Origin of the sequence: Nocardia callitridis (genome assembly GCF_039543305.1) — a bacterium.
Lineage (GTDB): Bacteria > Actinomycetota > Actinomycetes > Mycobacteriales > Mycobacteriaceae > Nocardia > Nocardia callitridis.
On the sequence record NZ_BAABJM010000001.1, the window covers coordinates 1 to 230686 of the forward strand.

Below are 230686 nucleotides of genomic sequence, written 5' to 3' on the forward strand. Positions count from 1 at the left end.
GGCGTCGCTATCACAGTGTGATAGCGACGCCGTCGGCGTTTTCGGTACGAGATGTTCCCCGCCGGTCAGCGACCAGCGTTCTGGTATGCCCTCGCGGCGGCGTCCAACTCGTCCAGAGCCTTGCCGTAATCCTCGAAGTTCCCGCTGCTCAACGCGGCACGGGCCGCATCGATCTTCTTACTGAGGTCCGCGGCGGCCGCGTCCCTTGCCGCCGACGAACCGGTCGGCGGCGCGGGCCCGCCCGCCGGTGGCGTACTCCCGGACTGCGGCGGGTTGGTGCCCTGATCGGTCGGCGGCAGCGCGCCGGGGACCGGTCGGATCGCCGGATCGCCGCCCGCCGGTGTCGCCAACGCGCCCGCACCGGGCAACACCTGGTCCAACGCCTCCGCCAAGGTAGAGGCGTAACCGACCTTCACACTGCCCGCCTCGTCGCGGTAGCTCACCAGCACACGCAACAGCTGCGGGAAGGTGGCGGTGTCAGGCCCGGTATTACGTTCGTTGTAGAACGGCTCGACGTACAGGATGCCGCCGTCGGCGACCGGCAAGGTCAACAGATTGCCGTACTTGATCTTGTTCGAGTTGGACAGCAGTGTCTTCTCTTGCGAGACCTCCGGTGCGGTGGTCATCGTGTTCTGTGTCTGCTGCGGTCCCTGTGTCTGCGTATCGGTGGGCAAACGCCGGATCGTGAACTTGCCGTAGCCGTCAGGATCCGAACGCACCGAGATATAGGCCGACAGGAACTGCCGGTTGTAGCCCACCATCGCGCTGGTCAGATTGAACACCGGCTTATTGGTCTTCGGATCGCCCAACAGCACGTAGTACGGCGGCTGGTTGAAAGTGCCGCCGTCGACAGTCGGATCGCTCGGCACCGACCAGAAAGCGTTGTTGGTGAAGAACTCTCGCGGCTCGTCCACGTGGTATTTGGTCAGCATCTCGCGCTGCACCTTGAACAGATCCTCCGGGTACCGGAAGTGCGCACGCAGCTCAGGGGTGATCTCGCTCTCCGGCTTCACCACGCCGGGGAACACGCCACGCCACGCCTTCAGTACCGGGTCGCTCGTGTCTGTCTCGTACAAATCCACCGTGCCGTCGTAGGCATCGACGGTCGCCTTCACCGAGTTGCGGATGTAGCTGACTTCCTTGCGCGGCAGCACCCGACCGGTCTTCTTGTCGATACTGTCCTCGACCGCGCCGTCCAACTGGGTGGTCTGCGCGTACGGGTACTTGTCCAATGTCGTGTACGCGTCGACGATCCACTTGATCCTGCCGCCGATCACCGCGGGATAGGCATTGCGGTCCGCGGTCAACCACGGCGCCACCTTCTGCACCCTGTCGCGCGGATTGCGGTTGTAGATAATCTTGGAATCACTGCTGATCGCCGACGAGAACAAGATGTTGCGCTCGGTGTACTTCGCCGCGAACGCCAACCGGTTGAACCAGTTGCCGATCGGCACGCCGCCCTTGCCGTCATAGGTGAACTGCGCGACGTCGGAATCGTATTCGCGCGGGTTCTCCCCTTCGTCCGCGCCGACGATCGCGTAATCCGGGTCGGCCTGCGAGATGAGCTCGCCGTAGTAGACGCGCGGCTGGTCGACCTCGATGCGCTGCTTGTCCTTCGGCGTGGACAAGTCACTGGTGATGAAGATCGGGTAACCGCTGTCGCTGCTACCACCCGCCACATTCGGGTCCGAGGACTGCGGCTTGTTCACCCGGTTGGCCGGGGCGGCGACGAATCCGTTGCCGTGGGTGTAGACGGTGTGCTTGTTGATCCAGTCGGTCTGGTTGCCGCTCAACGCCGACGGCGAGAGCTCACGCGCGGCGACGATGTAATCCTGCACCGAACCGTCGAGGTTGTAGCGGTCGATGTCCAGTGCCTCGGGGAAGCCGTAGAAGTTCTTCAGCTGACGCAGCTGGGTGAACGTCGGCGACAAGATATTCGGATCCAGCAGACGCACATTGCCGATGGTCGCGGCATCACCCGGCGTTGTGGCCAGGTTCTTGCTGCTTTCGCCCTTGTAGTCCTGGTAATCGATCTTGTCGTCGGTGATCCCGTACGCATCCCTGGTGGCGGTGATATTGCGTTGGATGTACTCGCTTTCCTTCACCGCGGCGTTCGGGCGCACCGAGAACTGCTCGACGACCAGCGGCCACACCGCGCCCACCAAGATCGAGGAGAGCACCAGCAGTGCCGCAGCCATCGCGGGAACACGCAGATCGCGCAACACGATTCCGGCGAAGAACGCGAGCGCGCAGATCACCGCGATGGACAACAGGATCAGCTTCGCGGGCAGCGCGGCATTGATGTCGGTGTAGGAACCACCCATGAACGTGGGCATCTTGCGGCTGCTCGACAACAGATCGAAACGGTCGAACCAGTACGCGAGCGCCTTCAGCAACACGAATGTGCCTGCGAGGACCGCGAGTTGGATACGAGCGGGCCGGGTGAGCGTGCCCTCCCGACCACTCAGGCGCAACCCACCGAACAGGTAATGCGTGATCAGGCTGGCGAAGAAGGCGATAACGATCGCGACGAACAACCAGTTCAGCACCATGCGATAGAAGGGAAGATCGAACGCGTAGAACCCGATGTCGAGATGGAACTGCGGGTCCTGCTGACCGAACTCACCACCGTGCAGGAACAGTTGCAACGTCACCCAGTTCGACTGCGCCACCAGACCCGACAACAGGCCGAGCACCACGGGGATGCCGATCCCGAACAGTCGCAGCCTGCCCATCACCGTCGTGCGGTAACGCGCGATCGGATCATTGGGACCGGCGATCGGAACGAACACCGGGCGTGAGCGATACGCCAACAGCATCGCCAACCACACGATGAGGCCGACGATGACAGCGACCGCGACGAACAACAGCACCCTGGTGCGCAACACCGTCAGATACACATTGCGGAAACCGACCTCGCCGAACCACAACCAGTTCGTATAGGTGTCGGTCAGCCTCGGGCCGAGCAGCAACAAGGCCGCGATGACTATGGCTGTCACTAACAGCACACGGCTGCGTCGAGACAGCGAAGGTAAGCCGGTGGGGGGCCGCATGCCCACGGTGCCACTCTCCAGGGTCCGGCGGCACTCACACCGATACGTCATCCGGTTGCCTGCGCCGCAGTCCGATCTTGCTGGGTGGTCCTCACGGACCGTTGCGCCCACTCTACGGAAATCGGACACCGAGAACAGGACAGGGTTGCTCGCCGGGCATTTCGGGCACGAATCCCCACCGCCGAAATCACCATCCGGCCCACCGAACACACGGGCTCACGAACCCGAGACACCCCCGTTTGATTGGATGTCCCGGTGACCGCAGACCTGCACGCCGAACTCATCCTCGCCCGCGCCGTCCGAGAGGTGGCGGAGTTCGTCGACGCCGAGGGCTGGGCCAAACCGCCGCAGATGTTCGCACTGGTACCCACCCAGGACCTGGTCGCGGTGCAGCCGGAACTGCTCGATCAACTCGACGAGGGCGCCGAACTGACCCCGATCGCGCAGGACCTGTTCCCCGACGACATCACCGGTGGCTCGATCGCGCTGGACGAATTCCTCGCCACCACCAGCTGGCCGCCCGCCGTGCGCGGCTGCGTGCTCGCACAGGAGATCGTCGTCCTGCCGCCGGACGCCGAAGCTACCCTCGACGACGCGCTTTCCCCGCTGTTGGCCGACAAGGACGCCGCCGATGCCGCGGGAAGGGCTGCGGCACAGTCACATCCGGATCGCCGCGACGCGCGGTTGTTCGCCGCGGTACTGCGCGAGGGAACCTCGTTGGCCCTGCTGCAATTACGACCCGACGAGCAGGAAGACGACGAATCGTTCGCCGAACTCGACCTGCGCACCTATCCCAACCTGGCACCGAATGTCATCGAGGCGTTGTTCCAGACCTTGGAGAACACCCCCGAGGACTAGCTAGGAGCAGCCGACGGTCTGCCTGCCCGCATTGAGGTCGTCGAGCGACTGGAGCGCACCGGCGAGGTTGTCCACCTTCACCAGGCGCAGTCCGTCCGGCGTGCGCTGATGCGCCTCGGCGCAATTGGCGGCGGGGACGAGGAAGGTCTCGGCGCCCGCCTCGCGCGCGGCCATCATCTTGTACTGGATGCCGCCGATCGGGCCGACCTTGCCGTCCTGCTCGATGGTTCCCGTTCCCGCGATGAACTTCTCGCCGTCCAGTTCGCCCGGCGTCAACTTGTCGATCAACGCGAGACTGAACATGAGCCCCGCCGACGGTCCCCCGATATCGGCGAGATTGAACGCCACCTGCATCGGCGGGCGCGCGCCCTCGCCGGGCGTCACCCCGAGGTAGCCCTTGGCCGGGTCGTCGGGCCGCGCCCCGACGGTGACCTGGACGGTCTGTTCGGCGTCGGCACGACGCAGCCGGACCGTCAGCTCGGTGCCCGGCGCGCGGCCCGACACCGCGTCGACGACATCCTTGGGCGTGCCGACCTGGACGTCGTCGATGCTGATGATCTCGTCGCCCTCGCGCAGCACATCCTTGGCCGGTGCGTCCTCGGTGACCTTGCGCAGCTTCACCACCGTCGGCAGGTTCAGCTGGTGCAGCGCGGCCACTTCGGCGTTGCTCTCCGAATCCTGGAAGTCCTCCTGATTGGACTTGTCGATCTCCTCGCGCGACACACCGGGCGGATAGACCTCTGAACGTGGCACCAACCCGTGCCGTCCGCTGGCCCAGTAGCCGAAGGCCTCGAAGATGCTCAACTGATCGCGCACCGACACCGTCGTCATATTGAGGTGTCCCGTGGTCGGGTCGACCTCGGCGCCACGGACGTCCACCACGTCTTTGCCATCGACCGCACCGAGGGTGTTGAAGGTGGGGCCGGGGCCGAGGGCGACGAAGGGCACCGCGACCGCGCTGCCGAGCACACCGAGCACGAGCACCGGGATCAGGGCGGCCACCAGAGTGAGGATCCGACGATTCACCCGGACCACACTAATGATCATTCGCACCAGCGTGCGGGCCAGGCACGGATTCGTCATCCTGGCGCGTCCAGGAGGATTTCGCGCCGCGCGAACATCCGACCACCGCCGAGGCGCGTAGACCGGTGCTCCGCACGCGTAACGTAAAGGTCATGAGTGACCACCCCTTCGGATTCTCGAGCGGCGATGACGACGACTCACGCAAGCGTGGTGAGGAGCCGAACGACCCCGGCGCGAACAATCCGTTCGGATTCGGCACCGGCGGCCCCGGCGGCGGTGGCTTCGACCCCAACCAGCTCGGCCAGATGCTCACCTCGCTGGGGCAGATGATCAGCGGTATGGGTCAGCCTGGTTCGCAGCAAGCCGGGCCGGTGAACTACGACGTCGCCAAGCGGTTGGCCCGCCAACAACTCGGTGCCAGCATCACGCCGGTGTCCTCCGGCACCACCAAGGCCGTCACCGACGCCGCGCACCTGGCCGAACTCTGGCTCGACAGCGCGACCACCTTGCCCGCGGGCGCGAACAAGACCGTGGCATGGACCGCGAACGACTGGATCGAGGAGACGCTGACGACCTGGCAGCGGCTGTGTGATCCGGTGGCCGAGCAGATCTCCGGCATGTGGACATCCGCGCTGCCGGAGGACGCCAAGGAGTTCGCGGCGCCGATGGTCGGCATGCTCGGCCAAATGGGTGGGCTCGCGTTCGGATCGCAGCTCGGCCAAGCGCTCGGTCAACTCGCCAAGGAAGTACTGACCTCCACCGATATCGGCCTACCCCTCGGCCCGAGCGGGACCGCCGCACTGTTGCCCGAGGCGATCGCGGAGTTCAGCAAGGGGCTGGAGCAGTCCGAGAGCGAGATCATGGTGTTCCTCGCCGCGCGCGAGGCCGCCCATCAGCGACTGTTCGCGCACGTGCCGTGGCTGCGCCAGCAGGTACTCGCCGCGGTCGAGGACTACGCGCGCGGCATCAAAATGGACTTCTCCGCGATCGAGCAGGCCGCCGAGGGCATGGACCCGATGGCACTGGCCGATCCGTCGAAGCTGGAGGAGATCCTTTCGCAGGGCGCCTTCGAGCCGCAGACGACGCCGGAACAGAAGCAGGCACTCGAACGACTGGAAACGCTGTTGGCCCTGATCGAGGGCTGGGTGCAGGTCGTGGTGACCGACGCGGTCGGCGATCGGCTGCCCGGTGCGGGTGCGCTCGCCGAAACCCTGCGGCGACGCCGCGCCACCGGCGGCCCCGCGGAGCAGACCTTCGCGACCCTGGTCGGGCTCGAACTACGCCCGCGCAAACTGCGCGAGGCGGCGGCGCTGTGGCGCAGGCTCAGCACCGACGCGAGCGTCGAGGCGCGCGACGGGGTGTGGGCGCACCCCGACCTGCTGCCCGACTCGAACGACCTCGACTCCCCCGCCGGGTTCATCGACTCGGTCATCGGTGGCACCACCACCGCCTTCGACGATCCGCTCGCGCAACTCGCGGAGACCGAGGCACGCGAGAAGGCCGACCGCGAGAAGAACGATCAGGGCAAGGGCACCGAGTCCGGCCCCGACCTGGGCAAGGGCGAGCCGGACAAGGACAGCGGGACCGAATAGTCCGCGAAACGTGGTGTGCCGCCGAGCCGATCGCGTGCTCGGTCAGGCGCGATCATCGAGACCGCTGGATTGTCGATCAGATACACCGGCGGTATCGATGTCTCGATGAACATGGTCTGCCGCTTTCCCGTGGCAGCCGGTCCATTGTCGCGTCGCCCGGCGCGAGTGCGTGGTCCTGGCTGGGGCTCGGTTCACTATCGATGCGCCGTCGCCAACGCTGCACGGTGCGTGCGCTGCATATGGCAGTCCAGCGCGGCTGTATCGCTCCCGGTGCAGTTCCGACTTCGTTGAGTCGGTCGCGCGATGCGCCTACAGGTGCGCCGAACGTGGTCGCGACGATGCGTGAGCTGCTGACTCGCTGGTCTGCGGCGATCAAGTTTCCCTGCTGGGGATCAATGTAGCGTCGCATTCCGAACGCGAGGCCCTGACCTGCGCGGGGACACCACAGCGTCCCGTGACTCTGTCCTGTTGATGACGTCAAAACCTGTGGATAACCCCGGTTTTCGTCGCGGGGCGCACGGCCACCGTTGCGCATACTTTGGCCATGACGACGATCTGCCGAGGCCCGATCCTGCCGCCCCAGGTCACGATCCTGGTGCGTCCCGGCGGTGCCATCCAACTCGGTTGGCACCCCGAGGATTCCCTGGTGCTCGAGACCGAGGGGCTCGAAACCGACACCGTACTGGGCTTTTTGCGCCTGCTCGACGGCTCGCACACTCGTCCGCAGATCCTCTGGCAGGCAAACGAATACGGGATCACTCCCGAACAGGCACTGGCACTGCTGGATCTGATCGACACCGCCGAACTGCTCGAGCACCCCGTCGATCGAGCATGGCAGGTCACAGAGGTGCGGATACACGGATTGGGTCCGCTCTCGGACGCGCTCACCACGGGTGCGCGCCGGATGGGCTTGCACCCGAGTCGATCGCATGAGTATGGCGCGAACACGCCGCCGGTACGAACGTGGCACACCGACCTCGTGATCCTCGCCGACGCACTGATTCCCGATCCCCACCTCGTCGACGAACTTGTGCGCCACCGTATTCCGCATCTTCCCGTCCGGGTTCGCGACGGCCGAGGCATGGTCGGTCCCCTGGTCCTGCCCGGCGCGACCAGCTGCCTGCGCTGCGCGGATCTGCGGCGCGCCGACAACGACGCGGACTGGCCGCATCTTGCCGCACAGCTCTACGGCCGGGTCGGTAGCGCTTCACCTGCGACGATCGCGGCTACGGCGGCCATCGCTTTGGGCGAGCTCGAATCGATTTCCAGCTTGTCCGCGCGCCGACCGCCGGTGACCTTGGACACCACCGTGGAATTGGATCCGCACTCCCACCTGGTGCAACAACGGCGCTGGATTCGTCACCGGGACTGCGTGTGTCGTGGCTTACACGCGGAAGTATCCGAGTGATAGCCCCGCTCGGCGCGGCTGGCGGGGCGTTCACATCAAGATTGCCATGGCATACCACGGGGTCCATCCGCCATGATGGGTACGTGTCTGAGATTGTGCGCCGTGGGTCGTCCCGCAATGCCAAATTGGCCAGAATCCCGCTCGGTATCGCCGGGAGGGCCGCCGTCGGGTTCGGTAAGAAGCTTGCCGGAGGCGACAAGTCGCAGATCAACGCGCAATTGAACCAGAAGGCCGCCGAACAGCTGTTCACCATCCTCGGTGAGCTCAAGGGCGGGGCGATGAAATTCGGCCAGGCGCTCAGTGTGATGGAGGCCGCGGTCCCGGAGGAATTCGGCGAGCACTATCGCGAGGCACTGACAAAACTGCAGGCGGAGGCGCCGCCGATGCCGGCAGAGACCGTGCACCGGATGCTCGACCAGCAACTCGGCAAGCAGTGGCGGCAACGGTTCGAGCGTTTCGACGACACTCCGGCCGCCTCGGCCAGCATCGGCCAGGTACACAAGGCGGTGTGGTCGGACGGGCGCACGGTGGCGGTGAAGGTGCAGTACCCCGGCGCCGACGAGGCGCTGCGCGCGGACCTCAAGACCCTGTCCAGGATGACGGGCGTGCTCTCCACACTGATCCCCGGCGCCGACGTGAAACCGATCCTCGCCGAGATCACCGAGCGCACCGAGGAAGAACTGGATTACCGCAACGAGGCCGCCAATCAGCGCGCCTTCGCCAAGGGGTTCGACGGACATCCCGAGATCGTGGTCCCCAAGGTGGTCGCGAGCGCGCCCAAGGTGATCGTCACCGAATGGCTCGACGGCACCGCCGTCTCGGCGATCATCAAGCAGGGCGCGGCGGATCCGGAAGGCACCGTGGCGCTACGCAATCGGGTCGCCGGACTGATGGGCCTGTTCCATTTCTCCTCCCCCGAGACCGTCGGCCTGCTGCACGCGGACCCGCATCCCGGCAACTTCATGGTGCTCGAGGACGGCAAGCTGGCCGTCATCGATTTCGGTGCCTGCGCGCCGTTGCCGGATGGGTACCCACCGGTCTTGGGACACATGCTGGCGCTGGAGGTCGAGGATCGCTACGACGAGCTGATCAAGCTGATGTACGACAACGGGTGGGTCATTCCCGGCCGTACCGTCACCGACGAGGAGATCGCCAACTATCTGCGTCCGTTCACCGACCCGGTGAAGTCGGATTCCTTCCACTTCACCAGGACGTGGATGCAGCGCGTGGCGGGCAAGGCCTCGGACATCTCCGGCCCTGAGATGAAAACCGCACGCGCACTGCAACTTCCTGCCGAATTCGTGATGATCTTCCGGGTGCTCGGCGGCTCGGTGGGCATTCTCGCCCAACTCGATGCCGAGCTGCCGTTCATGGAACTGGTGCGCACCTGGATGCCCGGCTTCCGCGAAGAACTCACCACGAGCTAGCCCTCTCGCCGCGGGAGCCGACGCGGCACGACGACGCAGGCGAGCCGCTCACCGGCAACGGGTGAGCGGCTCACTTGCTTTCTCGTTCGATGGCTCCGGCCAGGTCACGCGGACCCGGCCGGACACTTCGATCGGAGGGAGGGACGACAACGGCGCGGATCATGCCGGGATCGCGACCTTGCGCGGACGACCGCGCGGACGCTTGCGAGCGATGACCTCTCCCTGATCGAAGATCTCACCACCCCAGACGCCCCACGGCTCGCGCCGGTCGATGGCCGCGTTCAAGCAGCCTTTGCGGATCGGACAAGACGCACACAACGCCTTGGCCTGCTCCAGCTCGACCGGGCTTTCGGCGAACCAGAGGTCGGGATCGCCGCCCGCTCGGCACGGCACGGACTTGGTGACCTCCCGAGCCCGCTTGTCAGCCACCCCGGTCCGGCATGTCACATCTGCACTGGCCGTCGGCCATTGCTGTGCGGTGAACACGTCGTTCTCCTTCAACTCGTTTGCAGCGGTTCGTATTTCATGACGCGAAACCGGTGCCTCGGCTGAAGGGCCGAAAACAATGGCCACGGTTTCGCGGTGTGCGAGCCGTGGCCAGGAGGTCTGGTGGGGAAGGTCCCTACCTAGGTCGACATCTCTGTCGATTCCTGATCACGGTCGCCGGGTGTGCGTCGCGGAGTCGTACTGCCTGCAGTGCTGCCGCCGGCTCGTTGGCCTCCATTGCGGAGACACCGAGGGCGACATGCTGCCAACCTCCGCTGAACACGTGCTTGACGACGACGGACGGGTACACCGGCGGATTGACGAGTGCGGTGCTCGCGTCGAAGCAAGACGTGCTGATCCCCTGCAAAGCGAGGATCCCCCGGGAGGCGGGCATGGGCGCATCAGCCGCGTCGGCCATAAAGCCGAAAGCGTTGATGTTCACGATGCTGTTCATGTCGCTGCCTCCCTCCTTCTCGTGATGATGTGTGCTACGTCCGCGCGGGAGTGACCTCCCGAATGCGTGATCTCTACATTAGGCAACTTTCCCCGATGCGACAACCTATTTTCTACCTGCGGTTTTGCTGATCAATCGGTCTTCGGCGACGCGCGCAACCGCGAACCGACGATCGCGAGAACCTCGGCGCCGTACTGCTCCAGCTTCTTCGCGCCGATTCCCGGAATCGCGGTCAACGCGGCGTCATCGGCGGGAAGCTGTTCGGCGATCGCGGTGAGCGTGGTGTCGGTGAAGATCACGAACTCGCGCGCCCGCAGCTCCTCGGCCTTCTCCGTGCGCCATTCCTGTAGTGCCGCAAGCAGTTCCGCGTCCAGCTCGGCGGGACAACGGCGGCACCGACCGAGCATGGTCGCGTAGGTGCCGATCAGTGGCTTCGCGCATACCCGACACGTCGGACGTTCCCGCGTCGCGCCCCGCTGCGGCACGGAGTTGGCAATCCTCGACGCGGGGGAATCGTCGGGAACCAGGCCATTGAGAAAGCGCGAACGCCGCCGCGAGCGTTTGCCGCCCTCGTTGCGCGCCAACGACCAGGACAACCGCAGGTGTTCACGCGCCCTGGTGACCCCGACGTAAAGCAGCCGCCGCTCCTCCTCCAGCGCGGCCTCGTCGGCCACCGACATGTCCGAGGAGAGCACATGCGCGATCGGCAGTGTGCCGTCGGACAATCCGGTCAGGAAGACCGCGTCCCACTCCAATCCCTTGGCCGCGTGCAGCGAGGCCAGCGTCACCCCCTGCACGGTCGGCGGGTGCCGCGCCTCGGCGCGGGCGGCCAACTCGCGCAGCAGGCCGGTGAGGTCCAGTTCGCCGTCGTGTTCGACGAGTTCCTCGGTGAGGCGCACCAACGCGACCATCGCTTCGCGGCGTTCCCTCGCCTGTGCGCCGGCGGGTTCCTCGGTGGTGAGCCCGTGCGCGGACAAGGTCGCGCGGACCAGCGTGATCAACGCGGCTCCGCGCCGCGCCGGCGCTGGCAGATCCTCGCGCGCCTCGGTCTTGCGCAGCGCGAGCACGGCCTGGCGTACCTCGGCGCGGGTGAAGAAGCCCTCGCCGCCGCGCACCTGGAACGGGATGCCACGTTCGGTGAGCGCCTGTTCGTAGCCCTCGGACTGCGCGTTGATCCGGTAGAGCACCGCGATCTCCGCGGCGGGTGTGCCCTCGGCGATCAACCGCTTGATGGCGGCGGCGACCGCGGCGGCCTCGGCGGGAGCGTCGTCGTACTCACGGAACGTGGGTTCCACACCGTCGGGGCGCTGACCGATCAGCTGCAACCTGGTGCCAGCGATGCGCCCACGCGCCATGCCGATCACCCGGTTGGCCAGCGAAACCAACTGCGGGGTCGAACGATAATCGCGTTCGAGGCGTACCACGGTGGCCTCGGGGAAGCGCCGGGAGAAGTCGAGTAGAAACGTCGGGGTCGCGCCGGTGAACGAGTAGATCGTCTGGTTCGCGTCACCGACGACGGTGAGATCGTCACGCTCACCGAGCCACGCGTCGAGCACCCGCTGCTGCAACGGGGTGACGTCCTGATACTCGTCGACGACGAAACTGCGGTAGCGGCCACGGAATTCGTCCGCCACCGAGGGGAAGTCCTCCAGCGCCGCGGCCGTGTGCAACAGCAGGTCGTCGAAGTCCAACAGCAGACCGTCGGGTGTCGACTTCAGCTTCTCGTAGCCCGCGTACACCTGCGCGACGCGCATCGCGTCGTAGGGGGTCTCGCGCCGCAGCTTGGCGACCGTCGCCGGGTAGTCCTCCGGGGCGACGAGCGCGGCCTTGGCCCATTCGATCTCGCTGAGCAGGTCCCGAACGCTGTCGGTGGCCGAGGACAACCCGACCCGGTTGGCCGCCTGCGCGACAATCGGGAACTTGCTGTCGAGCAGCCGCCATGGCACGTCGCCGACGACCTGTGGCCAGAAGTACTTCAGCTGACGCAGCGCCGCGGCGTGGAAGGTGCGCGCCTGCACCTGGGTGGCATCGCCGCCGAGTCCGAGGGCGCGCAGCCTGGCGCGCATCTCCCCCGCGGCGCGTGCGGTGAAGGTGACGGCGAGCACCTGATCGGCCTTGACGTGACCTTCGGAAACGAGATGGGCGATGCGGTAGGTGATCGTTCGCGTCTTGCCGGTGCCCGCGCCCGCGAGCACGCAGACCGGTCCGCGCGGCGCACGGACCGCCGCGGCCTGTTCCGGGTCCAGGGCGGCGAGATCTAGTGCGGGCACGGGCTCCATCATGACAGTGCCGACCGACAGGCGACGCGGCCACGGGTGCGCCACGACGATCCGACACGACGTCGCGCGCTAGGACCTGGCTGGTCACTCGCCGCCCGAAGCGGCCGGCAACCTCCGCCGCCCGCGCGACGAATCCGCGCGAAATGCGCTCATCGACGGGCATCGGAGGAGCACCGATCTGGCGCGGGTGCGCGAGCGATCACGGAAACCCGATGCCGAGATAAACCCTCCTCGGTGGTCGTGCCGTCGCGCGCACCGGATTGTCGACAGGGCTGCGACGAGCAATTCGCGGGCCGAACATGCGCGACGCCGCCATCTCGGTGTGCGGGCACGGAGCCATTCGGCGGACACCGGTGATGTCGGCGCGTGCGCGAGACAACCCTCGACGGTTCGCACCGGTCAGGAACAACCCGGTGCCGCTCGACGTTGCATCGTCCGTGACTGAGCAGACTCCTGACCTGACGATGTACTCGACCACCTGGTGCGGCTACTGCCGCAGGCTGAAGACGCAGCTGACCGAGGCCGGCATCACCTACGCGGAGGTCGACATCGAGCAGGACCCGGCCTCGGCGGACTTCGTCGGCAGCGTGAACAACGGCAACCATGTGGTGCCGACGGTGAAATTCTCCGACGGTTCCACCGCGACGAACCCCTCCCTTGCCGAGGTGAAGCGAGTACTTGCCGGCATTTCTTGACGGCTGTTCAGGGAAACCGACTGCGCGGGTGGATGATTCGCGTCATCGTTGCACAGGACACAACTGTCGGTGGCGCGCAGGGCGCCTCGGCCGGATCGCCCGGTTCCGCGTGACGATCAACGATCTGGGCATCCACGTCCTACGCCACGGCCCGCGCGTCACCCGCGACAGTCGTCGCCGAACCGGCGACTAGCTCTCCTGCTCCGCCCACGACTCGACGATGGTGCGGGCGATGGAGATCGATCCGGGAAGCAGCAGTCGCGCGCCCTCGCCCTGCGCCGACCAATCACCGACGCCGAGCGCCTCGGCCACCTCGGCGCGGGTGAACCAGTGCGCCTCGGTGATCTCGCCGTCGGCGAAGACCAGGGGCTGTTCGGGGTCGGCGACCGCCGAGAAGCCGAGCATCAGCGAACGCGGAAACGGCCACGGCTGGCTGCCGAGATAGGTGATCTCGCCGACCTCGAGGCCGACTTCCTCCAGCATTTCCCGTTCCACGCACCGCTCCAAGGATTCCCCCGCCTCGACGAACCCGGCGAGCAGGGAGAACAGGGTGGGCGGCCAGCTGTGCTGACGGGCCAAGAGCACGCGGTCGCCGCCGTCGTGGATCAGGCAGATCACCGCGGGGTCGATGCGGGGGAATTCCTCGTACCCGCTCTCGGTGACCCGCGACCAGCCCGCCTTGATCGCGGTAGTCGGCGCACCGTCGGCGGCGTTGAAACCCGCCTTGTCGTGCCAGTTCAGCACCGCATTGGCCGCGGTGAGCACCGCGGCGGTGAAGTCGTCGAGCCCGCCGGCGAGACCGCGCAGGTCGATCAGCGGTCCGGTGAGTTCGTTGTCCCGGATCGCCCACAGATGGTTGCCACCATCGATACCGAGGAAGACCGCGGCGGGGTGTGGTTCGTCGGCGAGCTCGGTGGCCGCGCCGAACACCAGGGCACCGTGCTCGAAACGGAACTGGCCGCGCCGGTTCACCCGCAGCAGCTTGGCCTCCGGCCAGCCCTTCTTCAACGCTTCGGCGTCGGCGCGAATCTCCTCGGCTCGATCGAACACCGAACGCGAGAGCAACGGAACACCATTGAGCTGAAAGGCCGACACGCTCCCACACTATCGCGCCCCGCTCGGTTGCCTACCGACCAGACCGCTCCCACCCGTCGAGCCCTACTTGGCGGCCCGTCGGATGTAGAGCAATTTGTCGCCCGACTCCAGCGCGTCCACCTCGGGTTCGCCGACCCGAATCAGCTCGCCACCGCGCACGACCCCGAGCACGATATCGCTGAGATGCCGTGGTGAGCCGCCGATCTCGGGCTGTTCGACCTCGCGCTCGGCTACCGCGAAACCCGCCTCGGGGGTCAGCAGATCCTCCATCATCTCGACGACGGTCGGGGTGGTGGTGGCGATACCGAGCAGTCGCCCCGCCGTCTCCGAGGACACCACCACCGAGTCCGCGCCGGACTGCCGCACCAGGTGGGTGTTCTCCGCCTCGCGGATCGCGACGACGATCTTGGCCTTGCGATTGAGTTCGCGCGCCGAGAGGGTCACCAGCACCGCGGTGTCGTCGCGGTTGGTGGCCACGATCACCGATATCGCGTGCTGCACACCTGCGAGCCGCTGCACGTCGGACTGGGTGGCCGAGCCGTGCACGGTGACCAGGCCCGCGTTCGCCGCTGCTTCCAAGGCGACAACGTCGGTGTCGACCACCACGATGTCGTCGGGCTGGACGCCGTCGCCGAGCATCGCGTCGATCGCGGTGCGACCCTTGGTTCCGTATCCGATGACCACGGTGTGATTGCGCACGGAGTGCCTCCATCGCTGGATCTTGAAAGCCTGACGGGAGCGCTCGGTCAGCACGCCGAGGGTGGTGCCGACGAGAATAATGAGAAACAACACGCGCATCGGCGTGATCAGCACGATGTTCACCAGTCGCGCGGTCGGTGAGATCGGCGAGATGTCGCCGTATCCGGTGGTCGACAGCGAGACCGTCGCGTAGTAGAGCGCGTCGAGAAAAGACAATTCGTCGCCGGAGCTGTCACGGTATCCGCTGCGTCCGATGAACACCACCAATGCCGCCGCGAACAGCAACCCGATGGCGAACAGCACCCGCCGGGTGAGTGAAATCCACGGACTGGTCTGGATTTCCGGGATGCGCAGGACGCCGACCAGCGCGAAATCGGGACGGCTCGACAAGGCGCGCGCGCGGTCACCGAACACCGCTCGCCCCCCTCGGGTCGTTTTCCGTGTCGGCTGCCCGCAGCCCAGCTAGTCCCTCCGGCACAGCACGGAAGCCTACTCTGTCGCAGGGAACTCGCCCGCCGAGCGCGCGGGGCCTGGCTCGACGCCGACGGCAAAGAATGCCACAGTGCCTTATGGCCGATAACTCTGTGACCACCCCCACCGACACCGGACGCCGACCGGCTCTCACGCTCTCGGGCATGCTTCTCGGTGTCGGAGTGCTGCATTTCGTCGCACCGAAGCCGTTCGACTCGATCGTTCCGCCTGCACTGCCGGGACCGGCACGCAATTACACCTACGCTTCGGGCGTCGCCGAGATCGGCGTGGCGGCCGCGCTCGCGATCCCCCGCACGCGCAGCCTCGGTGGCCGCTTGGCCGTACTGCTGTTCCTCGCGGTCTTCCCCGCGAATGTGCAGATGACCTACGACGTGGTGCGCAACGAGAAGGCGTCCACCGCGTTCAAGATCGGGACCGTGCTGCGCTTGCCGCTCCAGATTCCGATGATCACCCAGGCGCGGAAGGTGAGTCGCCTGGCGCGGCGCGGCTGATCAACTCGGCGAGTTCCTCCGGTCCTGCCAGCTCGGACGGCGCGATGGTGCGTCCGGTACGGACGTAATGGAAAGCGGCGCCGACCCTTTCGAGCATCTGCTGCTCGGTGCCGCCCTCCCGCGCCGCCATCAGCCGCGCCCAAGCCACCCGGTAGACCGCCAGCTGCGTGGCGACCGCGGGTTCCTCGGCCTCGCTCGGCTCCGCGCCGGTCTTCCAGTCGACCACAATCCAGCCCGGTGGCTGTCCTGTGACGCGCTCGGTGAAGACCGCGTCGATCCGGCCACGGATCACGGTGCCCGCGAGCGTGGTCTCGAACGGCACCTCCACCTCGATCGGGCTGCGGTCGGCCCACGGTGAGTTCAAGAACGCCTCCTGCATGGCGACCAGCTGCGCGTCCACCCCGGCCTCCTCGGGACCGTCGGCCGCGCCTGGCAAGTCGTCGAGGCCGAGCAGTCGGGTGGTCGCGAACCAGCGCTGCACCCAGGCGTGGAACGCGGTTCCCCTGCGGGCCAGCGGATTCGGCGGATACGGCAGGGGTCGCCGCAGGCGAGCGGCCAGCTTCGACGGGTCGGCCCGCATCTCGACCAGGGCGGTAGCCGCGATCTGACCGGGCAGTTCGACCTCGTGCGTGCTCGTGCGATCGGCCTGGAATTCGGCGAGCAGCGCGTCGACGTCGGCGGCCCAACCCTCGGGGTCGTCCGGATCGACGGCGGATTCGAAAGGTGGTGCGGCGGGGCCGATATCGTCCGGCGGAAGGTCGTAGTCCGGATCATTCGGTGGTTCGGGAAGATCGCCGAAATTCAGATCCGCGTAGTAATCATTGTCGCTCGCGCCAGCCTCGCCTGAATCAGCACGGTTCGAGGCAGCATCTGTCGAACCAATGTCACCCGGGTCCGCGGAGGCGGGGTCGCGGGGTAGCGCCACCTCGGTATCCGCCGCGTGGGTGCGTTCCGGCCCTCGTGTCGAGGTGCCCCGACCATCAACGGAGCGCGCCATTACTGGTTCACCGCCCACGTCCTGGCCGGTGTGCGCGTCCGTCCCGCGCTCATCAGCCGAATCGAGCGGTCCCGCAGTGTATCCCGAATCCGCCATCTGTCCCGGTTTCGCTATCGCATGATGCTCCGCAGATCCTTCGACTACCGCTGCCGCATCGACTGGTTCGTCACCGTTGTCGACCGGCAGGCGAAAGTCGTCGGCAGAGACGAAGTCGTCCTGGTCCGGCGGGAAGACGTCGATGGGTCCCGAATCGGCGGCGTCCCCGTGATCACCTCGCGCAGCGACGCTGGTCGACCTCGGCGCGTGCGATGTACGGCGCGTGGTCGTTTCGCTCGATGATCCCGACCGCGGCGCGGCGCGCAGGTCGGCCAGCGCCTCCCGGACCAGTGCGGCGCCCTGCTCGATGACCGCGCGCCGCGAGCCGAGTGGGTCACGCGGCCATGGTGCCGAGGCCGGGCTGTCGGTGAACGGGTTGACCGCGTCGGCGGCGGGTGGGTCCGCCCAACGGTCGATCACCATGGTCGCGTAGGCGGGGTGTTCGAGGGACTCGGCGGCCTTCTTCAGCTCCAGCAGAAAATCCGAGGGCCCCTTCGGTGAGGTCCCGGTCTCGGCCCAGTGGTGGGCCGAAACCAGCAGCACGCGTTCGGTTCTGGTGAGGGCGACATAGAAGAGGCGCCGCTCCTCGTCGATCCTGCGATGCTCCAACGCCTCCTTGTGCGCCTTGATCGCGCGGTCGAGATCACTGCGATCGTAGAGTTCGGCGAGGTCGAGGATCGGGACACCGTCGACGGCGTCGTCCTGCCTGCGGTCACCACGCAAGCCGGTCGGCAGTTCGGCCAGCGCGCCGAGCCAGGTGCCCGAGGCGCTGGCGGACGGGAACACCCCGCGTGACACGTGGGCGACGGCGACGACCTCCCATTCCAGGCCCTTCGCCGCGTGCACCGTCAGCACCTGCACCCGGTCCTTGGCGACCTCCACTTCGCCCGGCTGCAAACCGTTTTCGACCGACTCGGCGGCGGTGAAGAAGGCGAGCAGACCGTTGAGCGAGGCACCGGTGTCGGCCGCGTACCCGGAGACGACCTCCGCGAACGCGTCCAGGTGTTCGCGACCGGCTCCGGTGCCGAGCATCGCGCGCCGCGCCTGAGCCTCCACACCCACCCCGATCGTGCGCTCCACGTCGGCGACCAACTCCGCGAGAGGCTGGCCGCTGCGCTCACGCAGGGCGGCGAGTTCGCGCCCCACCGCGACGATCCGTTCGAAGCCGGACGGTGAATACTGTTCGCGTGCACCGGGATCCGCGATCGCGTCGGCAAGCCCGGCTCGCTCGGCGGGCTCCGGGGCCACCTCCCGCAATGCCTCGGCCAGAGTGCCGCCGTCGGTAATGTCCTGCGCGCCTTCGGTCGTGAAGCGCCGGATGGACAATTCGCGCGCCCTGCGCGACAACGCGGCGAGATCGGTGACACCGAGGCGCCAGCGCGCCCCGGTGAGCACGCGCATCGCCGCGCTGCCGGCACCCGGCTCGGCGATCAGTCGCAAGGTGGCCACCACATCGGCGACCTCCGGTGTCGCCAGCAATCCGCCGAGGCCCACGATCTCCACCGGAAGCCCCTGTGCGCGTAGGGCTTCGGCGACCGGTGCGGCGTCGGCGTTGCGGCGGATCAGCACCGCAGAGGTGGGGGGTGGCGCGTCCGCCGCGCGGGTGGCCGCCCATTCCGCGGCGATCCGCTCGGCGATCCACTCCCGCTCCTCGGCCACGGTCTCGGTGAGTGCCGCCGCCACCACACCGGGGGTGGCCTGAGGTTTGGCCCGCAGCGCGTCGACGGTGACGCCGCCGCCGTCGATCGCGGCCTGGCGCAGCGGTTGCGCGACGAGGTTGGCAAGGGCAAGCGCCTCCGGCGGGTTGCGCCAACTCGTCAGCAACGGCAGCGTTGGCGCGGGAACATCGGGTGCGCAAGGGAAGTCGGTGGCGAATCGCGGCAAGTTCGCCGCGGAGGCACCACGCCAGCCGTAGATCGACTGCATGGGGTCGCCCACCGCGGTGACCGCGAGGCGTGGCCGGTCGGCATCGGGTCCTGGTTCAGCGCTGACCGGGCGATCGTGGCGATGCGCGCCGGCGAATCCGGAACTCCCGGCACCCTCCACCGCATGACCGCGCGCTTGTGTCCGCACAGGCAGGTGCTTCGTGCCGCCGAAAAGCGCTGCCAACAACACCCGCTGGGCGTGCCCGGTGTCCTGATACTCATCGAGCAGCACCACACCGAACCGCTCGCGTTCGGCGATCCCCACCTCGGGATGGTCGGCGGCCAGCCGTGCGGCCAACGACATCTGCGCACCGAAGTCGAGTGCACCGCGTCGGCGCAGCGCATCGGCGAGCCTGCGCACCAATGGCAGCAACGCCACCCGCTCCTGTTGTACCTGAACCACATTCAGCAATACCTGACTCGGCCCGCCGCGCTGTCTCGGCCCCGCGGGCAGGGTATGCACCAGCTTCGCCAACTCGGTGTGCGCCTGCGCCAGCTGCTCGGGTTCCACCAGATGTTCGGCCAACTGACCGGACAACGCCAGCACCGCCTCGGTCACCGAGACCGGATTGCGTTCGGTGTCCAGGTCGCCATCCCAGCCACGCACCACCTGATGCGCCAGCTGCCACAGCTGGGTTTCGGTGAGCAAGGTCGCGGCGGGCTCCACCGGAAGCAGCAACCCGTGCTGGCCGAGCAGCCGGCCCGCGTACGAGTGATAGGTGCTGATCTCCGGTTCCGCTCCGGACAGCTGCGTGCGCATCGCACCGGTCGGATCGAGCTCACGCAGCAGTGGCGAACCCGCCAGCCGCGCGAGCCGAGTACGGATCCGAGAGGTCAACTGCTGCGCGGCTTTTCGGGTGAAGGTCAGACCCAACACCGCATCGGGAAGCACCAGCCGATTCGCCACCATCCACACCACGCGCGCGGCCATCGTCTCGGTCTTCCCCGCGCCCGCGCCCGCCACGACCAAGGTCGGGCCGGGCGGGGCGGCGATCACCGCGGCCTGCTCGTCGGTGGGGGTCGGCAGGCCCAACGCCTCGGCCAACCGCCTCGGCGTCACCCTCGCATCGGCATCACCGGTCATTCGTCGGTCACCTGCCGCCCGGTGTCCTGAACCGGGCAACTGCCCGCGACCGGGCAATGGCGACACCCGTCGTTGCGTGTCGCCACGTATTCCGGGCCCTGCGTCGCGGCCGCCGCGTCGTGGATGGTGTCGCGCCATTGCCGCACCGACTCGTCATCCAGGGCAGGCTGCATGCGTTGCGTCGCACCGTCTTTGGTACTCGGCTTGGCTACATAGACCAGACGCGCGCCGCCGGGAGCGCCAAATTCCTCCGGCTCCCGCGCGGATTCCGGATCGAGTGCGCCCGCCGCGGCGGCCACCTGGTAGGTCGCCAATTGCGCATGGTCGACCGCCGCCTGCTTGGAGACCGGCGTCTTTCCGGTCTTCACGTCGATGATCACGAACCGGCCGAGCGCGTCGCGCTCCAAACGGTCGACCCGACCTCGAATCCGTACGGGTCGTTCGTCTTCGGTGCGCGCGGGCAGCACGCAGTCGATCGGCACCTCGACACCGGACTGGGTCAGCTCGCCACGACTGCGCCGCACCCAGTCCAGGAAGGTCGCCAACATCGCCTCGGTGCGCCGCAACTCCTGTCGCGAATGCCACCCGTCCTCCGGCTCGACAGCGGCCCACGCCCGCGTGAGCGCCGCCCGCACCTGTTGCTCGGGGACATTGCCCGCCAACGCCTGCACCAACGTATGTACCAGATTGCCCTGCACGGCATTACGGTTGTCACCGTCGGTGCCACCGTGTCGTTCCAGCGCCCACCGCAGCGGGCAGGTACGCAGCAACTCCACCGTCGACGGTGACAGACCCACCGCGCTCTGATCGGCCTCCCACAACGGCCGTGACGAACTCAATTCCGCTGTGCCATACCAGCTGTCAGGATGTGTTCCCGGCACACCCGCGTCCGCGAGTCGAGCCAGTTGGTGCGCTGCCCGACCGCGGCGCGCGGGATCCGCCTCGATGTCACAGACCACCCCGCGCAACTCGGCCACCAGCGCGTGCAGCGCCAACGCGCGGCCGGGATCGACGATCGGGAGCGCACCCGGCTCGACCGCCTCGTCGTGACCGAGCAATTCGGCGAGAAAGCGGGAAGGGACAAGATCGCGTTCCCCCGACACCGACTCCACCGCCGTCACCAACAACGACCGACGCGCACGACTACAGGCGACCAGCAGCAACCTACGTTCCTCCGCCAGAATCGGAGCCGCACGACTGACCCGCTCGCCCGCGTCCGCGATTCCCGCCACCACATCGACCAGGTCTTCGGTGCGCAGTAATGTGCCGCGCGAGCGCGGGTTCGGCCAGATGCCCTCCTGCACCGCCGCTACCGCCACCACGTCCCATTCGCGGCCGGCGGCCGCGTGCGCGCTCAGCAACGCGACCCCGCCACCGTCGACCGTGCGCGCCGACGAATCGAACGGAATCTGTTGCTGTGTCAGGTATTCGACAAAACCCTGCACGCTCGCCTTCGGCAGCCGGTCCACATACGTCGCGGCCGCATCGAACAGGCCGACCGCGGCATCCAGATCGCGGTCGGCCTGCATGCCGATCGCGCCGCCCCGCTCGGACTGCGCGACCCAGCGCCGTTGCAGCCGCGCCCCGGTCCACAGGGCCCACAGCACGTCCTCCAGACCCGCACCCCTGCGTCGAGCCTTGCGCGCCCGGTCGAGCGCGTCCAGCACCCGGCGCAGCGCAGCGGCCTCGACATCGGTCAGCCGCGCCAGCACAGCCGGATCACCCACGCCGATGATCAAGTCACGCAAGGTCTCGGCGGACGGTTGATCGACAGTGGGTTCGTCGACGCCTCCTTCGGAAGATGTCGCCGCTGGCTCGTCCTGCCCCCACGGCACCGAGCCCGTCGAGTCCGACGCGGACTTCTCGGAATCGCCTTCCCGGCCGGACGGCACCGGCGGGTCGGACGCAGACACCGCACCGGGTTCGGAGTCCGATGTCGTCGACGTGGACTGTGCTCCCTCGGATCGGGAGGTTGCCGCGTCGGGTGCGGAAGAATCGCGGAATTCGCCAAATGAATTTGCTTGTTCCGCAGCGCTTCCCGAGGCTGCGTCCTGGTCGAGCCGACCTCGCAGCACAGCGAGCGAGTCCGAGGGGGCGTCCTCGGCGGCGGCCTTGGGACCGGTCGACGCGACATCCCCCGCATCGGGTTCGTCCCACTCCGGTTCCCACACATCCGATTCCGCGATCAGTTCGTCGTCGCGCGCATCGGCGTCCGTGTCGAGGCCGTACCAATCGGCGTCCGCGGCGTCGCGATCGAATCTGGTCGCGCGCTGAAAACGGCCGCGGTCCCCGGCGAACGAACCGTCGGTGCGGCTTACCGAATCACCCGCGTCGAAGGCGCCCTCGGATACTGAGTCCGACTGCGATTCAAGATCTTCCCCGTGACCCAGCGGTTGACCCATGCCGTCGCCGAACGACTCTTGCCCTTCCTGCCTCGGCCCGACGATGACGTTCGGCCGAAAAGTCTCTCCCGCGCTGTCGGGGTCACGCGGCACGGTGTCAGGAGCCGATGCGCGTTCTCGGTCGATCGGTTCCCGCGGGTCGTCGGCGCGTTCGCTGGAGATCGCGTCGGTATCGTCTTCGGACTCAACAGTTCTCGCACCGGCATCCGCCGGCACACCGACTCGATTCCCCCGCTGCGCTTGCAGCACGCTGCGCCGCACACCCCGACGCAGCCGACGCAGACCGATCTGATCGGCACCGCCCAACGGACCCGACAACAGGTCCAAGGCGTCGTCGGCGGTGAACAGCTCCGCCCGCCCCGCATGCTCACCGGCCAGAATCGCGCGCAACGACAACAACATCCACGCGGCGCCGCGTCGTCGCGCCAGCGGCGTGTCCAGCGCGGGTTGTTGCACCGGCACACCCGCCGCGAGCAGCGCACGACGCAGCGGAGCCAGCGACAACGGCACCGAGCGGACGATCACCGCCATCCGCGACCACGCCACCCCCTCGGTCAGGTGCGCGCGCCGCAGGTGATCGGCGATCAACGCCGCCTCCTTCGCCGGCGTGGCCAACACTCGGACCAGCACCTCGGCACTCGAGGTGGCGTCGTCGCGCTCGACCGATTCGGTCGCGAACCGCTGTGGCGCGCTACCCGGCAGGCGTGCCACAACCCGGGAGACGGCCGTACCCACCGCGGCGCCACTGCGATGGTTGTCGCGCAACACGATTCGTTGCCCCTCCGGCGCGCCGGGATCGGCGGCGAAACCGGGATCCGCGCCACGGAAGGTGAAAATCCCCTGATCCGGGTCACCGGCGATCACGGTGGTGTGCGCGCCACGACCGATCGCACGCACCAACATCGCGGCCTGCGGGTCCAGGTGCTGAGCGTCATCGACCAACAGATATCCGATCCGCGCACGTTCGGCCGCGAGCAGAGCAGGATCGGCGGCCAACGCGTCCAAAGCAGCCCCGACGAGTTCGGCCGCATCGAGCGCGGGCGCCGTCGCCTCGGGGGCTTCCACGCCCACCGCCCACCGCAGCAGCATCGTCTGCTCATACCTGGTCGCGAAGCGACCCGCCGCCACCCACTCGGGCATGGATTGCTCGCGGCCGAGCCGGATGAGATCCTCGGGCCCGATGCCACGTTCGGTGGCGCGCAACATCAGATCACGCAGTTGTTCGGCGAAGCCACCGACATCGAGGGCGGGCCATAGCCGCTGCGGCCACAATCCGTGCGCGCCGGCATCGATGTCAATGCGATCGCCGCGCAACATCTCCCGCAGCGTCGCGTCTTGTTCGGCGCCGGTGAGCAGTCGCGGCGGCGGATTGCCGTGCACGCTCGCCTGCCTGCGCAGGACGGCGAAGGCATAGGAGTGCACGGTGCGCGCCAACGGATCCCTGGTAGCGCCGGGGACCGCACCGGCCATCCGCACGGTGACCGCATCGCGCACGGCGAGCGCCGCCTGCTTCGAATGGGTCAACAGCAGGACCGATTCGGTGTCGGCGCCCTCGGCGATTCGTTCGGCGGCGAGGTCCACCAACAACGAGGTCTTGCCGGTGCCTGGCCCACCGAGCACCTGCCACGGTCGCCACCCCTGGTGCGCCGACCCCGCCCCCGAGGCGGCGGCGAACAGCGCGCGAACGTCGGCTCCCCAGGTCCTCGGCCCGGGTGCCGTCACGCTCCGGCGAACTAGCCGCACCGCGCTATCGGATCGCACCACGTGGGCTATTGCAACAGACACGACCGACACGCCCACAACGGCATCGTCGGACCCACCGGCACTCGCCCCGACCGGACCCGGCGTGCGACCCGACTACACCCGCGAGAAAATAGGCCCGTGTCCGCTCTCCATGTATATCGCTACGGTCCGACAACCGGACCGCTGGTGCTTGCCCTGCACGGCCTCACCGGGCACGGCAAACGCTGGGAGAACCTGGCGAACCAGCACCTGCCCGAAGCCCGCGTCCTCGCGCCCGACCTGCGTGGACACGGACACTCCACCGGTTTGCCGCCGTGGAACTTCGAGACCGTCGTCGAGGACCTGCGCGCACTGTTGGTGGCCGAAACCGACCAGCCCGTGGTCGTCGTCGCCCACTCCTTCGGCGGCGCGTGCGCGCTGCATCTGCTGCACACCTATCCACAGCTGGCCCGGCGCCTGATCCTGCTGGATTCGGCGATCGCACTGGAACCGGAGCGGCTCGACGACATCGCGCTCGCCAGCCTCGCCGCCCCGGATTACGACAGTGTGGCGCGGGCACGCGAGGAAAAGCTCGCCACCGGATGGGGCGACGTCGCACCGGAACTGATCGAAGCCGAACTCGCCGAACACCTGACGACTACCGCGAACGGCCGCGTCGGCTGGCGCATCAGCCTGCCCGCGATCAATTCCTACTGGGGCCAGCTGGCCAGGCGGTTCGTGCTCCCCCCACCCGAACTGCGCACCGACCTCGTGCAGGCGATGAAGGTGATTCCGCCGTTCGTCACCCCCGAATTCCGTGCCGCGCTCACCGCGCACCTCGGCGACAAGCTGACCGTGCACGAGTGGGACTGCGACCACATGGTGGCCCAGGCACTGCCCGAACGCACCGCCGAATTGATCCGTTCGGTGCTCTGATGCCCACCTCCGACGCCGAGATCGAGCGGGTGCGGGCACTGGTTGCTTCGATCCCGCCCGGCCGCGTCTGTACCTACGGCGACATCGCCGACGCCGCCGGATTGTCCACACCACGCACCGTCGGCTGGATCATGCGCACCGACGCCGCCGACCTACCGTGGCACCGGGTGATCGGGGCCGGTGGCAAACCCGCGAGCCACCTGGCCCAACGACAGCTGCGCCTGCTCGCCGCCGAAGGCTGCCCGGTTCGGGATGGGCGCGTCGACCTGCGCGCCAGCCGATTTCCGTTCCCGGATCGCCCGGACCGGTAAAGACTCCCGATTCGGGCGAATGCCCGCTACCTTGGAGGAATGTCCACCCGCCTGGCATGTGTCGTCATCGATGCCGAGCGGCCCCGAACGGTCGCGGACTTCTGGGCCGCCCTACTCGGCTGGGTCGTGACCGTCGAACGCGCCGACGAGGTCGATGTCGCGGGGCCCGATCCCGATGGCAGCGATCTGGCGCTGCTGTTCGTCTCCGCGAGCCACCCGAAGCGCGGCAAGAACCGACTGCACCTCGACCTGGCCAGTCGTTCGATCGACCATCAGCGCATGCAGGTCGACCGCGCACTCGTCCTCGGTGCCAGCCGCGTCGACATCGGACAGGGCCCGACACCGTGGGTGGTGCTCGCCGACCCCGAAGGCAACGAGTTCTGCGTACTCGAACCGCGCGAGGAGTACGTCGACACCGGCGCCGTCGCGGCCATCGTGATGGACACCAACGATCCCGCACGCCTCGCCGAATTCTGGTCCACCGCCTCCGGGTGGCCGGTGCTGCGCGACGACGAACGCGTCGCGGGCTTGCGTGCGGCGACCGGGCTCGGCTGCTGGCTGGAGTTCGTGCACTCCGCGCAGGTGAAATCCGAGCGCAATCGGCTCCGGCTCGACGTCACCTCGTTCGAGGATATGGACACCGAGTTGTCGCGGTTGCGTGCGGCCGGCGCCACCACCCTCGTCACCGACGACCCGGATTTCGGTGTGGTGCGACGGCATCGGCTGGCCGACCCGGAAACCAACGAATTCTGCCTGCTGCACCCGACCCGCGATCACTCCGCCGCCGTGTGAAACCAGGTGAGCCGAGCTCGCCGCAGGACCGCGACGCGCGCGGTGATTAGCATGTCCGCCATGTCGAAACCCACCCAAGGACGTCGCGAATGACCGGCGCCGACGCGATCGTGCTCGCGGGTGGACGCGCCAGCAGGATGAGCGGCGCCGACAAACCCGCGATCGTGGTGGGCGTGCGTTCGATGCTCGACACCGCGGTGGACGCGGTCGCCGGATGCGCGCGGGTGGTTGTGGTGGGACCGCCGCGGCCCGAGCTCGACCCGACGATCGTGCAGGTGCGCGAGGAGCCGCCCGGCTCGGGGCCGGTCACGGCGATCGACACCGGGTTGCGCGCACTCGGTCCTGGCGAGGAATTGGTGGTGGTACTCGCGGCGGATCTGCCGTTCCTCGCCGCGGCAACGGTGCGCGCCCTGATCCGGCATGCCACCGAAACCGGCGCCGACGCGGTGTTCGCCGCCGACGCGTCGGGCCGCACCCAGTTTCTGGTCGGGGTGTGGCGGCGCACCGCGTTGCGCACCGCACTCGACTCGCTGACGTCGCCGGTCGACCAGGCGATGAAGGCGATCGTTCCGAGCGGCGCCGCGACCATCACGCTGCCCGGCGTCGAGGATTGCGACACCGACACCCACGTGCGACAGGCTCGAACCGCAGCCACCGTCGACGGGCCAGCGTTGACACTGGAGCACGCACGAAACCTCCTGCGCGTCAGTCTGACTCGCCTTCCCGAACACCGGGGCCGGTTACGCGAGGTCCCCGGAGCCGCACTGGCATCCCCGCTCATCGCCGCGGCACCACTGCCGCGTTTCGACGTCTCCGCGATGGACGGCTACGCGGTGGCGGGCACGGGGCCGTGGCGGCTGCGCGCGGACATCGGCTTCGCGGGCGGCGAACGTGCTGGCGCACTGATCGAGGGCGCGGCAGTGCGTATCGCGACCGGCGCGCAAGTCCCGCAAGGCAGCACCTCGGTATTGCGTGACGAGTTCGGCGTCGTCGACGAACAGCTGTTACGGCGAATTCCGAACACGCCTGTGCGCGAGGATATTCGCCGACAAGGCGAGGACATGTGCCCCGGCGACCGACTAGCCCCGCGCGGCACCCCCGTTGGTGCCGCGCTCGTGTCTGCCGCTGCCGCCGTCGAGGTTTCCGACGCGGTGGTGCGCGGCCCTGTCCGTGCGCGCATTGTCGTGACCGGCGATGAGGTTCGTGCCACCGGACCGTTGTCGGGCGGTCAGATTCGCGATTCGATCGGCCCGGTGTTGCCAACCATATTGTCCTGGTACGGAATTCACACGATCGATCAGGTCAGCGTGGGCGACACCGCCGACGGGTTCGATGAAATACTTTCAGCCACACAGGAATACGACCTTCTCGTGGTTGTCGGCGCGACCGGAAGCGGCGCCGCGGACCAATTGCGCGCCGGGGTCACCCGCGCACGGGCGCGGGTCCTGATTCCCCGCCTACTGATGCGCCCGGGCGGATCCACGATTGTCGCCGAACTCGACTCCGGCACAACAATTCTCGGCCTTCCCGGGAACCCCTTCGCCGCCGTTGCCACGCTTATGGCGCTGACCCCCGCCCTGGTCGAAGGCCGCACCGGTGCCGCTGCCGCGCTACCGCTGCGCGGGCCGCTGCGCAATGGTGGCCAAATCAGCGGCCCCGTTACCCGCGTCGTCGCCGCACGCAACGCGTTCGACGGCGGCTGGTTCGGTGACCGACACACCCGCACCGCTCACCTCGGTGGTCTGCTCGACCACGACGGCCTGGTGATCGTCCCCGCGAACGCCACCGACGACACCGCGGTCGAATTCCTCCCCCTGCGCGGCTGAACGCCACCGCCGATCCGGAATGACGGAAAACCGGTAGCGCGCCGGGACCGCCCGCAGAAGAATCGCGACGATGGAACGTACCTTCGATGATCTGATCGCCGAAGCCGCCGCCGCTTCCGTCGACGGCTGGGGTTTCGACTGGTTGTCCGGCCGCGCCACCGAACAGCGTCCGTCCTGGGGATACCAGCGGCTCATGCTCCGACGGCTGACGAAAGTGTCGGCGGCGCTGGATATTCAAACCGGTGGCGGAGAAGTACTCGCGGACGCGACCAGCTTTCCCTCGGTGATGGTGGCGACCGAAGCCTGGCCGCCGAACGTCGCGAAAGCCACGCAACTGTTGGCTCCGCGTGGGGTCGCCGTGGTCGTACACCCACCCAGGCCGCCATTGCCGTTCGGCGACAACGCGTTCAACTTGGTCACCAGCCGCCATCCGGTGACGGTGTGGTGGGCGGAAATCGCCAGGGTACTGCGACCCGGCGGCAGTTATTTCGCCCAACATGTCGGTGCCGCCAGCGTTTTCGAGCTCATCGAGTATTTTCTCGGGCCGCTGCCCGAGGAGAATTACCGCCGCCGTCACCCTGCGCTCGACCGGGAAGCCGCACAGGCCGCCGGTCTGGAAATCACCGACCTTCAGGATGAGCGCCTGCGTATGGAATTCGGTGACATCGGCGCGGTGGTGTATTTCTTACGGAAGGTCCCCTGGTTGGTGCCCGACTTCACGGTTGACCGGTATCGCGATCGCCTGCGAGCGCTGCACGACCAGATCGTGACTAATGGCCCATTCGTCGCCCATTCGACCCGATTTCTCATCGAAGCGCGCAAGAACTGACCACAGTTTCAGTGCATCTACCTGCGAAAATAGTGTGCGCGGCCGGTGGGATGGCTTTTTCTACTTTTTCTTCCCCAACCGATGTGCGGTGGCTATCGTGAGTGTCGTTAGGCGAATATCAATCCCCCGGAAAGGACCGAGTGGAGATGGCTGAAAAGTCTAAGAAAGCGCCTAAGAAAGCGCCGAAGCAGATGTCTCGGCAGCAGCAGCAACAGCGCCAGGAGCAGGCCTCGCCCCGTGCAGGCGAGAACCCCGAAGGTCGGCGGGCGCCGAACCAGCGCCAGTCGGAGCAGTCCGATCGGCGCAATGACGAGCGCCGCCGCTAGGCGTCAATTCTCCAAGCCTTGATCCGTGTGCCGTCGAACCCGCGAAGGGATCGACGGCACACGGTCGTCTTACCCGAATCCTTGCTCGCGCAGAAAACCGTTGACGCATAACGCCTGCATCAACATCTCCGGCTTGGACACACTCACCCCTCGAAGATCTCCTCCGCCACAGCCACCACAACGGCCTTGGCCATCCACTCCTCCAGCCGCCGCTCATCAACGCACCCGAGCACCCGCTCCCGCACGTCATCCGAGACAACAACGCCCCGCAACTCCAAGACCTGCACAACACCCTCAGCGCGCCCCTCAGCGCGCCCCTCCGCGCGCAGCCGCTGCGAGGTCTCCGAACGGAAGTACTCCAACGGAACAGACATCAGTTGCCTCCAAGTCTCGCCGGCCGGGGCTTGGACACACTCACCCCTCGAAGATCTCCTCCGCCACAGCCACCACAACGGCCTTGGCCATCCACTCCTCCAGCCGCCGCTCATCAACGCACCCGAGCACCCGCTCCCGCACGTCATCCGAGACAACAACGCCCCGCAACTCCAAGACCTGCACAACGCCCTCAGCAGCACGCTCAGCGCGACCTTCAGCGCGCCCCTCAGCGCGTCCCTCGACGCGCCCCTCCGCGCGCAGCCGCTGCGAGGTCTCCGAACGGAAGTACTCCAACGGAACAGACATCAGTTGCCTCCAAGTCTCGCCGGCCGGGTATCTTCCCAGACCGAGTTCGGTGAGTTCGATCAGCAGTTCGCGATCGGCCTTGTCGATCCCGAGCAACGCCTCGGCCAGTGCTTTCAGTATGGCATCAATACGGGGATCTTTGACATGGGTGATCGCGGAAAGCGCTGCCAGCGGGACGTCGTTGGCCGCATCGACCACGTCGGTCACCACGGGGACGTTATCTGGGCCCAGGACCAGCGGACGCACGGTCAGACAGGGCCATTGCGACATGCCGATGTGTAATGGACCGGCCGCCCACGCTGCCGTGGACTCCTCGTTGCACACCACCAGCAACACGGCGGGCAGGTCGTACTTCTCTTGCAGATGAGCAAGGTAGTAGGCCCAGGCACCTGGCTTGAGGGCGTCGGGTTTTCCCTGCGCCTCCACCAGCAACAGAAAGACCTCGCTGGCCGTGGCGATCCGCAGCAACGTGTCCACGCGACGTTCCGTCGGCCTGGTCTCGGTGAGGTCGGTCGGTAGCAAGACCACTTTCTAGTGGATCGCCGAACTGTAGGCCGAGGTCTCGGAAGGCACGCGCGAACATGCCTGGGTTGTGCTGGAAGATCCGGTGCATCGCCTCGTGTTGGGAACCGACCATGCCGCCAAGGTACACAGTGAGAGCTGTTGCGCATAAATGGTTTTCGGAGCGTTGGGCGCGTCACCCTACTGGGCGTTTCGTCTTTTTACCCGAAATGCCCGGTTTGGACGGTGTGTTGCTCGGAGAGTTCACCTGATGTTCGGATATGGCTTGCTGTTGGTGGTCGACCAGTGGGGTCGGGGGGACCATGATCGTGCGTTATGCCGTCGAATCCGCTGAATCCCCCTGGCGATGTTCCCGATACCGGGATCCCTGCCGCGCTTGCCGCCGAGCTGACGATGGCGCAGCAGCACGAGTGGCATCGCGGATATCTTCGCCGCCACCCGGTCTCGCGGCGCAATATCCTGCGCGGTGCCGCCGCCGCGGCGGCCGTTGCCGCCGTAGGGGTTTCGCCGTTCGGTCGACGCGCTTACGCGGACGGGACCCAGCTCGCGGTCGGCGGGCGGCACGTCAGCTACGGCGCCGACGCCACCAGTCAGCTGCGATTCGCGGCGCAGTTGTCCAGGCAGCCCAGCGGCACCCAGGTGTTCCTCGACCACGGGCCGACGCCCGCGCTCGGTGCGAGCACACCCGCCGAGATACGCAACCTGCTCACACAGCTGCCGCAGTCCGACGGCGGTGTGCTCGCCGCCGAACAGTTCTATGTGCACGCGAATGTCGACGGCCTGCCGGGTCGGATCCCGCATTACTACCGCTGGCGCACCTCCGACGGTTTCACCGGTGACATCCGCGCCGCCAGCACCGCGATGCCCTCCAGCCGCGCCGCGGTACTCCCGTTCCGCTTCACCATGATGGGTGACCAGGGCACCGACGAAACACCCACGGCACCAGCCGGTCTCGCACCCGGCGACTACGACGACCGGTATTACAAGCCGGACAACGACCCCACCGCACCACACGCCTCGAATGTGCTGCGCCAAATCGCCGCCTGCGCACCGGATTTCCACATCCTGGCCGGTGACATCGCCTACGCCGACCCCTCCGGCGCGGGAAAGCCCGCGCAATTCGTCCCACACGGTGGCGAGCCAGCGACCGGGTTCGACAAATTCAACCCGTATGTGTGGGACGTGTACTTCGGCGCGATCGAAGCCAGTGCCGCCCAAACACCGTGGATGTTCGCGACCGGCAATCACGACATGGAGGCCACCTACGGCGAACTCGGCTATGGTGGCCACCTCGCGCGCCTGGACCTGCCGGGCAACGGACCCACCGGATGCCCTTCGGCCTACTCGTTCACCTACGGCAATCTCGCGGTGCTCTCGCTCGACGCCAACGACGTGTCCTACGAGATCGGCGCCAACACCGGATACTCCGGTGGCACACAGACGAGTTGGGTGGAGCGGACCCTCGCGGCCTACCGCGCCGATCCGAACATCGACTTCCTCGTGTGCTTCTTCCACCACTGCGCGTATTCGACAACGGATTCGCACGCCAGCGACGGCGGTGTGCGCGACGCATGGACCGCATTGTTCGACCGGTACCAGGTGGACCTGGTCCTCCAGGGCCACAACCACGTATACGAACGCACCGACCCGATCCGAGCGGGCAGCCCCACCCGGATCGCCGGTGACAATTCGATCGTGTATCCCGACACCGATGGCACGGTGTATTACACGGTCGGCGGCGGTGGCCGTCCGCGTTATGGCTTTCAACCCGGCTCACCGGAAACCTTCCGAGGCAACGAGGTCGCCGACACCTCGGTCCCCAACAGCTACGTGTGGTCACCGAGCGGAGACAAGATCGATGAGGCCGCACCGTGGTCGCGGGTGCGGTTCCGCAATTACTCGTTCCTGCGGATCGACGTGCGCCCCGGAGTCTTCGCCAGCGAGATGGATGTGGTCGCCGTAGACGAATACGGCCGTGAATTCGACAAGGTCACCTACCGCAGGCGGGTGCTCGGCTAACGGTGCGCTCCGGGCGAAATCCGCTGGCCGACGGAGTTATTCACGAAACGTTCGCGCGATGGAATGGGTTATCGAGCCGGAACAGATGTCGTCCGGACTGTCGCGATGGCCGGGTCGAGCGCCGATCCCCTCGCGCCGAGCGCAGGGCAGCCCGTGGTCAGTCGGGTTGCGAACGTCGGCTCTTCGGCCACTTCCGTTTGGGTGACAACTCGCATACGTATCCCACCGCGTGCTCGACCCACTCGCGCAGCACGCTCGCCCGTGCCGCCCCCGCGGGGGTGACATACAGCCACCCGGACATTTCGCGCCCACCCATCAAAGCGGGTTCGACGAACTCCCGCTCGAGCAGCTGATCAACGGCATCGGAGCCGACCCGAACCAGGAGCCCACCCCGACCACTGACCGCGACCGCCATATTGCCATTGACCAGAAACGACAACCCGCCGAACATCTTTCGCTCCGACAAGGTGGCACGCGGCCCCTCGGTGGCTCTTTCGACCAATTCCCGAACGCGCTCGGCAAGCTCCTCGTCATAGGCCATGACCGAATTGTGGACCAGCCCACCGACAATGTCGTCGCTAAACGCCGAGCGCGGGCGCGAACAGTGCCCACGAATCGTGCAGGTCGTCCTGCCAGTAGGACCACGCGTGCGTCCCCTGCGGGCGTTGCACGGCGGTGACCGGGACGCCGAGCTGATGCAGACGATCGACGAATCCCGCCGTGCACCCGCCGATCACCGTTTCCATCCCGCCGCCGACGACCGCGCGATCGACCAGCCGCAGCGGGTTGCCGTCGATACCGGGGTCGTCGAGGTTCTCGTGGCGGCCCGGCGCCCCCGAGCCCGCCGAAACATAGAGCGCGGTGCCACGCAACCGCTCCGCGTGCAGCATCGGATCATTCGCGGCCCACGCCGGGTCGCCAGGCGGGCCCCACATGTTCGTTCCGTCCGCGCCGAACACCGCCAGCTGCGACCGCACGTAGGCTTCGGCGAGGGCGTCGCTGGTGCGCGGGCAACCGCTGTACGCGCCGACCGCCTGGTATCGACCGGGAGCGCCGATCGCGAGATTCAACGCCGAGGTAGCCGACATCGAGAGTCCCGCAACAGCATTGCGTCCGGTCATCCCGAACCGGGATTCCAACGCCGGAGGCAGTTCCTCGGTGAGGAAGGTGGCCCATTTGTTGCGACCGAGCGCGGGATCGTCGCGCTGCCAGTCGGTGTAATAGCTGGCGCGACCACCCATCGGCACGATCACGTTCACCGGCTTGTCGGCGAAGAATTGCGCCACATCGGTGCGTCGCGTCCACGGACCGCCGTCCTCACCGCCGTCGACGGCGTTGAGCAGATAGAGCGCGGGCGCGCCCGCACCGGGGTGCGACATCCACAGCGTGACCGGTCGGCCCATGGCCACCGAGTAGACGTCCACCTCTAGCTCGCGGCCGCCCAGCCCGCGCACATCCAGCACGCCCGCGGCGGGATCGGCCGCGGCCACGGGTAGACGCCCGAGCGCGGACGGAACAAGCGGGGCGCAGAGCGCGAGAACACAAACCAGGCATCGCAGGAGCCGGTACATGGCTCGGTTTCTACCAGCAGCACCGGCTATTGTTCGGCATTCACCTGGCGTGTTCGCCAGACGAATGCTGACGCAGGTCTGTGACGGCGTCGGCGGCTGTTGCGTCGACTCGCAGCAGCTCCGACATCGACCTGCGTAACCTGCGGGGCAGATCCGGTGCCACCGTCGAGAAATACGCGTACAACCACTCCGAGCGCGCCGCGAGGAAGGGAAAATCGGTGCTCATCATCTTGCGAATCACCAGCATCGGTAGCGGCGCGTCCAGCGGGTGGAAATCCCGGTTCCACAAGCCCGATACCGCGCAGCCGGGATAGAACTGGCCGAGCATCAATCCCCGCTCGACCACACCGCTCTTGCGCGCGAGATGCGCGGCGTCGATCGACTCGTAGCCGGTGAGATCGGGAAATACAGTGACAACCGCCATGATTCGCGGCCGCTCGGCACCGGCGTCGACTTCTCGATAGACCTCGACGGCATCGTCTACTGCCTCGGCCATGGCATCGGCGGTGGGTTCCCCTGGCACCACCGACGCCCACAGTGTGTGCTCGGTGATCGCCCTCCGCACGAACGGACACACCGGGCCGTCGCGGCCCAGGTTCGGGTCCGGCGCGGTCAGTTGCGCACGGAAGTAGGTGTCGAGTGCCTCGGCACAGTGGTGCCGCGACGCCCAGTCAGCGGGATCGTCGTAGATGTCACGCCACTCGATCCCGGTGCGTACGCCGCGGCGCGCACTCACGGCAACGCGCTTCCCACCTCAGGTACGTCGGCGAGGCGCTCCAGGTGCGCGGCCAGAATCGGCCCGATCCGCGCGACGACCTCCGTATTGGTGAGCTGCGCGTGCGTCGCGTCCACCGGGTGTTCGACCAACTCTCCGGTGACGAAACGTCGCCAGATTTCCGCGCCGAACAGCTCGGTCATGCCTCGGGTGGCGGAGAAATACACCAGGTCACCGTCGAACACGCCTGGTCGGTACCCGTGGGCGAGCGCCACCGCGTCGACATAGCCGCGATGCAAGCGGGTCAGCTGCGCGGCAGTGAGCCCGCTGCCGAACGACGCACCGGCCCTTGCCAACTCCTCGGCCGCCTCGTCCGCGGTGAGTTCCGGCAGTTGATCGGCATCGTCGGGCTCGTCGCCGAGCAGGTGAGTGACCAGGTCGCGCATGCGCGGCACCGGCGGCGGGTCGGCGGCCTCGGGGACGATGACACTGTCGAGCATGGCGACCATCGCCACCGCGGCGCCGCGCGCCCGCAGCCGGATCGCGATGGCATGCGCGATCTGCCCGCCGAGCGACCAACCGAGCAGGTGATAAGGACCATCGGGCTGCACCAGAACCATGGCCTCGACATAGGCATCGGCCAACTCATCGATACTGGTCCGTTGGGCCGAATCGGCTGCCGGCGTAGACTCGGCGGCACCGATTTGCCCCGCTGCACCCGACCGCCCTCCGGGCCGCGGCGACCCACCGGACTCGCCCCCGTCAGCCCGCAGACGTTCCCCGACTGGCTCGCTCACGACGGGGTCCTTTCCCGAACCGCCGGACTCGCGGACATCTGTCGGGCTCGCCGACGTCAACCCGGTCGCACCGACGCCTCCGCGCGTACCGGTCGAACCGTGAAGTCGCGCAGACGTACCAGCAGACTCGTGCCCGTCAGCCGACTCGTTGACGGGTCGGCTCACTTCGGCAGCACTTCCCGACCCACTGGGTTCAGCACCGTCCGCCGGGCGCACCGATGCCGATCCGCCCGCACCGACACCTTCCTGCGCACCGGTCGAATCGTGGCGACGCGACGCACCAGCGGATTCGCCTCCGGCAGCCGACCTGCATTCCGCGCCTGGCGCGCTCGCGGGGGCGCCACTTCTCGGTCTCCCTGGCTCGTCGACTTCTGCCGAGCTCGTAGAGGTCAGCCCGCCCGCACCGACGTCAGTGCGCGCACCGGTCGAATGGTGCAAGCGAGGCGAGGTCGCCGTAAGGTTCGGCGCTTGCAGGCCGTAGACAGGGCGGTCGGTGATGTGTCCGGCCAATCCCGCGTAGCACCACGCCAGCGGGACGGCGGAGTGCACGCAGAACAAGGGTTCTCGTGTGCCGTTGCGGCGCAGGGTGAGTAGCACTCCTAGCGCGTCGTCGTCGGGGCCGTCGTCGTCGGGCGAGTACCCGTCGATTTTCGCGGCGAGCTCGCCCACCGTGGGTGTGGAATAGAGCCAGCGCACCGTGACCGGAGCGTGCGAGGCTGCCGCCAGCTCAGCCGAAACCGCCACGCCGGACAGCGAATTGCCGCCGAGTTCGAAAAAATCGTCGTCGAGCCCAACTCTCGGCTGCTCGGTGGCGCTGGCGATGCGCTCGGCGACCAGTCGTTGGGTCGCAGTCTCCGGTGCGCGATATCGTCGCGGCGCGACCGTCGGCGACGGCAGAGCAGAACGGTCCAGCTTGCCGTGTGCCGACACCGGCAGTCGATCGATCTCGACCAGTACCGACGGCACCATCGCAGCGGGCAATGTCGCGCGTAACGCATCCACGGTGGCGCGCGCGTCGAACGAACGCCCTTCGGCCACAACCACATAGCCCACCAGGCGGGCATGCGGTGTTCCCGCGTTCACGATCGCCACCGCGGCCTGCGCGATCTCCGCGCGCGCGAGGAGGACCGATTCGATCTCGCCCGGCTCGACGCGCCGGCCACGCAACCGCAGTTGGCCGTCCACCCGCGCGAAAAATTCGAAGGCGCCCCCGTGCCCGGCCCCCACCAGGTCACCGGTGCGGTAGAGCCGGTCGCCGACACCGAACGGATCGGCCACGAACCGCGTCGAGGTGCGTTCCGGGTCGTCGCGGTACCCCTCGGCGACACCAGGACCGCCGAGATACAGTTCGCCGCGTCCACCGGGCGGCACTCGCGTGAGCCGCGAATTCAACACCACCGCACGCACTCCCGGCAGCGCGTGACCGATCGTCACCGGCTCCCGCGCCACCATCGGCACGGTCTGGGTCGCCATCACGGTGGTCTCGGTGGGGCCGTAACCGTTGAACAGCCGCACGTGCGGCGCCCAGGTCGCCACCAGTTCCGGCGGGCATGCCTCACCGCCCACCACCACCGCTTCCAGTCCGGGGACCTCGTCGGGGGACAAGCCCGCCAATACCGCGGGCGTGGTGAGGAAATGGGTGCATCCGGTCGCGCGGATCACCTCGATCAGCTCGGCGCCCGCCAGCGTTGACGCCGGGGCGATCGCGGCGACCGCTCCCGCCGCGAAGGCCGCGAGGAGTTCGAGCAGATGGGCGTCGAAGGAGGGGGCGTGCGCGTGCAGCACCACTGAACTACGTTGCACACCATAGTGTTCGGTGAGGTAGGTGGTGAGCGACCCCAGTCCACGATGGGTGACCACCACCCCTTTCGGCGCTCCACTGGTGCCGGAGGTGTAGATCAGATACGCGGGATGCCCCGGCCGCAACGACCTCGGGCGCTCACCATCTCCGATCACCCCGGCCGAATGTCGCCCGACCCGACCCGCCATCCGGTCGTCATCGAGCACCAGCCAAGCCACACCCCACCCCACCGAGTTTTCGCGGGCGAGACGATCAGCACTGTCGGCACGAACAGCATCACCCGCCGAAGCGCGGTCGGCGAAACCGGCCGAACCCACCCGTTCGGAACCGTCGGCATGGTCGGCATGGTCCGCATGGTCTACGGGAGCAGCGCCCGCCCGTTCATCAGTGCCGGAACAAACTGACTCTGTGCAGTCACCACCGTGCGCCCGAGGACCGCCATCACCGTTGTCGACCAGACCGTCGGTGTCAGACCTTGCAATGTGGTCGGCGCTGGTCCGGTGCGCGTCGTCGGCGCGGATGACCCGTTCAGCGTGTTCGACGTCGACTCGGTCGTTGTGGTCCGACCCGGCACGCGTACCTCGTGCGCCCTGTTCGGCCTGGGCAGCGCGGACGACCGGACCGATGCCGGGATCTGTTCGTTTTACCGCGAAACCAGTGGCACACGGTAAGCGGTCACGGACCCCTGTGATGGTAAGCCCCTGCCGTGCACCGGAATCCGCGATGATCGTGGCGATTCGCTCGACGGGGTCGGCGGGGTCGACCGGGACGAATCCCGCGCCGGTTTTGCTCACTGCCCAGAGCGCCAGCACTGATTCGAGCGATCGGGGGACGACGACTGCGACGAATTCACCGGGACGGGCACCACCGGCCATCAGTTCCCGCGCCCAGCGCGCAGAGCTCTCGTCCAGTTCGCGATAGGTGAGCGTGCGTGCGCCGTCGCGTACCGCGACGGCGTCGGCGCTGATATCCGAAAGACCCGAGCGCAGCAGATCCGGCAGTAATCGACCATCGCCCGGTATGACCCGTGGGACGGAATCCTCCACCGGCACGGCCAGATCCGCTATGGCGCAGTCGGATCCGGCAGCGAGGAAACCGGCGAAGTAGTCGAGGAACATCCGGTGCTGCCAGGCCAGGGTGCTCGGCGAATAACGTGCGGGATTGGCCTGGAAGTCGATGCTGACACAGCTCGCGTCCGGGCCCGCCTGATACCCGTTGACCAGCAGATCCTCCACCGGGCCGAGTGAAAGCAACCGAGCCTGCCCGGTCAACGGTCCGAGGCGGAAGGGTTCGACGAAGCCGAGCACATTGACCACCGGCCCGAACCCGCCCCGCACCGCAGTGCGCTGCCCACGGTCGCGCTGGATGTCCTCGTACGGGTACCGCTGATGCCGCAGCGCGCCGATCACGCGCGAACGCACCTGCGCGATCACCGCACCCGTGGTCGCGGTGTCCAGGCCGGTCAGTCGCAACGGCACCACATTCGACATCGATCCGGCCGACCGGCGCAGCGCCGCGGTCGGTCTCGCGGTAACCGGCAGTGTCATGCTCGCCTCGTCCGAGCCCGACATCCTGGCCAAGTAGCAGGCGAATGCCGCGATGGTCAGCTCCGGGAAGGTGGCGCCGTGACTGGTCTGCGCGGCGGCCAGCGCGGCGGCGGTCGCGGCATCCAGGGTCGCGGTGACGCGATGCGGTCGGGGACTCGGGGCGGCAGGCTGTCCTGCCAATCCGGTCGGATCCGCCCCGGCGCGCTTTTCGAGCCAATACGCGCGGTCGGCCTCGGCGCGTGCCGAACTTCGATAGGCGTCCTCATCGGCGAGGATCTCCGAAATGGTCAGCGCACGAACAGTTTCGGGGGAAGTGGTCGTGCGTTCGCGCGGAGTCGAGCGCTCGGGGACCGATCGGCGCGCGGAGTCCGCCGCCGTACCGCGTACCGCGTCCGCGGCGGGGACATGGTCGGCGGAGCGCCATAGCACCCGCCCGGTCGGCAAACGACGTGCGCGCATTGAACGATTGCCGGGCTCGTGGCGGGCACCGGCCGTATCCGACACCGCGGCACGGTAATACGCGCCGGTGCGGCGCAAGACCGCCGCGGCACCGACACCGTCGAGCACCATGTGGTGGCTGCGCAGATAGAGCAGGTGCCGGTCCGGCGCGATCACGAAGAGGGTCGCGACGGTGAGCGCGTCGGCGCACGGGTCGAGCGGACTGTCGTGATCGGATTCCATCCGCGCCAGCGCGGCGGCGAACGGCTCGGCCTCGGCGCGCACGTCCTCGACCAGCACGGGAAGCTCCGACTGCGAGTCGACATACTGGCGAGGACACCCGTCGACCACGTGGAAGCGCAGTTGCGGCGATTCGAGTTCGCGGGCCGCGCGCCGCGCCGAATCGACCATCGCGGTCAGATCGAGCGAGCCCGCCAAATCGAGGTACATCGCGACGGTGAGTGGCACCTCGGGCGCCAACTGCTGCGCCGCCCACCAGCGCGCCTGCGCCGTGCTCAGCGGATAGCTCCCCGCGCCAACGGCATCCGGACCGCGCACGACCTCCGCGCGGACCACGCGCTCTCGCCTCGGAGTGTCGCGCGGTAGCGACTCCCGTGCGGCCACCGCGTGATTCGGGGCCGCGTCCGTCGGCACCTCGTGAATCGGCATCGCACGATTCGACACCTGATGTTCGGCCACCGCGATCTCGCCTACTCGGCCGCGATCGTGCCCTGGCGAACAGGTGGTGCCGTGATCTGCTTCCGTCAACACGCCTCCCTGGGGTTCGGAAGCTCACTGCTGAAACGTAGTCGGGAGCAAACCTACGGCATCCAAGCACAGACATGGGGCTATTCACGAGCAATCGAAGCGATACGCGCCGCGCGCGACCGGCGAATGGCCGCCACGCGAGGTCGATGCTCACCGCGCGTGCGTGCGGTCCAGTTCGTGCACGGCACTGCGATAACGCTCGGCGATCAGCCCGACCACCGAGCGATGAACGCCGATCGGCGCGGCGACACCGTCGGCCTCCGCCTCGGACAACCGCTGCTGGAACAGGCCGTGCGAGAGCAGGTAGGACGCGACAAAGACTCGCTTACCACCCGAAACACGGAGCGCGGCAACACTGTCCCCGACGGTGGGCGCACCGGTGGCGATGTATCCGACGGTCGGCTCGACACCGAGACGCGCACCGAGCAGCCCGGCCGCGCGTCGAACGTCCGCGCGCGCACGCGCATCCGAAGAACCCGCCGCAGCGAAGACCACCTCGTCACCGGGCCGCCACCCCACGGCAACCAAGCGCAGATGCTGCACGCGCGCCAGCGCGGGATCCGGTCCCATGGCCGGGGTGACCACGACGCCGGGGTGTCCGCTCTCGGCCACCGCGCGCGGCACATCGTGATACACGTGATAGCCGGAGGCGAGAAAAGCGGGCACCGCGACGGCCTCGGAGCCGCGCTCGGCGAGATCGCGCAGCACCTCCGCCGGAGACGGCCCCAGAACGTCGACGAAAGCCGTACGCACACAAGGAGTTCGCGCACCACCCGGGGAGCTGGCGGCCAGCTCACCGGTAACGGCCTCGGCGAGACGCGCGATCAACGCCACCCCCTTGGTACTCCTGGTTCCATGCGCGATGAGAACCAGGGCGGGCGCGTTCACCAGGTCCCCGCGGCCTGCACAGCACGCACAGCGGACTGCGCCCCCGGCGTGTACGGCGGATCCGCGACCTGCACCCGCACCCCGTGGTCGCCACACTCCGCGGTGTCCAGCGCGTCCATCGCGATCCGGTACCCCCGCTTCACGACGGTCTGAATCACCTTCGGCGCGCCGAGTCCCGCACGCAGTCGCGCGATGGCCGTCTCCACGGCGTGGGTGTCCGCACCGCCACCGGGCAAGGCCGCGAGCAGGTTCTCCCGGGAAACCACCCGGCCGGGCTGCCTGGCGAGCGTCCGCATCAATGCCATCGGCGCCGGCGCCAACTGCCGGACCTCGCCGTCGACCACCACGCACCCGCCGCGCACGCTGATCGTGTGTCCAGCGGCGTAGATGCGGTTGGCTCGACGCGGCAGTTCCTCGGCGACATGTCGTGCCAGCGCGCCGAGCCTGGCCCGGTGCGGCATCGAGGTCGGCACGCCGAGTTCCTCCAACGGTGCGGCGGTGATCGGGCCAACACAGGCGGGCAGAACGCGCGTGCGCAGCGCGTGCAGCAGGCCGTCGAGCACCCCGGAATCCTTGGCGCGCATCAACATCGACGCCACGGCGGGCGCACTGGTGAAGGTGACGCAGTCCAGGTTCGCGGTGAGGATCGCCTCGATCAGCTGATCCATCGGCCCGCTGTCTTCCGGCGGAATCCACCGGTACACCGGCACGGCGACGACATCCGCGCCCGCACAACGCAATACCTCACAGAAGTCGGGGATCGGCTCCCACTCGGTGGTCGCACCGTGCAACTGCACGGCGATCCGAACACCCTCGACGCCCTCGGCCAGCAGATGATCGAGCACCTCGGCGGAGGACTCCGAGGCAGGTGACCACTCCTCCCGCAGCTCAGCGGCGCGAATCGCCCCCTTGGCCTTGGGGCCGCGTGCCAACATCCGTGCCGTGGCGAATGTGTCGCGCAAGGGTTCGGCGAGGCCCCAACCCTCGGCGGCTTCCATCCATCCTCGGAAACCGATTCCGGTGGTAGCCACCACGATTCGCGGTGGATCGACGATGAGCTGACGGGTCACCCTCGTCAACTCGGTGTCATCGACCAGCGGAATGATCCGAATCGCGGGCGCCGAGACAACGGTGGCGCCACGGCGTTCCAGCATCGTCGCGAACTCGACGGCCCTGCGCGCGGCCGTGATCCCCACCGTGAAACCGGCGAGGCCGGCACCCGTGTCGAGTGGCGTCATGGGATCACCCGCCCGTCGCGGCGTGCTCGAGCGTGATCGGCTCGTCGGACACCGAGACGATTCCGTCGTCCACCCGCACGGCGAACACCGGCAAGCTCAACGCGGGATCGTCGAGGCACTGTCCGTCCTCGAGCGAGTAGACCTGCTTCAACAACGGCGAGGCCAGCACGGGAACACCCGCGCGATCGCCGACGATCCCGCGCGACATCACCGCCGCGCGACCGGCAGGATCGATATTGCCCACCGCGTAGAGCACGCCCGCCTCGGTACGGATCAGCGCCGCCTGCCGTCCACCGCGCAGCAGGACCGCCACCCCCCTACCCGCGATCAGGTGGTCAAGAAGGCAGGCCCGCGTCCACCGCGGGATCGTGCGCCCCACGCTGCTCCCGGTGCGGCTCTCGTCGTTCTCGATATCGATCACGGTCATGGCTGTCATCCTCCAAACGCCCTACTCATTGCTACCCGCGTGCTGTTGCTTCCGAGTTAAGCCATCATTTCGGGCGGGTACCCGCCGCGACCTCGGGGAGGCCGAGCAGCACGGGAACCTTGCGTTCGCCGCTGTCGTCGAAGGCGATCGTCGGATCGGACTGCTCCGGCGCGTTGACGAAAGACACGAAACGCGACAGCTTCTCCTCATCGTCGAGCACCTCGGCCCATTCGTCGCGGTAACCGGCCACATGCGCGGCCATCGCGGCCTCCAGATCCTCGGCGATACCGAGACTGTCGGCGCAGATCACCTGGGTGAGGTGCTCGAAACCGCCGTCGAGTGATTCCTGCCACGGCGCGGTGCGCTGTAGCCGGTCGGCGGTGCGAATGTAGAACATCAGGTACCTGTCGATGTATTTGATCAGGGTCTCGTCGTCCAGCTCGCCGGCGAGCAATACCGCGTGCTTGGGCGTGAGTCCGCCGTTGCCGCCGACATACAGGTTCCAGCCCTGCTCGGTGGCGATCACGCCGACGTCCTTGCCGCGCGCCTCCGCGCATTCGCGCGCGCACCCCGATACCCCGAGCTTGATCTTGTGCGGCGAGCGCAGGCCGCGGTAACGCTTCTCCAGCCGCACCGCCATTCCCACCGAATCCTGTTGGCCGTAGCGGCACCAGGTGGACCCGACGCAACTCTTCACCGTGCGCAACGACTTGCCGTAGGCGTGCCCGGATTCCATGCCCGCGTCGACGAGACGTCGCCAGATCAACGGCAACTGGTCGACCCGCGCACCGAACATGTCGATGCGCTGACCGCCGGTGACCTTCACATACAGGTCGAATTCCGCGGCCACCTCGCCGATCGTGATGAGCTGCTGCGCGGTCACCTCGCCGCCTGGCATCCTCGGGACCACCGAGTACGTGCCGTTCTTCTGCAGGTTGGCCAGGAAGTGGTCGTTGGTGTCCTGCAACGCCGCCTGCTCGCCGTCGAGGATGTGTTCGCTCGAGGTCGAGGCGAGAATGGAGGCGACCGTCGGCTTGCAGATATCGCAGCCGCAACCCTTGCCGTACTTGGCGATCAGGCCGGAGAACGTGCGGATTCCGGTGACCTCGACGATCTGGAACAACTCCGAACGCGACTGCTCGAAGTGCTCACACAACGCCTTCGACAACGCGACACCGGACTGTTGCAGCAGCTTCTTGAGCATGGGAACGCAACCACCGCACGAGGTTCCGGCCGAGGTGCAGCTCTTCACCGACGGGATGTCGCACGCGCCCTCGGTGATCGCCGAGCAGATCGCGCCCTTGGACACGTTGTTGCATGAGCAGATCTGCGCGTCGTCGGGTAGTGCGTCCGCACCGAGTTCGGCGCCGGCGGGCGAGATCAGCGCCGCCGGTTCGGCAGGTAGCGGGCGGCCGACCAGCGGACGTAAGGCCGAATACGCCGTCGCGTCACCGACAAGAATGCCGCCGAGCAGGGTCTTCGCGTCGTCGGAGACCACCAGCTTCGCGTAGGTGCCCTTGGCCGCGTCGTGCAGCACCACCGAGAGCGCGCCCTCGGTCGCGGCGTGCGCGTCACCGAAACTCGCGACGTCGACGCCGAGCAGCTTGAGCTTGGTCGACATGTCGGCGCCGGGGAATTCGCCCGCACCGCCCAGCAGCCGGTCGGCGACGATCTCCGCCGTGGTGTAACCGGGCGCGACCAGGCCGTAGCAAGCGCCCTCGACGGCGGCGCATTCACCGATCGCCCAGATATTCGGGTCGCTGGTGCGCAGCCCGAGATCGGTGCCTACGCCGCCGCGTGGCCCGAGTTCGAGCCCGCTGTCGGCGGCGAGTTGGTCGCGCGGTCGTACTCCGGCGGAGAAGACGACCAGCCCGGCGTCGATCACCGAGTCATCCGACAGCGTGACGCGCACGCCGCTGTCGGTGGCTTCGATTCCCGAGGTCGCGACCCCGGTGTGTACCTCGAGCCCGAGCGCGCTCACCAGACCGGCGAGCACGGCGCCGCCACCCGCGTCGATCTGGGCGGGCATCAGTCGTGGATTGAATTCCACGACGTGCGGGGTGATCCCGAGCAGACGAAGGGCATTCGCCGCCTCCAGTCCGAGCAACCCACCACCGACCACGACACCGGCGGCACCGGGACCCGCCCTGTGCGCGGCGGCGCGGATGCCGTCCAGATCATCGAGGGTCCGATAGACGAAGCAGGCATCCAAGTCGTGGCCAGGTACGGGCGGCACGAACGGATACGATCCGGTCGCCAGCACCAACGCGTCGTAGGCGATGGTCTCGCCGGTGGCGGTGCGCACCTCGCGCGCCTGCCGATCGATCGTCTCGACACGCGCACCAAGCCGAAGTTCGACCAGGTCGTCGCCGTGATAGTCGTTGCCGGGCAACGCCAATGCCGCGGCATCCCAGGTCCCGACATAGGACGAGAGACCGACGCGGTCGTAGGCGGGCAGTGCTTCCTCACCGAGCACCACGACCTGCCAGCGCCCTTCGGTGTCGCGCGCTCGCAACGCTTCGACGAAGCGATGTCCGACCATTCCGTGGCCGACCACCACCACGGTCTCGCGCTGTCCGAAGTCAACTGCGCCGTTCATGCGTGGCCTCCCAAAATCCGGTTGGCCCCACGGTAGGAAACGGGTATTGCCGCCATGCTGCGCGAAATGTCGGTCAAGTCAACGCTTGCTCACCCGCCGTGGTGACAACGGGTGAGCAAGCGTGCGCTCAGTCGAGCCGAGGTGCGCCGTGCGGGGTCACCAGGTGTCTTCGAGCACGCGCGGCTTGCAGGCCTGCCAAGCGCCGATCAGCAAGACCACCACCGAGAGGTAGAGCAGGCCGAACGGCACCACCCAGCCGTCGGTGAGCGAGTGCAGTACACCGAACAACAGCGGACCGATGCAGGCCACCGCGTAACCGAGGCCCTGGGTGTATCCCGAGAGCGCGCTGGAGCCGTTCGGCGTGCGGGTGCGCAGGTTGATCAAGGTGAGCGCCATCGGGAAGGTGCTCGGCCCGAGCCCGACGATCACCACCCAGAGCACGGGCGCGCTCATCGGCGCCACCAGCAGTCCGGTGAAGCCGACGACGAAGCAGAGCACGCAGGCCACCACCACCGGGAACGGGTTGCGGAACCGCGTGACCACCGTGGGAGCGCTCAACGCGGCGACAAGACCGACCATCGAGAACACACCGACCATCGCGCCGCCGAATCCCGCGCTGGCGCCGGCGTCGCCGAGGATCGTGGGAATCCAGGTGAACATGGCGTAGGTGTTCAGCGAGGTCATGCCGAACATGCCCGCCATTCCCCATGCCAACGGCGAGCGCCAGATCTTGCCTTGCGCGGGGGCGTCGTCGGCCATCGCGGTGGTGTCGGCACGATCGCGTCCGCGCTTGCCGCGCAGCACACCGAGCCACGGCACGACGGCCACGAAGCCGAGCACCGCCCAGATACCGACCGAGAATCGCCACCCGTATGCCTCGGCCAGCGGCACCGCCGCGAAGGCCGGTGCGATGGTGCCGAGCTGGACCATCACGATGTACAGCGAGCTGACCAGCGCGACCCGGTCGGGGAAATACCGCTTCACCAGCGGCGGAACCACCACATTACCGATGCCCATACCCGCCAACGCGACACCGGACAGCACGAGCAGTAACGCGGTGTCGGACACCAGAACCCTGCTGAGCATGCCGATACCGGCCAATGACATCGCCACGAGCGCCGTGCGTTCCAGGCCGAGCGAGCGGGTGATCGTCGGGGTGAGTACGCCGAACACCGCGAACATCGCGGTGGGGATCATGCCGAAAACACCGACGATGGCGGTGCCGTACCCGATGTCCTCGCCGATCCTGGCGGCCAACGGACTGAACGAGGTCACCGCGAGGCGCAGGGTCGCCGCCGAGGCGACGATGGCCGCCAGGACCAGCAGCCGACCCTCGATGAGCCCGCGCTTGCGCTGGCTGATCGCGTCGGCGGGTGTGGTCTCAGCGGAATGCTCTGCGGCCCGAACGGTGGAAGTCACCGGGAAATCATAGGATGACCGGATGATATGAGGCAACGCGATGTGATGAGCGGTACCCTTGCCCGGTGCAACACGTCCGCCGCACCAGCCTCATCGCCCAAGTAACCGAACAGCTGCGCTCGGAGATTCATTCCGGAAACTGGCCCGTCGGCTCGCGCATCCCCACCGAACCCGCGCTCACCGAGCTCACCGGGACCGGGCGCAATACCGTGCGCGAGGCGGTCCAAGCACTGGTGCACGCGGGCATGCTGGAACGCCGCCAAGGCTCGGGCACCTACGTGATCGCCACCTCCGACCTCGGCGGCACGCTCACCAAATACTTCGCCGACGCCCAGGACCGCGACATCCTCGAACTGCGCCTCGCGCTCGACACCAACGCAGCGGCGCTGGCCGCGCGCCGCCGCGACGACACCGACGTGGCGACGCTGACCCGCCTGCTCGCCGAACGCCAACGCGCCTGGGATGCGGGCGATCCCGACTCCATCGACGCCGACGTGCAACTGCACCGCGCAATCGTCGTCGCCAGCCACAACGCGGTATATCTGGAGTTCTACGATTCGCTGTTGCCCTCGATCGAGAGCGTGATCCGCGCCAACAGCTCCGCCTCGCGCGACAATTACGACCAGGAACACGCCGACCTCGTACAAGCGGTGATCGACAGCGACCCCGAGGGGGCGGCCAAGGCCACCCGCTGTTTCCTCGACGCCTTGATCGCCGGGTACCCGGACGCGCGATAAGACCTTCACCACCGCCGTCGCGCGGCTGTGAGTCGAATGTGCCCGAAACGTCATCCGAGGCCACGGGCAGGCAACAACAGCTGCCTACTTTGTCCTGATGACCGTCGTAACAGCCGAAACCCGCACCGCATCGCCGACGTTCACGCACCGTAAACGCGGACGCTGGCTCGACCATTGGGAACCGGACAATCCGCGCTTCTGGGAATCCGGAGCCGACAAGACCGCGCGCAAAAACCTCGGTCTTTCGGTATTCGCCGAAAACCTCGGATTCAGCATCTGGGTGATCTGGGGCACCGTCGTCACCAGTATGGGCGCGGCGGGATTCGATTTTCTCGCCGGACTCGACAGGGGCGACCCGGTGGCGGTAAGCAACGCGCTGCTGCTCACCTCGACACCGACCCTCGTCGGATCGGTACTGCGCGTTCCCTACACCTTCGCCATCCCGAAATTCGGCGGCCGCGCGTTCACCACATTCAGCGCGGGGATGCTGCTCGTCCCCACCCTCGGCCTCGCCTATTTCGTGAACCAGCCCGAGACACCGTTCTGGGTATTCATGCTGCTCGCCGCCCTCGCCGGATTCGGTGGCGGCAATTTCTCCTCATCGATGGCCAATATCTCGTTCTTCTTCCCCGAGGGAAAGAAAGGCGCCGCGCTCGGCATCAACGCGGCCGGCGGCAACCTCGGCGTCGCACAGACCCAGCTCGCGCTCCCGCTGCTGGTCACCCTCGGCACGCATCTCACCGCGAAGGACGCCGCGGGCTACCGGTTCGGCATCACCCTGTCGGTGCTGGTCTGGGTGCCGTTCATCCTGGCCGCGACGTTCGGCGCCCTGCGCTACATGGACAGCATCAGCACCGCGAAATCCGACGGCCGGTCCTATCGACTCGCCTTGACCAGCCGCCACACCTGGATCATGTCAGTGCTCTACGTCGGCACCTTCGGCTCGTTCATCGGGTTCTCGTTCGCCTTCCCGACACTGATCAAGGCCAATTTCCCGGATCTCGCCCAGATCGGCTGGATCACCACCCTCGGCAACCTGGCCTTTCTCGGCGCCCTGGTCGGCTCGTTCAGTCGCCCCTTCGGCGGCTGGATCTCCGACAAAGTCGGCGGCGCCCGAATCACCGTGTACGCGCTGCTCGGCATGGCGGTGGCCTCGGCACTGATCATCGCGGGACTCGGCCTGCGGAGTTTCCCGCTGTTTCTCGTGTCGTTCCTACTGCTGTTCGTGCTGACCGGCATAGGCAACGGTTCGACCTACCGGATGATCCCGTCCATCTTCAACGCCGAGTCCGTCGCACGCGCCGAAGCCGAGGGCATCGACCCGGCCACGGCGACGGCTTCGGCACGCCGCCAGGCGGGGGCCGCGATCGGCGTCATCGGCGCGATCGGCGCCTCCGGCGGCTACGTCCTCCAACAGGCACTTCGCTTGTCCAACATCAACTTTCACAGCATGACACCGGCCTTCTGGGCCTACGCCGCCGCGTTCCTGCTGATGGCGGGCCTCACCTGGTGGTTCTATCTGCGGACCACGTTCGCGACCGAACGGGTTGCCTCGCTCGCCTACGCGAACGTCTGAGCCCTCACAGGGTGAACCGCACCATGTCGGCGGTCCTGGCAAGACCGGGAAACGCCTCCGGCGTCGAACGCGGGTGCAGCGCATGCACCGCGAGACGGAAAATGGTGGCCCGCAACAACATCTGCGGCCACTCGGGCAGGTCCGCCCAGCGATCGAGCAGGCCGTCGTCGGCACCACCCCAGGCCAGCGCATCGATCACGATCACCCCGGCCGCCCACGACGCCGGGCGCCAATACGGCGTGATGTCGGTGAGACCGGGGGTGGCCGCACCCGCGAACAGCACGGTGCCGAAGAGGTCACCATGTACCAATTGTGGTTCGGCGCGCACCGTTTTGCGCAGCGTCGCCAACTGGCCGATCAACTCGATGCTGCGCTTGCCGTCCGGCGACGTCGTCGGCAACGGTCCGCCCGCGCGCAGGCTGCGCAACGGAACCGCCTCCCACGCGGCGCGATCCGCGGCGACGAACACATCGACATCCACCCACGGCGCCACCGGCGGTTGCACCAGAAACCGTGGACGCTCCAGTCCGGCGGTGGCCTCGTGCAGCCGCAACGACACCGAAACCACCTCGTCGTAGCGCGCTTCCGGCGCACCGTCGACGAAAGTGTCCGCACGCCAACCCGACACGACATAGCGACCGTCGGTCGCGCGCACCGGACGGGCCAGCCGCAGCCCGTCCACCTCCAGCGTCTCGCGCACCTTGGCCGACCAAGCCGCCCGCGCGTGATCGGCGACCGGGCTCAACACCACATCCCCCAACCGCCAGCCGCCCTCCCAGTCGGCCAGCGCGATCGGGGTCACTTCACGCAAACCGAACGTGGCACGAACGTGCTCGGGAGGTTCCAGGGAAGTCACGGGCCGTACGGTACCGCCGGTAGCGGCGGTATTCGGGTGCGGCGCGCTGCGTTTTCCTCGGCTGTGTCCGAGACAGCGCGCCGTCAACGGTGTGTCGGGGTGGCGCCCAGCCTGCCGGTCAGTACACCGGCAGCGAAGGATCGATCTGACGCGCCCACGCCACGATGCCGCCCTGCAGGTGCGTCGCGTCCGAGAAACCCGCCCGCTTGAGCGCGGCCAGCGCCTCCGCCGAACGGATGCCGGTCTTGCAGTGCAGCACGATCGGTCGGTGTTGCGGCAGCTCGGAAAGCGCCTCGCCGGAAAGGATTCGGTCCTTCGGCACCAGCGTGGCGCCGTCGATGTGCACGATGTCCCACTCGACCGGTTCGCGCACGTCGATGATCGCCACGTCCTTGCCCGCGTCGATCAGGTCCTTGAGTTCGCGCGCGGTGACCGTCGAGCCCGCCGCCGCCGACTGTCCTTCTTCGGAGACCACACCGCAGAACGCCTCGTAATCGATCAGTTCGGTGATCGGCTGACGCTCGGGGTCGCGGCGCAGCTTGATGGTGCGGTAGTTCATGTCGAGCGCGTCGTACACCATGAGCCGACCGAGCAGCGGTTCGCCGATCCCGGTGATCAGCTTGATCGCCTCGGTCACCATCACCGAACCGATCGAGGCGCACAGCACCCCGAGCACGCCGCCCTCCGCGCACGAAGGCACCATTCCCGGCGGCGGCGCCTCCGGGTACAGATCCCGGTAGTTCAGGCCGCGACCGTTCGGCGCATCCTCCCAGAACACCGAAACCTGACCCTCGAACCGGTAGATCGAACCCCACACGTACGGCTTGCCCGCCAGCACCGCCGCGTCGTTGACCAGGTAGCGGGTGGCGAAGTTATCGGTGCCGTCGACGATCAGGTCGTACTGCGCGAACAGTTCGACGGCGTTCTCCGGCTCCAACCGAATCTTGTGCAGTCGCACGTCGATTCCGGAATTGATCTCCAGGATCGAGTCGCGCGCACTGTCGGCCTTGGGGCGGCCGATATCGGATTCACCGTGAATGACCTGGCGTTGCAGATTGGAGGCGTCGACCTCGTCGAACTCGACGATGCCGAGCGTCCCGACCCCCGCCGCGGCCAGGTACAGCAGAGCGGGCGAGCCGAGCCCGCCCGCGCCGATCACCAACACCTTGGCGTTCTTCAGCCGCTTCTGTCCGTCTACGCCGAGATCGGGAATGATCAGGTGCCTGCTGTAGCGGGCGACCTCGTCGTTGGTCAGCTCCGCGGCGGGCTCGACCAGCGGCGGCAGGGACTCAGGTGATGACACGTCCAGCACTCCTCGAATCGATGGGGTCGATCGCGTGGTACAACACCCGCGGCCAATCCGTTCTTCCCACCATCGTCGCGTGCCGGCTACGACCTCAGGCCCTCGGGTACGGCCAGGGATTGAATCGACAGTTCTTACCGTCCATCGGGACGACACCGTGCGGATCCAGGACGGCGATGTCGTTGTTCTCGGTGCCGAAGGTTTGTTGCATCATGATCGGCGCGAGGCCCCCGTCGACCTCGCACGGCTGGTGCTGGTGATAGCCGATCGCGTGCCCGACCTCGTGGTTGACCTGATACTGCCGGTAGGAACCGATGTCACCGTCGAACGCCGGCGCGCCACGCACCCACCTGGCCTCCGACAACACCACCCGGTCGAGGTCGGCGTTGTAGCACGACGAGTCGATCGGGATCTCGAACCCGCAGGACTTGCGGGTGGTGGCGCGTGAGGTGAGCGAAACCCGAAAATCGGTATCGCCCTGGTCGACCCGGAGGAACGCGAACTTCGTGTCGTGGGTCCAGCTCTTGGGGTTGGCCAGGGTCGATTCCACCAACGTGGCCACCGACTGGTCGCCGCCGTAGCCGGAGGTGTCGACCCCGTCCTCGATATCCACGCTGTAGCGGAACACGAATTGGCTGCCCGTACCGATCTGCGCACTGGTACCCGGCACCACATGCCAAGCGCCGGAACCGGTTTCGGTGAACGGACCGCCGTCGGGTAGCGCACCGGTCGGCAGATCGGTGGGAAACGGCTCGTCGCCCGGCGGCGCACCGATGATGCCCCCGGCGGCCGAATCCGTGCTCAACTGTCCGATTCCGGGAGCGCCATCGTCCGAGGAGCCGGTGTCGGGGCTGCGCACCGCGTCGACGATGACCAGCACCGTCACCGCGAGCAGCACGGGAAGCGCGTACGCCCGCCACCCGTAGGTGGACACGAATCTGCCCAGCGCGCTTTGCTTCTTGGTGTCACGGTCAGGACGGGGGCGCGCCCTCCCCTCGGTCTCCGACGTCGGATCCCACGCGGCCCGTAGCGGCTCGTGCGGGTTCGGCCGCTGCTCGTAAAGGCCCAGCGGATCATAGATTTCGACGCCGTCCTCGCGAGCACGATAAGCCGTGATGGCTCGCCCGCCGCCTGCTTCGACGGAGCCGCGCACGCCGGAACCAGCGGATCGGCGCGAAGCGCGCCTGCCGCCGGACGGCCTTTCCGGTCGGTCGGTCACGCATAACAGGGTCTCACAGGCCCATATGGCTGATTACGGGCGCACCGTGCCATCGGGGATCGGTGCGACATATCTCACCGAGAGGCCCCGGTTATTCCAACCCCGCTCCGACACCGGGTGGTAACCGAGTATCGTTCTCGGGATACCCGGTGTACAAACCTTTTCTGCCCGGGAATCGACTGGGAGAGCCGAACAATGACTGACCTCGTGGACCGGATGACGACCCGCAAATCGTCGCCCGAACCCACCAAACGCGGCACCCGGCTTCCGCGCGAGGAGCGACGTCAGCAGTTGCTAGTGGCGGCCAGTGAGATCTTCGTGCAGCGTGGCTATCACGCTGCGGGGATGGACGAGATCTCACAGTGCGCCGGGGTCAGCAAGCCGGTGCTGTATCAGCACTTCACCAGCAAGCTGGAACTCTATCTCGCGGTGCTCCAGAATTACGTCGACATGCTGGTGTCGAGTGTCCGCCAGGCGCTGCGCTCGACCACCGACAACCGCCAGCGCGTCCGCGCCGCGGTGCAGGCGTACTTCGATTTCGTCGACAACGAGATGCAGGGCTTCCGGTTGGTGTTCGAATCCGACCTGATCAGCGAGCCGCAGGTGCAGCGGAGGGTGGAGCAAGCCACCGAAGCCTGCGTCGACGCGGTGTTCGATCTGGTCGCCCACGACTCGGGCCTCGACCCGTACCGCGCGCGGATCTTCGCGGTGGGCCTGGTGGGTGCCAGCCAATTCACCGCGCGCTACTGGCTGGAGGCCGACCGGCCGATCCCCAAGGAGGACGCTGTCGATACGACGGTGGGTCTGGCCTGGGGTGGTCTTTCGCACGTGCCGCTGCATCCGGCGGATGCCTCCGCCTGGGATCTGTAGCACTCGTCGCAGACAAGCAATACAGTGCGAGCCCTGAAGCCGATCGGCTTCAGGGCTCGCACTGTATTGCGCGGAGTTCGGTGGGGGTAGGTCCTCGCCTACCAGCCAGCGGCCTCAGACAGCGGCGAAGCCGACCCGTCCACCCGCGGGTGAACCGATCTCGACGTAGGAGATCTTCGCCGACTGGATCAGGAACTTGCGTCCCTTCTCGTCGACCAGCGTCACCACGGCGTCGCCGCCCAGCGCCGACGACACCAGCTTCTCGACCTCGTCCGGGGTCTGCGAGCTGTTGATCACGAGCTCACGCGGGCTATCCGAAATACCGATCTTGACCTCCACGGCCAAACCTCCGAACGTAAGAGTCCTGTGCTTGTCGGACCCCAGGTTATCCGAGCACGACCCGGCACAGGACACGGCCGCCTGCGCTGTGCGCGAACAGGTGCGGGCAAACCCGAGAGCGCCCGCGGCCTGGGTCAGGACGCGGGCTCGACCAGCTGAATTTCCAGCTCGATCTTCACGGCGTCGCTCAGCATGCCCGGCATCGGGCCGCCGACGCCGAGCTCGGTGCGCTTGACGGTGCCGGTGGCGGAGAATCCCGCGTGCCGGTCGCCGGTCGGGCCGAATTCCTGCACGCCACCCCATTCGACGTCGAGGGTGACCGGCGTGCTCGCGGAGCCGAGTGTCGCGGTGCCTTCGACCTCGAAGCTCTCGGCGAGCGCCACCGGGCCGTTGGCACGGAAGGTCAGGGTCGGCCGGTTCTCGACGTCAAGGAAGTCCGCGTTGCGGATGTGCGCGTCACGGTCGGCATTGCCGGTGTCGAACGAGTCGAGGTAGATGGTCGCGCCGATGGTGGCCTCACCCTTGTCGTCGACCAGGAACTCGGTCTCGAAGCGGTTGAATCCACCACGCACCTTCGAGATGCCGAGGTGTCGGATGGTGAAGGCGACCGAGGAGTGCGCGGCGTCCAGCGCCCACGGTCCGGTCTTCAGTGCGGAAGCGGTCTGCGAGGAACTTGTCATGCCATCGACCTTAACGGACCACGGTCCGATAACCAGACCGCCGTTATCCTGGCTCTATCAGGTCTGGGATAAATCGGGCCGCGTCGCGCAGAGTAGTAAGGACGTGCACAGCAGCGATACGACAACACCCGTCCACGAAACAACGGCAGGATCGACGCCACCATGACTCGAAACGCACTCGGGGAATTCCTCACCGCGCGCAGGGCCGCCCTGCGCCCCGAGGACGTCGGTCTCCCGGGCGGCGGCCGGCGCAGAACACCCGGCCTGCGCCGTGAGGAAGTCGCGGTGCGTGCCGGTGTCAGCGCGGATTACCTGGCTCGGCTCGAACAAGGCCGCGACAACAACCCCTCGCTAGCCGTGCTGGAGGCACTCTCATCCGCACTGCTGCTCAACCCCGAGGAACATCACCATTTCAGCCTGCTCGCCATGGTCGCGGGTAACGAATCCCGTTGTCCACGAGACCAGTCCGCCGATATCACGGTGCCGGAGACCATCGAGACCGTGCTGCGCGCGTTGGCACCGACCCCGGCCTTCGTCACCGGGCGTCGGCTGAACGTCCTCGGCTGGAATCACGCGTGGGAGCGGTTCGTGACGCCGTTGGGTCTGCTCGACGGCGACCAGCGACCCAATCTCGCCTGGTACACGTTCATGGATCCGGCGGCGCGGTCGGTGCTGCGCAATTGGCCGGAGGTCGCCGATTTCTTCTGCGCGACGCTCAGCCGAGCCGCGGCACGGTGGCCACGCGACAACGCGCTCACCGAAACGATCGATATGCTGCGCCACAGCCCGGAATTCGACCGGCGCTGGCAGCCACATCGGGTGAGCGCGCCGCTGTCGGGATCGCTGCGGCTGGAGCACCCCGTCGCCGGACAGGTCGAGGTGCCGTTCGAAACACTCCGTGCCGATCACGACCACAATGTCGTCGTCTGGTTGACCGATCAGGCCCAGATCCAGGCGCCGAACCTACGGCTGGTCCCCGATCGCGCCGTCAACGAGTAAGGCGCCGATCGACATCGGCCACCCAACGTGGGGTCACCCAACGCTCGAGTGCGTCGAATGCCCCGCGCGTCAAATACCCAGCGTCGCCATGCGTTCGGCGTGGCTGTCCTGCATCCGCTCGAACAACGCGGCGATGCCGTTGAGATCTCCGGTCGCGGCCAGCACCAGATCGGTCAGCTCGTCGCGTTGGGCCATCACGTACTGCGCCTGCGTGATCGCCTCACCCAGCAGCCGCCTGCCCCACAGGGTCAGCCGGTCGCGCTCGGAACGGCTGACCTCGACCGCGCGCCGCACCTCCTCCACCACGAACTCGGAGTGGCTGGTCTCGGCGAGCACATCGCGCACAACGGCGGCGACATCAGGGGTCAGCGCTCCGGCGATCTCGTTGTAGAAGTCGGCGGCGATACCGTCGCCGACATAAAACTTCACCATCGACTCCAGCCAGGTCGAGGGATCGGTGGAGCTGTGGTAGGCGTCCAGCGCGCGCACGAACGGCGCCATCGCGTCGTAGACGTCGACACCGCGTGCGGCGAGCGCGGATTCGAGCGTGGTGAAGTGCCCCATCTCGGCGGCCGCCATCTTCGCCACCGCGACCTTGCCACGCAGGCTCGGGGCCGATTCGGCCTCCTCGGCCAACCGATAGAACGCGGAGATCTCACCGTAGGCGAGCACCGCGAACAGGTCGGTGACACCCGGATCACTCGGCGGGACAGCTGAATTCACCGAATCGGAAGACACATCGACACCTGGCGCGGAAGGTGACTCTACTGGCATAGCCCACAGCCTAGTACTCGAAGATGTCCGTGGGATTCAGCCGAAGTGCGCGTTCCGCGTCGATGCCAAGAATTCGTCCAGGTAACGCCAGGTGGTCCGCGCGGCACCGGGTCCGGTGAGGATACCGAGATGGCTGCCCGGCGCCGTTTCGTAGCGCACACTCGCCGCACCACGCAGCGTCCTCGTCCCCGCCGCGACGGCCGAGGCCGGTGTGATCGCGTCCTCGGTTCCGCCGACCAACAGCACGGGCGCGGTCACGTCGGCCAACGCGATCCGCCGCGACCCGAACTCGATGACACCGCGCCCGAGATCGTTGTGCAGTACCCAGCGACCCCACAACTGGCCGTAGAAGCGGCCGGGATAACCGGGCATGTCTGCCATGAATCGGTCGATCGTCGTCATCCTGGCCAGCCGCTCGGTGCTGGCGAGATTGCTCGCGATGAACCACGGCCTGGTGAGTTCCCGCTCCAGCGCGGTCGCCCGGTAGGCGAGGCGGGTGAACGTGGCCGGCACCCCACCCACCGCGCGGACCAGCGTCGAGACGCCGAGTCCCCTCGTGAGCGTTGCCGCCGCACGCAATTGCGGGATGCCGGTCAGTTCGGTGTAGTCCAGCGGGGAACCGACCGCGGCGATCGAGCGGATCGGCAACTCGGGATGCGCGGCGGCGGTCAGCAATGCCAAGGTGCCGCCGAGCGACCAGCCGACCAGGTCCACCGGCGCGCCGCCCTGATCGGCGCTACTGCGCAGCACCGCCTCGGGCAGGATCTCGTCGATCCAGTCCTCGACGCCCATCCTGCGGTCGGCGAAGGAAATGTCCCCGTAGTCGACGACGTAGGGTTGGCGGCCGGTACCGAGCAGGAACCTGGCGACGCTCTGGTCGGCGCGCAGGTCGAAGCAGCTGGCCGGGGCCGCGAGCGGCGGAACCAGCAGCACACCGACACCCGGCTGCGCCGTGGTCGGCGCACCGTCGTCGGCGCCTTCGAAACGACGTAACTGCCGGTGCGGCTCGTCCCAGAGCACCGTGGTCGGCGCGGGATCGGGCTGCTCGACGCCGGGACCGAAGGTGAGTGCCCACGCGTTGCGCGCGGCGACGCTCATGGTGTCCGCGATGCTCACGATCGCACCTCGTCGACGCTGTCGGCGGCGGAGCGCGTCGCACGGATTCGGTCGACGCCGCCGCTCGGCGGGGCTACGGTTCGGTCGCACACACCCAAGAATGTCTCACATTCCGGTACTCGGAGTAACGGTCAGTGCCGCGTGCTCCCGGTCACTGTCGCCATCGCCACCGCTGACTCGGTGTGCGCCGAAATCCCACCGCGCGCTCGCGGCGCCGTAACCACGATCACGATTTTCACCCGACCGCGCGCCCGGACCCAATTGCTCTGTCGCGCACCACCCGTCGCGGAGTACATCGGGAAACGGCACGTCGATTCGCACAATTTCGGCCGAGGCAATTCGAGCCCGGCACAATATCACGCTACAATCGTTGCGGACAACGAAGAACATCGCTCGACCGAACAGGCAGATCGCACCGCCGACCGGGCACCGAGCGAGAGTTGACCAACATACAGACGTTCGTTGTCCAGGAAAATGTGCGCGCACCGATCCGCGTCACCAATGCGCCGCGCCGATGTCTTCCGAGTAGCCGCCATACGCCGCGGCACCAGCGGACATTTGGAAGTGGCCGGGTGGACAGGCGGACACCGTGTGGTCGTCGCGGACCGGCCGGTCCGCCCCACCTCGTGCGCGCGGGACGCGATTGACGAGGAAAGGCACGAACCTGAGCAAGCTAACCGTCGAACAGGAACCCGGACTTACGGATACCCTGCTCACCGCAGAACTGGACCCCACACACACCGCGCCGAGTTTCACCGAATTAGGCGTCCGCGAAGAAATCGTTCGCGCGCTCGGTGAACTCGGCATCGAACGCACTTTCGCGATTCAAGAACTCACCCTGCCGCTGGCCTTGGCCGGTGAAGACCTCATCGGTCAGGCACGCACCGGTATGGGAAAGACCTTCGGATTCGGTGTTCCGCTGCTGCAACGCATCAGCACCGAAGAATCCGGCACCGCGCGTTTGGACGGCACACCCCGGGCACTGATCATCGTGCCGACGCGTGAGCTGTGCGTCCAGGTCACCTCCGACCTGGAAAACGCGAGTAAATACCTCACCAACCATCAGGGACCGCTGAAGGTGGCCTCGATTTACGGTGGCCGCCCCTACGATGCGCAGATCTCGGCGCTGCGTTCCGGCGTCGACGTCGTGGTCGGTACGCCCGGCCGCCTGCTCGACCTGGCCAATCAGAATCATCTGATCCTCGGCAAGATCGGCGTGCTCGTCCTCGACGAGGCCGACGAGATGCTCGACCTCGGATTCCTTCCCGACATCGAACGCATCCTCGGCATGGTGCCGGACAAGCGCCAGACCATGCTGTTCTCCGCGACCATGCCGGGCCCGATCATCACCTTGGCCCGCACGTTCCTCACCAGGCCCACCCACATCAGGGCCGAGGAACCGCAGGATTCGGCGATTCACGATCGCACCGCGCAGTTCGTCTACCGCGCGCACGCGCTGGACAAGAGCGAGCTGGTCTCCCGCGTTCTGCAAGCCGAGGGCCGCGGCGCGACGATGATCTTCACCAGGACCAAACGCACCGCGCAAAAGGTCGCCGACGATCTCGCCGACCGTGGCTTCGCCGTCGGCGCGGTGCACGGTGACCTCGGGCAGATCGCCAGGGAGAAGGCGCTCAACAAGTTCCGCAAGGGCGGGATCGATGTGCTCGTCGCGACCGACGTCGCCGCGCGTGGCATCGACATCGATGACGTCACGCACGTCATCAACTACCAGTGCCCCGAGGACGAGAAGACCTACGTGCACCGGATCGGCCGCACGGGTCGCGCCGGACGCACCGGTGTCGCGGTGACCCTCATCGACTGGGATGAGCTCAGCCGGTGGGCGAGCATCGACAAAGCCCTCGACATCGGCATCCCGGAACCTGCGGAGACGTATTCGCGCTCCCCGCACCTGTATTCGGATCTCGGCATTCCCGAGGGCGTCACCGGCGTCATCCGCAAGCCGAAGCCGCAACGCGACGAGGACGCCGTCGTGGTGGAGCGAACGCCCCGCGCACCGCGCAAGCGCAACCGTCGGCGGACGCGTTTCGGTCAGCCGGTCGACGCAGCTGAGACCGAGTCGGCCACCGAGGCCACCGAGGCACCGTCCGACAGCAGTGACGAAGGACAGGCCGACCAGCCCGCCCGCCGACGTCGGCGGCGGCGCAAGCCCGCGGGCGAAGGCTCCTCGGAGACGAACGCGACGGAGAACGCGGACAACCCGGCGAACGGACCCGAGCGGACCGATTCGACGGAATCAGCCGAATCCTCTGATCAGCCCGCACGGCGCAGGCGTCGGCGGCGCAAGACCGCCGGTGCGGACGCCCCCTCGGACGATTCGACCGAGCGCGCGGCCGCGTCGGCCTAGTTCACCGGATCCGCTAGTCTCGCAGTCGTGCTCGCACCTGAGCGGCGGACGCGCGCCGACCTCCTCATCGCCGTCGCGATCGCCATCGTTGTGGTGGTCGCGGCGGGTGTGGCGTGGGCGCACAGCGATTCCGTCGGCACCGAGTCGGTGACCGCCGCGAACAAGGTGTCGACCCCCGCCGCTGCCGAGCAGGTGCCGACCTCACTGCGGGAACTGTGGCATCAGCCCGATCGCGCGTCGGCGCGTGCGCTGGTGTCCGGCGGCGTGGTGGTCACCGCGGACGACGGCACGGTGACCGGACGCGACCCCGCGACCGGCGAGCAGGTGTGGCGGTATCGCCGCGATATGCCGCTGTGCGGGGTCGAGGCGCAGTTCAGCATGGTCATCGCGACGTACAGGGATCAGCGCGGTTGCAGCCAGACCAGCATGCTCGAGGCCGACAACGGCGCGCGCCGCACCGCGCGCAGCAGCTACATGGACAAGTCCGTGCGGCTCTCGGTAGACGGCACCTACGTGCTGGCGCAGGGTCCGCGCCGCCTGGAGATGTGGCGTTCGGATCTGGTGCGCACCCTCGAGTACGGCTATGTCGACGCCCCGAACAATGTGAAGACCCAGCCCAGGTCGGGCTGTACCTTCCTGTCGGCGGCGTCGAGCTCGTCGCGACTCGGGGTACTCGAACGCTGCCCCGGCGACCCCGGCGAGCGGCTGACGATGCTCAATCCCGCCCCGAAGGAGAACACCGAACCCGAGGAATACGGGTCACGGGCGCTGTCGGGGCCAGGCGCGAACTCACCCGACTCGCGGGTGATCGCGGTGTCCGACAACAGGATCGTGCTGTACTTCCCCGCCGAGACCGACCCCGAGACCACATCAGCCCGCTTGGCCGTGTACGACGCGACCGGTAATCCCATTGTGGCGCACGAGCTTTCCGCGCCCCTCGGCAAGGATACGACGACCGCGAGGATCGGTTCGGCCTACCTGGTCTTCACCGGCAACAGCGTGATCGCTTTGAACGCAAGCACTTTCGACCCGATGTGGACCGCGCCCGACGCCCTCGGCACACCGGTACTGATGGCGGGCCGACTACTCGTTCCTGTACCGGGCGCGATCGCGGTGTTGGAGCCCAGCTCCGGTGCGGAGGTCGACCGGATACCGGTCGACCGTACGACCGACGACAGCGCGCCCACCGCGACACCGTACTCGTTGGCGGTGGTGGGGACGACTGTGCTGGAACGTAGAGGTGGGCAGTTGTACGCACTCGGGTGACGGCCGAGCGGCGCTGCCCGATGGCGTGGGATCACGACCGCACGATCCCACTGGTGACGGTGCCCCTCGGCCATGCCGAGCGGCCCGCCGCCACGAGCTGAGCTCGACGCTGCGGCCCGGCCGGCATGGCCCATGATGGAAACCATGTCGATCCCCGAACACGCACGCGTCGTGCTGCTACGACACGGTGAGACCAGCTGGTCCACCCAGCGCAAGCACACCGGCCGCACCGACCTGCCGCTCACGGCGAACGGTGAGCGGCAGGCAGCGGCGGCCCGTCCCCTGCTCGCCGCACTGGGGCTGCGCTACCCGCTGGTCCGTACCAGCCCGCGACAACGCGCGCGACGGACCGCGGAGTTGGCCGGCCTCACCGACACCACGGTCGATGACGACCTCGCCGAATGGGACTACGGCGACTACGAAGGCCGCACCACCGCCGACATCAGGACCACCCGGCCCGAATGGAGCATCTGGACCGACACCGTGCCCGGCGGCGAATCGGCGCAGTCCGTGCGCGCACGCGCCGACCGGGTACTCGCGGCCGCCGATGCGGCACTGCTGGAACGGGACGTGGTACTGGTCGGTCACGGCCACTTCTCCCGCGTGCTGATCGCGCGCTGGGCGCGGTTCGATGTGTGCGAGGGCCGCCGCTTCGCGATGTCGACCGCCGCGATCTCGGTACTCGGCTACGAGCACGAGACACGAACCATCCGGGCGCACAACCTGGTTCCCACCACACTCGACGCAGGAGCATGATGAGCGTCACCGGCTCCACCACCGAACCGGTACTGCGTCGCGCGGCACCCGCCGACGTCCCCGGCATGGTCGAGCTGATCTACGACCTCGCCGAGTACGAGCACGCGCGCGACGAATGCACCGTCACCGCGGCACAACTCGATACCGCGTTGTTCTGCGACGACCCGAAACTCTTCGCGCACGTGGTTGTCGCCGAGGGCGCACAGCGCGAGGTACTCGGCTGCGCCGTCTGGTTTCTGAACTACTCCACCTGGAACGGGGTGCACGGCATCCACCTGGAAGACCTCTACGTCCGGCCGGAGTATCGCGGCAGGGGCTTCGGCAAGCAACTATTGGTGGCGCTCGCACGAGAGGCCGCCGACCAGGGTTACAGCCGGGTCGAATGGTCGGTGTTGACGTGGAACGCGCCGTCCATCGCGTTCTACGAATCCCTCGGCGCCACCGCGCAAAACGAGTGGGTCGGCTACCGACTCACCGGTACCGCGCTGCGCGAACTCGCGAGCAGCGAGACCTGACGCCGAACCCGGGCCAGCCGATAGGAGCCCCTCAGGGCTCGGCGTCGATATCGGGTTCGCCGTAGTCGCGTGCCATCCATCGCGTCGAGGACGGCGTGAACAGCAGGACGAGCGTGCCGATCGCCACTACCCCGAGCAGGCCGCCGTACACCGGCTGATGTGAGTCTGTGAGCAGCGACCAGGTGACCGGAAGCAGCAGCAGTTGCGCGATCATGGCGATCGCGCGTCCCCACCGCTTGCCCAGCAGCAGACCGATGCCCGCGGCGAGCACCGCGCCACCGAGGATCCCGAACCACGCGGCCGTGCCGTATCCGCTCGCACCGCTCTGGTCATGGCCGAGCAGCCCGCGCGCGATGAGCACGATCGCCACGACGACCGCGACGACACCTTCGAGGGTCACCAATCCACCGGCCGCTCGCACCGTTGTCGGGACGCCACCGATCCCCGCATCCGCATTCTCGCCGCTGTGCACCACGGGCCAAGCCTACGATCCGCGACCGTCGGCCCGGTCGCGGCGGGTGCGCCAGCGTCGAGTTTTCGAAACCCTGCCCGAGGGCAACTAGGCTTCGCAGCGTGCGCACGCTGCTGATCGTGAACCCGAATGCCACCTCGACCACGTCGGCGACCAGGGATCTGCTCGCGCACGCGTTGGAGAGTCGCACCCAGTTGACCGTCGCGCATACCCAGCACCGGGGGCATGCGGCGGAGTTGGCGCAGTGGGCCTCGACAAATGAGATGGATCTCATTGTGGTGCACGGCGGCGACGGCACCGTCAACGAGACGATCAACGGCTTTTTGCCGCTGCCGCAGGTCGATGACGGGCAAGCGTGGCGTCCTCGCCTCGGCGTGATCCCCGGCGGCTCGGCGAACGTGTTCGCCCGCGCGCTCGGCATCTCTTCCGACCCGGTGACGGCCACCAATCAGCTGATCGATCTGCTCACCATGAACGACGACCGCAGGATCGGGCTCGGCCTGGCCGACGATCGCTGGTTCACCTTCAGCGCGGGCGTCGGCCTCGACGCCGACGTGTGCGAGGCGATCGACGCCAGCCGCGCGAAGGGCAAGGCGGCGACGCCCGCCCGGTATATCCGCACGACCGTTCGGCAGTTCTTCCGTGCCCGCCGCACGCCGCCCGCCGTGCACCTCGAGCTACCGGGGCACAAGCCGGTTTCGGGCGTCCACTACGCATTCGTGACGAACACGACACCGTGGACCTACCTGAATTCCACGCCGGTGCATACGAATCCCGGCACCAGGTTCGAGGCGGGGCTCGGCGTCTTCGCGGTGCGCTCCATGGCGGTCGTTCCGACCCTGCTGCTCAGCAGACAGTTACTGTCGGCCAAGGGAAACCCTAAGTCGCGCAATCTTTTTCGGACCGATGACGTGTCATCGGTCCGGATCACCTCCGATGCGCCGATCGGTCTGCAAATCGACGGCGACTTCATCGGCAAGCGGGACATGGTGGATTTCACTTCGGTGCCGGATGTGCTGGGTGTGGTCGCACCGAGGCCGGTATGACCGCGAAACGCGCGGAAAAACCTTAGATTTGTGCTGCGAAAACCCGGGCGAGCGAGTACAAAGGACCGGGCAAGGCACCTGATCATGGGCGCCTTCGTAGCGTGAGCTTCCCCACGGTGCACTAGATAGCTATTGACATCTATGGTGTTCGTGAAAGCATTCACAAGCCACCGTGCGGAAACATTCGAGTCGCACAAAGTTAACGATCCACAAACCATAGGCGCCCCTGTGCGGCGCATAGCAAAGGAGCAGAGGAAATGGACTGGCGCCACAAGGCCATCTGTCGCGATGAGGATCCCGAACTGTTCTTCCCGGTGGGTAACAGCGGTCCTGCACTCGCGCAGATTGCCGATGCCAAGCTGGTCTGCGCTCGCTGCCCCGTTACTGCCGACTGCCTGTCCTGGGCACTGAAGTCCGGACAGGATGCCGGCGTGTGGGGTGGTATGAGCGAGGACGAGCGCCGGGCGCTCAAGCGTCGCAACGCGCGCACCCGCACGCGCACCGTCGTCTGACGACGACACCACGCGTTACCGGGCCATCCAGCCCGGCCAGGTAACGCTGTTGAGCCCGGCACCGCACTAGGTGCCGGGTTTACTTTTTACCCTCTCCCGCGAAAACCATTGCGCGCCACCGTCATCGATCCGGGCTCAGCGACCTTGTCGACGCCCGAGCGGGACCCGAAGCACCGCGTCCGTGCCCACATCGGCGCCGGGATGCAAACCGATCGAACCGCCCAACTCCGCGGTCACCAGGGTGCGCACGATCTGCAGACCCAGCCGATCGGAGGCATCGAGACTGAACCCTGGCGGCAAACCGCCCCCGTCGTCGCTGATGATCACGTCCAGCCAGCGCGCCGAACGCTCCGCACGAATCGTCACCGCTCCGTCGGTGCCCGCCTCGAAGGCGTGCTCGATGGCGTTCTGCACCAACTCGGTGAGAACCATGACAAGCGGAGTCGCGCGTTCAGCGGAGAAGACACCGAGCGAACCCGCCCTGCGCACCTTGATCCGCGCCGTGTGCACGGTCGCGACGTCGGCCATGATCGGCAACAACCGGTCGATGACCTCGTCGAGATCGACCTCCTCGTCCACCGACATCGACAACATCTCGTGCACCGACGCGATCGAGGTCACCCTGCGCACCGACTCGGTCAGCGCGACCTGCGCCTCCTCGTTCTCGGTGCGCCGCGCCTGTAAACGCAGTAGGGCGGCGACGGTCTGCAGATTGTTCTTCACCCGGTGGTGGATCTCACGGATGGTGGCATCCTTGCTCAACAACGCGCGATCGCGCCGCTTCACCTCGGTGACATCACGCACAAGCACTGCGGCACCGGCCAATTCACCGTGCGGACGCAAGACGAGCGTGCGCACGAGCACCGTCGCGCCGCGCGCTTCGATCTCCATCCTTCGCCCGGTACGCCCGGCGAGAGCGGCATGGATATCGCCCACCACTTCCTGCGCGTCGAACGGGTCGGTGACCAGCGAACGCGTGGTCACCGCCAGGTCCTGTCCCGCCAGATCCGCCGAAAGTCCCATGCGGTGATAGGCCGACAACGCGTTCGGACTGGCATAGACGACGGTGCCGTCGGTGTCGAGCCGGATGAAACCGTCACCGGCCCTCGGGCTGGAATGGGTCGCGGCCCGGTCCTCGATGGTCGGGTAGGTGCCGTCGGAAATCATCTGACACAGGTCATCGGCACAGGCCACATAGGCGATTTCCAAGGCACTGCGCACCTTGGCCCTTTGCAGATCGGTATCGCGGCTGAGCACCGCGATCACATCGTCGCCGCAACGCACGGGAACCGCCTCGCGGATCGCATGCACCGGCTGCGGGTGGTACACCCCGGAGGATTCGGCGTCATTGACGTTGCGTGCGATCGTTCCCGTGGACATCGCCTCGAACACCTGCGGGTGGTCGGCCCGCAACGCCAGGTTCCCGACCAGATCCTCCAGGTGCACCGTCGGTGCGGTGGTCGGACGGCACTGGGCCACGCAGACGATATCGGCGCCATCGGTGATGGGACCGGCGCCGACCCAGAGCAGCAGATCGGCGAAGGAGAGATCGGCGAGCAGTTGCCAATCGCCCACCACTCTTTGCAGGTGGTCGACGGCAATGCCGGGCAGGTCGGTGTGTTCGGCTAGGAGTTCACTCAGTGTCGCCATGGCTGATCTCTCGTCGCGGTTCGGTCAGGAGATCACGGCGATGAGGTGACCGGCCTTGATGGCGTCACCTTCGTTGACACCGATCGAGGTCACCGTGCCCTCGGTCTCCGCGAGGACCGGGATCTCCATCTTCATCGACTCGAGAATCACCAGCGTGTCACCCTCGCGCACGGTGTCGCCTTCCTTGGCGACGACCTGGTAGACCACCGACACCAGCTCGGCGTGCACTTCTTCGGCCATGACAACCCCATTTTCTCGATCGATTCGAGCGGCCTGCTGCCAGCGGCCTGGGCCCGCCCCGGTCACGCCTCGGACCTGTTGGCCACCCGGTATCCGCTGCGGCTACAGCCAATCACACATGAAACAATGGCCTTCAATCAGAAGGGAGACTACTCGTATGGGTAAGCGCGGACGGAAGAAGCGTAGCCGCAAGGGAAACGCGGCCAACCACGGCAAGCGACCAAACGCCTGAGTCACTGCCGAACCGAAAAACACGAAGCGGCACGCACTTCCGACGGAAGGCGTGCCGCTGATCGTTGCGTGGCGCGAGTCGGTACCCGCTCAGGTTTCGGTGGGCTCGATGATCGTCACCGAACGACGGATCTCGATCGACAGCCGCTCACGCAAGGTGTCCGGCGCCCGGTCACCACCACACTTGCGACTGAGTAGGCCCTTGACCTTCTCCTCGATGCCGTAGGCCTCGATGCACGGCGAGCAATGATCCAGGTGCTCCTGCAACCGAGCCCTGGTGGCGTCGTCGCACTCACCGTCGAGCATCAACCACACGTCGGCGATCACCGCCGTGCAGTCCATATCCATATCGGGGTCCCGCTCGGTGCTCACTGCTTGACCTCCTGGCGTTCCCCCGAACGGTTGAATCCACGTTCGCTCGCCACATCGGCGAGCAGTCCCTTGAGCTGCTTGCGGCCGCGATGCAGCCGCGACATCACGGTGCCGATGGGGGTACCCATGATGTCGGCGATCTCCTTGTACGGGAAACCCTCGACATCGGCGTAGTACACCGCCATCCGGAATTCCTCCGGCAGCTCCTGCAGGGCCGCCTTGATGTCGTCGTCGGGAAGCGCGTCCAACGCCTCGACCTCCGCCGAGCGCAGGCCCTGCGAGGTGTGCTCAGCCGTGGCCGCGAGTTGCCAATCAGTGATCTCGTCGGTCGGGTACTGCGCGGGCTGACGCTGCTTCTTGCGGTAGGAGTTGATGTAGGTGTTGGTCAGGATGCGGTACATCCAGGCGCGCAGGTTGGTGCCTTCCTTGAAGGACTTGAACCCCTGGAACGCCTTGACGTAGGTCTCCTGAACCAGGTCCTCGGCGTCGGCCGGGTTCCTGGTCATGCGCAGCGCGGCGCCGTAGAGCTGGTCGAGCAGCGGGAGCGCGTCACGCTCGAATCGCTGCGCCAGCTCGGCGTCGCCGCCCGCGACACCAACCGCGTTGTCGTCGCTCGTCACACCTGTCCCTTCGATCGCCGTGTCTGCCAAATCTACCGGCAACGGCGTGCGGCGTGGGACTCCGGTTCGGGTCGATGGCACATCGGTACCCGGCGGACGTTCATCGAGCAATACCGGCACCGCGTTCTCCTTACGTCTTGCGTGGCCTTGACATTGCTATGCAACAGGCACACCACGCGCGGTGTTCCCGACACGATGTCCGATACGGAAAATCTCGGTGCCGTGCGGGCAGGTCACACCGTTATGGTTTCCGACCATGGCCACCGCTACGCCCGCGATCCGCGCGCTGACCGACGCGACGGTGTCGCACCGCGTGCACACCTACCGTCACGACGCACGCGCCGAGTCCTACGGCGCCGAAGCGGTCGAGGCACTGGCGACCGAACTCAGGTGCTCTCCCGCACAGATCTTCAAAACCCTGGTGCTCGAGCTGGCGGGTGGCGGCTTGGCGGTCGCGGTGCTGCCGGTGCCGACCAGGCTTTCGCTCAAGGCCGCGGCGGCAGCGCTCGGCGCGACGAAGGCCACCATGGCGGACAAGGCGAAGGCCGAGCGCGGCACCGGGTACGTGCTCGGCGGGATCTCCCCGCTCGGACAACGCAAGGCACTGCCGACCGTCATCGATTCCTCGGCACTGGAGTGGGATCGCGTGCTGTGCAGCGCGGGTAAACGCGGCATGGAGATCGAGCTCGCACCCGGTGATCTCGTCCGGCTGACCGCCGCCGTGACCGCCCGCGTGACATCGGTGTGATTTCGGCCCGGTTCGGCGTCGGCTGTGCGTTACTGAACGGGCCGGATTCAGTCGATTCGAGGATGTGATGCGAAATGCCCGCGCAACCGCGCCTGCGCTCGATGATCGTCGCCCTGCTCGGAGCTCTTGTCTTGGCGCTGGGTTCAGGGCTACTAGGTGCACCGAACGCACTGGCCGACAACGGCTACCCGTTCGACGGCCAGGATTCACCGGGGACACAGCACGCACCCAAGGGTGATGACCAGGCCGACAAGGCCGAGAAGCTCGGCGGCAATGTGCTCAACGAGGTGATCGACCTGGCGACCGGCATCGTGAAGTGTGGGCTGAACATCGCCACCGACAGCGTGCCCTGCTCGTTCTGAGCCCCGAGATCGCCCGAAAAAGCCGGACAGGACACCTGCCCGGCTTTTTTCTGCCCCGATTCCTGATGTAATGCCGCTATGCGTGAGTCTCATTTCCGCGAGGAGGCACTCACCTTCGCGACCGACCTACTGAACAACCCACCCGAAAGCCCCGAGGATCTCGCGGCACGGTGGGACCGGTCCGGTCTCAGTGCCACCACCGGAACCCGCGCCGAGACACGGGATGTCGCCGAGGTCGCCGCCTTCCTGACCCGGTGGGCCTCGGTGATCGACGCCGCCGACGAGGGCGACCGGGTCGCGCGGCTGAACTCGCTGCTCGCCACGGCCGCGGCGTACCCGAGGATCACCGATCATGACGGGTCGCCGTGGCATCTGCACTACCGCGACGATCGAGCGACCCTCGCGTCGATCATTCGTACCGTGACGGTGGTGGCAGCCGCCGAACACCTCACCACCTTCGGCATGCACCGTCTCGGACGCTGTGCGTCGGCCGACTGTGGCCGCGCCTTCGTCGATTTCAGTCGGGGTGGACGGCAGCGGTATTGCACGCGGATGTGCGCGAATCGCGATGCGGTGCGACGGCATCGGTCGCGGCGCGCGCGACCCGATGGTGGCGCAGCAGCAGTCCGCCGACAATCCCACTGATCAGTGCCACCACCGCGCACGCGAGGAAGGGTGCGGCGATATCGGTGACGCCCGTCGTGGCGTGTCCGCCGAACATGGTGGCACACAACGCGACTCCCCATGCCAACCCCAACTGCCTCGCGGTATTCGCCGCCGCACCGGCCGTCCCGCCGAGCCGTTCGGGTACTGAACTCATGGCGACCGCGGGAAAGATCGGCGACACGATTCCCGCGCCGAATCCCGTAATGATCAGCGCGGGAAGCAGCGCCGCCCAGGAAGGTACGACGAATACCGTTGCGGCGCAAACACATCCGACGGCAATGAGCACGGTGCTCCCACCCAGTGCGCGACTCGGCGCCACCGCTTGCCAGCGCGCGCTCAAGGTCGAAGACGCGAGGATGAAGACCACCATCTGCGTTCCCAACACGCACGAGGCCGCCAAAGGTCCGAGGCCACCGGCGCTCTGCAACCACAGCGACAGTACCGGCAGCGCACCGAAGGTCCCGAAGTAGTAGCCGAACGCGACGAGGAGCACCCCGCTCAACTGTCGGTTCGCGAACAGTTCCGGCGAGAGGATCGGCGCCGCGCCCACACGCTCGACCCGGACGAACACCGCGATGGCGAGCGCGGCGATCAGAAAACCGGCAAGCGCACTCGGTGCACCCCAACCACTGTCGCCGCCGGTGATCACGGCGTAGGTGAGCGCGGTCGCGGCCACCGAGAAGCTGAGCATCCCCGGATAATCCAGCGCCGTGTCGCGGCGCTGGTCGGTACGCAACGACACCCAGCCGAGCACCAACGCGACGACACAGATCGGCAAGGAGCAGAGGAAGATCCATCGCCAACCCAGCAGCTGCGCGATCACCCCGCCGGCGAAGATGCCGACCGCACTGGCCACCCCCGCGACGGTCCCCCACACCGCGAACGCACGCGCGCGGTCACCTCCGGTGTAGCTCAGACCCACCAGCGGCAGGATCGTCGCGAACATCGCGGCACCCGCGACGCCCTGCACGGCCCTGGCCGCGATCAGCATGCCCACCGAGACCGCCAGGCCGCACGCCGCCGTTGCCACGGTGAACACCGCGAGGCCGACGAGGTAGCAGCGTTTGCGACCGAGCGCGTCGCTGACCGCGCCGCAGGCGAGCAACAACCCGGCCAGCGCGACGGTGAAGGAATCGACAATCCATTGCAGCGCCGTGTAACTCGCACCGAGCGCGGTGCCGATGACCGGCAGTGCCGCCGTCACGACCGAGGTGTAGACGAGCAGGAGAAATGTCCCGAGACAGGCCGCGATCAAGGGCTGCCAGTGCTGGTGGGCGGTTCGGTAGCGCGAGAAGCCGATTCGGCGGGTAGTGGTCATACTCAGAAAGCGTGGCGTAATGGTCTTGTACAGCGGAACCATTACCACGAGTGTGCTCTATCCGACTGTCGTCCCACCTACCGGATACAACCTTGCACGGCAAAGGCATGCACCAACGCCGTCCGCTTGGAAGACCCCCGGCACGTCCATCGCGGCTAGTTCGGCGAAGTCAGGGAATCCGCAACCCGCGTCCACGGATCGTCGCGGTCACGGCAAGGGTGCTGGCACCGCGGCGACAATTCAGTCGACCAGCACGAGCGTCGGCCACACGGCCTCGTCCGCGCCGAGCCGGTCGAGTCGAACGCGTCTCGCCGAACGACAAGACAAACGGGCGCAGGACGCGGTCGGCGCGACGCGCGCAGAACCGACCGGTCCGCTCTGGCTCGGAAGTCGTATCGCCCCGGCCACTTCCACCCGGTGACGACTCACACGTCGGACGAGTCGAGCTGTCCCGGCAGTCGATCGACCAGCCGCGGACGCGCGTCGACACGCCACACTCACAGTAGGCTGATCTGCTCCGATTTCGGCGAATCCGTCACCTGCGCAAGCAGTTCCGGACCATTGTTGCGGACGCTGTTCACCAGTGACGGCACCGGACGCGCGGTGATGTCGGCGACGGCCGCTTCGCTCGGTGTCGCCAGCAGGGTGGCGGGGGCGGGGTGGTCGGGGTCGAGCCAGGCATCCCAGTGTTCGGTCGGCATCGGTAGCGGCATTCGATCGTGAATGTGGGTGAGGTCGCCGACCGCGTCGGTGGTGAGGATGGTGCACGAGAGCAGCGGCTCGCTGTCGGGCACCGCACGATCGCGCCATACCGACCACAATCCCGCCATGTACAGGCGCGAACCATCGGCGCGCGCCATGAAATACGGGTGCTTGGCGACCTTGCCTTTCGCGCCGGCCTGCGGCTCGACCACCCACTCGTACCAGCCGTCCATCGGCACCAGACAGCGCCGATACTTCACCGCGTCCCGGAACGACGGTGTGGTCGCCGCCTTGTCGGCGCGCGCGTTGAACAGCGGCTTACCCTTCGCGGGGACTCCGGGTTCGGCCGCCTTGGTCCACAACGGGATCAGACCCCAGCGCATCCTGCGGACCCGCAACCGAGGGTCGTCGTCGGCATGACCGTGCTCGTGCCGCTCGACCACGGTCAGTACCTGCGTCGTCGGCGCGACGTTGTAGTTTGCGGCCGACTCCCCGGTGCCCGCCGCGTCGGTCTCATCGATCGCGTCCAACTCGGCAGCAAGCCTGCCGGGGTCGGTAGTCGTCGCATATCGTCCGCACATACTTCGATCCTGCCACCGCACACCGACAACACCCCCTCCTCGCGCGCTGACGAACAGCTCAGCTCAACCAGCGGCATGTCAGTCGCGGCGATCCCCATCGGCCATTCCCGTCCACCCGCCTTGCCGAGCGCACGGGCCGATCGAGGTGACCGAACTTCTCGACCTTCGATCCAGCGGCGGCGTGCACCATGTCGAGTAGAAGAAACAAGGCGTTCGGACGATCAGCCGGTGAATATTTGAGAGATTTGGCCTACCATCGTCTCAAGGAGGGTGACTCAGCCCACTCGCACGCGTATCGACCGACCATCGCCCACCGTGCCCGCACCCGCGAGCAGCACAGCGGCAACGAGGAGACCAACACCGTGACATCGATCGACAGCACGAAGGCCGACCACGAAACCACCCTCACTTCGGTCGATCCGGCAACCGGAGATGTCATCGGCAGCTATCCGATCGCGGACGAACAGGCCGTGCACGCCGCCGTCGCCAAGGCACGCAAGGCCGCGGCGACCTGGGGTGCGTTGAGCTTCGACGAACGACGCGCACACCTGCTGCGCTGGGCGAGCAGGCTGGTCGCCGACTCCGACGAGTTCTGCGCCCTCATCCACGCCGAGAACGGCAAACCACTCGACGACGCCTTCCTCGAGCTGATGCTCGCCCTCGAACATATTTCGTGGGCCGCCAAGCAGGCCAAGAAGGTGCTCTCGCCACAGAAGATCTCCCCCGGCGCGCTGATGTCGAACTTCGCAGCACGCATCGAGATGCGTCCGCTGGGTGTCGTCGGCGTCATCGGGCCGTGGAACTATCCGGTCTACACCCCGAACGGCTCCATCGGCTACGCGCTCGCCGCGGGCAACACCGTGGTGTTCAAGCCGAGTGAATTCTCCACCGGCATCGGCAATTTCCTCGCCGAGGCCTTCGTGAAGGCGAACCCGGAACTGCCCGAGGGCATCTTCGTCGCGATCAACGGCTACGGCGCGACCGGTGCGGCCCTCGTCGACTCCGAGGTCGACAAGATCGCCTTCACCGGCTCCACCGCCACCGGCAAGAAAATCATGGCCGCCGCCGCGAAGACGCTCAAGCCGGTATTGCTCGAATGTGGCGGTAAAGACGCGGTGATCGTCGCCCCCGACGCGGATGTGCGCGCCGCCGCCGACGCGGTCGCCTGGGGTGCCACCTCCAACAGCGGCCAGACCTGCGCGGGAGTCGAGCGGGTATACGTCGACCGTTCGGTGCGCGAGGAGTTCATCGAGCAGCTACGCACCATCCTCGCCAAGGTCGAGCCCGGCTCCGGCGCCGACGCCGAATACGGCCCGATGACCATGCCGAGCCAGGTCGACATCGTGCGCCGCCACATCGACAGCGCGCTGAGCAACGGCGCCACCGCCGTGCTCGGCGGCCCGGAATCGGTGCGCGCGCCGTTCATCGACCCGGTCGTCCTCCTCGATGCCGACGAGAACTCCGACGCCGTGCAGGAGGAGACCTTCGGCCCGACCGTCACCATTCGCACCACCGACACCGTCGACGAGGCGATCGAGCTGGCCAACAAGTCGAAGTACGGGTTGTCCTCGGCGGTGTACTCCCGCAAGAACGGTCTCGCCATCGCCCGCCGCCTGAATGTCGGCGCCACCTCCGTCAACTCGGTGCTCGGCTTCGCCGCCATCCCCGGCCTCCCGTTCGGTGGTGTCGGCGACTCGGGCATCGGGCGCATCCACGGCGAGTTCGGTTTGCGCGAATTCGCCAGGCCGCACTCGATTGCCGTGCAGCGCTTCGCGATTCCCGGCATGGCCCTGCTCAGCTACGCACGCACCAAGTCGACGATGAAGTTGCTGCGCAGGCTGGTCCCGGTCCTGCACGGACGACACAAGTAGCGCCGCACAACGCGAGATCGGGCGCGTGTGAAGATAGACCGGTGACTTTCTGGCCAGCGCCCCATGTCGATGTTCCCGTGCACGCGACCGTGACCCTGCCAGGATCGAAGTCCATCACCAACCGGGCTTTGATCCTGTCCGCGCTCGCCGACGGACCCTCGACGATCACCGGTGCGCTACGCAGTCGCGACACCGACCTGATGATCGCGGCCCTGCGCACGCTCGGCACGCACGTCGAGGGTGACGGTGCGGAACTCGCCGTCACCCCCGGCCCGCTCACCGGCGGCACCGTCGATTGCGGGCTCGCGGGCACCGTGATGCGGTTCCTGCCCTCGGTGGCGGCGCTGGCCGCAGGTGACGTCGCCTTCGACGGCGACGCGCAGGCCAAGGTTCGACCGCTGAGCACCGTACTCGACGCGCTGCGCAGCCTCGGCGCGCGCATCGACGGCGACACACTGCCCTTCACCGTGCGCGGCACCGGCGCGGTGCGCGGCGGGGCGGTGACCATCGACGCGTCGGGATCGTCACAGTTCGTCTCGGGCTTGCTGCTGTCGGCGGCCCACTTCGACGAGGGCATCACCGTCAACCACGACGGCAACCCGCTGCCCTCGATGCCGCACATCGAGATGACCGTCGAAATGCTGCAACGCGCGGACGTGCGGGTAGACGCGCCGGAGAAGCCGACCAGCGCACAGATCTGGACGGTGTATCCCGGCCCGATCCGCGCGGTGGACTGGGACGTGGAGCCCGACCTTTCGAATGCCACCTCGTTCCTGGCCGCGGCCGCCGTCACCGGCGGCGAGGTCAGCATCCCGCATTGGCCGAGGATCACCACCCAGCCCGGCGATGTCATCCGGGAGATCCTGGTGCGAATGGGCGCCGAGGCGCGCAGGTTCGACGGCGTGCTCACCGTGCACGGCCCGGATCGCCTGGCCGGCATCGACATCGACCTGCACGACGTCGGCGAACTGACCCCGACGGTCGCGGCCCTGGCCGCGCTCGCCGACTCCCCCTCACACCTGCGCGGCATCGCACACCTGCGCGGACACGAGACCGACCGGCTCGCCGCGCTCTCGACCGAAATCAATCGTCTCGGCGGCGCTGTCACCGAGACCGAGGACGGGCTCATCATCGAACCCGCCGAGTTGCACGGCGGCCGTTGGCATTCCTACGCCGATCACCGTATGGCCACCGCCGGTGCCATCCTCGGGCTGCGGGTGCCAGGCATCGAGATCGAAGACATCGAGACCACCGCCAAGACCCTGCCGGGCTTCGTCGGGCTGTGGGAGCGCATGCTCGACCCCGCCGACGGCGACGAGCCCGAACAGGGAGCGACACACTGAGCAAGCGCGAGTACGACGAGTCCGATGTCCGGGTACGTCCGGGCAAGAGCTCGCGTCCACGCACCAAGACTCGGCCCAAGCACAACGACGCGGAGTCCGCCATGGTCGTCGCGGTGGATCGCGGGCGATGGGGCTGTGTCCTCGACGGTGACCCCGCGCGCCCGATCGTCGCGATGCGCGCGCGGGAACTCGGCCGCACACCCATCGTCGTCGGCGACGAGGTGGACGTGGTCGGTGACCTCTCCGGTCGCACCGACACCCTCGCCCGCATCGTGCGGGTCACCGACCGGCGAACCGTGTTGCGCCGCACCGCCGATGACACCGATCCGTTCGAACGCATCGTCGTCGCCAACGCCACCCAGTTGTTCATCGTCGTCGCGCTCGCCGACCCGCCGCCGCGCACCGGTTTCGTCGAACGCACCATGGTCGCGGCCTACGCGGGCGGGCTGGAACCGATCCTGTGCCTGACCAAACACGACCTCGCCGCCGAATCCGAATTCGCCGCGGCCTTCGATGATCTCGACCTCACCATCGTCTACGGCGGCACCGACGATCCGATACAACCGGTGCGCGACCTCTTGCACGAGCGCAGCACCTGCTTCATCGGCCACTCGGGCGTCGGCAAGTCCACACTGGTGAATCGTCTTGTGCCCGAGGCAGACCGAGCAGTCGGCGTGGTTTCCGGCGTCGGCAAGGGCAAGCACACCTCGACCCAATCCGTCGCCATTCCCCTACCCGAGGGCGGTTGGGTCTTCGACACCCCCGGCGTCCGTTCCTTCGGCCTCGCCCACATCACCCCCGACGATGTCATCGCCGCCTTCGCCGACCTGGCCGCCGCCATCGAGGACTGCCCGCGCGGCTGCACTCACCTCGGTCCCCCCGCGGATCCCGAGTGCGCACTGGATCAATTACCCGACAAGGAACGCCGAGTCGAGGCCATCCGGTTGTTGCTCACCGCGTTGAACACCAACGATCAGTACTGACCGAACACGAACGCGCACAGCCGATCACGAACTCGAAAACAACCGACGGCCACGCGCTTCGCGAATACCGACCGTCGCGGCAACCACCAGCGCGAACGACACCCCGGCGATCGCCTGCGCCCCCGCGAACGGCAGACCCTGGACGAGCGTGACGAGCACGAGGACAACGGCATAGACCACGCACGCCGCCACCGCGGCGGCGACGCAGCCGACCAACCGTCGGCGCGATCTTCGATGGCAGCGCAGCCGCCACCCGCGTTCGAAAGATCGCGCCAGCGCCGACCGGTCAGAGCGTCTCCTCACCGGAACACGTGGGCGCGTCAAGTGTTGCGAACCCGTGGTTGACGGCCGTCACGCTGACACGCAACCGCCCCGTGCCGGTGTCGATACCGGGGATGACGAAACCGCTCGGGCCGGTCAACGCGTGCTGATAGGTGACGGGGATCGAACCGGAACGACCGTTGTCGAGGTTGTGCCAGTCGATCACGGCGTCGGTGGTGTAGCCGAATATGCTCTTGCTGTCGGACATGAACGTCACGATTCCCGGTGCGGTCCGGACGGTCTGGAGCCGAATGCCACCGTTGTAGGGCAGGTCGAGCAGGTTTGGGCTGAACCCGTGGCAGGGCATCGCGAGGTAGTAATCCCAGACGTCGTAGGACGGCACAGGGTCGGCGAGGGCAGGAGCGGCGAACGCGCACGCGGCGGCGCTCAGGAAGGCTGTCACCGCGCAACCCATTGTCACTCGCGTACTCGACATAGGGTTATCGTCGCAGGTCGGGCGGGTATAGCATCGCGTTTGCGTAGGAAAACAGCCCGTGGGCGGGCGATATGAGGAGGTCGGTGTGCGACTCGACGAGCAGCAATCACGGGCGCGATTCGCGCGCAGTCCGGTCGCACGGTTGGCCACCGTCACCCCGACCGGCGAGCCGCATCTCGTGCCGATCGTCTTCGCTGTCGTCGATGACGTGCTCTATAGCAGCGTCGACGCGAAACCGAAAACCACCACCGCCCTGCGTCGGTTGGCCAATATCGCCGCCAACCCCTCGGTCAGCGTGCTGGTCGACCACTACACCGACGACTGGACTCGGCTGTGGTGGGTACGCGCGGACGGCACCGCGCGAATCGCCGAGCCCGAGGAGGACCGAATCGCCAGACAAGAGTTGACGATTCGCTATCCGATCTACCGCGACCAACCACCGCCCGGCCCCGTCCTCGCGATCGACATCACGCGATGGACAGGCTGGAGCGCCAGCTGAGCTCTCCGACAAAACACCGAAGGCGCCCTCGAGGTCAGGACAAGCCCTCGGACGCCTTCGGTTTTCGCCTCGGCGAGATCAGTTCCTGCGACGCGTCTTCGGCGCCCGCTTGGACTTCGACCCCGAGCGCGCCGCCTCACGCCGCTCCCGGCGCGTGCCGCTGTCGCCGTACTCCTCGGCATCGCTGTGCACCGCGGTACGGCCGTCCTCGGCGGGACCGGAGTAGTTCAGCGCACCCTGGTTGCCATCATCGATACCCTTGGCGCGCAACGCGGCCGGAGCGGCACCGTTGCCGTTGCCGTTGCCGTTGCCGTTGGCCGCCTGCTCGGTGGGCAGCGGTCGCTGCGTCGCACCGACCGGGGAGCGCAGGCCCGAATCCACCGGCTGCTGTCCCTGCGGCTGCTGCACCTCGACCTGAAGGTTGAACAAGAAGCCGACCGACTCCTCCTTCAGACCCTCCAACATCGCGGAGAACATGTCGAAGCCCTCGCGCTGGTACTCGACCAGCGGATCGCGCTGCGCCATCGCGCGCAGGCCGATGCCTTCCTTGAGGTAATCCATCTCGTAGAGGTGCTCGCGCCACTTGCGGTCGAGCACCGAAAGCAGCACCTGCCGTTCGAGATTGCGCATGCTGCCCTCGCCGGCCATGCCGTCGATCTCCTGTTCGCGCTTCTCATACGCACCGTGCGCGTCATCGAGCAACGCCTGCGACAGCTCCTCACGGCTCAGGTCGCCCGCCTCGCCGACCTCGCTCTCACCGGTCAGATCCTCGTAGTCGACACTCACCGGGTACAGCGACTTCAGCGCCGTCCACAGCTTCTCCAGATCCCAGTCCTCGACGTAACCGTCGGCGGTCGCGCCGTTGACGTAGGCGGTGACCACATCGGTCACCATGTTCTGGACCTGGCCCTCCATGTCCTCGCCGCGCAGGATGCGGTTGCGCTCGCCGTAGATCACGGTGCGCTGCTGGTTCATCACCTCGTCGTACTTCAAGACGTTCTTGCGGATCTCGAAGTTCTGCTGCTCGACCTGGGTCTGTGCGCTCTTGATGGCCTTGGACACCATCTTGGCCTCGATCGGCACATCGTCGGGCAGGCTGAGCCTGGTCATGATCGCTTCCAGCGCGGCACCGTTGAATCGACGCATCAGCTCATCGCCCAGCGACAGGTAGAACCGGGACTCACCGGGGTCGCCCTGACGACCGGAACGACCGCGCAACTGGTTGTCGATACGCCGCGACTCGTGCCGCTCGGTACCGAGTACGTAGAGACCGCCCGCCTCACGCACCGCGTCGGCGTCCTCGGCGGTCTGCGCCTTGACCTGTTCCAGGGTCGGCAACCACGCCGCCTCATAGGCTTCGGCGGTCTCCACCGGGTCGAGGCCCCGTTTACGCAGCAACAGGTCGGCGATGATATCCGGGTTGCCGCCGAGCACGACGTCGGTACCACGACCGGCCATGTTCGTCGCGACGGTCACCGCGCCCGGCCGACCGGCCTCGGCGATGATCTGCGCTTCCTTCTCGTGGAACTTCGCGTTGAGCACGTTGTGCGCGACACCGCGCTTGGTGAACTGCTTGGACAGGTACTCCGAGCGCTCGACGCTGGTGGTACCGATCAGCACCGGCTGGCCGTTCTCGTGCCGCTCGACGACGTCGTCGACCACGGCCGCGAACTTGGATTCCTCCGTCTTGTAGATCAGGTCGGAGTTGTCCGCGCGGATCATCGGCTTGTTCGTCGGAATCGGGACGACACCGAGACTGTAGATCGAGTGCAGCTCGGCGGCCTCGGTCTCGGCGGTACCGGTCATACCCGACAGCGTGTCGTAGAGCCGGAAGTAGTTCTGCAAGGTGATCGTGGCCAGCGTCTGGTTCTCCGGCTGTACCTCGACCCCCTCCTTGGCCTCGATCGCCTGGTGCATGCCCTCGTTGTAGCGGCGCCCGACCAGGATGCGGCCGGTGAACTCGTCGACGATGATGACCTCACCGTCGCGGACGATGTAGTCCTTGTCCTTGGTGTAGAGCTCCTTGGCCTTGATCGCGTTGTTCAGGTAGCTGACCAACGACGAGTTGGCGGCCTCGTAGAGGTTGTCGATTCCGAGCTGATCCTCGACGAACTCGACACCGGCCTCGTGCACACCGATGGTGCGCTTCTTGATGTCGGTCTCGTAGTGCACGTCCTTCTTCAACAGCGGTGCGATCCTGGCGAACTCGCCGTACCACTTGCTCGACGCGTCGGCGGGGCCGGAGATGATCAACGGCGTCCGCGCCTCGTCGATCAGAATGGAGTCGACCTCGTCGACCACGGCGAAGTTGTGTCCGCGCTGCACCAGATCGTCGAGCGAGTGCGTCATGTTGTCGCGCAGGTAATCGAAGCCGAACTCGTTGTTCGTGCCGTAGGTGATGTCGGAGTTGTAGGAAACCCGACGTTGCGCGGGCGTCATGCCCGAGAGAATCACCCCGACCTCCAGCCCGAGGAAGCGGTGCACGCGGCCCATCCACTCGGAGTCACGCTTGGCCAGATAGTCGTTGGTGGTGACGATGTGCACGCCGTCGCCGCTGAGCGCGTTGAGGTAGGCGGGCAGCACCGAGGTGAGCGTTTTGCCCTCACCGGTCTTCATCTCGGCGATGTTGCCGGTGTGCAGCGCCGCGCCACCCATGATCTGCACCTTGTAGTGCTTCTGGTTCAGCACGCGCCAGGACGCCTCGCGAGCCACCGCGAACGCCTCGGCCATCAGTTGACCCAGCGGGTCGCGCTCGTCGGCCTCGACCATCTCGGAGTAGCGCTCACGGAACTCGTCGGTCTTGCCGCGCAGTTCGTCGTCGGTGAGCGATTCGTAGTCCGACTCGAGGTCGAGGACCTGGTCCGCGAAATGCGCGAGCCGCTTGACCATGCGACCCTCACCAATCCGTAGCAACCTCGTCAGTGTCAGCGCAGGCACGGGTGTCGTCAGTCCTCTGGTCGGTGGTTCATGTCCTCGGCCGCTCGGGCCGGTCTGCGACACCGCGCGGTTGCGCGCGAGCCGCTACGAGCATCATGGTAATGCGACGCTCATTCCGGGCAGCGACTACCAGCGTCGTGCCGCCCTCACCCGGTCATCTCCGGTTGTCGCAAACCCCATCGAACACAGTACGCGTGTGCCGACGCTCGACCGGTCCGGGTGTCGCCCACGCAGGGCGAACGGTTCGAGCGGTCAGGGAACGAGGACACGCTCAGCACACCCCTCAGCACACCCGCAGCGCCGTCAACCGCCATCGACTCGCGCCGTACACCGCGCACGCGGCGATGGCGAAGGCGCGGTCGCCGCGCTGATATCTGCCGAAGATCTCGGCGGTCGTCGAGTCGGCCATGCGCACCTTGACCGCCACGAGTGACGCCGTTCCCAATGCCCGCCCTGGCAGCGCGACCGTGCTGAGTGTGTGTACCGCGGCGGCCACCTGCGGCGCCGCCACCGCCCGCAGCTGCGCGGCGGGCCTGCGCCCGTCGAGCACCTCGAGCACGACTCGCAGCGAACCCTCCGCGAATCGAATTGCCTCCGAACCTGTTTCACGGTCGGTACCGTACGATGTAAGGCGCTGGTCGGAGCCGGGGGACCGGCCGCGACAGCCAGCGGACGAGAGGCCGTTTCGCAGGACGGGAACGCCGTGCGGGCGCGGGTTGTCCAGGCGCGGGCGATGGCATGGCAAAGTCGCCCGAGTGCGGGCATGCCGCTCCCGTGCGACCGTCGTCACCAGCTCCAACGGCGGTTCGGAATGTGGCGCGAGTGAAAGCGATGGTCGTCGGCTGTTCATCGTGAATCCCCCTGTCGTCGAATCGAGGTCCCCCGAGCTCGAGTGCCGATATTTTTCCATAGCCAATCCGAATAACCAAGCCGAACGGCCGTTTCGGCGAAAAATCGACAACCGGCCGCCGAATCTTCCTGGCGGCAGGACAATAGCGACACCTCACCAATCCTCCCGCAAATACCTCGCCACCCCCTCGACCTAGGAGCATCGGACCGCGTGATCACGAGACTGACGCCGCAGGACACGGCGTTCTTTCGGCTCGAGTCGAGCACCAACCCGATGCATATCGGCTCTCTCGCGATCGTCCGCAATGTCGACCCCGCTACCGGTTCGCTGGCGCCGATCCTGGATTACGAGCGACTGATCGATCTGGTCGAGCGCAGGCTCGCACTGGTGCCGAGGTATCGGCGCAGGGTGCGCGAGATCCCGATGGCCCTCGGCCGCCCGGTGTGGGTGGACGACAGTCGTTTCGACATCACCTACCACGTGCGCCGCTCCGCGCTGCCCAATCCCGGCACCGACGCCCAACTGCACGATCTCGTCGCCCGCCTGACCTCACGTCCACTCGATCTCGAACGACCGCTGTGGGAGATGTATCTGATCGAGGGCCTCTCCGGTGGCCGCTGCGCGATCTTCACCAAGACCCACGTCGCGCTGGTCGACGGCGACACCGCCCTGGAAATCGGGCACGTGATCCTCGACCAGGGACCGACCCCGCGCGCGATGGCCGACGACTCCTGGATCCCGCCGCGCGAACCCAACGAGACCGAGCTGGTGGTCGGCGCGCTGAGCCAGCTCGCGACCCAACCGCGCGAGGCGCTGGAGGCGTTTCGCGGTGGTGGCGCGTTCTCGGTTCTGGGGGCGGCGGGCAAGGCGGTGGACTCGGCGGTGTCGGCGGTACGCGCGGCGGCCAGCAGCGCACCGGACAGCCCGCTGAACGTGCGGACGACCTCGCGCAACCGTCGCTTCGATGTGGCGCGCACCGAGCTCGCCGACTACCGCACCGTCCGCAAGCGGTTCGACTGCTCGACCAACGATGTGATTCTCGCGGTGGTCACCGGGGCTTTACGCAACTGGTTGCTCTCGCGCGGCGAGGCGCTGACCGAATCGGCGACCTTGCGCGCGGTGGTGCCGATGTCGGTATACGCGGAGGGCACGAACGCGGATCTGCTGAATCCCGCGGGCCAGATCTCGTCGTTTCTGCTCGATCTTCCGGTGGGCGAACCGAATCCGGTGATGCGCCTGTCCCATATCGCACACGCCACGGCGGCGAATGCCGCACAGCGGCGCGGCGTGCGCGCGCCCACGCTGGTCCATCTGGCCGGTTTCGCTCCGGCGAGCCTGCATGCGATGAGCGTGCGTGCGGCGAGTACGTTCGCAGACAACACGTTCAATCTGGTGATCACCAACGCGCCGGGTCCGCAGACGCCGATGTTCATCGGCGGCGCGCGGATGCTGGAGATGTATCCGGTATCGCCACTGCTGCGCAATCAGGCGTCCGGCATCGCGATCACGTCCTACGACGGACGCGTCTGCTACGGACTCAACGCCGACCGCGACGCGATGGCCGATGTCGGCGTACTTGCCGCGGCGGTGCGCGATTCCATGGAGGAGATGCTCGGTGCCTGTGTCTGAGCGCGGCGGGTCCGATGGACAGAAGATGCGGGTGTACGTGCCCGCGACGGTGGCGATGCTGCGTGCGTTGGTGACCGACCGCGAGATCAGGGCGCTCAGCGGCACCGCGTTCGCGGTCACGCCCGCACTACGCGAGGCCTACTCCTCCGGGGACGACGAGGAATTGGCCGAAGTAGCCCTCGGCGAGGCGGCACGCGCGTCGTTGCGGCTGATCGCCGGCGAGGGCACCGAGGGGGCGGAGGCAGGCGACGCGCCGATCTACCGCCGCGCGGTGATCGCCGCGGATGTCGTCGGCGCGAAATTGCGCTCGGATCTGGACGACGCGGTGGTGCGGCTGGCCGGGCCGATCGAATACGCCAGGATCGCCTCGGCGCACGTCGATCTGGCCGAGGCCGAACCGGCCGTGGCCAAGGCCGTCGAGGTGATCGATGCCGCCGATCTCGGCGACCCGGACGCCGAGTTCGTGCTCGGTGACGCCGAGGATCATCAGCTGGCCTGGTACGCCGCACAGGAGTTGCCGTTCCTGCTCGACCTGCTCTGACCGGGCGAAAATCGACCGTAACCAACGTTATCCCGGCTCACTCGTCCGGCTAACCTACGATGGCGTAACCTTGGCGTCGGTGGCGCACAGCCGCATCCGACAACGAGGAGACGAACGGCAGCGATGAGCTCGATCAGCGGGGGTTTTTCCGTGCGGAGCGTCCGGGAATGGCTCGAGGCACCGGCCGCGAGCGTCGCCGAACGCGGTGGCAAGTTGAACGTACTGCGCGGCGCGGTGGCCAGGGTGACGACGCCGCTGCTGCCCGACGATTACCTGCATTTGGCCAACCCACTCTGGTCGGCACGCGAACTGCGTGGACGCATCGTCGACGTGCGCAAGGAGACCGTCGATTCCGCGACACTGGTCATCCAGCCGGGATGGGGATTCGACTTCAAATACCAACCGGGCCAATACATCGGCATCGGCGTATTGATCGAGGGCCGCTGGCACTGGCGTTCGTACTCGCTGACCTGCCCGCCGAACTGGTCGGACCACGGGCACGGCGGCAAGCGCGTGATCTCCATCGCCGTGAAGGCGATGCCGGAGGGCTTCCTGTCCAGCCACCTGGTCAGCGGCGAGGTGCCGGTCGGCACCATTGTCCGGCTCGCGGCGCCGCAGGGTGGCTTCGTGCTGCCCTATCCGCCGCCGGAGAAGGTTCTGTTCCTCACCGCGGGCAGCGGAATCACACCGGTCATGTCGATGCTGCGCGCGATGGACCGGCGCGACCTGGTGACCGACGTGACGCACGTGCATTCCGCGCGCACCGCCGAGGACGTGATGTTCGGCCCCGAGCTGCGCGACCTGCACGACCGCCATCCCGGATTCACCTCGCGCCTGCACCTGACCGCGGCGAACGGCAAGTTCGCGCTGGCCGACCTGGACACCGAGTTCCCCGACTGGCGCGAGCGCGACACCTGGGCGTGCGGCCCGATCGGCATGCTCGACGAGATCGAACGGCACTGGCGCGACGCGGGTCTGAGCGACCGGCTGCACGTGGAGCGGTTCGAGATCGAGCGGTCCGCCGCGGGCGAGGGCGGCACGGTGACCTTCGCCAAGACCGGCAAGACCGCGCAGGTCGACGGCGCGACCAGCCTGTTGGAGGCGGGCGAGGCCGCGGGTGTGCAGATGCCCTTCGGCTGCCGGATGGGGATCTGCCAAACCTGTGTGGTGACGCTGAATTCCGGCCACGTGCGCGATCTGCGCAATGGCGATGAGCACCGCGAGGGCGACAAGATCCAGACCTGCATCTCGGTCGCCGCGGGCGACTGCGCTGTCGAGGTCTAGGCCCACGGGTACTCTGGAGTAACCCCGCGCACGAAAGGACCTCGCCCGGTGGCTATCACCGATATCAAGGCGTTCACGCACCTCACGGCGGGTGACGTCGAGACGCTCGGCCAGGAACTCGACTCGGTTCGACGTGAGATCGAAACCTCGCGCGGCGAGCGCGACGCCACCTACATCCGGCGCACCATCGCGGCGCAGCGTGCCCTCGAACTCTCCGGGCGCGCGGTGCTTTTCGGCAGCCGCAATCGGTGGGCTTGGCTCACCGGTACGGCCTTGCTTTCGGTGGCGAAGATCATCGAGAACATGGAACTCGGACACAACATCAGCCACGGTCAGTGGGACTGGATGAACGACCCCGAGATCCATTCGAGCACCTGGGAATGGGACATGACGGGCCCGTCGGCGCATTGGCGGCGGGCACACAACTACTCCCACCACCTGTACACCAATGTGCTCGGCAAGGACGAGGACCTCGGCTTCGGCATTCTGCGGATGACCCGCGACGAAGCGTGGCGACCGTTGCACCTGGTGCAACCGTTGGCGAATGTCTTGCTGGCGGCCACCTTCGAGTGGGGCATCGCCATGCACGATTGGAGCATCGAGAAGCAGCTGTCGGGTGTGCCGCGATGGGAGCTGGCCTCGCAGCCGAACCGGGAGTTCGCGCGCAAGATCGTGCGTCAGGTGACGAAGGATTATCTCCTGTATCCCGCGCTGACCGGCCCCGCGTTCAAGCAGACCCTGAAGGCGAACGCGACTGCGAATCTGGTGCGCAACCTGTGGACCTACGCGGTGATCTTCTGCGGCCACTTCCCGGACGGTGCCGAGAAATTCACCGAGGATCAGCTGGCCGAGGAGACCGCGGGTGAGTGGTACCTGCGCCAGATGCTCGGTAGCGCGAACATCAAGGCCGGGCCGGTGATGGCGTTCATGACCGGCAGCCTGTGCTACCAAATCGAGCACCATCTGTTCCCCGACCTGCCGAGCAACCGGTACGCACAGATAGCTGAGCGTGTGCGGGAACTTTGTGAAAAGTACGACCTGCCCTACACCACGGGGTCTTTGGGCAAGCAGTATCTGCTGGCCTTCCGCACGATTCACAAGCTCGCATTGCCCGATCGGTTTTTGACCGCGACCGCGGACAACGCGCCGGAGACGTCGTCGGAACGGAAATTCGCGGGCATCACGCTGCCGGCATTACCGAGTTCGGAAGCGGTGCAAGCGCTGCGGATCGACCCGATCACCGGGCAGCGGCGCGGTCTGCGCTCGGCATTGCGCGAAGCCAAGGTGGTGTTGCGGGAGAAGGCGCGCCAAGAGAAGGCCGCGCTGCGCGAGGCGCGACGGTCCCTGCGCGAGCGAGCCCGCCAGGAGCGCGCGCTGCGCAAGCGGAACCCGGTGCGCGAGAGCGCGTTCGCCCAGCGCTGAGGTCGCGATTTATAGCAGTCCACAAGCATGATCGCAATGGGTTGTTTGCCACACATTCGCCGCCGACCACGTAACCTACGGTCTCGTAACTTACGGTACTGTAGCCGCCATGGCCATCTCGGATGTCAAGGAATACGCACACCTCACCGAGGCCGACGTGGAAGCACTCGGCGTCGAGTTCGACGCGATCCGGCGGGATATCGAATCCTCGCGCGGCGCGCAGGACGCGCAGTACATCCGCAATGTCATCCGTTTTCAGCGAGCACTCGAGATCAGCGGGCGCGCGGTACTATTCGCGAGCTTCCTTCCCCCGGCCTGGTTCGCGGGCGTTGCCCTGCTCAGCACCTCCAAGATCATCGAGAACATGGAGATCGGGCACAACGTCATGCACGGCCAGTGGGACTGGATGAACGACCCCGAAATCCACTCCAGCTCATGGGAATGGGACAACGCGGGCGCTGCCAAGCACTGGAAGCACACCCACAACTACCTGCACCACAAGTACACCAACGTCCTCGGCATGGACGACGACATCGGCTACGGTCTGCTGCGCGTGACGCGCGACCAGCGCTGGAAGCCGTTCAACCTCGGTAACCCCGCCTACAACCTGGTACTGCAACTGCTGTTCGAATACGGCGTCGCCATCCAGCATCTGGAGCTCGGCAAGCTGGCCGCGGGCAGGTACAAGCCCGGCACCCCCGAGCGCGCCGAGTTCGATATCAAGCGCGACCACGCGCTGGCCAAGATGGGCAAGCAGGTCGTCAAGGACTACGTGGTCTTCCCCGCGCTCACCGGTCCCGCCTTCGTCTCGACGCTGACCGCGAATCTGGCCGCCAACGCGATCCGCAATGTGTGGACCAACGCGGTGATCTTCTGCGGCCACTTCCCCGACGGCGCGGAGAAGTTCACCAAGGACGACATCGACAACGAGACCAAGGGCCAGTGGTACCTGCGCCAAATGCTCGGTAGCGCCAACATCTCCGGCGGCTGGCTGACCCACTTCATGACCGGAAACCTCAGCCACCAGATCGAGCACCACCTGTTCCCCGACCTGCCGAGCAATCGGTACGCTGATGTCGCGGTGCGGGTGCGCGAGCTGTGCGACAAGTACGACCTGCCCTACACCACCGGTTCCCTGCCGGTGCAGTACTTCAAGGCGTGGCGGACCATCGCGAAGCTTTCGCTGCCCAACAAGTATCTGCGTGCCACCGCCGACGATGCCCCGGAGACCGCTTCGGAACGGAAGTTCGGCGGCAACACCGATGCCAGCATCGACCCGATCACCGGCAAGCGCCGTGGGTTGCGCACCGCGCTGGCCGCGGGACGCCGTCGCATCAACCGCTCGATTCCCGCGTCGTTGCAGCGCGCCTGAACTTCATCGAGGCCGCCCCGGCTCCGTGCGTGCGCACGTGGTTTCGTACCTGCATGGGTACCTTCCGCGAGATGAGCGTGCACGAGGCGATCCGGACTCGGCGTGACGTGCGCGCCGAGTTCACCGGGGAGGTCCTCGATGACGCGACGCTGTGGCGTCTGCTCGAGGCCGCCCACCGCGCGCCGAGTGTCGGCAATTCGCAACCGTGGGATTTCGTTGTGGTCCGTGAGCCCGCCACCCTCACGCGGTTCGCCGAGCACGTCGCGGGAAAACGACGGGATTTCGGCGCGGCACTGCCACCGGAACGCGCGGCGACCTTCGCGCCGATCAAGATCGAAGGCATCACCGAGAGCGGCACCGGCGTCGTGGTCACCTACGACCACGATCGCGGCGGTCCGCACGTGCTCGGTCGCGTCACCGTCCCCGAAACCGGGGTCTACTCCGCGGTGCTCGCGATCCAAAACCTGTGGCTGACCGCGACCGCGCAGGAGATCGGCGTCGGGTGGGTGTCGTTCTACGATCCCGAGTTCCTGGCCGAGTTGGTCGCGTTGCCCGAGGGCATCCGACCGGTCGCCTGGTTGTGCGTGGGTCCCGTACGTGAATTCCAGCGGGTACCCGACCTCGAACGCTTCGGCTGGCGCGGGGCACGACCACTCGCCGACGCGGTGCACCGGGAACGCTTCCGCCGCTGAACCGAGATTCACCAAGCCGACCCCCGCTGAACCGCCCCCCGCTGACCGACAACGCCGCTGAACCGACAACGCCGCGGGCACCCGGCGAACGCCGAATGCCCGCGGCGAGCACGCTATTCGTCGACTATGCGAGCCGGATCAGGCCGTAGTCGAAGGCGTGACGGCGGTAGACCACCGAGGGACGGTCGGTCTCCTTGTCGTGGAAAAGGAAGAAATCGTGCCCGACGAGTTCCATCTGGTACAGCGCGTCATCGACCGCCATCGGGACCGCCGAGTGCACCTTGGTGCGGGCGATATGGCCGGGCCCGGCCGGGTAATCGTCGACGATCTCCGCCGAGTAGTCCGCGTCCGCATCGCCATCGGTTCGGTCATATCCGTCCGGGAGCGCGAACAGGGAGTCGTCCACCAACTCCGCGGTCGCCTCGGCCACCGACATGGGGGTCTTGTCACCGTAGTGCACCCTGCGACGGTCCTTCGTGCGCCGCAGCCTGCTCTCCAGCTTCGCGGTCACCGACTCCAGTGCGGCATAGAAACTATCGGCGCACGCCTCGGCCCGCACAATGGGACCCTTTCCGCGCGCGGTGATCTCGACGCGCTGGCAGCTCTTGCGCTGACGCCGATTGCGCTCATGGAACAGCTCGACGTCGAACAGGTAGATCGCCGGATCGAAGCGTTCGAGCCGAGAGAGTTTGTCCGCCACATAGGTTCGGAAATGATCAGGAACCTCGACATTGCGACCCTTCACCACGACGTCGGCACGAGACGCTCTGGCTCGATCCGCGGTGGATTGCTCGGTCGTCTCCTCGGCACGGTCCTCCGTCGACGCGGGGTCCAGCAGCGAAGAATCAGCATCGTGCACTGAAGGTCGTGAAGTCGTCACGTGTGCCTCCCGAATAATGGCCGCACGAAAGAGGGTCGTGCGGCGGGATTGAGCCGTGCCGAGACGCCTTCGCCCGGCACGTTGTCGTCCGAAGCGCCACCTCCAAAACTGCCGGTTCCGGTGTGTATTCGCGACCGTAGTACGACATCGGATGGTCCGCCACTGTTCATGCGAATTTTGACGAACTCACACCGCGCAAATCACCAAAACCCCGCTCACCGCCAGTCCGGCGCGGGTGAGCGCGCCGACCGACTCGGCGGCGGTCGCCCCGGTCGTCAGCACATCGTCGATCAGCACGATCTCGGCGTTCGCGGCAGCCTGGTGACCGGAATACACCCGAGGGTCGAGCCTCACCCGCCCGCGCAGATTGCGCGCACGCTCGGCCGAATTCAATCCGACCGAGTCGCGCACGCCCCGCGAGAGCGACAAAATCGGTGCCACCCGGCAATTCGCCAGCGATCGACCAGCCGCGCTCGCCGCCCGCAGCACCGGATCACCCCCTCTGCGCCGCGCTGCCGCCCGACGACTCGGTGCGGGCACCAACACCAGCAGACGCCCCTCGGTGCGCAACAGGGCGAGTCCACGGGCCATCGCCGCTCCGAGCGGCACCACCAGATCGCGGCGTCCGCGCTCCTTGACGGCGAGCACCGCGCGTCTGCCCGGCCCTCGGTACCCGCCGAGCGCCCAACACGCGACGCCGGGGTCGGTGCGCGGCCGGACCCGGATCGGGGCCAGCGCGAGCGCGGCGGCGCACTCGTCACACCACGGGGTACCCGTGCGCCCGCAGCCGCCGCACATCGCGGGCAACACGAGATCCAGCAGGGTTCGCGCGACACGGCTTCGCATGCAAGCAGTCTGCCAACCCACCCCGACAGACTTCGACAAAAGACTGCCGCGCAGTGCTTTTCACACCTCAGCCGGGTAAGACCGGCACCGCGTTCGAACCCAGCCCCGGCACCTCACGCCAATAGCTCTCGCCGCCCTCGGGGTTGCTGGTCAACTCCAGTACGGCACGCGAATCCGCGACGTACTGGTGATCGGGCGAGGCGCTGACCGTCCGCACCGGCGCGGTCAAATTCCTGCTGGTCTGCGGAGTCGGCTGCGAGCCGTCCAACGACACCGCCGAGACCGGGTCCACATTGCCCTCCCTGGCGATGAGCAACGTGTCCGAGCCGAACCAGGACACCGAGACCGCGGGCGTGGACAACCCGACCCCCACCGGGACCGGGGAGGCCAACGCGAACTTGCCGTCCGCCTGGCGGATCACCACCGCGACATAGACTTTACCGTCGGCGATCACGGCGGCCCGCACCCCGCTGCGCGACACCCTGACCTCGGTGATCGGGGTGCGCGCAAGGACACCCGACGATCCATCCAACAGGCCGGAAGTGTCGACATCCTGCACGGACACCGTTCCGGTGCGGTCGAGGACGGCGCGGATCACCCGCTGACCGTCGATCACCGCCCAAGCGGCGGAATTGTCGCCGCTCCACGACGGTCTGCTGATGGTCGAGCCCTGATCGACCGGGAACGCGCTACCACCGTAGGTGCCGATCATCAGCGTGCGCTGCGGCTGCGGTTCCGGCCGCCCGGCATTCGCGACGGCGGCGACCAATTTGCCGTCCGGCGACAGAGCCGCGGATTCCAGATTGTTCACGGCGCCGAAATAGCCCGAGGGGTTGGTCGGGCCGTTGTCGCCCACCTCCACCAATCCGCCGCCGCGCAGGGCGTGCAACCCGATTCGGTTCTGCGCGACCGACGTCGGGCCGAACGGCGCGACGTCACCGATCGACCACCCGGTATCGGCGAACCGTTGCGCGAGTGGCTTCCCATCGGCCAGGAGTTGATAGGGGCCGAGAATATCGGCACCCGACAGCGTGAACAGCACCTGCGCGGCAAGCAGGTCCTTGTCGTGCGGCGGCAAGTTCGCGACGCCGCCGAGGTCGATCCGCACACCACCGAGGCCGACCCCCACGCCGTTGGGGTCGCCGTTGAACTTGGTGATCTGGCCGCGCACCTCGACCGGCGCAGCCAATTCGTTGCGCACGACGGGTGCGAGCGCGGACTGCGGACCGGCGGCGAGCATGTCCAACAATCGCTGCGCCAGATCGGCTTTGGGTGCGGAAACCCACCGCAGGTCCGGCACGACGGTGGAGCCGGAGGGGTCGGTGAAGTAGAGCGGATAGCGCTGATAGAACTTCGCGAAGGCGGCGGAATCCATCAGCACGCCGTCGGCGATCTGGTCGATGCGCCATTCGCCCCCGATCTTCGTCATCTCGATCTTGTCTTCGACGATGTCGTCGCTGGCGCGGTAGCCGCCGTCGGCGGCCAACTCCCCGACCTTGCGCGCCCTGATCCGGTAGGTCGCGTGGTCGGCGGTGCGCGATTCACGCAGCGTGTCCGGTTTGTCCACGATCGTTGTGCTGGTCGCGTCGTCCCATTGCGAGGCGGTCTCGGGCGCCAAATATTGGCGAGCGGCCGCGTGTCGATCGGCCGGGTCGGCGGTGGCCTGGAGAAAATCGTGCAGCAACAGGTCGGGGTCGCGACCGAGGGCCGGCGCGGGCGGCCCCTCGACGCTGGGTTCGTGTTCGATCGTGCCCACCGCTTGCGGCGCGGAGGAGTCCGGCAGACTGGCGCACCCGGTGAGCAGCACGAGTACCGCGACGGCTGCCGCACCGAATGCGGTCAGCCGCTGCACTGCGACAGCACGGGCACGCATCGTCATGTCTCGGTATCCCCTGGTTCGCTCGGCGCGTCCGCACTTTTCCCGGTCGGCGGTGTCCTCGGGTCCGCGGGCACCTCGGTGGCGGCCGACGCCTCGGTGTCAGCGGAGGGCCCCGAGCCCTCGCTCGCCGACGTACCCCGCGCGGAGTCCGACGCGAGTGTAGATAGCTCCGCCGTCTCGGAACCCGTCGCGGAATCGGCGGGGTGCGCGGCGCTGCCCGTGATCTCGACGACCGTCGCGCCGCTGCCGGACACGACGCTGGCGCCGATATCGACCGATTCCGCCTCCTCGGTGGCGGGCCGCGCCGCCGATGTCTGCTGCGTGGCATCGTCCCCGTCCGCGCCGTCGCCGTCGGCGGGTGCGACAGGGCGCTGTACCGCGCGCAGCGACCTGCGCACCGGCTCCAACGACAACGGGCTCCTGCCGAGCTTCTTGCCGCGAACCAATGGCAGCGTCAGCCGGAAGCTGGCGCCCGCACCGGCCTCTCCCCACGCCTCCAATTTGCCTTCGTGCAGGTTCGCGTCCTCGACACTGATCGAAAGACCGAGGCCGGTACCACCGGACCGACGCATCCGCGACGGGTCCGAACGCCAGAACCGGTTGAAGACCAACTTCTCCTCGCCCGGCCGCAGACCGACACCCTGATCGCGCACCACCACCGCGACCGCATTGGCGTCGGCGTCGCCGCGCATCCTGATCAGCACCGGTTTGCCCTCGCTGTGATCGATCGCGTTGGCCAACAGATTGCGCAGCACCCGTTCCACCCTGCGCGGATCGACCTCGGCGACCAGCGGATCGTCCGGCAGGTCGATGATCACCTCCACCGCGGCGTCCTTGGCGAGGTGGCGCACGGTGGAAATGGCCGCCCGCGCGCACATCCGCACATCCAGCGACTCCACCTGCAATTCCGCGACACCCGCGTCGTGGCGGCTGATCTCGAGCAGATCGTTGAGCAGGCTCTCGAACCGGTCCAGTTCGTTGACCAAGAGTTCGGCGCTGCGCCCGAGCGCGGGATCGAGTTCGTCGCTGCTGCCGTAGATCAGGTCGGCCGCCATCCGCACGGTGGTCAGCGGTGTGCGCAACTCATGGCTGACATCGGAGGTGAATCGACGTTGCAGATTGCCGAATTCCTCCAGCTGCGTGATCTGGTTGGACAGACTCTCGGCCATCTCGTTGAACGCCTGCGCCAACCTGGCCATGTCGTCTTCGCCGCGCACCAGCATGCGTTCGCGCAACCTACCGTCGGCGAATCGGCCGGCGATCCGCGCCGCCGACCGAATCGGCAACACCACCTGCCTGGTGACCAGCGCGGAGATCGCCGCGAGCAATACCAGCAGCACCACGGCGCCGATCAGCATCGTGCCGCGCATCAGCGAAAGGCTGCGTTCTTCGTTGGACAACGGGAAGATCAGGTAGATCTCCAGCGTGGGCACCGCGGCACTCGGACTGCCGATGATCAGCGCCCTGCCATCATGACCGTCGGGGTCGGAAACGGTGGCGAACTGGTAGCTGACCTGATTGCGTTGCACGAACCGGCGCAGTCCCTCGGGAATCTCCTGCATCGGTCCCGCCAGGATCTGCTGCTGCGGTGTGCCACCGATGATGCTCAGCGCCGAATCGAAACTGCCTGCGGCGCCGGTGGATCGGCCGGTGCCACCCCGCGCGGACAGCGCGTCGCGGGCGTCGGCGAGGCGCTGCTGCTGTGTCCCGAGGTCGTGCGCGCCCGCCAACTCGTCCTGCACGGTGTTTCGTGCGCGGTCCATCTCCTCGACGGCCGCATCGATTTTGGCGTCGACGAGCCGACTGGTGATCTGGCTGGTGAGCACGACGCCGAGAATCGTGATCACGATCAACGACAGCGTCAATGTCGAGACGATGACGCGTAATTGCAGCGAACGGCGCCACAGATGACCGAGGGCGATGCCGGAGGCCTGAGCCCAACCGATGGTGGGCGCCAAGACGCCCCGCAACCGTGCGAGCACGCCACGGGTGTGCGAGTCGCGCAAACTTACCGCCCCCGGGTCGCGCGAAAGCGCAGGATCACGGCGGTCCGGCCTTGTACCCGACTCCGCGCACGGTCAGCACGATCTCCGGATTCTCCGGGTCCTTCTCGACCTTCGCGCGCAACCGCTGCACGTGCACGTTCACCAGCCTGGTGTCGGCGGCATGCCGGTAGCCCCAGACCTGTTCGAGCAGCACCTCGCGGGTGAACACCTGGCGCGGCTTGCGGGCAAGCGCGACGAGCAGGTCGAATTCCAACGGGGTGAGCGAGATCTGCGCACCGCTGCGGCTGACCTTGTGTGCGGGCACGTCGATCTCGACGTCCGCGATGGACAGCAGTTCGGCGGGCTCGTCCTCGGTCCTGCGCAGCCGTGCGCGCACACGGGCGACGAGCTCTTTGGGTTTGAACGGCTTGACGATGTAGTCGTCGGCGCCGGATTCCAGACCGAGCACGACGTCGACCGTGTCGGTCTTGGCCGTCAGCATCACGATCGGAACCCCGGAGTCGGCGCGCAGCACGCGGCATACGTCGATGCCGTTCATGCCGGGCAGCATCAAGTCCAGCAGGACAAGATCGGGACGGATCTCACGAACGGTCGAGAGCGCTTGCGTGCCGTCGCCGACCACATGGGGGTCGAATCCTTCACCGCGCAAGACGATCGTGAGCATCTCCGCGAGCGCCATATCGTCGTCGACGACGAGAATCTTCGGCTTCATAATTATATGTTGTCATCTCCCAGGCCAGGATCGGTCCGCCACGCCAACACTCATGCGAACCTGCGGCACATCCAACCCTATCGGCTAAGGGTTTTCGTGATTGTCTCGGCCAACCCGATGGCATCGTCATCGGATCGGTATCTCCACCACGGGCTGTACCACTCGCGGTCGGCCAGCTGCTGATACAGCGCGCCGGTACGGTATTGCAGCCCTGCGTCGCGCTCGTAGGAATCCAGGGCGCGGGTGCTGTCGAGTTCGGCTCTGCGCCGGGCCCGCTCGGCCGCCACCTCGACCGGGATGTCGAGCAGCAGCTGGATTCGCGGTACCGGTAGCGCGAATCGTTCGAATTCCAATTCGCCGACCCACCGCACGATTTCACCGTCGGCGTCCTGCCCCGAGCGCGCGGCCGAGTAGGCGGCACTGGAGGCGACGTAACGGTCGAGCAGGACAATATCGTTGTCGGCCAACAGTTTCGAGAGCTCGTCGCGAGCACCGGAACGGTCGAGCGCGAACAGCACCGCCATCCCCGAGATCGATTCGGCGAGGTCGCCGTGCGCGCCACGCAGGGCCTCGGCCGCGAGGTCGGCGTGCACCGACCGGCCGTAGCGCGGAAAAGCGAGGGTCGCCACCTGCGCTCCGCGTGCGCGAAGCTCGGTGGCGACCCCGTCGATCACTGTGCGCTTACCCGCGCCGTCGACGCCCTCCACCGCGATCAGCTGACCCATGCGCAGGAGGGTACCCGCGTACTGCGCGGACGATCGGTGCGCCGGCAACGGGACACGAGTGTCCGGCTCAGTACCGGTAGTGCTCCGGCTTGTAAGGCCCATCGACATCGACGCCGATGTATTCGGCCTGATCCTTGCTGAGCTTGGTCAGCGTGCCACCGAGGGCCTCGACGTGGATCTTGGCGACCTTCTCGTCGAGGTGCTTGGGCAGGCGATAGACCTCGTTGTCGTACTCGTCGGGCTTGGTCCACAGCTCGATCTGCGCGATCACCTGGTTGGAGAAGCTGTTGGACATCACGAACGACGGGTGCCCGGTGGCGTTGCCCAGATTGAGCAGACGACCCTCCGAGAGCACGATGATCGAGTTGCCCGACTCCTTGAACGTCCACAGATCGACCTGCGGCTTGATCGTCAAACGCGCGGCACCCGAACGCTCGAGGCCCGCGATGTCGATCTCGTTGTCGAAGTGCCCGATATTGCCGAGGATGGCCTGGTCCTTCATCGCCTTCATGTGCTCGAGGGTGATGATGTCCTTGTTCCCCGTCGAGGTGATCACGATGTCGGCGGCGCCGATGGCCTGCTCGGTGGTGACGACGTCGAAGCCGTCCATCAGAGCCTGCAACGCGTTGATCGGGTCGATCTCGGTGACCTGCACCCGCGCGCCCTGCCCGGCAAGCGATTCCGCACAGCCCTTGCCGACATCACCGTAACCACAGATCAGCACCTTCTTACCGCCGATCAGCACATCGGTGCCGCGGTTGATGCCGTCGATCAGCGAGTGGCGAGTGCCGTACTTGTTGTCGAACTTCGACTTGGTGACCGAGTCGTTGACATTGATCGCCGGGAACACCAACTCCCCCGCCGCCGCGAACTGGTAGAGCCGCAGCACACCGGTCGTGGTCTCCTCGGTGACACCCCGCACCGAATCCGCGACCTCGCTCCACTTGCTCTTGTCGGATTCGAACCGCGCACGCAGCAGCTTCAGGAACACCTTGTACTCGGCGGGGTGCTCGTCTTCCTCGGGCGGCACCACGCCGGCCTTCTCGAACTGCGCACCGCGCAGCACGAGCATGGTCGCGTCGCCACCGTCGTCGAGGATCATGTTCGCCGGCTCGTTCGGCCAGGTGAGCATCTGCTCGGCCGCCCACCAATACTCCTCGAGCGACTCCCCTTTCCACGCGAACACCGGGACACCCTTGGGCTCCTCGACCGTGCCGTGCGGGCCAACGACCACCGCGGCGGCGGCGTGATCCTGGGTGGAGAAGATATTGCAGGAAGCCCAGCGAACCTCGGCCCCCAACGAGACCAGGGTCTCGATCAGCACGGCGGTCTGCACGGTCATGTGCAGCGAACCGGAAATACGCGCGCCCTGCAACGGAGCCACCTCCGCGTACTCACGGCGCAGCTCCATCAAACCCGGCATCTCGTGTTCGGCGAGCCGGATCTCGTTGCGGCCGAATTCGGCCAGCGAGAGGTCGGCCACCTTGTAGTCGATGCCATTACGGACATCAGCGGTCAAGGACACATCTGCGGGACGTTCTGAGGTCGTCATCAGCCTCTCCTGTTTCGGCAAGTACCGAAGCCAGGCTAGTCGCCCGAGGCCGGGAATGATCGACGCGGTCTAAGCGGGCACCTTGTGGTCGGCCAGAATCCGATCGCGCTTGCGCGGCTGAATATTTGCGCGAGTCACGTCACCGTCGTAATGCGCGAGCACTCGATGGTCCATGACCGCGCGCCACAACGGGGGAACCGCGGCGAGCACGACCATGGTCGCGTATCCGGCCGGCAGCTGCGGCGCCTGCTCCGAACTGCGCAGAGTCTGGTACCGCCGTCCTGGATTCGCGTGGTGGTCGCTGTGGCGCTGAAGGTGGAACAGGAAGATATTGGTCACCAGTCGGTCGCTGTTCCAGCTATCACGTGGCGTGCACCGCGTGTAGAGACCATTGGCCCGCCGCTTACGCAACAACCCGTAGTGCTCGACGTAGTTCACCGTCTCCAGCAACGCGATGCCGATCACCGCCTGCAGGAGCAACCACGGCAACGCGGCGAGGCCGAACGAGACGAGCAGTACCCCGAACAACAGCAGCGTCATCGACCACGCCTGCAGGATGTGATTGTCCGGATGCAGCCACCGTCGGCCCTTGCGAGCCAGGCGCACATGCTCCAACTGGATCGCCGACCGCAGACTCCCGAAGATGCTGCGCGGCAAGAACTCCCAGAGACTCTCGCCGAGCCGACCGCTGGCAGGATCGGCCGGGGTCGCGACTCGCGCGTGATGGCCTCGATTGTGCTCGACGAAGAAGTGCCCGTATCCCGATTGGGCGAGTGCGGCTTTGGCCAGCCACCGCTCCAACCGTTCGGACCGGTGCCCGAGCTCGTGCGCGGCGTTGATGCCGATGCCGCTGACGAAGCCGAGCGTCGCGGCGAGACCGACCTTGTCGACGATGCTCAACTCGTCACCTGCCCACATGTAGGCGGCGACGACGAGGCCGAACAGCTGGATCGGCAGGAACAGGTAGGTGCACCAGCGGTAGTACTTGTCGTTGGACAGCGCCTCGTAGTCCTCATCTCTCGGGTTGGTTCCGTCGTCGCCGATCACCAAGTCCAGCAGGGGAATAACGATGAGGACCATGATCGGGCCGAACCACCAGAACACGGTCAACCCGGTGTGCAGCACCAGCTGCGAGGGCAGCAGACAGCCCGCGGGGGCCAGCAGACCCAGCACCCACAGGTGCCGTTTGGAATCCAGTGATCCCTTCGGTTTGCCAACCGATTGCACGTATCTGCCCCGCTGTTCAATGCGCTAACTCTGATGCATGAGCATAGTGGCAGGGCCGCTCCCCGTTACAACCTGAACTGGGAACCCTACGGTGCCAGGCAATATGCCACCCGTACCGCATCGGCGCATCTCACCCCTCGGGCTTCGCGGCCAGAATCGCTTCCACGTACGGCCCGAGTAGCTCGGCGAATTCCTCGGGAGCATTGCGCCCCGACGGCGGCGTCGGAATGTAGCTGAGTCCGATCCTGGCGATCGCGTGCGCGAGTACGTCGGCCTGATGCCGCGTCGGCTCGATCCAGCTGTTGGCGATCTCGTCGGTCAGCCGCTCGGTGACCCGATCCAACAGCGGCGCGGCATCGAGGGTGATGATGCGCAACAGATCCAACTTCACCTCACCCATCAACAACGAACGAATCAAGGGGTCGGCGGCGGCGTGCAGGAAGTAGCCCGTGATGCCCGCACGGAAGGCAGCGCGCGCATCACCGGCATTCTCGGTGATCGCCGTACTCACATGAGCGACAAGATCATCGGCCAACCGCAGCGCGTACCCCTCGGCCAGGCCGAGGCGAGAACCGAACTCGTTATAGAGCGTCTGCCGACTGACCCCGGCGTGCGAGGCCACATCCCCGAGCGTGATCTTCGACCAATCCCGCTCGAACAGCAGCTCACGCATGGCATCGAGGATCTGTGCGCGCAGCGGTTCACGCGCCGCCGCATGAGCGGGCATCCGAGCTCCGGCGCGCGACATGACTGCGAGATTGTCACGTGTACCAGTCATAGTCAAAGCTTCGGCGGCACACAGATGTCACGACAATGAGTCAGCGCCGCAGAAGCACATCCGAGTTGTCCGGGAGCGCGGCCACCGGCCACCACCGCAGGTCGGTGGATTCGGCACTGCGGACCGGCACCGCACCCTCGGGCGCGGTGACCCGGAACAGCAGATCGAGATGCCTGGTCGGCACCCCGAGCGAGCAGGTGATCGGATGCGCCTGCGCGCCATACAGTTCCGGATCGATCGTCAGGTCGGGGATGCCGGATTCCTCGACCGCCTCCCGCAGCGCCGCCGCGGCGACGGTGTCGTCGGATTCCTCGCAGTGCCCGCCGAGTTGGATCCACCGACCGACGCGCGGATGCAGGGTGAGCAGCACCTCCCGCTCGTCGTGGGAGAACACCACGGCCGAAGCCGTGATGTGCCCCGGCGCGTGCTCACGCAGACAGCCGCGTGGTGCCGAATCCAGGAACGCGCGCATCGCCTCGCGCAGCGAGCGCTCGGGATCGATTGTCGGGGACCAGGATTCGAGCAGCCGCACGGCGGAAGCGTGCAACGACGAAGCACTCACAGTTCGATCAGTCCGTCCCCGGCCTCGCGGGCGGGGCGCACGCCGAGCTGCTCGAGCGGATGACCGACGGCGATGGCACCCAACGGGTTCCACTCCGCGTCCAGACCGAGCACCGCGCGGGTGACCTCGGGGGCGAAGATGGTCGACCCGATCCAGCAGCTGCCGAGCCCCTCGGCGGCCAGCGCGACGAGCAATCCCTGCACCGCGGCGCCGACCGCGACGGTGAACATGGTGCGTTCGGCCGCGCGCCTGCGCTCGTCGGGATAGTCGTGCGCGCCGTCGGGCAGACCGAACGGAATGATCAGCTCGGGTGCCTCGGAAAGGATGTCGCCCCTGGCGATGCGGCGGTCGATCCGCTCCTGTGACAGTCCGTCGGCGGTGAGGTCCTTGCGCCACGCGTCGGCCATCGCCGTCAACAGTCCGGCACGCAGTTGACGATCACGCACCCAGACGAATCGCACCGGGCGGGTGTGATGCGGCGCGGGCGCGGTCAACGCCACCGAGATCGCGGCCCGCACCCGCTCGGGATCGACGGGGGTTTCGGCGAATCGGCGCACCGAGCGGCGCAGCAGGATCGCCTCGCGGCGCCCCTGTTCCAGGGCCTCGGCGGTGCCGAGCCAGAACAGGTCATCGATGCCGCCGCGCACCAGATCCACCGCGCTCGACCCGTCGTCGGCGATCGGAAGTCCGCGCACCACCGCCACCGGGACGCCGCCGAGCTTGCCCTTCACCAGATCCGCCGCCGCGGCGAGTTCGTCGGCGATCGCGACCTGGGTGACCTGTAACTCGTTGCCCTGTCCATCGACCGCGCCCGCGTAGTCGTGCAGCACGCGCAGACCGGCCGCGCCGATGGCCGCGTCGGTCTGGCCGACGCGCCATGCCCTGCCCATGGTGTCGGTGACCACCACCGCGACGGTGACACCGAGCAGTTCGGCGAGCGCCCTGCGCAGTGCGCCCGCGCTCGCGTCGGGATCGGTGGGCAGCAACACCAATTCGCCCTTCTCCACATTGGAACCATCGACCCCGGAAGCGGCCTGCACGATGCCGAGCTTGTTCTCGGTGATCAGCGTGCGGCCCTTGCGCGCGAGCACGCGCACCGCCTCCTGGTCGACGAGCGCCCTGCGCGCGGTATCGCGTTCCTGCGGGTCGTCGGGCGCGGCGACGATCCTGCCCTCGACCTTCGCGACGATCTTGCTGGTCACCACGAGCACGTCACCGTCGACCAGCCAGGGCGCGGATTCGGCGATCCGCGCGGCGAGATCGTCGCCGGGACGAAATTCGGGGAGCCCGGTGATGGGCAGAATGCGCAGTTCACCCGCCGCGTGATCCTCGAGCGCTGGCACGGGGGCGGGCGATTCGGTCGTGGTCTCGGTCATGGTTTCACTCCTGCGAGCTCCAGCGCCGCCCGCACCATCTCGGCGGTGGTCGGCGGGTCGGTCATCAACAAGGGCACGCTGCGTACTTCGACACCGGGCACCTCGGCGGTGTCGGTGCTGTGGATCAACCAGCCGTCCAATATTCCTGTTCCCGAGCGCGCGCCGTAATGGCGGCCGATCGCCTCGGCCGTGGTTTCGACGCCGATCACCGAGAGGCACTCGTCCGCCATCCCGCGCAGTGGCTTTCCGTCGATCACGCCGGAGATCCCGATCACCTGCGCCGAGGTGGTGCGCAGCGCACCGCGAATGCCGGGCACCGCGAGGATGGCGCCGATGCTGACCACCGGGTTCGACGGTGCGAGCAGAACCACATCCGCGGACTCTATGACATCGATCACATTTGGTGCCGGTTTGGCTTCATCGGCACCAATTGTGGCGAATCCGTGGGTTCGGACGTTCGCGCGGTAGCGAACCCACCACTCCTGGAAATGGATCGCGCGACGTTCGCCAGGGTCCTCTTCATCGCTCACAACGACGTGGGTTTCACAACGATCGTCGGTTGCCGGGATGAGTTTCACACCGGGCTGCCAGCGATTGCACAGCGCCTCGGTGACCGCTGATAGCGGGTACCCATGACGCAACATTTCACTGCGAACCAAGTGCGTGGCGATATCGCGATCACCGAGGCCGAACCAATCCGGCTGCGCGTGGTAATTCGCGAGCTCTTCCTTGGCATGCCACGTTTCCCCGAGACGACCCCAGCCGCGGTCGGTATCTATGCCGCCGCCCAGCGTGTACATGCAAGTGTCGAGGTCGGGACAAATACGAAGACCGTGCATCCAGATGTCGTCACCGACATTCACGATCGCGGAAACATCGGCGTTCGGAAGCAGTTCTCGGACGCCCTGAAGGAAGCGCGCGCCGCCGACGCCACCGACGAGGACTGCGATCCTCGGCCCGTTGACGGGTTCGCTGTCCGCTTGTTGTGCAGTCACATCCGCATAGCCTAAGCGGTGGCCGAGAGTGCTTCGCTGACGGCTTATTTGCTATGCATTTGCCACATGACTGCGTGCGGCACGAGGCGTAAAGCGATGGCGGATAGTAACGGAATAGCGACAGTGGCTTGACCATCGCCACGTTCGGCGTGTCTAATCACAGACATGTCATTCCGGGTTCGCGCGAGACATCAACGCGGGAACGGGATTTCGAACAGATGTTCGGGTAGGAACGACATGCTCGGGGACGTCCGCGGGACAACATCGCGGGGTATGGCCGTCGGTACGCGTGTTGGTCCGACGGAACGAATCATTCTGCGCTAACACACAGTGAGGAGGCGGAGCGATGGCCAATGAGATGGTCTCGCCGACCGATTCCACAGCAGGCGCAGCACGTGGCGTCTGCGACGGCTGGAACGACAACGGGGGAGACGAAGTCTCGACACCCCAGCTCAGTCTGGTGGTGCCAGGCTTCGATGAGATGTTCGAATCTATCGAAGAGCAGTGGCAGGAACGCGCCTTGTGCGCACAGACCGACCCCGAGGCCTTCTTTCCGGAGAAGGGCGGCTCCACCCGCGAGGCAAAGCGGATCTGCATGGGCTGTGAGGTTCGGGACGAGTGCCTGGAATACGCACTCGCACATGATGAACGCTTCGGCATCTGGGGCGGACTCTCCGAACGGGAGCGTCGCCGCCTCAAGCGAGGCATCGGTTAGACCGGCTCGAGCGAGACCACTCGCTCGAGATAACCCGGAGTTGTCCGCCGCACGACGCGCCTGGCACGCGTCGACGCGAATGGACGCGTGAGCCGACACGGACAACTCCGGGGTATGCCCGAAGCTCGACGACAGCCTCGCTAGGTTTGTCGTATGGCACGTTCCCGTATTCGTCGTCCTTCGACCGCACGGTCGGTGACTCGCCGTGGTCGCGGAGTACGAGGGCCGATGCTGCCGCCGACGGTTCCCGCGTGGCGAACCCGAGGACAAAAATTCGACCGGCTGGTGCTCGAGGCCTTCGCGCCGCTGGACACCCGCTGGCAGAACCGCCTCACCAAATTGGACATCGCGGTCGACGATGTTCCGAAAATCCGTCCGCTCCACCCTGATTCGGTCACCTGGCCGGACGAGGTGGTCGCCGACGGTCCCGTACCGCTTTCCCGGCTGATCCCCGCGGGCGTCGACCGGCACGGCGCGGCGACCAGGGCACGGGTCGTGCTGTTTCGTAAACCGCTCGAGCTGCGCGCCAGCGACCCCGACGACCTCGTCGACCTGCTGCGCGAGGTGCTGGTCCAGCAGATCGCCACCTATCTCGGCGTCGATCCCGACCTGATCGATCCCGAGTCGGACTGAGCGGCGGACGTTCTTCCATAACGTCCGTTTTGGTGAGCGTGTCTGCACCCACGAGGGCCGTACGCGCGTTACTCTCGTCGTCGTGATCCCCATGCGTCGTTGTTGCCGACCAGGTTGCAAGAATCCGGCCGTCGCGACGCTCACGTTCGTCTACTCGGACTCCACCGCCGTGGTCGGCCCACTCGCCACCGTCGCGGAACCGCATTCCTGGGATCTCTGCGAAACACACGGTTCGCGGATCACCGCACCCAAGGGCTGGGAAATGGTGCGCCACGAGGGTGGTTTCTCCTCCAGCACCCCCGACGACGACGATCTCACCGCACTCGCCGAAGCGGTGCGTGAGGCCGGCCTGCGTCGCCGCCCGCCCGAGCACGAGCAACGCGGCTATCGCGAATACGCTCCGCCCACCCAGCGCCCCACGCGCACGGGTCGGCGCGGTCATTTGCGCGTCCTACCCGATCCACCCAACTGAGTTACCCCCCAGCTCACGGGAAACGTGCCAGGGCAACACACTAGGGTGGACGCCATGACAGACGCTCGCTCTGCCGAGTTCGTGAACGCGGTAATCAAGGCTTACGACGTTCGCGGAGTGGTCGGTACCCAGATCGATCCGGAATTCGTCAGAGACATCGGCGCCTCGTTCGCCCGGTTGATGCGTGCCGAGGGCGCACAGCGCGTCGTCATCGGACACGACATGCGCGACTCCTCCCCCGCATTGTCCGCCGCTTTCGCCGAGGGCGTGCTCGACAACGGCCTCGACGCGGTGCATATCGGCCTCGCCTCGACCGATCAGCTCTACTTCGCCTCGGGCAGCCTGAACTGTCCCGGCGCCATGTTCACCGCCAGCCACAACCCCGCTCGCTACAACGGCATCAAGTTGTGCCGCGCCGGGGCGCGTCCGGTCGGCCAGGACACCGGCCTCGACGTCATCAAGAAGGAAGTCATCGAAGGGGTTTCGGCCGTTGACGCGCCTCGCGAGGCGCGCGGCAACGCGACGGAGCTGGATCTACTCGCCGATTACGCCACGTACCTGCGCGGACTGGTCACGCTCGATGATCTGCGTCCGCTCACCATCGCGGTGGACGCGGGCAACGGCATGGGTGGCCACACCGTGCCCGAGGTGCTCGGCACGCTCGCGAACGTACGGATCGTTCCACTGTATTTCGAACTCGACGGCACCTTCCCCAATCACGAAGCCAACCCGCTCGATCCGGCGAACCTGGTGGATCTGCAAGCGCTGGTACGGGAATCGGGCGCCGACATCGGCCTCGCCTTCGACGGCGACGCCGACCGCTGCTTCGTGGTGGACGAGCACGGCGACCCGGTGTCGCCGTCCGCGGTGACCGCGCTGGTCGCCGAGCGCGAGCTGGCCAAGGAGCCCGGCGCCGTCGTCATCCACAATCTCATCACCTCGCACGCGGTGCCGGAACTGGTCGGCGAACTCGGCGGGACACCGGTGCGGACCCGAGTCGGACACTCGTTCATCAAGCAGGAGATGGCGGCCACCGGCGCGGTTTTCGGCGGCGAGCATTCCGCGCACTACTACTTCCGCGACTTCTGGGGCGCGGATTCCGGCATGCTCGCGGCGTTGCACGTGCTCGCGGCCCTCGGCGAGAAGGACCGGCCGATGTCGGAGCTGATGGCCTCCTACGCGAAGTACGCGGCCTCCGGCGAGATCAACTCGACCGTCGAGGATGCGAAGGGAAGCACGCTGGCGGTGGTGTCGGCGTTCGAGAAGCGGACGATCTCGGTCGACCGACTCGATGGGGTCACCGTGCAACTGGCCGACGACGCCTGGTTCAATCTGCGCGCGTCCAATACCGAACCGCTGCTTCGATTGAACGTGGAAGCACGCTCGCCGGAGGAAGTAGACGCACTCGTGACCGAGATTCTGAGCATCGTCCGCTCCTGACTGGAATAGTGGAATGACAGACCCTGGATTCGCCCGACTCGGTCTCGGCACGGTTTACCCCTCGGCGGGGGTAGGGGCGGAAACGACACAGCGCGATGAGGGGAGGTGGGACACCCGATGATCGCTGGAACACCGGTGCTCGACCTCGATGATGCCGCTTCACTCGAAGCCGCCGACGTCGGCGGCGTCCTACGTTCGGCCGCTTCCGGTGGTGCGCAGGTCCGCGCCACCGCGGCCGCCGTCGACGAACAAGTCCTTGCCGCACTCGCCGATCTCCGACCACGCAGCGTGGTGCTGGTGACCGGCTCGGGACGGGCCACGCGCGCGGCGCGGCTATTGGTCGCCGCGCTCGGCGACCGGGCCGGCCTACCGATCGTGACCGTGGCCGCGCTACCGCCATGGGTCGGCCCCCTCGACGTCGTCCTCGTCGCCGGTGACGACGCCGGCGACCCCCGACTGATCGACGCGGTCGCCAGGTCACGCCAGCGCGGCGCCGAAGTGGTCGTCGCGACGCCGCTGGAAGGCCCGCTGCGGGCCGCGGCGGCCGGTCGCGCCGCATTGCTCGAACCGAGGGTCCCCGTCCTCGATCACAACCGGCTGCTGCGCTTTCTCGCGATCGGCATCGCGGTGCTGCGCACGGTTGATCCCGCACGTACCGGCGCCGCTGTGCCCGACCTCGTCCAGTTGGCGGACCTGCTCGATGCCGAGGCCCTGCGCGACGGCCCGCAGAACGAGATCTTCCGCAATCCGGCCAAGACGCTGGCGGCGCGCATGCAACAGCGCGGCGTGGTACTCGCCGGTGATTCACCCGCGGCACTCGAACTCGCCGAGCACGGCGCCGAGGTGTTGTTGCAGTCGTGCGGCCGGGTCGCCACCGCGGTGGATCTGGCCGAGGCCGTCGCGGCGCAGGCTCGAATCGTCGAGGCCGCAGGCGAATCCGCCCCCGATTTCGATCCGATGTTCCACGATGAGGAACTCGACGGCCCGGTACCGGTGGAACGCGTGCGCGTACTGGTGTTGAGCGCCGACCACGACCAGGCCGCGGCGCGACGCAGGCTCGCGGTGTTCGGCGGACCCGGTTCGGGGCTGGTCGACGCCGATCTGGTGAATGCCGACGTCGACCTGCTACATACCGGCCTCACCGACCCCGAGTTGCCGCCACCACCTCGGCAGGAACAGCAACCGCAGAGTCAGAGCAGTGAGCTGGAACAACTCGCGGTGCTCGCACTGCGCATGGAGATGGCCGCCGCGTACCTGCGGTTGATCGGGTCGCGCGCCGCCACCCCAGGGGAGCAGGCGCAGTACGGGGGCAATTACTAGTGCTCGAACTCGTTGGTGCGTTACGTTCGTATGCCTGGGGGTCGCGTACCGCACTCGCTCAGCTGCGCGGTCGTCCGGTTCCCTCGGTGCACCCCGAGGCCGAATTGTGGTTCGGTGCGCACCCCGCCGATCCCGCGCATGTCCGCATCGGCGAGCACGATCTGTCATTGCTCGACCTCATCGCCACCGATCCGGCGCGCGAACTCGGCGGCGCGGCAGACCACTTCGATGACAAGCTGCCGTTCCTGTTGAAGGTGCTCGCCGCCGACGAGCCACTGTCGCTGCAAGCGCATCCCAGCGCCGAACAGGCACGAGCGGGATTCGAACGGGAGAACCGTTCGAAGGTGCCGCTGGAATCGCCGATGCGCAACTATCGCGACAGCAACCACAAGCCGGAACTGGTGGTCGCGCTGGAGCGATTCGAGGCGCTCGCGGGGTTCCGTACACCGGAGCGGACCGTGGCACTCTTGCGCGCACTGGACGTCGACGGTCTCGCGTTCTATGCGGATCTGCTTGCCGCCCAACCTGATTCCGATGGTCTACGCACCCTGTTCACCAGCTGGATCACGCTGCCACAGAATGTGCTCTCCGTGCTGCTGCCCTCGGTGCTCGACGGCTGCGTGCGCTACCTCTCGCGCAAAGGCCCGCACGAGTTCGGCGCCGAAGCACGCACCGCGCTCGAACTCGCCGAGGCCTACCCCGGCGACGCGGGAGTGCTCGCGGCGCTGCTGCTGAACCGCCTCACCCTGCAACCCGGCCAGGCGCTGTTCCTCGCCGCCGGGAATCTGCACGCCTATCTACACGGCCTCTGCGTGGAGGTGATGGCCAACTCCGACAACGTGTTACGCGGCGGGCTCACCCCCAAACACGTGGATGTGCCTGAGCTGTTGCGGGTACTGGACTTCGAGCCGATCGAGCTGCCGGTGGTGCTGGCCGAACCGTCGGGCGACGGCTCGGTGCGTTACCGCACCCCCGCACCGGAATTCGCGCTGCGCCGGTTCGATCTCACCGCGGGTTCCGGACAGGTGCCGTTGACCTCGGCGGGGCCGGGCATCGTGCTGTGCACCTCGGGGTCGGTGCGCTTGCTGCGCGCGGGCGAGCAACTCGAACTCGCACGCGGCGGCGCGGCGTGGATCTCCGCGGCCGACAGTGACATTCGGGCGCAGACCGTCGACGGCGACGCCCAGTTGTTCTGCGCGTGTGTCGCATCGGTGCCTGCGTCGGAACTGTCTGGTTCGACAAGATAGATTGAGCCGCAACGGTCATCGAGACAAAGGGGCACCCGCGACATGTCGGCTGGTGGTGGCAAGAAGGCGATCATCGCCGCGTTGTCGGCGAATGCCGGTATCGCGGTAGCGAAGTTCATCGGTGCCGCGATCACCGGCTCGGGCTCCATGCTCGCCGAAGGCGTGCACTCCGTCGCCGACACCGGCAACCAGGGGTTGCTGCTGCTCGGCCAGCAGCGCGCGGCGCAGGAGGCCGATGAGCTGCACCCGTTCGGGTACGCGCGCAATCGGTACTTCTATTCCTTCGTTGTCGCGCTGGTGCTGTTCACACTCGGCTCCGGATATGCCATCTACGAAGGTATCCACAAGATTCAACACCCCGAGGATCTGAGTTCGCCGATCGTGGCGGTGGTGATCCTCGTTCTCGCGATCGCACTGGAGTCCTACAGCTTCCTGACCGCGATGCGCGAATCCAAGCCGCTCAAGGGCAACGCGAGTTGGTGGCGGTTCATTCGCAATTCGCGCAGCCCCGAACTGCCTGTGGTGCTGTTGGAGGATACCGGCGCGCTGATCGGCCTGGTGTTCGCGCTGCTCGGTGTCGGTTTGACCGTGCTCACCGGCAATCCGGTGTGGGACGGCATCGGCACACTGGCGATCGGCGCACTGCTCGGCGTGATCGCGATCGTGTTGATCGTGGAGATGCAGAGCCTGTTGATCGGCGAGGGTGCGACACCGGAGGAGAACCGCGCGATCCAACAGAACCTGGTGGACGGCACCAAGATCGACCGCGTGATCCACCTCAAGACCCAGTATCTCGGCCCGGAAGAAATGTTGGTGGCCGCCAAGATCGGCGTGGTGGCGGATCTGGAGATCGCCGATATCGCCGCGGCGATCGACGCTTCGGAAGAACGCGTGCGCGCGGCGGTTCCGGCGGCTCGCATCATCTACCTGGAGCCCGACCTCTACCGGGGGTAAGCCGGGCGCTGTGGTGAATCGGTGTCCTCGCGGGCACGTTACGCTCGACGCGTGATCTGCGTCGGCCCGCCGACCCATCCCTCTCACGGTTGAGCCCGCCGCGCACGGGCCCCTCGAGCGGCCAAGCCTTGGTCGAAACGCACGACCGTACCGGCTGAGGAACGAAACCCGTGCTCCACACCTTCAGCCGGATCCGGACTGGACCAGCACCGAAATGACTTGTCGAACAAGCCTGTTCAACGCTCGAGCAGCGTACCGGTGCGAAGTCGACGTGCCTTCACCCCGACCGCGCGGTGGCGTCCACACGACACCCGAATGTGCCGGTGTCGCCTGTGTGCTTCCGTCAACCGAAACCACGTGTTTAGCGCACCCGCCATCGACAATCGCGAGCTAACCGGTCCGCACATCGGGTTCACCCGGCTACGCAGCGCCAGCGTGCCTGCCCGCTGACCGCTGCGGGGACCATCGGCCGGACCGAGAGCGACGTGTTGTGCGGCGCCGAGCAAGAGCTACTCGTTACGGGTCCACTCCTCGAATTCGCGACCGATGGCCGGGAAGGGCCTCCCGTCGCCGACGCCGCTACCCTCGGGTCGCTATCGCGAGTCACCCTGTGCGCGGAGGAGTTCCAGGGGATCGGTGGTGATGCCGAAACGCTCACGCAGGACGTGTCGGGCGGCGTGCAGGCCGGACATGCCGTGCACACCGGGGCCCGGTGGTGTCGATTGGGAGCCGAGGTAGACGCCGGGAAGTGGTGTGGCGTAGGGGTTCCAGCGGGGGGCGGGGCGGAAGGCGAACTGGCGCAGGGTCATCGCACCCGCCGAGATATCGCCGCCGACGTAATTGGCGTTGTGCGTAGGCATCTCGGCAGCGGTGGTGACGTGGGTGGCCAGGATCAGGTCGCGAAATCCCGGAGCGAAGCGCTCGATCTGAGCGATCACGGATTCGCTGATGTCGCGGGTCGATCCGTTGGGGACGTGCGCGTATGCGTAGAAGGTGTGTTTGCCTTCGGGAGCGCGGCTCGCGTCGACGACGCCCGGTTGGATCGTCAACAGGTATGGCCGCTCGGCGTGCGCACCCGCGGCGACAGCGCGTTCGGCGGTCATCGCCTCGGCGCGAGTGCCGACCACGTGCACCGTTCCCGCTTGGTCGCAACCCTCGGCCCGCCACGGCACCGGCCCCGACAGCGCGAAGTCGACCTTGCACGCGGCGCCGCCGTACCGAAAGCGCTCGAGCTGCTTGGTGTAGCGATCCGGCAAGCGCTCCCCCGCGAGGCGAAGCAGCGCGGCCGGTGCGAGATCGAGCACCACCGCACGCGTGCTGCGGAATTCGTCCAGCGACTCGACGCGGTGGTCGGTGTGCACGCGCCCGCCGAGTCGGCGCAGTTCGGCGGTGAGCGCGTCGGGGATGGCTTGACTGCCGCCACGGGGGATCACCCAGCCGCCCGCGTGCGCCAGGGTGGCGAGCAGAATGCCCGCGCCCGCGGCGGGCAGTGCTCGCGGCGGGGTGATCGCGTGGGTGGCGACACCCGTCAGCAGTGCCGGAGCGAGGTCCTCTCGAAACCTGGTGTTCCACAGTCGGGTTCCCTGTTCGAAGACGCGCAACCCGAAGCGCGCCGCGGTCACCGGATTGGCGGGCAAGCGTCGCAGATCCGACATCGCGACGTCCACGACGCCGCGCCACTCGCGCACCAGCGGCGCGAACAGCGAACGCCACGTGGCACCGTCGCGGCCGAGTCCCTCGACCGTGCGCTCCAGGTCGCGCCAGGCCACTCCCGCGATGCCGCCGTCGATCGGGTGGGCGTAGGACGCCGCCGGTGCGAGGAGTTCGACGCCGTGCGCGGCGAGATCGAAAGCGCGAAAGAATGGTGACGCCAACGCCATCGGATGAGCTCCGGCACACACGTCGTGGTGATATCCGGGCAGGGTGAGCTCGGCGGTGCGCGATCCCCCACCGATCGTCGGCTCGGCTTCGTACACCTCCACCGACAGGCCCGCCTTCGCGCAGGTTACCGCGGCGGCGAGACCGTTCGGCCCCGATCCGACCACCACAACGTCAGCCATCACTCCACGCTACCGGGCGCTGGATCACAGAGCATTGCCATACCAGGACACGATCGGCGAACCCCATGGCGGGTCCAACGGCGACACGATCCCACCTCGACACGGAGCACCACTGCTCATCGGGTGCGCGCCGGAATCCCGTACCCCACACGGGCTCCTGAGCTCACTCAGCCGGTTACGGACTCGCCGCCCAGAATGCCCCACCGGCTCCAAGGGCGCACATCCACACATGCGCTCCTGGCATCAACCGGCCGTGATCGTGCGCCGAAGCTCGCGAGCGCGCCACCCCTACTTGCCAGGTTCTCGGCGCTGCGCGCCGACGGCGGCCAGCCATTCGTCGACCAGCAATTCCAGTCGACGCTCGCGGAGTTCGGGGCGTAGCCGTCCCGTGCGCTCGAGCGTGGCGAGGCCGTGCATGGCACTCCATGCGACCTCGGTGTGCGCACCGAGGTCGTCCGGATCCGTGACGAAGGGTCGAAACATGGCCTCCAGTTCACCGAAAGCGTCACGCAGGGTTTGTGGTGCGTCCACTCCGAAGACCAGCCCGTTGGACATCAGGAACATCGCGTCGTAGCGGGCTGGGTTGTCGGCGGCGAAGCCGAGGTAGGCCCTGCTGACCGCGTCCATCACCGCGACAGGACTGTCCGAGGCGGCATTGGCGCGGCGCAGGTGCACGGTGAGATCCGCGATGCCCTGCTCCGCGACGGCGGAGATGATGGCGGCCTTTCCCGTGAAGTGGCTGTAGAGCACGGGCTGGCTGTATTCGATCCGATCGGCGAGGCGCCGCACGGTCACCGCATCCCAACCATCCGCTTCGGCGAGTTCCCGCGCCGCATCGATGATCCGCTGGTGCCGTTCGGCACGCTCACGTTCCTTGCGCTGGCTCGTACTCATCTCGGAAATTCTAGCAGCGCTAGACAAGCCGGGCCCACACCGGCTACCGTCTATCACATATTCTAGCGCCGCTAGAATATTGGATATCTCCAGGAGTACCGCAATGACCACACGCATCGCCACCGCCCTCGCGCTGCTCGGCGCGGTGTTCATCCTCTACATCGGCCTCAGCTATCTGATCGCCCCCGAAACCACCGCCACCGGCTTCGGCCTGCCCGAATGGCCGACGGGCGACGCCGTCGCGTTCATGAACCTGAAAGGCGTGCGCGACACCGTCTCCGGGATTGCGATCCTGGCACTCCTGGCCGCACGACAGCGTTATGCCCTCGGCATTCTCACCCTGGTCATCGCCCTCATTCCGATCGGCGACATGATCACCGTCCTGAGCTGGAACGGCTCGCCCGCAGCGGCTTTCGGCATCCACGGCGTCACCGCCGTACTGGTGGCCCTTACCGGCACCCTGCTCCTTCGCGAACACAAGACCGCAGCCACGCCACAATCCGCTCTCGCCAACTCTTGACACTGGAGCCACCGCTGCACCAATCACAGCCACCAAGATCACCAGGATCCGGCGTCATCACCCGAAACCGCCCAGGTCCTGGTGATCTCGACCAGCTCGACGCACGATGGTTCGACGGATGCGCCACGACTCCCCACGCATGATCAGACTGGAGCTGGGACCCCGTGCGTTGTCGCCGAGCGGCCCGGCCCACACCCTCGCCGGCCGTGATCACCGATCACGTGCGCACCAGAGATTCGGTGCTCGGATCGTCACCGTCGAGCTTCGTGGGGGTGACCGGCTCGCTCGACTCCTCCGGTTGCGGTCCATGCCCGTCGTCGACCATCGTCCGCTCGTCGAACGGCAACTCACGCGAAAGCACCGCACGTACCCGCTCGGCGTCGATGGTGGAGGTCCAGGTCCCGATCAGGACGGTCGCGACGGCGTTGCCCGCGAAGTTCGTCAGCGCTCTCGCCTCCGACATGAACCGGTCGATGCCGACGATCAAACCGACACCGTCGAGCAATTCCGGTCGGTGACTCTGCAAACCACCGGCCAAGGTCGCCAAACCGGCGCCGGTGACACCCGCGGCCCCCTTGGAGGCCACGACCATGAACACCAGCAACCCGATCTGCTCACCGAGCGCGAGCGGCTTGTCCAGCGCGTCGGCGATGAAGATCGATGCCATCGTCAGGTAGATGGCCGTGCCGTCCAGGTTGAACGAATACCCCGTGGGGACAACGACTCCCACGGTCGTGCGGTCGACGCCGACGTGCTCCATCTTCGCGATCAACCGCGGCAGCGCCGACTCCGACGACGAGGTCGCCACGATCAGCAGGAACTCGCGCGCCAGGTACCGCACCAGCTTGAAGATCGACACGCGTGCCGCGCTCCACAGCAGCACACCGAGCACACCGAAGATGAACACCAGGCAGGTCAGGTAGAACGCCAGCATCAGCGTGCCCAGCTTCACCACCGCGTCCAAACCGGTGCGCCCCACCACGTTCGCGATCGCGCCGAACGCGCCGATCGGGGCGAGCCAGAGGATCATCGACAGGATGCGGAACACGAGCTTCTGGATCACCGAGATCGCACGCAGCACCGGCTCACCCGTGGCACCCATCATCTGCACCGCGAACCCGACGAGCAACGCGACGAACAGCGCTGGTAGCACCTCCCCCTGGGTCAGCGACGACACCAGCGTGTCCGGGATGATGTTCAGCACCACATCCCAGGCCCCACCGGCCTCGCTCGCGGTCTTGGCCAAGCCCTGTCCCGCGTCCGCGGTAGCGCCCACATCCAGACCGGTCCCCGGCTGCAACAGATTGCCGACGAGAATGCCGATGGCCAACGCCACGGTCGACATCACCAGGAAGTACCCGATGGCCAGACCACCGACCTTGCCGACGGTCGCCGCTGCGCGCACCGAACCGATACCGAGCACGATGGTGCAGAAAATGACGGGCGCGATCATCATCTTGATCAGATTGACGAACATGGTCCCCAGTGGCGCGAAGGATTCTCCGACGCCCGGAGCGAGCCAACCGACGAGAATGCCTGCTACCACGGCGATTATGACCGCAATGTACAGCCAGTGCGTGCGGTCGCGGCGCTGTGGTGTTGAGTTGGTCATGACCGGATAATGCCCTCCGAGTGGTGCCCGGCGTGAGCTGGCTCACGCTCCCAGGCAGAATACTGGTCGACCGGGCGAGGCCGGGTCGATGTTTGGTGCATATCGTTCAGTCGGAGGACACAGCTAGTGAGACGCGGTCGGCTATCCCTGGCCGGTCAGGCATTCGCCCTGCAACTGATCGTGCTGGCGGTGATGATCGCCACCGGCGTTGTCCTGGCGGTGCTCGACGCCCGCCACGACAACGACGTGATGACCACCAGGGAAGTGACCGACGTCGCGGTGAGCATCGCCGAGTCCCCCTTTGTCGTCGACGCCCTGCGCACCCCCGATCCCACCGCCGTCCTGCAACCGGTGACCGAGCATATCCGCGCGGACACCGGGATGGATTTCATCGTCGTGATGGCACCCGATCGCACCCGCTACACCCACACCACGCCCGAACGGATCGGGGAGAAGTTCACCGGCAATATCGACAGGGCCCGTGCCGGTGAGACTTTCACCGAAACCTTCACCGGCACACTCGGTCCGTCGATTCGGGCGGTCACCCCCGTCCACGACGAGCAGGGCAACATCGTCGCGCTCGTCTCCGCCGGGGTGACCAGGGCCAAGATCAGCACCGAGCTGTCGTCCCAGGTGCCCGCGATCTTCGCCGCCGCGCTGGGTGGGCTCGTCCTCGCCTCGATCGGATCGTTTCTGCTCAGTCGCAGGCTGCGCCGCCAGACCCACGGCCTCGCGCCGGACGAGTTACGGGTGATGTACGAGCACCACGATGCGGTACTGCACTCGATCCACGAAGGACTGCTGGTCTTCGGCCCCTCGGGTCTGCATGCCGAGGTGGTCAACGACGAGGCACGCCGACTGCTCGATCTGCCACCCGGCGCCATCGGCCGCGGTGACCTTCCGCTGTCCATGCAGCGGATGAGCTGGGGCAAGGTCCGCGACGAGACACACGTGACCAACGATCGGATCCTGCTGATCAACCAGGATGTGGTCACCTGGTCGGGACGTCAGATCGGGACCGTGATGACGATCCGCGACCACACCGAATTGCGTGCGGTGATGGGCGAACTCGACTCCGTACGCAGTTTCGCCGAATCGCTGCGTGCCCAGGCACACGAGTCGGCCAACCGGCTGCACACCGTGGTCACCATGGTCGAGCTCGGCCGCTATCAGGAGGCCGTCGCCTTCGCGACCGCGGAGCTGCAACTGTCCCAATCGCTGATCGACCGTCTGCTCAGTACCGTCGGCTCACCGTCATTGGCGGCGCTGCTGCTCGGCAAGGTGAATCAGGCCAGCGAGCGCGGCATCGAACTCACCGTCACCGACGACACGGCACTCGAATCGACCGCGCCGCTCTCGGCGCACGAGACAGTGACGCTGGTCGGCAACGTCATCGACAACGCGATCGACGCCGCGTCCGCGACCGACGACAGCTCGGCGGGGTGGGTGGAAGTGACCGTGCGACACGAGAATTCGACCGAGACGAGCGATAACCAGACCGCGACCTTGCAGGTGCGGGTCGCCGACAGTGGGCCAGGCATGTCGGAGGAGGCATTCGAAATCGCCGCCCAGCGCGGCTATTCGACCAAGGCCGACCACTTCGGGCTCGGCTTGGCGCTGGTGCACCGACTGGTCGACAGACACGGGGGAACGATTCGAACCGAACGGAACCCCGAAAGCGCGGTAACCGTAACGATTCCGCGAAAGGAATACACATGATCCGGGTGCTGATAGTCGAAGACGAGCCACTCATCGCCGAGGCGCATCGCACATACGTCCAGCGCGTCACGGGATTCGTCCCGGTGGGTATCGCACACTCCGGGCGCGCGGCGATGCGCGCGGTCGCCGACGCCGCCGCCTACGGCACACCGATCGACCTGGTGCTCATGGACCTCGGACTGCCCGACACCAGCGGGTTGGAAGTGGCCGCGGCGCTGACCGGGGTCACGCCGAGCCCCGACGTCATCGCGATCACCTCCGCCCGCGATGTGGCGATGGTGCGCACCGCGGTCGCGCACGGCGTGGTGCTGTATCTCCTGAAGCCGTTCACCTTCGCGGCATTTCGCGACAAGCTCGACCACTATCGCGAGTTCCGCGCCTCGCTGCCGTCGAACAACGACACCACGGTCTCCCAGCACGAGATCGACCGCGCGCTCAGCGCCCTGCGCACCACCGATCTGCGCGCCTCGACCCCCAAGGGCGTGGCGCCGCAGACCCTCGACGAAATCTCCCGCGCCGTCCGCGCCGCACCCGAAGGCGTCACCGCGGCCGACACCGCGACCAATGTGGGCGTCTCGCGCATCACCGCGTGGCGCTACCTGGAGAAATTGGCCGAGGACGGTCTGGTCACTCGACGCTCGGACTACGGGCGCGCGGGCCGACCGAAAACGCGGTATCTCTGGAAGACCAAGCACGCCAACTGATTCGGCTGTGTGCCTCAGATGTGCGCGCGCCTCAGACGTCGGTGGAGAAGCGGATGCCGCCGTCGGGGATCTCGACGCCGGGCCACACCCGCGCGCCGCGCAACAACTCACAGCGGGCGCCGACCCGCGCGCCGTCACCGATCACGCCGTCGCGCACCAGGGCACGCGGACCGATGATCGCGCCGAACCCGATAATCGAGCGTTCCACCGTCGCACCCGCCTCGACCACCGCACCGTCGAACAGGACCGCGCCGTCCAAGCGCGCACCCGCACCGACCTCGGCGCCGCGACCGACGACCGTGCCACCGATCAGCAACGCGCCCGGCGCCACCCCGGCACCCGCGTGCACCAGCGACTCACCACGCTGCCCCGGCAAGGCCGGTGAGGGCGCGATACCGCGCACCAGGTCAGCCGAGCCACGCACGAAGTCCTCGGGGGTGCCCATGTCACGCCAGTACGAGGTATCGACGTGTCCCTGGATGTGCGCGCCCTCGGCCAACAGCGCGGGAAACACCTCACGCTCCACCGACACCGGACGGCCCGAGGGAATCTTCTCGATGTATTCCCGGCGGAATACGTAGCACCCGGCGTTGATCTGATCGGTCGGCGGATCCTGGGTCTTCTCCAGGAACGCCGTCACACGGCCGTCGGCATCGGTGGGCACGCAGCCGAAGGCGCGCGGGTCGCTGACCCGGACCAGATGCAACGTCACGTCGGCGTTGCTCGATTCGTGGGTCCCGAGCACCTCGCCGAGATCGGTGCCGCCGAGTACGTCACCGTTGAACACCATCACATTGTCGGCGCGCAGCTTGGGCAACACATTGCGGATGCCGCCGCCGGTGCCGAGTGGTTCGGTCTCGGTGACATATTCCAGCTCCAAGCCCAGATCCGAGCCGTCACCGAAGTGTTCCTCGAACACCTCCGCCTTGAACGAGGTGCCGAGCACGACGTGAGTGATTCCCGCCGCGGCGATCCGGGCGAGCAGATGGGTCAGGAAGGGCAGACCCGCCGTCGGCAACATCGGCTTGGGGGCCGACAACGTCAACGGCCGCAGCCGCGTACCTTGCCCACCGACCAGGATCACCGCATCGGTGTCCGCATTCCCTGCCATCACGCTCCCCTATGTTCACCTGGGTTGACTTATCGCGCGTGCCCGAGAGCCGGTGACAGGTTCACCTAGCGGCTTGGTCGCCCCGTGCTTGTTCACGCAGCGCAGATCGAACCGCAATCCGGCAACGCACCGCAAGTCCGAGCCGAAGCGCGACCCGCAATGGTGCCTGCCACCAGTGCGGATGCCGGTCGGCCTGGAAACGGTAGGCACTCGCGTGATGGGCGGGCAGCATCGTCTCCGGGTGGCGACCCGCCGCATGCCCCTTGGCATGGGTGACCTCGGCATCCGGCACGAACACGTTGTGCCAGCCCGCCTTACCCATCCGGTCGCCGAAGTCGACGTCTTCCATGTACATGAAGTAGCGCGAGTCGAAGCCCTCGATCGAGTCGAACGCGGCGCGGCGCACCAGCAGACACGAGCCCGACAGCCAGCCGACAGCCCGTTCGGAGATCTCCTCGTTTTCCTGCCGGTACCTGCGCGTCCACGGGTTCGACTTCCAGACCATGCCGAGGATGGCGTGGCCCGCGCCGTCGAGCAGGCCGGGGACCTGGCGAGCCGAGGGGTAGAGGCTGCCGTCCGGTTCCAGCACCTTCGGTCCGAGCGCGCCGGCCCTGGGCCAGCGGCGCGCGGCGGCGAGCAATTGGTCGATGGAGTCGGTGCCCCAGCGCACGTCGGGGTTGGCGATCAGGACGAATTCGAGGGTGGGGTCGATCTCGGTGACCGCGCGGTTGATCGCACCGCCGTAGCCGATGTTTCCGCCGGTCCGCAGCAGCCGGACATGCGAATTGGCTTCCGCGGCGAGCTCGGGGGTGCCGTCGACCGAACCGTTGTCGGCGAGGATCACCTGCGGCTTCTCGGTGGTCGCGGTGGTGAGGGTGGTGATGAAGTGCTCGAGGTGTTCGCCGGGTGAATAGGTCACCGTGACGACGGCTAGTTTCGCCGGTACCTCGTTCGCGGAAGCTGTGTTTTCCGATGCCGTGCCCGTCGACGCGGTGCTGTCCGACGCTGTCTCGCCGGACGCGGTGCTGTCCGACGCTGTCTCGCCGGACGCGGTGCTGTCCGACGCTGTCTTGCCCGACGCGGTGCTGCCCGACGCTGTCTTGCCCGACGCGGAGCTGCCCGACGCTGTCTTGCCCGACGCGGTGCTGCCCGACGCGGTGTTCTCGGAAGCTGTGTGCTCGATCGCCCCGTCGTCGTGCGTCGGTGCGTCGTCGTTCGTTGGCTGGCTGCGCTCACTCACACCCGCGGAGCCTAGTCCGACCGTGCCGCGCGCTCAGTCGGCGGTGCGGACCAGCGCCTCCGACAACGCCGCCCGCCACGGACGCAGTGGGGTGAGTCCCGCCTCGGCCCAGCTGCGGTGGGAGAGCACGGAATACGCGGGACGGCGCGCGGGACGGGGAAAGGCGGACGAGTCACACGGGCGCACGCGCTGCTGGTCGGCGCCGACACCGTCGAACACCGCGCGCGCGAGCTCGAACCAGGTGGCCTGGCCCGCGTTGGTGGCGTGCAGGACAGACGGCGCCGCGGGGGTGGCGGCCAGTTCCAACAGTCCGGCAGCGAGGTCGGCGGCGTAGGTGGGAGCGCCGAGCTGGTCATCGACCACGTCGACGGTGTCGCGCTCGCGTTCCAGGCGCCGCATGGTCGCGACGAAATCCGCTGCGCGCCCGGTGTACACCCACGCGGTGCGGACGATGTGCGCGTGCGCCCCCGAGCCGAGGACGGCCCGCTCCCCCGCCAGTTTGGAGGCACCGTAGACGCTCATGGGCGCGGTGTCGTCGGTGATCTCGTAGGGCCGTTCGGCGGTGCCGTCGAAGACATAGTCGGTGGAGACGTGGATCAGCCTGGCCGCACGTTCGGCGCACACCTCGGCGAGCACGGCCGCGCCGGTGTGATTGACGGCGAACGCGGCGCCTTTCTCGGTTTCGGCGCGGTCTACCGCGGTATACGCCGCACAATTGAGCACGACGGCGCCCGGAGTGATCACCGCGCGGATCGCGTCGGCGTCGGTGATGTCGAGTTCCGCACGTCCGTAGGCGTCCGCGTCGGGGGCCAGACGCAGCAGTTCGGTGCCGAGCTGTCCGCGTGCTCCGGTGACGAGCAAGCGGGGGGAGTCGAATGCGGTGGAGGCGCTCACGCGGGCCAGTCTGGCACGCCGGGGCACCTGCGGTTGAGGTCCGTAGCGGTAGCGGTTGGTTAGCCTGGATCGATCAGGGGGCCTTCGAGAAGCAGTGAGAAGTAACGGGGGTCTGTGATTTTCGCGGCACAGGGACACCCGGATCGGCGAGAGGATGACAGTTGTCTCAGCGGAGGGGCACGATGGCGCAGTCGCGGCGCTTCGGAGTGGACAGCGATCCTGTCACATTCGGTCCGATGCGCGTAATTGCGGCCGTCGTCTCGGTGGTGGTGCTCGTGTGCACGGGTTTCGCGTGGCGCGGCGTCGACGGACTCGTCTCGAATATCGAGACCATCGGCAACCTCGGCCTCGGCGGCGGCAGCGACGGCGCGGTCGACATTCTGCTCGTCGGCGTGGACAGCCGCATCGACGCGCACGGCAATCCGCTCTCCGACGACGAACGCGCGATGTTGCACGCGGGCGACGACGAGGTCGGGACCAATACCGACACCATCGTGTTGCTGCGTATCCCCAATGACGGCAGATCCGCCACCGCCCTTTCGTTGCCGCGCGATTCCTACGTGGACATTCCGGGCATGGGTGAGGGCAAGATCAACTCCGCATACGGGGTGAGCAAGGAGAAACGCCGCGAAACCCTACTGAACCAAGGGATTTCCCCCGGGGACGCCGAACAGGAGTCCACCGAGTTCGGTCGCCAGACGCTGATCAAATCGGTGGCCGACCTCACCGGTATCTCGGTCGACCACTACGCCGAGGTGAGCCTGCTCGGCTTCGTGCTGCTCACCGACGCCGTCGGCGGTATCGATGTGTGCCTGAACGAAGCGGTGGAGGAACCGATGTCCGGCGCCGACTTCCCCGCGGGCAATCAGCGACTCGGCGGACCGGAGGCGCTGAGTTTCGTGCGCCAGCGCCACGGGTTGGTGCGCGGCGACCTCGATCGGATCGTGCGCCAGCAGGTCTATATGGCGCAGTTGGTGCAGCAGGTATTGAGCGCGCAGACCCTGAGCAATCCCGGCAAACTGCGCGAACTCAGCGACGCGGTCGGGCGCACCGTCGTGCTCGACGAGGATTGGGACATCCTCGCGTTCCTGCAACAGCTGAAGGACCTTTCCGGCGGCCAGGTGCAGTTCGAGACCATCCCGGTCGCCGACCTCAACGGCGAGACGGGCGACGGCGAATCGGTGGTGCGGGTCGACCCGAAATCGGTGCAGAAGTACGTCGCCTCCCTGGTCGAGGAGGATCACAGTAATGACGCCCCGGCCGCGCACAGCGGCATCGACCCTGCCACCGTCACCGTGGACGTGTACAACGCGAGCCGCGTCGGCGGACTCGCGAACACCGTGGCACAGGCATTGAGCGGCAAGGGTTTCCAGCAGGGCGAGGTCGGGAACTATCCGGGTACGAGCGTTTCGAGCAGCCGGGTACTCGCCTCCGACAGCTCGGACCCGAACGCCGCGGCGGTGGCCGAGGCGCTCGGCGGGCTCACCGTGATGGCGGACAATTCGATCCCGGAGGGTGCCATCAGCGTCGTGTTGGCGAGCGACTATTCCGGTCCAGGCTCGGCGGCCGGTAGCATGTTCGATCTGTCCGGAAACTCGACCTCCGCCGCCACCCCTGTCCCGCCGGCGCCACCGATCGACGCGGGCCAGAACGGACCGAAATGTGTGAATTAGACGATGCGTGACCCCGACCAGGCCCACACCCTGACCGAAGCGATTCTCGATCCCATCCTCGCGCGTGAACCCGCGAATCCACGCGTCACCTACTACGACGACGCCAACGGCGCCAGGATCGAATTATCCGGGCTGACCCTGGCGAACTGGGCGGCCAAGACCGCCAACCTGGTCCGCGACGAGTTCGGCCTCACCCCGGGAGCACGGGTCGCCGTGCTGCTTCCCGCACATTGGCAGACCGCGGCGGTGCTGCTCGGCTGTTGGTGGGCGGGCACCGAAGTGGTGCTCGGCCCGGACGACGACGCACACCTGGCGTTGACGACGCCGGATCGACTGGCCGAGACCGAGAGTGTCGGCGAAGTAGCCGCGCTGTCCTTGGACGCGATGGGCACCCCGGTGCGCGATCTCCCCCTCGGGGTCACCGATTTCGCCACCTCCGTACGCGTGCACGGCGATCAGTTCCTGCCGGGCGGCGCGGGAGCGGCACTCGACGGCATGCCGGTGGCCGAGGTACTCGCCGCCGCGAAGAAATCCGTTCTGCGCCAAGGATTTTCCGAGAGCGACCGGGTGCTGTCGAGCACGCCGTGGGAGACACCCACCGAGCTGATCGAAGGTTTCGTCGCGGTACTCGCGGCAGGGGCCTCACTGGTGCAGGTCGCCAATCCCGACCCGGACCAGCGCGAACGACGGATCGAGACCGAACGGGTGACCGCGCAACGCGAATAGCGCCTCCTACCGCGGTATCGGTCGAGGTCCAACCGTAGACCGTTCTCACCCGCGCCGACCCACCGTAGGCTGGTGTGATCGAACCAACAACGGTGTCGGTCAGCAGACAGGTGGTGACACACGGTGGATCTGGACGGCAAGCATCTCGACGGCAAGCGCGGACCGCTCGGCAGGGTGCGGCCGCACTACTGGCTGCGCTGGCTCACCGATCACGGCGTCGCGCGCGTGGCACTGCGCACTCAGGCACGTCGCGGCGACGTTTTCGCCGAATTGATGGGCGGGCCGCGCGGATTCGACGATCCGTACCCGTTGATCGAACAGTTGCGCACGAGCGGCCCTCTGGTGCGCGCACCGTTGACCTACGTCACCTTCGACCACAAGATATCCCGGAAAATGCTGCGTGACAGCACATTCGGCATCCCTCCCCGGCAAACTTTCGACAGCGGGAACGCGCTGGATTGGTTCGCCAAGCGGTTCCCGCTGCCGCCGAGCCCGGTCGAGCCGCCCTCGATGCTCGTCATCAACCCGCCAGAGCACACCCGCATGCGCAAGCCGGTCGCCTCGGCGTTCACCCCCCGCGCGATCACCCGACTGAGCGAGCGTGTCGAGTCGGTCACCGAGCAATTGCTGCGGGAACTACCCGCGGGCGGCTCCGTCGATCTGATGAAGGACTTCGCCGCGCAAGTGCCGATCGCGATCATCTCCGAGATGCTCGGCTTCCCCAACTCGGACAGAAACCTGTTCCTCGCCTGGGGCGACCGGATGACCCCGCTGCTCGACCTCGGCATCTCCTGGCGCACCTACCGGCGCGCCCTGCTGGCCATGGAGGTGATGGACGGCTACCTCGACGAACACATCGCACACCTGCGGCGCAGTCCCGGCGACGACATCCTCAGCACCCTGGTCAGCGCTGGCGAGCTCGACAATCGCTCGCTCAAGGCCACCGCGAGCCTGCTGATGGGCGCCGGATTCGAGACGACCGTCAACCTGATCGGCAACGGCGTCGCACAGTTACTGGCCCATCCCGATCAGCTGGCACGGCTGCGCGCCGAGCCCGAACTCTGGCCCAATGCCATCGAGGAGATCCTGCGGATCGACCCACCCGTACAGACCACGGCGCGCATCGCGCACGCCGATACGGAGATCGCGGGAGTGCCGTTGGGCGCGGGCAGCGTCGTCATACTCTCGCTCGCGGGCGCCAACCGGGACCCCGCGGTGTTCGACGAACCCGACCGATTCGACATCGCCCGACCGAACGCCAAGGACCACCTGTCGTTCAGCAACGGCTTGCACGTGTGTCTGGGCGCGAGCCTGGCACGGATGGAAGGGACCTACGCGCTGCGCGCACTGTTCGACAACTTCCCCGATCTGCGCCTCACCGAACCACCGCGACGTCGAAAACTGTTCACCCTGCACGGTTTCGAGCACATGCGGGTCGGACTCGGGCGACGCAGCAGCGTCGAGGCCGTCGCGGCGACGCACTAGCGCCACTAGCCGAAACCGACGGCCTGGTCGCCCCACGCGGTCTGCAGTTCGAGATCAGGGCCGTCCACCACGTGGTCGACCGCGTCGATCAACAGGGTGCTCCGGGTCTCGGGACGATACGGCGGCCAGTGTTTCGACCCGTCGATGGCGGCGGGCACGCTGTGCGCGGCGAAAGCAAGCCAGCGCCGCATCACCCGCCCCGACACCTCCATCGCCGCCTTACGCCCACCGAGCCAGAAGGTCGGGTCGTGGTTCAGCGTGCCGAAGTTGCCGAAGACATAGGGCAATTCGGTCGCATGCCCGGCACCGACCTGGGCGGCGCGCAGCATCGGCGTGGCATGGTCGAAGCGATACACCCAGGTGGGTGAATGCGCGGCGTGCGCATCGGCCACCCAGTGGGCGGGCATGCGGAAGGCCGCGTCGGTAGACATCGCCAACGCGCCCCTGGTCTTGTCGAGATTCGGGTAGGCCGAGGTGATTTCGGCGATCCGCTCGTGCGACAACTCGGGGTGCGCGGCAGCGACATCGCGCAGCATCGCGTTCACCGCGTCCGGCGTCACCGGCATGATCGGCGAACGCAACACGCGAAACAGCGAGGCCTCGTCCTTGTTCGTGCCGATGATCAGCGGCACCCGATGCGAGCGACCGTGCTGAAATCGCTCGATCGGGTAGGTCGGCAACAGATCGCCGTCCACCACCGGTGCCGCGGCGAGCCGACCCGGTTCCTTCAGCGGGATCTCGTCCAGCAGAATCCCCGCCGCCGCCGTGATTCGGTCGATCGGACATTCGAGCAGTTCCCCCGCGCGCGCCGCGGGTAGCTCCATCAGTTCCAGAAAGCGTTGTGCCACACCGGCCGCGCGTTCCTGACCGAACACCGTCGTCGCGGGCGGGCTCTGTGCGATCGCCTTGTGGAACAGACCGGCCGCGTACGGCGAGGTCAGCAATGCCGTCACGCATCCACCACCGGAGGACTCACCGAACAGCGTCACATTGCCGGGATCGCCGCCGAAGGCCGCGATATTGTCGCGCACCCACTCCAGCGCGGCGATCTGGTCGTGCAGGCCGAGATTGGGCACGAAGTCCGCACCCAGCGAGGACAGATCGAGAAAGCCGAGCGCGCCGATCCGGTAGTTCACCGACACCACGACGACATCGCCGGTGGCGGCGAGCTTGCACCCGTTATAGATCTCCTGCGCGGCGGTGCCGAGGCAGTACGCACCGCCGTGCAACCACACCATCACCGGTCGCGGGTGGCCGCCGTCGTAGCCGGGGGTACGCGCGCCGAATCCATGGCGCGGCGCCCACACGTTCAGCCACAGACAGTCCTCGCCCATTTTCAGGTCGGAATCCACCGGCACCATGTCGCCCATGGTTTGCGGCGCGATCTGGCCGAACTCGGTGCAATCGCGCACGCCCTCCCACGCCGAGGGTGGACGCGGCCGTGCGAAGCGCGACGCACCGGCCGGGGCGGCCGCATACGGGATGCTGCGCCACCCGAACACCGAGCCGTCGCGCAGCCCACGGACGTCCCCGTAGACCGTCGTGGCGACCGGATCGGCAAGGTCGTCCTGCCCCTGCGACGACTCGAAGAATTGAACGCTCATCGCTGACCTCCTCATCCTCTCTCAACGAGAGTACGTGGAAGATCAGCCGCGAACGCCCCGGTCGACCGAGGATCGCCGCGCCGGAAGGCTCAGTCGCGGCGATCGGCGTGGCCGAGATCGCGCTCGGGTGCCGCCAGGTCGCGCACCCGCTGCTTCAGCACGGCGATGTCGGGGAACCCGCCATCGGTCTTGCGCTCCCAGACCTGAACGTCGTCGACGGTGATCCGGAAGACCCCGCCCTGGCCTGGCACCAGCGCCACCTCGCCGAGGTCCGTCCCGAAGGTGCTCAACAGCTCCTGAGCTATCCACCCGGCCCGCAACAACCACCGACATTGCGTGCAGTACTCGATCGCGACCCGTGCCATGCCGTCGACGCTACCCACCGTCATGACTCGACAACGCCGTCCAGGTACGTCCACGCGCCGTCGCTGCGGGTGAAGCGACTGACCTCGTGCAGCTCGCCACGGCCGGTGGTGTCACGGTAATGCGCGCGGAACTCGACCACGCCGTCGCTGTCGAAGGGCCCGCCGCGCTCGGTGCGGACGATCTCCAGGAAAAGCCAACGCAGGTCGGTGTCGAGGTCGAGGCGTGTGGGCCTGGTGCTCGGATGCCAAGAGCGCAGCAGGTATTCGCGCTCGGCGGTGGCGAACGCGCTGTAGCGCGAGCGCATCAACTCCGCTGCCGTCGCGGCGGGCCGCTCACCACGCAGCACCGGCCCGCAGCAGTCGTCGAACACCTCACCGCGCCCGCACGGGCACCGTCGCACTGCACTCATGACGCCCGATCTTGCTCGCCCGTCGACGGCGGCGGCACAGCGGGCCGCTCACCCACCCAGCACCGGGCCACAGACAGCAGTTGTCGACACCACCTCGCGCCCGTGGAGACCCTCCGCGCCCTCATCGGGCCCGGTCTTGCTCGCCCGTCGACGTCACCGGCACGGCGGGTCGCCCGAGCGCCCGCCACCGCGTGGCGGTCGGCGACACGCCGGTGCGTACGGATTCGCGCATCGGCAACGCGATCCGTCGCTCGCGAGACATCGAATACCTGAGGGAGGCGCCGGACTCACTCGTTCGAGCCGCACGCGGCGAGCCCCGACAAATCGAAAGAAGGAGCCACAACCATGAACCTCGAAGTCTTGAGCACCGGATCGGCCATCATCGGCGATGCGTTCAACCTGGTAGGCAGCGTAATCGGGCTGCTGGGCCTGTTCGGCGGCTGACGCGGTCGACCGCGTCAGCGGGCGGGAACCGCCGCCAACCGGTCTGCGATCTTCGCCGTTTGTTCGCGCCAGCGCCGCAGGTCGGTGACGCTGGGCGCGAGTTCGTAATCATGATGGTGGGCCGCGCCCGATAGCGCCGCCCACAGGGTCGCTACCTGCGCCGCCTCGTCCTGCCCCGCGAAGGTGCGCAGGGCGATCAATTGCGCACGCATCGGGCACCGCATCAACGCCGGCTCGACGCGCAGCCACACCTCGTCTACCGCCTGTTCCAGCGCGATCCGCAGGATCCACGCGGTCGCACGCGACCACAACCCGCCCGCGTCGGTCACCGAGCCCGCGAGCAACAGGTCGACCGTGTGTAACCGCTCCGCCACCGACGGCCGATCGACCCGAGACCGACGAGCACCGGGCTTGTGATCGCCCGGGCCGCGCGCCGGTCCACGCCGCGCACCGCGCGATCCCCTTCGCCGGTTCATCGGGCCGCGCTACGTGCCGACGGTGGGGTGGCCTCGCGGGCCAACCACGCCACGAATTCCTCGGTCTCGGCGATCAGTTCGCGCATGCTGCATCCGATCGGAACATGCGCTCCCGCCGTCGCGTCGCGCAACGCCTCGACCACCCATTTCCCTTCCATCGCAACGAGTTTCTTATTGAGGTCGTCGACCTTCCCCCCGACCCCCATGACCGCGAGCGCGACTTTGGCCCTGGTGGATTTGGCCGCATCGATACGGCGTTGCACCTCACGATGATTCATGCCGTCGGCGAGCAACGTGCTGCGTGCGCGTGCCAAAGCCGCCGCCTCCACGGCCGAACGACAGCACGTCGCGACCAACTCATCGGCGATGGCGTGCGGCAGCTGCGGTGTGCGTACCAGCGCACGCGCGTCGTCGAGATAGCGGCGCACCGGGTCGCTCGATACCCGCACCTCCACCACCGAACGATCCCTGCGCTGTACCTCGAGCACGGTGGCGTCCAACTCCATCCTGCGCACGGCCTCGGCCAACCGCTCGTCGTGGGTGAACACCACCACCTGACGTGTCCACGCCACCGCGGCCAACACCATCGCCAACCCGTCCACCTTCGCCGGGTCCATCGCCTGCACGGGGTCGTCGATCATCACGAAGCGGAAAGGGCTCTCCTCCACGGTGGCGCGCGGCAGGAACAGCGAAAGCCCGAGCGCGTGCAATTCGCCCTGGCTCATCACCCCGAGGGCGGCGCCGTCCACGTCGTCGACGGTGACGTCGAGCAACACCCTTCGCGCGGTTCCGGCGTTGCCCTGCAGGCGAATCGCGCCGAGTTCGACATTGCTCTGCTGGCGCAGCGACTGCCACACCCACCGCGCTGTCGTCTCCAGCGGTGCCATTCGCTCCCCGCGCAGACCGGCCGTCGCGGATTTCAGCCAGTCCTCCGCGCGCCGGACGGTCCGGAGTTCCGGTGCGCGCGCCGCGACTTCTCTTGCACCGGAAAGCCATTCGTTGATCCTCGGCGCCAGCGGAGCCCACACCTCGTCGAGCCGGTCGAGTTCCTTGCGGGTGCCCTGTTGCAACAGCGCGAGCGCGTCGGCCAGGCGCGCATGGGTGTGCCGGAAGCGACTGGGCAGGTCGTCGGAGTACTCGACCATGCGCAGCTCGGCCCATTCCCACCACGCGGCGCGCACGGTCTCGGTGTCCACCGCCGGTGGGCAGCCCGGTTCGCAATCCAGTTCCTGCGGAACAGGATCCGGTAGCGCCGTCGCCACGCGCAGCGCGTCGGCCAATTCCGATCGTGCGGTGGTGAGCGCGTCGACCCGCGCGGCGAGCGCGATGATCGCGGCGTCGGTCTCGCGCGCCCACGTCTCGTCCAGCTCGCCGCGACCGCACACCGGGCACGGGCACGGGCCGCCAGCCGCATGGTGATCGCGTGCGCGACGCAACAATTCGAGTACCCGCAGGTCGGCCTCCGCGTCGGCGGTGGCGCCACGACGACGTGCCGCACCAGCGTCCGCGAGCCGCGCGGCGACCACCTCGACCTCGGCGACGCTCGGCACGCTCAGCCGCGCGATCGCCCGCAGGCCGGACGGGCCAGCGGGATCGTCGGCGGTGTCGAGTACTTCGCGTCCCACCGCGACCAGGTCGGGTTGGGCGGGACGCAGCAACGCGGCCACTCGGATCGCGCGGTCATCGGCCACCGCACTGAGTGCGTCGATCAATTCGAGCCGCTCCTGGCGCGAATCACGCACCGCGCGTTCCAGATCGAGTCGGCGGGTGCGGATCCGCTCCTGTGCCGCGGTGAGCTCGTCGAGGCCGAGCAACTGGTGCAGCGCGTCGAACAAGTCGCTCGGTTTGCCGTCGACCAGCGCGCCGAGTTCGCTGTAGGACAGGAAGGGACGGTAGAGCTCCAGGGTCGGCGCCCACGCCTGGACATCGAATTCGCTCGGCGCCTCGGGCGGGTATTGCTCGGTCCAGTTCGCGTCGGCGAGGTCGGCGTCGGCCTCCCATTCCTTGGCGATGGTCAGTCGCGAGTCGGCACCCGCCGCGAGCAGTTCGAGTTCGATCCGCGCGGTGTCGCCGTCGTGCAGGTTGCGCCAGCCTTCTCGCCAGGCCGAGGAGCGCCCGTCCCAGCGTCGATTGCCGCCGGTGAGCACGAGTTCGGCGGCCTCGGCGAAGCTGGATTTGCCGCTGCCGTTACGGCCGACCACGAGGGTCAGTCCCGGTCCCGGCGGCAACCGCAGCTGCGCCTCGGGCCCGATGCCGCGAAATCCGCGTACCCGGACGGTCTGGAGGAAAACCCCGGTCTCGGTGGTCAGGCGGGCGGCCGGCGCTTGCTCGAACTCCGTTGTCGGCGAATCACTCTCGGAGCCACCGAGGGCACGCAGGACCGCACGCGACACCGAGGGGGTAACCGAGGAGTCCTCCGCGAGCCGCCGTGTCACCACATCGATGAGCCGAGGCGCCACCTCGGAATCCGGCCGCATCCAGAAAACCCCCTCCACGCCAGCCGCGACGCGCCCGCCGACCGACCCCGTGCGCGGCACCATTGTCGAACTGTGCCAGACGCTACCCGATCGTGATCGAATCGCCCACCGTGTCGCGACCACGAAGGGCGACAACGGCACCTGAACCTGCCCGCGGGGATGGATTATGGCCATCGAAACGGCTGGGCCTGCGTCTCGATGTCCACCCCTCGCCAACCCCGACGGGCAGCTCGGTGTGTATCACCCGAAGCGGGTGGCCCGGTCGGAGCCGAACAGATCAGAATGCCAGAGTGTTCCCGTGAGCACAAGGTACCGGCAGACCGAATAGGGCGGGGCGGCAAGAATTTCCGTGCCGACCACCGAGGGACCGTCGACCTGTCGGTGGGGTGGGGTACAAATCCGGGGAACCGAGGGAACGGGGGAAGGGATGGGAATCCACCACTGCACGAGGACCGAGGAATGACGCCATGGTCCGAGGATCAGGTGACGGCACTCGCGCCGGATATCGCATCGGTGAGCGCCGCGCGCAAGATCACGAGTCGATGGCGCGAGACCGGCCAGCACGGGAGCGCACTGTGGGGGTTGCATCAACGCGGCGGGCCCTCGCCGTACCAGACGATCGTCGACCTCGACGGTCCGGCGTACAAATGCTCATGTCCCAGTAGAAAGTTCCCCTGCAAGCACGCCTTGTCGCTGCTGCTGGTGTGGAGTTCGGGACAGATCCAGCAGGTCGCCGAGACCCCCGACTTCGCGTCGGGATGGCTGGCCGGCCGTGCGCAACGCGCGGCGAAACAGTCGGCGGCACCGGCGGAACAGGCGGCGAGCCGGTCCGCGAATCCGGCGACGGCGCAGCAGCGCCGAGTACGCGTCACCGCGGGCCTTGCCGAATTGGAAGTGTGGCTCGGCGATCAGATTCGGACCGGGCTCGCACAGGTCGACCGCTCATTCGAGGCGTTCGACGCCATCGCGGCACGCATGGTGGACGCACAGGCACCCGGTATCGCCTCGATGCTGCGGGAATTGCCGCACGCCGTATTCACCAGGGCGGACTGGCCCGAGATCGTGTTGCGCGAATACGCGAGGGCGCACCTGCTGATCGCGGCGCATCGGCGCGTGGACGACGTGAGCCCGGCGGTGCGCGCCAGCATTCGCGCACACGTCGGCTATCAGGTCACGATCGAACAGGTGCGCGCCGAACCCGGCGTCCGCGACCACTGGATGGTGCTCGCGGTACGCACCGCTGAGCAGGAGCGGCTGTTCACCCGGCGCACGTGGTTGCTCGGACGCACCAGCGGACGGTGGGCACTGGTCCTGGAACACTCCTTCGGTTCGCCGAGCTTCCCCGGCGAGACGACGCCACCCGGCCTCCTCGTCGACGCCGAACTGCATTTCTATCCCGGCGCCGCGCCGCTGCGCGCCGTGTGGGGCGAGCGCCACGGTGGGCCTGAACCCTTCACCACCCTGCCGAGCTCGCCCGATCGTCCTGGAACACTCGCGGCGGCGGCCACCGACCACGCCTCGGCGCTCGGCGCCGACCCGTGGCTGCGGTCGTGGCCGGTCCTGCTCACCGCTGTGGTGCCCTCGGTCGTCGACAACCGGTGGTACCTGGTGGAATCCGACGCCACCGCGTTGCCGATCGCGCCCTGCTCTCGGCCGTGGCGACTGCTGGGCGTATCCGGCGGGCACCCGGTGACCGTGCTGGCGGAATGGACGGTGGACGGACTTTTGCCGCTGGCGGCGCATACCTCGGGCGAGATGATCGACATCGGACCGGAGTCGAGCAACGACGAGCGCGGATCGACGAATTCCGGTGCCGCACAATCGCCGAGCCACTCCGCGTTCTCCGCAGGACTCGGCGAACTCGCCGCCGTCGCCCTACTCGGCACCGCGCGCCGCACGCTCGAAGACCGTCAGCTCGCCGAGCCGGTAGGCGCGGCGGCGGGTCGGTTGTCCACCGATCCCGCAGCGCGCCTGCTCGAATCCGCCGCGCTGCAAGACCTGTTCAGCCGTGGCGGTGCGCCGACGGTCACCGCGACGGCACCGAAACCCGCGATCGACGACCAGCGCCGCACCCTGCCGCGCGCGGCATCGGCCCGGCTCGCCGGGATGCTCACGCAGCGCTCGGCCTTTCTCCCCGAATGGTTCGAGGCCGCCGCGCCCCATGACTACCGCGCGCCCGACGCCCTCTGCGCACACCTGCTCGCGCATGCGAAGAAAACGACCGCCGTGCGCGAACCACTACTCCGGCTCGCGGGCGAGCGCGGTGCCTGGCTGGCCGAACAACACCCCGAGTGGCGAACGATGCTGTCGCACAACACCGCTCGACCACCCGATCAGCGACCCGACGACGTCTGGCAGTTCGGTCGCCCCGCCGAGCGCCGCGAATGGCTCGCCGCGCTGCGGCGCACCGATCCCACCCGCGCCCGTGCGGCGCTCGCCGCGAGTTGGCGCACGGAATCGGGTCCGCTCAAGGCGGAACTGCTCGCACTGCTCGGGCCGCAGCTCGAACCCGCCGACGAGGCGCTGGCGCAGACTGCGCTCGGCGACCGTCGAGCCGATGTCCGCCGCACGGCCGCCGGACTGCTGTCGCGGCTGCCCGATTCGGCGTTCGCACACCGCATGCGCCGCAGGGCCGAGCAGTGGATCCGCGTCGAACGCTCACGACGGCACACCGAACTCGTCGTGGCACTGCCCGACCCGCTCGACGCCGAGGCCGCCCGCGACGGCATCGGCGACCACGGGGTCGAGTTCACCTACCGCTGGTCCGGCGCGCCGGACCGGACCGCGATCCTGCTGCGACAACTCGTCGCCGCCACGCCGCTCGAGCACTGGACCGGCCTGCTCGGCGCACCCGACCGCGTGGTGCTGGCCACCATCGACGACCGTTTCCGGCAACCGGTCTTCGACGGCTGGATGGATGCCACACTCGCACACCGTGATTCGGTCTGGGCTCGGGCACTTTTCGATGCCGGCGTTCCCACCGACCTCGCCATGCTGCGGCGACGCGAGCTCTTCGGACTGCTCCCGACGCACGACCGCACGGCACACCTGCTGCGGCTGGACGGCTCCTGGTTGTCCGAAATCGAGGCGCTGCTGCCCGCGATGCCACACCCGTGGCCGCAATCGCTCGCCCACCACCTGGTGTCGCTACTCGCCGAACGCGCGAAGATCGCGGCGCACCGTCCCGAGGCGTACGGCACCACCCCGAACGCACACCGCTCATTGCTCACCGCCGCATCGCAACACCTGCCGGTGACCACCGAAGACGCCGTCGCCGCAGTCGCGCGCCGCTGCGCGGACCCCGTCTGGGAGCGGGCTTTCGACCAGCTCGCCCACGACCTCACCCACCGCTCGATGATGCTCGAGGAGTTGCAGTAACCATGCCGACCACCACGGACCAGACCCTGCTTCGCCCCCACGCCGAACAGGCGTACGCCGAGGAACTGCGCGCACTCGCGGCGGCCGACGAACGTCCACGCCCGCCGTCGTGGCAGTTGTCGCCGTGGGCGGTGGTGACCTACCTGCTCGGCGGCCGCCTCGACGACGGCACCGTGATCTCCCCCAAGTACGTCGGCCCGCGCCGATTGATGGAGGTCGCGGTCGCGACGCTGGCCACCGACCGGGCGCTGTTGCTGCTCGGTGTGCCAGGTACCGCGAAAACCTGGGTTTCCGAGCACCTTTCGGCGGCCATCAGCGGCGAGTCGACGCTGCTGGTGCAGGGCACCTCCGGCACGGCGGAGGAGTCGATTCGCTACGGCTGGAACTACGCGCGCCTGCTCGCCGAGGGGCCGAGCGAGGGTGCGCTGGTGCCGTCACCGGTGCTCACCGCCATGCGCGGCGGCACCATCGCCAGGATCGAGGAGCTCACCCGCATCCCCTCCGATGTGCAGGACGCGCTGATCACGGTGCTCTCGGAGAAAACGCTGCCGATCCCCGAGCTCGGCACCGAAGTACAGGCCGCCAAGGGCTTCAACGTCATCGCGACGGCCAACGACCGCGACCGCGGCGTCAACGAACTGTCCTCCGCGCTGCGGCGCCGCTTCAACACCGTGGTGTTGCCGCTACCGGCCAGCGAGGACGAGGAGGTCGCCATCGTCACCCGCAGGGTCGAACAATTGGGCACCGCGCTGGAGCTGCCCGCCGTACCCGCCGCGGCCGAGGAGGTACGCCGCGTCGTCCGGGTATTTCGCGAATTGCGTTCCGGCAGCACCGAAGACGGGCGCACCAAACTCAAGTCGCCGTCGGGCACGTTGTCGACGGCCGAGGCGATCTCGGTGATCACCAACGGCATCGCGCTGTCGGCGCACTTCGGCGACGGCGTGCTGCGCGCCTCCGATATCGCGGGCGCGGTACTCGGCTCGGTGATCAAGGACCCCGTCGCCGACGCCGTGGTCTGGACCGAATACCTGGAGGCCGTGGTGCGTGAGCGGCCGGACTGGTCGGACTTCTACCGTGCCTGCCGCGAGGTCGGCAGGTGAGTGCCGATCGGCGGGAAACCGCCGAACCCGTCACCCGGGTCTTCGGCATCCGCCACCACGGCCCTGGTTCCGCACGATCACTGCGCTCCGCGCTGACCGACTTCCGCCCCGACGCCATCCTGATCGAGGGACCTGCCGACGCCGACCCGCTCACCGGCTATGTGGCGGCCGAAGGGATGAATCCGCCGGTGGCGCTGCTGGGCTACGTACCGGACGCACCGGCGAAGGCGGCGTTCTGGCCGTACGCCGCGTTCTCACCGGAGTGGCAGGCGCTGCGCTACGGCGCAGAACACGAAGTGCCCGTGCGCTTCTGCGATCTTCCAGCCGCGACGGTGCTCGCCATCGAGGACGAGCACGCCGACCGATTCGACCCGTTGCACGAGCTCGCCGCGGCGGGCGGGTACGACGACGCCGAACGCTGGTGGGACGCGGTGGTCGAATCCACGCCCGACGCCACGGCTTTCGACGCGATCGCCGAGGCGATGGGCGCGCTGCGCGAATCCGCCGCGCCCGCCGCGCCGACGGTGGCGACCGACTCGGTCGCCGAGGCCCTCGCCGACGAGCCGAGCGCACGGGAACCCGAGGTACCCGCCGTCGACGCACACACCCTGCTGCGCGAGGCGTATATGCGTCAGTCCATGCGAAAAGCGTTGAAGGATGGGGCTGTTCGACTCGCCGTGGTGTGTGGCGCCTGGCATGCCCCCGCACTCACCGGCGCACTGGGCCCCGCCGCACCCGACGCCAGGCTGTTGAAGGGGATGCCGAAGACCAAGACCACGCTGACCTGGGTGCCGTGGACCCATTCACGGCTCTGCGCCGGTTCCGGCTACGGCGCGGGTATCACTTCGCCCGGCTGGTACCACCACCTGTTCACCGAAACCGAACAACCCGTCGCGCGCTGGCTCACCAAGGTGGCCGGGGTGCTGCGTGCTCACGATCTGCCGGTCTCGAGCGCGCACATCATCGAGGCGATCCGCCTCGCCGACACCTTGGCCAGCATGCGCGCACGCCCCTTGGCAGGGTTGTCCGAGGTCACCGAGGCCACCCGTGCGGTGATGTGTGCGGGCGACGAGACGATGCTGCGGCTGGTGGTCAGCGAACTGGTCGTCGGCGAGGCGCTGGGCTCGGTGCCCGAAGACACCCCCACCGTGCCGTTGGCAGCCGATCTGCGCGCCAGGATCACCTCGCTGCGACTGAAGCAGCAGCCGCGCAGTCGCGCCCTCGACCTCGATCTGCGCAAGGAGCGCGAGGTCGAACGGTCGCGACTGCTGCACCGGCTGCGGGTGCTCGGCATCGGATGGGGAACGCTCACCACGGGTGAGGTGCGTTCCACGGGCACCTTTCGGGAGACATGGACGCTGGAATGGCGCCCGGAGCATGCGATTTCGGTCATCGAGGCGTCGCGCTGGGGCACCACCATCCGCACGGCGGCCGAGGCCAAGATTCTCGACACCGCCCAGGGCACCGACCGCACGGTCGTGGACCTCACCAACGCGGTGGAGGTCGCTCTGCTCGCCGATCTCGGTGGGGCGACCGATGGCCTGATCGCCCGGCTGGCGTCGGTCGCCGCCGTGGATCACGATGTCAGCCACCTGCTCGCCGCGCTGCCCGGGCTGCTCGCGACACAGCGCTACGGCGATGTGCGCGGCACCGATACCGCGGCGATCGCCCACGTGGCCGAGGGGCTGCTCGTGCGCATCTGCGCCGGTCTCCCCGCTGCGGTGACCGGCCTGGACACCGACGCGGCGACCGAGTTCCGCGCGCTGCTCGACGCGGCACACACCGCGATCCGCACCGGCGACGACGAATGGTCCACCGGCGAATGGCTCGCAGCCCTCGCCCGCCTCGCCGACCGCGACGACGTGCACGGCGCACTGGTCGGCCGCGCTGTACGCCTCCTGGGCGACGCGGGCCGTCTCGACGAGAACGATTCGGCGCGAAGACTTTCGGCTGCCCTCTCGGTCGGCAACACCGCCGCCGCGAAGGCCGCATGGATCGACGGCTTCCTTGGCGGCCGCGGCCTATTACTCGTCCACGACCGAAACCTGTTGCGTCTCATCAACGAGTGGCTCCTCGGCCTGGACGACAACGAGTTCACCGAAGTCCTCCCCCTACTGCGCAGAACCTTCGGCGCCTTCGAGTCCGGCGAACGCCGCGCCATCGGCCAAGCCATCCGCACAGACAGCGGCACTCACTCGAGCACCGCCACACGCGAACAGTTCGACTACGACCGCGGCGAACTCGCCATGCACACCGCGCTCGAATTACTAGGGGCCGCACCATGAATGACAATCTTCTGCGACGTGGACGCAATAGCCGACATGCACCGGCACGATCCGCGCGGCCTCGCGAACTCGAGGACCGCCCGCACCGATACCTGTTCACTCGAGAGCGGCCACGTCCCACTCAGCTGGTCGACCGCGTACCCGCGTGGGTGATCGAGCGAACCCACGCCGCGCGTGCGGACCGCCGCGCACCTGGCCGCAGCCATCTCACCGAATACCGAACCAGAGCCACCCTTCCCACACCGAGCCCCCTACTCGGCCATCTGCTGCGCGCAGAGAACGCGGCTTTCGCTCGGTTCGAGCACGCGCGGCCAACGACGTGGAAGCGCGCGATCGCCCACAAGCCGAACGGACCGACGAGACGGTCGCGACCCGGCTCGCCGACGGTGGCGCCGGCACGCCATCGCGGCGCTACCGCTGCCGCGGAGGCCGACCTACGAGTATCGAATTGTCGCGTCACGCAGGCGATCACCATGCCGCCAGCGGCCCGTGGCCGTATCCGGTCCGCTATACCGAATCCGGCGGCCGCCCATAACTTTTCCGGTCTCGGCAGCGCTCCGCGCGAGTGCGCTGTCCCTGCGGCGTCGGTGCGCCCGAGTCGGCGAATTTCGCTCCGCCGAGACATCGCGACCGTCACGGGGCATACCCGAGGTGGCGATCAATGCCTTCCGTCCACAGATCTCGAAGGAGAGGTGTGATGTCCGCACCCGATGAGACCGCGACAAATCACACGCAGGACAGCGAGGATCATGCACGCCGTTGGCGTTTGGTGCTCGGTTCGGCCGCCGAGGCCGATCTCGGCGCACCGGGTTCGGCCGAAGACATGGCGATGGACCGCGCATTGGCGGCGCTCTACAACACCGATGACAGCACGAAGTCGCGCGGCGGGGACCTGGGAGCGTCGGCGCCTCGGGTAGCTCGCTGGCTCGGTGACATCCGCACCTATTTCCCCACCAGCGTGGTCGAGGTGATGCAACGAGACGCGGTGCAGCGCCTCGATCTGACGCAATTACTCCTGGAGCCGGAACTACTGGAATCGGTGGAGCCCGACGTGCACCTGGTCGGCACGCTGCTGAGTCTCAACCGGGTGATGCCGGAGACCACCAAGGCGACCGCGCGGCTGGTGGTGGAGAAGGTGGTGCGCGAGGTGGAGCAGCGCATTGCCGCGAAGACCGTCGCCGCCGTCTCTGGTGCACTGAATCGAGCCGCGCGCATCGCCCGACCACGACTGCGCGATATCGACTGGGACCGGACCATTCGCAAGAACCTCGCGCACTACCTGCCCGAACACCGCACGATCGTGCCGGAACGACTGGTCGGCTACGGCCGCAAATCCCACGCCGTGCAACGTGATGTGGTGCTGGCGATCGACCAGTCGGGTTCGATGGCCTCCAGTGTGGTGTACGCCTCGATCTTCGGCGCGGTGCTGGCGAGCATGCGTTCGCTGCGCACCTCGCTGGTGGTGTTCGACACCGAGATCGTCGACCTCACCGACAAACTCGACGATCCGGTCGAGGTCCTATTCGGCACCCAGTTGGGCGGCGGCACCGACATCAACCGCGCCATCGCCTACTCCCACTCCCTGATCACCCGCCCCGACGACAGCCTGTTCGTCCTGATCTCCGACCTCTACGAGGGCGGCATCCGGGCGGACATGCTGCGCAGAATCAACAGCATGAAGGACTCAGGCGTACAGGTCGTAGTCCTGCTCGCCCTCTCCGACGACGGCGCCCCCTCCTTCGACCACGACAACGCCGCAGCCCTCGCCGCCCTGGGCATCCCCGCCTTCGCCTGCACACCCGACAAGTTCCCCAACCTGCTCGCCGTCGCCCTCGACCGCGGCGACATCCGCTCCTGGGTCGGCACGAACATCACGGGCTGAGGGCATCTCGACACCAGCACCGACTGCGCAAGGCGACGCGGCGGACCGCAAGGAAAACCGTCACGACTTTTGACCCCGTGAATCCGCAGTGCCACTATCGAACTCAGCGGTGTGGCGTTCGGTCGCGCCTGTTTCGGTGTCGACCACGCTCAGTGCCTCGACCTCCACGGTCGGGATATCGAGGGAGTCGGGTTTCGTGGATTCCAGCATTATGTCGCTGAATTCCTCGGCGCTGTAGGCGAAGCCGTCCTGCGCGAGGATCGACCAGTGGCCGTCGACCTGGTTGTGCAGATACCCCTTCACCCCGTCGTCAGTGGGCGCCATGGCCGCAGCACGTATCCGCCGTTGCGGCCCCAAAGCAAGACACGCCCGGACCGCGGCAACGCCCTCGATTGGCGTTCGCCGAGCAAACACGACCCGGTCGATTGGGCTGATCGCGTTCTCGGCCAACGCCTGATCGAGCAAGCGGGAGTAGTCCGCAGTGGTGAGGAAATGGTCTTCGCACCACCACATCCACTCCGCAATCGACTGCGGCGCTTCATTATTCACGGTGCATCCTCATTCTGGTGGGACGCGGCGGCGGGAGATCCGCACACCGGGACCGCTCAACACGGGCCGGCTACCGGCGAGAATCGCACCGACAGCCACCGCGACGAGCGCAAACGCCACAGAGATCAGGCCCGTGAGCATCGCCACCGCCTCATTTCCTCGGTTTCCGGGGCGCGCAACCCGTCGGCGAGACGCTGCAACATCGGGAGATCCGCGGTGTCGGTCGGTCTGAATACCAGCACCTCGACTTCGGACGCTGAGAGCGGATGCGTCATTGCGGCCGACTCGGGTCCGGAACGATTCGGCCCGCCTCAACCAAGACATCCCACGCTGCGCGTTTGCGTTGGCAGTCCCACACCCGGCAGTCGACGTACTGGCGCATGACGTGATGTGCTTCCTCGACCGTGTACGGCTGCGTGGGTTTGATGTGGTGTACGCACCGTTCCCAAGAAGGAGCCTCGTCGGGTCTGTCGGTGATAGTGATCTCGGCCATCGAGCCCCCTCGAGATGTTGCTGGTCAGCTGGTGGGCCCCACCGCCGAGGAATCGAGTTCAGCCCGACGGCGGAGCCACAATCAGACTCACTTCCGCGTGGGTCGCGAACCAGTCCGCAAAACACACGCTGCCGATACGATTTCGATAGGGGACAACAGTTTCAGGCGATGACAGGGGAATAGATGATCGTCGAGGCGTGGACAGCTACCGAAGTGAAGGCGCTGCGTGTTGCGGCGCTCCGCATGACTCGCGAACAGTTCGGCGAGCGCCTCGGCTGGGCGGCGTCGACCGTGCAGAAATGGGAACACGGCGGTGCCCGTCGAGTGCTCGGCGATCGGGCGGCGACCCTGGATACCGCCTTGGCCGGACTCACCGCGCCCGAACTGGAGCGGTTTACAGCCGCCTTGACCGCAGCGGCGTGGGAAAAAGACGGGCATCCTGAAGGTACGGCCGCTGCCCCTTCAACCGATGAGGAGGACGATATGCGACGCCGCGATTTCGGCATCCTCGCCATCGCCGCTGCCACGACGCGCGTCGGACCGTCACGTATAAGCAGAGGCGACGCATCCCGCCTAGAGGCAATCGGCGCTGAGCTCGAGGCAACCGCACAACGATCCGGGGGAGCGAACCTGGTCTCTGATGGGACAGCCGCCCTCCGTAAGGGTCTCGCGCTGCTGGATTCGGGCACGTTCGACGCTCCGACCGGTCGCCTGTTGGTGTCCGCTGTCGGTCAACTTGCGGCGCAAACAGGATGGCTGGCCTACGACGCCGATCAACACGCTCTGGCCCGCCATTGCTTCACCGAGGCGCTGTCGCTGGCGGGCACCGTCGACGACGACTGGCTGACTGCATCCGTATGTCTCACTGCTGCATCGCAACCGATAGCCCTCGCGCGCAAAGGGAAAGGGTCAGCGTGTCGTGCGCTGCCTTTGACCAGTCGCGCTGCCGACGCGATGCGTCGCCACCCGCCGTCTCGCATCCACGCTTTGGTAGCCGTGCGAGAAGCCGCCGCGCTCGGCGTCATGGGTGACAGCGGCGGATTCGATCGAGCCATCGCTACCGCCTGGCGGGAATTGGAGCGCGCCGAACAGCACGAGTCAGTCGATGAATGCCCAGCCTGGTTGAGGTTCGTGACCGCGCAAGAGATTCGAGGGCACGAGGCGCGCGGGTGTGCCTCGCTCGGCCGCAGTCACGCCGCGCTCAACCTGTACGAAGTCGCGAATACTGAGCGGGCCAGCCCCGGTAACCGGGCGAACACTGGGGCTTGGACTGCGTTGGCACGCACTCAGATCGGCGATTTGGACGGCGCGCTGGTTGGCGGGATGTCGGTTCTCACTCAACTGGAATCCGTCGTGGCTTCTCCCCGAACCCTGAAGGTTCTTGTGCCAGTGCGGAAGGCGGTGCAGTCACTGCCAGCAGCTACCGAATTTTGTGCGCGACTCGATCGCGCACTCAACGCCGAAGGAACGGTTTCCGCGTGATCGAATTCCGTCGCTACAACAATGTCGAGGCCCGCGATATCAGAGACACGGTGATGGACGTCTTCACCCGGTCCTATGTCGATGCGATCGCGTCGGGGGATCCGTTCGATTCGCCGCAGGCGTTCGGCGAACGGTTCGACTCCTACACGCGCGGCCCTGGTTTCGATCTGCTGGTCGCCTATTCCTCTGGCGTCGCTGTTGGACAGTCTTGGGGCTGGCCGTTGGGGGTCGGCGCCCGGTGGTGGGGTGGGCTGAAGCTCGACGATCCGGCCGAAGACCATGCCGCCTTCACTCATGAGGACGGGTCGCGCACCTTCGCGCTCTCCGAGATCATGGTGGACGCTGACCACACCGGCCGCGGATACGCGCGTGCTTTGCATGACGAGCTGCTGCGGGCGCGAAGTGAGCTGCGTGGGACTCTGCTGGTCGAACCCGACAATGAGCAGGCTTACGCGAAGTATCGGCGTTGGGGCTGGTCTCGGGTCGGGACCCTGACCCCGTCGTGGGATCACGCGCCGACTCTCGACGTGTTGGTGCGCCCCTTGAGGTAGGACGGCCATGAGCGCGGGCTATAGCCCTGCCCACACTCTCATCCTCCATTCCCGCCACCGGTCGGTCAGAGCGGTCCCCTTCGACCTGGGTAGGCGTGTGCTATACGCCTCGAGCCGCAGCCTCCGACCCACCAAGGATTCGTGCAAGCACCGGTCTGGGCACTCACCGCCGCGAGCGCGAAGGTTCGGCAGTTGTGGGAACCGCGCGACGAACTCGACGCTGTCGGCGCCGTGTTCGGTTATCGCACTGAACATCTGGTGCGGCGTGCCCGCGTAGCGGATCGGACCTGGCTCGATCCGATCCGCTGCGCGAGGCGACAATCACGCGATCAGCTCGGCTGAGCACTGTTGCCCGAGCGCGGTTAGCTCACACGTCGGCGATAACCACCAGCGGTGACGCCTGCGACACCCGGGGTACAACGCGTGTCTACGCGAGATCCGTTCCGCGATCTGATAGATGCGCCTGGTTCACCTGCGCACAGCTGGCCGTGGTGCTCCCGGCGATCACCTCACAGATCGGCGATAGCCGCCAACGGTGGTGTCCGTGCCGCACGCACCCCCGGCCACAGTGCCGCGAGCACGCCCACGACGGCCGAACCGACGAGCATCAGCACCAGTTGTGACCAGGGGATCGCGATCGCGTCCAGGCCGAGATCGCGCAGGGTGCGCAGGAATCCGATGCCCAAGCCGATGCCGAGCACCATGCCCACCACGGCGCCGAACACCGCGATCACCATGGATTCCAGGTAGATGCTGCGGCGCACCTGGGCGCGCTGCATGCCGACGGCGCGCAGCATGCCGATCTCTCGGCGGCGCTCCACCACCGAGAGGGCGAGGGTGTTGATGATGCCGAGGATCGCGATGACCACTGCCAAGGCCAGCAGGCCGTAGAGGATCGCCAGCAGGGTGTTGATCTGTTGGGCCTGTGCGCCTTTGAATTCCTCGCGGTCCTGCACCTGCACCACCACGAACGGTGCGGTCGCCTTTTCCAGATTCGTGCGCAGCTGCGCCGGATTCGTGCCGGGTGCGGCCTTGACCAACACCACGAAGTCGGTCTGGAAGCTGACCGGAATCACCTGTCGATACACCGCCGACGGCACGATCACCGGGCCGAGTACCGGGTTCTTCTTGTAGATGCCGGTGATCGTGAGCGGGATCTTCTTTCCGTCGAAGCTGCCCACCTCGATGCGCTGCCCGAGGCGCCAGCCACGATCGTCTGCCTCGTCCTGGGACACCAGGATGTCCGAATCACCCAGCGCCTTGGTGCCTTCCGCGAGATCGAAGGAGAGCACCCGGTCCAGCGGCCCGTCGGGCGAGGTGCCCGCGACCTGCTCGTCGCCGATCTTGACGGCTACGCCGCGGACCCCGATCGCCTCGGTGACTCCTGGCACCGAGGTGCGCACCGCGTCGGCGGCACCGAACGGAACCCCGATCGGCTGCGGACCCGCGAGCACGAAATCCGCCTGCACGCCCTTGTCCACCAGCACGCTCACGCTGGCCTTGGCCGAGGCGCCGAGGATCCCGATCGCCGCGACCAGCATCAAGCCGAGGGTGAGTGCGAACGCCGTCGCCGCGGTGCGCCGAGGATTGCGCACGGCGTTGTTGCGCGCCATCCGCCCGACCGGCCCGAACGGCCGAGTCAGCACACCGAGCACGGACACGACCGGGCGCGATAACGCGGGCGCGGCGAGCAAGACCGCGAAGATCAAGGCGAGCGCGCCGACACCGACCACGGTGGCCGCCGTGCCACCCGTGGACTGCGCACCGAACACCACGAGCACCACGCCAGCCACGGCGAGCACCACGCCCGCGATGGTGCGGGTGCGCAGCGAGTCACCCGCCGAGGCGAATTCCTCACGCATCGCCTCCACCGGTGGAATGCGCGCCGCGCGTCGAGCGGGTGCGTACGCGCTGAGCACGGTCACGACCAAGCCGACGAGCAATCCCACCGCGATGGTGCGCGGCAGCACCGCCATGGAGCCGGTGGGTAGGCCGAGGTCGAAGGCATTGAGTACCGAGGAAAGCCCATAGGCCAAGCCGATTCCGGCGACCAAACCGACAGCACTGCCGATCAATCCGATGATCAGTGCCTCCACCACCACCGAGGCGCCGACCTGTCTTCGGCTCGCCCCGACCGCGCGCAGCAGAGCCAGCTCGCGCAGCCGCTGCGCGACGATCATCGAGAACGTGTTGTAGATGATGAAGGTGCCCACGATCAGCGCGATCGCGCCGAACGCCAGCAGGAAATAGTTGATGAAGTTGAGCGCGTTGGAGATTTCCTTCTTCATGTCGGCGCGCACCTGGTCGCCGTTCTGCACCTTGTAGTCCGGCAGATCCTTGGCGAGGTTGTCGCGCAATTGGTCGCCGGGGATCCCGGTGGCGGCGAGATCGGCGTAGGCGACGTGCAGTCCGTCGGTGAACAGTTCGCGCGCCTGTGCGTCGTCGAACAGGACGGAGATCAATCCCCCGGTGTCCGAGGGCATGTCGAAGATGCCGGTGAGCGTCACCGGGACAGGTTCCTGCTTCGAGGGCACCAGGATCTTGGTCGGCTCGCCGACGTGCAGGCCGGCCCGTTCGGCGCCGCGCGGATTGAGCGCGATCTCCCCCGGCCGCGACGGCGGCGCACCCTGCACGAAGGTGTCGGGTTCGGCGACCGCCTTGTCCGGCGGCAGATACGACTGGCCGACGGTCGGCGCACCCGCGGTTTGCACCGCCTGCTTCCCGTCGGGGGTCAGCAGGACAACCGGCCCGTTGACGCTCGGCGCCACGGTGCGCACACCGGGATACTTCGCCAACTCGCCGACCACATTGTTCGGAATTCCCTGCGCCCCGCGCTCTTTCGGACTCACCCTCACATCGACCCCGCGAGCCTGACCGGCGAAGATGCCGTCGAAGGTGCGCTGCAAGGTGTCGGTGAACACGAACGAGCCCGCGATGAACGCGGTGCCGAGCACCACCGAGAGCAGGGTCAACGCCAAACGCACCTTGTGCGCGGAAAGATTGCGCAAGGCCACCTTGCGCATCGGGTTCGCGGCCATCACGCCTGCTCCAGTGCTTTCATCCGGTCCAGCACGGTGTCGGCGGTGGGGTTGCGTAGCTCGTCGACGATGCGGCCGTCGGACAGGAACACCACCCGGTCGGCGTAGGCGGCGGCGTGCGGCTCGTGGGTGACGATGACGACGGTTTGTTCGAATTCGTCCACGGCCGCCCGCAGGATCGACAGCACCTCCCCCGAGGCGCGGGAATCGAGGTTGCCGGTGGGTTCGTCGCCGAAGATGATGTCCGGCTTGCCCGCCAGCGCCCGCGCGCAGGCGACGCGTTGTTGCTGGCCGCCGGACAGTTCGCTCGGTCGGTGCTCGAGCCGGTCGTTGAGCCCGAGCCGTTCCAGCACGGATTCGAGCCACTTCTCGTCGGGTGTGCGACCGGCGATATCCAACGGCAGCGTGATGTTCTCGCGTGCGGTCAAGGTCGGCACCAGGTTGAACGCTTGGAAGACGAAGCCGATCCGGTCGCGGCGCAGCTTCGTCATCTCCTTGTCCGACAGGTCGGTCAGGTCGGTGTCGCCGATGCGCACCGTCCCCGCGCTCGCCGCGTCGAGCCCGGCGAGGCAGTGCATCAGCGTCGACTTCCCCGACCCGGAGGGCCCCATGATCGCGGTGAACTCCCCCTTCGCGAACTCCGCCGACACCCCGTCCAATGCCGTGACCCGTGTGTCCCCCGCGCCGTAGACCTTCGACAGGTCCACAGCACGTGCGGCGATCTCGGCCGGAACCGCCGCTTCGACGGTCTCGCTACCCACAACGTGCGAAGTCATGCCGCCCAGTCTTACCGCGTTCCGCGCCGCGCGCCATCGGGGATCTCCCCGACTCGCGAGTCAGCCGCGAGATCACGTCGTTCTCGTGCTGTCGACCCTGGCCTATATCGCGCATCGGTCAGCGCGACCGCCATCGATCGGCGACCTCGAGTTGACTCGGATGCTCGTCGACCAACACACAACGCCGCCCGCGAGGCAGCCTCCTGGACACAGGAAACACGGGCTTCGGGAACGCTTCGAGGGACCGGACCAACTGACACGAAGGGCAGCGGACATCCGGTCCCGGCACGGCGAACAGCGCCAACTGCCACCGACAGTTCCGGATCCAGGAACGGATTCCACCGCGCTTCGACAAAACCGCGCCCCCTCGATCCCCGCCAGCACCTCGATGTCGAGCCCGAAGCGCACCCCGCGCACCAGCTCAGCAGGTGTCCCTGCGCGCCGGGCCGCTCAGCGCGGGTCAGCCGATGACCCATTCGAAGGCAGCCGCCTCCGAGCGTGCGCCCTGCGCGGTACGCGAACGGTTGGGTTCGGCGAGGTCGGCCAGGAGTTCCTCGGACAACGACACCAGTGCGGCGAGAGTGTCGGGGGTGAACCAGTCGGGGCGGGTGGCGAAGAGGATGTCCTCGGTGGCGGTGTTGCCGCTGGCGCCGGGGGCGAAGGGGCAGCCGCCGAGGCCGCCGAGCGAGCCGTCGACCATGTCCGCGCCCGCGGCGATGGCGGCGAGGGTGTTGGCCACCCCCATCCCCCAGGTGTCGTGGCCGTGAAAGACGATGCGGCGCTTCGGCGTTCGCGTACCTACCGCGGTGATCAATGCCTCGACCTCGGCGGGACCGGCTTGGCCGAGCGTGTCCGCGATGACGATGTCGGCGGCGCCTTCGGTGCGCGGGTCGGACGCGATGGCCAGCACCCGCTCCGGATCGACCCGGCCATCGAACGGGCAGGTGAAGGCGGTGGCCAGGCACAGCTGGATCGCACCGCCGACCTCCTGTGCCAGCCGCACGGCCTCGGGCATGGCGGCGACACTGTCCTCGGCGGTGCGGCCGATATTCGCCTTGTTGTGCGCGTCGGACACCGAAAGGCAGTACTGGAAGTTGCGCACACCGGCCTCGGCGGCCCGCTGCACATGCCGAGGGGTCGCGACCCACACCCAGCAGTGTTGTAGCTCCGCTGGACTCAACGCGTCGATGAGTTCGGCGGTATTGGCCATCGGCGGCACCAGGTCCGGCCGAGCCATCGAGCCGATCTCCAGCGCGGGCACCCCGAGCGCGAGCAGCCTGCGCACGAGATCCACCTTCCGCGCGACCGGAAGCGGCTTCCCGGTCAGCTGCAAGCCGTCGCGCAGTGTGACATCACGCAGGATCGCCGTCATCGTTACTCCCGTTCCTTACGTGGCCCATCCTTACGTGGCCCACACATCACCCCACCCGAGGGTTTGTCGCCAGCTCCCGCCGGATTGGGGTGCAGGGTCGGCCTGCTGAATCCCGGCCTGCGCGGCTCCCACCGGTCGCGCCCGCCCGGCCTGCGGCGGTCCCTCGTGTGGCGACCCATCACGACACCTCCAGCGCGTCGATCTCGCTGGCGGGCATGCCGAGGAGATCCGCCAATACCTCATGGGTGTGCGCACCGAGGTCAGGCCCGACCGAGCGAATCGGCAGGGAGCGTTCGCCGATCACCGGGACGATGCCGGGAAATCCGACCGTCTTCGGTTCCGCCGCACCCACATCCACCGCGAACGGTTGAATCATGTTGCGCGCCCTGTACTGTTCGTCCGCGACGATGTCGGCGGCGGTGTAGATCGGCCCGCACGGAATCGCGGCGGCCTCCAACACTTCCAGTGCCTGCGCTCTGGTCCGCACACCGGTCCATTCCGCGATCGCGGCATCCAGTCGTTCGCGCTGCGCCCAGCGGCCCGCGTTGTCCTGCAGTTCCGGGTCGGCGGCGAGGTCGGGGCGATCGATCACCCGCATATAGCGTTGGAAGATGGCATCACCGTTGCCGCCGATGATGACGCTGGTGCCGTCCGCACACGGGTAGGCATTGCTCGGGGCGATACCTTCCATCCGGCCGCCGACCCGCTCGCGTTGGATCCCGTAGGCCAGGTAGTCCGGCACAAGCGATTCCATCACCGACAGGATCGCCTCGTTGAGCGCGACGTCGATCACGCGTTCCGCCAACGGAATCGGCGCAGCCTCGGGGTCGTCGTCGCTTCGCACTCGTTCCCGTTGGAACAATGCCATCACGGTGCCGAACGCGGCATAGATACCGGCGATCGAGTCACCGATGGATACCCCGGTGCGTACCGGAGCACGATCCGGGTCACCGACCAGCTCGCGCAGGCCACCGACGGCCTCGGCGACGGCGGCGAAGCCCGGCCGCTGTGACAGTGGCCCGGTCTGGCCGTACGCGGAGATCCTGGTGATCACCAAGCGCGGATTCGCCTCGTTCAACACCTCGGGGCCGAGACCCCATTTCTCCAGCATGCCCGGCCGGAAATTCTCCAGCAGCACGTCGCTGCGCCGGATCAGATCCAGCACGATCGCCCGGCCCGCTTCGGTGCGTAGGTCGAGCGTGATCGACTTCTTGTTCCGGTTCACCGTGCGATAGAGCATCGAGGTGTCACCACCGTAGAGCCGCCAATTGCGCAGCTCGTCACCCACTTTCGGGCGTTCCACCTTGATCACTTCCGCACCGAAATCACCGAGAATTCGTCCTGCGGTGGGTGCGGCGATGTAGTTGCCGAGTTCCAGGACGCGAACACCGTCCAACGGCCGAATACTCATGGGTACCAGTGTGGACCATGCACCGCCCGACAACGGTGCCAACCTGCCCACCTACTGGCACCCATGACATCCGACCACCGCGTCGCGCCTCGAGCGCGGCGGCGACGCGCCGGTCGGAAACTCGAAAGCGGCGAGCTCAGGAGGCGAGCCGCCGCGGCTCCTCGATGATCGAGTAGTGCTCGGCGCTGCCCGCGACGCTGATGCTGGTCGCGCCGTCGACGCCGACCGGGATATCGCCCGCGAGGGTGATCCTGGTGAGCTTGCGGGCCTGGCCGTCGTAGTCGTCGATGGCGTAGTGCTGGGTGGCACGGTTGTCCCAGATCGCGACATCGCCGGGCTCCCACGACCAGCGGGTGGTGTTCTCCAACCGGGTCACCCGATCCTGGAGGAGCCGGAAAATGGCCTGCGACTCGTTGGTGGACAAGCCGGTGAACTGCTTGACGAAGTGGCCGAGCAGCAGCGCGCGCTCGCCCGTCTCGGGGTGCACCCGCACCACGGGGTGTTCGGTTTCGTAGTAGGTGGAACGGAATTCCGCCCGGTACTTCTCCGACTGCGCGTCGGCGTGCCGCGCGTTGTTGGCCGCGTAGTCGTAGACGTTGGTGTGCACGGCACGCAGGTTCTCGGCGAGCAGCCGCAACGAGTCGGGCAACGATTCGTAGGCGGCGACGGTGGAGGCCCACGTGGTGGATCCGCCGTAGCTGGGCAGGGTGACCGCGCGCAGAATGGAGGCCTTCGGCACCCGGTCGACGAAGGTGACGTCGGTGTGCCAGCTGTTGGCGCGGCCGTACTCGGAGTCGATGGCCAGGCTCTTCTCACCGTGCGAGGTGACGGTGGGGTGCGGGGTGGTCGGGCTGCCGAGCAGTTCCGCGAACCGGTACTGCTCGTCCTCGGTGAGGTGGTCTTGACCACGGAAGAAGATGACCTTGTTCGCCAGCAGCGCGCGCCGGATCACCTCGACCGTCGCGGCGTCCAGGTCGCCGCCGAGGCGAACGTTATCGACCCTCGCGCCGATCTTCGAGCCGAGCTTGGTCACCGAGACCGTGCCTTGGGTTGCGGGTGCGACCGTCATGGGATCACCTTCGCTGTCGAGTCGAAATGCGTACTCCTCGAGCACAACACCGACCCGCCCGCGCGACCAGGGTTGTCTTCGACCTGATCGCAATCGGCGGCTCAGCCCAGATGCTCGCGCAGGTAGGCGAGGTCCTCGGCGATACCGTCCGCGGGAGTTTCCAGGATCACCGGGGCATCGGCGCTGCGGCACACCTCGGCCAGGAGCGCCGGGTCGATGGTGCCGTCGGCGAAGTTGGCGTGGCGGTCGGCACCGGAGTCGAATTCGTCGCGCGAGGAGTTCAGGTGCACCAGGTCGATGCGGCCGGTGATCGCCTTGATCCGGTCGACGACGCCGATCAGCTCCTCACCGCCCGCCCACGCATGGCAGGTGTCCAGGCAGAATCCGGCACCGTACTCGCCGACCGCGTCCCACAGCCGCGCGATCGAATCGAAGTACCTCGCCATCGCGTGATTGCCGCCCGCGGTGTTCTCGATCAGGATCGGCACGGCGAATCCGCCCTTGTCCTGCTGGCGCAGAAAGAGCTTGCGCCAGTTGTCTATTCCGGTTTCCACTTCGGCGTCGGACCGTACGTGGCCGCCGTGCACCACCAAGCCCAACGCACCGAGGTCGGCCGCGGCCTTCGCCTGCTGGGCGACGGCGTTACGCGAGGGCATCCGTAGCCGGTTGTTCAGGCTCGCCACATTGATCTGATAGGAGGAGTGCACCACCACATCGATCGGGCTCGCGAGGATCTGTTCGGTCGCCGGATGTGGGGTGGGCTTGTCCCAACCCTGCGGGTCGACGACGAACAGCTGGATGACGTCGGCGCCGAGTTCCTCGCCGAAGCCGATCGGATCACTGTCGCTGCGAACGTGTGCTCCAATGCGCATAGGGTCAGCGTATCGAGGGGGACCGACAACAGCGGCGACGATGGGCGATCCGAGTCCGTCGCGCGCCGGGTGTTGCGCTCCGGCGGCCCGGTGGGATACACCCTTGTGTTCCGTACTCGATCCGACGAAGTTGTGCGAAATCCGGGGGTGAATGCCGTGTTACGCAGCGGCGATGTCTTCGCGGGGTACGCCATCAAGCGTGTACTCGGCCAGGGCGGCATGGGAACGGTCTACCTGGCACGCCATCCGCGCCTGCCTCGGCTGACCGCGCTGAAATTGCTCAATCGCGAGCTGTACTCCGATGCCGAGGCGCGCCGCCGGTTCGAGCGGGAGGCCGATCTGGTGGCTCAGCTCGACCACCCGAATATCGTCACCGTCTACGACCGGGGGGTCGAGGACCGACAGCTGTGGATCTGCATGCAGCATGTCGCCGGATCCGATGCCGCCAGCGCCGATGTGCACGTGCTCGCGCCGGATCGCGCGGTGCAGATCGCCGCCGAGACCGCGGCCGCGCTGGATTTCGCGCACCGCAACCGGGTGCTGCACCGCGACGTGAAACCGGCGAACATCCTGCTGGCGAAGGCCCCGATCGGGCAGCACGAACGGGTGCTGCTCACCGATTTCGGCATCGCGAGCATGCGCGACAGCGAGAGCACGCTTGCCTCGGCGGGCACGATCAGCGCGACCATGGCTTTCGCGGCACCGGAACAACTGAGCGGCCGTCCACTCGACGAGCGCGCCGACCAGTACTCGTTGGCGTGCACGCTGTTCTGGCTGCTCACCGGAAGCGGACCCTTTCCAGGCGCTACTCCCGTCGCGGTGCTCAACGGCCACCTGCACGCCCCGGTGCCGTTGGTGAGCCGCCTGCGCCCCGGCCTGCCACCCGCCTTGGACCAGGTGCTCACCCGAGCGATGGCCAAACACCCCGCCGACCGGTTCGGCAGCTGCACCGAGTTCGCGAACGCCGCCGCGCAGGCGCTGATCGCCCCACCGCGCACCGGCGGCATGCGTCCGGTGACCGCACCCTTCCCGTTGACGCCACCAGTACCGGAACACACGCCGCGACAACCGGTTCAGGAGCAGAGTCGTCCGAGGCAAGACCGGTCACCGTCCCACCGCCCGCCGCCGCACCAACCGGCACCCGGCCAGCCAGCGCGGAACGAACCAGCACATGACCAACCCGTGCGCACGCCACCGCCACAGCCCACCTCGGTACCACCCCCACCCACGTTCACGCCGCCGCGTCGACCCGTGCGCCCCCGCACGATCGAACTGCCCGACTTGCCACGGCGACCGGGTGGCTGAAACCGCCGCCGTCACCGGGCGATCGCGCTGGATCGGCGCCGGTACCGAGCACTCGTCGACGGGAGACGCCAAGCACCGAACGGCTGCTAGGGTTTCGATGATTTCCGTGGTCGGCCGCACACCGGATCACGCGTATTCGTGCGAGGCGTCGCGTCGTCGGTGGGTCCCGATACGCGACGAGAAGTGGAGCAGACATGCTGGCCAGCGGTGACGTCTTCGCCGGTTATGTCATCGAACGGCAGCTCGGCCGTGGTGGCATGGGTTCGGTCTACCTCGCGAAACATCCTCGGCTGCCGAGGATGACGGCGCTGAAGCTGCTGAACCAGGAGATGTTCTTCGACAAGGAGATCCGGGCGCGATTCGAGCGGGAGGCCGATCTCGTCGCCCAGTTGGATCACCCGAATATCGTCACCGTCTACGACCGCGGCCTCGACAACGAGCAGCTGTGGATCTCGATGCAGTACATCGACGGCGTCGACGCCGCCTCGGTGGACCCCACCGCGCTGCCGCCCGAGCGCGCGGTGCAGATCGTCAAGGAAACCGCGGGAGCACTGGACTACGCCCACCACCACGGCGTGCTGCACCGCGATGTGAAACCGGCGAATATCCTGTTGGCCCGTGGTGGCGGCGGTCGCGGTGAACGCGTGTACCTCAGCGACTTCGGTATCGCCCGATTGCGTGACGACTCGGGACATCTCACCCAGACCGGCACCTTCACGGCCACCGTCGCCTACGCCTCACCGGAGCAGTTGTCGGGCACCAAGCTCGATCATCGCTCGGATCAGTACTCGCTGGCGTGCACGCTGCACTGGCTGCTCACCGGTAAGGGGCCGTTTCCCGGCACCAACCCCGCCGCCGTCATCCAAGGGCACCTGCAGGGCGCACCACCGGTGTTGAGCGCCGCGCGAGCCGGATTGCCGTTCGCACTCGACGCGGTGCTGGCCAAGGCGATGGCCAAGCAGCCAGGCGACAGGTTCGCCACCTGCGCCGAGTTCGCCGCCGCCGCGCACCGCGCCGTGACCGGTCAGAGCGCATCGGCGATCCCGGTGGCCGGTGGCACGGGGCCGTCGATACCGACCGCCGGACCGCAGTCGGTGCAGCCGACCATGATCCGACCCGGTACCACCGGCGCACCGTATCCGACCCAACAGCCGCCGACCGGCGGGCCGAATCAGGCCGCGGGACCTGGCTATTCGACCGGATTCACGAATCAGCCAGCTCCGACCATGTTCAACCCCGGTGCGATGCCGAGCGGACCGCAGCGACAGTTTCAGTCCGCACCGGACCAACAGTCCGCACCGCAACAGCAATTCCAGTCCGCCCCGCACCAACAATCCGCACCGCAGCAACAATTCCAAGCCACAGCGCAGCAACAGTTCCCCTCTGCGCCGCCACAGCAGTTCTCGGCGGCGGGGCCGTACGGTCAGCAGCCCGCGCACCCGTACGGGCGAGCGCAGGGACCGCGGTACGGTCCACCGCCGACATCATCGGGCTCGAATACGAAGGTCGGGCTGATCGTCGCGCTCGTGGTCGCCGTCGTGCTGCTGATCGGGGTCGTCATCGTGGTGATCAACCTCGCCAGCGACGCGGAATCTCGATCCGCCAGCAGCACAACGTCTTCGACAACGAGCGGCGCGGCTGCCCCGATCACCGCCGACTCCGACGCCATCAGCGCGGAGTTTCCCGGAATGGTTCCCGCCTCCAGCAGCGGCGACATCGGCTACCACGGCGCCTCGTGCTGGCTGGCCTCGACCACAACGCCGACGCCGGACAAGGGCGAACCGGACTTCGGCACCTACGCCGCACAGTGGCGGTGCTACAAGGGCAACAACAACTCCGACCCCTACTACCGGTTCTATGTGTACGAGTCGGCCGCACAGGTGCAGTCGGTGCTGCGCGCCCTACCGAGCACGGCCGCCGAGTCCAGCGCTACCGCGGGCGGCAAGCCCGCCACCAACTACACCATCATCGAGGACGGCGCGAAGATGGTCACCGCGTTCTCCGGCGACCCGGATCGCGCACAGTTCCTGATGTACACCGACGCGTTCCTCGCCGATTCGAGCACGGAACTGATGACCTGGTGGCGGTCGGCGCCGTTGTAGCCGGTTATCGCGCTGCCCTGCCGACGAATTGGTGTCGCACGAATTCGTGGGTCGGGTGGAAGCCGATGGACTGGTAGATCTTGTGCGCGGTCGGGGTCGCCGTATCCGCGAACAGGCAGACGTCGAGCCCTTCGGCCCGAAGCAAACCCGCGACGTGCGCGCTCAACGCACTGGCCACGCCGCGCCCGCGTTCACTCGGCGGGGTGTAGACCGGCCCGATCCGCGACCAGCCATTGCTCGGGATCTGGTGTGCGGCAAGCCCGACCGGTCGTCCGTCGCGTTCCCAGAGCCACCAGCGGCCCGCGTCGACTCTGCGGGCGATACTGGACGGCGCGATCTGGTGACCGTACATATCGGTGAGCCATTGCGCGCACAGCGCGATATCTGCCCTGGTCACCTGGCGCGCAGCCCCCGTGGCATGGGGCACACGTAGCACGCCGAGCCGGTAGAGCCGCACGGTGTATCGGTATCGAAAATCCTTGCCTACCAGCCGATACCAGTGCTCGGCGAACTCGGTGGCCGCGCTCATCGCACCCTCGACGCCGCCGCTGTCGGGTGCCACCTCGGCCAGCGCCTCGGCGACCGCCGCCAGGCTGCCATCCGGTAGCTCCCCGAGATATACGTCGTTGCCCTCGACTCGCATAGCGACACCGATAACGGGAGACTGCGCGTCCTCGACGTGCACGGTGAGGTAGTGGCACGGCGCGGGCCTCGCGTCGATACCCGCGAGGTGGTCGGCGACCCTGGTGCTGATCACGGTGTGTCGCAAGAGATCGCGAAGCAGAAACGGCTCGGCGCGCGAGCGGAACTCGGCCGGGTCCGTGGTGATCTCGATCCTCACAAAGAATCAGGATATCCGGCGAATATGTTGTCCAGTCCGCTTTTTCGTACAGTTCGCCGACGGTATCCGCGAACCAACCGGTCGCTCATTCGTTTTCGGTCGTTGCCACGGTCGCCGTTGTGGCGCGCGTGCGTGCTCTGAGTTGCAGCAGGATCAAGCCCGCCGTGCAGGCGAGAATCAGACCGGCAACGGTGATTTCGACACGCAATCCCGCGATGCCGACGACCGCGCCGATCACTCCGACCAGAAAGCACAACCAGGCCGCGATGCGGGAGACCAGCCAGAGCGGCGATACCGACTGGTTGGCATCCGGATGCCGCTCGAGGATCGTGGCGACCGATTCGGCACCGGACTCCTCGTCATGGCCCGAGTTTTCGGCGTCAACGTTCGCGTCCGGGGAATTCGCGGTGCCGAGTTCCTCGGCGGCAGTTCCCTCGGCCTTCTCGGAGCTGCCCGCGGCACCGGCGTTCGCGATGTTCTCGCCAGCCTGGCGCTCCGACGTTGTCGAGTACGCTCCCATTCATCCACTCCTCGATGACGCCGATCGCAAAGACCGACGCCGCGCACATCACGCAACGCGGACCTCATCGTGGTACAGGCGTCTCACACGTAACTTTGTGCACACGCTACGACCCTACTGACGCGTAGGACAGCGACACGTGCCCGCGACACGCCGACGATATCAATTCGAGATGTGAACCGGAGTTGCTCGCTCCGCTATCGTGAGCCCTTCACAGGCACGAGGAGCGACACCGATGGACAACAGCAGGACCAAGCTCGTCGGTCCGGCGATCGCCGTGGGAGCCATCTCCCTCGGGCTCATCGTGATCGGTTCCTGCGGCCTCGGCCAGCACGACACCTACGTTCCCCCGCCGCCGCTGAAGGCCGGGCCCTACGTCACACCCGCGGCCCACCAGGAGCCCGTCACCAGCAGCGCGGTGCCCAGTGTCGTCATCCCGCCCTCACCCACCTGGCGCGTGGCACCGAACGTGCCACGCCCCTCCACGCCCTTCACCGGGTTCGGTAGCGCGGCGCCGTCGGGCTCCGCCGACGATTCGCCGCCGCCCGAGCCGCAATCCTCGGCCGAGACGACCCGCGAAACCACTACCGGGCGCACGACGACCAGGACCTACACGCGCACAACCACCCCGCGCAGCACCACCGATCTTTTCCCCACCCACGACTACGAGCCGCCGACGAACCCGTACGACAACGACGTGAACCCCTACGACTCCGTCCCCACCACCGCCACACCCCCCGAAGACAACGGCTTCGACGACGAGTGACGGTGGCGCGCAGCCGGTCCCGAGTAGGAACCCACTACGCGCCACCGTGCCCGGCTACAGCTCCGGCAACACGTAGGTGCCGACACGGTCGCTGAGCACCCGCAGGTGCTCATGCTTACCGCCGAGGGTGTGCTCGATCGCGGTGAGCCGGGCGGCGTAGTGGCCGACCGGGTATTCGGCGGTCATGCCGATGCCGCCGTGCAACTGGATCGATTCCTGGGCGATGTGGCGGGCCGAGCGACCGACCTGCAACCTGGCCCGTGACGCCGCCACGGAATCGGTCGGGCTGTCCGGGTCGGCCACCGACGCGGTCGCGTAGAGGCTGATGCTGCGCGCCAATTCCAGCGAAACGTACATGTTCGCCGCCCGCTGGGTGAGGGTCTGGAACTTCGACAGCGTGACGCCGAACTGCTTGCGCTGCTTGAGGTAATCGGTGGTCAGCCGCAGCGCCTCGGACATGGCGCCGATCGACTCGGCGCACAGGCTCGCCTGCGCCTGCGCGGTGATGTCCTCGATCACCTCGGTGCGGTCGACCGCCTCGCCCAACGGTTGCGCCTGCGCCTGATCGAACTCGATCTGCGCGCCGCGACGGCCGTCCACGGTGCGGAACGGTGTGCGCCGCACACCCTCGGCATCGGCCGCGAGTACGAACAGGCCGATGCCTCCGTCCGGAAGGACGGCGCTGACCACGAGCTCGTCGGCGCTGTCACCGTGCGGCACCGGGTTCTTCACGCCGCTGAGCGCGTACCCGTCACCCTGTGCCACCGCGGTCGTAGCGAACTGGCGCGACGGCCAGCGCACCCCGGGTTCGGCGTCGGCGAACGCCAACAGCTTGTTGCCCTCGACCACCTCCGGCAGAATTCGCTGCCGCTGCTCGGCGCTGCCCGCCCGCGCGACCAATCCGCCCGGCACGAGCACCGCGTCCAGCAGCGGCTCGGGCGCGAGGCTGCGACCCACCTCTTCCAGCACCAGCATCGTTTCCACCGGACCCGCGCCGACGCCGCCGTCTTCCTCGCTGAAACTCAGTCCGAGCACGCCGAGTTCGGCGAACTGACGCCACACGTCGCGACTCCAGCCGAGTTCGGTCTCGGTCACCTTCAGGCGCGATTCCTGGTCGTAATTGCGCGCGAGCAGCTCGCGCACCGTGTCACGCAGCAGGCCCTGTTCATCGGTGAGATCGAAATCCATGTTCGCGCCTCACAATCCGAGGATCGTGGAGGCGATGATGGTGCGCTGCACCTCGCTGGAGCCTCCGTAGATGGTTGTCTTGCGGTAGTTCAGGTAGCCGGGACCGCTGAGCTGCGCCCACGCGGGCGAGGCGATGTCGTCGGCGTCCACGGGCAGTGCGTCGGGGCCCGCGATGTCCAGCAGCAGCTCGGTGGCTTCCTGCTGCAATTCCGAGCCACGCAGCTTCAGCACCGACGAGGCCGGGTTCGGCTTGCCGTCATTGGAATTGGAGACAACGCGCAGCTGAGTGACCTCCAGCGCGAGCAACTCGTTCTCCAGTTCCGCGATCCGTGCCGCGAATACCGGATCCTCCAGCAAGGTGGTTTCGCCGACCTTGGTCTGCGCCGCATACTCTTTCGCGACACCGATCTTCACCTTGGTGCGGCCGACGCCGGTGATGCCCGTGCGCTCGTTGCCGAGCAGGAACTTGGCGTAGGTCCAGCCCGCGTTCTCCTCACCGACCAGCTGATCGGCGGGGACACGCACGTTCTCGAAGAAGACCTCGTTGACCTCGTAGCCGCCGTCGATCAGCTTGATCGGACGCATGGTGACGCCCGGCGACTTCACGTCGAACAGCAGGAACGAGATGCCCGCCTGCTTCTTCGGTGCGTCCGGGTTGGTGCGCACCAGGCAGAAGATCCAGTCCGCGTGCTGACCGAGAGTGGTCCAGATCTTCTGGCCGTTGACGATGTAGGAGTCGCCGTCGCGCACCGCGGTGGTGCGCAGCGAGGCCAGGTCGGATCCGGCGTCCGGCTCGGAGAAGCCCTGACACCACCAGATGTCCAGCGCGGCCGTCGGCGGCAGGAAGCGCTCCTTGATCTCCTGCGAACCGAAGTGCGCGATCACGGGGCCGACCATCTGCGCGTTGAACGTCAGCGGCTCGGGGACCGAGGCGAGCTGCATCTCGTCCTGCCAGATGTGGCGCTGCATCGGGGTCCAGTCCTTGCCACCCCATTCGACCGGCCAGTTCGGCACGGCGATGCCGTTGTCGTTGAGCGTCTTGTGTGCGGTGACGATGTCCTCGCGCGAGAGCTCCCTGCCGTACTTGACCCGCTCGCGGATCTCGGCGGGAATCTGAGTCCGATAGAGGTTTCGCAGTTCGTCGCGGAAGGCGACTTCGTCGGGGGACAGGCTTATTTTCATACGCAGCTCCGTCTGTGTCTCGTACGTCCGGACTCCAAACTACCCCTCGGTAATCTCCCATTGTCGAGTGGATCACACCTATCGAACACCCAGGGTGTGACCGACTCGAGCCCTGGAAACTCGTCTTGTCGCCGCGGCGAATTCCCCGACGCGGCGCACCCTGACGTCGCACCCGCCGAACTGGTAGGTTGCTAGCTCATGGGTCGAGGGCCCCATTGGTTCGGTTTTCGAGGAGTCGACAAGTGAACGGCCACACCATCGCACGCACCACCGCGGCAGCCGCGGCACTTGGCATCGGCGCGGCGCTCACCATGTCCGCTCCCGCGCTCGCCGACCCGGCTCCCCCCGCGCCGTCCGGGCTCGATTCCGGCCTCGACAGCCTCGTCACCGGTGCCGGTGTCGACCCGCTCGCACAGGCGGGTGTCGGCGCACTCACCCGCTACGTCGAGTCTTCCGACGTAGCGAGCCTGCGCGACATCGGCAGCGTATTCACCCCGTTCACCTACGCGGCGCCCACCTTCGGCTGCGGCACCCTCGCGCCGATCACCACCATCATCGCCGCGGCCACCACCAGCGGGCAGGGGGCGAGCCAGGACCTCAATGTCGAACCGGGCACCCTGCGCTTCAGCGCGACCCCCGCACACTCCGGCGTTCCCCTTGCTTCCGGTCTCGTCGTCGCCTGGGTGAACGTCAACAACGGCGCCAGCGGCATCGTCCCGCTCGACGACCGCACCGAATACAACCTGCCCTCGCTGTCGAAAACCGTTGCCAGCGGGCCGGGTACGGTCCTCGCCTCGATGTGGGGTGTCATCGACTACCCCGGCTCCAGCTGCACGATGACCCCCACCGTCGGCCTGTTCACCGTCCCCGACCAGCCCCTCGCGCCGCCGCCCGCTCCGGCACCCGCGCAGGCCCCGGCCGGTGTGCTCGCGCCAGGACCCGAGCAGGTCGCCCCGGAACCAGCCGACATCGAACACGCCGACATCCAGCGCGCCGACATCCAGCGCGCGGCACCTGACGCCTGAGACGCCGACCCACATTGTCGGCGCGACCGAAGCGACCGACGCCCACCACACGGGTCGAGAGCCTCGACTACGCGCCAGCCCGGACGCGGCGGTGCGCCGCGGTTCAATCGAGTCCCGCGAAGAACGTACGAATGTCGGCGACGTGCAGGTCCGGGCGCTCCATAGCGACGAAGTGATTTCCGGTGTTGCCCTCGGGCCAGTGCACGATGTCGTTGCCGCGTTCGGCCAATCGCCGCATCAGCGAAGAGCCGCCGCCGTAGATACCGGTCGGCACCAGCTTTTGCCCCTTCGGCCAGGCGAAACCATGCTCGCCGAGACGGTTGTACATCGGCCACGACGAGGTAGCGGCGGTATTGGTGAACCAGTACACGCTGATATTCGTCAGTAGGTGATCGCGGGCGATGACGTCCTCGGCCAGCTCGGCAGACTACGCACCATCGCACGGCGAATCGATTCTGCTGTGGACACCGCAGACGGCTGATCGCGCGCCGCCAGCTGGGTTCTCGACCGAATCCCGACACCGCGCGCGAATGTGGCTGTGCGCCCGAAGCACTCGTCGATGCGGCAGGCGTGGGAACGGCCAGGAACTCCCGCCGCGGGAACGCTGCGCGCCGTTCCCCACCGATAACAGCCGCTAGAACCTGAAAGGTATTGTCGGGCTGCTGAATTCGGCAATGTCTCCGACACGGCGATGATACTTCGGCACACGCCTCAGTGCGGCAGCGTGATGCGCAGGACATCGCCGCCCTCGGTGCTCGCGAGCAGTTGGTCCGGTGCGCCGGGGACCGCGACCAGTGCGGTCATCGGCTGGGTGGTCAGTACCGTGCAGGTGGCGCCGGTCGACGGGTCGACGCGGACCAACTGTCCCGCCAAGGTCGCGATCGACAGGATGCCGTCCGGGGCGATGACCAGGTCGTCGGCGAAATTCGGTAGCGAGGCGACGGGCGAGGGCAGTCGCGCGAGGAGGGAACGATCGGCCGGATCATCGATCGACACGCGCAGGAGCTGCCCGAAGTCGGCACCGTTGGCCGTGACGTAGAGCGAACGCCCCTGCGCCACTACACCGTTGGCGCCCGGTACGGCCGCACGCGCGTTCCATTCGGTATCGAGGGTGCCATCGCGACGGACGCGCAGCAACCCGCCCATGGACCCGATGTAGAGATCGCCGTCCGCGTCGAAGGCGGCACCGTTGGGCATCGACGAAAGGCCGGAAACGAAGACCTCCGGGGTCGGGGCCACGGCGGCGGGGTCGAAGCGGACCACGCCACCGGGCCGCAGCGCGCTGGTCGGCGAATCGCCGTAGACGACATAGAGCAGCCCGTCGGGGCCGAGGCGCACGGCACCGGGGAACTCGACAGGCACCGATCCGGTCAATGTTCCCGAACGGTCATAGCGTTGCACCTCGTTGCGGTAGATCCGCGACACCCACAGGTTCCCCTCGACGTCGTAACCGACGTTCTCCGACCAGTCGAGCACCGGTAGCACCGCCGGAGTCTCGACCGCGGCCGTCGCGGGCGCGCAGGCATTTACCGGAGCGGCCGACGCAGTGGGAACGACGAGCCCGCATCCCACCGCGAGCACGGCGCTCGACACCGCACAACGTCGAAACGCACGCACACCGATCAGGTATCGGAGACGAGCAACGCGTTCACTACGCGGGAGATCTTTTGGCACTATCACTGGATGCCCTTCTTGGACGGTGCACGCGGCCGACTGCATTATCGCCGATGGTCGGCCGAAAATCCGGCCGCGACTGTCGTTCTTCTGCCCGGTATGGGACAGCACAGCGGCCACTACCACCGGTTCGCCAGGATGTTGCGCGCCGAGGGATTCGAGACATGGGCCATGGACACCGCGGGACATGGTCTGAGCGAAGGGGATCCGCGTCAGCCGGGAACGCTCACCGAACTGGCGAATGACGCGACCCTGCTGGTGCGCACGGTGCGGGCCGAACATGCCGCGACACCGCTGGTTCTGGTCGGTCATTCGCTCGGGGCCGCTACCGCACTCGGCGTGCTCGGCGTCGCGACACCGGACGAGAGCGCGGACGCGCACTCGGCGACCTACCAGGACCATCCGTCCGCACCGAGCGTTGCCGCGGGCATGCTGTCGGGTCTCGCACTCTCGGGGACACCGAAAAGAGTGCTCGGCGCGGCAAGACCGAATGGCGCGAGAACGCCACTACCACCGTCGCTTCCGGTGCTCGCGCTGCACGGTGTCGACGATCGGATGACCCCGGTCGAGCCGGTCAGGGTATGGACTCGCCGCCACGAATCGGTATCTTTACGTGAGTACATCGGCGCCGGGCACGACCTGTGGCACGAGCCGGTGCACGCGCGAGTCAGCGTGGACATCGTGGAATGGATGCGGGATGTCGTCGTGGGGTCGGCACGACAGACGGCATCGGGAGCAGAGCACGTCAGCTAGGTCCGAAAACAGGAAGGGGGACGGCGAGGTGCCCACCAACGAACACATTTCCGGCGAGCCCGAACCGGCCGAGACCACCACACCGGCGACCGATGTCGCCGCCTTGGATCAGGCGGTCGACGACGGCGCATTGTGGATCGACGGACTATTGGTCGCCGACGGCACCCCCGAGCGCTGCGCCGCCCGCTACGAACAGCTCGCCGATCAGGTCGACGAACAACTGCGCCTACTCGGTGCCGCGGTCGAACTCCCCGGTTTCGGCGGCTTCGACTCCGGCATCGCGCTGCGCAAAGGTTTCGAGGGCAAGGCCGACGACGCGATCACCCGGCTGCGGGAATACAGCGCCACCGCACGGCAACTCGCACAGACCTTCCGCGCGGCTGCCCGTGCCTACCAACAGTCCGATCACGCGCTCGCGGTAGCGGTCGCCGGTGCGTCGGACGTCGAAACGACGGGGGCGCCGCATGCGTAAATTGCCCAGGGGCGCCGCGCAGTCGTCGAGTCCGCGCACCGATCCCGCGTACGCACCGACCGTCGAGGTCTTCGACAACCTCACCCACGACGAAATCCACACCAAGGTCGGTCTGCTCGACCCGGTCGTGCTCGCGGGCGGCCGCCAAGCATGGGCCGACTCGGGTGCCGGTCTCGCCGACGCCGTCACCCAGGCGCACAACGAGATTCGTGGTGCCATCGCCGACGGCTGGCGCGGCAGCGCGGCGAGTAGCGCCGCGGCAGCGGTCCGCGCGTTCGAACAGCACGGCCAGGCACTCGCCGACGTGTTCGCCGAGGTGAGCAGGCGCCTCGGACGGGCAGGCGATGCCGCGGAGGCACTGCGGTCCGCGGTGACGGGCCCGACCGACCTGCCGCCGAATCTGGCCGCGGCACTACTGGACCCGAACGAGGCGACCGGAAATATCGCGGCGCAGAAGCAGAACGAGCATTCCCGCCAAGACGTGGTGCGTGCGATGGAGGACATCTACACGGGCGCGTTCATCGTGACCGGCAACGAGGTCCCCGCCTTCCCCGACGCGCCGGTGGATGGTGCGGCCGGTTCGACATCGAGCCACGCCGTCGCACCGATCGAGGTACCGGACAGCGCTGTGACACAACCGGCTTCGTTCGCTCCAGGTGCCGGTGTGACTTCGCTGTCCGGTGGTCCTCTGACCGCGCCCGTCACCGAAGACACTCCCGCGACCACGACAGCGTCTGCCACGACACCAACCACCGCGCCCCCGACACCGGCCGCCACAGGCGACCCCGCGTCCGCGCCGAAGACGGCCCCCGTCGCGGGTACCGCCGCGGCGTCGGTGGCCGCCGCGGCCGCGCACGCGACGTCGACACCCCATCGCGGCCACACGCCCGCCCCCACCGTCGCGGCCACCGAATCCGGCGCGCCCTCGGCAACACTCGGCCCACGCACCACGAGCGCGTCCTCCTCCGACGACGACCGCAAACGTCGCGAACAGCCCACCGAACACGGCGCCACCGGTGCGGCCGCGGCGGCAAGCACCGGCGGCCACGCGGATGCGGCGGGTGCGGGCGCGATGGGCGCCATGGGCGGCATGATGGGTGGCGCCATCCTCTCCGGGGACACCCCGAGGCAGGGTTCGAGCGTGACCGCGCGCGCGGTGAACGCGCGCCCGCCCTTCGACGAGGACGACGAGGACGACGACTTCGAGTTCGACCTCGACGACGACGTGCCCACCTTCCTCGAACCGTCGCCCGAGGGCGGTGAACTGGTCGGCTCACTCGACCCGACAACGCCACCGGTGCTGGGTGATTGGACCGAGTTGGAGTGAGCTGGACTCTCACGCCCGACCAGTTCGCGCTGGCCTGGGCGCGGACCGACGGCGACCGCATTCCCTACCCGCTGGCCGTGCGCCTCTCGGCTCGCGACTCCGACGAGCGCGCCGCGCAACTGCCCGCCTTGGAGCAGTGGGTGGACCGAACCCTCGACGCGGATATGGAAGCGGCACTGCGCGTGCTGGCCCGCCCCGAACTGCGGGTCGAGGTGTTCGGCCACCGCGAGAGCGCACCGGAGTCCGGATACGGCGTGGACGCGGCGCCGAACACGGTGGCGGAGAGCCTGACCCGGCCGATTCGGCTGCTCGGGGCCGCAGCGGGCAATGTCGCGGTGGTCGCGACCCAGCGGCCGGGCGCGACACCGGACCGAGGCGGCGAGCTGCGCCTGTTCGTCGGCAGCCCGAAAAGCCTGTCCGCCAGGTTGGTTTCGCTGCTGCCCGAGAACACCCCCGGCACGGCGCCGAGGTTGAGCGCACCGCGCACCAAGGTGAGCGAAGACAGCCGCGACATGGTCACCGTCCCGGTGGCCGGTCCCACCGTGCCCGCACGCATCCGCAGGCTGTTGCGTCAGCCGAGGAACGGGATCGGCCAGATCGTCGTCTCCGCCAAACGCGATTCCGGCGAACCACGCCCGTTCGGCGTGCTCTGCTGGATCGACGTCGTCGAGGACGGCCGCTACACCGTGCGCACCGGCGCCGATGTGTCGATCGTCCCGGTCGACGCAGAAGGCTTCACCGAACAACTGCGCCCGATGATCCGCGCGGCGAGCCGGACGATCGCCTACGCCGAACACGGATAGCGCTGTCGCACAGCATTGCTGGCTGAGGCCAGAGCACGTTCGACACAGCCGCGTGAACCACGAGCCGCCCGGAGTGCTTTGCCACGGAAATTCAGCGCAACAGCGCCGTGACCTCGTCGTCGGCCAACTGATGAAAGTCGCGAAAGGCCGCACCTACCCCACCGAGGGTTTCCGGCACCAGCGGGCACACCACCGCGTCGGCCTCGTCGGTCACCCGACGCATGGCCTCGGTCGAGGACACCGGGACCGCGACCACGATCTGGGCGGGTCGATGCAAGCGAGCGACCCGGCACGCCACTACCACGGTGGCGCCGGTGGCCATCCCGTCGTCGACGATCACCACATGGCGTCCGCCCAGCGCGATCGGCGCGCGCTCGCCGCGCAGCGCCGCGCGCCGCCGCAGCAGTTCGATGCGCTCCCTCGCCTCCACCTCGGCGAAATCGTGTTCGCTCACCCCGGTCTGGCGCAGGACATCCGCGTTGAACACCCGCACGTCGTCCTCGCCGATCGCGCCCATCGCCAACTCCGGCTGATCGGGCACGCCGATCTTGCGCACCAACAGGATGTCGAGGTCACCGCCGATGCCCTCGTGGACCGCCGCGGCCACCGGAACCCCGCCGCGCGGCAGACCGAGCACCAACGGCCGCGTCGCCCGCAACTGCTCGAGTCGCGCAGCGAGCGCGCGACCGGCGGCGGCCCGATCGGGGTAGGTCATCGAGGGAAAACGCTACTCCGGCGTGTGCTCGGCGATGGCGAATCGGCGCAACGACAGGCTGGGGTTGGCCGCGCGCACCTCGGCAAGGCGATCCTGGTCGACCGCGGCGACGAGCACGCCCGGTTCGTCGCCGAGTTCGGCGAGCACCACACCTGCGGGGTCGATGATCATCGAAGCGCCCGCGCCGCGCTTTCCGCACTGGTCGGCGGCGGCGACGTACACGGTGTTCTCGATCGCGCGGGCACGCAGCAGGGTGGTCCACTGATCGACCTTGCCCTGACCTGGGATCCACTGCGCCGGCAGCAACAGCACGTGCGCGCCGGCGGCGGCCACCCGGCGAATGCCTTCGGGAAAGCGAAGATCGAAACAGGTCTGCATGCCGAATGTCACATTGTCGACGGTGAATGTGGCGGGGGTCTCTATTTCACCCGGCCGCACCACGTCGGATTCGCGCTGCCCGAACGCGTCGTAGAGGTGCACCTTGCGGTAATGCGCGCACAGGTTTCCTTCCGGGTCGAGCGCGACGAGGGTGTTGCTGATCCTGTCCTCGTCGGCGTCGATCCGTTCGACCATTCCCGCAACCAGATACCCACCGAATTCGCGGGCGATCTCACCGAGTCCGGTAACGAACGGCCCGGTCAGCGACTGGGCGGCGGCGAGAGCGCGGTGGTCGATCCTGCTCACGGCGAACATCGAATACTCGGGGGCCAGCACGACTCGCGCACCCTGGTCGCGGGCTGTGCGCGTGTGCTCGCGTATGGCGGCGAGGTTGGCCGACGGATCGGTTCCCGGCGCGAACTGCACCACCGCGACGCCGGGCTTCGACGGTTCGGAGACCTGCGGCGGGAAGGCCTGCGGGAGGGGACTGTCGGGTCGCATACGTCCACCGTATTGGGCCGGTGGCCGGGACGACCACCGCGAGGCAGTAAACTCCTGGTCAATGAGTACCAATCAGGTCGACAGCGTTCCTGGCGACAAGGAGACCCCTGACAACAAGGAAGGCCACGTCGACACGGACGCAGTTCCTGCCGACAAGGACAGGAACGCTGCAGACCCGACGTTCGCCGACCTGGGCATCGATGAGCGCGTCCTCGCGGCCATCGCCGATGTCGGGTACGAGACGCCCTCGCCGATCCAGGCCGCGACGATTCCCCCGTTGCTCAGCGGCGCCGATGTCGTCGGTCTCGCGCAGACCGGCACCGGCAAGACCGCGGCGTTCGCCATTCCGATCCTGATGGGTCTCGATACCAGCGGTAAGGCACCACGCGCGCTGGTCCTCGCCCCCACCCGCGAACTGGCGATCCAGGTTGCCGAGGCGTTCGGTCGTTACGCCGCGCATATCAAGGGCCTGCATGTGCTGCCGATCTACGGCGGCCAGAGCTACGGCGTCCAGCTGTCGGGCCTGCGCCGCGGCGCGCACGTCGTGGTCGGCACGCCGGGCCGGGTGATCGACCACCTGGAGAAGGGCACCCTCGACCTGTCGCAGCTGCAATATCTGGTGCTCGACGAGGCCGACGAGATGCTGAAGATGGGTTTCCAGGAGGACGTCGAGCGCATTCTCGCCGATACGCCCTCCACCAAGCAGGTCGCGCTGTTCTCGGCGACTATGCCGAGCGCGATCCGCAAGATCTCCAAGCAGTACCTGAACAATCCGGTCGAGATCACCGTCAAGACGAAGACCTCGACCAACGTCAATATCAATCAGCGCTGGGTGCAGGTGTCGCATCAGCGCAAGCTGGACGCGCTCACCAGGATCCTCGAGGTCGAGGCCTTCGAGGCGATGATCCTGTTCGTTCGCACCAAGCAGGCCACCGAGGAGTTGGCCGAAAAGCTACGCTCGCGTGGCTTTTCCGCCGCGGCGATCAACGGCGACATCGCGCAGAACCAGCGCGAACGCACCATCGGACAGCTCAAGTCCGGTTCGCTGGACATCCTGGTCGCCACCGATGTCGCCGCGCGCGGCCTGGATGTCGACCGCATCTCGCACGTCGTGAACTACGACATCCCGCACGACACCGAGTCCTACGTGCACCGCATCGGCCGGACCGGACGCGCGGGCCGTAGCGGCGAGGCGCTGCTGTTCGTCGCACCGCGCGAACGCCACCTGCTCAAGGCGATCGAACGCGCGACCAGGCATCCGCTGACCGAGATGCAGCTGCCGAGCGTCGAGGACGTGAATGCCCAGCGCGTCACCAAGTTCGGCGACGCGATCACCGAGAACCTGTCTTCGGCGAATGTGCCGCTGTTCCGCAAGCTCATCGAGGATTACGAGCGCGAGCACAACATTCCGCTCGTCGACATCGCCGCCGCGCTCGCGGTGAGCACCTACGACGGCGACAACTTCTTCATGGAGCCGGAACCGCCGCCTTCGGAGCGCCCGCAACGCGACCGCCCGCAGCGTGAGCGTCCGCCGCGCGGTTTCGGGAGTGAGGAACGCTCGCATCATCGTGGTACCGGCGCCGAGTTGGCGACCTACCGGATCAGCGTCGGCAAGCGGCACCGTGTGGTGCCAGGCGCGATCGTGGGGGCCATCGCCAACGAAGGCGGCTTGCGCCGTAGCGATTTCGGGCACATCAGCATCCGTCCCGATCACAGCCTGGTGGAACTACCAGCCGATCTGTCGTCGGAGACCTTGGAAGCGTTGCGCCGCACCAGGATCAGTGGCCAGCTCATTCAGCTGCAACTGGATTCCGGCCCCCCAGGAGGCGGGTCGTTCACGCGTGGTCCGCGCCGGGATCGCGACGGCGGCAAGCGAACCGAACGGCGCAAGCCACGGTCCTGACCCAGGTGGGGTCCATCGAGGTCAGCCGCGCTAGCTACAGTGTTGCGGTCCGACCCGTCAGCAGGCGGAGGTCGGCAACGGGGCGGTGACCCGCGACGGTCCCTGCGGTCCAAGGGCGACCGGCGCGGGTGTCCGCATGGACGCACAGGAGGGCCGCGCTTGTTCGTGTTCGGTGATCGTGTCGTCTGCTCCGCCGCCGACCTGTTGCGTGGCGCGCGGTGCGAATTCGCGCTGCTGCGCGCCCTCGACACGCAGATCGGCACCGTAGAGCCGCACACCATCGACGCCGAGGCGGCACCGGATAGCGTGCTCGATCCGGACAGGCGGGTCGATGCGTTGCGTGCCGCGCACGAGCGAACGGTGGCGGCACTGCGCGCCGGCGAGCCGGTGATCGAGAACGCCACTTTCTTCGACGGTGAATTCCACAGCGACTGTGTGGCGATGGTGCGCGCCGAGCATCGCCTCCGGTACGCCGTGCACGGGACCGCGGCCACTCGACCCGACCGGCTCGGTACCGCGCTGGAACTCGCCGCCTGCGCCGCGTCCGCGGTTTCGGCGGGTGACGCACTCATCGATCCCATGGCGAAGGTGCGCTTCGGCGCGGCGATCACCGAATACCCGATGCACGAACTGATCCCGGTGTTTCGCGTGCGCAGGCGCCGGGTGGAACACATTCTGGACGAGAAGATCGTCGAACTGCTGCCGGTGCAGTGGGGCGATCCCCGTTACCTGGCGTGCGGGCGTTGTCCGACCTGCGTTTACGCCTCCTCGGCGGCCCGCGACCTGCTGTTGGTCGCCGGAATGCCGACGCCGATCAGGGCGCGGCTGCGCGAGGCGGGTGTGCACACCATCGACCGCTTGGCCGCCACCGAGGGCCCGGTGCGCGCGATACCCTCGCGCACGGTCGCCACGCTGCGCAAGCAGGCCGAAATCCAGCTGCGCCACGAGGATTCCGGGCAAATCACCTACCAACTCGTCGACCCGACCGCGCTGGGCGCGGTGCCGACGCCCTCGCACGGCGACCTCTCGTTGAGCATCGAAGGTGGTGGACGCGCGCCGTTGACCATCGAGGTCGCCGGCCCCGACGACACCGTGCTGCTGTCGGTGCGCACTACCGACAACGATCACGACGCGGCGCGCGAGGCCCTGCGCCGCGTGCTCGAGCTGATCGCCCGGCATCGGCGCGATCACCCCGACGCGCACATCTACCACTATGGCGGCGCGGTGCGCACGGCGCTGCTGCACGGCACCGGCCGCTACGGCCTCGGTGAGGAGTTGGTGGACGAGTTGCTGTGCGACGGCGCCCTCGTCGACCTGTATCCGATCGTGCGTGCCGCGGTGCTGATCGGTGCGCGCTCCTACGACCTCGACGGTGTGCGCCGACTACTTCCCGACCGGGCGCCGCGGGCCGAGCAGGAATGCCGCACCGTGCTGCGCGTGCGCGATTGGTTGGCGCGGCGCGGCGCGGAACATCGCATCGCGCCGCGGCCGAGTAACCGGCCGTCGGGTTCCTGGTGTGCGCCGCCGGACGCGGATCCCCGCGAGCCACTGTCGGCTTCGCGCCCTTCGTCGTTCGAGGCCGCGCTCACCGAGTACGCCGACGCCCGCGACGATCGGCACCCGGTCGCGGCGGTGTTGGCCGCCGCACTCGGCTATCACCGGCGCGAACGCAGGCCGCTGTGGTGGGCCTACGCCGAGCGGCTCAATCACCCGGTGGACGAATGGTCCGATGCGCCGGGTGTGCTGGTCGCGGATTGGGGCAGCGTCGACACCAAATGGCATCGCAGCCCCGACCGTCCGACCATGCGGCGCTACGTCACCCTCACCGGCAGGCTCGGTTCCAGCTGGAACGCGGCGGGCAGTGTCGGGTCGGCGAGCGCGGCGCTCGCACCGGGAACCACCGTTTACACCTTCTACGATCGCCCGCCGTCAGCGGGCATGGTGACCGAGGTGGGACGCAAGGCGACCTCTGTGGCCACGGTGCTCAGCTGTTCGGTCGGCGCCGAATTCGATGACGTGGTGCGGATCGAGGAGCTGCTACCCGACGGCTGCGACCCCTACGACGAGCTGCCGACCGCGCTCGCGCCCGGCTTGCCCGAGGACGACGACAATGTGCGCGGCGCGGTCGAATTCGCCGCGGGTCAACTGTTGGCGACGTTGCCGGAGCTGCCCGCGACCGCGGTCTTCGACATTCTGGCGCGTCGTCGGCCTCGACTGCGCGATGGCGGGGCACTGCCGGGGGTGCACGGTGATCACGCGGCCGCGATCACGGCGGCGCTGCGCGGGTTGGACGATTCCTATGTCGCGGTGCACGGGCCGTCGGGTACCGGGAAGATCCGTACCATCGCGCGGGTGCTCGAGGGCATGGTCACCAGGCACCGGTGGCGTATCGGTGTGGTGGCGCACGCACCTTCGACCGTCGAGCGGATTCTGGAGACGGTGGTCGGCGCTGGCGTTTTGCCGGAGCTGGTCGCCAAGAAGGACGCCGAGGCGGTCGCGCGCGAGTGGGTGGTGATCGACAGGTCGAAATACGAACGCTTCCTGGACAATGCGATCAGCGGCTGCGTACTCGGTGGGATGCCGACGGATTTCGCGAACGAGAGCCAGGTGGCGCGCGGGCGGCTCGATCTGCTGGTGATCGCCGACGCGGGCCGGTTCTCGCTGGCCGACACCGTCGCGGTGGGGGTGAGTGCGCGAAATCTGCTGGTGCTCGGTGATCCCGCCCCGGCACATCCGCTCGGCGCGCACCCGGAGCCGGTCGGTGCGTCCGTGCTCGGCTGGCTGACCGGTGCGCGCAGGACGGTGCCCGCCGAGCGCGGATACTTCCTCGATCGCACCTGGCGCATGCACCCTCGGGTCTGCGCGCCGGTGTCGCAGCTGTACTACGACAACCGTTTACGTGCCAACGAGGCGCTCACCCTGGCCAGGCATCTCGATGACGAGGCGCCCGGCGTGCAGACGGTGGCGGTCGCCCATCACGGCAGCACCATCGAATCCGTCGACGAGGCACGGGAAGTGGTGCGTCGGGTGCGTGCGCTGCTCGGCATGGACTGGACTGTCGGCGCCAGCACGCGACGGCTGCACCCGCACGACATCTTCGTGGTGGCACCGTATTCCGCGCAGGTGGCGCGCATTCGCACGCTGTTGGCTCGTGCGCGCATCGAGGACGTGCTGGTCGGCACCCCGGATCGGTTCCGAGGCAGGGAAGCGGCGGTGGTGGTGCTGTCGATGACCACGTCGAGTCCGGCGGACGCGCCGTACGGGATGCCGTTGTTGTTGTCGCGCACGCTGATTCATGCCGCGCTGTGCCGGGCGATGTGGAAGGTGATCATCATTCGGTCGCCTTTGCTCACCGAGTATCTGCCCACCGATCCGGCGGAATTGACCGGCCTCGCCGAGTTCTTGCGGTTGGAGGCGAGTCCGGACGCCTAGCCCGACTCAGCCGAAGTTCTTTCCTTCGCCGCGATAGGTCGGTACCTCGGTGCGGCTGCCATCGGCGTCGACGAGGTGCAGGCGGTCGAAGCGCTCGCACAACTCCCCCGCCTTGGCGTGCCGAAACCACACCCGATCGCCGATGCGCAGGCTCTCGGCCTTCGACAGCGGGGTCTGCACCTCACCGGCGCTTTCGGTGCCGAGCAGACCTAATCCGCTGGGCCACACCGGCTTCGGCACCCGAGACTGCCCTGGCGGACCGGAGGCGATGTAGCCTCCGGCGAAGACCGTCGCGATCGAGGACTTGGGGCGACGCAGCACCGGTGTGGCGAAGTACAACGCGGGCCGGGCGACGAAGGCGCGGTAGTCGTCGAACAGGGTCGGCACGTACAGCCCCGACCCGGCCGTCACCTCGGTGACCCTGGGATCGGTGACGCTGACCTCGATCGAACCGGTGCCGCCGCTGTTGACGATCCGCAATTCGCCGACCGCCGAAACGACGGCATCCAGCACGTGTCCTCTGCGTCGGCCGATCTCCGCGGCCGAGGCCCGCTTCACCAGCCGCACGGCCGGGCTGGCATCCGAGAGTCCCGCGATCTGCGCTTCGTAGGTCATCACGCCGACCACCTCGAAGCCGCGCCGCGCGGCTTCGGTGGCCAGTGCCTCGGCCTGTTCGGGGGTGCGCACCGGCGAGCGCCGCACACCGAGGTGCAGCGGCCCGATGCGCAACGAGGCGTCGACGTCGAGACACACCCGAGGGCGGACGCTGTCGGTACCGAGGGCGGCGCGGATCAGGCTCAGCTGGTCGACGTCATCGACCATCAGCGTGATCGATGACCGCAGGGTCTCGTCGGCGGCCAATTCGGCCAGTGCCGCACGATGCACGGTCGGATAGCCGAGCAGTACGTCGCGAGCGCCGCGCCGAACCAGCCAAATAGCCTCGGGCAGCGAGTAACTCATGATGCCCTGGAAGCCGTCTTTGCCGGTGAGGTCGCTGCCGAGCACTTCTTCGAGCACGCCTCGGCAGCGCACGGACTTGCTCGCGACCCGAATCGGGACTCCGTGAGCGCGGCGGACCAGGTCGGCGGCGTTGGCGCGCAGCGCGCGCAGGTCGAGCGCCGCCAGGGGCGGGTCGAGTTCGGCGGTGGCGGCGTGCAGGTCCGGGATCGGCGAAGTCTCGGTCACCAGGACAACTCAACCACCAAATTGGTCGAGCGTCCAGCAATGGCCGCGCCGCGCCAGCGGGTCAGGCGGCGACAGCCCTGGCCGAAACGCTGGTGACCAGATCATCGAGCACGACGAGCATGGCTTCGTCGTCATCGTCGGCCAGCCACCGCAGCACGACACCCTGCAACACCGAGACGACATAGGCGCCGATGGCGTCGACCGGCTCCAGCCACTTGGTGCCCGAACGCTCGGCACACAGCTCCAAAAAGTAGACGACCACGTCGTCCGCGTGCCGATAGGGGTCGTCGTTCACGGGTTCGGCCACGGCGTCCGCGGACGCCTCCCACCGCTCACACAGCTTGCGCACGGTGCGCTCGTAGGCCCTGATCTGCTTGGTCGGGGCAGCCTTGATCATCGGCCAGTACACACTCACGCCGGAATGCAGCAGCACCCGCAGAGCGCGGACGCCGCTGTCATCGAGCGAGGCCGCCGCTTTCTCGACCGCCTCACAGATGGTCGGCCGCAGCCTGACCTCTGCTATGTCTCCTCGTGTGCTCAACAGCGAACTCCCTCGGCGAAACATCTCGTGCAACCATCGGCGGCCCGATTCGCTGAACTGGGCGGGCGATCTCGGGAAATCCCCAGGACGCCCGGTCCAACATTCATCAATGGTAGAGGCATTTCGGGGTTTGAGAACAGGATCAGTGGGTATTTACAGACTGAAAGAATGTTTTCATCCCCCGGCAGTACCCTCCCGTACTCGCCGACAACCGGACAAGCACGACGGAATCCGGACGGAAAACACCTCGCCCAGGGCAAATCTCGCTACCCATCCGCCGGTAGGCACACCGCTTCTTACTCTAGGGTCATATCCCGGGCAAACGGCAACCGTGTGTCTGATCACACAAGCGACGGGACCCGTCGACCGCCCGAACGGTCACCTCGTCGTCGAGTGCGAGTACCACACACGACACCCCCCGCTACCGGTGGACAGTTAGCCTGAGACGGTGACTCTTTCGCCGCCCGCCGATCAGTACTTCCTCTCCGGAACGTTCAACTTCCGCGATCTCGGTGGGCTACGCACCGCCGACGGCGGGAAGATCAAGCCGGGCCTGCTGCTGCGCTCGGCCAGCCTCGTCAACCTCGACGAGGCTGGCCAGGTGGGTTTGCGCGAACTCGGCGTCAGCGACGTGCACGACCTGCGCGGCCACCCCGAGATCGAACACATGGGCGCCGACAACGCGCCCGAAGGGGTCCGCGTCGCGGTCACGCCGTTCGATTACGGCATGGGTGCCGCACCGCCGCACGAATTCAGCACCGATGCCGCCTACCGGCACATGCTCGAGGTGTATCGGATGTTCCCGCTGCGCCCCGAGGCACACGCGGCCATCCTCGCCATCACCGAATCCCTGGTTCGCGGCGACGGCGCTGTCCTCGTGCACTGCGCGGCGGGCAAGGACCGCACCGGATGGGCCGTCGCCACGGTGCTGCGGGCCGTCGATGTCCTCGAAAGCGAAATCCTCGCCGACTACCTCGCCAGCAATGGCGCCGTCCCCGCGCTGCGCAGCGCGATGACCTCGAAACTGCTGAACGGCGAAGAGATCTCGGTCGACCTGCTCGGCGTCCGCGAGGAATACCTCGAGGCCGCGGCCGCCGCGATGACCGCGCAGTACGGCGACCTCGACGGTTACCTCGGCGCCGTCGGCCTCACCGGCGAACTGCGCGCGCGACTGCGAGAACGCCTGGTGGAGTGAGCTATTCGCGCCGCACCAAGCCGTCGGCGTCGATGCTCACCTGGTCGCCCGTGTGGAACCAGCACCCGGTGAACCGGGCCCGCGTACCCTTCGGATCGTTCCAATAGCGCGACATGACGCTCGGACCACGACACAGCAACTCGCCGTGCCCCGACTCCGCCAGCGGCCCGGACAACGCCAATTCCGTGCCGCCGAAAGCGAATCCGAGCACCGCACCGATCTCGTCGGCCGCACCCGCCGTGTGATCGACCGCGAGACCGACACCGGCGGTCTCGGTCGCACCCCACACCGACCACTGCCGTGCCGAGGGAAACAACTCCGCCAACTCCGCGACGACCTCCCCCGGCATGCCACCGGCGCGCTCGGCGGCCGTGCTGATCCGCCGCACCCCGTCGGTGCGCAAACCCTCGGCACGAAAGGTCGCCAGCTCCGGCAACAATCCGACGTAGCTGTGCCGGGTGCCCGACACCGTGTCGATGCGCTCGGACCTGAGCGCCTCGGCGAACTCACCCGCGTCCCCCGCCAGGACGACGGTGCCACCCACCGCGAACGTCGACAGCAATTGCTCGACACAGCCGCTGGCATGCGCGAGCGGGCCGAGCACCAGATTGCGCAACCCGTCGGTGGGCAACTCCGCCGCCGACACCATCGCGCTGATCGCCGACAACAGGTTCTCGTTGGTGAGCTCGACACCCCGCGGCGCAGGACCGCGCGTGTAACACAGCAACGCCAACTCCCCCAGTGCCGCACCGTCATCGATGAAGGCGGGACCGTCGGGGAACTCGGGTTCGCCGCCGCAGCCGAGCACGAAATCGGTGTCACTGTCGGCGAGGACCCGCTCGGCCACGTCGTCGGGCAACCCGTCGTTCACGAGCACGGGGACCGCACCGCTGAGCAAGGCGCCGAGAAACGCGCGCACCCACCGCGCACCCGAGGGCATCCGCACCGCGACCCGGTCGCCGTAACCGATCCCGCGCTCGCGCAAACCGCCCGCGATGCGCGAGGCGGAATGCCACAGTTGGCGATAGGTAAGCCGAGGTCCGCCGACCTCCACCACCGCCTCACGCGTGGCAAAGCTGTGCACGCGAAGGTCGAGTAGTTCGGTGAGCGCGGGAGTCAGGTCCCCGTAGCGCAGCACGCCGTCGGCGCCGCGCTCCATCGATGCCGTGCGGGCCCGTGGACGGTGCATCGGGTACTCGATCAACAACCGCGACATCGTTCCTCCGCACGCCTTTCGACAGCCGGGCCTTGCCCGACTATATGACGCACATCACAAAATTTGGGTCAGTCGCACCAACTCGACCCGGATCGAACTCGATTCGTCCGCATCCCGTGACCGCTCAGCGCCCGGTGTAGGTGGCCTTGCCCGGGCCGACCTCGAGAAAACTCCGCACCGCGCCGCGCAGGTCCTCGGTCTCGAACAGCGCACCCGATACCTCGGGTGTCAGCGAATCCGCATGTGCCACACCACCGGAACGCCATCCCCCGATGATCCGTTTGGTCGCGGCGTGCGCCAACGTGGGCCCGTTGGCCAACCGCACCGCCAATTCCCGTGCCGCCGTGTCGACATCGTCGTGCAGCGCGTTCACCACGCCCCAGCGTTCCAGTGTCGCGGCGTCGTACAGGTCGCCGGTCATCACGAATTCCCGCGCCCGGCCCGAGCCGGCGCGCTCGGCCAGCCGCTGCGGGCCACCCATCGACGGCGTCAACCCGACCACCGTCTCCACCAGTCCGAACTTCGCCTTCGGCGCGGCGAGGATCAGATCACAGGCCAGCGCGATCTCGAAGGCCGCGGTGAGCGTCAACCCGTGCGCGGCGAACACCACCGGGCACGGCAGCGCCTCCAGCGGATGAATGATCTGCGCGAACAGCGTGCGCCACAGCTCGGCGCCCTGCTCGACCGAGCGACCGTCGAACACGTGCACATCGACGCCACCGGAAACCACCTTGCCCTCCGCGCGCAGCAACACCGCGCGCGGAGGCTGCGCCGACAGTTCCGCGATATCGGAGATCAGACCCGCGAGCATGGCCTGGTCGAACAGGTTCAGCGGCGGGTTGGCGAGGGTGAGTACCGCTAGCTCGGCGCCACCCTCGGTGATTTCGCGTTCCAGGCGGGTCGCCTTCGTTTCACTCATGCGGTCAGACTAAGGCGTCGTCCGGCGCCGTCAATCTGCAAGACTGTGCGAGTGACCGAGTCGGATGCAGAGAACGGTTCCTACGTCGAACCCGGCGAATTCAAACGCGACACCAACTACATCACGACCAGAATCACCCGAGACGGTCGCGATGGCTACCCGGTCGAGGCGGGGCGTTATCGCCTGGTCGCCGCGCGTGCCTGCCCGTGGGCCAACCGGACGCTGATCGTGCGACGACTGCTCGGTCTGGAGGACGCGCTCTCGCTCGGGTTGTGCGGGCCGACCCACGACAAACTGAGCTGGACCTTCGATCTCGACCCCGGCGGGGTGGACCCCGTCCTCGGTATCCCGCGACTGCGCGACGCCTACCTGGCTCGATTCCCCGAATACCCGCGCGGCATCACCGTGCCCGCGATCGTCGACGTGCCCACCGGGCAGGTGGTGACCAACGACTACGCGCGGATCACCCTCGATTTCTCCACCGAATGGGTCGAATTCCATCGGCCAGGCGCTCCACAGCTGTATCCAGAACCGCTGCGCGCGGAGATCGACAAGGTCGACGAGCAGGTGTTCCACGAGGTGAACAACGGTGTGTACCGCTGCGGTTTCGCCGGATCACAGGAGGCGTACGACGCCGCATACGATCGGCTCTTCCGCGCACTGGACTGGCTGACCGATCGCCTCTCGACGCAGCGCTATCTGGTGGGTGACACGATCACCGAAGCCGACGTACGACTGTTCACCACGCTGGCACGATTCGATCCGGTGTACCACGGTCACTTCAAGTGCAATCGCAGCAAGCTCGCCGAGATGCCGGTGCTGTGGGACTACGCGCGGGACCTGTTCCAAACGCCGGGATTCGGCGACACCATCGATTTCGGCCAGATCAAGACGCACTATTACGCCGTGCACCGCGACATCAACCCCACCGGGGTCATCCCCAAGGGCCCTGACCTGGCGAACTGGCTCACCCCGCACGACAGGGCGAAACTGGGCGGAAGGCCGTTCGGCGACGGCACCCCACCGCCGCCGCCCGTACCGGCCGAACAGGTACCTCCGGTCCCCACAGACGCCGAACAGGAGTAATCGCCACATGTTCGAAGGCGCGGTCGAGAAAGCCGTGGTCCAAGCGCTCGATACCGGTTCACGGATGCAGGCGCCCGCGGTCGCCAAATACGTTGACCGGCTGCGACGCTCGCACCCGGAGGAAAGCCCTGCGCAGATCATCGAGCGGCTGGAGCGGCAGTACCTGCTCACCGTCACCGGCAGCGGAAGCGCGGTCGGCGCCGCGGCAGCCGTGCCGGGGGTCGGCACCATCACCGCGCTGGCCGCGGTGAGCGCGGAGACCACGTTCTTCATGGAAGCCTCCGCGGTGCTCACCCTCGCGGTCGCGGCCGTGCACGGGATCGCACCGGAAGACCAGGCACAACGCAGGGCGATGGTGTTGGCGGTAGTGCTCGGCGAGAGCGGCATGCAGATCGTGCAGAAGAGCGTCGGCGCCTCGGCGCAGAACTGGGGCACGGTCTTCGGCCAGAAGCTGCCCGGCCTGGCCAGCATGAACGATTCGCTACTCAAGCGGTTCATCGTGCGGTTCATCACCAAACGTGCCGCGCTGATGGCGGGCAAGGTGCTTCCGGCGGGGATCGGCGCCGTGATCGGCGGCGCCGGTAACCGTTCGCTCGGCAAGACCACGATCAAGAACGCGCGCGAAGCGTTCGGGCCGCCACCACGGGACTGGGCCGCCGCCCACCGGGTGATCATCGATGCCGAACCGTTCGACGTCATCGAATCCGGCATGCCACAACCCCCGGAGAACACCCCGTGACCGCCGAACAACCGCCCGCGTTCGCCGTGCGCGGGTTGACGAAGCGCTACGACCTGGTCACCGCGGTCGAAGGGGTGGATTTCACGGCGCCCTCGGGTACCGTCACCGCGCTCGTCGGACCGCGCGGCGCCGGTAAGACGACGATCCTGCGCGTGCTGCTCGGGTTGGTGGAAGCCAGCTCCGGCACCGTGACCGGTCGCCGCGAGTCCCCGCGCGATGTCGGCGCCGTGCTCACGCCACGCGGCTTGCATCCGCGCCGTGGCGCCCGCGCGCACCTGTCGGTGTACGCGGCGGCGCTGCGCGTGCCACCGCGGCGGGTATGGGAAGTACTCGGTCTCGTCGGACTCGACGAAGACACCGAGATCAAACCCGACGCCATGTCCTCGGGCCAGCGGACTCGCCTGGCGCTGGCGACCGCACTGTTGGCCGATCCGAAGGTCCTGGTCCTCGACGACCCCATGGCCGGACTCGATCACACCGAACACGGTTGGCTGCAAGACTTTCTGCGCAAGCACGCGCGGCGCGGCGGCAGCGCCCTGCTGACCGCCGAGAGCCTCGCCGCGGTATTGCCCGCCGCCGAGCACATCGTTGTCGTACACGAGGGCGGGGTGGCCTACGAGGGCAGTGCGACCAGGCTGCGTCGTGGTCATCCCGACCGCCTGGTGGTCGCCGCCTCCACCCCGGTGGCGCTCGCGACGGGTTTGGCCGCCGAGGGTTACACCGACTCCGTCATCCGGCCCGACGGTCGCCTTGCGATCGCCGAGGCGAACGAGGCACAGATCAAGGCGGCCGCCGACTCGGCGCGGGTGCGGATCGAGAGCATCATCCCCGACCCGATCCACCCCGACCGGGTGCTCGCCTCGCTCACCAAACCCACCCGAGTCGCCAGTCCACCGATGCCGTACGGGATTCCACGATGAACCTCACCCTGCCCCCCGATCTGCTCGCGCCCATCGACTCCGAGGTCCGCAAGGTCACCACCGTGACACCGCACCGAACGGTGGCCGCGGCGCTGCTCGGTATCACCCTGGTCGCGACCGCGGTGACCGCGTTGCTCTCGGGTCCGGCCGACCCGAAGGGCGAGCCCGCCACCGGCGCCGCGACGATCGGGCTCTATCTCGGACTGCTCGCGGTGATCGTCACCGCCGCCGTGTTCGGTGTCGTGGCCGCCGTGTCGGAGTACCGCTATCAGACCATCTCGACCACCGCGCTGTTCAGTGCCGACCGCGACCGCCTCGTCGCCGCCAAATTCCTGGTAACCGGCGGTTTCGCGCTGGCGACGGCGTTCGCCGCCGAAGTGTTCGCGGTGCTGAGCCTGCTCGTATTCGGCAGGGACAAGGCCGATTTCGGCCTTCAATTGTTCGCCGCACTCGGCGGCGGACTGCTGGCGGCGGTGTGCTGGTCGGTTATCGGCGTCGGCCTCGGTTTGCTGCTGCGTTCGGCCACCCAGGCACTCTGGCTGATCGCCGTGTGGCTGATCCTCATCGAGCCGCTGCTGTGGTTGGTGGCCGACGGGATGGGCATGGGCGGCCTGCTCGCCATGTTCCCCGGCACCGCCACCATCAGTACTGTCGCCGTCGGCTCCTTCCCCGACAGCGGCTTCCTGGCCCCCACCCCCGCCGCCATCGTGGTCCTACTGCTGTGGACGGCCGCCATCGGCTGCGCGGGCTGGTGGAGCCTGCGCACCCGCGATCTCTGAGCGCCGCATCGCGTGTTCGAGCGACGCTGGCCGAGCCACCGCCGCACAAATCGGGATACACCCACGAGCGTGCTCTGTCGAGCATCCTTCGCGTGCACTGCCGTTGCGCGTGGTGGCCAAGGTGACCGCACCCGTACTGCCCTGCACTCGGCGGCGCCTCCGCACTGAATCGGCGGCGGCCACAATCGTTCGACGACGAGGACCGACGTGTCTGGTGTTCGGTCAGCGCGACCCACTAGACCGACGCACCTGACCGACAGTCACCGTGACACCGGCAGTGCCGCACCTCCTTCCAGGTATCGCGTCCACGCGCCGAGGTGGGTGATGTCGGTGCCGGTGGCGGCGGTGTCGGGGTCGCAGTGGAAGCCGATGACAGTTTCGCCGGTGTCGATTCCGATGCGGCCCAGAGCCATTGGCGCGGGTAGTGCGGCGAGGAAAGTGCCGAGTGCGGCGGTCGACAGCGTCCATCGCTCGGCGGTGAGTGCGGCGCCGCGCACCGTGTCACGGATGATCCCCGGTTTGGCAGGACGGGTGGGTAGGGCCACCATGCGGTATTCCGGGAGGGTACGCACCGTGTCACGGTAGCGCGCGCCGAGGGCGGTGAGCTGGTGGTTGAGGGGTTGACCGCGCAGGTGGGCGCCGAAAACGAGCAGGTCGACTCCGTCTCCGGGGTACGGGGATTCGAGCAATTCGCCGACGATCGTCGCGGCGATGTCGAGGCCGATCTGATCGTCGAACGCCCGGGTGACGACGCTGACGCCGAACGGGCTGCCGTCCGCGCTGCCCGCGGGCACGGCGACCGCGGCGAGGTCGAGCAGGTTCACGAAATTCGTGTACACGCCGAGGCGGGAATTCACCCCGACGGGATCGGCGGCGACCTCGGCGATGCTCGGATGCCCGGTTGTGGTCGGTGTCAGTAGTGCGTCGTGACCGTCGAGCAGTGCCGCGGCCGTGGCCCGGTATCGGTCGAGGCGTGCGAAGTCGGCAGCGAGCCGATGAGCGGGAATCTCGCGGGCGCCCAGGATGATTCCCGCGACGGTGGGATCGGCGTCCTCGGGTTCGGTGTCGAGGAATTCGCCGACGGCGGCATATCGTTCGGCGACGAGCGCGCCGTCGTACAGCAGTTTCGCCGCCTCGAGCAGCGGCGCGATATCGAGGACAGTGATCTCGGCGCCTCCGTCGCGCAACCGCTCCACCGTCGCGTCGAAGGCCCCGCGCGCCGCCTCGGTGAGCGAAGCGAGTCCCGGCCGATCGGGTACGGCGATCCGCAGCGGATTCGCGGCCGCGTACCGAGTGGTGCTCGGCCACACCCGACTTCCCGCATCGTCGGGGTCGGGCCCGGTCATCACGCGCAATGCCTGCTGCGCGATACCCAGCGTGTCCGCGAACACGGTGACACAGTCGAAGGAGCGCGCGGCGGGCACCACACCGGTGTTCGGCACCAGGCCGAGAGTCGGCTTGAGGCCGATGATTCCGTGCAATGCGGCGGGCACCCGACCCGACCCCGCGGTATCGGTCCCCAGCGCGAAATCGACGATACCGAGCGCGACGGCGACCGCGGAACCCGAGCTGGAACCACCGGAGATCTTGTCCGGCTGATGCGCGTGCCGCACCGCCCCGTAGGGACTGCGGGTGCCGACGAGGCCGGTGGCGAACTGGTCGAGGTTGGTCTTGCCCAGGCACAGCGCTCCCGCGGCGAGCAGCCGGGCGACAGCGGTGGCGTCTCGAGTCGGCGAATACGTATACGACGGGCACGCGGCGGTAGTCGGCACCCCCGCGACATCGATATTGTCCTTCACCGCGAAGACGAGCCCGGCCAGCGGCAGATCCGCGCCTTCCGCGAGCCGAACATCGAGGTCGCTTGCCTGCGCGAGCAATTGCTCTTCGGCACGGAGGGTGATCCATACTTCGGGCCGATCGGCGGCGTGCAGGCGTCGGTAGGCGAGGCGAACGCGGTCGGTGCAGGTACTCATGCTGCCTTTCGGTGGGCGATCACGGCGATGGCGTGACCGGCATCGAGATGTTGTCCAGGAGCGATGAACAGGTCGGTGACCACCCCTGCGGCCGGGGCGCGCACCGTGACCTCCAGTTTCATCGCCTCGAGCCGGACGAGGGGTTGGCCCGCCGCGACGGTGTCGCCCGGTCGCACATCCACCGCCCACACCGTCGCCGACAGCGGCGCCTGCACCAGATCGCTACCCGGTGGCAGTGCGCGTTCGGCGGGTGCGCGCACCGGCTCGGGTTCGGGGCGTTCGTCGAACTCCCCCGCCGCCTGCCACGCGGCACGTTCGTCGCGGAACGCCACCTGCTGCTTGTGCCGGAACGCGGCAATGGATTCCGCGTTCTCGGCGAGCATCCGCTCATGCGCGGCGAGCACGAATTCACCGTCGTCGATGGCGATTTCGTGGCGTCCGGCCAGCAGGTCGGCGCGCAGCTCGAGCAGTTCGTCCGGTGCGACGGGATAGAAGCTGATCCGGTCGAAGAACCGCAGCAACCACGGCGTGCCGGGATCGAACGGCCCGTACTGCCGCAACCCGGACCAGATCGGCACGGTGCGGCCGATGAGCTGGTACCCGCCGGGACTCTCCATGCCGTACACGCACAGGTAGGCGCCGCCGATGCCGACGCCGGCCTCCGGCGTCCAGGTGCGTGCGGGACTGTATTTGGTGGTGACCAGGCGATGTCGTGGGTCCAGCGGCGTCGCGGCGGGTGCGCCGAGGTACACGTCACCCAGACCGAGCACCAGGTATTCGGCGTCGAACACGATCTCGCGCACGTCGTCTACGCTGTCGAGTCCGTTGATGCGCCTGATGAATTCGATATTGTCGGGGTTCCACGGCGCGTCGTCGCGGACACCCGCGCAGTAGCGCTCGATCGCCTCGTGAATGCTCGGATCATCGAACGACATGGGCAGTCGCACCGTGCGACTGGGCACCCGCAGCTGCGCGGTCGGCGGCAGTTGTTCCTCCAGTTCGATGAGCAGATCCAGCAAGCGACGCAACGGCAGCCGGTCGGGGTCGGTGTGCAGGTGGAGCGAACGCACGCCCGGGGTGAGGTCGATAATCCCCTGCGGCGCATGGTGTTCCAATGCCCGCATCAGCGCGTGTACCCGCAGACGGAGGCCGAGGTCGAGTGTCATGGGGCCGTATTCGACGAGCAGGTTGTCGTGCGCACTACGCCGATAGGTCACCGAGGGGGTGTCGGCACCGGCGTCGATCCTGGCCAGCACGCCGTCGTCGCCGTCGGTGCCGGTGGTGATCAGCGTCGGCCCGCGTCGCGGGCGCATGCTCGCGGCCGTGTGTTCGGTGACGGGGACGAAGCGCACGGTGTCGCCGGGACGCAACTGCCCCAATTTCCACCGCGCACCCGCGACCACGGTGACGGGACAGACGAATCCGCCGAGGCTCGGACCATCCGGCCCGAGCAGCACCGGGGTATCACCGGAGACGTTGACCGCGCCCACCGAATAGGCCGTGTCGTGCACATTCGACGGATGCAGTCCGGCCTCGCCGCCGTCCGCACGCGCCCACAACTGCTTCGGTCCGGCCAGTCGCACGCCGGTGCGCGCCGACTGCGGGTGCACTCGCCACTCGGCACCGTAGAAGCGCTCGAGCCCTGCGCGAGTGAGGAATTCCGGTGCCGCGTGCGGTCCTTCGGAAACCTCGATGCGCCAGTCGGTGTCGAATATCGGCCGGACCGATTCCGAAACGGGCTGTGGTGCGGGCGCGTCCGCCGCGATCGCGGCGGGGTTCAAGGTGTCGCCGATGCGCAGAGCTCGTCCGCCGTGGCCGCCGAACTCACCAGCGGTGAACGTCGCGGCGCTGCCGAGATACGTCGGCACCGCCAGTCCACCACGTATCAGCAGGTAGGTGCGCATGCCGGGGCCGAGGGCCATACCGATATCGAGCACGGCACCGGCCCCGACGGTCACCGGTTCCCACTGCGACACCGGGTTGTCGTCCACCGTCACCGTGGCCGCCGCACCCGTGACACAGATCGTCGCCGGATGCGCGAACCGCAGGCGCGGTCCTTCCAGTGTGCATTCCAACCCCGTTGTGCCCTCGGGATTTCCGAGCGCGCTGTTGCCCAGGCGGAACGAAAGGTCGTCCATCGGCCCCGATGGTGGGACGCCCACCTGCCAGTAACCCGTGCGCCCGGGCCAATCCTGCACCGTCGTCAGCGTTCCCGCACGCAATACATCGATGCGGGCGGTCCGGTCGACGACGGTCGCGCAGGTGCCGGTGTGGTGGGTCACGGTCCGCACCCGCTCGTCCACGCACAGTGCCCGCAGCAGACCGAGATTGGTGTGCAATCCGTCGATGCGCGTATCGGCCAACGCGTCGGCCAGTCGATCGAACGCGCTCGCACGGTCGTCGGCATGGGTGATGACCTTCGCGAGCATCGGATCATAAGCCGTCCCGACGCGCTGACCGGTCTCCACCCACGTGTCCACCCTTGGGCCACTGGGGAATTCGACTCGCGTAAGCAGCCCGCTACTCGGCTGGAAATCGCGACCGGGGTCTTCGGCGTACACCCTCGCCTGCACGGCATGGCCGTTGATCCTCGGCCCTTCCGGACCAAGTCCCGCGAGCACATTCTCGCCGCGTGCCAGCCGAAACATCCAGGCCACCAGGTCGATTCCCGTCACGGCCTCGGTCACCGGATGCTCGACCTGCAATCGCGTATTGACCTCGAGGAACGAGACCTCCGCACGGTCGGTGTCGTAGACGAATTCGACCGTTCCCGCGCCACGGTAGGACACCGAAGCGGTCAGTGCCCGCGCGCTCGCGTGCATGCGTGCGCGCACCGCGTCGGGCAGATTCGGTGCCGGAGCTTCCTCGAGCACCTTCTGATTGCGCCGCTGCACGGTGCAATCGCGATCGCCGACGCTGATCACCGTGCCAGCGCCGTCGCCGAAGATCTGCACCTCGACGTGTCGCGCGTGCGTCACGTACCGCTCGACGAACACTCCCGCGTCACCGAAATTACTCTCGGCCAGCCTGCGCACCCGGTCGAAGGCCGCGCGCAGTTCGGCTTCGTCCACGCACGGCCGCAAGCCGATACCGCCGCCGCCGGAGGTGGCCTTGAGGATCACCGGGTAACCGATGGTCGCCGCCGCCGAGGCGGCATGGTCGGCGTCCGCGAGTAGGCCGCTGCCGGGCAGCAGCGCAACCCCCGCGGTCGCGGCCGCCGCCCGCGCGGTGTGCTTGTCGGCGAACAAGCGCAACTGCTCGACCGTCGGACCGACGAACACGAACCCGTTGTCGAGCACGGCCTGGGCGAAAGCGGTGTTCTCGGAAAGGAATCCGTAGCCGGGGTGCACCGCGTCGGCACCGGTCTCGTGCATCGCGGCGATGATCTTGTCGACGTTCAGATAGCTCTCGGCGGGACTGGTGGCGCCGAGCGCGACAGCGACATCCGCCGAGCGCGTGTGCACGCTGCCCGCGTCGGCCTCGGAATACACCGCGACCGTGCGCAATCCCATGGCACGTGCGGAACGGATGAGCCGTTCGGCGATCTCGCCGCGATTGGCGATCAAGACCGTGCCGAAAGCCGGTGCACTCGAAGTGGTTGCGGTAGTCGGTGATTCAACAGTGTCGAACATGTGCGCTCCCTCAGGCCAGCTGCGCGGGCAGCACGTGCTCGCCGCCACGGTCGGTGCTCAGACACAGCGAACAGATGGTTCCTCCGGTCGCCGCGGCGGTCAGGTCGGGCCGCTCGTAGGACTCCTCGCACACCACACACGGGTAGCGGGTCGCGCTCGGATTGCCTTCGCTGTCGAGAATCGGTTCATCGATGCCGTCATCGGTGCGACGCAGGTAGTACTTGCCCCGGGTGAGCACCGCCATCAACGGCGTCAGCACCACGGCGATACCCACCGCCACCAGCGGCGAATACGGCCGCAGCTCGGCACCGAACAGTCCGAAGTAGACCGCGATGGACACCAGCGACGACGCCAGGAACGACACGACGCCCACCGGGTTCACCGCGTACAACATGCCGCGACGGAACTCCGGCTGCTTCGGCGACAATCTCAGCAGGTACTTGTTCACCAGGATGTCCGTGGCCACGGTGACCACCCACGCCATCGCGCAGTTGGAGTAGAAGCTGAGCACGTTGTTCAGGAAGCTGAACATGTCGGCCTCCATCAGGATCAGCGAGATCCCCAGATTCACCAGCACGAACACCAGTCGTCCCGGATAACGCTTGGTCACGCGGGTGAACGAGTTCGTCCAGGCCAGCGACCCCGAATAGGCGTTGGTGACATTGATCTTCACCTGGGACAGCACCACGAGCACCAGGGCCAGCGGCACGATCAGCCACGACGGCATCAGTTCCTTGAACACCCCGGTGAACTGCTCGATCGGCTCGACCGCCGCCGCGGAACCCACCGCGTCCAGAATGTAGACGGCCATGAACACACCGAGTGCCTGCTTGATCGCGCCGAACACCACCCAGCCCGGTCCGGCCATGATCATCGAGGTCCACCAGGCCCGCCGGTTGTCGGCGGTACGCGGCGGCATGAAGCGCAGGTAGTCGATCTGCTCACCGATCTGACCCATCAGCGAAAGACACACGCCCGCACCGAGCATCACCGCGGCGGTATTCAGGGCACCGCCTTCCTCGCCGCCGTAGGCGAGCCAGCGCTGCACCGAATCGGGATCTTTGACGACGAGGAACACCAGCGGCGCCACCATCAACACCAACCACAGGGGGTTGGTCCAGCTCTGGAGCTTCGCCAACGTCTTCATCCCGTAGATCACCAGCGGAATGATCACCAGCGTCGAGGCCAGATACCCCAGCCAGAGCGGCAATCCCACGGCGTAGCGCAAACCCTGCGCCATGATCGCGCCCTCGGTGGCGAAGAAGATGAAGGTGAAGCTGGCGAAGATCACGCTGGTGATCACCGAGCCGTAGTACCCGAATCCCGAACCGCGCGTGATCAAGTCGAGGTCGACGTTGTAGCGGGCGGCGTAGTAGGCCAGCGGGAACCCGGAGACGAAGATGATCAGCGCGGCGACACCGATCGCCAGCAGCGCGTTGCCCGTGCCGTGGGTGAGGCCGATGCCGGCGCCGATGGAGAAATCCGCCATGTAGGCGATGCCACCCAACGCCGAGGCGCCGACCACAGCGGGTGTCCACCGGCGGTAGCTGCGCGGCGCGAACCGCAGCGTGTAGTCCTCCAGTGTCTCCTTGGTCGAGGACTTCTTCGGCGCCGCCTCCGGTGGCGCCTGCGGCGCTGCCCCCGATGGCGCCTGCGGCGCGCTGATCCGGGTCAGGTCTTCTTCAACGGTCATCGTGGTCTCCAGAGGGTGGTGCGGAGGGAACTCGTCTTCGTCGACGTGCGGGGGTAGGCCAGCTGCTGGGAGGTGAGTGCTCGGGGCGCCGGGGTTCAGAAGGCTTCCGCGTGCATCGACATGGCCGACCACGCGCGCTGTGCTCGTTCGAGCACCACCGTCATCGACTCGCCCACGTGCTCGTGCAGTGCGCGCAGGCCCTCGCGCAACTCACCGGCGAGGACCAGTTCGGCGATCTCGATGTGCTCGGTGATCGTGGAGGTGATGCGGTCGGCGGTGAGGAAGTCGTACATCCGCACCCGCCGGATGCGCTGATTCACCGCGACCAGCGTTTCGGTGAGCGCGGGGTTGCCCGAGGACCGCGACAGTGCGGCGTGGAACTGTTCGTCGAGCACCACGAACCTCGGGTCGGGTTCCGGCGGCGCCTCCCGCAGCCGGTGCCAGTGCGCCAGCTCGCCGGAAAGGATCTCCGGATCGTGGCGCACCCCTGGGTCGTCGATCGCCCGCGCGATGCCGCGCAGTTCGAGCGTCACCCGCAACTCGTACAGGTCGCGCAGCTCACGGGGATTGGGCACGACAACGAAGAAACCGTTGTCCCTGCGTTCGATCAGGCCGTCGGACAACAGCCGGGCCAGCGCCTCGCGCACGGGCGTGCGGGAGGAACCGAACCGCTCGGCCAACGCGACCTCACCCAGGCGTTGACGCGGCGAGAGGCGTCCGTTCATCACCTCGTCGCGCAGCGAAAGATACGTCCGTTCGCGCTGCGACATATTCCGGGTGATCTCGTCGGACCGAAGCGGGTCCACTTGTGTATACAAAGCTGCGTCCACAAGCCGGAACGGTACGAACCGGGCGTTTCGTCGGCCGTTCGTCGCGGTGACGGGCGGATTGCTGCTTGTTACGAGATCCTCACCGTGCTCGTCGGCCTCGAATAACACCGTTCTGCCCCGCGATTGCGGGCCGTCCTGTCGGGCAACCGGTTCGGCGTCGCTGTCGCGCCGACGGCGAAGTGCGGCGGTGAAGATCGGGATCGCCGGCCAGAGGCGTAGATGATTTGCCTGTCGGTGGGCCTCGGTAACGTCAACAAGACTGAACAAGGGAGGTGGGGGCCGGATGACAGCACCGAGCACCGCACACCGCGGCTGGATTCGGCGGCTGTGGGCCGAGTGCAGGCGCCACAACACCACGCTCTTCGCGATCATCGCGACGCTGCTCGTCGGTGCCGCGGTGGAGGTTGTCGGCCCCTTGCTCACCAAGCGCGCGATCGACGCGGCGGGCGCGGGCGAGACATCGGTGATCGGCACCGTGGCCGCGCTGCTCGTGCTCGTCGCGCTCGGCCGCTTCGCGGCGTCCTTCGGTCGACGACTGCTGTCGGGAAAGCTATCGCTGGACGTCCAGCACACGCTGCGGGTGCGCCTGCTCGGGTCGCTGCAACGCCTCGACGGCGCCGGTCAGGACACGATTCGCACCGGTCAGGTGGTGTCGCGCTCGATCACCGATCTGCAACTGGTGCAGGGACTCATGGCGATGACGCCGCTGTCGGGCATGGCGCTACTGCAATTCGTGCTCGCCGCGGGCGTGATGGTGTGGCTGTCGCCACTGTTGGCCGTGGTCGCTCTGCTGGTGGTTCCCGCGATCGCCGTCGTGGTGCTGCGTCTGCGGCCGAAGGTGTACGCGGCCACCTGGTCGGCCCAACAGCGCGCCGCCGACGTCGCCCAGCACGTCGAGGAGACGGTGACCGGCGTTCGGGTGGTGAAAGGATTCGGTCAGGAAGCCCGCATGGTCGGGGTGCTCGAACGCCTCGGCCGCACGCTGTACGCCGAGCGCATGCGTGCCGCCGCGATCAACGCGCGCTTCACCCCGACGGTGTCGATCATCCCGCAAGCCGGGCTGGTGCTGGTGATCGCGGTCGGCGGCCTGCTCGCCCTGCACGGCTCGATCAGCGTCGGCACCTTCCTCGCCTTCGCCGCCTACGTCTCCATCATGGCGGGGACTGCGCGAACCCTGGCCGCGGTCGTCATCATGGCGCAGCTCAGTCGCGCCGCGGCCGAGCGCGTGTTCCAGGTGATCGATACCGCGCCGGTGGTCGCCGAGCCCGCCGATCCGCTCGATTTGCCGGACGGACCCCTCGGCATGGATATCGAGGACGTCACCTTCGGTTTCGACCCCGAACAGCCGGTGCTGCGCGAAGTGAACCTCCGGGTCGAGCCCGGCGAAACCGTCGCGATCATCGGCCCCGCCGGTGCGGGAAAATCCACTCTCGCGCTCCTGCTGCCGCGCTTCTACACCCCGGATTCCGGGCGAATCCGCCTCTTCGGTAACGAATCCGAGCACAGGCCAAGCGAACCATCCGCCAAAGCCGCAGCAGCCGTCGACCTCGGCGACGCACGTTCGGAGGATGTGCGCGCGGCCATCGGCGTCGTCTTCGACGACCCGTTCCTGTTCTCCGACACCATCGCCGCCAACATCGGCCTCGGCCGTCCCGAGGCCACCGACGCCGAGATCGCCGAGGCCGCACACCAGGCCGCCGCCGACGAATTCATCGCCGCGCTACCCGATGGCTACGACACCGTGGTCGGCGAACGCGGGCTCACCCTGTCCGGCGGGCAACGTCAACGCATCGCCCTGGCACGCACCCTGTTGGCGAAACCGCGCGTGCTCGTCCTCGATGACGCCACCTCCGCCGTCGACGCGGTCACCGAGGCCACGATCTTCGAACGACTCCCCGACCAGGGCGGGCGCACGACACTGATCCTCGCGCACCGCGAATCGACGCTCGCCCATGCCGATCGGGTGATCCGACTGCCCGCACCCACCGGCCACCTCGCGCGCACACCCGAGGACGTCGAGACGCGTGGCGGTTCGCGTGCCTACACCGACGGAGCCGCATTCGGTGCCGCGGCAACCGGGCTCAGCGAAACCCCCGAACTACGCCGCGCCATCGACCGACTACCCCCGGCCACCGAACAGCCGGGCCGAGACGACGCGCGTTTGCGCGCCCCTGACCCGAACTTCACGCTCACGGGCATGCTGCGCCCGGTGCGTTTACTGCTGCTGTGCGCCGTGATCCTGCTCGCCCTCGACGCGGCGATCGGTATCGCGTTTCCCCCGCTGGTGCGCTACGCACTCGACGACGGCGTGGTCGGCGCCCGGCCCGGCGTGCTCGCACGCGCGGCGTTTCTCGGTCTGCTGCTCGTGCTGATCGGCTGGCTGGTGGAAGCAACGAACACGCTGCTCACCGCGCGCACCGGCGAACGCGTGCTCTACGGCCTGCGCGTGCGCAGCTTCGCCCACCTGCAACGACTCGGCCTCGACTACTACGAACGCGAACTGTCCGGCCGCATCATGACGCGGATGACCACCGACGTCGACGCGTTGTCGACGTTCCTGCAAACCGGCGTGGCGACCACCATCATCGGCGTGCTCACCCTCGCGGGTATCGCGGTGGCACTGTTGGTCATCGATCCCTCGCTCGCGCTGATCGTGCTGGTGGCCCTGCCGGTGCTGTTGATCGCGACGGCACTGTTCCGCCGGGTTTCGCATGTCGCGTATACCGTGTCGCGCGAACATATTTCGACGGTGAACGCGGATTTCCAGGAGAATGTCAGCGGACTGCGCGCGGTGCAGGCCAACCGGCACGAGCCGAGATCGGCGCGGCGCTTCGCCGAATACTCGCAGCGGTATCGCACCAGCAGGTTGCGGGCGCAGCGGGCGATCGCGCTGTACTTCGCCTTCGTCTCCGCGTGGGCCGATCTCGCGCTGGCACTGGTGGTGTTCTTCGGTGCGCGCGAGGTGGCCTCCGGCGCGACCAGCACCGGAACGCTGGTGGCCTTCGTGCTGTATCTGCAATTGCTTTTCGCGCCGATCCTGCAGCTGTCCCAGGTCTTCGACGGGTATCAGCAGGCGGTGGTCGGGCTGCGCAGGATCGGCGCGCTGCTGCGCACGCCGTCGTCACTGGCTGCCGATCGGACCGACGCCGTGCCCATCGAGGGGCGCCTGCACGGCGAAGTGGGCTTCGAGGACGTGCGGTTTCAGTACGCGGGCAGCAGCGCGTTCGCCCTCGACGGTGTGTCTGTGCGCATCCCCGCCGGTTCGACGCTGGCGCTGGTCGGACCCACCGGCGCGGGCAAGTCGACGATCGTCAAGCTGCTCGCGCGGCTCTACGACCTGCCGCCGCGCGGAGACGACAGGGCCGCCAACGCGATTCGCGTCGACGGTGTCGACATTCGCGATTATCGCCTCGACGAGTACCGTGCGCGACTCGGTGTCGTCCCGCAGGAAGCGCACTTGTTCACCGGCGATGTGGCCAGCAATATCGCCTTCGGCAACCCGTCGGCTACCGAGCAGGAGATCGCCGATGCGGCCGCGGCGGTCGGTGCCGGCGACATGATCGCCACCTTGCCGTACGGCATGCGCCAACCCGTCGGCGAGCGCGGGCGCGGGCTCTCTGCCGGTCAGCGTCAGCTGATCGCGCTCGCGCGCGCCGAACTCGTCCGCCCCGATCTGCTGCTGCTCGACGAGGCCACCGCCACCCTCGATCCCGACACCGAGACGGCGGTATTGACCGCGAGCCGATCGCTGAGCCGAGGGCGGACAACGGTGGTAGTCGCGCACCGGCTCGGCACAGCGGCTAGAGCGGATCGGATCGCTGTCGTAGAATACGGACAAATCACCGAAATCGGTCCACATGCCGAATTGCTCGCCGCGGGCGGACCATATAGCCGACTGTGGGCAGCGGCACGCGAGAGTGGGGGAATATTGTCGGACACTGACGAGTCCTCACCTATGGGGGCAGGTCTGTCCGGTGGTCAGTAGATCCGTCGGTTTGCCGCTGGGCCTATCCTCGGATAGGGCACATCGGCGCGTATCCGCTGATCGCCGTGCCGGGCACGTCACAAACGTCGCAGCGCGAAGAACGAAAAGAGGCGAACACCTGCTGTGAGCAGCTCAACTTCCCAGTTCGGACAGAACCAGTGGTTAGTCGACGAGATGTACCAAAAGTACAAAAAGGATCCCTCCTCGGTCGACCGGAGTTGGCACGAGTTCTTGGCCGACTACACCCCTGAAGCCACCGGCGACAGCCAGAGCGCTGCGGCCGCGACCGCTCCCGCGCAGGCGCCGACCCCGGCTCAGGCACCCGCGGCAGGCAATGGCGCCACCGCTCCCACCCCCAGCGCATCCACCCCTGCCCCCGCGCAGCCGAGGCCAGCCACGCCAGCACCGGCGGCCCCGGCACCCGCGAAGCAGGTGCCCGCCGACACCTCGGCGCGCAAGCCACAGACCACCCCCGCGCCGACCTCCAATGCGGCACCGACCTCCGGTGCCCCGAAATCCGCCGAACCCGCCGACGAGGCGAAAGTACTGCGCGGTGCGGCGGCAGCCGTGGCCAAGAACATGGCCGCTTCGCTGACCATCCCGACCGCGACCAGCGTGCGCGCCATTCCGGCGAAGCTGATGATCGACAATCGTCTCGTCATCAACAACCACCTCGCACGCACCCGTGGCGGCAAGATCTCCTTCACCCACCTGCTCGGCTACGCGATCGTGCAGGCGGTCAAGGCGTTCCCGAACATGAACCGCCACTTCGCCGAGGTGGACGGCAAACCCAACGCGATCACCCCCGCGCACACCAACCTCGGCCTCGCCATCGACCTGGCGGGCAAGGACGGTAGCCGTTCACTCGTCGTCGCCGCCATCAAGGGCACCGAGGCGATGACCTTCGCGCAGTTCCACACCGCCTACGAGGACATCGTGCGGCGCGCGCGCGAAGGCAAGCTCACCGCCACCGATTTCGCGGGCGTCACGATCTCGCTCACCAACCCGGGCACCATCGGCACCGTGCACTCCGTGCCGCGGCTGATGCCCGGTCAGGGCGCGATCATCGGCGCGGGCGCCATGGAGTTCCCCGCGGAGTTCCAGGGCATGAGCGACGAGCGCATCAACGACATCGGTGTCGGCAAGCTGATGACGCTCACCTCCACCTACGACCACCGCATCATCCAGGGCGCGGAGTCGGGTGACTTCCTGCGCACCATCCACAACCTGCTGATCTCCGACGAGTTCTACGACGAGATCTTCCACGGCCTCGGCGTGCCGTACGAGCCGATCCGCTGGCGCAAGGACATTCGCGAACGCGGTGTCGACAAGAGCGCCAGGGTGCTCGAGATGATCGCGGCCTACCGCAACCGCGGTCACCTGATGGCCGACACCGATCCGCTGCGCCTGGTGAAGGACAAGTTCCGCAGCCACCCGGACCTGGATGTCACCCAGCACGGGCTCACCCTGTGGGATCTGGACCGCAGCTTCAACGTCGCGGGCTTCCATGGCCAGGAGCGAATGAAGCTGCGCGAGGTGCTCTCGGTACTGCGCGACGCCTACTGCCGCCACGTCGGTGTCGAGTACACCCACATCCTGGAAACCGAACAGCAGCAGTGGATTCAGGAGCGGGTCGAACAGACACACGTAAAACCGACCGTCGCGCAACAGAAGTACATCCTGAACCGACTCAACGCCGCCGAGGCGTTCGAGACCTTCTTGCAGACCAAATACGTTGGCCAGAAGCGGTTCTCGCTGGAAGGCGCGGAGACCGTCATTCCGATGATGGACGCCACGATCGACCAGTGCGCCGAATACGGCCACGACGAGGTCGTCATCGGCATGCCACACCGCGGCCGGTTGAACGTGCTCGCCAATATCGTCGGCAAGCCGTACTCGAAGATCTTCACCGAGTTCGAAGGCAATATGAACCCGGCCGGCGCGCACGGCTCCGGCGACGTGAAGTACCACCTCGGCGCCAACGGCACCTACCTGCAAATGTTCGGCGACAACGAGATCGAGGTCTCGCTCACCGCGAACCCCTCGCACCTCGAGGCTGTCGACCCGGTACTGGAGGGCCTGGTTCGCGCCAAGCAGGACCTGCTCGACAAGGGCGACGGCGAAGAGGGCTACTCCGTGGTCCCGCTGATGCTGCACGGTGACGCGGCCTTCGCCGGCCAGGGTGTGGTCGCCGAGACGCTGAACCTCTCGGGTCTGCGTGGATACCGGGTCGGCGGCACCATCCACATCGTGGTGAACAACCAGATCGGGTTCACCACCGCACCGGAGAACAGCCGCTCCACCGAATACTCCACCGACATCGCGAAGTTCATCGGCGCGCCGATCTTCCACGTCAACGGCGACGACCCGGAGGCGTGCGACTGGGTAGCCCGCCTCGCGGTCGACTTCAAGCAGAAGTTCCGCAAGGACGTCGTAATCGACATGATCTGCTACCGCCGTCGCGGTCACAACGAGGGCGACGACCCCTCGATGACCCAGCCGTACATGTACGACGTCATCGACACCAAGCGCTCGGTGCGCAAGGCATACACCGAGAGCCTGATCGGCCGTGGCGACATCTCGCTGAAGGAGGCCGAGGACGCGCTGCGCGACTACCAGGGCCAACTGGAGCGGGTGTTCAACGAGGTCCGTGAGCTGGAGAAGTACACACCGGAGCCGAGTGAATCGGTCGAGGACGATCAGCAGGTGCCCGCCACCGTGCAGACCGCCGTCGACAAGTCGATCCTGCAACGCGTCGGCGATGCCTTCCTGAACGTGCCGGACGGGTTCAATGTGCACCCGAGGGTCAAGCCGGTGCTGGAGAAGCGTCGCGAGATGGCCTACGAGGGCAAGGTGGACTGGGCGTTCGCCGAGCTGCTCGCCTTCGGCACCCTGATCGACGAGGGGCGCGCGGTGCGCCTGACCGGTCAGGACACCCGTCGCGGCACCTTCACCCAGCGGCACTCGGTGATCATCGACCGCAAAACGGCCGAGGAGTACACCCCGCTGCACAACATCGGCAGCGAGAACCCCGGCTGGTTCGCGGTGCACGATTCGGCGCTGAGCGAGTACGCGGCGGTCGGCTTCGAATACGGCTACTCGCTGGGCAACCCGAACGCGTTGGTGTTGTGGGAGGCGCAGTTCGGCGACTTCGTCAACGGCGCGCAGTCGATCATCGACGAGTTCATCTCCTCCGGTGAGGCCAAGTGGGGTCAGCTCTCCGATGTCGTGCTGCTGTTGCCGCACGGTCACGAAGGGCAGGGTCCCGACCACACCTCCGGTCGGATCGAGCGCTTCCTGCAGCTGTGCGCGGAGGGTTCGATGATGGTCGCGGTCCCCTCGACCCCGGCGAACTACTTCCACCTGCTGCGTCGCCACGCACTGGACGGCATCCGTCGTCCGCTGATCGTCTTCACCCCGAAGTCGATGCTGCGCAACAAGGCCGTGGTGTCGGACGTGAAGGACTTCACCGAGAGCAAGTTCCGCTCGGTCTTCGATGAACCCGCCTACGAGCAGGGCACCGGCGACCGCAGCAAGGTGAAGCGGATCGCGCTGACCAGTGGCAAGCTCTACTACGAGCTGGCGGCGGAGAAGGCCAAGCAGAAGCGCGAGGATGTGGCGCTGGTCCGGGTCGAGCAGCTCTACCCGCTGCCGAAGTTCCGCCTGAACGAGGCGCTGTCGAGCTACCCGAACGCCACCGACATCGTGTGGGTCCAGGAAGAACCGGCCAACCAGGGCGCATGGCCCTTCTTCGGCCTGAACCTCCCGGACATCCTGCCCGCGCACCTGCGCAACCTGCGCCGCATCTCGCGGCGCGCCATGTCGGCCCCGTCCTCGGGTTCGAGCAAGGTGCACGCGGTGGAGCAGGCGGAGATCGTCGCGGAGACCTTCGCGCCGACGGAGTAGGCACTGACAGCACTCGAAACGCCGGGTGAATCCCCTCTCGCGGAGGGTGATTCACCCGGCGTTCGGGTTTTCGGGGTCCGTCAGTCGAAGTGCCCGCTGTGCGCGATCCGCGATTTCAGCTTCGCCAGCGCACGGTGTTGCGCCACGCGCACGGCACCGGCGGTGCTGTCCACGGCGGCCGCGGTTTCTTCGGCCGACAAACCCATCACCAAGCGCATGATCAGGATCTCCCGATGCTTCTCCGGGAGCGTCTCGAGCAGCTGAGTCATCTGCCTGCTCGTCTCGGACTCGAGCGCCCGCTGTTCCGGGCCGTGCTCGACAGAGACGACATCGGGTACATCCGCCACCGCATCCGACTTGTTGCGCGCGGCATTGCGATGCGCGTCGGCGACCTTGTGCGAGGCGATCCCGTAGACGAAGGCCATAAAGGGCCTGCCCTGATCCTGATACCGGGGCAAGGCGGTCATCACGGCCAGACATACCTCCTGCGCGACATCGTCGGCGGAATACTGTCCGCGCTCACCCGCACCGATCCGCGACCGGCAGTAGCGCACGACCAGTGGCCGAACCGTCGCGAGCACCTGACTCAGCGCGGCCCTGTCGCCCTGCGCCGCGGCCGCGACCACAAGGTCGAGACCTTCGACAGCGGTGCTGGACGGTCGGGTCGGCCGCCCACCGGACGGTGTCGGCTCGACAGCGCGCGGCACACCCCACGCGACACTGTGTGGCCGCGCCCCCGCACCATGATCAACCTCACCCCGCCCAACCCCCCTACCTGAAACCCCTCGTCCCGCACCATTTTCCAGCTCCCTGGACACGACAAAACGCGGCCAGACAACGCCGAGTAGATCCCCGCCCCTCCGACGCGGACGCGCCCGGTCGAGCGCGGGCGCGCCGCGAAACGCCCTGCCCGTCCCGGCGTCAACCACCGCCGGAGCCCTCAGCAGAGCAAACTCCCACCACTGCACCACACGGACCTTCCGCCGAAACCTGCCGAACCTTCCATTATCGCGCACCAACGATGCGAAAGACAGACGCGACCTCCCCACCAAACACCCCCCACCCCAACTCCACCAGCCACGAATTACAGGGCCCCTCGTCCCCACCAAGATCAACAGGACACCCGGGTGTCATTGCGAGCGAACTGCGGTGGAAATGTCCTGTTGATCTTGGTGTGTCCTTTTGGGGTTGAAACTGACGTAACGTCAGGTCATAGCGTTGGCGTATCGGCTCGGCTTGGGCCGGTGAAGGTTCGAAGGGATGGTCGTGATGGGCGAGGTGAAGGTGGGGGTGTTGGCCGCGGAATCGGGCCTCACCGTGCGGACACTGCATCATTACGACCGGATCGGTCTCGTCAGCCCGTCTTCGCGCACGGCGTCGGGGCACCGGCTGTATGTCGACACCGATATCGAGCGGCTCTATCGGGTCGCCGCTCTACGGCAGCTCGGGCTGCCGCTGGAGGTGATCGGCGACCTGCTCGATGACGTGTTGTCGCTTCGGGAGGTGCTGGCCAAGCAGCAGGCCTACCTCGCCGACCAGATCAGCGAACTCACGCGCGTGAAGTCGACGGTCGACCTGATGCTCGCCGATTCGAGTTCCCCCCGAACATCGGACCTTCTCGATGTGATGCGAAAGGTGAACGGCATGGCCGACACATTCTCGAAGTACTTCGACGCCGACCAGATGGCGCGATTGGCCCAGCGCCGCACCGAGATCGGCGAGGACGAGATCAAACGCGTCGAACAGGCGTGGCCCGATCTCATCGCCCGAGTCGATGCGGCGATAGCGGCCGACTTGGACCCGACCTCCGACCAGGCCCGCGCATTGGCCGACGAATGGATGGGCCTGCTGCACCAGTTCCACGGCGGCGACGACAGCCTCCGCGACTCGCTGTACCGCATGCAGTCGGAGAACACCGAACAAATCCAAGCCGAACACGGCGGCCCCTCCCCCGCGTCCATGCAGTTCATCCAGGCTGTGCAGGCCGCTCGGCCGCAGTAGGCGAACCACGTGCGGCCCCGGCAAGGTCGGGGCCGCACCGCACTCATGCCCGTTGCGGCACGGGAGAACTCAGCGAGCGCACGAAGATCCCGCTGAACAGTGATCGCCGCGTCCGGCCCGAGGATTCGATACGACATCCTCACTTCGCTGTAATCATTTGTCACGCAACCGCTTTCATAGACGCTGCGAATAACCCCGGCTACGATCGAAGTGAAGATCGTCGAATTGTGGCCTATCGCAGGGGGATAGCCGTGGTCAATATTGCCTTTGAACAGCGCCGCCAATGGGTCGAGCGACAGCTCGGCGGCTTGGCATTCCTCTCCGCCACCCACCGCCGATTCCTGTCGATACCGTTGATGCGCAGCGGTTGGCACGTGCTGGTCGAACGACAGGACTCGGCCCCGCCGTCGGACCGCGCGTGGGCGTTCGCCATCGGCCCCGGCGGAGTCTTCGCGCTCGTCTGCACCGAAACTGTTCCGGACGAACATCGGATTCGGCGCATGCGCGTCCGAGCCGAGGAAGTCTTCGGCAATCTCATGGTCGATCGCAACCGCTACGTCCCCCACATGATCGATCTGGTTCTGCTGTTGCCGAGGGCCGTGCCGACGGCAGCGGAATCGTCGTTCAGCACTGCGGATCTGACCACGCTGCCCGGCATGCTGTTCGGTGGCGAAGCGAGGCTGTCGCGCCAGCATGCCCGCATCGTCGCTACCCGCGCGGCCGATCGCCACACCTGGGCCGAGCTGATTTCGAGCGATTCCGCACCCAGCAACCAGCCCGCCACCGCCGATGCGCTGTTCGGGGCGGGAGAACTCCGCGATGACGAGCGCACGAAGGCCCTGACCCGACCCTTCAGCGAGTGGATGACGTTCCTCGATCCTGGTCAACTAGAACTGGTGCACCGCAATTTCAACGGTCCCGCGCGCTTCAGTGGGCCCGCGGGAACCGGCAAAACCGTGGTGGCGCTGCATCGAATGGCTCGATTTGCCAAGCACTCGCCCGGCAGGATGCTGTTCACCAGCTTCGTGAAAACACTGCCGACCTATCACAAATCCGGCTTCCTTCAGCTGGCACCGCATGCCGAAGACCGAGCGGAGTTCCTCGGCTTGCACGCCTGGACCAAGCGGCTACTCCACGAACGTCACGTCACCTTCGTCGATCCGGACGTCGCGGCGATCAAAACCGCGTTCAGCCGGGCCTGGCTCGACACCGGCCGCGACCATCTCGCTGCCATCGAGCCGAGTCCGACGTATTGGGAGGACGAGATCCACCGTGTCATCAAAGGCCGCGGGATCACCGATGTGGAGCAGTACAAACGCATCGACCGCACCGGACGCAACCGCATCCCATTGGACGGCCAGCGTCGAGAAATCTTGTGGCGCACACTGTTCGAGCCATACCAGCGCAATCTTCGCAAACGCGGCTTCGATGACTTCAGCGACGTCGTCGCGAAGGCGATCGCCGAACTACGCGCCGCGCCGCTCGATGACCCGTATGGCCTGGTCGTCGTCGACGAGGTCCAGGATTTCACCCTCATGGAGTTACGCCTCGTCCACCAGATCGCCGGTGGTGAGCCGAGCGCCCCGCTGATACTCGTCGGCGACGGCCAACAACAGGTGTATCCGGGCGGCTGGCGCCTCTCCGACGCCGGTATCCCCATCGTCGGCCGCGGCGCGGTGCTGCGCACCAACTACCGCAACCGAAAGGCCGTCCACGACTACGCCAAGCAGGTCGATGCCACCAACTCCGTCGACGACCTCGACGGCGCCCCCGGATTCGTCCTGCGCGACACCGAAGTAGTACTCCCCGGTGGCATCGCCACCTCACACACCTTCCCCCGTCGAGAAGCGCACACACAGCTGGTGCAGGCGATCACCGACTCCAACCTGCCCTGGTCGGACATCGCGGTGATCACCACAACGAACAGCCAGGCGACGCGCTTCACCGCCGCATTACGACGCGCCGACATCCCGACCGTATCGCTCGAGCGCTTCGACGGCACGCAGCGCGATGTGGTGAAGGTCGGCACCGTGCACCGCGCCAAAGGAATGGACTTTCCCGCCGTCTTCCATGTCACGGAAGCACCCACCGCACCCGTCGCCGAACTCACCGGCGGTCAGCGCGACCGGGCGGAGCTGACCGGACGACAGACGATGGTGGCGCTCACGCGGGCGCGGGACTATATCTGGGTGGGATTCACGCGCGACTGAGCGCCGACCGCACGCACGGAACAATCCCGGTCACCGTGTCCGTTGTAGGAGTGGACGACAATGGCGGCGCGTCGCGCGAATCAGCAGAATCCCGCGCGCACGGGCCGCGCTACCGGCAGGACAACACTTCACCAAGGAGGACGCGGTGACCAACACACGGACGGCAATTCTGGCCGGTGGCTGCTTCTGGGGTATGCAGGATCTGATCCGGAAGCGGCCGGGTGTGCTGTCGACGCGGGTCGGTTACACGGGCGGCAGCAACGACAACCCCAATTACCGCAACCACCCCGGTCACGCCGAGGCTGTAGAGATCGTCTACGACCCCACCGTCACCGATTACCGCGCACTGCTGGAATTCCTGTTCCAGATCCACGACCCGACCACCAAGGACCGTCAAGGCAACGACGTCGGTTCCGCCTACCGCTCGGCGATCTTCTACCTCGACGACGAGCAGAAGCGCGTAGCCATCGACACCATCGCCGACGTAGAAGCCTCCGGCCTGTGGCCGGGCAAGGTCGTCACCGAGGTGACCCCCGCGAGCACGTTCTGGGAAGCCGAACCCGAGCACCAGGACTACCTCCAGCACTACCCCACCGGCTACACCTGTCACTACCCGCGCCCGAACTGGAAGCTCCCGAAGCGCGAAACCGCTTCGCAGTAACCACTTCCACCACAGCTGGCCCGAGCCTCCGCTCGGGCCAGCTGTTTTCGGCCTACTGGGGCCAGATCGGGGTGACCGTCGTCGGCCGCCACGTCTTCGACATGACGGATGACTGGGACGGGAAGCCTCCGGGCGGGATGGACCACGTAGTCGTCGTGACACACCGGCCGGCACCCGAGGGCTGGGACTCGCAGGTGTTCGAAACCGGAAACCCGGACCCCGCGTGCGCCGTGACGTCTCATGTGTCCTGGCGCAATGTCGACACCGGGGCAGCGGGCGAGGCGGATGTCACCGTCCCCGGCTACTCGGAACCGGACAAGAACGGCACGGCCGGATTCGTCCGTGAGAACTTGCCCACGGGACCCGGCCTAGTCGTGGTCCAGGTCAGTTCGAACCCGAACCCCGCCGAGGTCGAGGTGCAAGCGTACTAAGAAGCCCACGCTTCATCACGGCACGCGTGTTCCCACCGCGGCATTGTTGGGCACTAATCGAAGTGATCATCCTCCGGGATGTCCTTCGCTCTCGCCCTGCGCTGCACGAGCTTGACGGTGCCGGCCGCGACGGCCGCGCCGACGGCTCCGCCGACCACCGCGCCGAACAGGCTCTGCGGCAATGAATCCGAGGCGACCATGGGCCACAGGAACACCACCAACCATGCGACTATCAAGGGGTACGTGGTGAGGTAGGCGGTCCACCTTCGTCGCGGCGCGAAGCGTTTGAGCAACGCGCGCACGTCGATGCCTCGCCGGGCGCAGTAGCGGTACAGCAGTAGCGTTGTGAGGCTGGGAAGTACGAAGATCAGCAACGACACCGGTCTGGCGTCCAGTGCGGCGGCCACGATGGCGATCACGTAGCAGCCGTATATCGTCGCGCACAACGCGATCGTCGAGCCGCGATAGAACTCCTCGCGGGCCCGTTCGTCTCCCCACGCCGGGTCGTCGGCTGCTAGGAAGGTGTCTTCGAGTGCGGTGGTGTTGGCCACGCTGCCTCCAGTTCATCGGACCAGAAAACTTCTTCGACCGTCGCTTCCAGCGCTCGCGCGATGCGAAGGGCGAGGTAGACGCTCGGTGCGTAGTCGCCCTGCTCGATCGAAATCACGGTTTGGCGACTGACGCCAACCGTTGTCGCCAATTGCGCCTGGGTCATTCGACACTCGCGCCGTCGCGCACGTACCGGATGGTGTCCCTGATCGCCGACCACGAAGCAAATGTTAAGTATCTTTGACATTTGCTGTCAAGTGACCCGTGGCCCACACTCGGCCCTACACCGTCTTGAGCACGCCTCCGTCGATCACGTAGTCCACACCCGTGATGTTCCCCGCCGCCGACGATGCCAGGAATGTAATCAACGCCGCCGTCTCGGCCGGATCGGTCAATCGCCCCGTGGTGATACCCATTCGAGCAGGCAGGGCGGCGAGAAAGTCATCGAGTCCCAGACCCGCTTCGCGAGCCAGGTCGGCACCCATCCCGTCGGGCGCGGTCCAGTTGCGGGTGGCGGTGGGACCGGGACTGACAGTGAGGACGCGGACACCGTCGGGGCCGAGGTCTTCGGCGAGGGCTTTGCCGAGGTTGGTGAGGGCGGCTTTGGCTACGCCGTATTCGATTGGGGGGTGGGCGAATCGAGCGCCGATGGAGGAGATGTTGATGATGATGCCGCGTTGCCCGGTCAGGCTGGGGATAGCGGATCGGGTGACTCGAACGGCGCTCATCAGGTTGAGGTCGAGCGCCTCTTGCCAAGCGGCGTCGTCGATTTCGGCGAATCGTTGGCCGTGGCTGATGCCGGGACGGACGCCGCCGACGTTGTTGACAAGAATGTCGAGCGCGCCCAGTTCACCGATCGCCTGCTCGACGAGTTCCGTTGGGCCGGTGGAGCTTGCGAGGTCGGCGGTAATCGGGTGGACGTCGTCCAGCGCAGCGAGTTCCGGTGTGATGGTGCGCGCGGCGGCAGCCACTCGAACACCCTCAGCGGCCAGCGTGCGGGCAACCTCGAGCCCGATCCCCTTGCTAGCTCCGGTGATGAGTGCTGTCTTACCGGTCAGTTGTAGATCCATTGCCACATCTTTCTTGAACTATAGTTACAGTATTTACCGACATAAAAACCCAGAAAGTAGCCGAACAAGGACTCAGAGCACCCGCAACGCCGTATCCGCCAACGCATCCAACCGCGCCGGACTCGGGTCGACCCGAGCGAGCACCCGGATCCCATTGATCGTCGCCAACAGCAGCGAAGCTACAGCCGCACAATCGGTTTCGGCCCCGAACTCCTTCATCGCGACCCCTTCGGCGACGGTACTGAAGAACGCGGCATGCTGCCGATCGAACGCGCGCCGAACCAGATGCGCGACGAGCTCATCGTCCGCGGTGAGCTCGATCGCGGCATTGGTCATCAGACAACCCCGCCGATCTCGATCCCCCAGCGACGCAGCGATCACCACCCGCAGCGCCGCCCGCAGCCGCCCACGCGCGTCACCAGGCCCGTCCAACACCTCGATCAGCCGAGCGGTCTCCCGCTCGTAGTACCGCCGCAACGCACGCTCATACAACTCCCGCTTGCTGCCAAAAGCGTTGTACAGACTCCCCCGTCCGATCCCGAGCTCATCCACCAACCGCTGCGGCGTCGTGTTCGCGTACCCATGCGTCCAAAACACCTGCATCGCCTTGTCGACAGCAGCGTCGGCGTCGAACTCCTTATGCCTGGGCATGCCACTCAACGTAGCGATACTGTAACTACGAGTCAAATAAAGCTGCGCCCGAACGCGCGGCACGTGGTGCGATCCGGCACCACCACACCTACTGTCAAGAAAAGAACTGGTCGAGGCGGTCAGCGGTGAGGATGTCCGCAGTCCAGACACGCAATTGTTCGATACTGCCGATTCGAACGGCGGCGATGACTTCGGTTGGGAGCGGCCCGAACTTCAGGGTCAGCAGCTCGAGCAGCACCTCAGCGCGACCACGCGCTTCGAGGAGATCGGCAGTTGTCACGTACGCCTCCTTGAAACGGGGCCCCAGCTCGTCGATGAATGCTTCGATTTCGGCGCGGTCCGTCTTAGCCAAAGATCTGGTCGAGGTGTTGAGCGGTCAGGACGTCGGCAGTCCAACCACGCAGCTGCTCGGCATCGCCAGCCCTAACAGTGGCAACGACCCCCTCCGGGAGCGGCCCGAACTTCAGGGTCAGCAGGTCGAGCAGCGTCTCGGCGCGACCACGTGCCTCCCCGCGCGCTTCTCCCCGCGCTTCCCCACGCGCTTCTCCTCGCGCTTCGAGGCGTTCAGCAGTTGTCACGTATGCCTCCTTGGCACGGGGGCCGAACTCGTCGACGAATGCTTCGATTTCGGCGGGGTCGGTGTCGCCCACACGCATAATGTATGTGAGGGCCACGCTGAAGTCACGGGGACCGTCGGGGCCTTCCAGGATTTTTTCGATGAGGTCGCGACTGTGTTGAAGGTCGATAGTCACGTGCTTGTTGGCGGGAGCGGTCTTGATCAGGAATAGCGTGAACAGTGCCTCTGGGGTGAGGTCGCGGGTGAGGAGACGGGCGGTGTCGATGCGGTTGAGGTCGTCGAGGAGGTAGCGCAGTCGGGGTAAATAGGGTCCGGCGGCGGCGAGAGTGGTGGGGTCGAGGTCGATCAGGTCGATGATGTCCCGGGGTGCGGTCCATGTGCGGCCGGTGGGAGTGCTGTGCACCACGAGGGGGATGACCGCGGGCAGGGTTTTCGGTCTGGGTTTTTGATCGAGGTGGTGGTTCCAGACGTGGACCATGTATTCGAGGATCCGCAGTGCCATCAGTCGGTCATTGCTGCTTTGGTGTTCGATGAGCAGGCAGATGTAGGCGTCGTGGTCGTTGAGGCGGGTGCGGAACAATAGGTCGCCGTAGCGGGTGCCGAGTTCGGTGGAGATGAAGCTGGTCGACTGTAGTTCCAGTTTTTCCCAATTCACCAGTTCTGCCAGAGATTTTGGTAGCACCGTGCGCAGTTCGGAGGCTGCGTTGGCCGGACGCTGCATGACGGTGCGGAAGTAGGCGTCGTGCTTGTTGTTGGGATCGGCGGGCACGTCGGTCACATTAGGGGTGACCACTGACACAACACGCCGCAACGGGCTATTACCGCAGGTGAAAATGGGTGTGTCCGTAGCGAATGCTTCTCCGCCAGCGGCAAATTGAGCACTCGACATACCGCCGACACGATCGACGCTGAATCACATGACGTCAGAAGACCGCCGACGCTGAAGCGCGCGATGTTCGGTGCGGGATCGTCATCACCAGCGGGACGTTGTTGCGGTGTAAGTGGTTTCGATCAATCGGTGTAGTTCGCGCTGGATCTGTTCCAGGGGGCCGGGGGTGAGCGTGAACTCTTGGGCGTCGTGGTTGTGAAGCAGGTAGCGGCGGTCGGCGGGGAGGTAGTCGAGCCAATGGAAGCCGCTGCCGTCGGTGGTGGGGCGGCTGTCGATCGCGCCGCCTGCGAAGACGCCGACTTCGCCTAGGCCCGATCGGGGGCGGCGCACGATTCGGTGGAGTTGTTCGGCGTGGGATAGTCGGGTGGGGTGGCGGGCGTATTCGACTCGGTCGAGGTCGGATCGGCGGCCGGTGATCGGCGGGTATTGGCCGCCAGCACATTTCGGTAGGGCGGCGGCGATATGGCCGGGTAGTGCCGTTGGCGCGCAGCGGGTGAGTACGACGTCGCGGCCGTATTCCTGGGTGGGGCCTGGCAATTGGACCGCGACCGCAGCCGTTCGTCCGGTCATTCCCGCGTGTAGTCGGACAACGCCCGCGAAGTCACGTCCGTAGAGACCGTGCATTTCGACGCGAACCAGCGGTTCCAGCAGGACGGTGAGGGTGTGGTGCAGTTCAGGAGTCGCTATAGCGGATAGTCGTTCGCGAGCCTGCTTGCGTAGTCGCTCGTAGTCTTCGTAGGCCTCGACGCCTTCGATGTTGTAGCGCAGCGGATACGGAAGACGGTCGCGGCCGAACCCTTCCAGCGCCAATTCGAACATCAAACCGTCCATGCGCCAACTGGATTCGTTCATCCGCCGATGACTCCACCCGGTGGGAGTGCCGGTGGTTGTTCGCCGAGTAACTCCGAGCCGTGGTCGTACACCAGGTAGTCCTTGGTCTTGTGCTCGCCGTCGTCGTCGCCTTTTCCTTTGCCCGCACCGTGCGGCATCATGCCCGGCGAACCACCCATGCCCGGCTTGCCCGACATCGACGCGCCCGTACGCGCGGCGGCCGAGCTCGCGGCATTCGGTGAGCCAGGCAGGCTCTTTCCTGGCGCGGGAGCCTGGTTGGACGGGCCACCCGGCAAGCCCGGAATTCCGCCGGGGACAGAAGGATTCGTACCTGGCGTAGTGAGCGAGGGGGTCTGCGGAGTGTTTTGGGCGGTCGGCGTGGACGTGGTACTCGCCGGAGTAGTTGACGCGGCGGTGGTCGACGGATCCTGCTGATCGGTCGGAGCACCGGGGTCGATGGCGTTCGGATCGGTGGCGGCGCCGGGCTGGTTCGGGTTCGACGAATCGTTCGTACCGGGATTCGGAGCGCCCGAAGGGGTTCCCGGCGTGCCCGGCCCACTCGGACCAGGTCCGCCGGGCGGGGGTGTCACCGGAGGCGGGTTCGAGCCGTTGTCGGTGCGACTGGAGGGCTCCGGGAGGATCGGGGTCTTGCTGTCGACATCGCGCGCGCCGGGCCGGTAGTACTGCGTCATCACGAACCGCGCCTGGCTCTCCGCCTCCTGCGCGCGATGCGTCGGACCTTTGAGGACGTTCTGAAACGGCAGGCTGTCGATCACCCGGTCACCCATGGTGTAGTTGTCCGGCTTCGGCACCGACCCCTTGGCCTGACCCAAATGTCCTTCGGTCAAGTCCAATCCGTGCGCGACCATCTGGAAACTCGCGGCTAGCTGGGTGAATGTGGTGGTGAACTGACGGGTCGCGTCGATTGCCGCCGCACCGGACCGGCCATTCCAGTTCTGGGTGATGGTGTCTTCGGTGGCTTTGCCGAACTGGTCGACGGCATTGTGGGAATCGCCGGATAGTCGGCGCCAACCATCGGCGGCAATATTGATATCGCTGGCGGACACGCCTTCGAGTGCCTGGTAGATCTGCGAATGGGACATGGTCTCGAAAGGGTCCTCTGCCTTGATCGCCGGGCCGTCGAACTGGCCGTCGCCGAACTTCCCGAGGAGATCGCCCCACTCGCCGTTCACAACACCACGATCGGTGTCCCACTTGGCTTTCTCGGAATCCGAGAGGTTCTGGTCGTCTTGCTTGTTCTTGGTTGCTTCGCCCGGCGAGCCGAACACCGAACTGACCCAATCAGTCCACGCCATCGCTAATCCCCGTTACCTAGGCCCGCGAACTGACCGGCGGTCGACTGGTCGGTGTCAGTCAACTTACGTATGGCGAGTTCGTAGGTTTCTTTCATCAACTTCACGACTTCAAGGCTCTGTGAAATTCGCTTCTTAGCAGAGTCGTCACTATTGCCAGCCTTCGAAGCGAACTTGCCCCTGAGACTTTCAGCGGAGGAGAGAGAGCCGAACCCGGACAGATGCTCGAGGCGCTGTGCCTGAGGGACCAGCTCCTCCAGTGCGCTATACATACGCTCGGCGTGACCAGCCAACTGTTGGCCAGTCTCCGTATCCAATCGAAGATCGCCGCCCTCGGCCCTAGTCTTGAGACTCTTCCATCGGTCCAATATGGGCTGTATATCCCCCTGGGCGGGTTCGGCCATCGTCTTCCCTCCGAGCGACTTCTATACCAGTTCTAAAGCTAGTCCACACCGTACAAACGTTGATTACGACCTGTCCGAACTACTTCGGTAAGTACGGCTCCAAGATTTCAGCGTGTTGAACCGCGAGAGAACATGGTGGCGCCTCCGGCATCGAATCACGAGACCCATAGCGCCAATCAATAATTACCTCGAGGCTGCCCTTCGCCCAAGGTACGTTGACGTAGCAGGCCAGCTTGTCATCATCCGATTTATCCCAGTACGTCAGGCCATGTCGCGGTCCAACCGAAATGTCCTGAACTCCAGTGATCTTGTCGTTGAGCCGCGCCTCGTTTTGCGAGTACACGGTGGAGGACAGGCTCACAAAGTAGGGACCCTCAGTCGAGTTCCACTGACAGATACGCCCAGAGGTGTCGCCGGTTGCCGCGTCTGTAACCACACGTTTCGTCGCCGGGTCCGCCCCCGCAGCCCGCAACGCGTCATCCGACAACTCGGTACACGGATTCCACTGCACCGTCTGCTCCCGCGTGGGACTCCCGTTCACACTCTCCGTCTGCGCGCCCCCCTCCACCGTCGAGGAGCACCCCACCATTAACCCGACGACACCCGCAGCGGCCCCAACGGCCAGCACCGCGCCCCTTGCCGACGCCCACCTGGCGATTCCCATAACTCTCCTGACTTCGCCCAACGATCCCCCACAGACTATGACGCACCCGGCGCCCCCGCGGTTCCACTCACATTCGAGCGACCCCGAACCGGCGCCGACCAACTACCGAACCGCACACCGGAAACACGGTTCATGCTCGCCAGCGCAGGTCTACAGATTCACCGTTGGATGGCCGTGCGGTTGAGACCGTCGAGGTAGGAGCCTTGCTCCGGCAGAAACTCCACACCGTGCATCTGGATGTCGAACCGGGCAGCCGCATCACCGTCCGGAATGTCTATGGTGACGGATATCAACGGAGGCAGCGCCAGAAACGGGATGAGGAATGGAAACAACTCGGTCAATCCCCAGAGCGCACAGACGCGCTCGGCACCGTGATCATGATCTTGCGGGCAGGTCAGCCTCCAGCCACTGAACTGCGCATCGTCCACCTGCGGCAAGCGAGTCCACCGCAATGCCGGAGACGTCTCGGTCACGCATTCGCTGAACATGGCGGTCTGGTCATCGGCGGGAAATTGCAGCCACTCCTCCGGCGCCCCCAATGATTTCAGGATCTGGCGCTGTTGCCACTGTTCTCGCAAGGTGTTGTCGACCTGTTCGGACCACGAGCCGCCCGCGATGCGTTCCTCGAGGCCGATCGTTCCATCGAATCGTTCGATCACCCGTAAGGTCCGAGCACCGCAGTGAATGGTCTGGCCTGCGGTGTAACGGAATCCGTCCTGGGAGATGCGCTGTTGGATATCGTCCAGTACCCAACCAATCCAGTGCCCTGCGGCCTCGGCCGCCACCGGATCACTCACTTTGGCGACGACATCCGGCAGACCCACCAGCCTACCCGCTCCGGTCTGCCATTGTCCGGCGTCGACTTGTAGCAGTGCACCACGGACCCAAGGGATTTCGTCGGGTTCCGGGAACTGAATCAAATCACCGGAATTCAAGGCCTGACCCTGGTATGAAAACTCGGCGAAGAAGGGCATGCCCGGTGCGGACGGGGGTTGGAAGATTACGTCGGCGCCTCTCGGCAGCATCAGAAATTGCTTCGCGGCCGGCCAGGCGGCTATCACATCGGACAGGTTGACGAATGATTCTTCTTCGTGGTGGTGTTGCGTGCCGCACAGCACGCGCCACCCCGAATGCGCCGCGTTCTCGACGTCGGATTCGCGTTCCATCACAAGCACTTCGGATTCCAGCGCACAGGGTTGAACCGTGGCGACTTGGAATTCGTACACTCTGTCCTCGCTCATCGGCAGACCGACCCTGCGACAGGCGCTGATCTGTTCGAGGGTCTCCGCGAGCGCCCGATCGACCTGCTCCGCCCACTGCCCCGGCTCGGTCTGCTCTTCGATTCCGAGCATTTCGTCATCTCTGGCAACCAGCCGCACCAACCGTATACCCAGCGGAAACTCACGTCTGGGCTCCAACCAGCTGCCACCGAGCACCGCCATTTCCATAGCCCGCAGCAGGACCAGGACCGGCTCCACGCTCGTCGCGGGTAATCCGGCGATCGTGGCCACGATCTCCGCGTGCCCCTTCTCCGCGCACCGCGTTGTACGGATTCTCATCATGTGGCTCCTCACCCCGTTGTGCCGATAATCCTGTCACAGTGGCCAACTCGGCCGCAGCTGCCATTTCCGGGAACAGGCGGCAAGCCCGCGAGCGGGCGGAATATCGAGGAGAAAGTGAGCGGCACCGAGCCCGAGCCGCGCGATCGAAGTCGCACGCGACGGAGTTGCCGAGTTCATCCGAAAGCCAACCTGACAGCATTCAAGACAAACAGGATAAGACCGTCATTTCGACCAATTGTTCGCGCCGGAGATCCTGGCGGCATGCGCCGTTCGCGGATCGACTCGCGCGGTGGGTACTCGGCCGGTTCGGTGGATTACATCGGGGCCGCGCGTTTACCCAGGAGCTCCCGTACCTCTGGGATCTTCGCGTGTACGCGGACTGTTTCGGCGATGGCGTCGATGCGGTGGTTCAGCCGAGTTGAGGTGAACCCACGCATGGTCTCGAAGTTTTCGGCAAGTACGGCACATCCCCTGGCGATATCACCGGAATTGACGTGGTTCTGGGCGAGATTGATCTGCCACGCTGCTCGTTCTCGTGGCCATACCACCGAACCATCCACTGCGGCTTGCAAATTCATGGTTGCCGCGTCGTGTTCCCCCAAACGCATTTGCGCCCAACCTGTGCCGCCGATCAACTCCGACTCCGGCAAATACACCCAGTCCGGGTCATACCCACGCACCGAGTCATACGCCCGGTGCGCACGACTGATCGCCGAGTTCATCCCCGGCCGATCCCCACGCGCCCCCAACGCCTCCGCCTCCCGAATCGCCATCAGCGCACGCAATCTCGGCCCGCCGCTGCGCATGGCGGCGCGCGAGGCTGCCTGCGCGTACTGCACCGCCAACGGATTTCCGCCCGCATCGCCGGGACGACCCACCATGAGACAACTGGCATTTCCCAACGCGTGCGCCGCCGCGATGCCGTCGCCCGCCGCGTTCGCCGCATTGGCGGCGTCGGCATAGAAGCGGCGTGCGTCGTCGAAGCGACCCGCGTCGTAATGCACCCACCCGGCCGCGGTCATCATCTCGGCGGCGGCACTGGTCAGCGCACGGCCGATCTCATCGCGGAAGCGGCCACCCTCGAGCAATTGCTCCACATACCGCACCTGGTTGGCCGCGAGCTGACACAACCGGTCGCCACCCACCGACAGGTCCAATTCGTGAATCTGCTTCGCGCACTCGACAACCGCGTCGACCTCACTCGCGCCCACCCGCACGCTCGCCCCCGCACCGACCACCGACGCGGCCGTCGCCCCAACCGCACCCGCCTTGAAGAATTTGCGACGGTCCACCTCAGCCTCCTGGTCCGACTCCACCACCAGTATGGCAAGCGGCACCCGTAACGCGCGGGCCACCAGACGTAATACCCGCACATCGTGCGATGCGGGTCCACCACGTTCGAGCCCCGAGACCGCGGGCTGCGAGAAATTGATCAACGCACCCAACTCGGTCTGCGTCATCCCGGTGGACTTCCTGACCCGCCGAATCACCGCACCGGTGGTCATGTACATGCCGAAACCCCCTGTCAGTTGCCGAATCCCGACGATCCTGCCGTGGAAAAGCACGGTGCACAGCGGATATACGCCAATTCGTATATCGAGATCGGCCCGCGCCATTCGCTCACACGCCTGCCGTGCTCTGTCACCCTGCGGTGGAGTCGCGCATCCAGACACGGAATAACTCGAGAGTCGGCAATCTCAAATTTTGCATCATCCCCCGAAGTTCCGGCCTCGATAGGCTGGCGCTCGTGAAGCGGCCCGACCCGAAGTTCCGTTACCGGCGCAGCAACTCAAACCTCCTCGTACACGGCGACGACTGACTCGACCACGGCCATGGCGCTGGGCCAGCCGCGCAAGAAGCCGAGGTGGGTGATCGTCTCGGACACCTCCGCCGGGGGCACGCCAGAGCAGCTGGTGAGCAGCAGCGTGACCGCCACGGCGGTACCCGGCAGCGTCCTGCGGATGGTTTGGTCATGATCATTTCTTCAGTCGTCGAAGACCTGTTTGGCGACGGTCATGGCCCTCATGCCGTTGGGCCAGCCGGTGTAGAAAGCGAACTGGGTGATCGCTTCCTTCAGCTCGGTCTCGGTGACGCCGTTCTGTCCGGCATAGTCGAGATGGAAGGCGAGCTGGTCGCTTTGCCCATCGCCGTGAGCGCGGGACAGTGATCCGGCTGCGATCCCGTTTGGACAGGCCCTCGCGTCCCCAGACCTCGTCGAACAGGACCTTGTCGGTGAGTAGGCCAGGCCGGGGGCGAAGTCGCCGAACGCGCGATGCCCTCCGGTCCAACCGGTGCTGTGTTCTTGAATCATGTTTCGTCATTTCATCGCGGACATTCGAGGTCAGGTCAGGTTCAGGGTGTAAAAGGCTGTGAGCTTGCCGAAGGGGATGAGTTCGGTGCGGTCGTATGTCGACGTGGCCGGCACCGGGCACGATCACGTGTTCATGGTGGTGCTCCTGGTACGGGATCTGGTGATCAGATGGTTCCCCGGATCGATGGTCCGATTCCAGATGCGGTCGATAAAGTCGGGCAGGAACCGCCGGGTCAGCGGACGGTGTAGCCGTCGTCGACGGGCAGTGCCACGCCGACACCACCCTGGCCGGGCTTTCGGTCGACTACTACACCCAGATCGAACGCGGCAAGGTCAACGCCGTCTCCGTCGACGAATGAGAATCGAGTCCGGTAACACCGGCTCGGACCAGGCCACCGCAATACATCGAATCGCTGCTGCTGCGTTGGTCTCTCGCCGGACGGAGCATCCCAGTCCTCAGCCTCCTGTTCTCTGCAGTCTGTGCGGGAACGAAATCTCGTGGCTAACAAGCGCATGTCCGCTTCCGATTACATCAAGTCTCACCTGCATTCCGCTGGTCGGACCACGCTGCCAGCCCTCAAACCGGGGAGCAGCTGCCCGAACGGAGAAACCAAATGCTCGGCTTCGCCATAGTCGACAGACAACCGACTGCTGACGCCACCGCTCTATGGCTGACCAGTCGTACCGACACCACCTTCGTCCGTAACACGAACGCTGTGGTGATCTCGCACAACGACCCTGACTATGAACAGAGAGTCCGATCACTGACCACCGATCACTGCGTCGTCCTCACCAACGGCACCGAACCGCCACTGCGCTTCGCGCACGCCGTCCAGGCCGATGTCTTCGATGAACTGATCGAATTGACGGCCACCCATCAGAAGCGCATCAGCCAGGCGGTCGAGGACTACTCCCACCGCAAGCGGGCGAAGCTGGTCTCGCCGGTCTTCCGGCCTGTTCCCGAGCTTGCGGCCCCCGAGTGCGACGAGCCTCGATTTCGCGCACTCTCGCTCGCCAATTACATCGGAGAGGTATGGGCGGCGTGGCTGTTCACTGACGAGCAACGCCGCCGCCGAACGGTCACACCGAAGACTGGGGAATCGCCCTGGATCATGCCGGAGGAGCTGAACGATCCGGCCGTCGCGACCTTCCCGACGGAGTTCGTGGATCGCGTACGGCCGGAACCGCCGACAAGGCGAAAGTAGTTCGGGGACATCCAGTGACGGCCACAAACAACGCGAAAATCGTTCTGACCGAGGAATTCACCGATGCGTTGACCCGATTGCACCGCGGCGACAGCATCTTCCTGACTGGTAGGGCAGGAACCGGAAAGTCGACGCTCGTCCGTGAGTTCCTCGCGACCGACGAAATCGAGAGCAGCTGGACCAGCTGATGCACCCCGAACTGCGTTGCCGCGCGACGGAGCGCGGTGAGCTGGAGGGATTTTCCCGACCGACAGAGGCGGAACTCGTATACAAGGTCGGCGCGCAAGTCATGCTCCTGACCAACGATCCGATGGACAGATGGGTGAACGGCACGATCGGGCAAGTCATCTCGCAACGAATGGACGGATCCGAACCTGTTGTCACCGTTGCACTTCCATCCGGCGCAGTGGCGGATGTACACCCATATACGTGGGAAATCACGCAGCCGATCGTCGAAACAGGTCGGCTACGAAACGAAGTGGTCGGCACCTTCACTCAGTTGCCGTTCCGACTCGCATGGGCGATCACCATCCACAAGAGTCAAGGTCAAACATTGAGTCGGCTCGTCATCGACCTCACCGGCGGAACCTTCGCCGATGGGCAGCTGTACGTCGCACTCAGCCGTTCCACATCAATGGACGGGTTGGTCTTGCGGCGCCAGGTTGTCGTCAAAGACCTGAAAACCGATATGCGCGTGCGGAGATTCCTCGAGCGGGGCATAAAGCCGTCGAATACCCGCGGCAGGGTCTACCTCGGCGTTTGTACCGTCGGGTCGGAAAAATTGCGGGTCAGGCCGCGACCGATCGAGATCGCGCTCATCACCGATGACGGCACCGAAATCAGCACCCTCGTCAACCCTGGACGTGACTTGCAGGATGCGCGAAACACTTACGGAATCACCGCTTCCGACATCCAGTTCGCGCCGAACTTGCGCATCGCCTGGGCGGCTCTCGCTCCATATCTGGAAGGACGGACGCCAGTCGGCGTCGACATCGACAGGCAGCTCGGCTATTTCGACACCGAACTCAAGCGCCACGATTGGTCCATCGCCATGCCCATCGGCAGCGGGCCGACGCTTGCCGATCTATCACTGGCGGATCAGGTGCTCCTCGATGCACCCAGTGCACTGGAACGCGCCCGCGCGGCCCGCGATCTCACCGCACGCCAACAGGTGCAAGCGAACGGCGGCACCTTTCTGTCTGCGGAATCCGGCACCGGCTATTTGTATCGCCGTGGCGAGGGTCCGAACTGTTTCCAGGTCGGCGGTATTCTCCCCGCCGACCGAACCCCTGAACACATTCTGGCCGAACACCTCCGCGACACGATCGGCAAGATCAAGCTCGACACCCACGTTCTAGCACGAATCCGGGAACTCGAACAGGCCCTCGGTCTGCCCATCCACCCTGATGCGACCAGCACAGACTCCCCTGTCATCACCGCTGTTCTGATTCCCGGCGCCCGCGTCTGCTTCACCGGAGCAGTCACCGACGACACCGGCAGCACATGGACCCGCGAGGATATGAAGGACCTCGCCGAAAAGTGCCGACTCGAACCAGTAGACAGCGTCACCAAGCGGAAGTGCGACGCCTTGGTCGCTGCGGAAGCCGCGACGCAATCAGGTAAGGGAAAGCTGGCGGTGCGGTACGGCACGCCGATCTTCACCGCGCAAGAATTTCTTGCGTGGGCCGACGGCGCAATGGGCGGGGGGAAACCATCCGTCTGACGTCGACACCGACCAATCCCGCTCCGTGCCAACCGAACTGCGACTCCGACTCCACGTTCCACTGTCCCCGAGACGATCTGACAAATTGCGCGCTGCTGTCCAGCAACATTCTGCCGGATCGGTATTGATCAACACCCCGCCCCTCATCGCGAGCTGACGGTGGCCGGAATCTAGCTTTTCGGTAGGTCTGGGCTGCGATCTGGACGCCGTGCTCGGTAAGCACGCGACAGATCGACTCGACGCCGTGGACCTGGCGGTACAGATCGATGAATCCAACGATCAACGGCGTCCTCGGTGGGGTCTTCCACACCTTGCGCGCAGGCGCCAACCCCATCGAACTCGATGACGCCACCGACTTCTTCAAACGCCTCGACCCGCATATGTCGTCGCCGGTTTCGGAGATCAGCATCTGGCTGACCAGCGATGCGAATGCCGACTTCGAGCCGAACGCCGCAGCGCCGATCATGCGAACCCAGAACATCATTCAGAAGGCACCGAACGGACTGTAGATCAGCGCACTCACTGTCGATCCCGGACGGAACAGGCATCCTCGCAACAGATTACGGATTCACCCAAATCAGCGGTCAACGCGCCGCAAGCGGAATAAGCTGCTCACAGCGCACATGCTGGTAGCCGCACAGGCTCGGGGCGGGCAATGTGGCACCCGGTTGCGGGCCGTGAAAGTAGAAGGGGGGCACTGAATTCAGCCATGAACCGACATATTCGACTGTCCACTGGAGACTCAACCCGCTGGTCAGCGGTCGATGTCGGCATAACGTACGTTCCGACCAAGTTGATGTCCGAGTGGGGCGTCCCCACACCATTTTCCGGCCGTCGGCGTTGTCCACGGCCGCTCTCTCGTCGAGGAGATAACAACTGTGGTCGCAGCACAGGAAACGAGTCTGCAAAAAATTCTTGAGGGCACCTCGCAATACCTCGTCCCGCTATATCAGCGCCCGTACCAGTGGGGATCGGACAACCTCGAGGAACTGTGGCGCGATGTCACGCAGCTCGCTGAGGATCGTGCCGAGGATGTCGAGACAACTCATTTCATCGGTTCAGTTGTGCTGGCGCCGGTCCATGGAAGCGTGGCGGGCTCGATCACCCGGTATCTCGTCGTCGACGGGCAGCAGCGTCTCACCACACTGACCCTGTTGCTGGCCGCGATCCGCGACCACCTCCACGAGATCGACAACGCCACACGCGACACCGACCGCATTCACAATCAGCTACTCACCAATCAGTACGAGGACGACCCGCACCGGCTGAAACTGCTACCCACGCAGGCGGACCGAGAGGCTTATGCCGCGGTGATCGATGGCCTGCCGACCGCAGGCGGTGACGACAATATCGGGGCTGCTTACCGATTCTTCCGAGCTCGATTGGCCGAACCTGTAGACCCCGAACTCGGCTACGGCGCCGTACAGGTCGCGCAGGCGGTGACGTCGGGCCTATCGGTGGTCTCGATCAGCACTCATCCCGGCGATAATGTCCACCGAATCTTTCAGTCCCTCAACAACACCGGACTCAAGCTGACCCAGGGCGACCTGCTACGCAACTATCTGTTCATGCGGATGCCAACCCGGAGCGAAGTGGTATATCGCACGCTGTGGCGGCCGCTGCAGGACGCGCTCGAGAATAACGATCGCCTCGAAACGCTGTTCTGGCTGGATCTGTTACAGACAACGGCGAAGGTCAAACAGACTCAGACGTTCGCAGGACAACAGAACAGGCTGGACCGCTTCGCTCACGAGGACGAGATTGTCGCCGAAATCGAGCGGATCGCCGCACTGGGCCAGCTCTATCGGCTGATGCTCCGACCGGACGAGGAGACCGACCCGGCGGTCCGGGAACGCCTGACGCGACTCGCCGAGTGGGGCTCCACCGCCCCGGCGCCACTGGTTCTGCATTTATTAGTCGTACGTGACCGAGGTGACGCTACCTCCGGCCAAGTAGCCCGGGCGCTGCTCTACATCGAATCGCTGCTGGTACGCCGGTTTCTCGTCGGTCGGGCAACCCAGGGTCTCAATCGACTGTTCCCCGCGGCTGTCCAGGAACTCGATACGTCTCTTCCCGTTGATGAGGCACTCCATCGGTATTTGTCGGCGGGGCGCAAGCATTACGCATCGAATGAGAAACTCACAGAGGCGATACTCGTCTCACCCCTCTACACCACCGGGCGGGCGACACAACGTAAGACGATGTTGACCTGGATCGAGCAGCTGTTCAATTCCAAGGAGCAGGTCGTCCCGACAACGCTGACGGTCGAGCATGTGATGCCCCAAACCCTCTCCTCCCAGTGGCGTAGCGAGCTGGGCGCCATATACGGACCCGACCGAGTCGATGAATTGCATGACGGCCAGGTCCACACGCTGGGCAATCTCACACTCACCGGGTACAACGAGAACTTGGGAAACCTCAACTTCGACCGTAAGCGAAATATGCTGCGGGCAAGCAGTATTCGCATGAACCAAGCGATCGCGACGCATTCGGAGTGGGGGCCGAAACAGATTGAACAGCGCGGGAGGGAACTCGCCCAGTTGATCATCCGGGCATGGCCAGGCCCAGATGCTGGTATTACCGTGAACATCGACGACAACCCACTGTGGGAGTCGATGGACCGACTGCTCACGCTATTACCAGCAGGACACTGGACGACCTACGGTGACCTTGCCAAGGTGTTGGGAACTGCCGCCCAACCGCTGGGAAATCGGTTGGCAACCGTGCCCGCACCGAACGCCCATCGAGTCCTCACATCACAAGGCGAAGTGTCCCCTTCGTTTCGGTGGATCGAACCCGACCGGACCGACAATCCCAAGCAGATCCTGGAACAGGAAGGTCTGCGCTTCTCTACCGGAGGACGCGCAGCACCCTCACTGCGCATTTCGCTGAAGCACCTACAAGAACTGCGACAGGCGGCCGAATATGACCCCGAAGCGGAACGGTGAGCGCAGCGGCGAGCCAACCGGACTCGCTGCCGCGGCCGGACTGCCAGACTCAACCCCTAGGAGCACTAGCCCTTTCTTCGACGCATAGTCGAACTCACGGCGCCGACGGTAGGCTCAGTTCCGCGAGCAGGTCGCGGACATGCTGTTCGATCCGGTCGCGGATGGGGCGTACGGCGTCGACGCCTTGCCCGGCGGGGTCGTCGAGTTGCCAATCCAGGTAACGCTTTCCGGGGAAGAACGGACAAGTGTCGCCGCAGCCCATGGTGATCACCACGTCGGAGTCTTGGACCGCGTCTACGGTGAGCACCTTGGGGATTTCGGTGGAGATGTCGATGCCTATCTCGGCCATGGCTTGCACGGCAGCGGGGTTGACCTCGGCGGCGGGTTCGGAACCGGCGGAGCGGACTTCGACCCGGTCTGCGGCGAGATGGGTCAGGAACGCGGCGGCCATTTGGGAGCGTCCAGCATTGTGGACGCACACGAACAGCACACTGGGGGTGGAAGCCATAGCGGGCGTTGGCCTTTCAATCGGCGGCGAGGAGAGTGAGTCCGGAAGGCAGGGCCGTCACGAGTCGAGCACAAGGCGCCAAGGAGACCAAGTACGCGTCGCCCCGCACCTGGTCACAATGACGTCGGTGGCTCACGGTGCTCATTGGATAGTGTTGCGGGAGAATCGGTTTCGTAGAGCGAGGGAGACGTAGACCAAACCCACCAGGACGGGAACCTCGATGAGGGGGCCGACCACGCCCGCTAGAGCTTGACCGGAGGTAACACCATAGGTCGCGATCGCCACGGCGATAGCTAGTTCGAAGTTGTTGCCCGCAGCGGTGAACGCCAACGTGGTGGTGCGTTCGTACCCCAACCCGATCGCGCGCCCATACAGGTAGCCGCCGCCCCACATGATCGCGAAGTACGCCAGCAGCGGGACCGCGATCCGCACCACATCCACAGGGCGCGAGGTGATTTGGTCGCCTTGCAGCGCGAACAGGATCACAATCGTGAACAGCAGCCCGTACAACGCCCAGGGGCCGATATGCGGGAGAAACGTCGACTCGTACCAGTCCCTGCCCTTGGATTTCTCACCGAACCGGCGGGTGAGGAAACCCGCGACCAACGGGATGCCCAGGAAGATCAGCACCGATTTCGCGATCTGCCACGGTGAGGTGTGAATCGTGGTCTGCGCCAGGTGCAGCCAGCCGGGTAGCACCGACAGATAGAACCAGCCCAGCACGGCGAACATGACGACCTGGAAGACCGAATTCAACGCCACCAGAACGGCGGCGGCTTCACGGTCGCCGCAGGCCAGATCGTTCCAGATGATCACCATCGCGATGCAGCGGGCCAGGCCGACGATGATCAGACCGGTCCGGTATTCGGGCAGGTCCGGTAACAGCAGCCAGGCCAGCGCGAACATCAGCGCAGGCCCGACCAGCCAGTTCAGCACCAACGAGCCGACCAGTAGGCGGCGGTCGCCGGTCACCGAATCGAGGCGGTCGTAGCGAACCTTGGCCAGCACCGGGTACATCATGATCAGCAATCCGATCGCGATGGGCAGCGAGATTCCGTCCACCTGCACCGTGGACAGTGCGTCACCGAGGCCGGGAACGAGTCGGCCCAGCAGCAGTCCGGCAGCCATGGCCACACCGATCCAGACCGGCAGGAACCGGTCGAGCGTGGACAGTTTGCCCACCACCGCGGGAGGTTCGGTCCTGGTGGTGGTCATGCGGGTTTTTCCGTTCCTGCGTGGTCGCCCAGTACCTGCGACAGATGGGTAAGGGTGTCGGGGACTATGCGGTAGTACACCCAGGAGCCACGGCGTTCACTGGTGACCAACCCGGCCTCGCGCAGCACTTTTAGGTGATGCGAGATCGTCGGCTGGGTGACATCCAGGCCGTCGGAGACCTCGCAGACGCACGCCTCCTGCCCGGCGCGCGCGGCGATCGCCGAGAGCACCCGTAGCCGCACCGGGTCGGCCAGGGCCTTGAACATCACCGCCAGTTCTGCGGCGTTGTCGGCACCTAGGACCGGTCGCAGTTGCGGTGTGGGCTCACACGGCGGTCCCGCCGCACCTCCCGGTGCTCCCAGATTAGACATGTGTCGATATTGATCGATATCGATACCGGAGGGCAAGCGATTCCTGGGTGAACACGCTCACCGTCAGGGGTCAGCGATCAGGGACGGGCGCTCAACAGCAACGCGTACCCGAGGCAACCGACTCAGCGTCGGCGACGGTTCCGCAGCAAGCGCTCTCCCCTGACTGAGTGCCGCAGCACGCCTGCACTGCCTCAGCATCGTCGGCGGCGAATTCCGGTGCCACACCGAAGTTCTCGGTGTCAGACAGCACGGTGTAGACCTCCCAACGCTCCGAATTCGGGCCGGTGACCCACACCTTGTCTTGCGTCGCGAAACAACACGTCGTCGCGATCTGCTCGTCGGTGAACAGCCCCGCCTCCGACAGACGGGCGATCTCACCGTGAACCTGCGCGGAAGTCTCAACCTCGACGCCGAGATGATTGATCGAGCCACCCTGGCCCGCGTTCTCGAGCAGCACCAGCTTCAACGGTGGCTCGGCGATCGCGAAGTTGGCGTAGCCCGGCTTGCGCTTGGCCGGGGTGGTGTTGAACAACGTCGAGTAGAACGTGATTGCCTGCTCGAGGTCGTCGACATTGAGCGCGAGTTGCACACGGGACATGAGAACCTCCACGGTTAGACATATGTCGAAAAGGTGAACGAGGCCGAGTGTGCCACCTTTTCGACATATGTCAATATCATGAGTAGTGTGGGTTCATGCCCAAGACGTTGCCCGTGATCGACATGTCAGCGCCGGTCTGCTGCGCACCGGTAGCCGCGGGCCCGGTCGACGACATCGCCGCACTGGAAGTCGCCCTCCGCCTCAAAGCCCTCGCCGACCCCGTCCGGGTAAAACTGATGTCCCTACTGTTGGCCAACCCCGAGACCGGCGAAAACGGCGGCGAGTTGGCCAGCGCGGTCGGACTGTCGGAATCCACGGTCAGCCATCACCTCGGCCAACTCCGCAAAGCCGGACTCGTGGACTCCGAACGCCTCGGCATGAACGTCGTCCACCACGCCAAACGCGACGCCCTCTCCGCACTCTGCGTCGTCCTGGACCCCAACTGCTGCCGCTGAAAGAATTCCCTGTCCTGTCGAACTACGACGGATTTACACACGGACCGTGGAGTCGCGGACTTTTTCTCGAACATTGTGTGGCGCACCATAGTTCGAACCTTTCACCTCCGCGCCGCGCACTACGCGGGCGCGGCAGTGCAGCCGCCACGCACCTACGACTCGACGCCGCTGGACCGGGGCCCGTACTTCCAGCCCCTCGCCGCGACCGCCGACAGGTTCATCGTTCGCCTTAGTACCGCAACTGCTTTCCGGCGTCGAGCCAGCGGCCGGTAGCCGGGAGCACGGTGGCCGATAGCGTTGCGGCGCAGAGCGCGAATACCGCGAGCACTTCGATGAGTGACGACGGGCCGAAGGTGCGGAATCCGATGGCTGCCGCCGCTACCGACGCGACGATGATCAGGACGCGGCCCGCAGCTTTGCGTTTGAACAGTAGCCACGCGCCGAGTAAATAGAGCACCCCGGTCATTCCGACCAGAGCAGAGATCAAGCCGAATACCAGGATGTTCAGCGAACTGACGTCTGGCAAGCCGCTGTGGTGCTCGGATTTCGCGGCGTCTCTCGCGACGGCCAGCGACACCACGGCGGCGATTTCCGCGAGGACGCCAGCGATCCCCGCCAGCGCGACAGCGACCATCGCGGCCATCCTGCTCGGCGCTGGCGTTCCGTGAGCCGGAATCCTTTGCGCACCAGCGAAATCACGCACATCACCCTCCCCCGCTACCACTCAACCACACCGCCCGCGCTCTAGCGAGCAGACAGTGTCACCGAAAAATTATCCCCGATGATGAGCAAAGCGGCGCGACGAGTGGGGGATCGATCAGGGAATCGCTAACTCGGTTGCCTGGTTACCCTCTTCACTGATGGGCGGGTTGACACCCCAGCAGCTGTTGGGCTGCCCGGAGAGCGCGCTGAACCAGCCCAAGAAGCAACCGATGCTGGAGGAACTCCCCGAAGCGACTTCCGTGGTCTCGGCTTGCGCCAAGGGTGCTTGGATGAAGAGGGCAGCGACACACAGCGCTCCGGCCGCAGCGATTTTGACACCGATCATGCGCTCATCCTCACATCACCTACCGCGTACGTAAATCCCGCCGAGTGCCCCCAAAACCATTGCCCACCTTCTCTTTGTCGTCCCCTGGCGCAGGTTGCTGGTGGCATCATCCCGGACAAATCGTGGTCAGTCGGCCGGTGTGGTGTGGGCTCGGATCGTGGCGTCGATGAAGTGGTCGAGTTCGGTGACTTCCCCAGCGAGGGTGAGTGGGTCGTTGGTGGGGTCGAGGAGTGTGGAGTTCAGCAGCGAAGGTGGGTTGACTCCGATTCGATTGAAAGCGCTGTCCAACAGGGCAAATAGGACCCTGGCGTATATGTCGGCGCGCGGCAAGAGCAGTTGGCAGCCTGCGGCTTCGGCGCGGTTCAGGCGATTGTCGATGGTGGTGATGAGTTCGGCGATCAGCGCGGTATCGCTGTCCTCGCGGTCGCTTTCGCTGAGAAACATGTTGTGCGCTAACTCCTCTCGTCATGGATACAGGTAGAGGCGCTCGTTCGGCAGTCGGGGCAAACCGTCCGGATCGCCGGGGACGACGGTGACGTGGCGGTGGCACTCATAGATGCGCCATTCCTTGACGAATCGAAAAGCCGCGGTGCGGCAGGCGGCGTAGTCCAGCCGCACACCGGGGGCGAGCACCACGGTCAGATGCACATCCGGCTCATGTGGACACGGCGACACCGCATCTACGACCACCGCCCGCTCGCTGCGTCGCGGTGCACGGGCGAACCATCAGCGCGCATGCATACCTGCGGGGGTATCACGATCATTTCTTCGTCAACATTCTCGCGCTTCCGGTTCGTTGGTCGACCCGATGGCCGGGGCTACACAAGCCACCACGCGCCTCGCTCCATGCGATCTCGGCGGTGTCCCGGACCGGCCCACACCCGCTCCGCGATCAGCCTGTGCGACTGACCAATCCGAGGTTTCCCGGCCATCGGGGTGCGCCCAGTAGACACCCAAAACCGCGCGAATAGACTGTCCTACAAGGACTTTCCATCAATTCAGCTGGACGTCCAGGGTGGGACGGTCCAGTATCGGCCGGTTCTAGGTGGGCCGCATCGACGAAATGCGAGGTCAGGCTATGGCAGGTGGGTCCACTCTTCCTCGACGCGCGCTCGGTCGGCGTTTGCGTGAGCTTCGAGCCGAAGCCAAGAAGAGTCAGTTGGCGGCGGGGTTGGCGATCGAGGTTTCCAAGCAAGGGATCGGGCGGATGGAGGACGGGCAGGTCGTGCGGATCAGCACGGCGCAGTATCGCGATCTATTGGAGTTCTACGGGGCCGATGAGGAGTCCAAAGCTGAAGTGCTGGGGCTGTATCAGGAGGTGAAGGCGGCCAAGGGTGACCCGTCCAGCGGGTGGTGGCGTGCGTACTCGGATGTGGTGAATCCGCACTTCGATCACTTTATGAGTCTCGAGCAAGCGTGTTCTCGAATGACAGCGTTCCAGCTCACGCTACTGCCCGGCTTGCTCCAAACCCCGGACTATCGCAGATGGATCATGAAGACCACCGATTCAGCCATGTCACCTGTGGATGCGGAACGGCAGCTGGAATTGAACGCGCGTCGGCAACGCCGACTGGCAGAAGACTCGAGCTTCTCGCTGGAAGTCCTGTTGTCGGAATCAGCGCTGCGACATCAAGTCGGTGGGCCTGGTGTGCTGCGCGAGCAGTTGCACAACCTCACGGAAGTCGGGAACCTGCCGAACGCCTCCATACGAGTGATCCCGTTCTCAGCCGGAGGACATTCCGGTTTGGTAGTCCAGTCATTCACACTTTTCACGTTTCCGGCGCTGCACGAAGCCCGTCCCCCTGAACCACCCGTCGCCTTCGTAGAAGGGTTCACCGGCGCACTGTTCCTCGAGGAAGTGCATGTGATCCAACGGCACAGAGCAGCTGTAGAGGACCTTCGCCAGGTAGCTTTGGATGAAGATGCCAGCAGGGATCTGATGCGTGAAATTTCGAAGGAGTACGCGTGACCAGGGACTTGTCTGAACCGAACTGGTTCAAAAGCAGTTACAGCCAGTCGGGCGGGGACTGCGTCGAGGTCGCACACCTACCCGAGGACACAGTCGGCGTCCGCGACTCCAAAAACCCAACCGGCCCAGCACTTTCCTTCACACCGACCGCGTGGGACGCATTCACCACCCACATCCAGCGCGGCCACTTCAACCCGCCCACGTAAGGGGCTTCCATGAGCGGGGCACTCGTCTCACTGGTTCAAAAGCAGCTACAGCCAGTCGGGCGGGGATTGCACCGAGGTCGCACACCTACCCGAAAATACGGTCGGTGTGCGCGACTCCAAGGACCCGCTTAGCCCGAAACTCACCTTCACTCCCGCAGAATGGGACGCCTCTCACCACAGGCATCCGGCGTAGTCACACTGTCTCCTCAGCCCACCGCTCGAGCAGACCGATGAACGCCTCCGCCTCGGCGGGGTCCGTGCCGTACAGGCGAGCAATGTAGGTGAGTGCCGGGATCAGCCCCCGAAAACCGTCCGGCCCCATGAGCACCGCTTTCATGAGGTCGAAGGACTGGGAGCGCTCATCTTTCCGAGATGCGGCACTCAACGGCATGCAAATTGGTTGCGGGCTCCTACTGGGGCGCCGGTGCGAGCTCCTCGGGTGCCTGGCGGGAGAAATTCGCGGACGGCGAACTCGCTGAAGTTCTCGGCACGTCGCGACTGACCTCGATGCCCCGCAGTAGGTCCGAAACCTGTCTGACTCGCAGGTTGCGAGCCGGGATAGCGGAAAATCGGCTAGGGCGAGATCTTAGGAAGGCTGTGCGGGCACGCGATCGGCACGCCGCAGCGCGAGACGAGTCAATTTAGCTAAGCGAAGCATGATTGACGACGCATTGCCGCACTTCTAATGTTGTGGTTGTCGGGAGTGGTCGGGCACTCCCCCGCACGGTCGTAAAACACTGTGTCCCATCAGATTTCCCATACTTCGGCCAACGGCCGACCATTCGCGTACGCCCATGTCCGGGTGTGCTCAGCAGCATTCCTAGGGGAGGACCACAGGGGAGACACAACTACAGATTGGGAGCGGCCTCGCCCGTTCCGCGCGCCCGCAGGCATGCGTACCGTCCGAACGGTGGGTACGGCGGTCCGGTGCTGCCATTTGCGCGCATTCGAAAAATGTTCAGCCTCAACTTTTTTCAGAAGAAACAAAAGGAACCGCGCAATGTTCAAGACCGTTACCTTACTCACCGCGCTCGCGCTCTGCGCGGCTCCCGCCGCGATCGCCAACGCGGAGTCACCAGTCGCGCCGCCACCACATGCCGCAATCCCGATCGCGTCCCCGCAGGAAAACACCGCTGCCATGCAGTCGTTCACCTCGATTGTCGGTGTCGGCACCGTCACCGGGGCGGTGGTCGGCGGAGTGATCGGCGCTGTGGCAGGTTGTGCCATCGGCGCAGGAACGCTCGCGATCACCGTCATCGGGATTCCGCCGGGATGTCTGGCCGGAGGAGCCGCGGGCGTGGGAATCGGCGGTGCGCTCGGCACTGTCGTCGTCGGCGGACCTGCCGCCGCCGTCGCGGGGGTGGATTTGATTCAAACCCTGATCGCACCCGCGGGCAGCACGCAGTACGCACAGCGCTGAAACAATCGGTGCGGTACGTGCACCATGACCAGGCACGTACCGCACCGGCAATTCACAGCCGCGGGGTGTACTTCACTCCCCTGCGACATCGACGCCGTATGACCGAGCGAGCGCAGCCAATCCGAACGGGTACCCCTGCCCAACAGCACGCAGGCGCCACGTCTCACCACGGAGATAGATCTCGGCGAGCAGGAGGGTGCGTTCTTCCGTCGCGGCATCCAGTGTGGCACGGGCGAATACGCCGGACTCTTCGCCGGCGGCGGCCTCGATCTCGATCGCGCCGACCGATCCGAAGGTCACCGTGCCGTCGATTGTCGCGGCGACGACTACCCGGCGGCACCACTGTGGCAGTCGGTCGAGCGTGAGGCCGATGGATTGTTCGCTCGGCCCGTCAGCATTCAGGCGAATACCATCGGTAAACGGCTGGTTATAGAAGACGAAATCCGAATCGTCGCCGACCGTTTCGTCGCCGTCGAGCGCGAAGGCAACGACGTCGAGCGCGTATGCCTCGTGCTGAGTCCAGGATACCCGCACCGACCACTCGTCGCCGAGATCCTCGACCGGAAGGTTCACCACTTGGCCACGACTCATCGTGAGCACGAGAGAGGTGCTGGTTTCGGCTGGCTCCGGCAGTGAAACCGTCTGTACGCCAATAAGCTCCGGTCCGTGCACGGCGATCCCCATCCGTATCGCCTTCTGCACTCTCGGATCTTTCTGCGCACCAGCCAAAGTGAGGATATCGGTGACGCTGCGCGACATGTTGACCGCTACCGAGCCGCCGAGGTCGGTGATCCGCGCCCGCACTTCGGTTGCTTCGCTGTGTTGGCCACCCAAGACCAAGACGCGCCGACCGTCAAGTGGACCGCTCGGGGCACTCGTCTGAGGAACATCCTTCTTCGTACCCGCGCCCGTGGACGCTCTGGGAACACCCGGGCGGATCTGTGCCAACAAGCTCAGGAATCGGGACTCGTTCACGACCGCCGTCCCGTGCGCGTGAGCCGCGCGAGCCTTCCCGGTCCCGCTGTCCGGCGAGTTCGTCACCAGCACACTGGTACGAGCACTCACCGCACCGGTGACATCCAATCCTGCTGCTACCGCACGATCGATCAACTCCGAACGATCGATCCGCGTCTCCCCCGTGAACGCGACTTTCATCCCCTGGGTCAGTGGTCCGTCGCCGGTGAACCGACCTGGATACTTGAACGCACACCACGTTTTCGGCGGGCTACTCGGCCACAATCGACCGGCGGCAACATGCCGCTCGTCCTTCGGCGGACAGGCCAACAGCGGTGGGGCAACGCCGAGCCTGGCCGCGTCGGCGATCAACGACCGCAATACCGCCGCGAGCACGCGCGTGTCATCGAGGGCATCGTGTGCACGTTGCTGCGGAATGCCGTAATACGCGGCCAGCGTGGACAATCGACAGTCCGATGTCGGCGGAGCGACCCTTCGCGCGAGCGCCAACGTGCACAAGCGCTTCTCGACCGGCAGCTTCGCTCCGATTCGAGTGAATTCGCCCGCCAGAAAGCCGTAGTCGAAGCCAGCATTGTGGGCGACCATGACGCGACCTGCGAGCATTGGCGACAACTGCGCCTCGATGTGTTCGAAACGTGGCGCCCCGGAGAGCAACTCGCGAGTCAGTCCGTGGATATGGACCGGTCCGGGATCACAGCCCGGATCGATGAGGGTATGGAACTCACGGACTACGGCGCCCGCGCTATCCAGCGCCAACGCGGCGACAGAGAGCACGCGGTGGTCGCCCACCCTGAGCCCGGAGGTTTCGACATCGACGACCGTGAACGAACCGAACCCCGCGCCGGTACCGGCGGTGTCGACCACCGAATCTGGTTGCATGCCAGAAGCATCGCCGGTAGTGCCCCAAATGTTGCGGCATTGTCCGGTCACTCCCAGATATTGATCGACCGAGGCCAACTTGCACCGGTGGCGCCAGATCCATTGCCCACGAGGTGATTCGGCTAGCGACCATTCGCTCGGCGACGCCCACCGCGACTTCGACCAGACTCGACCCGACCGAGCGACCCGCGAGCTCTCCCGATCACGTGCCGGACCGGTCAAGTCGGATTCAGCCCCTGGGGAATTGACCGCCCTACACGACGAGGCTGCTGGCCCCGCTCGCGCATTGTGGTCATGCCACCGGCCCTCTCGGACCGCCGTGAAATTGCTCGACGGAATAGGCACGGCGCGCGAAACCCATACTGCTTCATCGGAATTCACGTTGCCGACCTTGTCGAGCAATTTCACGGTATGTCCGAGAACGATCGAGAGGCAAAGACGAATTCTCATCGTTTGCCATAGGGAACACCTATACGCGAAGCCAAGATCACCTGGCAGCACAGCACACTCGCACACATCTTCAATCGCAGACGAGCGCCATCGAAACACGGCGCGGTGGCTTCGGTCCCGACCGCGCCGCTCCCCTCGGTACCACCGAAAGGTGTTGCCGCCGAGTACTTTACTCCTGGATTACGGAGAGTACGTTGCCCGCCGGGTCTTCGAACCAGGCGATGAGCGGGCCACCCCCTCGGTGAATTCCGCGATCGTCCTGCTCGGCGAATTCGTAACGTTCGAAGTGGACGCCTCGGGTGGCGAGTTCGTCGACGGTGGCCTCGATATCGGAGACAGGGAAGTTCAGGACCGTGAACGAGGCCGGGGTGTGGTCGGGCTTCGGGTAGACCAGGACGGGGCCGCCGCCGGTGTGCAGCGTGAGGACGCCCATCTCGCTGTCCTCGGTGACGCGCAGGTCGAGGGTGTCGGCGTAGAACTTGGTGGCCGCTGCGGTGTCGTTGGTGGAGAATCCGCTGAACGCGTGGCTGTTGGCGAGTGTCATCGGCTGGCCTCCGCTACTTCCGTCATTTCGGCGAGGTGTTTCGGGCTGAGCTGGACGAGCTGGACATAGTTGCCGTCGGGGTCGAGGGCGGTGGCGAAGAGGCTGCCGTCGCGGTCGTCGAGTTCGGCGACCCAACCGCCACCGAGGTCGGCGATGCGGCCGACCACCGCACGGGCGTCGGTGACGTCGATATTGAGGATCAACCGACCGGGTTCCGGGTTGGCCGCGCCGACGTCATCCCGACTGTCGAGCATCACGTAGAACCCGCCGAAGTCGAGAATGTCCATCCCAGGGCCACCGGGCGTGCGAGAAACTTTCGGCTCGAACGCGGTGACATACCAATCCCGTAACCGCGCGGGGTCCGAGCTGGCAAGCAACAAACTACCAATGGTTGAAGAAGTCATACCTCTTGTGACGACACAGCGCCAAGGAACTAATCGCCCCGATGCTCCGTGGCACGTATTTCGACCCGAACCGACAAAGATCACCAGGACCTCAGCGGGGCGGCGCCCGCACGAAGCCAGCCCCGGCCCTGATGCATAAAATCCCACTGCTCTGGGTCCGCAGTCCTGCTCCGCGGAAGTTTCCGGGGAACTTCACCCGCATGTCCTGCGCACGAGCCGGGAACAGTTGCGCCGCTCGTTCAGCGCGCGCTTCGACCCGGGCGGTAAGCGCTGGGGTGTTGACCGGTGATGCGATGGAAGGCGGCGGCGAAGGCGCCGGGTTTGTGGTAGCCGACAGCGCGGGCGGTGGCGGAAACCGGGGTGCCGTCGGCGAGATGGGTGAGCGCGGCCCGCACCCGCAGGTGAGCGCGCCAGCCGACGAAGGTCATGCCGGTTTCGCGGGTGAACAGACGGCTCAGGGTGCGCACGCTGCTGTGAGTGTGTAGCGCCCAGGCGGTGAGGTCGCGGCGGTCGGCGGGGTCGGCGATGAGGGTTTCGGCGATGAGTCGGGCGCGTGGATCGACTGGGAGCGGGAGCTGAAAGGTGTTGCTTGGCACGGGTTCCAGTAAGGCCAGTAGCAACGGTTCGATGTATGCGCGCAGCTCTCGTTCCTCGCGATGACTACCCAGATGCAGGATGAGCTCGCGGATCAACGGAGTGATGAGAACGGCGGTGGGTTCGCTCCAGGTGATCGAGCAGCGGGCGGGGTCGAGTAGGACGACGTGCCCTTGACCAGGTCGCACCGTCGCGGTGATGTGCGTGGTACCGGCGGGCACCCACAGGGCGTGCGTCGGCGGGACGAGCCATTCACGGTCGTCGATGCGCAGGGCCACGGTGGCCATGGCCGACCAGCAGATCATGTGTTCGTCGTGATGGTGCGGGTGCAGCGCGAGGCGTGACGGGATCTCACCGCCGCCGACGTTCATCAGCGGTGCCTCGATGAGGGTGTCGGCTTCTGTCATGTCGTCGCCTTCGCTCCGCGCGATCGTTGGCTGGTTCGGGGCCGTTGTTGGCCGCATAGCGCTCCCCGGATTATTTAGGATTACCTTACTCGCTGACCGAAGGTCGCTCGAACGGAGACATGATGGCGAAAGTGACCGAACTGCTGGCCGATCTGGCTGGTGACGCATTTCTTCAGACCACGAAAGTGACCTCGGTCGAGAAACTCTCACCGTCATTCGTGCGAATTTCGATCCAGGACGACGGGTTCCGCTCCACGCAGTGGACACCGGGGACGAAACTCCAACTCCGCCCGAACCGAGGCACTTTGAGTCTGCGCACCTACACCCCCACGCACTGGGACACCGACCTCGGCTCGACGGATCTACTCGCCTACGCGCACGGCGACGGGCCGGCGGCGCGCTGGTTCACACAGGTCGCGGTCGATGACGCGTGCGAGGTGCTCGGACCGCGCCGCTCGATCGACCTGAGCAAAGCGCGCGGCCGGTTGGTGTTCGTCGGCGACGAATCCAGCGTCGGCCTCGCCTGCGCGCTGCGCACCGTGAACACGCGAGTGCGGCATGTCTTCGAGGCTAGCGATCCCGCCGAATTAACGACGCTGTTGTCGACTCTCGGCTTCGAAGACAACAGCACCATCGTCGAGAAGTCCACCGACAGAAAGGAATTGATTGACAAGTCCCGAGCCGCCGCCGACTCGGACAACACACCGTTCGGTCTGATCGCCAGCGGTGACGCGGCTACCGTTCACGCCTTGCGGCGGGCCGAGCGCGGCTGGCAGCGACGAGCCGACTCGATCGCCGCCAAAGCGTACTGGGCGCGCGGACGCACCGGACTCGACTGACCTGAATCCCAGTGGGATGCGACCCCTCACCGGGCGAACAAGCACGTCCACGACAAGGAGAAAGTCATGAACTCACTCACCACCGACCCCGCAGACACCACCCTGCGTCGGCTGTTCACCGAGGCCCAAGCCGCCGACGCGACGCTCGCGGAGGACATGTTCGAGGGAATCGAATCGCAAGAGGCAGCGATCAGCCGCATGCTCGAGGCGGAGACGCAGGACTATCGCGCCGTCGCGCATCGGGTCGCGGGCAATTTCTTGGCCGTATCACCGGAATTCGGCCGGTTCCTCTACATGTGTGCTCGTGGATGCCAGGCACGCACCGTGGTCGAGTTCGGCACCTCGTTCGGTATCTCGACCATCCACTTGGCCGCCGCTGTTCGCGACAATGGCGGCGGGCAGGTCATCGGCACGGAACTGGAGCCGAGCAAGGCCGAGCGCGCCCGCGCGCACCTGACCGAAGCCGACCTCGCCGATCTGGTCGATATTCGCGTCGGCGACGCCCTCGAGACACTGCGCGAGGTCGGAGGTCCGGTCGACCTGGTGCTGCTCGACGGCTCGTTCACCCTGTATCGCCCGGTCCTCGATCTGCTGGAGCCACACCTGCGGCCCGGCGCGTTCGTCATCGGCGAGAACGCGTTCGAGGGAACGGGATACCTGGAGTACGTGCGCGATCCGAGCAACGGTTATCTCTCGCTCGTGTTGCCCTTCGGGGTGGAGCGCGGCAACGAACTGTCGATCCGCACCCGCTGATCGTTCGGGCGCAGCGTCAAAACGCCTGTGGCGCACCGCAGCGCTCATCACAAGCACAGCGCACGCACATACATCTGCGGGCGGATCGGCAATATCGCGGAATGTTCTTTGCGATGATCGGTTCCATGCGACGACCCGCGCACAGAACTTGTCGTCGACGAGCACCGCACCCGATTGATCCAACGAACCGCGATCCCACGAACCGCGATCCCACGAACGGAGCACCGTGACCACGCACCGCTTCGACACCACGATCGAACTGAACGGCAAGACCGCGACCGGTTTTCGAGTACCCGACGACGTGGTCGCGGCGTTAGGTCGCGGCAAGAAGCCGCCGGTGCGCGTCACACTCGGCGCGCACACCTATCGCAGCACGGTCGCGATGTACGGCGGTGTGTTCATGCTGCCGCTGAGCGCCGACAATCGGACAAGCGCGGGCGTGCGCGCCGGTGACACCGTGACGGTCACGCTCGAGCTGGATACCGAGGAGCGCACGGTCGAGGTCCCCGGCGACCTGGCCGAGGCGCTGGCCGACAACCCGGCGGCGAAGGAACGGTTCGACAAGCTCTCGTTCAGCAAGCGCCGCCAACACGTCACCTCGGTCGAATCGGCGAAGCAGGCCGAGACCCGGCAGCGGCGTGTGCGCAAGGTGATCGAGGAGCTGTCGACGGACCTCACGTGACCGCGATACGACGCGGTGACGCCTTATCCGCGTAACGCTTCGGCGAGCGCGGGATTCAATGAAAATGCCAGCGCGATAAGGGATTCGACCAAC

Annotated in this window: 198 protein-coding genes and 4 pseudogenes (1 of these 202 cut by a window edge); 90 read left to right on the forward strand and 112 right to left on the reverse strand. The window is 66.8% G+C overall.

Features of this window, described 5'->3' with window-relative positions; all coding sequences use genetic code 11:
* Positions 1–65: 65 nt before the first annotated feature.
* Complete coding sequence (locus tag ABEA50_RS00005) at positions 66–3059, reverse strand: UPF0182 family protein (protein WP_345492851.1); 2994 nt, start codon at positions 3057–3059, stop codon at positions 66–68.
* A 249-nt stretch (positions 3060–3308) separates the two neighbouring features.
* Between ABEA50_RS00005 and ABEA50_RS00010 the strand changes: the two genes are divergently transcribed.
* Positions 3309–3911, forward strand: coding sequence for a PPA1309 family protein (locus tag ABEA50_RS00010; protein WP_345492852.1), 603 nt, complete (start codon positions 3309–3311; stop codon positions 3909–3911).
* Here the strand turns inward: ABEA50_RS00010 and ABEA50_RS00015 are convergent, their stop codons facing one another.
* On the reverse strand, positions 3912–4937 hold the full coding sequence (locus ABEA50_RS00015) for a YlbL family protein (RefSeq protein ID WP_345494580.1): 1026 nt from the start codon (positions 4935–4937) through the stop codon (positions 3912–3914). It abuts the gene before it with no gap.
* Positions 4938–5086: 149 nt separating this feature from the next.
* Between ABEA50_RS00015 and ABEA50_RS00020 the strand changes: the two genes are divergently transcribed.
* The 3 genes from ABEA50_RS00020 (at position 5087) to ABEA50_RS00030 (ending at position 9361) form a co-directional block, all read left to right on the forward strand.
* The gene (locus tag ABEA50_RS00020; protein WP_345492853.1) at positions 5087–6526 is read left to right on the forward strand and encodes a zinc-dependent metalloprotease; all 1440 of its coding nucleotides are present in this window, start codon (positions 5087–5089) and stop codon (positions 6524–6526) included.
* Between the two features lie 544 nt (positions 6527–7070).
* Positions 7071–7934, forward strand: a complete 864-nt coding sequence (locus tag ABEA50_RS00025) for a TOMM precursor leader peptide-binding protein (RefSeq protein WP_345492854.1) — start codon at positions 7071–7073, stop codon at positions 7932–7934.
* 83 nt (positions 7935–8017) lie between these two features.
* Positions 8018–9361, forward strand: coding sequence for an ABC1 kinase family protein (locus tag ABEA50_RS00030; RefSeq protein WP_345492855.1), 1344 nt, complete (start codon positions 8018–8020; stop codon positions 9359–9361).
* 159 nt (positions 9362–9520) lie between these two features.
* Here the strand turns inward: ABEA50_RS00030 and ABEA50_RS00035 are convergent, their stop codons facing one another.
* The 3 genes from ABEA50_RS00035 to ABEA50_RS00045 all read right to left on the reverse strand — a co-directional run bounded on the left by ABEA50_RS00035 (position 9521) and on the right by ABEA50_RS00045 (position 12583).
* A complete protein-coding gene (locus tag ABEA50_RS00035; protein ID WP_425577552.1) occupies positions 9521–9847 on the reverse strand; it encodes a WhiB family transcriptional regulator in 327 nt (108 codons plus the stop codon).
* 136 nt (positions 9848–9983) lie between these two features.
* Positions 9984–10301 carry a hypothetical protein gene (locus ABEA50_RS00040; RefSeq protein ID WP_345492856.1) on the reverse strand — a complete coding sequence of 106 codons (318 nt, stop codon included), beginning with the start codon at positions 10299–10301 and terminating at the stop codon, positions 9984–9986.
* 131 nt (positions 10302–10432) lie between these two features.
* Entirely contained in the window at positions 10433–12583 is a 2151-nt protein-coding gene (locus ABEA50_RS00045) for an ATP-dependent DNA helicase UvrD2 (RefSeq protein ID WP_345492857.1), read from the reverse strand.
* 461 nt (positions 12584–13044) lie between these two features.
* Here ABEA50_RS00045 and ABEA50_RS00050 point away from each other — a divergent pair, with 461 nt between their 5' ends.
* Positions 13045–13275 carry a mycoredoxin gene (locus ABEA50_RS00050; RefSeq protein ID WP_345494582.1) on the forward strand — a complete coding sequence of 77 codons (231 nt, stop codon included), beginning with the start codon at positions 13045–13047 and terminating at the stop codon, positions 13273–13275.
* A 189-nt stretch (positions 13276–13464) separates the two neighbouring features.
* Here ABEA50_RS00050 and nudC read toward each other — a convergent pair whose 3' ends face one another.
* A complete protein-coding gene (nudC, locus tag ABEA50_RS00055; protein WP_345492858.1) occupies positions 13465–14370 on the reverse strand; it encodes an NAD(+) diphosphatase in 906 nt (301 codons plus the stop codon).
* Positions 14371–14433: 63 nt separating this feature from the next.
* Positions 14434–15483, reverse strand: coding sequence for a potassium channel family protein (locus tag ABEA50_RS00060; RefSeq protein WP_345492859.1), 1050 nt, complete (start codon positions 15481–15483; stop codon positions 14434–14436).
* Between the two features lie 155 nt (positions 15484–15638).
* Between ABEA50_RS00060 and ABEA50_RS00065 the strand changes: the two genes are divergently transcribed.
* Positions 15639–16052, forward strand: coding sequence for a DoxX family protein (locus ABEA50_RS00065; protein ID WP_345492860.1), 414 nt, complete (start codon positions 15639–15641; stop codon positions 16050–16052).
* Here the strand turns inward: ABEA50_RS00065 and ABEA50_RS00070 are convergent.
* Together ABEA50_RS00070 and ABEA50_RS00075 are read right to left on the reverse strand one after the other, a co-directional pair.
* The gene (locus ABEA50_RS00070) at positions 16009–20154 is read right to left on the reverse strand and encodes a UvrD-helicase domain-containing protein (protein WP_345492861.1); all 4146 of its coding nucleotides are present in this window, start codon (positions 20152–20154) and stop codon (positions 16009–16011) included. The two genes, ABEA50_RS00065 and ABEA50_RS00070, sit on opposite strands and share 44 nt — an antisense overlap.
* Entirely contained in the window at positions 20151–24317 is a 4167-nt protein-coding gene (locus tag ABEA50_RS00075) for a PD-(D/E)XK nuclease family protein (protein ID WP_425577553.1), read from the reverse strand. The genes ABEA50_RS00070 and ABEA50_RS00075 overlap by 4 nt, the downstream gene beginning before the upstream one ends.
* 120 nt (positions 24318–24437) lie before the next feature.
* Here ABEA50_RS00075 and ABEA50_RS00080 point away from each other — a divergent pair, with 120 nt between their 5' ends.
* The 5 genes from ABEA50_RS00080 to ABEA50_RS00100 all read left to right on the forward strand — a co-directional run bounded on the left by ABEA50_RS00080 (position 24438) and on the right by ABEA50_RS00100 (position 28972).
* Complete coding sequence (locus tag ABEA50_RS00080; protein ID WP_345492863.1) at positions 24438–25214, forward strand: alpha/beta fold hydrolase; 777 nt, start codon at positions 24438–24440, stop codon at positions 25212–25214.
* Entirely contained in the window at positions 25214–25525 is a 312-nt protein-coding gene (locus ABEA50_RS00085; RefSeq protein WP_345492865.1) for an MGMT family protein, read from the forward strand. The genes ABEA50_RS00080 and ABEA50_RS00085 overlap by 1 nt, the downstream gene beginning before the upstream one ends.
* Before the next feature lie 39 nt (positions 25526–25564).
* Positions 25565–26317 carry a VOC family protein gene (locus ABEA50_RS00090; protein ID WP_345492867.1) on the forward strand — a complete coding sequence of 251 codons (753 nt, stop codon included), beginning with the start codon at positions 25565–25567 and terminating at the stop codon, positions 26315–26317.
* An 89-nt stretch (positions 26318–26406) separates the two neighbouring features.
* A complete protein-coding gene (locus ABEA50_RS00095) occupies positions 26407–28143 on the forward strand; it encodes an NTP transferase domain-containing protein (RefSeq protein ID WP_345492868.1) in 1737 nt (578 codons plus the stop codon).
* 70 nt (positions 28144–28213) lie between these two features.
* Positions 28214–28972, forward strand: coding sequence for a class I SAM-dependent methyltransferase (locus ABEA50_RS00100; protein ID WP_345492870.1), 759 nt, complete (start codon positions 28214–28216; stop codon positions 28970–28972).
* A gap of 469 nt (positions 28973–29441) precedes the next feature.
* Here ABEA50_RS00100 and ABEA50_RS00105 read toward each other — a convergent pair whose 3' ends face one another.
* Positions 29442–29672, reverse strand: a complete 231-nt coding sequence (locus tag ABEA50_RS00105; RefSeq protein WP_345492871.1) for a hypothetical protein — start codon at positions 29670–29672, stop codon at positions 29442–29444.
* A gap of 40 nt (positions 29673–29712) precedes the next feature.
* Positions 29713–30456, reverse strand: a complete 744-nt coding sequence (locus ABEA50_RS00110; RefSeq protein ID WP_345492872.1) for an RpnC/YadD family protein — start codon at positions 30454–30456, stop codon at positions 29713–29715.
* A gap of 360 nt (positions 30457–30816) precedes the next feature.
* Between ABEA50_RS00110 and ABEA50_RS00115 the strand changes: the two genes are divergently transcribed.
* On the forward strand, positions 30817–32520 hold the full coding sequence (locus ABEA50_RS00115) for a metallophosphoesterase (RefSeq protein ID WP_345492873.1): 1704 nt from the start codon (positions 30817–30819) through the stop codon (positions 32518–32520).
* 157 nt (positions 32521–32677) lie between these two features.
* On the opposite strand, the gene ABEA50_RS00120 is transcribed toward ABEA50_RS00115, so the two are convergent.
* From ABEA50_RS00120 to ABEA50_RS00160, 9 genes are all read right to left on the reverse strand, one after another.
* Positions 32678–33061, reverse strand: coding sequence for a TfoX/Sxy family protein (locus ABEA50_RS00120; protein WP_345492874.1), 384 nt, complete (start codon positions 33059–33061; stop codon positions 32678–32680).
* Positions 33062–33098: 37 nt separating this feature from the next.
* Positions 33099–34091, reverse strand: a complete 993-nt coding sequence (locus tag ABEA50_RS00125; protein ID WP_425577491.1) for an alpha/beta hydrolase — start codon at positions 34089–34091, stop codon at positions 33099–33101.
* A 40-nt stretch (positions 34092–34131) separates the two neighbouring features.
* Positions 34132–34827: a DUF6875 domain-containing protein gene (locus ABEA50_RS00130; RefSeq protein ID WP_345492877.1), complete on the reverse strand. Its 696-nt coding sequence runs from the start codon at positions 34825–34827 to the stop codon at positions 34132–34134.
* Positions 34824–40157, reverse strand: coding sequence for an AMP-binding protein (locus tag ABEA50_RS00135; protein WP_345492878.1), 5334 nt, complete (start codon positions 40155–40157; stop codon positions 34824–34826). Before ABEA50_RS00135 ends, ABEA50_RS00130 begins: the two co-directional genes overlap by 4 nt.
* Positions 40158–40307: 150 nt before the next feature.
* Positions 40308–41045, reverse strand: a complete 738-nt coding sequence (locus ABEA50_RS00140) for a sirohydrochlorin chelatase (RefSeq protein WP_345492879.1) — start codon at positions 41043–41045, stop codon at positions 40308–40310.
* Positions 41042–42283: a uroporphyrinogen-III synthase gene (locus ABEA50_RS00145; protein WP_345492880.1), complete on the reverse strand. Its 1242-nt coding sequence runs from the start codon at positions 42281–42283 to the stop codon at positions 41042–41044. Before ABEA50_RS00145 ends, ABEA50_RS00140 begins: the two co-directional genes overlap by 4 nt.
* Positions 42284–42287: 4 nt before the next feature.
* Complete coding sequence (gene nirD, locus ABEA50_RS00150; RefSeq protein ID WP_345492881.1) at positions 42288–42710, reverse strand: nitrite reductase small subunit NirD; 423 nt, start codon at positions 42708–42710, stop codon at positions 42288–42290.
* Between the two features lie 64 nt (positions 42711–42774).
* On the reverse strand, positions 42775–45309 hold the full coding sequence (gene nirB, locus ABEA50_RS00155; protein WP_345492882.1) for a nitrite reductase large subunit NirB: 2535 nt from the start codon (positions 45307–45309) through the stop codon (positions 42775–42777).
* A gap of 156 nt (positions 45310–45465) precedes the next feature.
* The gene (locus tag ABEA50_RS00160; protein WP_345494583.1) at positions 45466–46671 is read right to left on the reverse strand and encodes an MFS transporter; all 1206 of its coding nucleotides are present in this window, start codon (positions 46669–46671) and stop codon (positions 45466–45468) included.
* Positions 46672–46793: 122 nt separating this feature from the next.
* On the opposite strand from ABEA50_RS00160, the gene ABEA50_RS00165 reads away from it, so the two are divergent.
* A complete protein-coding gene (locus ABEA50_RS00165) occupies positions 46794–47465 on the forward strand; it encodes a FadR/GntR family transcriptional regulator (RefSeq protein ID WP_345492883.1) in 672 nt (223 codons plus the stop codon).
* A gap of 97 nt (positions 47466–47562) precedes the next feature.
* The gene (locus tag ABEA50_RS00170) at positions 47563–49041 is read left to right on the forward strand and encodes an MFS transporter (RefSeq protein ID WP_345492884.1); all 1479 of its coding nucleotides are present in this window, start codon (positions 47563–47565) and stop codon (positions 49039–49041) included.
* A 4-nt stretch (positions 49042–49045) separates the two neighbouring features.
* Here ABEA50_RS00170 and ABEA50_RS00175 read toward each other — a convergent pair whose 3' ends face one another.
* The 3 genes from ABEA50_RS00175 to ABEA50_RS00185 all read right to left on the reverse strand — a co-directional run bounded on the left by ABEA50_RS00175 (position 49046) and on the right by ABEA50_RS00185 (position 52419).
* Positions 49046–49897 carry a TIGR02569 family protein gene (locus ABEA50_RS00175; protein ID WP_345492885.1) on the reverse strand — a complete coding sequence of 284 codons (852 nt, stop codon included), beginning with the start codon at positions 49895–49897 and terminating at the stop codon, positions 49046–49048.
* 118 nt (positions 49898–50015) lie between these two features.
* Entirely contained in the window at positions 50016–51200 is a 1185-nt protein-coding gene (moeZ, locus tag ABEA50_RS00180) for an adenylyltransferase/sulfurtransferase MoeZ (protein ID WP_345492886.1), read from the reverse strand.
* A gap of 94 nt (positions 51201–51294) precedes the next feature.
* Positions 51295–52419 (reverse strand): DUF3152 domain-containing protein, encoded by a 1125-nt coding sequence (locus ABEA50_RS00185; protein ID WP_425577492.1) that lies wholly within the window; start codon positions 52417–52419, stop codon positions 51295–51297.
* A 195-nt stretch (positions 52420–52614) separates the two neighbouring features.
* On the opposite strand from ABEA50_RS00185, the gene ABEA50_RS00190 reads away from it, so the two are divergent.
* Positions 52615–53289 (forward strand): TetR/AcrR family transcriptional regulator, encoded by a 675-nt coding sequence (locus ABEA50_RS00190; RefSeq protein WP_345492887.1) that lies wholly within the window; start codon positions 52615–52617, stop codon positions 53287–53289.
* 114 nt (positions 53290–53403) lie between these two features.
* Here ABEA50_RS00190 and ABEA50_RS00195 read toward each other — a convergent pair whose 3' ends face one another.
* Both ABEA50_RS00195 and ABEA50_RS00200 read right to left on the reverse strand, forming a co-directional pair.
* Positions 53404–53628 carry a DUF3107 domain-containing protein gene (locus ABEA50_RS00195; RefSeq protein ID WP_345492888.1) on the reverse strand — a complete coding sequence of 75 codons (225 nt, stop codon included), beginning with the start codon at positions 53626–53628 and terminating at the stop codon, positions 53404–53406.
* 134 nt (positions 53629–53762) lie between these two features.
* Positions 53763–54308 (reverse strand): YceI family protein, encoded by a 546-nt coding sequence (locus tag ABEA50_RS00200; protein WP_345492889.1) that lies wholly within the window; start codon positions 54306–54308, stop codon positions 53763–53765.
* A gap of 162 nt (positions 54309–54470) precedes the next feature.
* Between ABEA50_RS00200 and ABEA50_RS00205 the strand changes: the two genes are divergently transcribed.
* Entirely contained in the window at positions 54471–55307 is an 837-nt protein-coding gene (locus ABEA50_RS00205; protein ID WP_345492890.1) for a helix-turn-helix domain-containing protein, read from the forward strand.
* Positions 55308–55376: 69 nt separating this feature from the next.
* Here ABEA50_RS00205 and ABEA50_RS00210 read toward each other — a convergent pair whose 3' ends face one another.
* Both ABEA50_RS00210 and ABEA50_RS00215 read right to left on the reverse strand, forming a co-directional pair.
* Positions 55377–56081, reverse strand: a complete 705-nt coding sequence (locus ABEA50_RS00210) for a ferritin-like fold-containing protein (protein WP_345492891.1) — start codon at positions 56079–56081, stop codon at positions 55377–55379.
* Positions 56082–56117: 36 nt separating this feature from the next.
* Positions 56118–57197 carry an alpha/beta fold hydrolase gene (locus ABEA50_RS00215; RefSeq protein ID WP_345492892.1) on the reverse strand — a complete coding sequence of 360 codons (1080 nt, stop codon included), beginning with the start codon at positions 57195–57197 and terminating at the stop codon, positions 56118–56120.
* Between the two features lie 643 nt (positions 57198–57840).
* Between ABEA50_RS00215 and ABEA50_RS00220 the strand changes: the two genes are divergently transcribed.
* The 4 genes from ABEA50_RS00220 to ABEA50_RS00235 all read left to right on the forward strand — a co-directional run bounded on the left by ABEA50_RS00220 (position 57841) and on the right by ABEA50_RS00235 (position 62099).
* On the forward strand, positions 57841–59562 hold the full coding sequence (locus tag ABEA50_RS00220; protein WP_345492893.1) for a DEAD/DEAH box helicase: 1722 nt from the start codon (positions 57841–57843) through the stop codon (positions 59560–59562).
* A 27-nt stretch (positions 59563–59589) separates the two neighbouring features.
* Positions 59590–60828 carry an Rv3212 family protein gene (locus tag ABEA50_RS00225; protein WP_345492894.1) on the forward strand — a complete coding sequence of 413 codons (1239 nt, stop codon included), beginning with the start codon at positions 59590–59592 and terminating at the stop codon, positions 60826–60828.
* A gap of 135 nt (positions 60829–60963) precedes the next feature.
* Entirely contained in the window at positions 60964–61584 is a 621-nt protein-coding gene (locus tag ABEA50_RS00230; RefSeq protein WP_425577554.1) for an acid phosphatase, read from the forward strand.
* On the forward strand, positions 61584–62099 hold the full coding sequence (locus ABEA50_RS00235) for a GNAT family N-acetyltransferase (protein ID WP_345492896.1): 516 nt from the start codon (positions 61584–61586) through the stop codon (positions 62097–62099). Before ABEA50_RS00230 ends, ABEA50_RS00235 begins: the two co-directional genes overlap by 1 nt.
* Positions 62100–62130: 31 nt before the next feature.
* On the opposite strand, the gene ABEA50_RS00240 is transcribed toward ABEA50_RS00235, so the two are convergent.
* Positions 62131–62574, reverse strand: a complete 444-nt coding sequence (locus tag ABEA50_RS00240; protein ID WP_425577493.1) for a hypothetical protein — start codon at positions 62572–62574, stop codon at positions 62131–62133.
* 98 nt (positions 62575–62672) lie between these two features.
* On the opposite strand from ABEA50_RS00240, the gene ABEA50_RS00245 reads away from it, so the two are divergent.
* Positions 62673–63617, forward strand: coding sequence for a diacylglycerol/lipid kinase family protein (locus ABEA50_RS00245; protein ID WP_345492897.1), 945 nt, complete (start codon positions 62673–62675; stop codon positions 63615–63617).
* A 257-nt stretch (positions 63618–63874) separates the two neighbouring features.
* Positions 63875–64129 (forward strand): WhiB family transcriptional regulator, encoded by a 255-nt coding sequence (locus ABEA50_RS00250; RefSeq protein ID WP_011211115.1) that lies wholly within the window; start codon positions 63875–63877, stop codon positions 64127–64129.
* 135 nt (positions 64130–64264) lie between these two features.
* Here ABEA50_RS00250 and ABEA50_RS00255 read toward each other — a convergent pair whose 3' ends face one another.
* Together ABEA50_RS00255 and ABEA50_RS00260 are read right to left on the reverse strand one after the other, a co-directional pair.
* Positions 64265–65779, reverse strand: a complete 1515-nt coding sequence (locus tag ABEA50_RS00255; protein WP_345492898.1) for a sensor histidine kinase — start codon at positions 65777–65779, stop codon at positions 64265–64267.
* 24 nt (positions 65780–65803) lie between these two features.
* Entirely contained in the window at positions 65804–66019 is a 216-nt protein-coding gene (locus tag ABEA50_RS00260; protein ID WP_345492899.1) for a biotin/lipoyl-binding carrier protein, read from the reverse strand.
* A gap of 157 nt (positions 66020–66176) precedes the next feature.
* On the opposite strand from ABEA50_RS00260, the gene ABEA50_RS30865 reads away from it, so the two are divergent.
* Positions 66177–66251: a 50S ribosomal protein bL37 gene (locus ABEA50_RS30865; RefSeq protein ID WP_022597109.1), complete on the forward strand. Its 75-nt coding sequence runs from the start codon at positions 66177–66179 to the stop codon at positions 66249–66251.
* Positions 66252–66340: 89 nt separating this feature from the next.
* Here the strand turns inward: ABEA50_RS30865 and rsrA are convergent, their stop codons facing one another.
* The gene (gene rsrA / locus ABEA50_RS00265; protein WP_345494586.1) at positions 66341–66598 is read right to left on the reverse strand and encodes a mycothiol system anti-sigma-R factor; all 258 of its coding nucleotides are present in this window, start codon (positions 66596–66598) and stop codon (positions 66341–66343) included.
* 20 nt (positions 66599–66618) lie between these two features.
* Positions 66619–67242, reverse strand: coding sequence for a sigma-70 family RNA polymerase sigma factor (locus ABEA50_RS00270; RefSeq protein WP_345492900.1), 624 nt, complete (start codon positions 67240–67242; stop codon positions 66619–66621).
* 256 nt (positions 67243–67498) lie between these two features.
* On the opposite strand from ABEA50_RS00270, the gene ybaK reads away from it, so the two are divergent.
* The 3 genes from ybaK (at position 67499) to ABEA50_RS00285 (ending at position 68997) form a co-directional block, all read left to right on the forward strand.
* Positions 67499–67990, forward strand: coding sequence for a Cys-tRNA(Pro) deacylase (gene ybaK, locus ABEA50_RS00275; RefSeq protein WP_345492901.1), 492 nt, complete (start codon positions 67499–67501; stop codon positions 67988–67990).
* A 74-nt stretch (positions 67991–68064) separates the two neighbouring features.
* Positions 68065–68352: a hypothetical protein gene (locus ABEA50_RS00280; RefSeq protein ID WP_345492902.1), complete on the forward strand. Its 288-nt coding sequence runs from the start codon at positions 68065–68067 to the stop codon at positions 68350–68352.
* A 78-nt stretch (positions 68353–68430) separates the two neighbouring features.
* On the forward strand, positions 68431–68997 hold the full coding sequence (locus ABEA50_RS00285; RefSeq protein WP_345492903.1) for a CGNR zinc finger domain-containing protein: 567 nt from the start codon (positions 68431–68433) through the stop codon (positions 68995–68997).
* Positions 68998–69103: 106 nt separating this feature from the next.
* Here ABEA50_RS00285 and ABEA50_RS00290 read toward each other — a convergent pair.
* Both ABEA50_RS00290 and ABEA50_RS00295 read right to left on the reverse strand, forming a co-directional pair.
* Positions 69104–70378 (reverse strand): annotated as a pseudogene (locus tag ABEA50_RS00290) (MFS transporter); the annotation flags it as partial.
* Positions 70379–70833: 455 nt separating this feature from the next.
* Entirely contained in the window at positions 70834–71619 is a 786-nt protein-coding gene (locus ABEA50_RS00295) for an SOS response-associated peptidase (protein ID WP_345492904.1), read from the reverse strand.
* 362 nt (positions 71620–71981) lie between these two features.
* Here ABEA50_RS00295 and ABEA50_RS00300 point away from each other — a divergent pair, with 362 nt between their 5' ends.
* The 3 genes from ABEA50_RS00300 to rsgA are packed head-to-tail and all read left to right on the forward strand — an operon-like array spanning position 71982 to position 75816.
* Positions 71982–73490 carry an aldehyde dehydrogenase family protein gene (locus tag ABEA50_RS00300; RefSeq protein WP_345492905.1) on the forward strand — a complete coding sequence of 503 codons (1509 nt, stop codon included), beginning with the start codon at positions 71982–71984 and terminating at the stop codon, positions 73488–73490.
* Positions 73491–73531: 41 nt separating this feature from the next.
* Positions 73532–74833 (forward strand): 3-phosphoshikimate 1-carboxyvinyltransferase, encoded by a 1302-nt coding sequence (gene aroA / locus ABEA50_RS00305; RefSeq protein ID WP_345492906.1) that lies wholly within the window; start codon positions 73532–73534, stop codon positions 74831–74833.
* Positions 74830–75816, forward strand: coding sequence for a ribosome small subunit-dependent GTPase A (gene rsgA / locus ABEA50_RS00310; protein WP_345494587.1), 987 nt, complete (start codon positions 74830–74832; stop codon positions 75814–75816). Before aroA ends, rsgA begins: the two co-directional genes overlap by 4 nt.
* A 24-nt stretch (positions 75817–75840) precedes the next feature.
* Here rsgA and ABEA50_RS00315 read toward each other — a convergent pair whose 3' ends face one another.
* Together ABEA50_RS00315 and ABEA50_RS00320 are read right to left on the reverse strand one after the other, a co-directional pair.
* Entirely contained in the window at positions 75841–76032 is a 192-nt protein-coding gene (locus ABEA50_RS00315) for a hypothetical protein (RefSeq protein ID WP_345492907.1), read from the reverse strand.
* Between the two features lie 70 nt (positions 76033–76102).
* Positions 76103–76573 carry a hypothetical protein gene (locus tag ABEA50_RS00320; RefSeq protein WP_345492908.1) on the reverse strand — a complete coding sequence of 157 codons (471 nt, stop codon included), beginning with the start codon at positions 76571–76573 and terminating at the stop codon, positions 76103–76105.
* Positions 76574–76658: 85 nt separating this feature from the next.
* Here ABEA50_RS00320 and ABEA50_RS00325 point away from each other — a divergent pair, with 85 nt between their 5' ends.
* On the forward strand, positions 76659–77072 hold the full coding sequence (locus tag ABEA50_RS00325; protein ID WP_345492910.1) for a TIGR03668 family PPOX class F420-dependent oxidoreductase: 414 nt from the start codon (positions 76659–76661) through the stop codon (positions 77070–77072).
* A 78-nt stretch (positions 77073–77150) separates the two neighbouring features.
* Here ABEA50_RS00325 and secA read toward each other — a convergent pair whose 3' ends face one another.
* Both secA and ABEA50_RS00335 read right to left on the reverse strand, forming a co-directional pair.
* The gene (gene secA / locus ABEA50_RS00330) at positions 77151–79961 is read right to left on the reverse strand and encodes a preprotein translocase subunit SecA (RefSeq protein ID WP_425577494.1); all 2811 of its coding nucleotides are present in this window, start codon (positions 79959–79961) and stop codon (positions 77151–77153) included.
* A gap of 331 nt (positions 79962–80292) precedes the next feature.
* On the reverse strand, positions 80293–80919 hold the full coding sequence (locus ABEA50_RS00335) for an Rv3235 family protein (RefSeq protein ID WP_345492912.1): 627 nt from the start codon (positions 80917–80919) through the stop codon (positions 80293–80295).
* Positions 80920–81069: 150 nt separating this feature from the next.
* On the opposite strand from ABEA50_RS00335, the gene ABEA50_RS00340 reads away from it, so the two are divergent.
* From ABEA50_RS00340 to bluB, 6 genes are all read left to right on the forward strand, one after another.
* Complete coding sequence (locus ABEA50_RS00340) at positions 81070–82488, forward strand: WS/DGAT/MGAT family O-acyltransferase (RefSeq protein WP_345492913.1); 1419 nt, start codon at positions 81070–81072, stop codon at positions 82486–82488.
* Between the two features lie 25 nt (positions 82489–82513).
* The gene (locus ABEA50_RS00345) at positions 82514–83029 is read left to right on the forward strand and encodes a DUF6912 family protein (RefSeq protein WP_345494588.1); all 516 of its coding nucleotides are present in this window, start codon (positions 82514–82516) and stop codon (positions 83027–83029) included.
* Positions 83030–83152: 123 nt separating this feature from the next.
* The gene (locus ABEA50_RS00350; RefSeq protein WP_345492914.1) at positions 83153–84313 is read left to right on the forward strand and encodes a ferredoxin reductase; all 1161 of its coding nucleotides are present in this window, start codon (positions 83153–83155) and stop codon (positions 84311–84313) included.
* 48 nt (positions 84314–84361) lie between these two features.
* A complete protein-coding gene (locus ABEA50_RS00355) occupies positions 84362–85735 on the forward strand; it encodes a fatty acid desaturase family protein (protein WP_345492915.1) in 1374 nt (457 codons plus the stop codon).
* A gap of 109 nt (positions 85736–85844) precedes the next feature.
* Positions 85845–87107 carry a fatty acid desaturase family protein gene (locus ABEA50_RS00360; RefSeq protein WP_345492916.1) on the forward strand — a complete coding sequence of 421 codons (1263 nt, stop codon included), beginning with the start codon at positions 85845–85847 and terminating at the stop codon, positions 87105–87107.
* Positions 87108–87178: 71 nt separating this feature from the next.
* On the forward strand, positions 87179–87799 hold the full coding sequence (bluB, locus tag ABEA50_RS00365) for a 5,6-dimethylbenzimidazole synthase (RefSeq protein WP_345492917.1): 621 nt from the start codon (positions 87179–87181) through the stop codon (positions 87797–87799).
* A gap of 124 nt (positions 87800–87923) precedes the next feature.
* Here the strand turns inward: bluB and hpf are convergent, their stop codons facing one another.
* The 12 genes from hpf to cofD form a co-directional block, all read right to left on the reverse strand.
* Positions 87924–88547 (reverse strand): ribosome hibernation-promoting factor, HPF/YfiA family, encoded by a 624-nt coding sequence (gene hpf, locus ABEA50_RS00370; RefSeq protein WP_425577555.1) that lies wholly within the window; start codon positions 88545–88547, stop codon positions 87924–87926.
* Between the two features lie 318 nt (positions 88548–88865).
* The gene (locus ABEA50_RS00375) at positions 88866–89525 is read right to left on the reverse strand and encodes a ComF family protein (protein ID WP_345492918.1); all 660 of its coding nucleotides are present in this window, start codon (positions 89523–89525) and stop codon (positions 88866–88868) included.
* A gap of 67 nt (positions 89526–89592) precedes the next feature.
* On the reverse strand, positions 89593–91404 hold the full coding sequence (gene lpqB, locus ABEA50_RS00380; RefSeq protein ID WP_345492919.1) for an MtrAB system accessory lipoprotein LpqB: 1812 nt from the start codon (positions 91402–91404) through the stop codon (positions 89593–89595).
* Positions 91401–93374 (reverse strand): MtrAB system histidine kinase MtrB, encoded by a 1974-nt coding sequence (gene mtrB, locus ABEA50_RS00385; RefSeq protein ID WP_425577556.1) that lies wholly within the window; start codon positions 93372–93374, stop codon positions 91401–91403. The genes lpqB and mtrB overlap by 4 nt, the downstream gene beginning before the upstream one ends.
* Before the next feature lie 70 nt (positions 93375–93444).
* Complete coding sequence (gene mtrA, locus ABEA50_RS00390; RefSeq protein ID WP_345492920.1) at positions 93445–94122, reverse strand: MtrAB system response regulator MtrA; 678 nt, start codon at positions 94120–94122, stop codon at positions 93445–93447.
* A 77-nt stretch (positions 94123–94199) separates the two neighbouring features.
* On the reverse strand, positions 94200–94847 hold the full coding sequence (locus ABEA50_RS00395; protein ID WP_345492921.1) for a dTMP kinase: 648 nt from the start codon (positions 94845–94847) through the stop codon (positions 94200–94202).
* Between the two features lie 67 nt (positions 94848–94914).
* Complete coding sequence (ahcY, locus tag ABEA50_RS00400) at positions 94915–96399, reverse strand: adenosylhomocysteinase (RefSeq protein ID WP_345492922.1); 1485 nt, start codon at positions 96397–96399, stop codon at positions 94915–94917.
* Between the two features lie 69 nt (positions 96400–96468).
* Positions 96469–97626 (reverse strand): alkane 1-monooxygenase, encoded by a 1158-nt coding sequence (locus ABEA50_RS00405; protein ID WP_345492923.1) that lies wholly within the window; start codon positions 97624–97626, stop codon positions 96469–96471.
* Between the two features lie 130 nt (positions 97627–97756).
* Positions 97757–98374, reverse strand: a complete 618-nt coding sequence (locus tag ABEA50_RS00410) for a TetR/AcrR family transcriptional regulator (RefSeq protein WP_345494591.1) — start codon at positions 98372–98374, stop codon at positions 97757–97759.
* Positions 98375–98444: 70 nt separating this feature from the next.
* Positions 98445–98966, reverse strand: coding sequence for an NUDIX hydrolase (locus tag ABEA50_RS00415; protein ID WP_345492924.1), 522 nt, complete (start codon positions 98964–98966; stop codon positions 98445–98447).
* Positions 98963–100342: a coenzyme F420-0:L-glutamate ligase gene (locus ABEA50_RS00420; protein ID WP_345492925.1), complete on the reverse strand. Its 1380-nt coding sequence runs from the start codon at positions 100340–100342 to the stop codon at positions 98963–98965. The genes ABEA50_RS00415 and ABEA50_RS00420 overlap by 4 nt, the downstream gene beginning before the upstream one ends.
* On the reverse strand, positions 100339–101337 hold the full coding sequence (gene cofD, locus ABEA50_RS00425) for a 2-phospho-L-lactate transferase (protein ID WP_345492927.1): 999 nt from the start codon (positions 101335–101337) through the stop codon (positions 100339–100341). Before cofD ends, ABEA50_RS00420 begins: the two co-directional genes overlap by 4 nt.
* A 481-nt stretch (positions 101338–101818) precedes the next feature.
* Between cofD and ABEA50_RS00430 the strand changes: the two genes are divergently transcribed.
* The 7 genes from ABEA50_RS00430 to ABEA50_RS00460 all read left to right on the forward strand — a co-directional run bounded on the left by ABEA50_RS00430 (position 101819) and on the right by ABEA50_RS00460 (position 108118).
* The gene (locus tag ABEA50_RS00430; RefSeq protein WP_029901515.1) at positions 101819–102052 is read left to right on the forward strand and encodes a WhiB family transcriptional regulator; all 234 of its coding nucleotides are present in this window, start codon (positions 101819–101821) and stop codon (positions 102050–102052) included.
* Positions 102053–102205: 153 nt separating this feature from the next.
* On the forward strand, positions 102206–102685 hold the full coding sequence (locus tag ABEA50_RS00435; protein ID WP_345492929.1) for a metallopeptidase family protein: 480 nt from the start codon (positions 102206–102208) through the stop codon (positions 102683–102685).
* Between the two features lie 91 nt (positions 102686–102776).
* The gene (locus tag ABEA50_RS00440; RefSeq protein WP_345494592.1) at positions 102777–103157 is read left to right on the forward strand and encodes a DUF3499 domain-containing protein; all 381 of its coding nucleotides are present in this window, start codon (positions 102777–102779) and stop codon (positions 103155–103157) included.
* Positions 103158–103211: 54 nt separating this feature from the next.
* A complete protein-coding gene (locus ABEA50_RS00445) occupies positions 103212–104597 on the forward strand; it encodes a phosphomannomutase/phosphoglucomutase (RefSeq protein ID WP_345492930.1) in 1386 nt (461 codons plus the stop codon).
* A gap of 117 nt (positions 104598–104714) precedes the next feature.
* The gene (locus tag ABEA50_RS00450; protein ID WP_345492931.1) at positions 104715–105917 is read left to right on the forward strand and encodes a tobH protein; all 1203 of its coding nucleotides are present in this window, start codon (positions 104715–104717) and stop codon (positions 105915–105917) included.
* Positions 105917–107164, forward strand: coding sequence for a mannose-6-phosphate isomerase, class I (gene manA, locus ABEA50_RS00455; protein ID WP_345492932.1), 1248 nt, complete (start codon positions 105917–105919; stop codon positions 107162–107164). The genes ABEA50_RS00450 and manA overlap by 1 nt, the downstream gene beginning before the upstream one ends.
* Before the next feature lie 42 nt (positions 107165–107206).
* Positions 107207–108118 carry a cation diffusion facilitator family transporter gene (locus ABEA50_RS00460; RefSeq protein ID WP_345492933.1) on the forward strand — a complete coding sequence of 304 codons (912 nt, stop codon included), beginning with the start codon at positions 107207–107209 and terminating at the stop codon, positions 108116–108118.
* A 593-nt stretch (positions 108119–108711) separates the two neighbouring features.
* On the opposite strand, the gene ABEA50_RS00465 is transcribed toward ABEA50_RS00460, so the two are convergent.
* Together ABEA50_RS00465 and ABEA50_RS00470 are read right to left on the reverse strand one after the other, a co-directional pair.
* Positions 108712–110178 carry a phytoene desaturase family protein gene (locus ABEA50_RS00465; protein ID WP_345492934.1) on the reverse strand — a complete coding sequence of 489 codons (1467 nt, stop codon included), beginning with the start codon at positions 110176–110178 and terminating at the stop codon, positions 108712–108714.
* A 288-nt stretch (positions 110179–110466) separates the two neighbouring features.
* The gene (locus ABEA50_RS00470) at positions 110467–111072 is read right to left on the reverse strand and encodes a TetR/AcrR family transcriptional regulator (RefSeq protein ID WP_345492936.1); all 606 of its coding nucleotides are present in this window, start codon (positions 111070–111072) and stop codon (positions 110467–110469) included.
* A 103-nt stretch (positions 111073–111175) separates the two neighbouring features.
* On the opposite strand from ABEA50_RS00470, the gene ABEA50_RS00475 reads away from it, so the two are divergent.
* Entirely contained in the window at positions 111176–111592 is a 417-nt protein-coding gene (locus tag ABEA50_RS00475) for a DUF4267 domain-containing protein (protein WP_345492937.1), read from the forward strand.
* 217 nt (positions 111593–111809) lie between these two features.
* Here the strand turns inward: ABEA50_RS00475 and ABEA50_RS00480 are convergent, their stop codons facing one another.
* Positions 111810–113204, reverse strand: coding sequence for a cation:dicarboxylate symporter family transporter (locus ABEA50_RS00480; RefSeq protein ID WP_345492938.1), 1395 nt, complete (start codon positions 113202–113204; stop codon positions 111810–111812).
* Positions 113205–113396: 192 nt separating this feature from the next.
* Between ABEA50_RS00480 and ABEA50_RS00485 the strand changes: the two genes are divergently transcribed.
* Together ABEA50_RS00485 and ABEA50_RS00490 are read left to right on the forward strand one after the other, a co-directional pair.
* Positions 113397–114923, forward strand: a complete 1527-nt coding sequence (locus ABEA50_RS00485) for a sensor histidine kinase (RefSeq protein WP_345494594.1) — start codon at positions 113397–113399, stop codon at positions 114921–114923.
* Positions 114920–115627 (forward strand): response regulator, encoded by a 708-nt coding sequence (locus ABEA50_RS00490; RefSeq protein WP_345492939.1) that lies wholly within the window; start codon positions 114920–114922, stop codon positions 115625–115627. Before ABEA50_RS00485 ends, ABEA50_RS00490 begins: the two co-directional genes overlap by 4 nt.
* Positions 115628–115658: 31 nt before the next feature.
* Here the strand turns inward: ABEA50_RS00490 and manB are convergent, their stop codons facing one another.
* The 3 genes and pseudogenes from manB to rfbD form a co-directional block, all read right to left on the reverse strand.
* On the reverse strand, positions 115659–116738 hold the full coding sequence (gene manB / locus ABEA50_RS00495) for a mannose-1-phosphate guanylyltransferase (RefSeq protein WP_345492940.1): 1080 nt from the start codon (positions 116736–116738) through the stop codon (positions 115659–115661).
* 61 nt (positions 116739–116799) lie between these two features.
* A pseudogene (locus ABEA50_RS00500) lies at positions 116800–117678 on the reverse strand (glycosyltransferase family 2 protein); the annotation flags it as partial.
* 333 nt (positions 117679–118011) lie between these two features.
* The gene (rfbD, locus tag ABEA50_RS00505) at positions 118012–118881 is read right to left on the reverse strand and encodes a dTDP-4-dehydrorhamnose reductase (protein WP_425577557.1); all 870 of its coding nucleotides are present in this window, start codon (positions 118879–118881) and stop codon (positions 118012–118014) included.
* Between the two features lie 227 nt (positions 118882–119108).
* Here rfbD and ABEA50_RS00510 point away from each other — a divergent pair, with 227 nt between their 5' ends.
* From ABEA50_RS00510 to ABEA50_RS00520, 3 genes are all read left to right on the forward strand, one after another.
* Positions 119109–120545 carry an LCP family protein gene (locus tag ABEA50_RS00510; RefSeq protein WP_345492942.1) on the forward strand — a complete coding sequence of 479 codons (1437 nt, stop codon included), beginning with the start codon at positions 119109–119111 and terminating at the stop codon, positions 120543–120545.
* A 3-nt stretch (positions 120546–120548) separates the two neighbouring features.
* Positions 120549–121271: a TIGR03089 family protein gene (locus tag ABEA50_RS00515; RefSeq protein WP_345492943.1), complete on the forward strand. Its 723-nt coding sequence runs from the start codon at positions 120549–120551 to the stop codon at positions 121269–121271.
* 123 nt (positions 121272–121394) lie between these two features.
* Positions 121395–122756 (forward strand): cytochrome P450, encoded by a 1362-nt coding sequence (locus ABEA50_RS00520; protein WP_425577495.1) that lies wholly within the window; start codon positions 121395–121397, stop codon positions 122754–122756.
* A 5-nt stretch (positions 122757–122761) separates the two neighbouring features.
* Here ABEA50_RS00520 and ABEA50_RS00525 read toward each other — a convergent pair whose 3' ends face one another.
* The 5 genes from ABEA50_RS00525 to ABEA50_RS00545 all read right to left on the reverse strand — a co-directional run bounded on the left by ABEA50_RS00525 (position 122762) and on the right by ABEA50_RS00545 (position 128595).
* Positions 122762–124360 (reverse strand): carboxylesterase/lipase family protein, encoded by a 1599-nt coding sequence (locus ABEA50_RS00525; protein WP_345492945.1) that lies wholly within the window; start codon positions 124358–124360, stop codon positions 122762–122764.
* An 89-nt stretch (positions 124361–124449) separates the two neighbouring features.
* Positions 124450–124749 (reverse strand): Rdx family protein, encoded by a 300-nt coding sequence (locus tag ABEA50_RS00530; protein WP_345492946.1) that lies wholly within the window; start codon positions 124747–124749, stop codon positions 124450–124452.
* Positions 124746–125135: a YchJ family protein gene (locus ABEA50_RS00535; protein ID WP_345492947.1), complete on the reverse strand. Its 390-nt coding sequence runs from the start codon at positions 125133–125135 to the stop codon at positions 124746–124748. The genes ABEA50_RS00530 and ABEA50_RS00535 overlap by 4 nt, the downstream gene beginning before the upstream one ends.
* A 458-nt stretch (positions 125136–125593) precedes the next feature.
* On the reverse strand, positions 125594–125953 hold the full coding sequence (locus ABEA50_RS00540) for a hypothetical protein (protein ID WP_345492948.1): 360 nt from the start codon (positions 125951–125953) through the stop codon (positions 125594–125596).
* 98 nt (positions 125954–126051) lie between these two features.
* Positions 126052–128595 (reverse strand): AAA family ATPase, encoded by a 2544-nt coding sequence (locus tag ABEA50_RS00545; protein WP_345492949.1) that lies wholly within the window; start codon positions 128593–128595, stop codon positions 126052–126054.
* Between the two features lie 396 nt (positions 128596–128991).
* Between ABEA50_RS00545 and ABEA50_RS00550 the strand changes: the two genes are divergently transcribed.
* The 4 genes from ABEA50_RS00550 to ABEA50_RS00565 all read left to right on the forward strand — a co-directional run bounded on the left by ABEA50_RS00550 (position 128992) and on the right by ABEA50_RS00565 (position 137177).
* Positions 128992–131910 (forward strand): SWIM zinc finger family protein, encoded by a 2919-nt coding sequence (locus ABEA50_RS00550; protein ID WP_345492950.1) that lies wholly within the window; start codon positions 128992–128994, stop codon positions 131908–131910.
* 2 nt (positions 131911–131912) lie between these two features.
* Positions 131913–133010: an ATP-binding protein gene (locus tag ABEA50_RS00555; RefSeq protein ID WP_345492951.1), complete on the forward strand. Its 1098-nt coding sequence runs from the start codon at positions 131913–131915 to the stop codon at positions 133008–133010.
* The gene (locus ABEA50_RS00560; RefSeq protein WP_345492952.1) at positions 133007–135295 is read left to right on the forward strand and encodes a DUF5682 family protein; all 2289 of its coding nucleotides are present in this window, start codon (positions 133007–133009) and stop codon (positions 135293–135295) included. The genes ABEA50_RS00555 and ABEA50_RS00560 overlap by 4 nt, the downstream gene beginning before the upstream one ends.
* Positions 135296–135992: 697 nt before the next feature.
* Positions 135993–137177: a VWA domain-containing protein gene (locus ABEA50_RS00565; protein WP_345492953.1), complete on the forward strand. Its 1185-nt coding sequence runs from the start codon at positions 135993–135995 to the stop codon at positions 137175–137177.
* A gap of 60 nt (positions 137178–137237) precedes the next feature.
* On the opposite strand, the gene ABEA50_RS00570 is transcribed toward ABEA50_RS00565, so the two are convergent.
* Positions 137238–137726, reverse strand: coding sequence for a hypothetical protein (locus tag ABEA50_RS00570; protein ID WP_345492954.1), 489 nt, complete (start codon positions 137724–137726; stop codon positions 137238–137240).
* A gap of 676 nt (positions 137727–138402) precedes the next feature.
* On the opposite strand from ABEA50_RS00570, the gene ABEA50_RS00575 reads away from it, so the two are divergent.
* The 3 genes from ABEA50_RS00575 (at position 138403) to ABEA50_RS00585 (ending at position 140594) form a co-directional block, all read left to right on the forward strand.
* Complete coding sequence (locus ABEA50_RS00575) at positions 138403–139701, forward strand: helix-turn-helix domain-containing protein (protein WP_345492955.1); 1299 nt, start codon at positions 138403–138405, stop codon at positions 139699–139701.
* On the forward strand, positions 139698–140252 hold the full coding sequence (locus ABEA50_RS00580) for a GNAT family N-acetyltransferase (RefSeq protein ID WP_345492956.1): 555 nt from the start codon (positions 139698–139700) through the stop codon (positions 140250–140252). The genes ABEA50_RS00575 and ABEA50_RS00580 overlap by 4 nt, the downstream gene beginning before the upstream one ends.
* Positions 140253–140393: 141 nt before the next feature.
* Complete coding sequence (locus tag ABEA50_RS00585; RefSeq protein ID WP_345492957.1) at positions 140394–140594, forward strand: hypothetical protein; 201 nt, start codon at positions 140394–140396, stop codon at positions 140592–140594.
* Positions 140595–140761: 167 nt separating this feature from the next.
* On the opposite strand, the gene ABEA50_RS00590 is transcribed toward ABEA50_RS00585, so the two are convergent.
* From ABEA50_RS00590 to ABEA50_RS00615, 6 genes are all read right to left on the reverse strand, one after another.
* Entirely contained in the window at positions 140762–143290 is a 2529-nt protein-coding gene (locus ABEA50_RS00590; RefSeq protein ID WP_345492958.1) for an ABC transporter permease, read from the reverse strand.
* A complete protein-coding gene (locus tag ABEA50_RS00595) occupies positions 143290–144066 on the reverse strand; it encodes an ABC transporter ATP-binding protein (RefSeq protein WP_345492959.1) in 777 nt (258 codons plus the stop codon). Before ABEA50_RS00595 ends, ABEA50_RS00590 begins: the two co-directional genes overlap by 1 nt.
* A 460-nt stretch (positions 144067–144526) precedes the next feature.
* Positions 144527–145438 carry a beta/alpha barrel domain-containing protein gene (locus tag ABEA50_RS00600; protein ID WP_345492960.1) on the reverse strand — a complete coding sequence of 304 codons (912 nt, stop codon included), beginning with the start codon at positions 145436–145438 and terminating at the stop codon, positions 144527–144529.
* 178 nt (positions 145439–145616) lie between these two features.
* A complete protein-coding gene (locus ABEA50_RS00605; RefSeq protein WP_345492961.1) occupies positions 145617–146849 on the reverse strand; it encodes a CaiB/BaiF CoA transferase family protein in 1233 nt (410 codons plus the stop codon).
* A gap of 136 nt (positions 146850–146985) precedes the next feature.
* Entirely contained in the window at positions 146986–147918 is a 933-nt protein-coding gene (locus ABEA50_RS00610; RefSeq protein ID WP_345492962.1) for a TauD/TfdA dioxygenase family protein, read from the reverse strand.
* Between the two features lie 101 nt (positions 147919–148019).
* On the reverse strand, positions 148020–148790 hold the full coding sequence (locus ABEA50_RS00615) for a deoxyribonuclease IV (RefSeq protein WP_345492963.1): 771 nt from the start codon (positions 148788–148790) through the stop codon (positions 148020–148022).
* Positions 148791–148946: 156 nt separating this feature from the next.
* Here ABEA50_RS00615 and ABEA50_RS00620 point away from each other — a divergent pair, with 156 nt between their 5' ends.
* Positions 148947–150095, forward strand: a complete 1149-nt coding sequence (locus ABEA50_RS00620) for a serine/threonine-protein kinase (protein WP_345492964.1) — start codon at positions 148947–148949, stop codon at positions 150093–150095.
* Positions 150096–150289: 194 nt separating this feature from the next.
* Complete coding sequence (locus ABEA50_RS00625) at positions 150290–152197, forward strand: serine/threonine-protein kinase (RefSeq protein WP_345492965.1); 1908 nt, start codon at positions 150290–150292, stop codon at positions 152195–152197.
* A gap of 4 nt (positions 152198–152201) precedes the next feature.
* On the opposite strand, the gene ABEA50_RS00630 is transcribed toward ABEA50_RS00625, so the two are convergent.
* Together ABEA50_RS00630 and ABEA50_RS00635 are read right to left on the reverse strand one after the other, a co-directional pair.
* Positions 152202–153038: a GNAT family N-acetyltransferase gene (locus ABEA50_RS00630; protein WP_345492966.1), complete on the reverse strand. Its 837-nt coding sequence runs from the start codon at positions 153036–153038 to the stop codon at positions 152202–152204.
* 85 nt (positions 153039–153123) lie between these two features.
* Positions 153124–153558, reverse strand: coding sequence for a hypothetical protein (locus tag ABEA50_RS00635; RefSeq protein WP_345492967.1), 435 nt, complete (start codon positions 153556–153558; stop codon positions 153124–153126).
* Between the two features lie 235 nt (positions 153559–153793).
* Here ABEA50_RS00635 and ABEA50_RS00640 point away from each other — a divergent pair, with 235 nt between their 5' ends.
* On the forward strand, positions 153794–154324 hold the full coding sequence (locus ABEA50_RS00640) for a hypothetical protein (protein WP_345492968.1): 531 nt from the start codon (positions 153794–153796) through the stop codon (positions 154322–154324).
* Between the two features lie 54 nt (positions 154325–154378).
* Here the strand turns inward: ABEA50_RS00640 and ABEA50_RS00645 are convergent, their stop codons facing one another.
* A complete protein-coding gene (locus tag ABEA50_RS00645) occupies positions 154379–155512 on the reverse strand; it encodes an acyl-CoA dehydrogenase family protein (RefSeq protein ID WP_345492969.1) in 1134 nt (377 codons plus the stop codon).
* Between the two features lie 9 nt (positions 155513–155521).
* Positions 155522–156694, reverse strand: coding sequence for an acyl-CoA dehydrogenase family protein (locus tag ABEA50_RS00650; protein WP_345492970.1), 1173 nt, complete (start codon positions 156692–156694; stop codon positions 155522–155524).
* A 242-nt stretch (positions 156695–156936) separates the two neighbouring features.
* Here ABEA50_RS00650 and ABEA50_RS00655 point away from each other — a divergent pair, with 242 nt between their 5' ends.
* Positions 156937–157719, forward strand: a complete 783-nt coding sequence (locus tag ABEA50_RS00655; protein ID WP_345492971.1) for a hypothetical protein — start codon at positions 156937–156939, stop codon at positions 157717–157719.
* Between the two features lie 103 nt (positions 157720–157822).
* Here the strand turns inward: ABEA50_RS00655 and ABEA50_RS00660 are convergent, their stop codons facing one another.
* Both ABEA50_RS00660 and ABEA50_RS00665 read right to left on the reverse strand, forming a co-directional pair.
* Positions 157823–158089, reverse strand: a complete 267-nt coding sequence (locus tag ABEA50_RS00660) for a hypothetical protein (protein WP_345492972.1) — start codon at positions 158087–158089, stop codon at positions 157823–157825.
* A 341-nt stretch (positions 158090–158430) separates the two neighbouring features.
* Complete coding sequence (locus ABEA50_RS00665) at positions 158431–159312, reverse strand: SMP-30/gluconolactonase/LRE family protein (RefSeq protein ID WP_345492973.1); 882 nt, start codon at positions 159310–159312, stop codon at positions 158431–158433.
* A 90-nt stretch (positions 159313–159402) separates the two neighbouring features.
* On the opposite strand from ABEA50_RS00665, the gene ABEA50_RS00670 reads away from it, so the two are divergent.
* Genes ABEA50_RS00670 through ABEA50_RS00685 form a run of 4 tightly spaced genes read left to right on the forward strand, consistent with a single transcriptional unit; the run spans position 159403 to position 162748 of the window.
* Positions 159403–160146 carry an alpha/beta hydrolase gene (locus ABEA50_RS00670; protein WP_345492974.1) on the forward strand — a complete coding sequence of 248 codons (744 nt, stop codon included), beginning with the start codon at positions 159403–159405 and terminating at the stop codon, positions 160144–160146.
* A gap of 28 nt (positions 160147–160174) precedes the next feature.
* Entirely contained in the window at positions 160175–160618 is a 444-nt protein-coding gene (locus tag ABEA50_RS00675; RefSeq protein ID WP_345492975.1) for a hypothetical protein, read from the forward strand.
* Positions 160611–161945 (forward strand): PPE domain-containing protein, encoded by a 1335-nt coding sequence (locus tag ABEA50_RS00680; RefSeq protein ID WP_345492976.1) that lies wholly within the window; start codon positions 160611–160613, stop codon positions 161943–161945. The genes ABEA50_RS00675 and ABEA50_RS00680 overlap by 8 nt, the downstream gene beginning before the upstream one ends.
* The gene (locus ABEA50_RS00685; protein ID WP_345492977.1) at positions 161942–162748 is read left to right on the forward strand and encodes an ESX secretion-associated protein EspG; all 807 of its coding nucleotides are present in this window, start codon (positions 161942–161944) and stop codon (positions 162746–162748) included. Before ABEA50_RS00680 ends, ABEA50_RS00685 begins: the two co-directional genes overlap by 4 nt.
* 91 nt (positions 162749–162839) lie before the next feature.
* Here the strand turns inward: ABEA50_RS00685 and ABEA50_RS00690 are convergent, their stop codons facing one another.
* A complete protein-coding gene (locus ABEA50_RS00690; RefSeq protein WP_345492978.1) occupies positions 162840–163463 on the reverse strand; it encodes a phosphoribosyltransferase in 624 nt (207 codons plus the stop codon).
* Between the two features lie 12 nt (positions 163464–163475).
* The gene (locus tag ABEA50_RS00695; RefSeq protein WP_345492979.1) at positions 163476–164342 is read right to left on the reverse strand and encodes a carbon-nitrogen hydrolase family protein; all 867 of its coding nucleotides are present in this window, start codon (positions 164340–164342) and stop codon (positions 163476–163478) included.
* Between the two features lie 61 nt (positions 164343–164403).
* Here ABEA50_RS00695 and ABEA50_RS00700 point away from each other — a divergent pair, with 61 nt between their 5' ends.
* A complete protein-coding gene (locus ABEA50_RS00700) occupies positions 164404–166245 on the forward strand; it encodes a DEAD/DEAH box helicase (protein ID WP_345492980.1) in 1842 nt (613 codons plus the stop codon).
* A 165-nt stretch (positions 166246–166410) separates the two neighbouring features.
* Positions 166411–169677, forward strand: coding sequence for a bifunctional RecB family nuclease/DEAD/DEAH box helicase (locus ABEA50_RS00705; protein WP_345492981.1), 3267 nt, complete (start codon positions 166411–166413; stop codon positions 169675–169677).
* A gap of 6 nt (positions 169678–169683) precedes the next feature.
* On the opposite strand, the gene ABEA50_RS00710 is transcribed toward ABEA50_RS00705, so the two are convergent.
* Positions 169684–170862, reverse strand: coding sequence for an alanine racemase (locus ABEA50_RS00710; RefSeq protein ID WP_345492982.1), 1179 nt, complete (start codon positions 170860–170862; stop codon positions 169684–169686).
* A 61-nt stretch (positions 170863–170923) separates the two neighbouring features.
* A complete protein-coding gene (locus tag ABEA50_RS00715) occupies positions 170924–171403 on the reverse strand; it encodes a TetR family transcriptional regulator (protein ID WP_345492983.1) in 480 nt (159 codons plus the stop codon).
* Positions 171404–171851: 448 nt separating this feature from the next.
* Between ABEA50_RS00715 and ABEA50_RS00720 the strand changes: the two genes are divergently transcribed.
* Positions 171852–172598: a tyrosine-protein phosphatase gene (locus ABEA50_RS00720; RefSeq protein ID WP_345492984.1), complete on the forward strand. Its 747-nt coding sequence runs from the start codon at positions 171852–171854 to the stop codon at positions 172596–172598.
* Between the two features lies 1 nt (position 172599).
* Here ABEA50_RS00720 and ABEA50_RS00725 read toward each other — a convergent pair whose 3' ends face one another.
* Both ABEA50_RS00725 and ABEA50_RS00730 read right to left on the reverse strand, forming a co-directional pair.
* Complete coding sequence (locus ABEA50_RS00725; RefSeq protein WP_345492985.1) at positions 172600–173814, reverse strand: class I adenylate-forming enzyme family protein; 1215 nt, start codon at positions 173812–173814, stop codon at positions 172600–172602.
* A gap of 124 nt (positions 173815–173938) precedes the next feature.
* Positions 173939–174733, reverse strand: coding sequence for an enoyl-CoA hydratase/isomerase family protein (locus ABEA50_RS00730; RefSeq protein WP_345492986.1), 795 nt, complete (start codon positions 174731–174733; stop codon positions 173939–173941).
* A 51-nt stretch (positions 174734–174784) separates the two neighbouring features.
* On the opposite strand from ABEA50_RS00730, the gene ABEA50_RS00735 reads away from it, so the two are divergent.
* The 4 genes from ABEA50_RS00735 to ABEA50_RS00750 are packed head-to-tail and all read left to right on the forward strand — an operon-like array spanning position 174785 to position 178257.
* Positions 174785–175819, forward strand: a complete 1035-nt coding sequence (locus ABEA50_RS00735) for a glutathione S-transferase family protein (protein ID WP_345492987.1) — start codon at positions 174785–174787, stop codon at positions 175817–175819.
* Between the two features lie 7 nt (positions 175820–175826).
* Positions 175827–176558, forward strand: a complete 732-nt coding sequence (locus ABEA50_RS00740; RefSeq protein WP_345492988.1) for a hypothetical protein — start codon at positions 175827–175829, stop codon at positions 176556–176558.
* Positions 176555–177478 carry an ATP-binding cassette domain-containing protein gene (locus ABEA50_RS00745; RefSeq protein WP_345492989.1) on the forward strand — a complete coding sequence of 308 codons (924 nt, stop codon included), beginning with the start codon at positions 176555–176557 and terminating at the stop codon, positions 177476–177478. The genes ABEA50_RS00740 and ABEA50_RS00745 overlap by 4 nt, the downstream gene beginning before the upstream one ends.
* The gene (locus ABEA50_RS00750; protein ID WP_345492990.1) at positions 177475–178257 is read left to right on the forward strand and encodes an ABC transporter permease; all 783 of its coding nucleotides are present in this window, start codon (positions 177475–177477) and stop codon (positions 178255–178257) included. The genes ABEA50_RS00745 and ABEA50_RS00750 overlap by 4 nt, the downstream gene beginning before the upstream one ends.
* Before the next feature lie 260 nt (positions 178258–178517).
* On the opposite strand, the gene atzF is transcribed toward ABEA50_RS00750, so the two are convergent.
* From atzF to ABEA50_RS00770, 4 genes are all read right to left on the reverse strand, one after another.
* A complete protein-coding gene (gene atzF, locus ABEA50_RS00755) occupies positions 178518–180230 on the reverse strand; it encodes an allophanate hydrolase (protein ID WP_345492991.1) in 1713 nt (570 codons plus the stop codon).
* Positions 180227–183862 carry an urea carboxylase gene (gene uca, locus ABEA50_RS00760; protein WP_345492992.1) on the reverse strand — a complete coding sequence of 1212 codons (3636 nt, stop codon included), beginning with the start codon at positions 183860–183862 and terminating at the stop codon, positions 180227–180229. The genes atzF and uca overlap by 4 nt, the downstream gene beginning before the upstream one ends.
* Positions 183863–183872: 10 nt before the next feature.
* Positions 183873–185555, reverse strand: coding sequence for a purine-cytosine permease family protein (locus tag ABEA50_RS00765; RefSeq protein ID WP_345492993.1), 1683 nt, complete (start codon positions 185553–185555; stop codon positions 183873–183875).
* 95 nt (positions 185556–185650) lie between these two features.
* A complete protein-coding gene (locus ABEA50_RS00770; protein WP_345492994.1) occupies positions 185651–186325 on the reverse strand; it encodes a GntR family transcriptional regulator in 675 nt (224 codons plus the stop codon).
* Positions 186326–186668: 343 nt separating this feature from the next.
* Here ABEA50_RS00770 and ABEA50_RS00775 point away from each other — a divergent pair, with 343 nt between their 5' ends.
* The gene (locus ABEA50_RS00775; RefSeq protein ID WP_345492995.1) at positions 186669–190370 is read left to right on the forward strand and encodes an ABC transporter ATP-binding protein; all 3702 of its coding nucleotides are present in this window, start codon (positions 186669–186671) and stop codon (positions 190368–190370) included.
* A gap of 174 nt (positions 190371–190544) precedes the next feature.
* Positions 190545–194276 carry a multifunctional oxoglutarate decarboxylase/oxoglutarate dehydrogenase thiamine pyrophosphate-binding subunit/dihydrolipoyllysine-residue succinyltransferase subunit gene (locus ABEA50_RS00780; RefSeq protein ID WP_425577558.1) on the forward strand — a complete coding sequence of 1244 codons (3732 nt, stop codon included), beginning with the start codon at positions 190545–190547 and terminating at the stop codon, positions 194274–194276.
* A gap of 80 nt (positions 194277–194356) precedes the next feature.
* On the opposite strand, the gene ABEA50_RS00785 is transcribed toward ABEA50_RS00780, so the two are convergent.
* Positions 194357–194983 (reverse strand): sigma-70 family RNA polymerase sigma factor, encoded by a 627-nt coding sequence (locus ABEA50_RS00785; RefSeq protein ID WP_345492997.1) that lies wholly within the window; start codon positions 194981–194983, stop codon positions 194357–194359.
* 553 nt (positions 194984–195536) lie between these two features.
* Here ABEA50_RS00785 and ABEA50_RS00790 point away from each other — a divergent pair.
* The 4 genes and pseudogenes from ABEA50_RS00790 to ABEA50_RS00805 form a co-directional block, all read left to right on the forward strand.
* Positions 195537–196277 (forward strand): MerR family transcriptional regulator, encoded by a 741-nt coding sequence (locus ABEA50_RS00790; RefSeq protein WP_345492998.1) that lies wholly within the window; start codon positions 195537–195539, stop codon positions 196275–196277.
* Positions 196278–196504: 227 nt separating this feature from the next.
* Positions 196505–198487 (forward strand): UvrD-helicase domain-containing protein, encoded by a 1983-nt coding sequence (locus tag ABEA50_RS00795; protein WP_345492999.1) that lies wholly within the window; start codon positions 196505–196507, stop codon positions 198485–198487.
* Positions 198488–198632: 145 nt separating this feature from the next.
* The gene (msrA, locus tag ABEA50_RS00800; RefSeq protein WP_345493000.1) at positions 198633–199148 is read left to right on the forward strand and encodes a peptide-methionine (S)-S-oxide reductase MsrA; all 516 of its coding nucleotides are present in this window, start codon (positions 198633–198635) and stop codon (positions 199146–199148) included.
* Positions 199149–199201: 53 nt separating this feature from the next.
* Positions 199202–199342: pseudogene (locus ABEA50_RS00805) on the forward strand (dihydrofolate reductase); the annotation flags it as partial.
* 290 nt (positions 199343–199632) lie between these two features.
* Here the strand turns inward: ABEA50_RS00805 and ABEA50_RS00810 are convergent.
* The 14 genes from ABEA50_RS00810 to ABEA50_RS00875 all read right to left on the reverse strand — a co-directional run bounded on the left by ABEA50_RS00810 (position 199633) and on the right by ABEA50_RS00875 (position 210400).
* Positions 199633–200130 carry a hypothetical protein gene (locus ABEA50_RS00810; RefSeq protein ID WP_345493001.1) on the reverse strand — a complete coding sequence of 166 codons (498 nt, stop codon included), beginning with the start codon at positions 200128–200130 and terminating at the stop codon, positions 199633–199635.
* Positions 200094–200375 (reverse strand): helix-turn-helix transcriptional regulator, encoded by a 282-nt coding sequence (locus ABEA50_RS00815; protein WP_345493002.1) that lies wholly within the window; start codon positions 200373–200375, stop codon positions 200094–200096. Before ABEA50_RS00815 ends, ABEA50_RS00810 begins: the two co-directional genes overlap by 37 nt.
* Positions 200376–200409: 34 nt before the next feature.
* Positions 200410–201198 (reverse strand): SDR family oxidoreductase, encoded by a 789-nt coding sequence (locus ABEA50_RS00820; protein WP_345493003.1) that lies wholly within the window; start codon positions 201196–201198, stop codon positions 200410–200412.
* 72 nt (positions 201199–201270) lie between these two features.
* A complete protein-coding gene (locus tag ABEA50_RS00825; RefSeq protein ID WP_345493004.1) occupies positions 201271–201849 on the reverse strand; it encodes a TetR/AcrR family transcriptional regulator in 579 nt (192 codons plus the stop codon).
* Positions 201850–201943: 94 nt separating this feature from the next.
* On the reverse strand, positions 201944–202129 hold the full coding sequence (locus ABEA50_RS00830; protein ID WP_345493005.1) for a hypothetical protein: 186 nt from the start codon (positions 202127–202129) through the stop codon (positions 201944–201946).
* 64 nt (positions 202130–202193) lie between these two features.
* Positions 202194–203195: an Rpn family recombination-promoting nuclease/putative transposase gene (locus ABEA50_RS00835; RefSeq protein ID WP_345493006.1), complete on the reverse strand. Its 1002-nt coding sequence runs from the start codon at positions 203193–203195 to the stop codon at positions 202194–202196.
* A gap of 204 nt (positions 203196–203399) precedes the next feature.
* The gene (locus tag ABEA50_RS00840; protein ID WP_345493007.1) at positions 203400–204167 is read right to left on the reverse strand and encodes an ESX secretion-associated protein EspG; all 768 of its coding nucleotides are present in this window, start codon (positions 204165–204167) and stop codon (positions 203400–203402) included.
* Positions 204164–205462 (reverse strand): PPE domain-containing protein, encoded by a 1299-nt coding sequence (locus ABEA50_RS00845; protein WP_345493008.1) that lies wholly within the window; start codon positions 205460–205462, stop codon positions 204164–204166. Before ABEA50_RS00845 ends, ABEA50_RS00840 begins: the two co-directional genes overlap by 4 nt.
* Before the next feature lie 2 nt (positions 205463–205464).
* Complete coding sequence (locus ABEA50_RS00850; RefSeq protein ID WP_345493009.1) at positions 205465–205863, reverse strand: hypothetical protein; 399 nt, start codon at positions 205861–205863, stop codon at positions 205465–205467.
* 79 nt (positions 205864–205942) lie between these two features.
* The gene (locus ABEA50_RS00855; RefSeq protein WP_345493010.1) at positions 205943–206527 is read right to left on the reverse strand and encodes a DUF3558 domain-containing protein; all 585 of its coding nucleotides are present in this window, start codon (positions 206525–206527) and stop codon (positions 205943–205945) included.
* Between the two features lie 158 nt (positions 206528–206685).
* Positions 206686–208038, reverse strand: a complete 1353-nt coding sequence (locus tag ABEA50_RS00860) for a hypothetical protein (RefSeq protein WP_345493011.1) — start codon at positions 208036–208038, stop codon at positions 206686–206688.
* Positions 208039–208403: 365 nt separating this feature from the next.
* A complete protein-coding gene (locus ABEA50_RS00865; protein WP_345493012.1) occupies positions 208404–209600 on the reverse strand; it encodes a helix-turn-helix domain-containing protein in 1197 nt (398 codons plus the stop codon).
* A 278-nt stretch (positions 209601–209878) separates the two neighbouring features.
* Complete coding sequence (locus ABEA50_RS00870) at positions 209879–210025, reverse strand: carboxymuconolactone decarboxylase family protein (RefSeq protein WP_345493013.1); 147 nt, start codon at positions 210023–210025, stop codon at positions 209879–209881.
* Between the two features lie 48 nt (positions 210026–210073).
* Entirely contained in the window at positions 210074–210400 is a 327-nt protein-coding gene (locus ABEA50_RS00875; RefSeq protein ID WP_345493014.1) for a carboxymuconolactone decarboxylase family protein, read from the reverse strand.
* A 614-nt stretch (positions 210401–211014) separates the two neighbouring features.
* Here ABEA50_RS00875 and ABEA50_RS00880 point away from each other — a divergent pair.
* The 5 genes from ABEA50_RS00880 (at position 211015) to ABEA50_RS00900 (ending at position 216276) form a co-directional block, all read left to right on the forward strand.
* Entirely contained in the window at positions 211015–211605 is a 591-nt protein-coding gene (locus ABEA50_RS00880; RefSeq protein WP_345493015.1) for a hypothetical protein, read from the forward strand.
* A 14-nt stretch (positions 211606–211619) separates the two neighbouring features.
* Positions 211620–211793, forward strand: a complete 174-nt coding sequence (locus tag ABEA50_RS00885; protein ID WP_345493016.1) for a hypothetical protein — start codon at positions 211620–211622, stop codon at positions 211791–211793.
* Positions 211793–213328, forward strand: coding sequence for a hypothetical protein (locus ABEA50_RS00890; RefSeq protein ID WP_345493017.1), 1536 nt, complete (start codon positions 211793–211795; stop codon positions 213326–213328). The genes ABEA50_RS00885 and ABEA50_RS00890 overlap by 1 nt, the downstream gene beginning before the upstream one ends.
* Before the next feature lie 266 nt (positions 213329–213594).
* Positions 213595–213837, forward strand: a complete 243-nt coding sequence (locus tag ABEA50_RS00895; protein WP_345493018.1) for a hypothetical protein — start codon at positions 213595–213597, stop codon at positions 213835–213837.
* Positions 213838–214206: 369 nt separating this feature from the next.
* Complete coding sequence (locus ABEA50_RS00900; RefSeq protein WP_345493019.1) at positions 214207–216276, forward strand: GmrSD restriction endonuclease domain-containing protein; 2070 nt, start codon at positions 214207–214209, stop codon at positions 216274–216276.
* Positions 216277–216370: 94 nt separating this feature from the next.
* Here the strand turns inward: ABEA50_RS00900 and ABEA50_RS00905 are convergent, their stop codons facing one another.
* The 4 genes from ABEA50_RS00905 to ABEA50_RS00920 form a co-directional block, all read right to left on the reverse strand.
* Complete coding sequence (locus tag ABEA50_RS00905; protein ID WP_345493020.1) at positions 216371–216784, reverse strand: arsenate reductase ArsC; 414 nt, start codon at positions 216782–216784, stop codon at positions 216371–216373.
* A 141-nt stretch (positions 216785–216925) separates the two neighbouring features.
* Entirely contained in the window at positions 216926–217999 is a 1074-nt protein-coding gene (gene arsB, locus ABEA50_RS00910) for an ACR3 family arsenite efflux transporter (RefSeq protein ID WP_345493021.1), read from the reverse strand.
* Entirely contained in the window at positions 217996–218370 is a 375-nt protein-coding gene (locus ABEA50_RS00915; protein WP_425577496.1) for an ArsR/SmtB family transcription factor, read from the reverse strand. The genes arsB and ABEA50_RS00915 overlap by 4 nt, the downstream gene beginning before the upstream one ends.
* Positions 218371–218461: 91 nt before the next feature.
* Complete coding sequence (locus ABEA50_RS00920; protein ID WP_345493022.1) at positions 218462–218968, reverse strand: ArsI/CadI family heavy metal resistance metalloenzyme; 507 nt, start codon at positions 218966–218968, stop codon at positions 218462–218464.
* Positions 218969–219063: 95 nt separating this feature from the next.
* Between ABEA50_RS00920 and ABEA50_RS00925 the strand changes: the two genes are divergently transcribed.
* Positions 219064–219423 (forward strand): Rv2640c family ArsR-like transcriptional regulator, encoded by a 360-nt coding sequence (locus ABEA50_RS00925; protein ID WP_345493023.1) that lies wholly within the window; start codon positions 219064–219066, stop codon positions 219421–219423.
* A 229-nt stretch (positions 219424–219652) separates the two neighbouring features.
* On the opposite strand, the gene ABEA50_RS00930 is transcribed toward ABEA50_RS00925, so the two are convergent.
* The 3 genes from ABEA50_RS00930 to ABEA50_RS00940 form a co-directional block, all read right to left on the reverse strand.
* Complete coding sequence (locus tag ABEA50_RS00930; RefSeq protein ID WP_345493024.1) at positions 219653–220126, reverse strand: hypothetical protein; 474 nt, start codon at positions 220124–220126, stop codon at positions 219653–219655.
* A gap of 471 nt (positions 220127–220597) precedes the next feature.
* The gene (locus tag ABEA50_RS00935) at positions 220598–220915 is read right to left on the reverse strand and encodes a hypothetical protein (RefSeq protein WP_345493025.1); all 318 of its coding nucleotides are present in this window, start codon (positions 220913–220915) and stop codon (positions 220598–220600) included.
* Positions 220916–220936: 21 nt separating this feature from the next.
* Entirely contained in the window at positions 220937–221119 is a 183-nt protein-coding gene (locus tag ABEA50_RS00940; RefSeq protein WP_345493026.1) for a hypothetical protein, read from the reverse strand.
* A 397-nt stretch (positions 221120–221516) separates the two neighbouring features.
* Between ABEA50_RS00940 and ABEA50_RS00945 the strand changes: the two genes are divergently transcribed.
* The 3 genes and pseudogenes from ABEA50_RS00945 to ABEA50_RS00955 form a co-directional block, all read left to right on the forward strand.
* Positions 221517–222440, forward strand: a complete 924-nt coding sequence (locus ABEA50_RS00945) for a helix-turn-helix domain-containing protein (RefSeq protein ID WP_345493027.1) — start codon at positions 221517–221519, stop codon at positions 222438–222440.
* Entirely contained in the window at positions 222437–222646 is a 210-nt protein-coding gene (locus ABEA50_RS00950; protein WP_345493028.1) for a DUF397 domain-containing protein, read from the forward strand. The genes ABEA50_RS00945 and ABEA50_RS00950 overlap by 4 nt, the downstream gene beginning before the upstream one ends.
* Before the next feature lie 40 nt (positions 222647–222686).
* Positions 222687–222839, forward strand: a pseudogene (locus tag ABEA50_RS00955) (DUF397 domain-containing protein); the annotation flags it as partial.
* Here ABEA50_RS00955 and ABEA50_RS00960 read toward each other — a convergent pair.
* Complete coding sequence (locus tag ABEA50_RS00960; RefSeq protein WP_345493030.1) at positions 222840–223031, reverse strand: hypothetical protein; 192 nt, start codon at positions 223029–223031, stop codon at positions 222840–222842.
* 615 nt (positions 223032–223646) lie between these two features.
* On the opposite strand from ABEA50_RS00960, the gene ABEA50_RS00965 reads away from it, so the two are divergent.
* Positions 223647–224066 (forward strand): hypothetical protein, encoded by a 420-nt coding sequence (locus tag ABEA50_RS00965; protein WP_345493032.1) that lies wholly within the window; start codon positions 223647–223649, stop codon positions 224064–224066.
* A gap of 72 nt (positions 224067–224138) precedes the next feature.
* Here the strand turns inward: ABEA50_RS00965 and ABEA50_RS00970 are convergent, their stop codons facing one another.
* From ABEA50_RS00970 to ABEA50_RS00985, 4 genes are all read right to left on the reverse strand, one after another.
* Positions 224139–225920: a TerD family protein gene (locus ABEA50_RS00970; RefSeq protein ID WP_345493033.1), complete on the reverse strand. Its 1782-nt coding sequence runs from the start codon at positions 225918–225920 to the stop codon at positions 224139–224141.
* A 619-nt stretch (positions 225921–226539) separates the two neighbouring features.
* On the reverse strand, positions 226540–226914 hold the full coding sequence (locus ABEA50_RS00975) for a VOC family protein (RefSeq protein WP_345493034.1): 375 nt from the start codon (positions 226912–226914) through the stop codon (positions 226540–226542).
* Positions 226911–227318 (reverse strand): VOC family protein, encoded by a 408-nt coding sequence (locus ABEA50_RS00980; RefSeq protein WP_345493035.1) that lies wholly within the window; start codon positions 227316–227318, stop codon positions 226911–226913. The genes ABEA50_RS00975 and ABEA50_RS00980 overlap by 4 nt, the downstream gene beginning before the upstream one ends.
* Before the next feature lie 239 nt (positions 227319–227557).
* On the reverse strand, positions 227558–228319 hold the full coding sequence (locus ABEA50_RS00985) for a helix-turn-helix domain-containing protein (protein ID WP_345493036.1): 762 nt from the start codon (positions 228317–228319) through the stop codon (positions 227558–227560).
* A 122-nt stretch (positions 228320–228441) separates the two neighbouring features.
* On the opposite strand from ABEA50_RS00985, the gene ABEA50_RS00990 reads away from it, so the two are divergent.
* The 3 genes from ABEA50_RS00990 (at position 228442) to ABEA50_RS01000 (ending at position 230593) form a co-directional block, all read left to right on the forward strand.
* Positions 228442–229158, forward strand: a complete 717-nt coding sequence (locus ABEA50_RS00990) for a siderophore-interacting protein (protein ID WP_345493037.1) — start codon at positions 228442–228444, stop codon at positions 229156–229158.
* 66 nt (positions 229159–229224) lie between these two features.
* Entirely contained in the window at positions 229225–229911 is a 687-nt protein-coding gene (locus ABEA50_RS00995) for an O-methyltransferase (protein ID WP_345493038.1), read from the forward strand.
* Between the two features lie 226 nt (positions 229912–230137).
* Positions 230138–230593, forward strand: a complete 456-nt coding sequence (locus ABEA50_RS01000) for a YdeI/OmpD-associated family protein (protein WP_345493039.1) — start codon at positions 230138–230140, stop codon at positions 230591–230593.
* Positions 230594–230616: 23 nt separating this feature from the next.
* On the opposite strand, the gene ABEA50_RS01005 is transcribed toward ABEA50_RS01000, so the two are convergent.
* Positions 230617–230686, reverse strand: partial view of a TetR/AcrR family transcriptional regulator gene (locus ABEA50_RS01005; protein ID WP_345493041.1) — the 3' end only. Its footprint extends 566 nt past the window's final position; the window shows 70 of its 636 coding nt (coding positions 567–636); its start codon lies off the right edge, out of view — the gene reads right to left on this strand; it ends in the stop codon at positions 230617–230619.

Excerpts from the sequence above, each read along its gene's own strand:
- ABEA50_RS00020 (WP_345492853.1), top strand. The coding sequence starts at position 5,087 with ATGAGTGACCACCCCTTCGGATTCTCGAGCGGCGATGACGACGACTCA.
- ABEA50_RS00025 (WP_345492854.1), top strand. The coding sequence starts at position 7,071 with ATGACGACGATCTGCCGAGGCCCGATCCTGCCGCCCCAGGTCACGATC.
- ABEA50_RS00040 (WP_345492856.1), bottom strand. The coding sequence starts at position 10,301 with ATGAACAGCATCGTGAACATCAACGCTTTCGGCTTTATGGCCGACGCG.
- ABEA50_RS00045 (WP_345492857.1), bottom strand. The coding sequence starts at position 12,583 with ATGATGGAGCCCGTGCCCGCACTAGATCTCGCCGCCCTGGACCCGGAA.
- ABEA50_RS00050 (WP_345494582.1), top strand. The coding sequence starts at position 13,045 with ATGTACTCGACCACCTGGTGCGGCTACTGCCGCAGGCTGAAGACGCAG.
- ABEA50_RS00065 (WP_345492860.1), top strand. The coding sequence starts at position 15,639 with ATGGCCGATAACTCTGTGACCACCCCCACCGACACCGGACGCCGACCG.
- ABEA50_RS00070 (WP_345492861.1), bottom strand. The coding sequence starts at position 20,154 with ATGACCGGTGATGCCGATGCGAGGGTGACGCCGAGGCGGTTGGCCGAG.
- ABEA50_RS00085 (WP_345492865.1), top strand. The coding sequence starts at position 25,214 with ATGCCCACCTCCGACGCCGAGATCGAGCGGGTGCGGGCACTGGTTGCT.
- ABEA50_RS00090 (WP_345492867.1), top strand. The coding sequence starts at position 25,565 with ATGTCCACCCGCCTGGCATGTGTCGTCATCGATGCCGAGCGGCCCCGA.
- ABEA50_RS00095 (WP_345492868.1), top strand. The coding sequence starts at position 26,407 with ATGACCGGCGCCGACGCGATCGTGCTCGCGGGTGGACGCGCCAGCAGG.
- ABEA50_RS00100 (WP_345492870.1), top strand. The coding sequence starts at position 28,214 with ATGGAACGTACCTTCGATGATCTGATCGCCGAAGCCGCCGCCGCTTCC.
- ABEA50_RS00105 (WP_345492871.1), bottom strand. The coding sequence starts at position 29,672 with ATGTCTGTTCCGTTGGAGTACTTCCGTTCGGAGACCTCGCAGCGGCTG.
- ABEA50_RS00115 (WP_345492873.1), top strand. The coding sequence starts at position 30,817 with ATGCCGTCGAATCCGCTGAATCCCCCTGGCGATGTTCCCGATACCGGG.
- ABEA50_RS00120 (WP_345492874.1), bottom strand. The coding sequence starts at position 33,061 with ATGGCCTATGACGAGGAGCTTGCCGAGCGCGTTCGGGAATTGGTCGAA.
- ABEA50_RS00125 (WP_425577491.1), bottom strand. The coding sequence starts at position 34,091 with ATGTACCGGCTCCTGCGATGCCTGGTTTGTGTTCTCGCGCTCTGCGCC.
- ABEA50_RS00145 (WP_345492880.1), bottom strand. The coding sequence starts at position 42,283 with ATGACGCCACTCGACACGGGTGCCGGCCTCGCCGGTTTCACGGTGGGG.
- nirD (WP_345492881.1), bottom strand. The coding sequence starts at position 42,710 with ATGACCGTGATCGATATCGAGAACGACGAGAGCCGCACCGGGAGCAGC.
- nirB (WP_345492882.1), bottom strand. The coding sequence starts at position 45,309 with ATGAACGGCGCAGTTGACTTCGGACAGCGCGAGACCGTGGTGGTGGTC.
- ABEA50_RS00170 (WP_345492884.1), top strand. The coding sequence starts at position 47,563 with ATGACCGTCGTAACAGCCGAAACCCGCACCGCATCGCCGACGTTCACG.
- ABEA50_RS00190 (WP_345492887.1), top strand. The coding sequence starts at position 52,615 with ATGACTGACCTCGTGGACCGGATGACGACCCGCAAATCGTCGCCCGAA.
- ABEA50_RS00200 (WP_345492889.1), bottom strand. The coding sequence starts at position 54,308 with ATGACAAGTTCCTCGCAGACCGCTTCCGCACTGAAGACCGGACCGTGG.
- ABEA50_RS00205 (WP_345492890.1), top strand. The coding sequence starts at position 54,471 with ATGACTCGAAACGCACTCGGGGAATTCCTCACCGCGCGCAGGGCCGCC.
- ABEA50_RS00210 (WP_345492891.1), bottom strand. The coding sequence starts at position 56,081 with ATGCCAGTAGAGTCACCTTCCGCGCCAGGTGTCGATGTGTCTTCCGAT.
- ABEA50_RS00230 (WP_425577554.1), top strand. The coding sequence starts at position 60,964 with ATGGAAACCATGTCGATCCCCGAACACGCACGCGTCGTGCTGCTACGA.
- ABEA50_RS00235 (WP_345492896.1), top strand. The coding sequence starts at position 61,584 with ATGAGCGTCACCGGCTCCACCACCGAACCGGTACTGCGTCGCGCGGCA.
- ABEA50_RS00250 (WP_011211115.1), top strand. The coding sequence starts at position 63,875 with ATGGACTGGCGCCACAAGGCCATCTGTCGCGATGAGGATCCCGAACTG.
- ABEA50_RS00255 (WP_345492898.1), bottom strand. The coding sequence starts at position 65,779 with ATGGCGACACTGAGTGAACTCCTAGCCGAACACACCGACCTGCCCGGC.
- ABEA50_RS00260 (WP_345492899.1), bottom strand. The coding sequence starts at position 66,019 with ATGGCCGAAGAAGTGCACGCCGAGCTGGTGTCGGTGGTCTACCAGGTC.
- rsrA (WP_345494586.1), bottom strand. The coding sequence starts at position 66,598 with ATGGATATGGACTGCACGGCGGTGATCGCCGACGTGTGGTTGATGCTC.
- ybaK (WP_345492901.1), top strand. The coding sequence starts at position 67,499 with ATGGCCACCGCTACGCCCGCGATCCGCGCGCTGACCGACGCGACGGTG.
- ABEA50_RS00280 (WP_345492902.1), top strand. The coding sequence starts at position 68,065 with ATGCCCGCGCAACCGCGCCTGCGCTCGATGATCGTCGCCCTGCTCGGA.
- ABEA50_RS00285 (WP_345492903.1), top strand. The coding sequence starts at position 68,431 with ATGCGTGAGTCTCATTTCCGCGAGGAGGCACTCACCTTCGCGACCGAC.
- ABEA50_RS00295 (WP_345492904.1), bottom strand. The coding sequence starts at position 71,619 with ATGTGCGGACGATATGCGACGACTACCGACCCCGGCAGGCTTGCTGCC.
- ABEA50_RS00320 (WP_345492908.1), bottom strand. The coding sequence starts at position 76,573 with ATGTCGAGTACGCGAGTGACAATGGGTTGCGCGGTGACAGCCTTCCTG.
- secA (WP_425577494.1), bottom strand. The coding sequence starts at position 79,961 with ATGGTCAAGCGGCTCGCGCATTTCGCGGACCAGGTCCTCGACCTCGAG.
- ABEA50_RS00335 (WP_345492912.1), bottom strand. The coding sequence starts at position 80,919 with ATGGAAAAATATCGGCACTCGAGCTCGGGGGACCTCGATTCGACGACA.
- ABEA50_RS00345 (WP_345494588.1), top strand. The coding sequence starts at position 82,514 with ATGCGGGTGTACGTGCCCGCGACGGTGGCGATGCTGCGTGCGTTGGTG.
- ABEA50_RS00350 (WP_345492914.1), top strand. The coding sequence starts at position 83,153 with ATGAGCTCGATCAGCGGGGGTTTTTCCGTGCGGAGCGTCCGGGAATGG.
- ABEA50_RS00360 (WP_345492916.1), top strand. The coding sequence starts at position 85,845 with ATGGCCATCTCGGATGTCAAGGAATACGCACACCTCACCGAGGCCGAC.
- bluB (WP_345492917.1), top strand. The coding sequence starts at position 87,179 with ATGAGCGTGCACGAGGCGATCCGGACTCGGCGTGACGTGCGCGCCGAG.
- ABEA50_RS00375 (WP_345492918.1), bottom strand. The coding sequence starts at position 89,525 with ATGCGAAGCCGTGTCGCGCGAACCCTGCTGGATCTCGTGTTGCCCGCG.
- lpqB (WP_345492919.1), bottom strand. The coding sequence starts at position 91,404 with ATGACGATGCGTGCCCGTGCTGTCGCAGTGCAGCGGCTGACCGCATTC.
- mtrA (WP_345492920.1), bottom strand. The coding sequence starts at position 94,122 with ATGAAGCCGAAGATTCTCGTCGTCGACGACGATATGGCGCTCGCGGAG.
- ABEA50_RS00395 (WP_345492921.1), bottom strand. The coding sequence starts at position 94,847 with ATGGGTCAGCTGATCGCGGTGGAGGGCGTCGACGGCGCGGGTAAGCGC.
- ahcY (WP_345492922.1), bottom strand. The coding sequence starts at position 96,399 with ATGACGACCTCAGAACGTCCCGCAGATGTGTCCTTGACCGCTGATGTC.
- ABEA50_RS00410 (WP_345494591.1), bottom strand. The coding sequence starts at position 98,374 with ATGTCGCGCGCCGGAGCTCGGATGCCCGCTCATGCGGCGGCGCGTGAA.
- ABEA50_RS00420 (WP_345492925.1), bottom strand. The coding sequence starts at position 100,342 with ATGACCGAGACCACGACCGAATCGCCCGCCCCCGTGCCAGCGCTCGAG.
- ABEA50_RS00430 (WP_029901515.1), top strand. The coding sequence starts at position 101,819 with ATGTTCGAATCTATCGAAGAGCAGTGGCAGGAACGCGCCTTGTGCGCA.
- ABEA50_RS00435 (WP_345492929.1), top strand. The coding sequence starts at position 102,206 with ATGGCACGTTCCCGTATTCGTCGTCCTTCGACCGCACGGTCGGTGACT.
- ABEA50_RS00440 (WP_345494592.1), top strand. The coding sequence starts at position 102,777 with ATGCGTCGTTGTTGCCGACCAGGTTGCAAGAATCCGGCCGTCGCGACG.
- ABEA50_RS00445 (WP_345492930.1), top strand. The coding sequence starts at position 103,212 with ATGACAGACGCTCGCTCTGCCGAGTTCGTGAACGCGGTAATCAAGGCT.
- ABEA50_RS00450 (WP_345492931.1), top strand. The coding sequence starts at position 104,715 with ATGATCGCTGGAACACCGGTGCTCGACCTCGATGATGCCGCTTCACTC.
- ABEA50_RS00460 (WP_345492933.1), top strand. The coding sequence starts at position 107,207 with ATGTCGGCTGGTGGTGGCAAGAAGGCGATCATCGCCGCGTTGTCGGCG.
- ABEA50_RS00465 (WP_345492934.1), bottom strand. The coding sequence starts at position 110,178 with ATGGCTGACGTTGTGGTGGTCGGATCGGGGCCGAACGGTCTCGCCGCC.
- ABEA50_RS00470 (WP_345492936.1), bottom strand. The coding sequence starts at position 111,072 with ATGAGTACGAGCCAGCGCAAGGAACGTGAGCGTGCCGAACGGCACCAG.
- ABEA50_RS00475 (WP_345492937.1), top strand. The coding sequence starts at position 111,176 with ATGACCACACGCATCGCCACCGCCCTCGCGCTGCTCGGCGCGGTGTTC.
- ABEA50_RS00480 (WP_345492938.1), bottom strand. The coding sequence starts at position 113,204 with ATGACCAACTCAACACCACAGCGCCGCGACCGCACGCACTGGCTGTAC.
- ABEA50_RS00485 (WP_345494594.1), top strand. The coding sequence starts at position 113,397 with ATGATCGCCACCGGCGTTGTCCTGGCGGTGCTCGACGCCCGCCACGAC.
- ABEA50_RS00490 (WP_345492939.1), top strand. The coding sequence starts at position 114,920 with ATGATCCGGGTGCTGATAGTCGAAGACGAGCCACTCATCGCCGAGGCG.
- manB (WP_345492940.1), bottom strand. The coding sequence starts at position 116,738 with ATGGCAGGGAATGCGGACACCGATGCGGTGATCCTGGTCGGTGGGCAA.
- ABEA50_RS00510 (WP_345492942.1), top strand. The coding sequence starts at position 119,109 with ATGCGCGTAATTGCGGCCGTCGTCTCGGTGGTGGTGCTCGTGTGCACG.
- ABEA50_RS00515 (WP_345492943.1), top strand. The coding sequence starts at position 120,549 with ATGCGTGACCCCGACCAGGCCCACACCCTGACCGAAGCGATTCTCGAT.
- ABEA50_RS00525 (WP_345492945.1), bottom strand. The coding sequence starts at position 124,360 with ATGAGCGTTCAATTCTTCGAGTCGTCGCAGGGGCAGGACGACCTTGCC.
- ABEA50_RS00530 (WP_345492946.1), bottom strand. The coding sequence starts at position 124,749 with ATGACGGTGGGTAGCGTCGACGGCATGGCACGGGTCGCGATCGAGTAC.
- ABEA50_RS00535 (WP_345492947.1), bottom strand. The coding sequence starts at position 125,135 with ATGAGTGCAGTGCGACGGTGCCCGTGCGGGCGCGGTGAGGTGTTCGAC.
- ABEA50_RS00545 (WP_345492949.1), bottom strand. The coding sequence starts at position 128,595 with ATGGTGCCGCGCACGGGGTCGGTCGGCGGGCGCGTCGCGGCTGGCGTG.
- ABEA50_RS00550 (WP_345492950.1), top strand. The coding sequence starts at position 128,992 with ATGACGCCATGGTCCGAGGATCAGGTGACGGCACTCGCGCCGGATATC.
- ABEA50_RS00555 (WP_345492951.1), top strand. The coding sequence starts at position 131,913 with ATGCCGACCACCACGGACCAGACCCTGCTTCGCCCCCACGCCGAACAG.
- ABEA50_RS00565 (WP_345492953.1), top strand. The coding sequence starts at position 135,993 with ATGTCCGCACCCGATGAGACCGCGACAAATCACACGCAGGACAGCGAG.
- ABEA50_RS00575 (WP_345492955.1), top strand. The coding sequence starts at position 138,403 with ATGATCGTCGAGGCGTGGACAGCTACCGAAGTGAAGGCGCTGCGTGTT.
- ABEA50_RS00590 (WP_345492958.1), bottom strand. The coding sequence starts at position 143,290 with ATGGCCGCGAACCCGATGCGCAAGGTGGCCTTGCGCAATCTTTCCGCG.
- ABEA50_RS00595 (WP_345492959.1), bottom strand. The coding sequence starts at position 144,066 with ATGACTTCGCACGTTGTGGGTAGCGAGACCGTCGAAGCGGCGGTTCCG.
- ABEA50_RS00600 (WP_345492960.1), bottom strand. The coding sequence starts at position 145,438 with ATGACGGCGATCCTGCGTGATGTCACACTGCGCGACGGCTTGCAGCTG.
- ABEA50_RS00605 (WP_345492961.1), bottom strand. The coding sequence starts at position 146,849 with ATGAGTATTCGGCCGTTGGACGGTGTTCGCGTCCTGGAACTCGGCAAC.
- ABEA50_RS00610 (WP_345492962.1), bottom strand. The coding sequence starts at position 147,918 with ATGACGGTCGCACCCGCAACCCAAGGCACGGTCTCGGTGACCAAGCTC.
- ABEA50_RS00615 (WP_345492963.1), bottom strand. The coding sequence starts at position 148,790 with ATGCGCATTGGAGCACACGTTCGCAGCGACAGTGATCCGATCGGCTTC.
- ABEA50_RS00625 (WP_345492965.1), top strand. The coding sequence starts at position 150,290 with ATGCTGGCCAGCGGTGACGTCTTCGCCGGTTATGTCATCGAACGGCAG.
- ABEA50_RS00635 (WP_345492967.1), bottom strand. The coding sequence starts at position 153,558 with ATGGGAGCGTACTCGACAACGTCGGAGCGCCAGGCTGGCGAGAACATC.
- ABEA50_RS00640 (WP_345492968.1), top strand. The coding sequence starts at position 153,794 with ATGGACAACAGCAGGACCAAGCTCGTCGGTCCGGCGATCGCCGTGGGA.
- ABEA50_RS00645 (WP_345492969.1), bottom strand. The coding sequence starts at position 155,512 with ATGGATTTCGATCTCACCGATGAACAGGGCCTGCTGCGTGACACGGTG.
- ABEA50_RS00650 (WP_345492970.1), bottom strand. The coding sequence starts at position 156,694 with ATGAAAATAAGCCTGTCCCCCGACGAAGTCGCCTTCCGCGACGAACTG.
- ABEA50_RS00670 (WP_345492974.1), top strand. The coding sequence starts at position 159,403 with ATGCCCTTCTTGGACGGTGCACGCGGCCGACTGCATTATCGCCGATGG.
- ABEA50_RS00680 (WP_345492976.1), top strand. The coding sequence starts at position 160,611 with ATGCGTAAATTGCCCAGGGGCGCCGCGCAGTCGTCGAGTCCGCGCACC.
- ABEA50_RS00690 (WP_345492978.1), bottom strand. The coding sequence starts at position 163,463 with ATGACCTACCCCGATCGGGCCGCCGCCGGTCGCGCGCTCGCTGCGCGA.
- ABEA50_RS00695 (WP_345492979.1), bottom strand. The coding sequence starts at position 164,342 with ATGCGACCCGACAGTCCCCTCCCGCAGGCCTTCCCGCCGCAGGTCTCC.
- ABEA50_RS00700 (WP_345492980.1), top strand. The coding sequence starts at position 164,404 with ATGAGTACCAATCAGGTCGACAGCGTTCCTGGCGACAAGGAGACCCCT.
- ABEA50_RS00725 (WP_345492985.1), bottom strand. The coding sequence starts at position 173,814 with ATGTCGCGGTTGTTGATCGAGTACCCGATGCACCGTCCACGGGCCCGC.
- ABEA50_RS00730 (WP_345492986.1), bottom strand. The coding sequence starts at position 174,733 with ATGAGTGAAACGAAGGCGACCCGCCTGGAACGCGAAATCACCGAGGGT.
- ABEA50_RS00740 (WP_345492988.1), top strand. The coding sequence starts at position 175,827 with ATGTTCGAAGGCGCGGTCGAGAAAGCCGTGGTCCAAGCGCTCGATACC.
- ABEA50_RS00750 (WP_345492990.1), top strand. The coding sequence starts at position 177,475 with ATGAACCTCACCCTGCCCCCCGATCTGCTCGCGCCCATCGACTCCGAG.
- atzF (WP_345492991.1), bottom strand. The coding sequence starts at position 180,230 with ATGAGTACCTGCACCGACCGCGTTCGCCTCGCCTACCGACGCCTGCAC.
- uca (WP_345492992.1), bottom strand. The coding sequence starts at position 183,862 with ATGTTCGACACTGTTGAATCACCGACTACCGCAACCACTTCGAGTGCA.
- ABEA50_RS00765 (WP_345492993.1), bottom strand. The coding sequence starts at position 185,555 with ATGACCGTTGAAGAAGACCTGACCCGGATCAGCGCGCCGCAGGCGCCA.
- ABEA50_RS00770 (WP_345492994.1), bottom strand. The coding sequence starts at position 186,325 with ATGTCGCAGCGCGAACGGACGTATCTTTCGCTGCGCGACGAGGTGATG.
- ABEA50_RS00775 (WP_345492995.1), top strand. The coding sequence starts at position 186,669 with ATGACAGCACCGAGCACCGCACACCGCGGCTGGATTCGGCGGCTGTGG.
- ABEA50_RS00780 (WP_425577558.1), top strand. The coding sequence starts at position 190,545 with ATGTACCAAAAGTACAAAAAGGATCCCTCCTCGGTCGACCGGAGTTGG.
- ABEA50_RS00790 (WP_345492998.1), top strand. The coding sequence starts at position 195,537 with ATGGTCGTGATGGGCGAGGTGAAGGTGGGGGTGTTGGCCGCGGAATCG.
- ABEA50_RS00815 (WP_345493002.1), bottom strand. The coding sequence starts at position 200,375 with ATGTCAAAGATACTTAACATTTGCTTCGTGGTCGGCGATCAGGGACAC.
- ABEA50_RS00820 (WP_345493003.1), bottom strand. The coding sequence starts at position 201,198 with ATGGATCTACAACTGACCGGTAAGACAGCACTCATCACCGGAGCTAGC.
- ABEA50_RS00825 (WP_345493004.1), bottom strand. The coding sequence starts at position 201,849 with ATGCCCAGGCATAAGGAGTTCGACGCCGACGCTGCTGTCGACAAGGCG.
- ABEA50_RS00840 (WP_345493007.1), bottom strand. The coding sequence starts at position 204,167 with ATGAACGAATCCAGTTGGCGCATGGACGGTTTGATGTTCGAATTGGCG.
- ABEA50_RS00845 (WP_345493008.1), bottom strand. The coding sequence starts at position 205,462 with ATGGCGTGGACTGATTGGGTCAGTTCGGTGTTCGGCTCGCCGGGCGAA.
- ABEA50_RS00850 (WP_345493009.1), bottom strand. The coding sequence starts at position 205,863 with ATGGCCGAACCCGCCCAGGGGGATATACAGCCCATATTGGACCGATGG.
- ABEA50_RS00855 (WP_345493010.1), bottom strand. The coding sequence starts at position 206,527 with ATGGGAATCGCCAGGTGGGCGTCGGCAAGGGGCGCGGTGCTGGCCGTT.
- ABEA50_RS00865 (WP_345493012.1), bottom strand. The coding sequence starts at position 209,600 with ATGTACATGACCACCGGTGCGGTGATTCGGCGGGTCAGGAAGTCCACC.
- ABEA50_RS00875 (WP_345493014.1), bottom strand. The coding sequence starts at position 210,400 with ATGATTCAAGAACACAGCACCGGTTGGACCGGAGGGCATCGCGCGTTC.
- ABEA50_RS00880 (WP_345493015.1), top strand. The coding sequence starts at position 211,015 with ATGCTCGGCTTCGCCATAGTCGACAGACAACCGACTGCTGACGCCACC.
- ABEA50_RS00890 (WP_345493017.1), top strand. The coding sequence starts at position 211,793 with ATGCACCCCGAACTGCGTTGCCGCGCGACGGAGCGCGGTGAGCTGGAG.
- ABEA50_RS00895 (WP_345493018.1), top strand. The coding sequence starts at position 213,595 with ATGAATCCAACGATCAACGGCGTCCTCGGTGGGGTCTTCCACACCTTG.
- ABEA50_RS00905 (WP_345493020.1), bottom strand. The coding sequence starts at position 216,784 with ATGGCTTCCACCCCCAGTGTGCTGTTCGTGTGCGTCCACAATGCTGGA.
- arsB (WP_345493021.1), bottom strand. The coding sequence starts at position 217,999 with ATGACCACCACCAGGACCGAACCTCCCGCGGTGGTGGGCAAACTGTCC.
- ABEA50_RS00915 (WP_425577496.1), bottom strand. The coding sequence starts at position 218,370 with ATGTCTAATCTGGGAGCACCGGGAGGTGCGGCGGGACCGCCGTGTGAG.
- ABEA50_RS00920 (WP_345493022.1), bottom strand. The coding sequence starts at position 218,968 with ATGTCCCGTGTGCAACTCGCGCTCAATGTCGACGACCTCGAGCAGGCA.
- ABEA50_RS00925 (WP_345493023.1), top strand. The coding sequence starts at position 219,064 with ATGCCCAAGACGTTGCCCGTGATCGACATGTCAGCGCCGGTCTGCTGC.
- ABEA50_RS00935 (WP_345493025.1), bottom strand. The coding sequence starts at position 220,915 with ATGTTTCTCAGCGAAAGCGACCGCGAGGACAGCGATACCGCGCTGATC.
- ABEA50_RS00965 (WP_345493032.1), top strand. The coding sequence starts at position 223,647 with ATGTTCAAGACCGTTACCTTACTCACCGCGCTCGCGCTCTGCGCGGCT.
- ABEA50_RS00970 (WP_345493033.1), bottom strand. The coding sequence starts at position 225,920 with ATGCAACCAGATTCGGTGGTCGACACCGCCGGTACCGGCGCGGGGTTC.
- ABEA50_RS00975 (WP_345493034.1), bottom strand. The coding sequence starts at position 226,914 with ATGACACTCGCCAACAGCCACGCGTTCAGCGGATTCTCCACCAACGAC.
- ABEA50_RS00980 (WP_345493035.1), bottom strand. The coding sequence starts at position 227,318 with ATGACTTCTTCAACCATTGGTAGTTTGTTGCTTGCCAGCTCGGACCCC.
- ABEA50_RS00985 (WP_345493036.1), bottom strand. The coding sequence starts at position 228,319 with ATGACAGAAGCCGACACCCTCATCGAGGCACCGCTGATGAACGTCGGC.
- ABEA50_RS00990 (WP_345493037.1), top strand. The coding sequence starts at position 228,442 with ATGGCGAAAGTGACCGAACTGCTGGCCGATCTGGCTGGTGACGCATTT.
- ABEA50_RS00995 (WP_345493038.1), top strand. The coding sequence starts at position 229,225 with ATGAACTCACTCACCACCGACCCCGCAGACACCACCCTGCGTCGGCTG.